Genomic DNA, 230,686 nt, shown 5'->3' on the forward strand with positions numbered 1-230,686 from the left:
GCGTGCAGCAAGCGACGGTTGACCCGGCCTGGCTGGGGATGTCGACGGAAGGCTATGTCTTCGCCGCTCTGATCTACTGGATTTTTTGTTTCAGCATGTCGCGCTACAGCCAGCACCTGGAAAAGCGCTTTAATACCGGGCGTACACCGCACTGAGGATTCTATGAGCCAACTATTAATACAACCTGCCGATGCGATGATTACGCTGGAAAACGTCAACAAGTGGTACGGACAGTTTCACGTTCTGAAGGATATCAACCTGCGCGTCAAACAAGGGGAACGCATTGTGCTATGTGGGCCTTCAGGTTCGGGGAAATCAACCACCATCCGCTGTATTAACCATCTGGAAGAACACCAGCAGGGGCGAATCGTTGTTGATGGGATTGAACTGAATGAGGACATCCGCAATATTGAGCGCGTCCGACAGGAAGTCGGCATGGTATTTCAGCACTTCAATCTCTTCCCCCATCTTACTGTTCTACAAAACTGTACGTTGGCACCGATTTGGGTGCGTAAGATGCCGATAAAAGAAGCCGAAGCGCTGGGGATGCACTACCTGGAACGTGTGCGTATTGCAGAGCACGCGCATAAATTTCCAGGACAGATCTCCGGCGGGCAGCAACAGCGCGTAGCCATTGCCCGCTCGCTGTGTATGAAACCCAAAATAATGCTGTTTGATGAACCCACGTCAGCGCTGGATCCCGAGATGGTGAAAGAGGTGCTGGATACAATGATTGGACTGGCGCAGTCAGGCATGACAATGCTTTGCGTAACACATGAGATGGGATTTGCCAGAACGGTGGCAGACCGAGTGATCTTTATGGATCGCGGGGAAATTGTGGAGCAGGCGCCGCCGGATGAGTTTTTTGCTCATCCTAAATCAGAACGTACTCGTGCGTTTCTTTCTCAGGTTATCCATTGAGTCAATTCTCCCCTGCTGGGGAGAATTTTCATTTCGTATAAAGTACAAAAGCAAAAAGCCCAGTCATAAGACGTGGCTTTTTTGCTTAATTGATGTCTGGCAGTTCCCTACTCTCGCATGGGGAGACCCCACACTACCATCGGCGCTACGGCGTTTCACTTCTGAGTTCGGCATGGGGTCAGGTGGGACCACCGCGCTACAGCCGCCAGACAAATTCTTTTCTACTGTGCCGAACTTTAACCTAATTAAGTGGTGCTGATACCCAGAGTCGAACTGGGGACCTCACCCTTACCAAGGGTGCGCTCTACCAACTGAGCCATATCAGCACGCTAAATTTGATGCCTGGCAGTTCCCTACTCTCACATGGGGAGACCCCACACTACCATCGGCGCTACGGCGTTTCACTTCTGAGTTCGGCATGGGGTCAGGTGGGACCACCGCGCTACAGCCGCCAGGCAAATTCTTGGTGCTCTGTACGCAATAATTTATCACATCAGCCGCGTTGGCTGCTCTCGTAAACTCAGTCACATACCTTTGTATGCTCCTTCCTTTACTTCGCTTGCCGCCTTGCTGCTGTGCAAACTATTGCGCACTTGCGTCTGAATCTAAGCTGAAAATATTCTCTCAAATCCGCCAAAACAGCTTCGGCGTTGTAAGGTTAAGCCTCACGGTTCATTAGTACCGGTTAGCTCAACGCATCGCTGCGCTTACACACCCGGCCTATCAACGTCGTCGTCTTCAACGTTCCTTCAGGACCCTTAAAGGGTCAGGGAGAACTCATCTCGGGGCAAGTTTCGTGCTTAGATGCTTTCAGCACTTATCTTTTCCGCATTTAGCTACCGGGCAGTGCCATTGGCATGACAACCCGAACACCAGTGATGCGTCCACTCCGGTCCTCTCGTACTAGGAGCAGCCCCCCTCAATTCTCCAGCGCCCACGGCAGATAGGGACCGAACTGTCTCACGACGTTCTAAACCCAGCTCGCGTACCACTTTAAATGGCGAACAGCCATACCCTTGGGACCTACTTCAGCCCCAGGATGTGATGAGCCGACATCGAGGTGCCAAACACCGCCGTCGATATGAACTCTTGGGCGGTATCAGCCTGTTATCCCCGGAGTACCTTTTATCCGTTGAGCGATGGCCCTTCCATTCAGAACCACCGGATCACTAAGACCTGCTTTCGCACCTGCTCGCGCCGTCACGCTCGCAGTCAAGCTAGCTTATGCCTTTGCACTAACCTCCTGATGTCCGACCAGGATTAGCTAACCTTCGTGCTCCTCCGTTACTCTTTAGGAGGAGACCGCCCCAGTCAAACTACCCACCAGACACTGTCCGCAACCCCGATTAGGGGCCCACGTTAGAACACCAGCCATTAAAGGGTGGTATTTCAAGGTTGGCTCCATGCAGACTGGCGTCCACACTTCAAAGCCTCCCACCTATCCTACACATCAAGGACCAGTGTTCAGTGTCAAGCTATAGTAAAGGTTCACGGGGTCTTTCCGTCTTGCCGCGGGTACACTGCATCTTCACAGCGAGTTCAATTTCACTGAGTCTCGGGTGGAGACAGCCTGGCCATCATTACGCCATTCGTGCAGGTCGGAACTTACCCGACAAGGAATTTCGCTACCTTAGGACCGTTATAGTTACGGCCGCCGTTTACCGGGGCTTCGATCAAGAGCTTCTCCCTAAGGATAACCCCATCAATTAACCTTCCGGCACCGGGCAGGCGTCACACCGTATACGTCCACTTTCGTGTTTGCACAGTGCTGTGTTTTTAATAAACAGTTGCAGCCAGCTGGTATCTTCGACTGATTTCAGCTCCACGAGCAAGTCGCTTCACCTACCATCAGCGTGCCTTCTCCCGAAGTTACGGCACCATTTTGCCTAGTTCCTTCACCCGAGTTCTCTCAAGCGCCTTGGTATTCTCTACCTGACCACCTGTGTCGGTTTGGGGTACGATTTGATGTTACCTGATGCTTAGAGGCTTTTCCTGGAAGCAGGGCATTTGTTACTTCAGCACCGTAGTGCCTCGTCATCACGCCTCAGTGTTAAAGTGAACCGGATTTACCTGGAACACACACCTACACGCTTAAACCGGGACAACCGTCGCCCGGCCAACATAGCCTTCTCCGTCCCCCCTTCGCAGTAACACCAAGTACAGGAATATTAACCTGTTTCCCATCGACTACGCCTTTCGGCCTCGCCTTAGGGGTCGACTCACCCTGCCCCGATTAACGTTGGACAGGAACCCTTGGTCTTCCGGCGAGCGGGCTTTTCACCCGCTTTATCGTTACTTATGTCAGCATTCGCACTTCTGATACCTCCAGCATGCCTCACAGCACACCTTCGCAGGCTTACAGAACGCTCCCCTACCCAACAACACATAGTGTCGCTGCCGCAGCTTCGGTGCATGGTTTAGCCCCGTTACATCTTCCGCGCAGGCCGACTCGACCAGTGAGCTATTACGCTTTCTTTAAATGATGGCTGCTTCTAAGCCAACATCCTGGCTGTCTGAGCCTTCCCACATCGTTTCCCACTTAACCATGACTTTGGGACCTTAGCTGGCGGTCTGGGTTGTTTCCCTCTTCACGACGGACGTTAGCACCCGCCGTGTGTCTCCCGTGATAACATTCTTCGGTATTCGCAGTTTGCATCGGGTTGGTAAGTCGGGATGACCCCCTAGCCGAAACAGTGCTCTACCCCCGAAGATGAGTTCACGAGGCGCTACCTAAATAGCTTTCGGGGAGAACCAGCTATCTCCCGGTTTGATTGGCCTTTCACCCCCAGCCACAAGTCATCCGCTAATTTTTCAACATTAGTCGGTTCGGTCCTCCAGTTAGTGTTACCCAACCTTCAACCTGCCCATGGCTAGATCACCGGGTTTCGGGTCTATACCCTGCAACTTAACGCCCAGTTAAGACTCGGTTTCCCTTCGGCTCCCCTATTCGGTTAACCTTGCTACAGAATATAAGTCGCTGACCCATTATACAAAAGGTACGCAGTCACCCCATAAAAGAGGCTCCCACTGCTTGTACGTACACGGTTTCAGGTTCTTTTTCACTCCCCTCGCCGGGGTTCTTTTCGCCTTTCCCTCACGGTACTGGTTCACTATCGGTCAGTCAGGAGTATTTAGCCTTGGAGGATGGTCCCCCCATATTCAGACAGGATACCACGTGTCCCGCCCTACTCATCGAGCTCACAACACATGCACTTTTGTGTACGGGGCTGTCACCCTGTATCGCCGGCCTTTCCAGACCGTTCCACTAACACACATGCTGATTCAGGCTCTGGGCTGCTCCCCGTTCGCTCGCCGCTACTGGGGGAATCTCGGTTGATTTCTTTTCCTCGGGGTACTTAGATGTTTCAGTTCCCCCGGTTCGCCTCGTTAAGCTATGTATTCACTTAACGATAGTGCAACGAATTGCACTGGGTTTCCCCATTCGGACATCGCCGGCTATAACGGTTCATATCACCTTACCGACGCTTTTCGCAGATTAGCACGTCCTTCATCGCCTCTGACTGCCAGGGCATCCACCGTGTACGCTTAGTCGCTTAACCTCACAACCCGAAGATGTTTCGTAAAACACTTCAGTGTTGCGAAAATTTGAGAGACTCGAACACATCATTAAAGATGTGTCGTTTCAATTTTCAGCTTGATCCAGATTTTTAAAGAGCAAAACTTCGCAGTGCACCTTTTCAGGTACACTCTGAAGTTTTCTTGATTACGTTCTACAGTATGGTGGAGCTATGCGGGATCGAACCGCAGACCTCCTGCGTGCAAAGCAGGCGCTCTCCCAGCTGAGCTATAGCCCCATACAGTGTAGTTAAAACCTCGTCCCTAATTCGTTTCCGGGCGCGGCGTGGTGAGGCGAAGCATACTTAAAGTATGCGAGCATTGCCACAACAAAGCACGGGAGCGAATTTGGTAGGCCTGAGTGGACTTGAACCACCGACCTCACCCTTATCAGGGGTGCGCTCTAACCACCTGAGCTACAAGCCTGTAGAGGTTTTACTGCTCGTTTTTCATCAGACAATCTGTGTGGACACTGCAAAGGAAAGGTTCTTTCAGGTAAGGAGGTGATCCAACCGCAGGTTCCCCTACGGTTACCTTGTTACGACTTCACCCCAGTCATGAATCACAAAGTGGTAAGCGCCCTCCCGAAGGTTAAGCTACCTACTTCTTTTGCAACCCACTCCCATGGTGTGACGGGCGGTGTGTACAAGGCCCGGGAACGTATTCACCGTGGCATTCTGATCCACGATTACTAGCGATTCCGACTTCATGGAGTCGAGTTGCAGACTCCAATCCGGACTACGACATACTTTATGAGGTCCGCTTACTCTCGCGAGGTCGCTTCTCTTTGTATATGCCATTGTAGCACGTGTGTAGCCCTGGTCGTAAGGGCCATGATGACTTGACGTCATCCCCACCTTCCTCCAGTTTATCACTGGCAGTCTCCTTTGAGTTCCCGGCCGGACCGCTGGCAACAAAGGATAAGGGTTGCGCTCGTTGCGGGACTTAACCCAACATTTCACAACACGAGCTGACGACAGCCATGCAGCACCTGTCTCACAGTTCCCGAAGGCACCAAGGCATCTCTGCCAAGTTCTGTGGATGTCAAGACCAGGTAAGGTTCTTCGCGTTGCATCGAATTAAACCACATGCTCCACCGCTTGTGCGGGCCCCCGTCAATTCATTTGAGTTTTAACCTTGCGGCCGTACTCCCCAGGCGGTCTATTTAACGCGTTAGCTCCGGAAGCCACTCCTCAGGGGAACAACCTCCAAATAGACATCGTTTACGGCGTGGACTACCAGGGTATCTAATCCTGTTTGCTCCCCACGCTTTCGCACCTGAGCGTCAGTCTTCGTCCAGGGGGCCGCCTTCGCCACCGGTATTCCTCCAGATCTCTACGCATTTCACCGCTACACCTGGAATTCTACCCCCCTCTACGAGACTCAAGCCTGCCAGTTTCGAATGCAGTTCCCAGGTTGAGCCCGGGGATTTCACATCCGACTTGACAGACCGCCTGCGTGCGCTTTACGCCCAGTAATTCCGATTAACGCTTGCACCCTCCGTATTACCGCGGCTGCTGGCACGGAGTTAGCCGGTGCTTCTTCTGCGGGTAACGTCAATGGATGCGGTTATTAACCACATCCCCTTCCTCCCCGCTGAAAGTACTTTACAACCCGAAGGCCTTCTTCATACACGCGGCATGGCTGCATCAGGCTTGCGCCCATTGTGCAATATTCCCCACTGCTGCCTCCCGTAGGAGTCTGGACCGTGTCTCAGTTCCAGTGTGGCTGGTCATCCTCTCAGACCAGCTAGGGATCGTCGCCTTGGTGAGCCGTTACCTCACCAACTAGCTAATCCCATCTGGGCACATCCGATGGCAAGAGGCCCGAAGGTCCCCCTCTTTGGTCTTGCGACGTTATGCGGTATTAGCTACCGTTTCCAGTAGTTATCCCCCTCCATCGGGCAGTTTCCCAGACATTACTCACCCGTCCGCCACTCGTCAGCAAAGCAGCAAGCTGCTTCCTGTTACCGTTCGACTTGCATGTGTTAGGCCTGCCGCCAGCGTTCAATCTGAGCCATGATCAAACTCTTCAATTTAAGTTTGATGCTCATAGAATTAAACTTCGTAATGAATTACGTGTTCACTCTTGAGACTTGGTATTCATTTATCGTCCGAGGACGTTAAGAATCCAGTCACCTTGAGTGCCCACACAGATTGTCTGATAAATTGTTAAAGAGCAGTTGCGACGCGCTTTAGCGCTCTGTCGCGAGGTGGCGTATATTACGCTTTCCTCTTTCAGAGTCAACCCTGATTTTCAGGATTTTCTCTTGGCTGTGACGACTATCTTGTGAAGCGTTTCACTTTGTCGTCTCAACGGAGGCGCATTATAGGGATCCCATTTTTTTGCACAAGCCTTTTTTCGATCTTTTTTTCCGTTTGCTGCTTTTTCATCCCTTTCGTTCCATTCATGCGCAATTTGGCGGATTTTTGATAGCTAAAGCACTTGCGCAAGGCCAGAAATGCAACCAAAGTCATCATTACTGTTCTCTTTTCTTGAGGTAAACATGTCTGACGTATTACGTCCTTATAAGGATCTTTTCCCACAGACAGGCCAACGTGTGATGCTCGACAGCAGCAGCGTGATCATTGGTGACGTTCGACTGGCTGACGATGTGGGGATCTGGCCGCTTGTCGCGATCCGTGGCGATGTGAATTACGTTGCAATCGGTGCGCGTACGAATATTCAGGATGGCAGCGTGCTGCACGTCACGCACAAATCCGCCTCTAACCCCGAGGGTAATCCGCTCATCGTGGGAGAAGATGTGACGGTCGGGCATAAAGTGATGTTGCACGGCTGCATCATCGGCAACCGCGTCCTGGTCGGTATGGGATCGATTCTGCTGGACGGCGCGGTGATAGAAGATGACGTTATGATTGGGGCGGGAAGCCTGGTGCCGCAAAACAAGCGTCTGGTGAGCGGCTATCTCTATTTGGGGAGTCCGGTCAAACAGATCCGGCCGCTAACCGAGGAGGAGAAAGCAGGTCTGCACTACTCCGCCAAAAATTATGTGAAATGGAAAGACGAATATCTCGCTCAGGATAACCAGACCCAACCGTGATCGTCTTCTTGCTGGGACTGGATCAGCGCTTCCGCTTCGTCTTCCAAATCCCAGCGATGTTCACAAAAGCGGGTGAGCCATTGTTCCACTGTCTCACCACCAAAGCGATTCGCCAGCGTTACTCCCTTAATTGCACACATTAACTGCATGCCATTAACCAGCACGGGAAAGCAGACCGCTTCTTTCTGCATGTTCCACTCTTCCCGGTCAGGGAACTGGATAGCCTGGTTCATGCAGACAACTCCTGTTTGAGGCGCGCAATCACCGGTTCAATTTCCGGTAACACGCCGTGCCAGAGCAGAACAGCATGGGCCGCTTGCCCCACCAGCATCCCCAAACCATCGGCATAACGTTTCGCCCCCAGGCGTTCACACCAGGAGAGAAACGGCGTGTTGCCCTTTTGATAGAACATGTCATAACAACATACAGACGGATGAATAAGCGATGCTGGGATCGCCGGGATCTCACCGCTGATACCGCTGGAGGTGGCATTGATGATCAGATCAAATTCATGCCCTTCCAGCTCATTAAGATCCAACGCCTGTACGCTGCCCGTATGAGCAAAAACCTGCGCCAGATCTTCCGCCCGGGATGCCGTCCGGTTGACGATAGTCACCCCGCAATCCATAGAAAGCAGCGGTAGCAGTACGCCACGCGAAGCCCCACCCGCGCCAATCAGCAGAATACGCTGCCCCGGTTGGATAAATGACAGGCGTTCGAGATCGCTTAGCAGACCAATGCCATCCGTATTATCACCAAGCAAGCGACCATCATCGAGCCGCTTGATTGTATTCACCGCGCCAGCCAGCGCAGCACGTTCCGTGAGTTCATCGGCGCGGGCAAATGCTTCCTCTTTAAACGGCACCGTGACGTTCACTCCTTTACCGCCATCGGCAAAGAACGCATTCAGGCTATTAATGAAATCATTAACAGGCGCCAGCACACGGCCATACGGATGTTCAATACGCAGTTGCTGCGCAAACTGCTGATGAATAAACGGCGATTTGCTGTGCGCGATTGGATTACCAAAAACAGCATAGGTTTCCATCATCTTACCCCTGTCGAAACAGCTCGCCCGTCAGGGCATCACGAATTTCCGAAGGATTCAAGCGACCGCCGGTTTCTCCTGGCACCACCGGGAAGTCTGTACCAAACTGGGCGTGGACTTCCTCGACCGTACGGCAAGGAGGTAATCCACTCAGGTTGGCGCTGGTTGAAACCAACGGTTTGCCATAAGCCTGGCACAAGGCGACCACCAGTGGGTGATCCGTCACGCGCACGGCCAGTGAATCGAAGCGTCCCGTCAACCAGCGAGGTGTTGTCGCCAGCGCAGGGAAAACAAACGTTACCGGACCCGGCCACCGCGCAAACACGGCATCTCGCTGGGCATTGGTCAACATACTGTCGTCAACATACGGTTTGAGCTGTTCAAAACTGGCGGCGATCAAAATTAACCCTTTATCGACCGGACGCTGCTTTAAGGCCAACAGGCGATTAACAGCCACTTCGCTATCGGGATCGCACCCGACGCCAAAGACGGCTTCTGTTGGATAGGCGATGACATTTTCTTTATTCAGTACCTCTATCGCGTCAGCGATAGGGTCTGTTGGCAGGTTATTATTCACTTGTTTGTTCCGCCGAAACCGGCTTTCCACATTGTTTACTGGCGCAATAGTGCTTCACACCCTGCGCGGTTTTCTTTTCGATGAGTAGCGGATAATGACACTCTGGGCACTCTCCGGCTATCGGCTTGAAGTTAATGACAAACTGGCACTCCGGATAGCGATCGCAGGAGTGAAAGGTTTTGCCATAACGGGAACGCCGCTGGACCAGACGGCCCGTCTGGCATTGAGGGCAGGTAATTGCGGTTTCATCGGGCTTATCAATAAGTTCGGTATGCCCACATTCAGGATAGTTGCTGCAGCCGATAAACATGCCAAAACGCCCCTGGCGCAACACCAGTTCACCGCCGCAGTCAGGGCAATGTTTCCCCTCCAGAACTTTGACAATATGCCCGTCCGCTGAAGATTTCAACGGACGGATATAGTCACATTCCGGATAGTGTGAGCAACCAAGAAACGGACCATGTTTCCCGGAGCGAATCACCAGTTCAGCCCCGCACTGTGGGCAGGGCTCATTTTTACGCACCGAAAACAGTGCTGATTTAGCCATAACAACTCATGCTGAATTAAGGTTGATTAATGCAGCATACCTTCATTCACTTCAAAGAGTAATTCTTCCATTTGTTGATATGCATTTTCACAACCCGGAATGTTGAACAAAACCATCAGGATGACCCACTTCAGGTCTTCCAGGTCGAATTCTGCGGTATCCAGCGCGAGTACTCGTTCAATCACCATTTCTCGCGTTTCGAGGTTTAGCACCTGGATCTGCTCAAGGAATAACAGAAATCCGCGGCAACTGGCATCCAGTCTGTCACACTCTTCTGGGGTATAAATACGCACAGAGAGAGGATCGGAGGCGAGCTGCATCGGCTCGGCAAGACCTTCCTGATAGTCAGCAAGCTTTTCCAGCCACAGGAGCGCATTGTAGATGTCTTCACGATCAAAACCAGCGTCGGTAAGATCCCGTTCAAGTTTGTCCTGATCCACACGTAATTCAGCTTCATTGTGGATATATGTCTCAAACAAATACATTAGTACGTCGAACATGGCATGCCCTCCTCAATCGGACATAGCCGCCGGGTACAGCTGCGATCCATCCTGCTAACTCCAGTTCGAGTAGCTGAGCCACTACTTCTGGCACAGGTTGGCCGGCACGTTCAGCGACGACGTCAACAGGTGTTACCTCATCTCCTACGTTAGCCAGGAGCTCGGGAAATGGCAATGCTGCGTCTTCCTGATCTGATGAATAAAGTGATTTTTCAGGCTCATCTGGCAGCCAATGCAAGCCGTACTGCAAATTTTCCATGATTTCCTCTGGAGCCGTCACAAGTGTGGCTCCCTGCTGCACCAGCCAGTGCGGCCCTTCACTGCCGGGACTGCCGAGAGGTCCGGGCACGGCAAACACCTCTCGTCCTTGTTCCAGCGCACAGCGTGCGGTAACCAGCGAGCCGCTGCGTAATGCCGCTTCAACCACCAGAACGCCTTTACTCAGGCCGCTGATGATACGGTTTCGGCGGGGAAAATTGCGTGGTAAAGGCGGCATCAGCAGCGGAAATTCGGACACCAGTGCACCTCCCGTTTCCAGCAACGCCTCTGCCATCCCGGCATGTCGGCGGGGATAAATGGTCTGCAGACCGTTTCCTAATACGGCGATGCTTTTCCCCTTCGACTGGATTGCTGCCCGATGGGCGATGCCATCAATACCTCGCGCCAGACCGCTGGTAATGGTGATTTCCCAGCCCGCAAGCTTCTCACAGAACAACCGCCCCCACCGTTCGCCATACCAGGACGATGTTCGACTTCCCACCACGGCAAGCTGAAAATCATGAAGGCATTGCGAGGAGCCTGAGACTAAAAGCGCACCGGGATAATCTTCAGTGGCACGAAGTTGAGCGGGATAATGTTCACTGTCTGCCAGTAATAAGTGATGGTGCGGCTGCTCAAGCCAGCGAAAGGTCTTTTCCAGTTCGTTTTCCGAAAAGGTAATAAAACGAGCTGCCTGGGAGGGAGAAAGCCCCATGCGTCGCAGTGCATCGGTATCAATATGCGGTTGTGCTATCAGCCCGTGAGCGACTCGCACCATCTCATCGCCGTACAACTCGTTCACGCCCATTAAACGTAGCCAAATTTCGGTACGGGTCATCCTTGTCCCCCCTGCCACAAGCAGACTCAGCAATCTTTGCGATTGGTCACTGATGCTGTCAATCAGAGGGGGATTTGTCTAGAATAGAGGTAATAATCTTTCCAACTCCTGAACACAACTCTGGATAACTATGTCAGTTTTGCAAGTGTTACATATTCCGGACGAGCGCCTTCGCAAAGTCGCAAAGCCGGTTGAAGAAGTGAATGCAGAAATTCAGCGTATCGTCGATGATATGTTCGAGACGATGTACGCCGAAGAAGGTATTGGCCTCGCGGCTACGCAGGTTGATATTCATCAGCGAATTATCGTCATTGACGTGTCGGAAAATCGCGACGAACGCCTGGTGTTTATAAACCCGGAACTACTGGAAAAAGAAGGCGAGACCGGTATTGAAGAAGGTTGCCTGTCTATTCCGGAACAACGTGCTTTAGTGCCGCGTGCCGAGAAAGTGAAAGTTCGCGCACTCGATCGCGAGGGTAAACCGTTTGAGCTGGAAGCCGACGGCCTGCTGGCTATCTGTATTCAGCACGAGATGGATCACCTGGTTGGTAAACTGTTTATCGATTATTTGTCGCCGCTGAAGCAGCAACGTATTCGTCAGAAAGTTGAGAAACTCGACCGCCTGAACGCACGAGCTTAAGGACAAGAATCAACGTGTCAGACTCACTACGTATTATTTTTGCGGGTACACCTGACTTTGCAGCGCGTCATCTTGACGCGCTGTTGTCTTCTGGACATCACGTTGTCGGCGTGTTTACCCAACCTGACCGCCCGGCGGGGCGGGGTAAAAAACTGATGCCGAGCCCGGTGAAAGTCCTGGCGGAAGAAAAAGGCATTCCGGTTTTTCAGCCCGTCTCCTTACGTCCGCAGGAAAACCAGCATCTGGTTTCTGACCTGAACGCAGACGTTATGGTCGTCGTAGCGTATGGCCTGATTCTACCGAAAGCCGTGCTGGATATGCCGCGCCTCGGCTGCATTAACGTACATGGATCCCTGCTGCCACGCTGGCGTGGTGCGGCTCCCATTCAACGTTCGCTCTGGGCGGGCGATGCTGAAACGGGTGTCACCATTATGCAGATGGACGTAGGTCTGGATACAGGCGATATGCTCTACAAACTCGCCTGCCCCATCACCGCGCAGGACACCAGCGGCACACTGTATGACAAGCTGGCGGATCTTGGCCCTCAGGGTCTGATTGAAACGCTGAAGCAGCTAGCGGAAGGTCGTGCAACCCCTGAAGTACAGGACGAAGCGCAGGTCACCCATGCTGAGAAGCTGAGTAAAGAAGAAGCGCGCATCGACTGGTCACTTTCTGCGGCACAACTGGAACGTTGCATTCGCGCATTCAATCCCTGGCCAATGAGCTGGCTGGAAATTGATGGCCAGCCGGTAAAAGTCTGGCAGGCATCCGTGATAGACTCGCCGACGCAGGCGGAGCCTGGCACCATCCTTGAAGCCACAAAACAAGGCATTCAGGTCGTGACCGGTAATGGAATCCTGAATTTGCTCTCATTGCAACCCGCCGGGAAAAAAGCGATGAGCGCCCAGGATCTGCTAAATTCACGTCGGGAATGGTTCATTCCTGGCAACCGTCTGGCCTGACGGTCACTTCTGATGACGCCCGGTATTACCGGGCCTTTTTATTTTTGCGGTTATGAATAAGAAACTTAACTTACGTAGTATGGCGGCGCAGGCCGTTGAACAGGTCGTCGAGCAAGGGCATTCACTGAGTAATGTCCTGCCGCCGCTACAACAAAAAGTCTCCGATAAAGACAAAGCGCTGCTACAGGAACTCTGTTTTGGAGTTTTGCGCACACTGTCGCAACTCGACTGGTTGATCAACAAACTGATGTCCCGTCCGATGACAGGGAAACAGCGCACCGTACACTATCTGATTATGGTGGGATTCTATCAATTACTGCATACCCGTATTCCTCCGCATGCAGCACTGGCGGAAACGGTCGAAGGAGCAGTAGCGATAAAGCGCCCGCAGCTTAAAGGGCTGATAAACGGTGTCCTGCGCCAGTTCCAGCGTCAGCAGGAAGAACTGCAGGCGGAATTTGCCAGCAGCGACGCGCGTTTTCTGCACCCAGCCTGGCTACTGAAACGCCTGCAAAAAGCGTATCCCTCTCAATGGGAAGCCATTGTCGATGCCAATAATCAGCGGCCACCAATGTGGCTGCGCGTAAATCGCACGCATCATTCGCGCGAGAGTTGGCTGGCACTGCTCGAAGACGCCGGGATGAACGGTTTCCCCCATCCTGACTATCCCGATGCCGTACGTCTGGAAACGCCGGCGCCGGTCCATGCACTTCCGGGGTTTGATGAAGGCTGGGTCACCGTTCAGGATGTCTCCGCTCAGGGATGCGTAGCCTTCCTTGCTCCGCAAAACGGCGAACGCATTTTAGATCTGTGTGCAGCGCCAGGCGGTAAAACGACCCACATCCTCGAAGCTGCCCCCGAAGCAGACGTGCTGGCAGTCGATGTGGATGAACAACGACTCTCCCGCGTGTACGACAACCTGAAACGCCTCGGGATGAAAGCAACAGTCAAACAGGGTGACGGGCGTTATCCTGCTCAGTGGTGTGGCGAGCAGCAGTTTGATCGCATCCTGTTAGATGCGCCCTGTTCCGCCACCGGGGTTATCCGTCGCCATCCCGATATCAAATGGCTACGCCGCGATCGCGATATTGCGGAGCTGGCAAAGCTACAGGCTGAAATTCTTGATGCCGTCTGGCCACATCTGAGATCCGGCGGCACGCTGCTGTATGCCACCTGTTCCGTGTTGCCGGAAGAGAACAGCCAGCAGGTTTCCGCCTTCCTACAGCGCACGACGGATGCCTCGCTTAGCGAGACAGGAACGCCTGGATCGCCGGGTCTGCAAAATCTGCCGGGCGCAGAAGACGGTGATGGCTTCTTTTACGCTAAGCTAATCAAAAAGTGATGGGATAACGGGTCGCGACTGATGAAAATAATCATTCTGGGCGCAGGACAAGTGGGTGGAACGCTGGCAGAGAACCTGGTCGGTGAGAATAACGACATCACCGTGGTCGATACCAACGGTGAACGTCTGCGTAGCCTGCAGGACAAGTTCGATCTGCGTGTCGTTCAGGGGCATGGTTCGCACCCACGCGTGTTGCGCGAAGCCGGTGCGGATGATGCGGATATGCTGGTTGCCGTGACCAGCTCCGATGAAACGAATATGGTTGCCTGCCAGGTGGCCTATTCGCTGTTCAATACGCCGAACCGAATCGCCCGTATTCGCTCTCCTGATTATGTTCGTGATGCGGACAAACTGTTCCACTCAGAAGCCGTGCCTATCGATCACCTGATCGCGCCCGAGCAGCTCGTTATCGACAGTATTTATCGCCTGATCGAGTATCCAGGCGCGTTACAGGTCGTCAATTTTGCGGAAGGTAAAGTGAGCCTGGCGGTGGTAAAAGCCTATTACGGTGGCCCATTGATCGGGAACGCACTCTCAACGATGCGGGAACATATGCCGCATATCGATACCCGCGTTGCGGCGATTTTCCGCCATGACAGACCGATTCGTCCGCAGGGCTCCACCATTGTGGAAGCGGGCGACGAAGTCTTCTTTATTGCCGCCTCTCAGCACATTCGCGCGGTGATGAGCGAGTTGCAACGCCTCGAAAAACCTTACAAGCGCATCATGCTGGTTGGCGGCGGTAACATCGGAGCCGGTCTGGCGCGTCGTCTTGAGAAAGATTACAGCGTGAAATTGATCGAACGCGATCAACAGCGCGCTGCCGAGCTGGCTGAAAAACTGCAGAATACGATCGTCTTCTTTGGTGACGCCTCGGATCAGGAGTTGCTGGCCGAAGAACATATCGATCAGGTCGATCTGTTTATTGCCGTCACCAACGACGATGAAGCTAATATCATGTCAGCGATGTTGGCTAAGCGAATGGGGGCGAAGAAGGTGATGGTGCTGATTCAGCGTCGCGCGTATGTCGACCTCGTTCAGGGCAGCGTCATTGATATTGCGATCTCTCCTCAGCAGGCGACAATTTCTGCGCTTCTCAGCCATGTGCGAAAAGCAGATATCGTTGGCGTCTCTTCATTGCGTCGTGGCGTTGCGGAAGCGATTGAAGCCGTCGCTCACGGTGATGAAAGTACTTCGCGTGTGGTGGGTCGAGTTATAGACGAGATCAAGCTGCCGCCGGGTACGATTATTGGTGCCGTAGTGCGCGGTAACGATGTGATGATTGCCAATGACAACTTACGCATCGAACAAGGCGATCACGTCATTATGTTCCTGACGGATAAAAAGTTTATTACCGACGTCGAACGCTTATTCCAGCCAAGTCCTTTCTTCCTTTAACGTTGAGGGTGCATATTCGCACCCTTTTTAAATCCCCTGATTTATCAAGGCTTAATTAATACTGTTAATCTGAATACTTAAATGGAAAATGCCTTAACATTTGTTAAACTTATTAACGTCAGCTGCATAGGGAGAATATAATGAGCATTATTAAAGAGTTTCGCGAATTCGCGATGCGCGGGAATGTTGTCGATTTGGCGGTGGGTGTCATTATCGGTGCGGCATTCGGTAAAATTGTATCGTCACTGGTTGCCGATATCATTATGCCGCCGCTGGGTTTGTTAATTGGTGGGATCGACTTTAAACAGTTTGCCGTCACGCTGCGCGATGCACAGGGAGATGTTCCTGCCGTTGTGATGCATTATGGCGTGTTTATTCAGAACATCTTCGACTTTGTGATTGTGGCATTTGCTATTTTCATGGCCATTAAGCTCATCAACAAACTCAATCGTAAGAAAGAAGAGCCGGCTGCGGCACCTGCGCCGACAAAAGAAGAAGTCTTGCTCACTGAGATCCGTGACCTGCTGAAAGAGCAGAACAATCGTTCTTAACAGACCACAGAAAGCAGAAGGCCAGTGGTAAAAAAGTGATTCACTTTCTTGCCACTGGCCTCCCAGTTACCCCGATTACCGTGTTTCCCTTTACGTAAATAACTCCCTTTGCCTTTCTTATTCTTTTCAACACGCTGTCTGAATAGCGGGTCATGTAATAATGCCTCAATGGCATTGTCCTTTATCTGCCCTTTCGTATGCTGATAACGACTCATAATAGCTCCAGTTTGTAATTTAACGGCGGGAGTGTAGTCCCACCTGTCTGATAAATCAACAACCCGACTTCACTCCACTGGCACCCTGTTCCAGTGCTTCGAGGATTGAGCAGTACACGCTGCTGTGTGCAGTACCGCAGCAGGCATCGTTCAGACGCTGCAATGAACGCTGCATACTTTGTAGTTCGGCAATGCGCGCTTCAACGTCCTTCAGTCTGTCCTGCACGATCCCTTTTGATTCCTGACAGGTATGATGTTCGGGATCAATACGGATCGACAATAACTCGCGGATCGACTCAAGGGTAAACCCGAGCTGTCGGGCATAGCGGATGAATTTAAGCCGCTGAAGATCCTTTTCCGTATACAACCGGAATCCCCCTTCCGTGCGCACCTCATGTTCCATCATCTGCTGCTTTTCGTAGTAACGGATCGTATCAGGGGTTACTTCCGCCAGCTTTGCTAACTCACCAATGCGATACATACCCGCGCCCTTAGTTGTCGTTAATTTTGAGCAGCAACTTATCTGCGTACTCACCACGTAAGAATTCAGTACTTAGACCAGCCTGCCGCAGCTTCAGTTCCAGAAGTGACAAACGCCGACTCACATCCTGATACTGAGGATCATCCTGCCTAAGGCCTTTGAGCAGATCCAGTAACTGAATAGCTTCTTTTCGTTGTTCCAGCTCGGGGGGCAGACAGCCTGCATTTTTCAATAAGCGATAACTGGCCCGCAGCTCAGCAGGCACATGCGAATCATCATCCAGAACCAGCCGCTCGCCAGTACCATGAAGATTCTCGAACTCACCTTTTCTCTGCGCATCTGTGATATGGCGCTCTGCCCACTGGTCCAGTAACCACATAGAAGACTCCAGGGGATGAACAAAAAGAGTACTGATATTGTAGATAAGTGGGGGTACTGCGGATATAAAAAAACCCGCCGGAGCGGGTTTTTTTACGTTACTACAGATTACTCTGCAGCAGCTTCTGCTTTCGACTCAGAGCGATCAACCAGCTCGATGTATGCCATCGGCGCGTTGTCCCCTGCACGGAAGCCACACTTCAGAATGCGAGTGTAACCACCGGCGCGGCTCGCGAAACGCGGGCCCAGCTCGTTAAACAGTTTTGCCACGATCTCGTTATCACGAGTGCGGGCGAATGCCAGACGACGATTAGCTACGCTATCAGTCTTGGCAAGAGTAATCAGCGGCTCAACTACGCGACGCAGCTCTTTCGCTTTAGGCAGGGTCGTCTTGATGATTTCATGACGAACCAGTGAACCTGCCATGTTGCGGAACATAGCCTGGCGATGGCTGCTGTTGCGGTTCAGTTGACGACCACTCTTACGATGGCGCATGACCTTATCCTTCTCAGTAAAACCTTAACCTGTGATCCGGTTACTCGTCAGCGATGCTTGCCGGTGGCCAGTTTTCCAGGCGCATGCCCAGAGACAGACCACGGGAAGCCAGCACGTCTTTAATCTCAGTAAGAGATTTTTTACCAAGGTTAGGCGTCTTAAGAAGCTCAACCTCAGTACGCTGTACCAGATCACCGATATAGTGGATAGCTTCTGCTTTAAGGCAGTTAGCAGAGCGGACAGTCAATTCCAGATCGTCAACAGGGCGCAGCAGGATCGGATCGAATTCTGGTTTCTCTTCTTTCACTTCCGGCTGACGTACATCACGTAAGTCAACGAAAGCTTCCAGTTGTTCAGCCAGAATGGTCGCCGCACGACGAATCGCCTCTTCAGGATCGATTGTGCCATTGGTTTCCATTTCGATGACCAGCTTGTCCAGGTCGGTACGCTGTTCTACACGCGCTGCTTCAACATTGTAGGCAATACGCTCTACAGGGCTGTAGCATGCGTCGACCAGCAGACGGCCGATTGGGCGCTCATCTTCTTCCGAATGAATTCGGGTAGAAGCCGGCACATAACCACGACCGCGCTGAACTTTGATACGCATGCTAATAGACGCGTTCTCATCGGTCAGGTGGCAGATCACGTGCTGCGGCTTGACGATTTCGACATCCCCATCATGGGTAATGTCGGCTGCAGTCACAGGGCCAATGCCAGATTTATTCAAGGTAAGAATAACTTCATCTTTACCCTGAACTCTCACCGCCAGCCCTTTCAGGTTGAGCAGGATTTCCAGGATATCTTCCTGAACGCCTTCTTTGGTGCTGTACTCATGTAGTACACCATCAATCTCAACCTCGGTCACCGCGCAACCCGGCATCGATGAGAGCAGAATACGGCGCAGTGCGTTACCCAAAGTATGGCCGAAGCCACGCTCTAAAGGCTCAAGGGTCACCTTGGCGTGCGTCGAACTCACTTGCTCGATATCTACCAGGCGCGGTTTTAGAAACTCTGTCACAGAACCCTGCATTGTGTCCTCTCTTTGGTACTAAGCTTTACTTAGAGTAAAGCTCGACGATCAGGTGTTCGTTAATGTCCGCAGACAGATCAGAACGCTCAGGCTTACGCTTGTACGTACCTTCCATCTTGCCAGCATCAACTTCCAGCCAGGTTGGCTTTTCACGCTGCTCAGCCAGCTCCAGAGCGGCTTTCACGCGAGACTGCTTCTTCGCTTTCTCACGAATGCTAACAACGTCATTCGGACTAACCTGATAAGAAGCGATGTTAACAACACGACCGTTTACCATAATCGCTTTATGACTAACCAGCTGACGTGCTTCTGCACGAGTGGCGCCGAAGCCCATACGGTATACAACGTTGTCCAGACGACCTTCCAGCAGAGCCAACAGGTTTTCACCGGTGTTGCCTTTCAGACGTGCTGCTTCTTTGTAGTAGTTACGGAACTGACGCTCCAGCACACCGTAGATACGGCGAACTTTTTGCTTTTCACGCAACTGCACACCATAGTCAGACAGACGCGGTTTACGCGCACCGTGCTGGCCAGGAGCTTGTTCAATTTTACACTTGGTATCGATCGCGCGAACGCCAGACTTAAGGAATAAGTCGGTGCCCTCACGACGGCTCAGCTTGAGCTTAGGACCCAAATATCTTGCCATTTTCTTTCTCCAACAAACCTGGAAAACGAAGCGTTATACGCGGCGTTTTTTCGGCGGACGACAACCGTTATGAGGGATCGGAGTCACATCAGTAATATTAGTGATGCGGAAACCAGCGGCGTTCAGAGCACGAATAGTAGATTCGCGGCCTGGACCCGGACCTTTAACCATAACTTCCAGATTCTTGATACCGTATTCTTTTACGGCGTCAGCGCAACGCTCTGCTGCAACCTGAGCTGCGAACGGAGTAGATTTGCGAGAACCACGGAAACCGGAACCACCGGCTGTTGCCCAACCCAGCGCGTTACCCTGACGATCAGTGATAGTCACGATGGTGTTGTTGAAAGAAGCATGGATATGAGCCACGCCGTCAGAGACTTGTTTTCTTACACGTTTACGTGCACGAATTGGTGCCTTTGCCATTATTCAATCACCCCGATTATTTCTTGATCGGTTTGCGCGGACCCTTACGGGTACGTGCGTTGGTCTTCGTACGCTGACCGCGCACTGGCAGACCACGACGATGACGCAAACCGCGATAGCAACCAAGATCCATCAGGCGCTTGATGCTCATGCTGATTTCACGGCGCAGATCACCTTCAACGACAAATTTGGCAACTTCGTCACGCAGCGTGTCGATTTGTCCTTCAGACAGCTCACTGATCTTAACATTTTCAGCGATACCCGCTGAAGCCAGAATGGCTTTAGAACGGGTTTTACCGATGCCGTAGATCGACGTTAACGCGATCACAGCATGTTTTTGATCAGGAATGTTAATGCCTGCTATACGGGCCACTATGCACTCCTACTATTTAATATGTACGCACCATGCTGAAAAGCCCGTTTTCAGGATACTCAAATGGAAACGTACAGACATACAAAAGATTGGCTGGCTAATCTAGCCAGCTCAACCCAACTTTGCAAGAAAAATATGCGAATAAATCAGCCTTGGCGCTGTTTATGCTTCGGCTCGGCACTGCAAATCACACGGATGACACCATCACGCTTAACGATTTTGCAGTTACGGCATAATTTCTTGACGGAAGCACGAACTTTCATTTTTACTCTCCGTAACTTCTCGGGCGACCAATTATCGGCCGTAGCCTTTCAGGTTCGCCTTCTTCAATGCAGACTCGTACTGACTAGACATCATCAGAGTTTGCACTTGAGCCATAAAGTCCATAATCACGACAACAACGATAAGCAGTGAGGTCCCACCGAAGTAGAACGGTACTTTCATTGCATCACGCATGAACTCCGGGATCAGGCAGATAAAGGTAATGTAGAGCGCACCGACCAAAGTCAGGCGGGTCATTACTTTATCGATATACTTCGCCGTTTGCTCTCCCGGACGAATCCCTGGTACAAATGCACCGGACTTCTTCAGGTTATCTGCTGTTTCACGTGGGTTGAAAACCAACGCCGTGTAGAAGAAACAGAAGAATATGATTGCAGACGCATAGAGTAACACATAAAGCGGTTGCCCAGGCTGCAAATACAGCGAAATTGTTGTCAGCCAGTTCCAACCGGTTCCGCCCCCGAACCATGACGCGATGGTCGCTGGGAACAGAATGATACTGGAAGCGAAAATTGCCGGGATAACCCCCGCCATATTCACTTTCAGCGGTAAATGTGTGCTCTGTGCAGCATAGACACGACGACCTTGTTGACGTTTCGCGTAGTTTACCACAATGCGGCGTTGACCACGCTCAACAAATACAACAAAGAACGTCACTGCAAATACTAATACTGCAACCAACAGCAACACGAGGAAGTGCAGGTCGCCTTGACGCGCTTGCTCGATAGTATGGGCAATGGCTGGCGGGAGTCCCGCAACAATACCGGCGAAGATAATGATCGAGATACCGTTACCGATACCACGTTCAGTAATCTGTTCGCCGAGCCACATCAGGAACATCGTCCCTGTGACCAGACTGACAACAGCGGTGAAGTAGAATGCAAAGCCCGGATTCATAACCAGGCCTTGCATACCAGGCATATTCGGCAGACCGGTAGCAATACCGATCGACTGGAATATTGCCAGCACCAGAGTACCGTAGCGGGTGTACTGGCTGATCTTACGACGACCAGACTCCCCTTCTTTCTTGATTTCCGCCAACGTTGGGTGAACCACCGTCAGCAGCTGGATAATAATTGATGCCGAAATGTACGGCATAATACCCAGGGCAAAGATAGAAGCACGGCTGAGAGCACCACCAGAGAACATGTTAAACATTTCAATGATGGTGCCTCGCTGTTGCTCAAGCAGTTTGGCAAGTACAGCGGCATCAATACCAGGGATCGGAATGAAAGAGCCAATACGGAACACAATAAGCGCACCGACAACAAACAGCAGTCTGCGTTTCAGCTCGCCTAAGCCACCTTTGGCACTTTGAAAATCTAATCCCGGTTGTTTAGCCATCTGCTACTTATTCCTCGATTTTACCGCCAGCAGCTTCGATAGCAGCACGAGCGCCTTTAGTCACGCGCAGGCCACGAACAGTTACCGGAGTAGTTACTTCACCAGCTAGGATCACTTTCGCGAACTCGATCTGGATACCGATAATGTTAGCTGCTTTCAGCGTGTTCAGGTCTACAACACCGCCTTCTACTTTCGCCAGGTCAGACAGACGAACTTCGGCTGTAATCGCTGCTTTACGAGAAGTGAAGCCGAATTTCGGCAGACGACGGTACAGAGGCATCTGGCCGCCCTCGAAACCGCGACGTACGCCACCGCCAGAACGAGACTTCTGACCTTTGTGACCACGACCACCGGTTTTACCGAGGCCAGAACCGATACCACGACCCAGGCGTTTACCCGCCTTTTTGGAGCCTTCGGCCGGAGACAGAGTATTTAAACGCATCTCTTACTCCTCAACTTTAACCATGAAGGAAACCGCGTTGACCATACCACGAACAGCAGGAGTATCCTCGCGCTCTACGGTGTGACCAATACGACGCAGACCCAGGCCAAGCAGCGTTGCCTTGTGTTTCGGCAAACGACCGATTGCACTGCGGGTTTGAGTAATTTTAATAGTCTTTGCCATGGTTTATTTCCCCAGAATTTCTTCAACGGATTTACCACGCTTGGCAGCGACCATTTCTGGAGAATTCATATTTTCCAGGCCATCAATAGTTGCACGAACCACGTTGATCGGGTTGGTGGAACCATATGCTTTAGCCAGAACGTTATGAACCCCAGCAACTTCCAGAACGGCGCGCATTGCACCACCGGCGATGATACCGGTACCTTCGGAAGCTGGCTGCATGAATACACGAGAACCCGTGTGAACACCTTTAACCGGGTGTTGCAGGGTGCCGTTGTTCAGCGCGACGTTAATCATATTGCGACGGGCTTTTTCCATCGCTTTCTGGATCGCTGCTGGAACTTCACGCGCTTTACCGTAACCAAAACCAACGCGACCGTTACCATCGCCTACTACAGTCAGAGCTGTGAAGGAGAAAATACGACCACCTTTTACGGTTTTAGATACGCGGTTTACCGCGATCAGCTTTTCCTGCAGTTCGCCAGCTTGTTTTTCGATGTGAGCCATCTTACACCTCTACCTTAGAACTGAAGGCCAGCTTCACGGGCAGCATCTGCCAGTGCCTGGACACGACCATGATATTGGAACCCGGAACGGTCAAAGGACACATCTTTGATGCCTTTTTCCAGAGCGCGTTCAGCGACAGCTTTACCCACAGCTGCAGCCGCGTCTTTGTTACCGGTGTACTTCAGTTGTTCAGAGATAGCTTTTTCTACAGTAGAAGCAGCTACCAGAACTTCAGAACCGTTCGGTGCAATTACCTGTGCGTAAATATGACGCGGGGTACGATGTACCACCAGGCGAGTTGCGCCCAGCTCTTTGAGCTTGCGGCGTGCGCGGGTCGCACGACGGATACGAGCAGATTTCTTATCCATAGTGTTACCTTACTTCTTCTTAGCCTCTTTGGTACGCACGACTTCGTCGGCGTAACGAACACCCTTGCCTTTGTAAGGCTCAGGACGACGGTAGGCACGCAGATCTGCTGCAACCTGGCCGATTACCTGCTTATCAGCGCCTTTCAGCACGATTTCAGTTTGAGTCGGACATTCTGCAGTAATCCCTGCCGGCAGTTGATGGTCAACTGGATGCGAGAAACCTAAAGACAGGTTTACTACGTTCCCTTTAACCGCTGCACGATAACCTACACCAACCAGCTGCAGCTTCTTAGTGAAGCCTTCGGTAACACCGATAACCATTGAGTTCAGCAGGGCACGCGCGGTACCAGCCTGAGCCCAACCGTCTACGTAACCATCACGCGGACCGAAGGTCAGTGCATTATCTGCATGTTTAACTTCAACAGCATCGTTGAGAGTACGAGTCAGCTCGCCGTTTTTACCTTTGATCGTAATAACCTGACCGTTGATTTTTACATCAACGCCGGCAGGAACAACGACCGGTGCTTTAGCAACACGAGACATTTTTTCCTCCGATTAGGCTACGTAGCAGATAATTTCGCCACCAAGACCAGCCTGGCGCGCTGCACGATCAGTCATAACACCTTTAGAGGTAGAAACAACCGCGATACCCAGACCCGCCATAACTTTCGGCAGCTCATCTTTACGTTTGTAGATGCGCAGACCTGGGCGACTGACACGCTGAATGCTTTCTACGACAGCTTTACCCTGGAAATACTTAAGAGTCAGTTCCAGTTCCGGCTTGGTGTCGCCTTCAACTTTAAAATCTTCAATAAAACCTTCTTCCTTCAGCACGTTGGCAATTGCCACTTTCAGCTTGGAGGAAGGCATGGTGACCGCAGCTTTGTTCGCGGCCTGACCGTTACGGATACGGGTCAGCATATCCGCGATCGGATCTTGCATGCTCATCTGTCTTTACTCCCGTGATTCAATTGGTGACAATTACCAGCTAGCCTTTTTCAAGCCTGGTACTTCACCGCGCATAGCGGCTTCACGTAACTTGATACGGCTCAACCCGAACTTGCCCACATAACCATGTGGACGACCTGTTTGACGGCAGCGGTTACGCTGACGAGACGGGCTGGAATCACGCGGCAGAGACTGCAGCTTAAGAACAGCATTCCAACGATCTTCGTCGGAAGCGTTCACATCAGAGATGATCGCTTTCAGTTCAGCGCGTTTCGCGAAGTATTTATCAGCTAAAGCTACGCGTTTTACTTCGCGTGCTTTCATTGATTGCTTAGCCATTCAGTAACCCTACCTTACTTGCGGAACGGGAAGTCAAAGGCAGCCAGCAGAGCACGGCCTTCTTCGTCAGATTTCGCAGTAGTGGTAATGGTAATATCCAAACCACGAACGCGGTCGACTTTATCGTAGTCGATTTCTGGGAAGATGATCTGCTCACGGACACCCATGCTGTAGTTACCACGACCATCGAATGACTTAGCGGACAAGCCACGGAAGTCACGGATACGCGGTACAGCAATAGTGATCAGGCGCTCAAAGAACTCCCACATGCGTTCGCCACGCAGAGTTACTTTACAGCCGATCGGATAGCCCTGACGGATTTTGAAGCCTGCAACAGATTTGCGTGCTTTGGTGATCAACGGTTTTTGACCGGAGATTGCTGTCAGATCAGCTGCTGCGTTATCCAGCAGTTTCTTGTCAGCGATCGCTTCACCAACACCCATGTTCAGGGTGATCTTCTCGACCCGAGGGACTTGCATGACAGAATTGTAGTTAAACTCAGTCATGAGTTTATTAACTACTTCGTCTTTGTAGTAATCATGCAGTTTCGCCATCGTACTACTCCAAATTACTTGATAGTTTCGCTGTTAGACTTGAAGAAACGGACTTTTTTGCCGTCTTCGAATCTAAAGCCTACACGGTCAGCCTTGCCGGTTGCCGCATTGAAGAGTGCAATGTTAGAGATCTGAATAGCTGCTTCTTTCTCTACAATGCCGCCTGGTTGGTTCAGAGCCGGAACCGGCTTCTGGTGTTTCTTAACCAGGTTGATACCTTCAACGATGACCTTGCCGGAAGACAGGACATTCTTAACTTTACCGCGTTTACCTTTATCTTTACCGGTTAACACGATAACTTCGTCATCACGACGGATTTTCGCTGCCATGATTCGCTCCTTAGAGTACTTCTGGTGCCAGAGAGATAATTTTCATGAACTTCTCGTTACGAAGTTCACGAGTTACCGGCCCAAAAATACGCGTACCGATAGGTTGCTCGCTGTTATTGTTTAAAATAACGCATGCATTACCATCGAAGCGAATGACAGAACCGTCCGGGCGACGAACACCCTTCTTGGTGCGCACCACTACCGCCTTCAGCACATCACCTTTTTTGACCTTACCACGCGGAATTGCTTCTTTGATGGTGATCTTGATGATGTCGCCTACGCCTGCGTAGCGACGGTGCGAGCCACCCAGAACCTTGATACACATTACGCGACGTGCACCGGAGTTGTCGGCGACGTTCAGCATAGTCTGTTCTTGGATCATTTTAGTGCTCCGCTAATGTCAACTACTACTGAGACCCGAAATCAGGTCGTTAAAAAAGCCCCATATTGAGGGCGCAGCATTATAACACCGCTCTCAGGATATGGGTAGAAAAAATAAACGGCCCATCGCTGAGCCGTTTATTCGTTGAGAATGCGTACTGTATTACAGAACCGCTTTCTCTACAACGCGAACCAGCGTCCAGGACTTAGTCTTGGACAGCGGACGGCATTCACGGATTTCAACCTTGTCGCCGATACCGCATTCGTTGTTCTCGTCATGTACGTGCAGTTTGGTCGTACGCTTGATGAATTTACCGTAGATCGGGTGTTTCACAAAACGTTCGATAGCAACAACAATGGATTTCTCCATTTTGTCGCTAACAACGCGACCTTGCAGAGTACGGATTTTATCGGTCATTTACGCACCCGCCTTCTCAGTCAGTAAAGTCTTAACGCGTGCGACATCACGACGCACTTGCTTCAACAGGTGAGATTGTTGCAGCTGGCCACTTGCCGCCTGCATACGCAGGTTGAACTGCTCACGCAGCAGGTTCAGCAGCTCGGTGTTCAGCTCTTCAACGCTCTTCTCACGCAGCTCTTTTGCTTTCATTACATCACCGTCTTAGTTACAAAGGTGGTTTTAATCGGCAGTTTCGCTGCTGCCAGCTTGAATGCTTCACGGGCCAGCTCTTCCGGTACGCCGTCCATTTCATACAGGACTTTACCCGGCTGAATCAAGGCAACCCAATACTCCACGTTACCTTTACCTTTACCCATACGCACTGCCAGCGGCTTTTCAGTGATCGGTTTGTCCGGGAATACACGGATCCAGATCTTACCTTGACGCTTAACTGCACGGGTCATAGCACGACGTGCTGCTTCGATCTGACGGGCAGTCAGACGACCACGGCCAACAGCTTTCAGACCGAAGCTGCCGAAGCTAACATCCGCGCCAGCAGCCAGACCGCGGTTACGGCCTTTGTGCATTTTACGGAATTTTGTACGCTTTGGTTGTAACATCAGCGACGCTCCTTATTTACGGCCTTTACGCTGCTGCTTTTTAGGTTGAGCAGCCGGTTTTTCCGGTTGTTCAACAGCAGCCATACCACCCAGGATCTCGCCTTTGAAGATCCATACCTTAACGCCGATTACACCGTAAGTGGTGTGCGCTTCAGAGGTGTTGTAGTCGATGTCAGCACGCAGAGTGTGCAGCGGTACGCGACCTTCGCGGTACCATTCGGTACGTGCGATTTCCGCGCCGCCCAGACGGCCGCTAACTTCAACTTTGATCCCTTTAGCGCCCAGACGCATTGCGTTCTGTACAGCACGCTTCATCGCACGACGGAACATAACACGACGTTCCAGCTGTGAAGTGATGCTGTCAGCAACCAGTTTTGCGTCCAGTTCAGGCTTACGAACTTCGGCGATATTGATCTGTGCAGGAACGCCAGCGATATCCGCTACGACCTTACGCAGTTTTTCTACGTCTTCGCCTTTCTTACCGATAACGATGCCAGGGCGAGCAGTGTGAATAGTCACACGGATGCTCTTAGCCGGACGCTCGATAACGATACGAGATACAGACGCTTTAGCCAGTTCCTTAGTCAGGTACTGACGTACTTTAAAATCGCTGTCCAGGTTGTCAGCGAATTCTTTGGTGTTCGCAAACCAGGTAGAGTTCCATGGTTTTACAATACCCAGGCGAATACCATTAGGATGTACTTTCTGACCCATTGCTAGTCTCCAGAGTCTCAGCGATCGGACACAACCACAGTGATGTGGCTGGTGCGCTTCAGGATGCGATCTGCACGACCTTTCGCACGCGGCATAATGCGCTTCATGCTTGGGCCTTCGTCTACGAAAATTTTCGTAACTTTCAGATCGTCAATGTCAGCGCCATCGTTGTGTTCAGCGTTAGCAATGGCAGATTCCAGTACCTTCTTGACCAGTACAGCCGCTTTCTTATTGGTGTAGGTCAGAATATCCAGAGCCTGCGACACTTTCTTACCGCGAATCAGGTCAGCAACAAGGCGAACCTTCTGAGCAGAAGAACGAGCATGGCGATGTTTAGCGATAGTTTCCATCTCTTCCTCCTACCTTATTTCTTCTTCGCTTTTTTATCAGCAGCGTGGCCGCGATAAGTACGAGTCGGTGCGAATTCACCCAGTTTGTGACCGACCATTTCATCGGTTACAAATACTGGAACGTGCTGACGACCATTATGGACAGCGATGGTCAAACCGATCATGTTAGGAAAGATCGTTGAACGACGGGACCAGGTGCGCAGGGGCTTCTTGTCTCCGCTTTCCACCGCTTTCTCTACCTTCTTCAGCAAGTGCAGGTCAATAAAAGGACCTTTCTTGAGAGAACGTGGCATGGCTTATCCTCTAAAATTATTTGCTACGGCGACGTACGATGAATTTATCAGTACGCTTGTTGCTGCGGGTCTTCTTACCTTTGGTCTGAACGCCCCACGGAGTTACCGGGTGCTTACCAAAGTTACGACCTTCACCACCACCATGTGGGTGGTCGACCGGGTTCATCGCGGTACCGCGAACGGTCGGACGAACACCACGCCAGCGTGCAGCACCTGCTTTACCCAGAACGCGCAGCATATGCTCAGCATTGCCAACTTCGCCCAGAGTTGCACGGCAGTCTGCTTCGACTTTACGCATTTCACCAGAACGCAGACGCAGGGTGACATAAGCACCATCACGAGCAACGATCTGAACGTAAGTACCAGCGGAACGTGCCAGCTGACCGCCTTTACCTGGTTTCATTTCTACGTTATGAACGGTAGAACCAACCGGGATATTGCGCATCGGCAGAGTGTTGCCTGGTTTGATTGCAGCATCAACGCCAGATTGGATCTGGTCGCCAGCTTTCAGGCCTTTAGGGGCCAGGATGTAACGGCGCTCGCCGTCTTTGTACAGAACCAGCGCGATGTTCGCGGAACGGTTCGGATCGTACTCAAGACGTTCAACAACTGCCGGGATACCATCTTTGTTGCGTTTGAAGTCAACCAGACGGTATGCCTGCTTGTGGCCACCACCAATATGACGAGTGGTGATACGGCCATTGTTGTTACGACCACCGGATTTGCTGTTTTTTTCCAGCAACGGAGCAAAAGGTTTGCCCTTGTGCAGCTCAGGGTTAACCACTTTAACGACGTGGCGACGACCCGGAGATGTCGGTTTACATTTAACAACTGCCATTGTATTACTCCTCCGACTTACTCAGCGCCGCCAACGAAGTCCAGATTCTGGCCTTCTTTAAGGGTGACGTAAGCTTTTTTCCAGTCGCTACGACGACCGATACGCTGTCCGTGACGTTTAACTTTCCCTTTAACAACCAGGGTGTTAACGACTTCGACTTCGACTTCAAACAGTTTCTGCACAGCAGCTTTGATCTCTGCTTTGGTCGCGTCTTTAGCAACTTTGAGAACGATGGTGTTAGTTTTTTCCATCGCAGTAGACGCTTTTTCAGAAACGTGCGGTGCACGCAGCACCTTCAGCAGACGTTCTTCACGAATCATGCCAGCATCTCCTCAACTTGCTTAACAGCATCAGCAGTCATTACGACTTTGTCGAAGGCGATCAGGCTAACCGGGTCGATACCAGTTGCATCGCGTACGTCAACCTTGTGCAGGTTGCGCGCAGCCAGGAACAGGTTTTCGTCCAGCTCACCGGTGATGATCAGCACATCTTCCAGAGCCATGTCTTTCAGTTTCTGTGCCAGCAGCTTAGTTTTAGGCGCTTCAACAGAGAACTTCTCGACAACGATCAGACGATCCTGACGTACCAGTTCGGACAGAATGCTTTTCAGCGCGCCGCGGTACATCTTTTTGTTAACTTTTTGACTGTGGTCCTGCGGGCGAGCAGCGAAGGTCACGCCACCAGAACGCCAGATCGGGCTCTTGATAGAACCTGAACGCGCACGGCCGGTACCTTTCTGGCGCCACGGCTTTTTGCCGGAACCAGTTACTTCAGCACGAGTCTTCTGAGCACGAGTACCCTGACGAGCACCAGCTGCATAAGCAACAACAACCTGGTGAACCAGCGCTTCGTTGAAATCACGACCGAAGGTAGTTTCGGAAACAGTCAGCGCGCTCTGCGCGTCTTTCAATACTAATTCCATTGCTATCCCCTTACGCCTTCACAGCTGGTTTAACGATCAGGTCGCAACCGGTCGCACCCGGAACACCACCTTTAACCAGCAGCAGGTTGCGCTCAGCGTCAACGCGTACTACGTCAAGGCTCTGAACGGTGACACGCTCGTTACCCATCTGACCTGCCATCTTCTTGCCTTTGAACACTTTGCCCGGAGTCTGGTTCTGACCGATAGAACCCGGAACGCGGTGAGACAAGGAGTTACCGTGAGTCGCGTCCTGGGTACGGAAGTTCCAGCGCTTAACGGTACCAGCGAAACCTTTACCTTTAGAGGTACCGGTTACGTCAACTTTTTTAACGTCAGCAAACAGTTCAACGCTAATGCTCTGACCAACGGTGAATTCTTCACCTTCAGCCAGACGGAACTCCCACAGGCCGCGGCCAGCTTCTACGCCAGCTTTAGCGAAATGGCCAGCTTCCGGCTTGGTTACACGGTTAGCTTTTTTAGCACCGGTGGTAACCTGAACAGCACGATAGCCATCGTTAGCCAGGTCTTTAACCTGAGTAACACGGTTTGCTTCAACTTCGATTACGGTTACTGGGATAGAAACGCCATCTTCAGTGAAGATGCGGGTCATACCCACTTTTTTACCGACTAAACCAATCATTGTATCAACCTCTCAATCGCTCGATGACCTGATTAACCCAGGCTGATCTGCACGTCTACACCGGCAGCCAGGTCCAGACGCATCAGAGCATCAACGGTTTTCTCGGTTGGCTCAACGATGTCAACCAGACGCTTGTGAGTGCGGATTTCGTACTGATCGCGCGCGTCTTTGTTAACGTGCGGAGAGATCAGAACGGTAAAGCGCTCTTTGCGGGTCGGCAGCGGGATCGGACCACGGACTTGCGCACCAGTGCGCTTAGCAGTCTCGACGATTTCCGCGGTTGATTGATCGATCAGACGATGATCAAACGCTTTAAGGCGGATACGGATTCTTTGGTTCTGCATGAGACCAGAGCTCCAATTATTTTATAAACGAAAATGATTACTCCTCAGACCCATTACGATTGATGGGAGAGTGTAACCGTTCTTACGTAGCCCCCCGATTGGGAGCATTGTTAGATAGCCAAATCGGCTATCCGAGGTTCAAATCGAACCTGCCGTCGATTAAGACAAGCCCGCGCATTATACGCAAATATCAGACTGAAGCAAGTGTCGCGTAGATATTAATCACTTCGTCCGTATTGCGAACAGGGTTCCAGTCTTTTAGGTAGTGAATGAAACGCGGCAATTGAGCAGGAGTGTCGCTCGCAATACTCATAATAGTACCTTGCTCCCTCATTAGCCTTCTTTAAAGTAGCGACAGGATTGATGGAGAAAACATGATGGTCACAGCCCTGCCCTTTCTGCTGCTGTATGTCGCATTGTCCTTGTCTCTTAGTTTCTGCGATGTGCGCAGCGGACAACTACCGGACCGATTTACCTGCCCGTTGCTGTGGGGCGGACTCCTCTTTCACCTGTGCATCATCCCGGCACAACTTGCAGATGCCGTATGGGGTGCTGTCGCAGGTTACGCCAGTTTCGCCTTTATCTACTGGAGCTATCGACTGGTCCGTAAGAGGGAAGGGCTCGGCTATGGCGATGTGAAATTCCTTGCCGCGCTGGGTGCCTGGCATGGGTGGATGTCTCTACCATTTTTAGTCTTTTGGGCGGCGCTGTTGGCGTGTTCTGGTATCGCGGCATTGGGGATAATTCATGGAAAGTCGGCATTAAAAAACCCGCTGCCTTTTGGACCATTTCTGGCGGCTGCGGGTTTCATCACCGGATGTTACCGCTACACCTCTGTGGCGATTAACTGGTCACCTTAATTTGCGACTGCAGGTAATTCTGTAGGCCAATTTTCGAGATGAGATCCAGTTCTGTCTCCAGCCAGTCGATATGCCCTTCTTCATCCGCGAGGATTTCGATCATCATATCCCGGCTGACATAATCATGGACAGTATCAGCATAGGCGATCGCTTCACGTAAGTTTTTCGCCCCTTCGAGTTCTAACCGGAGATCGGATTGCAGCATCTCTTCGACATCTTCGCCAATCCCCAACTTGCCAAGATCCTGCAGGTTCGGGATCCCCTCCAGAAACAAAATACGCTCAATATATTTATCAGCGTGTTTCATCTCATCAATGGATTCATGGTACTCGACGTCATTGAGGCGGGTAAGCCCCCAATTTTTAAACATACGTGCATGGAGAAAATACTGGTTGATCGCGACAAGCTCATTTCCCAATAGTTTATTGAGATAATTTATGATTTTAACATCACCTTTCATTTTATAGTCCCTCCGCTTCCACTCTCCAGAGCATAGATGGGGCTACAGGGATGTCAAAAAAAAGAGTGTGACTCAGGCGATCTCTTTAAATTCTGGCATTTGCATTAATTCATCCTGCATCACTTCGCGTGCTGCCCGAACGCATTTACCGCATTGATTTCCCACAGGAATAAACTTGCGTAACTGTTGAAAGGATTGAGGATGAAACTGACGTACCGCCTGGCGAATTTTTTTATCACTTACACCATTACACAAACAAACGTACATGATCGCTCCCGTTCAATTTCTGCGCAAAGTGTAAATGAGAATAGTTATGATTACAATAGCACAATTCTCTCTACGTAACGGGAGCGGGGCAAAAATTGCGAATAAATGTGACAGCCAAATCACAGACAGCAAAAAGGGCGCCGAAGCGCCCTTTTTAAGTGCAGAACTAATGAGTAAAAATTAGCTCATTACTTTCGCAACAACGCCCGCACCTACAGTACGGCCGCCTTCACGGATTGCGAAACGCAGACCGTCGTCCATCGCGATCGGGTGGATCAGGGTAACAACCATTTTGATGTTGTCGCCCGGCATGACCATCTCTACGCCTTCCGGCAGTTCGATGGTACCCGTCACGTCAGTCGTACGGAAGTAGAACTGCGGACGGTAGCCTTTGAAGAACGGAGTATGACGGCCGCCTTCGTCTTTGGACAGAATGTACACTTCAGATTCGAACTTGGTGTGCGGCTTGATGGAACCCGGCTTAGCCAGTACCTGACCACGTTCGATTTCTTCACGTTTGATACCACGCAGCAGAACACCTACGTTCTCACCCGCGCGGCCTTCGTCCAGCAGTTTGCGGAACATTTCAACGCCAGTACAGGTAGACTTCGCAGTCTCTTTGATACCAACGATTTCAACTTCTTCGCCAACTTTGATGATACCGCGCTCTACACGACCGGTAACAACGGTACCACGACCGGAGATGGAGAATACGTCTTCGATAGGCAGCAGGAACGGCTTGTCAATCGCACGCTCTGGTTCCGGAATGTAAGAATCCAGGAAGCCAGCCAGTTCGATGATTTTCGCTTCCCACTCTGCTTCGCCTTCCAGCGCTTTCAGAGCAGAACCACGGATGATTGGGGTGTCGTCGCCCGGGAAATCGTACTGAGACAGCAGTTCACGAACTTCCATCTCTACCAGTTCCAGCAGCTCTTCGTCATCAACCATGTCGCATTTGTTCAGGAACACGATGATGTACGGAACGCCTACCTGACGACCCAGCAGGATGTGCTCACGAGTCTGCGGCATCGGGCCGTCAGTCGCAGCAACAACCAGGATCGCGCCGTCCATCTGCGCAGCACCAGTGATCATGTTTTTAACATAGTCGGCGTGGCCCGGGCAGTCTACGTGTGCGTAGTGGCGAGTCGGGGTGTCATATTCAACGTGAGACGTGTTGATGGTGATACCACGAGCTTTTTCTTCCGGCGCGTTATCGATCTGATCGAATGCGCGAGCAGCACCGCCGTAGGTTTTAGCCAGTACGGTAGTGATGGCAGCGGTCAGGGTAGTTTTACCGTGGTCAACGTGGCCGATGGTGCCGACGTTAACGTGCGGTTTTGTACGTTCAAATTTTTCTTTAGACACGGCTATATTCCTTACTATAGCGCTCTCCCCTTGTGGAGAGAGCACGGGACTTAGGTTTTAATCCTGTGGATTATTTACCACGGGCTTCGATTACGGCCTGAGCAACGTTGTTCGGTGCATCATCGTACTTCAGGAATTCCATAGTGTACGATGCGCGACCTTTGGTCAGAGAACGCAGCTGAGTTGCATATCCGAACATTTCAGACAGCGGAACTTCAGCGTGGATCTTAACGCCAGTGACTTCGGATTCCTGACCGCGCAGCATACCGCGACGACGGCTCAAGTCACCGATAACATCACCGGTGTTTTCTTCCGGCGTTTCTACCTCAACCTTCATGATTGGCTCAAGCAGAACTGGTTTAGCTTTCTTAAAGCCTTCTTTAAAGGCAATAGACGCAGCCAGTTTAAACGCCAGTTCAGAGGAGTCAACGTCATGGTAAGAACCGAAGTGCAGACGAACACCCATATCAACAACCGGGTAACCTGCCAGCGGGCCGGCTTTCAGCTGCTCCTGGATACCTTTATCAACGGCCGGGATGTATTCGCCAGGGATTACACCACCTTTAATGTCGTTGACGAACTCGTAGCCTTTCGGGTTAGAACCCGGCTCCAGTGGGTACATGTCGATAACAACATGACCATACTGACCGCGACCACCAGACTGCTTGGCGTGTTTACCTTCGATATCGGTAACTTTCGCACGAATCGCTTCGCGGTAAGCAACCTGAGGTTTACCGACGTTCGCTTCAACGTTGAATTCACGCTTCATACGGTCAACGATGATGTCGAGGTGCAGTTCACCCATACCGGCGATAATGGTCTGGTTAGATTCTTCGTCAGTCCATACGCGGAATGACGGGTCTTCTTTAGCCAGACGGCCCAGAGCCAGACCCATTTTTTCCTGGTCAGCTTTGGTTTTCGGTTCTACGGCGATGGAGATTACCGGCTCAGGGAATTCCATACGCTCCAGAATGATCGGCGCATCCGGGTCACACAGAGTGTCACCAGTCGTTACGTCTTTCAGACCGATCGCAGCAGCGATGTCGCCCGCGCGAACTTCTTTGATCTCTTCACGCTTGTTAGCGTGCATCTGAACGATACGACCGAAACGCTCACGTGCAGATTTCACGGAGTTCAGTACGGTATCACCAGAGTTAACCACACCGGAATACACACGGAAGAAGGTCAGGTTACCCACGAACGGGTCGGTAGCGATTTTGAATGCCAGTGCAGAGAAAGGCTCTTCGTCGCTAGCGTGACGCTCAGCAGGCGTATCTTTACCGTCGTCCAGGATACCGTTGATCGCAGGTACGTCAACCGGGGATGGCAGGTAATCAATTACCGCATCCAGCATCGCCTGAACACCTTTGTTCTTAAATGCAGAACCACAGGTTACCAGGATGATTTCGTTGTTCAGAACACGCTGACGCAGAGCTTTTTTGATCTCTTCTTCAGTCAGTTCTTCACCGCCCAGGTATTTCTCCATCAGCTCTTCAGAAGCTTCCGCAGCGGACTCGATCAGGTTCTGGTGCCATTCTTCAGCCAGTTCCTGCATGTCAGCCGGGATATCTTCGTAAGTGAAGGTAACGCCTGCATCTGCTTCGTTCCAGTTGATGGCTTTCATTTTCACCAGGTCAACAACACCGGTGAACGCTTCTTCAGCGCCAATTGCCAGCTGCAGCGGAACAGGGTTCGCGCCCAGACGGGTTTTGATCTGACCAACAACTTTCAGGAAGTTCGCACCCATACGGTCCATTTTGTTAACGAACGCAATGCGCGGAACTTTATATTTGTTTGCCTGACGCCATACGGTTTCAGACTGCGGCTGAACACCACCAACTGCGCAGTAAACCATTACCGCACCATCAAGAACACGCATGGAACGTTCTACTTCGATTGTGAAGTCAACGTGCCCCGGGGTGTCGATGATATTTACGCGATGCGGTTCATACTGCTTAGCCATACCAGACCAGAATGCAGTAGTCGCTGCGGAAGTGATAGTAATACCACGTTCCTGCTCCTGCTCCATCCAGTCCATGGTGGCCGCGCCGTCATGAACTTCACCGATTTTATGGTTTACACCGGTGTAGAACAGAATACGTTCGGTAGTAGTGGTTTTACCGGCGTCGATGTGCGCACTGATACCGATGTTACGGTAGCGTGCGATGGGTGTTGTACGAGCCATTTGATTCCTCGTTTATCTTTTAGGCGTTCAATTTAAGTAGCCCAAAGCGGGCTGCTTACTGGAAGCGCCCGCCTGGTGACTAAAACTCCGAAGGGATTACCAACGGTAGTGTGCGAACGCCTTGTTGGCTTCTGCCATACGGTGAACGTCTTCACGTTTCTTAACTGCAGTACCTTTGTTGTCTGCAGCATCAGAAAGTTCGTTCGCCAGGCGCAGAGCCATGGATTTATCACCGCGTTTACGAGCAGCTTCAACGATCCAACGCATTGCCAGGGCATTACGACGAACCGGACGGACTTCAACTGGTACCTGATAAGTAGAACCACCAACGCGGCGAGACTTAACTTCGACAGTCGGGCGCACGTTTTCGAGAGCTACTTCGAAAGCTTCCAGTTCAGATTTACCAGAACGCTGAGCCAGGGTCTCCAGCGCGCTGTATACGATTGTTTCGGCAGTAGATTTTTTACCATCTACCATCAGGATATTTACAAATTTAGCCAGCAGTTCTGATCCGAACTTCGGATCCGGCAGAATTTTACGCTGACCAATGACGCGACGACGTGGCATGGAAATACTCCGTTGTTAATTCAGGATTGTCCAAAACTCTACGAGTTTAGTTTGACATTTAAGTTAAAACGTTTGGCCTTACTTAACGGAGAACCATTAAGCCTTAGGACGCTTCACGCCATACTTGGAGCGAGCTTGCTTACGGTCTTTAACGCCAGAGCAGTCAAGCGCACCGCGTACGGTGTGGTAACGAACACCCGGGAGGTCTTTAACACGACCGCCACGGATCAGGATCACGGAGTGCTCCTGCAGGTTGTGACCTTCACCACCGATGTAGGAAGTCACTTCGAAACCGTTAGTCAGACGAACACGGCATACTTTACGCAGTGCGGAGTTCGGTTTTTTAGGAGTGGTAGTATATACACGAGTACATACACCACGTTTTTGCGGGCATGCTTCCAGCGCAGGCACGTTGCTTTTTGCAACTTTGCGAGCGCGTGGTTTGCGTACCAGCTGGTTAACTGTTGCCATTAAATAGCTCCTGGTTTTAGCTTTTGCTTCGTAAACACGTAATAAAACGACCTCATACAATATGAGGACGCCGAATTTTAGGGCGGTGTCGAAAAGGTGTCAAGAAATATACAACGATCACACAATCACCAGGCCATCTGGCTGGTGTGCTTAACCGTAAGTCTGACGAAGTCAGTATAGTCAACCCTGACGACACTGTCTGAAATTTGACCACCCAAACCGCGAGCTTCAATGTCTTCTTTCAGTGCATATACCGTTATGGGGGTGTTTTGCAGGCTTTCAAGGAAGCGGCTGCCTTCTACTGCGGCGGTGACGCCATCCTGGATCAATAATAGTTCATCGCCTTCTGCGATCAGGCGCTGGATAGCAGAGAAATCAGAGTGCCACGCGGAGCGGTGTAAAGTATGCAGCATGAGAACCTCAGAACCTCAGGATGACATCGTAGTTGCCCAGTTCGCGGCGCAGCGCTTCTGGTTCCAGCGGCGTCGCATCAACGACAAAACTTACGCCCTCCCCGAGTCCCCGCTCGCGCAACGAGGCGGCGCATAACCAGCACTGTTCGATATCGTACAATCCCAGCAGTTTAAAGGTCGCAATATAGTCGCGGGCCAGAATGACATCCGGTTTTTGTCCCTGCAGGATCTGAAAGACGCCATCACTAATAAAGAAGACGCCGATCTCTTCGGTTAACGCAGAAGTCGCCAACAGCGCGTCCAGCCCTTCGCGGCCAGATGCACTCCCGTGTGGCATGGTGGAAAAAACAAAGGCAATACGTTTCATCAGAACTGCACCACGCGATCGCAGGTCAGTGAGGCTTGTGCCAGCGCGCCCAGTCCGCTGAGAGTAAAACCTGGCTGCAGATTAGCGGACGCCAGTCCCAGTCGGCCCGCTTCTGTTTCATCGACCACACCGCGACGCAGTGCCGCCGCCACACAGATGTTCAGCTCAACGCCATACTGTGTATTCATTTGTTGCCAGGCCCGGACCAGATCAAATTCATCACTGGCCGGAGAGGTCAGTTGATTGGCGTTATATACCCCTTCCCGATAGAAAAAGACGCTACTTAACGTATGGCCTTCTTCAATCAGCGCCTGAGCAAACTGCAGTGCGCTGCTCGCCTGCTGGGTACCATACGCCGGACCGGTAACCACAATGGCAAAACGCATTACTTATCTTGCCCCTGGAAGTCGCCGCTTTTGAACTGGCGAATATAGAGGTACACGGTGTGCTTGGAGATATTCAGACGATCGGCAACCTGATTGATCGCGTCCTTAATATCGAAGATGCCTTTCTCATACAGATTCAGAACGATCTGGCGGTTCTTGGCGTTGTTGGAAACATTACGATCGGCGTTCACCTCTTCAATGGTGAACTCCAGCGTCTGCGTCACCAGGTCTTCTACGGAAGAGGCGAAGTTAACAGACGATCCCACTTCCGGGGTTTCCGGCGGAATAAAGGTATTCATGATCTGCGAGAACGGGACATCAAGGTTCATGTTGATGCACAGCAGACCAATCACGCGATGCTCGCGATTGCGAATGGCAATCGTCACTGACTTCATCAGAACGCCGCTTTTCGCACGGGTAAAGTAGCATTTGGAAACGCTGCTATCTGCACCGGTCATATCGTGCAGCATCCGCAACGCAAGGTCAGTAATCGGCGAACCGATTTTGCGTCCCGTATGTTCACCATTGGCAATGCGAATGGCGGAACATTTCAAATCCTGCAAAGAGTGCAATACGATTTCACAGTGGGAACCAATGAGCATCGCTAACCCGTCCACCACCGCTTCGTAGGATTTCAGAATATCAAAGTCGGTTTGATCGAAAGGACGTTGATCCAGTAAGTCGAGCTCACTGGTTTCGTTGGTTAAAAGCGACCTGGACATGAAAAAAAACACTCCTTTTCAGGAGCCTGTCGTTATGTTTTCAGGGCAGGCTCATTAATTTTGTGGATGGTTAAATTAATACAGAGGGGCTTCCACTTTCCACTACTAATTATACACGTCATCCCTCAAGCTGCCTCTGCGTTGGTTGCGCTCGTTCGCCCCAGCCACGTACTGATGTACGCGCAAGGGGATTCACGCCCTGACCGCTTGATGCAACTTGAATGATTATGTGTATGTATCCGGCCTGCATAAAAAAACCGCCGCTCTGTTCGGCGGCGGTTCTCAATTTTTATTTTTTAGCGGCATCTGCTGCTTTTGCATCCGCTTCTGCTGCGGCTTCTGGCTTGTCATCCGCCTTCGGTGCTGGCTTGATATCCAGCAGCTCTACGTCGAATACCAGCGTGGAGTTAGCCGGGATACCCGGAACGCCAGTTTTACCGTAAGCCAGTTCCGGTGGGATGACCATCTTGATCTTCCCGCCTTTCTTAATGTTCTTCAGACCTTCAGTCCAGCCTGGGATCACACCATCCAGACGGAAAGAGAGCGGCTCGCCGCGGGTATAGGAGTTATCGAACTCTTTACCGTCGATCAGCGTCCCTTTGTAGTTTACTACTACCGTGTCGCTGTCTTTCGGTGCTTCGCCCGTACCGGCTTTCTCAACTTTATAAAGCAGGCCAGTTGAAGAGGTCTTCACGTCCTTCTCTTTCGCAAACGTGGTGCGGTACTCTTTGCCTTTGGCTTCGTTGTCAGCCGCGTCTTTTTCCATCTTCGCCTGAGCGGAGGCTTTCACGCGTGCTTCAAATGCTTGCAGAGTCTGCTCAATTTCCTGGTCAGACAGTTTGCTCTTATCAGCAAACGCATCCTGAACGCCGGCGATCAGCTGGTCTTTGTCCAGTTTGATGCCCAGTTTTTCCTGCTCTTTCAGGGAGTTTTCCATATAGCGGCCCAGCGATGCGCCCAGTGCATAAGCCGATTTCTGGTCGTCATTTTTGAACGCGGCTTTGCTGTCAGCAGCGGCGGCCGGTTTTGCGGCTTCCGCTGCGAAGGTGATTGGGGCGTGCAGAGCAACGGCCATCGTGGTCGCCAGCAGAGTGACTTTAAACAGTGATTTCATCCATATCTCCAGGGCCGGGGCATCTCACCCCATGGTTAACTTTACTATGAGAAGCGTACTATAAAGCGTTGTCGAACAAATCAACATACAGACATACCCGATAATCGCTTCTTTTGAGACTCTTTTTGTTTAAATTAGTTTCGATGAGAAGGAATCAGGGCTGTCTATTCGGATAAAGTTGAGTAGAATCCGCCGCGACCCGAGACAATCGATGAGGTGAATCATGCAGGATACAACGATGGAAACCCGGCTGGCTGAGCTGGAAAGTCGGCTGGCTTTTCAGGAAATCACCATTGAAGAGCTCAACGTAACGGTAACCGCTCACGAGATGGAAATGGCCAAATTGCGCGATCATCTGCGACTGCTGACGGAAAAGCTCAAGGCGAGCCAGCCTTCCAACATCGCCTCCCAGGCCGAAGAGACGCCGCCGCCTCATTATTGAGACGTAAAAAAAGCGGGTTATCCCGCTTTTTTGTGCTCATTGCCGGATGGCGGCGCAAGCGCCTTATCCGGCCTTCTCATTCCAATGAACCCGTAGGCCTGATAAGCGTAGCGCCATCAGGCATTATGAGCTTTTAGTGGCAACCGCAGCCGCCGTTGCCTTTACCGCCGCCACCGCAGCAGCCTTCGCCGCCGTGCTCGTGACCGTGGTCATGGCCGTGACCGCCGCAGCAGCCGTCGTGATCGTGGTCATGGTCGTGACCGTGCTCACCGTGAACGTGACCATGAGCCAGTTCTTCTTCGGTCGCTTCGCGGATCGCTACAACTTCAACGTTGAACTTCAGATTCTGACCCGCCAGCATGTGGTTGCCATCAACCACAACGTGGTCGTCTTCCACTTCGGTAATTTCTACCGGTACCGGACCCTGGTCAGTTTCAGCCAGGAAACGCATGCCAACCTGCAGTTCATCAACGCCCATGAAGACGTCTTTAGGCACGCGCTGCACCAGATTTTCGTCATACTGACCGTAAGCGTCGTTCGCGCCTACCGCAACATCGAATTTGTCGCCAACATCGTGACCTTCCAGCGCTGTTTCCAGGCCAGAGATCAGGGAACCGTGACCATGCAGGTAGTCCAGCGGCGCACTCACCGGAGACTCATCAACCAACACACCGTCTTCTGTACGTACCTGATAGGCCAGGCTGACCACCAGGTCTTTTGCTACTTTCATGATATCTCCTGAGCGTGGGAAAATTGCTGGCGCAGATTGTAGCGGAAATCTGCACCTGTGTACCCCTTAGCTTAAAAAATCTCGGGCCATATCGCTAGTCTGGATGAAAGATCCCGATCACTTGCTCTTCTTTGCGCACGTGATCGCGGACGTCTTTATCCGCTTCCCGCATCTGATGTCCGCACTTAACACATTCAACAATATCGATATTATTCTCGCGCCACATCGCCAGAGAATCCTGCGCCTGGCAGGAAGGGCATTTCGCCCCTGCAATAAAACGTTTACGGATTGCCATACTTATCCTCTATTCGAATTCATCCCAGCCATCCAGTTGGCGTCGCTCTTGTTGCATCTCGCGCTGGAAAATCTCCTCCAGCTCGCGTCTGGCTTCTCTGGCGCGAGAGATTTGTACCGTATCGGCATGCATCGGAATGAGCTCCCTCAACATCCGCATATCCAGCCGACGGAAATGCAGTTGCGCCCGCTGCGCCTGGTGGGGATGCATCCCCAACGACACCAGCGTTTTGCGTCCCAACTCCAGTGCGCTGGAGAAGGTCTCACGGGAAAACTGCGCGACCCCCGCCTGTAATAACTCATGTGCTTCGACACGTCCGCGCGCTCGCGCAAGAATATGCAAATGCGGGAAATGCTGTTGGCAAATTTCCACCAGCTTCATCGTATCTTCCGGCTCATTACAGGTAATGACGATGGATTCTGCTGCCTCAGCGCCGGCAGAACGCAGCAGATCCACCTGCGTCGCATCGCCGTAATAGACCTTATAACCGTATTTGCGCATCAGATTCACCGCACTGATGTCCCGCTCCAGCACGGTAATGCGCATTTTATTCGCCATTAGCAAACGACCGATGACCTGACCAAAACGGCCAAAGCCCACCACGATGACCTGCGGCTTGTCATCCTCGACCCACGGCATTTCATCTTCTTCATCCGGACCGTTAAGCTGGCGAGAAAGCCATTTGTCGATAAGCCTCATCAGCATCGGCGTGGTCATCATCGACAACGTGACGGTCACCAGCAGAAGCGCCATCTGATCGCCCTGAAACAGCCGCTGCGACGACGCGGTCGAGAACAGCACAAAGGCAAACTCGCCCCCCTGGCTCAACACGCCAGCAAACTGCATTCTTTCAGAACTGCGCAGACCGTACAGTCGCGCCAGCAGATAAAGTACCAGCGTTTTGACCGCCACCAGTACCACCACGCTTGCCACGACCCACAGCAGATGGGTGTACAGCACGCCCAGATTGAGCGACATGCCGACCGAAATAAAGAAAAGCCCCAGCAGTAGTCCTTTGAACGGATCGATCGCGGTTTCCAGCTCATGCCGGTATTCGCTTTCCGCTAACAGTACCCCCGCGATAAACGTGCCGAGCGCCATCGATAGCCCCAGCGCATCCATAAACAGTGCCGATCCCAACACCAACAGCAGCGTGGCGGCGGTAAACACTTCGCGCACGCCGGACGCGGCAATAAACCGGAACACCGGGCGCAACAGATAGCGTCCGCCAATCAGCATGCCGGCAAACGCCAGCACCTTCATGCCAATTTTCATCCAGTCAAAGTGTTCATCCGCTGAACCGGCTAACAGCGGCACCAGCGCGAGCGCCGGGATCACCGCCAGATCCTGGAACAGTAAAACCGAAAAGCCCAATTGCCCGGATTCGCTGCGGTTCATCCCTTTTTCGCGCATCAATTGCAGCGCCATCGCGGTTGACGACATCGCGAGGCCTATCCCGCCAACGACCGCCGCCTGCCATGAGAAATCGGTCAACATCAGCAGTCCGGCCAACAGCGCCGCGCTTAGCAAAACCTGCGCCGCCCCAACGCCAAAGATAGAACGTCGAAGCTGCCAGAGTTTCGACGGATTCAGCTCCAGCCCGATGATAAACATCAGAAATACAACGCCCAGCTCGGAGAAGTGGAGAATTTCATCCACGTCGCTGATGAACCCCAGTCCCCACGGACCGATGGCAATCCCCGCGAGCAAATAGCCCAACACGGCGCCAATACCCAGCCGCGATGCCAGAGGCACCGCAGCCACCGCCGCGAAGAGAAACAGCACTCCTGCAGTCAATAAATCGGAACCTTCCATCAGCGGCCTCCCACAGGAACGGGATGGGCAAGCCAGTCGCCATACGCTTTTGCATGGCTTTCCAGCTCCTGCGCGCTTTGTCGTCTGGCCCAGTAGATAATAATGGGACTCAGCCAGTGCATCCGGCACATTCCTGCCGTCAGTTCGAATGGCCGCAATACATCGCTCATTGGATAACGGTTCAGCGCGTCATAGCGATAGGCGCTCTCTGGTTCGCCGGTGGTGATGACGCTGCGCCAGTACTTTCCCGCAAGCTGATTTCCCCCAGGGCCGCTGGCAAAGCCACGGCTCAATACGCGATCCATCCACTCTTTGAGCAGCGCCGGACAGCTATAGGTGTACAGCGGATGCTGAAACACGATCACGTCATGTTCACGCAGTAACGCCTGCTCATGCGGGATATCGATAAAAAAATCAGGATAGTGCGCATAGAGATCGTGCACCGTAACGTTGCTGAGCTGCGTGGCCGGCTTAAGCAGTACCCGGTTTGCCACCGAGTCCTGAGATTCCGGATGGGCATACAGCAGCAAGACCTTTGCTGGCTGAGACATCATCCCCCTCCCGGTTTTGTTTCTGTTTTTGTGTATAGTCGTCGTTTTGGGCTACCATTGCGGCCCGGTGCGGAAAATGGCCCACACCTTACATTATCATAATGATAAATTAACATAGTCTGAACATACGGCGCCTTATGATTGTTTTCTCCTCGTTACAAATTCGTCGCGGCGTGCGCGTCTTACTGGACAATGCCACTGCCACTATCAATCCGGGCCAGAAAGTCGGTCTGGTGGGCAAGAACGGCTGCGGGAAATCTACCCTGCTGGCATTGCTGAAAAATGAAATCAGCGCAGATGCCGGTGGTTTTACCTTCCCCGGTAGCTGGCAACTGGCATGGGTAAATCAGGAAACGCCTGCTCTGCCCCAGCCCGCGCTGGAATATGTCATTGACGGCGACCGCGAATATCGTCAACTGGAAGCGCAGTTGCATGACGCCAACGAACGTAACGATGGACACGCCATTGCCACCGTCCACGGCAAGCTGGATGCCATCGACGCCTGGACCGTGCGCTCCCGCGCCGCCAGCCTGTTGCATGGTCTCGGCTTCTCCAATGAACAACTGGAACGTCCGGTCAGCGACTTTTCCGGCGGCTGGCGTATGCGTCTCAACCTGGCCCAGGCGTTGATTTGTCGTTCCGATCTCCTCCTGCTCGATGAACCGACCAACCACCTCGATCTGGATGCGGTTATCTGGCTGGAAAAATGGCTGAAGAGCTATCAGGGCACTCTGATTCTGATCTCCCACGACCGTGACTTCCTCGATCCGGTGGTGGATAAAATCATTCATATCGAACAGCAAACCCTGTTCGAGTACACCGGCAACTACAGCGCGTTTGAGATTCAGCGTGCCACGCGTCTGGCCCAACAGCAGGCGATGTACGAAAGCCAGCAGGAGCGCGTGGCACATCTGCAAAGCTATATCGATCGCTTCCGCGCCAAAGCCACGAAAGCGAAACAGGCGCAGAGCCGTATCAAGATGCTGGAACGCATGGAGCTGATTGCCCCGGCGCATGTCGACAACCCATTCCATTTCAGCTTCCGCGCGCCGGAGAGCCTACCCAACCCACTGCTGAAAATGGAGAAAGTGAGCGCCGGTTATGGTGAACGCATCATCCTGGACTCGATCAAACTGAACCTGGTGCCGGGTTCACGCATTGGTCTGCTGGGACGCAACGGTGCGGGTAAATCCACGCTCATCAAACTGTTGGCGGGTGAACTGGCTCCCGTCAGCGGTGAAATCGGCCTGGCGAAAGGCATCAAACTCGGTTACTTCGCCCAGCATCAGCTCGAGTATTTGCGGGCGGATGAGTCGCCGTTGCAGCATCTGGTGCGACTGGCGCCACAGGAGCTGGAACAGAAATTGCGCGACTATCTCGGCGGCTTCGGCTTCCAGGGTGATAAAGTCAGCGAAGAGACACGTCGTTTCTCCGGTGGCGAAAAAGCGCGACTGGTGCTGGCGCTGATCGTCTGGCAGCGTCCTAATTTGCTGCTGCTCGATGAACCGACCAACCACCTTGATCTCGACATGCGCCAGGCACTGACCGAAGCGTTGATCGACTTTGAAGGGGCGCTGGTTGTCGTTTCGCACGACCGCCATTTGCTGCGCTCCACGACCGACGATCTGTATCTGGTGCATGATCGTAAAGTCGAGCCGTTTGATGGCGATCTGGAAGATTATCAGCAGTGGTTAAGCGATGTACAAAAGCAGGAAAACCAACCTGACGACGCAGCAAAAGAGAACGTCAACAGCGCGCAGGCGCGTAAAGATCAGAAGCGTCGTGAAGCCGAACTGCGAACGCAAACCCAGCCGCTGCGTAAGGAAATAGCCCGTCTGGAAAAAGAGATGGAGAAGCTGAACGCACAGCTGGCGCAGGCTGAAGAAAAACTGGGCGACAGCGAACTTTACGACCAGAGCCGCAAGGCCGAGCTGACGGAATGTCTGCAACAGCAGGCCAGCGCCAAAGCCGGGCTGGAATCATGTGAAATGGCCTGGCTTGAGGCCCAGGAACAGCTCGAGCAGATGCTGAGTGAGTAACGGTGATGACACACGTAATCCTTCACGACCCTGAGATGCCAAATGGCAGCAGTGACGAATTCCGCCCGATGCGCGGTATCAGTAATCGCCATCTGCAAACGATGCTCCCACGCCTGATCCGGCGAAAGGTGAATTTCGACGCCCACTGGCAGCGTCTGGAATTGCCCGATGGCGACTTTGTCGATCTGGCATGGAGTGAAGATCCGCATCAGGCGAAGCACAAGCCGCGCCTGGTGGTCTTTCATGGTCTGGAAGGTAGCCTGAACAGTCCGTACGCGCATGGTCTGATTGAGGCGGCAAAGAATCGTGGCTGGCTTGGCGTGGTGATGCACTTTCGCGGCTGTAGCGGCGAGCCCAATCGCCTGAATCGCATTTATCACTCGGGCGAAACCGAAGACGGGACCTGGTTCTTAGGCTGGTTACAGCGGGAATTAGGCCATGCGCCGACGGCCGCCGTGGGCTATTCGCTTGGCGGAAACATGCTGGCGTGTCTGCTGGCAAAAGAAGGAAAAAACATCCCACTCGACGCGGCAGTCATTGTCTCCGCTCCCTTTGTGCTGGAAGCCTGCAGCTACCATATGGATAAAGGCTTTTCCCGCGTTTATCAGCGCTATCTGCTCAACCTGCTGAAGGCTAACGCGTCACGCAAGCTGGCAGCCTATCCCGGTTCGCTGCCGGTGAGTCTGGCGCAGTTGAAATCCCTGCGCCGTATCCGCGAGTTTGACGATCTCATCACCGCCAAAATTCACGGTTTCGCCGATGCTATCGACTACTATCGTCAGTGTAGCGCAATGCCCTTGCTCAGTGACATCGCCATTCCGACGCTTATCATCCACGCGAAAGATGACCCATTTATGGACAGTCATGTGATCCCCAAAGCGGAAGATTTACCGCCGCAGGTGGAATATCAGTTAACTGAACACGGCGGCCACGTCGGGTTTATCGGCGGGACATTGCGTCGGCCCCAAATGTGGCTTGAGTCGCGCATTCCTGACTGGCTGACACCGTACCTGGAGGCATAACCATGCAGATCCCCTGGCAAGACCTTTCCCCCGAAACGCTGGATAATCTGATCGAAAGCTTTGTGTTGCGCGAAGGCACCGATTATGGTGAACATGAACGTACCCTTGAGCAAAAAGTCGCCGACGTTAAACGCCAGTTACAGTGTGGAGAAGCGATTCTGGTGTGGTCTGAGTTGCACGAAACCGTCAACATCATGCCACGCAAATCATTTCGCGAATAACCCGCACGCTATCGGCCGACTATAATAAAAAATCAATTTATTGATGGAGTTAACATGTCTGCCAAACATCCGGTGATAGCGGTAACAGGATCCAGCGGCGCGGGGACCACCACCACCAGCCTCGCGTTTCGTAAAATTTTTGCGCAGCTCAACCTGCGCGCCGCCGAGGTGGAAGGCGACAGTTTTCATCGCTATACCCGTCCGGAAATGGATATGGCGATCCGCAAGGCGCGCGATGCCGGACGCCACATCAGCTATTTTGGCCCCGACGCTAATGACTTCGGTCTGCTGGAACAGACGTTTGTTGAGTACGGTCAGACGGGCAAAGGCCAGTCGCGAAAATATCTGCATACCTACGATGAAGCCGTCCCGTGGAACCAGGTGCCGGGGACGTTCACTCCGTGGCAACCCCTGCCGGAACCCACCGACGTGCTGTTCTATGAAGGCCTGCACGGCGGCGTCGTCACGCCGCAGCATGAGGTCGCAAGCCATGTTGACCTGCTGGTCGGCGTTGTCCCCATCGTTAACCTGGAATGGATCCAGAAACTGATCCGTGATACCAGCGAGCGAGGCCATTCTCGTGAAGCGGTGATGGATTCCGTGGTGCGTTCGATGGACGACTATATCAACTACATTACGCCGCAGTTCTCCCGCACCCACATCAACTTTCAGCGCGTCCCTACCGTTGACACGTCAAACCCATTTGCGGCCAAAGGCATTCCGTCACTGGATGAAAGCTTTGTGGTGATTCATTTCCGCAATCTGGAAGGGATCGATTTCCCCTGGCTGCTGGCGATGCTGCAGGGGTCATTCATTTCCCACATCAATACCCTGGTGGTACCTGGCGGTAAAATGGGGCTGGCCATGGAACTGATTATGTTGCCGTTGGTACAACGACTGATGGAAGGGAAAAAAATCGAGTAAGGTAAGATTTTGCCGGATGGCGACGTTGCGTTATCCGGCCTACTCCTGTCGTAGGCCTGATAAGCGCAGCGCCATCAGGCAAGAAACATCAGGCAGCAATCACTTCATACGAATGGGTAATATTGACCGCTTTTCCCAGCATCAACGCCACGGAGCAATACTTCTCGGCGGAGAGATCAACCGCACGCGAAACGGCGGCATCTTTCAGGTCGTGACCCGTGACAATAAAATGCAGATTGATGTGGGTGAACAGGCGTGGCGCCTCTTCGCGACGTTCTGAAGTCAGTTTCACTTCGCAGTTCGTCACATCCTGACGGCCTTTTTGCAGAATAGAAACCACGTCAATGGCGCTGCACCCCCCTGCCGCCATCAACACCATTTCCATCGGGCTCGGCGCTTTATCACCGGAGTTACCGTCCATCAAAATCTGGTGACCGGAAGCCGACTCACCAAGGAAGGTTAACCCTTCAACCCATTTAACACGCGCTTGCATATTTGTTAACTCCAGTGCGTCAATTTTCCTGACAGATTACGCGTACATAACAATTCTCGCAACGGAAGGCGACCTCCGTCATGCTGAAGCGAGACACCAGGAGACACACGGCTAAAGCTATGCTAAAACAGTCAGGATGCTACAGTAATACATTGATGTGTTGCATGTATGCAGAGGACTTCACATTAAAGGCTGCAGTTCGTTTTTGACAGCCTCTTCCCAGGACTCGGGAAGCACATTTTTGCAACCCCAGAGACAGCGGATTTTTTTGGCTCTGGAGACAGCTTATAACAGAGGATAATCGCGCATGGTGCTTGGCAAACCGCAAACAGACCCGACACTCGAATGGTTCTTGTCTCATTGCCACATTCATAAGTACCCGTCCAAGAGCACGCTGATTCACCAGGGTGAAAAAGCAGAAACGTTGTACTACATCGTTAAGGGCTCAGTGGCAGTGTTGATTAAAGATGAGGAAGGGAAAGAAATGATCCTTTCTTATCTGAATCAGGGTGATTTCATTGGCGAACTGGGCCTGTTTGAAGAAGGCCAGGAACGTAGCGCATGGGTTCGAGCGAAAACAGCGTGTGAAGTGGCTGAAATTTCCTATAAGAAATTCCGCCAGTTGATCCAGGTGAACCCGGATATTCTGATGCGCCTGTCTTCCCAAATGGCTCGCCGCCTGCAAGTCACTTCAGAGAAAGTCGGTAACCTGGCCTTCCTCGATGTGACCGGTCGTATCGCCCAGACTCTGCTGAATCTGGCGAAACAGCCTGATGCGATGACTCACCCGGACGGTATGCAGATCAAAATCACTCGCCAGGAGATTGGCCAGATCGTTGGCTGCTCTCGTGAAACCGTTGGTCGTATTCTGAAGATGCTGGAAGATCAGAACCTGATCTCCGCTCACGGTAAAACGATCGTCGTTTACGGCACTCGTTAATCTCATCGGAAATGACGCGCTACCCGGTGGCGCGTCATTTTTGTTTTGCCAATGTGGCGCAGACTGATTTATCACCCAGAAATCAACTATGCACTACGTCAAACACTGGTGCTCTGCTTGCCCGTGGCCGTCGGCCTGATCATCGGGCAGTTACATCTGGGCCTGCTCTTCTCTCTCGTTCCCGCCTGCTGCAATATTGCCGGGCTTGATACTCCGCATAAACGCTTTTTCAAACGCCTGATTATCGGTGCGTCGCTGTTTGCTGGCTGTAGCCTGATCATGCAACTGCTGCTGGCGCAGGCGATACCGTTACCCCTGATCCTGACCGGCCTGACGCTCACGCTTGGCGTCACTGCGGAGTTGAGCGCCCTTCACGCCCGCCTGCTTCCGGCCTCGCTGATTGCGGCGATTTTCACACTGAGCCTGGCAGGAAACATGCCTGTCTGGGAGCCTCTGCTGATCTACGCGCTGGGCACGCTATGGTACGGGTTGTTTAACTGGTTCTGGTTTTGGCTCTGGCGTGAGCAGCCGCTTCGCGAATCACTGAGCCTGTTGTACCGGGAACTGGCAGATTACTGCGAAGCCAAATACAGTATGCTGACCCAGCATACTGACCCGGAAAAAGCGTTGCCGCCACTGCTGATGCGCCAGCAGAAAGCGGTCGACCTCATCACCCAATGCTATCAGCAGATGCACATGCTGTCGGCGCATCACAATAATGACTACAAGCGGATGCTGCGCGCTTTTCAGGAAGCACTGGATCTGCAGGAGCATATCTCCGTCAGTCTGCATCAGCCGGAAGAAGTGCAAAAGCTGGTCGAACGCAGCCACGCGGAGCAGGTGATCCGCTGGAATGCGCAAACGGTCGCCGCTCGCCTGCGCGTACTGGCGGATGACATTCTCTATCACCGACTGCCGACGCGGTTTACCATGCAAAAGCAGATTGGCGCGCTGGAAAAAATTGCGAATCAGCATCCGGATAACCCCGTCGGTCAGTTCTGTTACTGGCATTTCAGCCGTATCGCCCGCGTGCTTCGCACCCAGCGGCCACTCTACGCCCGCGATCTGATGGCCGATAAACAGCGTCGGTTACCGCTGCTACCGGCGCTGAAAAACTACCTCTCATTGAAATCTCCGGCGCTGCGTAATGCCGGGCGGATCAGCGTAATGCTCAGCATTGCCAGTCTGATGGGGTCGGCGTTACATCTGCCGAAACCTTACTGGATCCTGATGACCATTCTGTTTGTGACACAAAACGGTTACGGCGCCACCCGCGTGCGTATTTTGCACCGTTCGGCAGGAACGCTGGTGGGGCTGATTATCGCAGGCGTGACGCTGCACTTTCATATTCCTGAAGGGTATACGCTGGCGCTGATGCTGGTGATCACCCTGGTCAGCTATCTGACCATCCGGAAAAACTACGGATGGGCGACGGTAGGATTTACCCTCACCGCGGTGTATACCCTGCAACTCCTGACGCTGGACGGCGAGCAGTTTATTATCCCGCGATTTGTCGATACGGTCATGGGCTGCCTGATTGCGTTTGGGGGGACCGTCTGGCTGTGGCCGCAGTGGCAGAGCGGTCTGTTGCGTAAAAACGCCCATGACGCGCTGGAGGCCGATCAAGAGGCCATTCGCCTGATTCTGAGTAACGATCCGCAACCGACGCCGCTCGCCTGGCAGCGTATGCGGGTCAATCAGGCGCACAACACGCTGTTTAACTCGCTCAATCAGGCGATGCAGGAACCCGGCTTTAACAGCCATTATCTGGAAGAAATGAAGCTGTGGGTGACGCACAGCCAGTTTATCGTCGAGCACATCAATGCCATGACCACGCTGGCGCGCGAGCATACGATGCTGACGCCCGACCTGGCGCAGCGGTATCTGCAATCGTGTGAAATTGCGCTGCAACGCTGTCAACAACGACTGGAGTACGACGGGCCGGGCAGCTCAGGGGATGTGAACATCCTGGAAGCGCCAGAGATGCTCACCCACGGACCGTCAAGTACCCTGGAACAGCATCTACAGCGTGTTATCGGTCACCTGAACACTATGCATACCATCTCGTCCGTGGCATGGCGTCAGCGGCCGCACCACGGAATCTGGCTCAGCCGCCGGTTGCGGGATATGCGGGGTTAACACTGATTGCCGGATGGCGGCGTAACGCCTTATCCGGCCTACAGACGTTTGTAGGCCTGATAAGCGCAGCGCCATCAGGCAAACCGTTAACCGACAACCTTCGCAACAGCGTCAGCAAAACGCCGCATCCCTTCGTCGATATCCGCCTCTTCCACCACCAGCGATGGCGCAAAGCGCATCACGTCCGGACCGGCATTCAACACCATTACGCCGGCATCCGCCGCCGCATAGAGGAAATCACGCGCGCGTCCTTTGTACTGCGGTTGCAACTCGGCGCCAATCAACAGGCCCATGCCGCGAATGTCGCTGAACACATGGTACTGCTCATCAATCTGTTGCAGATGTTGAACAAATTTCTGCCGTTTCGCCACCACGCCGCCCAGCACATCCGGGGTGTTGATGATGTCGAACGCCGCCTCCGCCACCGCACAGGCCAGCGGGTTACCGCCGTAGGTTGATCCATGAGAGCCGACGTGAAACGCTGAGGCGATCTCCTGAGTCGTTAATACCGCGCTCACCGGGAAACCGCCGCCCAGGGCTTTCGCACTGGTGAGAATATCCGGCGTCACGCCGTAGTGCATATAAGCAAACAGGTCGCCGGTGCGCCCCATCCCGCATTGCACTTCATCAAACACCAACAGCGCCTGATGCTGATCGCAGAGGTCACGCAAACCTTGCAGGAACGCCGGCGTCGCGGCCAGAACGCCGCCCTCGCCCTGCACCGGTTCAACCACGACCGCGCAGGTATGGTCGTCCATCACCGCTTTCACCGCGTGGAGATCGTTAAACGGAACGTGGATGATATCCGCCGGTTTTGGTCCAAAGCCATCGGAATACTTCGGCTGCCCCCCCACGGTAACGGTAAACAACGAGCGACCGTGGAACGCATTATGAAAGGCAATGATTTTAGTTTTAAACGGGCTATGGCGCACACAGGCATAATGACGCGCCAGCTTGAACGCCGTTTCGTTGGCTTCGGTCCCGGAGTTCATGAACAGCACGCGTTCGGCAAAAGTGGCGTCGATAATTTTTCGCCCCAGACGCAGTGCAGGTTCGTTGGTGAAAACGTTACTGGTATGCCAGAGCGTTTCGCCCTGGGTTTTCAGAGCCTCCACCAGCGCCGGATGGCAATGTCCCAGCGCAGTCACCGCAATCCCGCCCGCGAAATCAACGTAATCCTTGCCCTGCTGATCCCAGACCCGGCTGCCTTTTCCTTTTACCGGAATAAACTCCGCCGGTGCATAAATTGGCAGAATGACTTCATCGAAAGTTGCCCGGGTTACTGCATTTTGTTCAGTTGCCATCTCATGACCATCCAGTTATGCATAAATGAATGTGAAAATATAATCACAAAATATGCATAAAAAATCATAAGATAGCAACCACAAATCACCGACTGAGGAAATTTGCCAGCAGCTGATGGCCCTGTTCGCTGAGAATACTTTCCGGATGAAACTGCACGCCCTCCAGATCCCACGTTGTATGGCGGATCCCCATGATCTCCTGCGTTTCGCTCCAGGCGGTCACCTCAAAGCAGTCGGGAAGCGTGGCGGGATCGATAAGAAGCGAATGATAACGGGTGACGGTAAGGGGGTTAGTTAATCCCTGAAACACGCCCTGTCCCGTGTGGCGGATGGGTGACGTTTTTCCGTGCATCACTTTAGCGGCACGCACGATGGTTGCGCCAAATGCCTGCGCCATCGCCTGATGCCCCAGACAAACCCCCAGTATCGGCAAACGCCCGGCGTAATGGCGAATCACATCCAGCGAAATTCCGGCATCATCCGGGGTGCAGGGACCGGGCGAAATGACGATTTTTTGCGGCTTCAGCGCATCGATCTGCGACAGCGTCAATTCATCATTGCGCTTAACCTGCACGTCAGCGCCCAGCTCGCAAAAATACTGGTAGAGGTTCCAGGTGAAAGAATCGTAGTTGTCGATAAGCAGGATCATGGCGGCTCCGGTCCAGGAAAACCGCGCTATTCTACTCAGTTTCCTCGGCTTCGCTTACCCCTTTACGAAATATCGCCTGTAATGCGCTAAGGTCGCCCATCGCCCCTTCCTGATTCGCCCGATTCCACTCCGCCACCGGAACATCCCTCCAGCGAAGAAGATAACCGGCATGAACAGCCAGTTGTTCAAAGAAAATCCGCTGCGCCATGCCGCTGCCAAGACGAAACGGATGCAGAACGTTGATCTCACAGTAATAATGCGCAAGGCGATTGACGAATTTCTCTTTCGGCAGCCCTATCAGATAGCCTTCTTCTTCCAGATCCTGCATCAGGGCATTGCCCTCTTTTTCGATGTAAGCGAAGTGGCAGAAGCGGGTATCCCCCTGGTAGATATCCACTTCACGCAGGTGACCTGCCCAGTCAAAAACGTCCTGGTAAAGCTGACGATGGATAGCACACAGGTGAGGCAAGCCGCGCTTCGACGGCCCCAGTTCGATGGTCGCCGCACGCAGCGCGGTGAGTTCGTACGCGGCCTGCTCCAGACGCTCAACCTGGTGGATCCCCAGACGGTTACGCATCACGTTCAGTCCGGGGTAGAGATACGGATCGCGGTCGTCGCCGATTTTAGCGCTCATAGTGCCTCCGGAGTTCTTCCAGACGCGCCAGCGCCTCTGTGGCGTTAAGCGTGATTAGCGGCTGTTCGACGCCCTCAAGACGGCGACTGGCCTGAAAATTCACATTTCGCAGTTGTTCCCAGAGCCGGGATTTTTGCCTGTCGGTGAGTTTTTTCACATTACGCCTCCCTGATTGTTCCGTGTTTGCCACAAGTATAAGCAGCAAAACGCAGTTGCGCAGGGAGGATGAAACGACGCGGGCCTGCAATGCCCGCGCGGGAAAGGATTACGGCAGAACTTTTGCGGAGAGGATAACCACCGGTTTTGACGGCACATTCTGGTAAGGGCCAACATCATGGGTCGGAACCTGGGAGATCTTATCAGCCACGTCCATCCCTTTCACAACTTTACCAAATACGGCATAACCGAAGTCACGCTGGCCGTGATCGAGGAAGGCGTTATCCGCTACGTTGATAAAGAACTGGCTGGTCGCGCTGTCTTTATCAGCAGTACGCGCCATCGCGATGGTGCCGCGCGTGTTGCGCAGGCCGTTGTCGGCTTCGTTTTTAATCGGAGGATTGGGTTTCTTCTGCTGCATCTGCTCGGTGAAACCACCGCCCTGGACCATGAAGCCCGGGATCACGCGGTGAAACGTGGTGTTGTTATAGAAACCGCTGTTCACATAATCGACAAAGTTTTGCACTGAAACAGGCGCTTTCTGGCTATTCAGTTCCAGTTCAATATTACCTGCAGAGGTTGTCAGCAAAACGTGCGGATCCCCTTTTGCCGCCAACGCTGCGGGAGAGAGAGCAGAAAGGGCGAAAACAGCTGCAACAGCCGCCAGGGTCGATTTGAGCATGAGATTTCCTTTAGGAGAGCGGTAACAAAAACCAGTGGTTTGATTCTAAAGAGCCTTCAGGGACAAGGCCATCCCTTTACCTAATTTTACGTACCAGAAACATCTGTAACGTCGATGGGCTTACTCAATATTGTGATTTTGATCACATTGAAAGGTGCAACAAAGTCAGAAGTTGCCAATAAACATTTAAATGAATCACTAAAACGCCTAAAATCTGCCCGCTCATAGCGCTGTCAACGCGCTTTACTTCCATTTACAGGCCAGTCATGACTAACAGCAATCGTATCAAGCTCACATGGATTAGCTTTCTCTCCTACGCCCTCACCGGTGCGTTGGTTATTGTCACCGGGATGGTGATGGGAAACATCGCAGAGTATTTCCATCTGCCGGTTTCCAGTATGAGTAATACCTTCACCTTCCTGAACGCCGGTATTTTGATCTCCATTTTCCTCAATGCCTGGCTGATGGAAATCGTCCCGTTGAAAACGCAGTTGCGTTTCGGCTTTATCCTGATGGTGCTGGCCGTGGCGGGACTGATGTTCAGCCATAGCCTGGCCCTGTTCTCCGCCGCAATGTTTGTACTGGGACTGGTCAGCGGGATCACGATGTCGATTGGTACGTTCCTGATTACACAGATGTACGAAGGCCGTCAGCGCGGCTCTCGTCTGTTGTTCACCGACTCCTTTTTCAGTATGGCCGGGATGATCTTCCCGATGGTCGCCGCGTTCCTGCTGGCGCGCAGCATCGAGTGGTACTGGGTGTACGCCTGCATCGGTCTGGTCTATGTGGCTATTTTCCTTCTGACCTTCGGCTGTGAATTCCCGCCGCTGGGCAAACACGCGCCGCAGAGCGACACGCCGGCCGTGAAAGAGAAATGGGGTATCGGCGTGCTGTTCCTGTCAGTCGCCGCGCTGTGTTACATCCTTGGCCAGTTGGGCTTTATCTCCTGGGTACCTGAGTACGCGAAAGGGCTGGGGATGAGCCTGAACGACGCCGGCACGCTGGTCAGCAACTTCTGGATGTCGTACATGTTCGGGATGTGGGCCTTCAGCTTCATTCTGCGTTTCTTCGACTTACAGCGTATTCTGACCGTGCTGGCCGCCCTGGCTACCGTACTGATGTACCTGTTCATCACCGGTACGCCTGAACATATGCCGTGGTTTATTCTGGCACTGGGCTTCTTCTCGAGCGCCATCTATACCACCATTATCACCCTGGGTTCGCAGCAGACCCGAGTGGCCTCGCCAAAACTGGTTAACTTCGTACTGACCTGTGGCACCATCGGCACCATGCTGACGTTTGTCGTTACCGGCCCTATCGTGGCGCATAGCGGTCCTCAGGCCGCCCTGCTTACCGCGAATGGCCTGTACGCCATCGTCTTCGTCATGTGCTTCATCCTGGGCTTTGTCACTCGCCATCGCCAGCACGACGCCCCGACTGCACCGTAATGTTCTTTGCCGGATGACGACGCGTTGCGTCTTATCCGGCCTACGCAAGGTGATCCTCTTTCCATGCCGGATAAGGCGCAGCCGCCATCCGGCATTTTATCGATTTTCTCCCCTTCCCCGAACGATGTAGGCCACCCAATCTTTAGTGGTAGTCCTTTGTCGCCAAAAACCCTTTAATTTGTATGTTATTTGTACGATCGCGAAAAGTCTGATATTTCCACAACTTAAGAAAACGCTGTCAAATCAGCAATATACTCCTTAAGGAGTATATAAAGGTGAATTTGATTTGCATCAATAAGCGGGGTTGCTGAATCGTTAAGGTAGGCAGTAATAGAAAAGAAATCGAGGCAAAAATGAGCAAAGTCAGACTCGCTATCATCGGTAATGGTATGGTCGGCCATCGCTTTATTGAGGACCTTCTTGATAAATCCGACGCCAGCCTGTTCGATATTACTGTTTTCTGCGAAGAACCCCGCAAGGCATACGACCGTGTGCACCTGTCATCCTACTTCTCACATCACACTGCTGAAGAACTGTCTCTGGTCCGCGAAGGATTCTACGAGAAGCACGGCGTTAACGTGCTGGTCGGCGAACGCGCGATTACCATCAACCGCCAGGAAAAGGTCATTCACTCCAGCGCGGGCCGTACGGTTTACTACGATAAGCTCGTCATGGCGACCGGCTCTTATCCGTGGATCCCGCCGATTAAAGGTTCCGAAACCCAGGACTGCTTTGTTTATCGCACCATTGAAGACCTCAACGCGATTGAATCCTGCGCTCGTCGCAGTAAACGTGGTGCAGTCGTCGGCGGCGGTCTGTTAGGTCTGGAAGCCGCAGGCGCGCTGAAAAACCTCGGTGTGGAAACGCATGTGATTGAATTCGCCCCGATGCTGATGGCTGAACAGCTTGACCATATGGGCGGCGAACAGCTACGTCGCAAGATTGAAAGCATGGGCGTGCGTGTGCACACCAGCAAAAACACCCAGGAGATCGTTCAGCAAGGCACCGAAGCCCGTAAAACCATGCGTTTTGCCGACGGTAGCGAGCTGGAAGTGGATTTCATCGTCTTCTCCACCGGGATTCGCCCACGCGACAAGCTGGCGACGCAGTGTGGCCTTGAGGTCGCGCCACGCGGCGGGATCGTGATCAACGATGCCTGCCAGACGTCCGACCCGGATATCTACGCCATCGGTGAATGCGCCAGCTGGAATAACCGGGTGTACGGTCTGGTCGCGCCGGGTTACAAAATGGCGCAGGTCGCCGTTGACCATATCCTCGAAAACGAAAACGCCTTCGAAGGCGCGGATCTGAGCGCTAAGCTGAAACTGCTGGGCGTTGATGTCGGCGGTATTGGCGACGCGCATGGCCGCACACCTGGCGCACGTAGCTATGTCTATCTTGATGAAAGCAAAGAGGTCTACAAACGCCTGATCGTAAGTTCTGATAACAAAACCCTGCTCGGCGCGGTGCTGGTCGGTGACACCAGCGATTACGGAAACCTGCTGCAACTGGTGCTGAACGCCATCGAACTGCCGGAAAATCCGGATTCGCTGATCCTGCCCGCCCATGCAGGCAGCGGTAAGCCGTCTATCGGCGTGGATAAACTGCCGGACAGCGCGCAGATTTGCTCCTGTTTCGACGTCACCAAAGGCATGCTGGTCGCCGCCATCAACAAAGGTTGCCACACTGTTGCCGCGCTGAAAGCCGAAACCAAAGCCGGTACTGGCTGCGGCGGCTGCATCCCGCTGGTCACTCAGGTGCTGAACGCCGAACTGGCGAAACAGGGTATCGAAGTCAACAACAACCTGTGCGAGCACTTTGCATACTCGCGTCAGGAACTGTTCCATTTGATTCGCGTGGAAGGCATCAAAACCTTCGAGGAGCTGCTGGCGAAACACGGTAAAGGTTACGGCTGCGAAGTGTGTAAACCGACCGTGGGTTCTCTGCTGGCCTCCTGCTGGAATGAGTACGTCCTGAAACCGCAACACACGCCGTTGCAGGATACCAACGACAACTTCCTGGCAAACATCCAGAAAGACGGGACCTACTCCGTGATCCCGCGCTCTGCCGGTGGTGAAATTACCCCGGAAGGCCTGGTCGCCGTGGGTCGTATCGCCCGAGAATTTAACCTGTACACCAAAATCACCGGTTCTCAGCGTATCGGCCTGTTCGGCGCGCAGAAAGATGACCTGCCGGAAATCTGGCGTCAGCTGATTGAAGCAGGTTTCGAAACCGGTCATGCCTATGCCAAAGCGCTGCGCATGGCGAAAACCTGCGTGGGCAGCACCTGGTGCCGTTACGGCGTGGGCGACAGCGTCGGTTTCGGCGTTGAGCTGGAAAACCGCTACAAAGGCATTCGCACCCCGCACAAAATGAAGTTCGGCGTTTCCGGCTGTACCCGTGAATGTGCCGAAGCCCAGGGCAAAGACGTCGGTATCATCGCGACCGAAAAAGGCTGGAACCTGTACGTCTGCGGTAACGGCGGGATGAAACCGCGTCATGCGGATCTGCTGGCAGCGGATATCGACCGCGAAACCCTGCTCAATTATCTCGACCGTTTCATGATGTTCTACATCCGTACCGCGGACAAACTGACCCGCACCGCGCCGTGGTTAGACAATCTGGAAGGCGGTATCGAGTATCTGCGTTCCGTCATCATCGACGACAAGCTGGGCCTGAACGAACACCTGGAAGCAGAGATGGCGCGTCTGCGTGAAGCCGTGGTCTGCGAGTGGACGGAAACCGTCAACACGCCGTCTGCCCAGACGCGTTTCAGACACTTCATCAACAGCGATAAACGCGATCCGAACGTCCAGGTGGTGCCTGAACGTGAACAGCATCGTCCGGCCACACCGTACGAACGCATCCCGGTCACTCTGGTGGAGGAAAACGCATGAGCCAGTGGAAAAACATCTGCCACATTGATGACATCCTGCCCGCAACCGGCGTCTGCGCGTTGTTAGGTGAGGAACAGGTCGCCATCTTCCGTCCGTATCACAGCGACCAGGTGTTTGCGATTAGCAACATCGACCCGTTTTTTGAGTCCAGCGTGCTGTCCCGTGGGCTGATTGCGGAACATCAGGGTGAATTGTGGGTTGCCAGCCCGTTGAAAAAACAGCGCTTCCGCCTGAGCGACGGCCTGTGCATGGAGGATGAACGTCATTCCGTGGCGCACTACGAGGCGCGGGTGAAAGACGGCATTGTGCAGTTGCGCAGCGAATGAATTTCAGGGAGGCGTTGCGCCTCCCTTTTTTTCGTAGGCCGGATAAGGCATTTATGCCTTATCCGGCCTACGGTTACGTTTTTATTTTTTCATTTCAAGGATAACCATGTTCACAGATACGATTAACAAATGTGCGGCAAACGCTGCACGTATCGCACGCCTGTCGGCAAATAACCCGCTCGGCTTTTGGGTCAGTTCTGCGATGGCTGGCGCTTACGTTGGCCTCGGCATCATTCTGATTTTCACTCTCGGTAACTTACTCGACCCGTCCGTGCGCCCGCTGGTGATGGGCGCGACGTTTGGGATCGCCTTAACGCTGGTGATTATTGCCGGTTCTGAACTGTTTACCGGCCACACGATGTTCCTGACGCTTGGCGTCAAAGCGGGCACCATCAGCCAGGGGCAGATGTGGGCGATTTTACCGCAGACCTGGTTGGGTAATCTGGTCGGTTCCGTGTTCGTCGCGCTGCTGTACAGCTGGGGCGGCGGTAGCCTGCTGCCGGTCGATACCAGCATCGTACACTCGGTCGCGCTGGCGAAAACCACGGCACCGGCAATGGCACTGTTCTTCAAAGGCGCGCTGTGTAACTGGCTGGTTTGTCTGGCAATCTGGATGGCAATCCGTACCGAAGGCGCCGCGAAATTTATCGCTATCTGGTGGTGTCTTCTGGCGTTTATCGCGTCCGGCTATGAACACTCGGTTGCCAACATGACGCTGTTTGCCCTCTCCTGGTTCGGTCACCACAGCGAAGCCTATACCCTGGCGGGGATTGGTCATAACCTGCTGTGGGTAACACTCGGCAATACTTTGTCCGGTGTCGTGTTCATGGGATTAGGTTATTGGTATGCTACGCCAAAATCGGAGCGACCTGCTCCGGCAAAAATCAACCAAACTGAGGCTGCTGCCAATAATTAAGGGGTAATGTCGTGGATCATTTGCCTATATTTTGTCAACTACGTGACCGCGACTGTCTGATTGTCGGCGGTGGTGATGTCGCAGAACGCAAAGCACGTTTACTGCTGGAAGCGGGCGCTCGTTTAACGGTTAATGCGCTGGCGTTTATTCCGCAGTTCACCGTATGGGCAAATGAAAACATGTTAACGCTGGTGGAAGGGCCGTTTGATGAAGCCCTTCTCGACCCGTGCTGGCTGGCGATTGCCGCGACTGATGATGACGCGGTGAATCAGCGCGTCAGCGATGCCGCACAATCCCGTCGTATCTTCTGTAACGTCGTGGATGCCCCGAAAGCGGCCAGTTTCATCATGCCATCGATTATCGACCGTTCACCGCTGATGGTGGCGGTCTCCTCCGGCGGCACTTCACCGGTGCTGGCTCGTCTGCTGCGTGAAAAGCTGGAATCCGTATTACCTCAACATTTGGGCCAGGTCGCGCAGTACGCCGGGCAACTTCGTTCCCGGGTGAAAAAACAGTTTGCCACGATGGGCGAACGTCGCCGCTTCTGGGAAAAGCTGTTTGTTAACGACAGACTGGCGCAGTCGCTGGCTAATGCCGACCACAAAGCGGTGGAAGAAACCACTGAACAGATGCTCAGCGAGCCGTTGGATCATCGTGGTGAAGTGGTGCTGGTGGGCGCAGGTCCTGGTGATGCCGGTCTTCTGACTCTGAAAGGGCTACAGCAGATCCAGCAGGCCGATGTGGTGGTCTATGACCGCCTGGTTTCTGACGACATCATGAACCTTGTGCGCCGCGACGCCGACCGCGTATTTGTGGGTAAACGCGCGGGCTATCACTGTGTTCCGCAGGAAGAAATTAACCAAATCCTGCTGCGCGAAGCGCAACAGGGCAAACGCGTCGTCCGTCTGAAAGGCGGAGATCCCTTTATCTTTGGTCGTGGTGGCGAAGAGCTGGAAACGCTGTGCCACGCTGGCATTCCATTCTCCGTCGTACCGGGGATTACGGCAGCTTCCGGTTGTTCCGCCTACTCCGGTATTCCGCTGACTCACCGTGACTACGCCCAGAGCGTACGTCTGGTTACCGGACACCTGAAAACCGGCGGCGAACTGGACTGGGAAAACCTGGCGGCAGAGAAACAGACGCTGGTGTTCTACATGGGGCTGAATCAGGCAGCCACTATCCAGCAAAAATTGATCGAATTTGGTATGCAGGCCGATATGCCGGTTGCACTGGTTGAGAACGGCACCTCGGTGAAACAGCGGGTTGTGAACGGCGAACTGTCGCAACTGGGTGAACTGGCAACGAAAGTGGCAAGTCCGGCGCTGATCATCGTTGGCCGGGTTGTCGGACTGCGCGACAAGCTGAATTGGTATTCCAACCATTAATCAGCAGTCGATATGACAGACAAAAAAACCGGGAAAATTTTTCCCGGTTTTTTATTTCTCGCAGCCGTTACGGTTTGGCGACAAAACCAATCGCTTCGTAGACCGCTTTCAGCGTAGCAGAGGCGCGCGCGCTGGCTTTTTCCGCGCCGTCTTTCATCACCTGTTGCAGGAAAGCTTCGTCGTTGCGGAAACGATGATAACGCTCCTGCAACTCGGTCAGCATGCCGGAAACTGCATCCGCCACTTCGCCTTTCAGATGACCGTACATTTTGCCTTCGAAGCTCTGTTCCAGCTCAGGAATGCTCTTGCCGGTCACGGCAGAGAGAATATCCAGCAGGTTGGACACGCCGGGTTTCTCTTTAACGTCATAACGCACAACCGGCGGCTCTTCCGAGTCAGTCATGGCTCGTTTAAGTTTTTTAACCACCGATTTCGGATCTTCCAGCAGACCAATCACATTGTTACGGTTGTCATCCGACTTGGACATTTTCTTGGTCGGATCGAGCAGTGACATGACGCGGGCACCTGATTTTGGAATAAACGGCTCAGGGATTTTGAAGATGTCGCCATATAACGCGTTAAAACGCTGGGCGACATCACGGCTCAGTTCCAGGTGCTGTTTCTGGTCTTCACCGACAGGCACCTGATTAGTCTGATACAGCAGAATGTCTGCGGCCATTAGCACCGGGTAATCAAACAAACCGGCAGTGATGTTCTCTGAATAGCGAGCCGACTTATCTTTAAACTGAGTCATGCGTCCCAGTTCACCGAAGTAGGTGTAGCAGTTCAGCACCCAGCTCAGTTGCGCATGTTCAGGTACATGGGACTGAACGAAAATGGTGCTTTTTTCAGGATCGATGCCGCACGCGAGGTAGAGCGCCAGCGTATCCAGCGTCGCTTTACGCAGTTGCTGGGGATCCTGGCGAACGGTGATGGCATGCTGGTCAACGATGCAATAGATGCAATGGTAGTCATCCTGCATGTTCACCCACTGACGCAGTGCACCCATGTAGTTGCCAATGGTCAATTCACCTGAGGGCTGTGCGCCACTAAAAACGATGGGCTTAGTCATTTTTCGATTCCTGATTTTCGCTATGCGGAAGCCCGAGTGCGGGCAGTAGTTCACTGATGCGGTCGTACATGACGTCTGGCTGGCTCAGCGCGATCGGTTCACCGTAGTTGTAGCCATAGGTGAGGCCAACGGACGGGCAGCCAGCGGCTTTTGCCGCCTGAATATCATTACGCGAATCCCCGACGAAGAGCAATTGCTCCGGCGCAATGCCGAGCTTACTTGCCACCAGCAGCAGGGGATCCGGATGGGGTTTTTTGTTCTGGACGTCGTCACCGCCGATGACCACGCTAAAATATTTGCCAATATCCAGCGCATCGAGCAATGGCGCAACAAATGGCGTCGGCTTGTTGGTTACCAGACCGAGCGGCAACCCTTTGGCATGCAGCGCGCCCAGCGTATCGGCGACATCAGGGAACAGGAACGTCCCCTCTTCGGCCACATCCCCGTAGTAGCGGTCAAACAGCTTACGCAGAATACGGACCTGCTCCTCGGCGGGAATATCATCATCGACCGGCGGTTTGCCCATCGTTTTACGTAATGTGGCACGCTCCTGACGAGACCAGGTTAACGCACGCTCCATCAATACATCAGCACCGTTACCAATCCAGGTAATAACGCGCTCTTCACCGGCAACCGGCAGCTCCAGCGCGTACAGCGCCATATCCACTGCGGCGCTCAATCCCGGCGCGCTGTCCACCAGCGTACCGTCGAGGTCGAAGGCGACGCCCCGAATATCCTGCAATTTATCCATGACTTACCTTTGCCAGTTCGCTGCGCATATCATCAATGACTTTTTTGTAGTCTGGATTATCGAAGACCGCGGAACCGGCGACAAACATGTCAGCCCCCGCAGCGGCGATTTCACCGATGTTGCTCGCTTTCACACCGCCATCCACTTCGAGGCGAATGTCGTAGCCCGACTCGTCAATGCGACGACGGACTTCGCGCAGTTTGTCCAGCGTTTGCGGTATGAAGGACTGACCGCCAAAGCCCGGGTTGACGGACATCAGCAGGATCACATCCAGTTTGTCCATCACATAGTCCAGATAGCTCAACGGCGTCGCCGGATTAAAGACCAGCCCGGCCTTACAGCCGTGCTCTTTAATCAGTTGCAGCGAGCGGTCAACGTGTTCGGAGGCTTCCGGGTGAAAAGTAATGATGCTGGCGCCTGCGGCGGCGAAATCCGGGATGATTCGGTCGACCGGTTTCACCATCAGATGCACATCAATGGGGGCCGTAATACCGTATTTACGCAGGGATTTCAGGACCATCGGCCCCATGGTCAGATTCGGCACATAGTGGTTGTCCATGACGTCAAAATGCACGACGTCACCACCGGCAGCCAGCGCTTTCGCGGTGTCCTCACCCAGGCGAGCAAAATCAGCCGACAGGATTGAGGGGGCAATCAAATACTGTTTCATCCGCTTCTCCTTGAGAATTATTTATTCGCAGGCGTTGCAACTCCTGGTTTGTACAGAGCCAGTAGTTCGTCCACCTTTTTACGTGTGCCGCCGTTGCTGCTTATACTGCGCCGCACTTTGACCTGAAAATGTTCCGCCGCTTTGTACCATTCGCGGGTATCCGGGGTGTCATGGTTCGAAATTAACACTGGGATCCGCTTACTGACCAGCTTTTCGGCCATCTTCGCCAGATGGGCCTGCTCTTTCGGGCTGAAGCTGTTGGTATGATACGCGGTGAAATTCGCCGTCGCTGACAGCGGGGCGTAGGGCGGATCGCAATAGACAACCGAGTTCGCATCCGCACGATCCATGCACTCATCATATGAGAGGCAGTGGAATTCCGCATTCTGCGCTTTTTCCGCAAAGTGATACAACTCAGCTTCCGGGAAGTAAGGCTTTTTGTAACGTCCAAACGGCACGTTAAACTCGCCGCGCAGATTATACCGGCACAGGCCGTTGTAACCATATCGGTTCAGATACAGGAACAGAACCGCACGACGGAAAAGATCCTGGCTGGCGTTGAACTCTTCGCGGAACTGGTAGTAAACCTCAGCCTGATTGGTCTCTGGGCTAAACAACTCACGGGAAGCCTGCACGTACTCGTCGGTACGGGTCTTCACGATCTTATAGAGACTGATAAGATCGCTGTTGATATCGGCAAGAATATAACGAGAAAAGTCGGTGTTAAGAAACACCGACCCTGCACCCACAAAGGGTTCGACCAGGCATTCACCCTGCGGTAAATGCCGTTTGATGTCGTCAAGCAGGGGGTATTTCCCCCCTGCCCACTTCAGAAAAGCGCGATTTTTTTTCATGCTGACTAACTAATTACACCTTCTCCGGCTGTGGAGAAAGCTCCGACAGCATCCTGCGCTTTAACATTATTTCAGATCGGCCTGTACCTGATGCAACGGTTTGGCCCACGGATTTTTTGCCTGCACATCGGCTGGCAGCGTGGAAACGGCACGTTTCGCATCTTCTTTCGAGGCATACACGCCAGACACCAGAACATACCACGGTTGACCGTTACGCGTCGTCTGATACACCACATAGTTCTTCAGATTCTCTTTCTTCGCCCAACCGTTCAGGTTGTCGTAGTTAGAAGAGCTGCTGAGCTGCAGGGTGTAATGGCTGGACGGTGCGGACTTCAGCGACCCGACGTTACCGGCGCTTTTGCCTGCCGCTGCGCTACTCGCCGCTGGTGCAGTCTGAGCAGGCGCTGCCGTTTGTGCTGGCGCAGTCGTCTGTGCCGGAGCGGTGTTGACCGTCGCTTTCGGTGCTGCGGTGGCTGCAGGCGCTACGGGTTCGGTTCGTTTAGGCTGGGCTGTCGGCTTCGGCTCCGCTGGCGTCGCTTTCGCGGTCGTCTGCGGTTTCTTCGGCTCAATCACAACCTGCTTACGCTCCGGACGCGTGGTGGCCGGACGCTCGCTGCCAGGCGTCGCAGCCGTTTGGCTCGGCGCATTACCATTACGCACTGGCGCAACGGTCGCAGGTTCAGTAGGCAGTGTGGAGTTCGCCACCACATTATTCACCTGTTCCTGGCCCTGCGGCTGCGTCAGCGCATTATTCAGATCGCCCTGCACTTCTACACGCTGTTGACCGTCTGCGGTCGCAGGCGTTTGTCCCTGCGTCGGCGTGGAGGAGATTGGCGGCAAAGAAACATCCTGCGGCGTGCTGCCTGCAGTCTGTTCAGCGGAGGTATTTCCCGGCGCCGGTTGGGCGCCGTTTGCCTGGTCAGCGGCATTGCCGGAGAGATCGATATTCTTCTCGCCAGACGCCGTTTGTGCGTCTGAAGACGGGGTGGAAGGCGCTTTCAGCGCGGAGCCAATACCGATGATCAGCAGCAACAGAACCAGCACGCCCACGCCCATCATCATGTACTGGCGGGAAGCGGGTTTACTGGCGGCTTTTTTACGCTTACGCGGACGGCGCTCTACGCGCTCCTCATCCACGAGTTCTTCATCATCGGAATCGTAATCTTCTTCCCTCTCTTGCTCATCAAGGCGTTCTTTACGCCCGCGTGCAGGACGGCGATCGTCAGCATCCAGATCAACATCATCAAAGTTGATCTGTGGTTCACCGCGTTCTGAAGATTGACGAGAACGACCAGTACGACGATCGCTGGGATCGGGTTTCAGCTCGTCTTCTGGTTTGAATTCATCCATTTAACACCCCACTCAAAGGCTAATGCTTACGACGTTGCAACTAACCTGAATCTAAATGGCCGATACGTGATCCGTATCAGTCCGTCCTTTCTTGTTGTTACGCTTGCTGGCAATCAGCGATAGCGTTAAGAACTACCTCGTGCGACACTCCGCCGCGTACTTCACTCTTCCCTATTGCCAGCGGAAGGACTAAGCGCATTTCTCCCGCCAACACTTTTTTATCACGCAGCATGTGCGGCAGGTAAGCCTGCGCAGACATCTCGCGCGGTCCGTGAACCGGCAAACCGGCACGTTTGAGTAACGTGATGATGCGCTGCGTATCGTCTGGCGCAAACTGCCCCAGACGTTCCGACGTGCGCGCCGCCATTACCATGCCTGCTGCGACCGCTTCACCATGTAACCAATTGCCATAACCCATTTCAGCTTCAATGGCATGACCGTACGTATGCCCAAGATTCAGTAAAGCACGTAAGCCGGTTTCGCGCTCGTCTGCGGCAACAACTTCGGCTTTCAGCTCACAACAACGACGAATACACCAGGCCATTGCCGGTCCATCCAGACGCAATAACGCATCCAGATTCTCCTCCAGCCAGTTAAAGAATTCGCCATCAAGAATAATGCCGTACTTGATCACTTCCGCCAGACCGGACGCCAGTTCGCGAGCAGGCAGTGTTTTCAGACAGTCGAGATCCACCACCACGGAGGCCGGCTGGTAAAACGCGCCAATCATGTTTTTGCCGAGGGGATGGTTTACTGCGGTTTTACCGCCAACGGAGGAGTCGACCTGCGACAGAAGCGTCGTCGGGACCTGGATGAAGCGAACACCGCGCTGATAGCTGGCAGCGGCAAAACCGGTCAGGTCGCCAATGACACCGCCGCCAAGTGCGACCAGCGTCGTATCACGACCGTGCGGTTTTTGCAGTAAGGCGGTGAATACCGTATCCAGCACCGTCAGGCTCTTGTACTGCTCGCCGTCAGGCAGGATGACGCTATCAACGTTCACCCCCGCGTGTTCAAGTACGCTGCAAATCTTATCAAGATAAAGGGGAGCCAGGGTTTCGTTGGTGACCAACATAACCTGATCGCCCGATTTCAGCGGTAAGAATGAAGCTGGTTCGTTAAACAAACCAGCCGCGATGGTGATAGGGTAACTACGTTCCCCGAGAGTGACGGTAATCCTCTCCATGACGCGACATCCACCTTAATGACTTATACCCGCTTACCGAGTGTGTATTAAGCCAGAATCAGTTGCTTTCCAGCATATGAATAATCTGGTTTGCAACGACTTTGGCGCTCTGATCATCGGTACGAATGGTTACGTCGGCAATCTCTTCATACAGCGGATTGCGTTCGTCGGCCAACGCTTCCAGAACTTCACGAGGCGGTGCTTCTACCTGCAACAGCGGACGTTTTTTATCGCGCTGTGTACGCGCAAGTTGTTTTTCGATGGTCGTTTCGAGATACACCACGACGCCACGCGCGGAAAGACGATTACGGGTTTCACGCGATTTTACAGAGCCACCGCCGGTAGCCAGCACAATACCCTGTTTTTCCGTCAATTCGTTGATGACTTTCTCTTCACGATCGCGGAAGCCGTCTTCACCTTCTACGTCGAAGACCCAGCCCACATCAGCTCCGGTTCGTTTCTCAATCTCTTGATCAGAATCGTAAAATTCCATATTGAGTTGTTGAGCTAACTGGCGCCCAATAGTGCTTTTTCCGGCACCCATAGGCCCAACCAGAAAGATATTGCGTTTCTCTGCCATTTTTTCGGTACTACTAAGACTATTCGTTAATGATAAACCCGCGTCGCAGACACTGAGCGCAGCAGGACATGAACTGAAACCTCATAAGATATTGCGAGAGTCAGACTGAAAATTATCTCAATACTCAAGCAGGTTTGGCAACTGAATAAATCATCAAACCAGATTGTAGGCAATCCGAGTCGGCATTGCCGGACGGCGATGAGAAGTACCGACTCTCAAATCGGTACTCCTTGTATGCTAAATAGCTGCGTACGTCAAATCCCTGAAACGAGTTAAGTGCAAAAACAACGGTGTTTCATGCATAAATCATTCTGTCGAGACCAATCTGGGCGTAATAAATACCACCAGCTCGCGACGCTCACTTTCTTTCCCGTCATGACGAAAGAGTTGTCCAAACCAGGGGATGTCACCTAACAGCGGAATACTGTCTTTACCGGTTTTATTCTTGTTTGAAAAAATGCCGCCCAGCGCCAGCGTCTCTCCGCTTTTCACCTCGACCTGTGTTTCAATCTCCTGCTTATCGATTGCCAGTACTTCACCGTCTGCCTGTTGCAGCACCTGCCCCGGCATGTTCTGGCTGATGCGCAACTTCAGGCGGATCCGCCCCTTCGGTAAAACCGTCGGGGTGACTTCCATCCCAAGTACGGCTTCTTTAAATTCAACCGACGTTGCGCCGCTTTCGCCGCTGGAAACCTGATAGGGGATCTCACTCCCCTGCTTGATACTCGCAGGCTGTAGATGGGAAGCCAGCAGACGCGGGCTGGCGATAATGTCGAGCTGCTGCTGTTGCTCCAGCGCGGACAGTTCCAGATCCAGCAGCCGACCATTAATACGACCAATATTAAACCCGATGCGGGTGGTGGCATTTGCAACCGAGAGATCGCTGGCTATCGTCGTCACTTGTCCCACGGCACCGGTCTTCGTTGCATCTGCCAGCGTCCATTTCACCCCCAGCTCACGCAGGCTTTTTTCATTAATGGTCACGATATGCGCCGCCAGCTCAACCTGTTCTATCGGGAGGTCCATTTGCGCCACCCACTGTTCCATCAGTGCCAGCGTCGGCGGGTTGTCCCTGACCAGCAACCGGTTAGTACGCTTATCCACCGTAAGACTGCCTTTGGCACTCAACAGTTTGCCCCCCGCTTTCGCCAGTTCAGTGGCATCGGCGTAATGCAGGGCAATGTGCCGACTTTCCAGCGGTAAATTCGCCTGACGTCGTGCGATCTCCGCCTCCTGCCGCGCCGCCTCTTCGCTCTGCCAGCTCTCGGAATGCACATGCAAAACCGAGCCTTCCTGACGCAGTACCAGTCCGGCGCTCTTCACCACCGTCTGGAGCGCTAGTTTCCACGGGACGTCTGTCAGATGCAGTGACACCACGCCGCTGACGTCTGGCGATACCACGAGGTTTTTCCGCTCCTGTTCGGCCAGCGCCTGAAGTACCTGCGTGACGGGAACGTCATCCACCACCAGCGTCACGTTCTGCGTTTTTCCGGCCAGAGCCGACTGCAGGACGGCTATCAACGCCACCAGTATCCATTGCTTCATTAACCTCTCCTTGTCTTTGCCACTGCCACTGGGGCGGGTCACACTCTTTACCCGTGCTCACAGTCAACGTTAGGGCGGTGAGTTGCACGACTGTCCAGCCGTTATCCAGAACTTCATGATGCTCGACACGCCACCAGCGGTGCTGCCCGTCCTGCAACAGGCCAATGTTGCGCTCACCCCGGCTCACCATCCCCTGATATCGCCATTGGGCCAGTTCTGCGCCATGACAACGATCGTCTGGTTGGCGAAATGGATCGCGCATGCCGGTCAGCATCAGCAATGAAAAGGCCACCAGCAGCCCGTCCCTAACCCTCATGGAAAGACTCCAGAGTGAGCGTCAACACCCGTTCGTCATTTTCCGCCTTCAGCGAGAATCCACTCACTGACATGCCTCGCGTCGCCAGATAACCAAATAACGACACCACCGCCTCCCACGGCGCCTGCACCGCAAGTTCACCCCCCTGCGCCGACGGCTGCCAGTGCAGCAACTGCACATTCGGCACCTGAATCGAGAGGGGGGAAAACGGCGGCGTTTGCGGTGTCGATGAAACCTGCGACTCTGTCAGCGCGCCGGAGAGGTGATACAGCGTTGGCCTGATCTGGCGGTTCGCCGCCCGTTGCAGGTTAAGCGCATCATCGCCGTCCATTCCCGGAAAGTGCAGAAAAAACGTTGCGAGCGCACTTAGCGCAGCTACCCAACTTAACCAGCAGACAACGCGGGTGCGAGGCGAGAAGGCACACCAGACGTCAAAGAGAATGGTCATGCACTTCTCTCCATTTCAGCCGGTACTGAAACTGCCAGTACCCCTGCGCATCACGCAGGGTGGCACCGGTGTGGTTTATCTCAAACACCGGCGAGTCGCGCAGGGTGGTTTCCAGCGCACTGAGCGCAGAAAAGGTGAGCGCTTTTCCGCTGAGCGCCAGCGTGCTCTGCTGGTAGTCCATGCTGGTCAGCCAGACCTGCGCGGGTAAGCTTAACGCAAGGTTTTCCAGCGCCGACTGCCAGCGACGGGTCTGCTCTCGCAATCTGTCTCGTTGAATGGTCTGCTGCGCCTGACGTTGACGCACCTCTAGCCGGGGCTTCACGGTCGTCAGTGCTGTGGCGAGTTTCTGCTCCGCACGTAGTAAGACCCCATTCACCCGCCCGTCCATGCTGCGAACGGCGTATCCGCTCAGCATTAGCGCCAGCGCAATCGCTGCGGATGCGCTGAACAGCCCGCTCCACAAACGCAGACAGGCACCACGTCGCTGTTGTCGCCAGGGCAAAAAATTGACAGGGGATTGCATCAGCGCATTCCCCCCAACGCCAGTCCCAGCGCAACGGCGAAAGCGTGACCTTCCACGGGCACGGGAGGTTGACGAATTGAAACCGCCTGCCAGGGGTCAAACCCCTCTTTTGCGCAGAGCGCCACCTCTTCGGAGCGGAGGGAAAGCGCAGCGGCCAGGTCGTGAATATGGGTGATTTCTGTCAGCGACTTTCGTCCCCAGGCGTTACGCGTCGCCCACAACCACTGCGTGTCATCGCGCCACGCCAGGCAGGGCTGTTCCGGGGAAAGAAAAGGCAGCAGACGCTGCAAGGCGCAGGCATCCGGCGTGATCGCCGTGACGTCTATGCCAAGTGTTTTCGCCAGCGTCAACAGGCCTGAAATCTCTTTGTCCTGGGCGGCGGTAACCGTATAGGCCGGGACGAGCGCATCTTCACTATAATCAAATCGCAGTGCAGCCGATTCCATGTCCAGTTCACGCGCCATCGACCCGGTCAGCCAGGCGGTTTGTTCGCGCTCGCGAAGTGACATTGACGGGCGGGGAAAGCGTTTTTGCCGCGTCCGACTCGCGGGAAAAGAGAGGTGAATATGGTGGCGTTGCGGCAGCTCGCGACTCCACGGTTGTAACACCGCCACAAGCTGTTCGGCGTCGTGGAAATGCCCGTCGTTGATCGTCGGTTTCGCCAGCGGCAAACGCCACCAGCGCTGTAGATACCAGCCCGACGCGCCGCGAACAACGGCAACCGCCAGGACCTCCTGTGGCTGAATGTGCAGGCCGACTTGCCAGAATCTGAAAGCCATTGCTGATGATCTCCTTATCACCCGTCGCTCTCGCGGGTATATCAATGCGTCTGGCTTGCCTTTATACTACCGCGCGGTTGTTTATAAACTGCCCAAATGAAACTAAATGGGAAATCTCCGGTGAAGTTCGTAAAGTATTTATTGATCCTTGCAGTATGTTGCATCCTGCTGGGAGCAGGCTCGATTTATGGCCTCTATCGCTATATTGAGCCACAGTTACCTGACGTCGCGACGCTTAAAGATGTGCGTTTGCAGATCCCGATGCAGGTTTACAGCGCAGATGGCGAGCTCATCGCGCAATATGGTGAGAAACGTCGTATTCCGGTGACGCTCAGTCAGATCCCGCCGGAAATGGTTAAAGCCTTTATCGCCACAGAAGACAGTCGCTTCTATGAGCACCACGGCGTTGATCCGGTGGGGATCTTCCGTGCGGCCAGCGTCGCGCTGTTCTCCGGCCACGCCTCTCAGGGCGCGAGTACCATCACGCAGCAGCTTGCGAGAAACTTCTTCCTCAGCCCCGAACGCACGCTGATGCGTAAGATTAAGGAAGTGTTCCTGGCGATCCGCATTGAGCAACTGCTGAGCAAAGATGAGATCCTCGAACTCTACCTGAACAAGATCTATCTCGGTTACCGCGCCTATGGCGTCGGAGCGGCGGCACAGGTCTATTTCGGTAAATCCGTCGACCAGCTTGATCTGGGTGAGATCGCGGTGATTGCCGGGCTGCCGAAAGCGCCGTCCACCTTTAACCCGCTCTATTCGATGGACCGTGCGATCGCACGCCGCAACGTGGTGCTGTCGCGTATGCTGAGCGAAGGGTATATCACCCAGGCGCAGTATGATCAGGCGCGTAATGAGCCGATCGACGCCAACTATCATGCGCCAGAAATCGCCTTCTCCGCCCCGTATCTGTCAGAGATGGTGCGTCAGGAGATGTACAGCCGTTACGGCGAAAACGCCTATGAAGACGGTTATCGCATTTACACCACCATTACCCGCAAAGTGCAGCAGGCTGCGCAACAGGCGGTACGTAATAACGTGCTGGACTACGACATGCGCCACGGCTATCGCGGCCCGGCCAATGTGCTGTGGAAAGTGGGTGAAACCGCGTGGGACAGTAAGAAAATCACCGATACGCTGAAAGCGCTGCCAACCTACGGGCCGCTGTTGCCTGCGGTGATCACCAGTGCTAATCCGCAGGAAGCGACGGCGACGCTGGCAGATGGCACGTCGGTCTCTCTGCGAATGGATGGCATTCGTTGGGCGCGTCCTTATCGCTCAGATACCCAGCAGGGTCCGACGCCGCGTAAAGTGACTGACGCGGTACAGACCGGTCAGCAGATCTGGGTACGGAAGATGGGCGACGCCTGGTGGCTGGCGCAGGTCCCGGATGTGAACTCCGCGCTGGTCTCTATCAATCCGAAAAACGGGGCCGTGCTGGCGCTGGTCGGCGGCTTTGACTTTAATCAGAGCAAGTTCAACCGTGCCACCCAGGCACTGCGTCAGGTCGGTTCTAACATTAAGCCGTTCCTCTACACCGCCGCGATGGATAAAGGTCTGACGCTGGCGAGCATGCTGAACGACGTGCCCATCTCCCGCTGGGATGCCGGTGCCGGTTCCGACTGGCGTCCGAAGAACTCGCCACCGCAGTACGCCGGTCCGATTCGTTTACGTCAGGGGCTGGGTGAATCGAAAAACGTGGTGATGGTACGCGCCATGCGAGCAATGGGCGTGGACTACGCGGCGGAATATCTGCAACGTTTCGGCTTCCCGGCACAAAACATTGTGCACACCGAATCCCTGGCGCTGGGCTCCGCGTCCTTTACCCCGTTACAGGTGGCGCGCGGTTATGCGGTGATGTCGAACGGTGGCTTCCTGGTCGACCCGTATTTCATCAGCAAGATTGAAACAGACCAGAACGGCGTGATTTTCGAAGCGAAGCCGAAGATTGCCTGTCCGGAATGCGATATCCCGGTGATTTACGGTGATACGCAGAAATCCAACGTTCTGGAAAACAGCAATGTGGAAGATGTCGCCATTTCTGGTGAACAGCAAAACGCTGCCGTGCCAATGCCCAAACTGGAGCAGGCAAATCAGGCGTTAGTGGCACAAACCGGGGCGCAAGAGTATGCACCGCATGTGATCAACACGCCGCTGGCCTTCCTGATTAAAAGCGCGTTGAACACCAACATTTTCGGCGAATCCGGCTGGATGGGCACCGGTTGGCGTGCGGGTCGCGATCTGAATCGACATGATATCGGCGGAAAAACCGGAACGACCAACAGCTCGAAAGACGCCTGGTTCTCCGGCTACGGTCCGGGGGTAGTCACCTCCGTGTGGATTGGGTTTGACGATCACCGCCGTGATCTGGGACGCACCACCGCCTCTGGCGCGATCAAAGATCAGATCTCCGGCTACGAAGGCGGCGCGAAGAGTGCGCAACCCGCATGGGATGCCTACATGAAAGCGGTGCTGGAAGGGGTTCCTGAAGAGCCGCTGACACCGCCACCGGGTATCGTCACGGTCAATATCGATCGCAGTACCGGGCAACTGGCGAATGGCGGTAACAGCCGTGCAGAATATTTCATCGAAGGCACCCAGCCGACACAGCAGGCGGTGCATGAGGTGGGGACGGCCATCATTGACGGTGGCGAGACACACGAACTGTTCTAAATAAAAAAGGCGCTGCGGCGCCTTTTTTACTGCTGGTATTATCGCCGGATGGCGGCTACGCCTTATCCGGCCTACACCGCTATTTGCCCTACAACCGTCCCTGCCCTTTCAACCATTCACGCACGAGGAACAATGCGCTCACGTTTCGCGCTTCGGTGAAATCGGGGTCTTCCAGCAAATCCATCAGATGCGCCAGCGGCCAGCGCACCTGTGGCAGCGGCTCTGGCTCATCGCCTTCCAGCGACTCGGGATAAAGATCTTCAGCCACCACAATATTCATCTTGCTGGAGAAGTAAGACGGCGCCATGCTGAGTTTTTTCAAAAAGGTCAGATCGTTTGCCCCAAAGCCGACCTCTTCTTTCAGTTCCCGGTTCGCCGCTTCAAACACGCTTTCGCCGGGGTCGATCAACCCTTTGGAAAAGCCCAGCTCATAGGACTCCGTTCCCACTGCGTATTCACGAATCAGGATCAGATTACCGTCGACAATCGGCACAATCATTACCGCTTCACGGGTAGAGGGACGCATCCGCTCATAGACGCGACGCACGCCGTTGCTGAATTCGAGGTCCACGCTTTCAACACTAAATAGCCGCGACTGCGCGACCGTTTCGACGTTCAGAATGGTGGGTTTTTGTAATGATTTGCTCATCGTGAGAATCTATGCCGTGAAATCAGTCGTTATTGTGCGATACGCAACACGGTTTCGGCAATGCGAATTGCCGGTTATTTACATTTATGTAACCTAATAAAAATAAAATTCCTATTTCAAATTAAAAGTCAATAGGTTGAAATAGGTCCAGGAATTTGCTGATATTCCGCTTTTGCAGGTTTTGCTATCATCTGCATTCACTGGGATGCGCTGAAAAATGCTCAAGTTCAACTCCATGCTTGCCGATAGCCAACCACGGAATCACGTTTATTGTGACAGGGTGCGACTGACCACGCCTGACAGATTAAGTAAGATGGGGAAAGCATGAGCACCATTGTGATTTTTTTAGCGGCGTTGCTGGTCTGCTCATTGCTGACCTGGTGGCGACTTAACGTCCGGGCCAGACGGCGTAAACTGCCGTGGACGACCGCGTTCTCAGAGGCGGCGACGCGCAAGCTCACGCCGGAAGAGCGCAGCGCCGTTGAAAATTATCTTGAAAGCCTGAGTCAAATCCAGCGGGTGCCCGGTCCGACGGGTGCCAGCGCGGCACCGGTTTCCCTGACGCTGAATGCTGAAAGCAATAGCGTCATCATTCTGACCCACTCAATCACTCGCTACGGCATCACCACAGACGATCCGAATAAGTGGCGCTACTACCTCGATTCCGTTGAGGTTCACCTGCCGCCATTCTGGGAACAGTACATTAATGATGAAAACAGCGTTGAACTGATCCACACCGACACGCTGCCGCTGGTGATCTCACTGAATGGTCACTCCCTGCAAGAGTATATGCAGGAGGCGCGCGGTTACGCGCTGCAGCCTACCACGTCCACACAGGCGTCGATTCGCGGTGAAGAAAGCGAGCAGATTGAGCTGTTGAATATTCGTCAGGAGACGCATGAAGAGTATGCGCTCAGTCGCCCGGCCGGTTTTCGCGAAGCGCTGCTGATCGTCGCCGCCTTCCTGTTGTTCTTTTTCTGTCTGGTGACGCCGGACGTCTTTGTACCGTGGATGGTGGGTGGAGCCGTGCTGTTGCTGGCAGCAGGATTGTGGGGGCTATTCGCTCCGCCGTCGAAAACGGCGCTGCGTGAAATTCACTGTCTGCGTGGAACGCCGCGCCGCTGGGGACTGTTTGGCGAAAATGACCAGGAGCAGATAAACAATATCTCGCTGGGGATTATCGACCTGGTTTATCCCACTCACTGGCAGCCTTACATCGCGCAGGATCTCGGTCAGCAAACGGATATTGATATTTATCTCGATCGCCACGTTGTGCGTCAGGGACGGTTTTTATCCCTGCATGACGAGGTGAGAAACTTCCCGCTGCAACACTGGGTGCGCAGCACGATTATCGCCGGAGGTTCACTGCTGGTGCTGGTCATGCTGCTGTTCTGGATCCCGCTCGATATGCCGATTAAGTTCACGCTGTCGTGGATGAAGGGCGCACAAACCATCGAAGCGACCAGCGTAAAACAGCTCGAACAATCAGGTGTACGCGTCGGCGACACGCTGAACCTTCGCGGTACGGGCATGTGTAATATTCATGCGCAGGGCACCTGGAGCGCACAAACCAGTTCACCGTTTATGCCGTTTGACTGCTCGCAAATCATCTGGAATGACGCCCCCGCGCTGCCGTTGCCGGAATCCGATCTGGTGAACAAAGCCACCGCGCTCTCGCAGGCCGTTAACCGTCAGTTGCATCCAAAGCCGGAAGAGGACTCCCGCGTCAGTGCCGCCTTGCGTTCCGCCATTCAGAAGTCTGGCATGGTGTTGTTAGATGACTTTGGCGATATCGTCCTGAAAACTGCTGATTTGTGCGCGGCAGAAGATGAATGCGTACGCCTCAAAAATGCGCTGGTCAACCTGGGGAACAGCAAAGACTGGAGTGCGCTGGTGAAACGTGCCAACGCAGGCAAACTGGACGGCGTTAACGTTCTGCTGCGTCCTGTCAGCGCAGAATCGCTCGACAATCTGGTCACCACCTCGACCGCGCCCTTTATTACCCGCGAAACGGCCCGCGCCGCCCAGTCGTTGAACAGCCCCGCCCCCGGTGGATTCCTGATCGTCAGCGATGAAGGCAGCGATCTGGTCGATCAACCCTGGCCGACCGTATCGCTGTATGACTACCCGGCGCAGGAGCAGTGGAGTGCCTTCCAGCGACTGGCGCAAATGTTGATGAACACGCCGTTTAGCGCCGAAGGGATTGTTACCAATATTTATACTGACGCCAATGGCACACAGCATATCGGCCTGCATCGCATTCCCGATCGTTCCGGTTTGTGGCGTTACCTCGGCACCACGCTGCTGATGCTGACGATGCTGGCCTGCGCACTCTATAATGGCGTACAGGCCTTCCGCCGCTATCAGCGCCATCGCACCCGTCTGATGGAGATTCAGCAGTACTATGAAAGCTGCCTGAATCCGAAGCTCATCAGCTCTCCGGAAAGCCTCATCTGATAACATGTCTGCGGCACCGGGTGTGCTACCCTGTGCCGCATCGCGTTTTATTCTGGAGAGTTCCCATGCATATTGATATTGCCTGGCAGAACGTGGATACCGTTCTGTTAGACATGGACGGCACGCTGCTCGATCTGGCGTTTGATAACTACTTCTGGCAAAAACTGGTGCCTGAAACCTATGGGGCACAGAACGGGATCTCACCACAGGAAGCGCAGGATCGTATCCGTCAGGAATATCATGCCGTGCAGCATACGCTAAACTGGTACTGTCTTGATTACTGGAGCGATCGTCTGGGTCTGGATATCTGCGCGATGACCACGGCAATGGGGCCGCGTGCCGTGTTGCGTGATGATACGGTCCCCTTTTTAGATGCGCTAAAAGCCTGCGGCAAGCGGCGGATTCTGCTCACTAACGCGCATCCGCATAATCTGGCCGTGAAGCTGGAGCATACCGGTCTGGCCTCGCACCTTGATTTATTACTTTCTACCCACACATTTGGATATCCCAAAGAGGATCAGCGGTTATGGCGCGCCGTGGCGGAAGAGACGGGAATGCGTGCAGAGAAAACGCTGTTTATCGACGACAGCGAACCCATTCTCGACGCTGCCGCGAAGTTTGGTATTCGTTATTGCCTCGGCGTGACTAACCCCGACTCTGGCGTTGCGGAAAAACAGTATGCGCGCCATCCGTCACTGAATGACTACCGTCGACTGATCCCCTCACTGATGTGAAGGAGACGCCATGAAAGAGAAGCCCTCTGTTGAGGTCAGACTGGATAAATGGCTGTGGGCTGCGCGGTTTTATAAAACCCGCGCGCTGGCCCGCGAAATGGTGGACGGCGGAAAAGTTCACTACAACGGACAGCGCAGCAAGCCGAGCAAGATCGTCGAACTGAACGCCACGCTAACGCTGCGTCAGGGCAATGACGAGCGCACGGTGGTGATCAAAGCGATCACCGAGCAGCGTCGCCCGGCCAGCGAAGCCGTCACTCTCTATGAAGAGACGACGGAAAGCGTAGCAAAACGCGAAAAAATGGCGCTGGCACGTAAGCTTAACGCCCTGACCATGCCGCACCCGGACAGGCGACCGGACAAAAAAGAACGCCGCGACCTGTTACGATTTAAACACGGCGACAGTGAGTAACTGTCACCCGCAAGAGAGATGATTATGCCGCAACATGACCAATTACACCGCTATCTGTTTGAAAACTTTGCCGTGCGCGGCGAGCTGGTAACCGTATCGGAAACCCTGCAACAGATCCTCGAAAACCATACGTATCCGCAGCCCGTGAAAACCGTGCTGGCTGAGTTGCTGGTCGCCACCAGCCTGCTCACGGCGACGCTGAAGTTCGCCGGTGACATTACCGTTCAGCTCCAGGGTGATGGTCCGCTGAGCCTTGCGGTGATCAACGGCAACAACAATCAGCAGATGCGCGGCGTGGCGCGTGTTCAGGGCGAGATCCCGGAAGATGCAGACCTGAAAACTCTGGTCGGTAATGGTTATCTGGTGATTACCATTACGCCGGAAGAAGGCGAACGTTATCAGGGCGTTGTCGGACTGGAAGGCGATACGCTGGCGGCATGTCTGGAAGATTACTTCATGCGTTCAGAGCAGTTACCGACCCGTCTGTTCATTCGTACTGGCGAAGTCGACGGGAAAGCCGCTGCGGGCGGGATGCTGCTGCAGGTGATGCCGGCACAAGATGCGCAGACGGATGACTTTACTCATCTGGCCACGCTGACCGAAACCATCAAGTCTGAAGAGTTGCTGACCCTGCCAGCCAACGAGGTGCTGTGGCGTCTGTATCACGAAGAAGAGGTCACCCTGTACGATCCGCAGGACGTTGAGTTCAAATGCACCTGCTCACGCGAGCGCTGTGCCGGCGCGCTGAAAACGTTACCGGACGAAGAAGTGGACAGCATTCTGGCGGAAGAAGGCGAAATCGATATGCATTGCGACTACTGTGGGAGTCACTACCTGTTCAATGCCATGGATATTGCCGAGATCCGCAATAACGCCTCCCCTGCCGATCCGCAGGTTCACTGATCGACATCCTGAACCGGTCGGACGACGCAATGCGTCTCCGACCGTCCGCACAATATTCCGCACTTTTTGCTAAAATTTTCTTTCGTGGTGAATCGATATTTTGCATGTAAGCGTTTTGTTAATTTTCCACATGAATGCGATTACACTCACAACATCCCCGTGAAAAATACTAATTTTTAACCTTTTGGGAACATTTTCCACAACTAAAAAATCATTCCTGCCATAATAAGCCCCGCTTCGTGACTGGAGTCACAGAGTTTTCAGTCAATCGTGATTTTGTCCAGATAAGTAAATCTATGAGCCTTGTCGCGGTTAACACCCCAAAAAAGACCTTATTATTTCAGGTAATACATATTGGCTAAGGAGCAGTGATATGCGCGTGAAACGATTAACCCCGCAAGATCTCAAGGCTTATGGTATCAGCGACGTTCAGGATATCGTTTACAACCCAAGCTATGAAACCCTTTACCAGGAAGAGCTAGACCCAAGCCTGGAAGGTTACGAGCGTGGTGTGTTGACGAACCTGGGTGCCGTTGCAGTTGATACCGGTATTTTCACCGGACGTTCGCCGAAGGATAAGTACATTGTTCGTGATGACACCACGCGTGACACGCTGTGGTGGTCTGACAAAGGAAAAGGCAAGAACGACAACAAACCGCTGTCCCAGGAAACCTGGCAGCACCTGAAAGGGCTAGTGACCAAACAACTTTCCGGTAAACGTCTGTTTATCGTTGACGCTTTCTGTGGCGCGAACGCCGACACCCGCCTTTCTGTCCGCTTCATTACTGAAGTGGCGTGGCAGGCTCATTTCGTGAAGAACATGTTTATTCGCCCGAGCGATGACGAACTGGAAGGTTTTGAACCTGACTTTATCGTGATGAACGGCGCGAAATGCACGAACCCACAGTGGAAAGAGCAGGGTCTGAACTCCGAAAACTTCGTCGCTTTCAACCTGACCGAGCGTATCCAGTTGATTGGTGGTACCTGGTACGGCGGCGAAATGAAGAAAGGTATGTTCTCGGTGATGAACTATCTGCTGCCGTTGAAGGGCATTGCATCAATGCACTGTTCTGCCAACGTGGGTGAGAAAGGCGACGTTGCTGTGTTCTTCGGTCTTTCCGGCACCGGAAAAACCACCCTCTCCACCGATCCGAAACGTCGTCTGATCGGCGATGACGAGCACGGCTGGGACGATGACGGCGTGTTCAACTTTGAAGGCGGCTGCTACGCAAAAACGATCAAGCTGTCGAAAGAAGCGGAACCGGAAATCTATAACGCCATCCGTCGTGATGCGCTGTTAGAAAACGTCACCGTTCGCGGCGATGGGACTATCGATTTTGATGACGGTTCGAAAACCGAGAACACTCGCGTTTCTTATCCTATCTACCACATCGAAAACATCGTTAAGCCGGTTTCCAAAGCCGGTCATGCCACGAAGGTGATCTTCCTGACCGCAGACGCCTTTGGCGTGCTGCCGCCGGTTTCTCGCCTGACAGCCAACCAGACGCAGTACCACTTCCTGTCTGGCTTCACGGCCAAACTGGCCGGTACTGAGCGCGGTGTCACCGAGCCAACGCCAACCTTCTCCGCCTGCTTCGGCGCAGCATTCCTGTCGCTGCACCCGACGCAGTATGCAGAAGTCCTGGTGAAACGTATGCAGGCCGCAGGTGCACAGGCTTACCTGGTCAACACCGGCTGGAACGGTACGGGCAAACGTATCTCCATCAAAGATACCCGCGCCATTATCGACGCCATCCTGAACGGTTCTCTGGACGATGCGGAAACCTTCAATCTGCCGATGTTTGATCTGGCGATCCCGACCGAGTTGCCGGGTGTGGATACTCATATCCTCGACCCGCGTAACACCTACGGCTCTCCTGAACAGTGGCAGGAAAAAGCCAACGCACTGGCGAAACTGTTCATTGAGAACTTCGAGAAATACACGGATACGCCAGCAGGCGAAGCGCTGGTCAGCGCCGGACCGAAGCTGTAAGTCGAATGAGCCGGATGGCGGCATAAGGCCTGGCGCAACACAAACGTAGGCCTGATAAGCGCAGCGCCATCAGGCGATTCAGAAAAACAAAGGGAGGCATTTCGCCTCCCTTTTTTTACGTCTCTTTTGTGGTTCCCTGGACGCGAACCACAGGAACCGGTAGCCAGGCGCGGATGGAGAGCCCACCCCGCTCACTGGTACCAATTTCCAGCATGCCGTTATGGGCATCGATGATACGCTGCACAATCGCCAACCCTAACCCGGTACCGCTGGTGCTGCGCGCGCTGTCCCCGCGCACAAACGGCTGGAACAGGTGTTTACGCTGTTCAGGCTTAATGCCGGGGCCATCATCCTCCACCTGGAACCACGCACGATGAGGTTCTGTCCCGCTGCTGACTTTGATCCATCCGTTGCCATAACGCGCCGCGTTAACCACCATGTTGGCTACTGCGCGCTTGATGGACAGCGGGTGCATTTTCACCTGAATGCTGCCCGGCTGTAGCGCCGTGTCAATTTCACGCTCATAGCCGCTTTCTGCCGCCACCACTTCACCCAGCACAGCGTTAAGATCGGCCATCTCCATCGGCATCTCCTGTCCGGTACGCAGATAGTCGATGAACTGCTCAATGATCGCGTTGCACTCTTCAATATCTTTGTTGATAGACTCCGCCAGATAACCGTCCTCTTCGCCCATCATCTCCGTCGCCAGACGAATGCGCGTCAGCGGCGTACGAAGATCGTGACTGACCCCTGCCATCAGCAGCGTTCGGTCATCCGCCAACTGCTTCACCCCGGCCGCCATATGGTTGAAGGCTCGGGTCACCGAGCGCACCTCAGACGCGCCATACTCACGCAGCGGCGGCGGAATAATGCCTTTCCCCACCTGCAACGCGGCATGTTCAAGATCCACAAGGGGTCGGTTTTGTATACGAATAAACAGCCACGCCCCCCCTATCGCCAGAAGCATAATGGCCAGCGTATAGCGGAACAGCGGGGAGAAGTCGCCCTGATGAATTTCCGTTAACGGAACACGTACCCAGATATTGGGCGACAGCCAGGTTTTCAGCCAGACGACCGGCGAGCTTTTGTTGACCTCAACGCGCACTTCCGTCGGGCCGCCCAGCTGCTGCGCCATCTGATGGCTTAAGAATTCATAGTGTTGCGCCCAACGTAGCCCAGCCTCTTCGGCGGCTTCGTTGGAATAGAGAGAAATCCCCAACTCACGGTAAATTTCCCGACGAAAAGCGGGAGGCACCACCAGTTGCGTGCCGTCCTCCAGTTGCAGTTTATCGGTCATCAGCATACGCACTTCGTAGGCCAGGACCTTATTAAACTGCTGGAGACTCGGCAGAATCGCAAAGTTCAGCACCACCAGATAGGTCGTCACCAGGCTGACAAACAGCAGAGTGACGATGAGCAACAGCGTGCGGGCGAATGAACTTCGTGGCGAGAAGCGCATTCGCCTCATGCTTTAGAACCGTCCGGCACGAAGACGTAGCCCAGACCCCATACGGTCTGAATGTAACGCGGATGCGCGGGATCTTCTTCGACCATACGACGCAGACGGGAAATCTGTACGTCGATGGAACGTTCCATCGCGGAATACTCACGGCCACGCGCCAGGTTCATCAGCTTGTCACGGGACAACGGCTCACGCGGATGGCTTACCAGCGCTTTCAGCACGGCAAATTCACCACTGGTGAGCGGCATCGGCTCATCTTCGCGGAACATTTCACGCGTTCCGAGGTTCAGTTTGAACTTACCAAAGGCAATGACGGCCTCTTCCTGAGAAGGCGCGCCCGGCAGTTCATTCGCCTGACGACGCAGCACCGCGCGAATACGCGCCAGCAGCTCGCGTGGGTTAAACGGTTTCGGGATATAGTCATCGGCGCCGATTTCCAGGCCGACAATGCGGTCAACTTCTTCCCCTTTCGCCGTGACCATGATGATCGGCATCGGGTTACTTTGGCTGCGCAGACGACGGCAAATAGACAGGCCATCTTCACCCGGCAGCATCAGATCCAGTACCATAAGGTGGAAAGATTCACGGGTTAGCAAACGATCCATTTGCTCGGCGTTAGCGACGCTTCGAACCTGGAAGCCCTGCTCAGTCAGATAACGCTCCAGCAGCGCGCGCAGGCGCATGTCGTCATCGACCACCAGAATTTTATAGTTCTCTTGCATTGTTTGTACTCCCAAAGGTTCGCAACAATTGAAGGTATGTATTCTTAAAAAAGCTTACGTTCGCCACCAGCGAATTCTGGTATGAATTCCAGGCTAAATTGTTACAAAGCATATTTAACAGCAGCTTAAGTATACAATGAAACGCGCAGCGCATTATTTATTCTGTTAGCAGGGTGACGTAATACGAATTGTGCGTATCGTCACAGACTTAAAGGTAATCAATAAGATGAAAACGCCTCTGATCACCCGGGAAGGGTATGAAAAACTCAAAAGCGAGCTCAATTACCTCTGGCGTGAAGAACGCCCGGAAGTCACAAAGAAGGTGACCTGGGCGGCGAGTCTGGGTGACCGCAGCGAGAATGCCGACTACCAGTATAATAAAAAGCGGCTACGTGAGATCGACCGACGCGTCCGTTATCTGACCAAATGCATGGAGAATTTGAAGATTGTCGATTACTCCCCGCAGCAGGAAGGCAAAGTGTTTTTCGGCGCATGGGTAGAAATTGAGAATGACGATGGCGACATCCGCCGTTTTCGGATTGTCGGCTACGATGAAATTTTCGGCCGCAAAGATTACATCTCCATCGACTCGCCGATGGCGCGCGCGCTACTGAAAAAAGAGGTCGGCGATCTCGCAGTGGTCAACACGCCAGGTGGGGAAGCGAGCTGGTACGTGAACGCGATCGAATACATAAAATGAGCAGGAACAATCCGAAGCCCCGCTCTATGGCTGGCGTTTTTGCCCGTCAATCCGTATAACTGTTCCCTGATTTTTTACTCAGTAGATGAAGCCAATCCATGATGAATGATTCTTTCTGCCGCATTATTGCGGGTGAAATTCAGGCCCGGGCTGACCAGGTCACCGCGGCCGTTCGCCTGCTTGACGAAGGGAACACCGTGCCGTTTATCGCACGTTACCGTAAGGAAATCACCGGCGGTCTGGACGATACGCAACTGCGTAATCTGGAGACCCGACTGGGCTATTTGCGTGAACTGGAAGAGCGCCGTCAGGCCATTCTCAAGTCCATTTCCGAGCAAGGCAAACTGACCGATGAGCTGGCCAACGCCATCAACGGCACGTTAAGTAAGACCGAGCTCGAAGACCTTTATCTCCCGTATAAACCCAAACGCCGCACCCGTGGACAGATAGCGATTGAAGCCGGTCTCGAACCGCTGGCCGACCTGCTGTGGAACGAGCCGTCACACGATCCGGAAACCGAAGCCGCCAAATTTATCAACGCTGACAACGGCGTGGCGGACACGAAAGCCGCCCTCGATGGCGCGCGCTATATCCTGATGGAACGCTTTGCAGAAGACGCCGCGCTGCTGGCGAAGGTGCGTGAGTATTTGTGGAAAAATGCCCATCTGGTTGCCAGCGTGATCGGCGGCAAGGAAGAAGAAGGCGCGAAGTTCCGCGACTACTTCGATCATCATGAGCCGATCGCATCCGTGCCTTCTCACCGTGCACTGGCAATGTTCCGGGGTCGTAATGAAGGCGTGTTGCAGCTTTCGCTGAATGCCGATCCGCAGTTTGATGAGCCGCCGAAAGAGAGCCACTGCGAACAGATCATTATGGATCACCTCGGCCTGCGCCTGAACAACGCGCCGGCTGACAGCTGGCGTAAAGGCGTGGTGAGCTGGACCTGGCGTATCAAGGTGTTGATGCACCTCGAAACAGAGCTGATGGGAACCGTCCGCGAACGCGCGGAAGACGAAGCGATCAACGTATTCGCCCGTAACCTGCACGACCTGCTGATGGCGGCACCGGCGGGTCTGCGCGCCACCATGGGCCTCGATCCGGGTTTGCGTACCGGCGTGAAGGTTGCGGTGGTGGATGGCACCGGTAAGCTGGTCGCCACTGATACCATCTATCCCCACACCGGTCAGGCAGCGAAAGCGGCCATGGTGGTGGCGGCGTTATGTGAAAAGTACAACGTGGAGCTGGTGGCGATTGGTAACGGCACCGCCTCGCGCGAAACCGAGCGATTCTTCCTCGACGTACAAAAGCAGTTCCCGAAAGTGACCGCGCAGAAAGTGATCGTCAGCGAAGCCGGGGCGTCAGTCTATTCCGCGTCGGAACTGGCGGCTCTGGAGTTCCCGGACCTCGACGTCTCACTACGTGGCGCGGTCTCCATTGCGCGCCGTTTGCAGGATCCGCTTGCTGAGCTGGTGAAAATCGATCCGAAATCGATCGGGGTGGGTCAGTATCAGCATGATGTCAGCCAGACGCAGTTAGCCCGTAAGCTGGATGCGGTGGTGGAAGACTGCGTGAACGCCGTCGGCGTTGACCTGAACACGGCGTCAGTTCCGCTGTTAACTCGCGTGGCCGGTCTGACCCGCATGATGGCGCAGAATATCGTGTCCTGGCGCGATGAGAACGGTCAGTTCCAGAATCGTCAGCAACTGCTGAAAGTCAGCCGTCTGGGGCCGAAAGCCTTCGAACAATGTGCGGGCTTCCTGCGTATTAACCACGGCGATAACCCGCTGGATGCTTCCACGGTTCACCCGGAAGCGTATCCGGTCGTAGAACGTATTCTGGCGGCGACGCAACAGGCCCTGAAAGACCTGATGGGCAACAGCAGCGAACTGCGCAATCTGAAAGCCGTCGACTTCACCGACGACAAGTTTGGTGTCCCGACCGTCAGTGACATCATCAAAGAGCTGGAGAAACCGGGGCGCGATCCGCGTCCGGAGTTCAAAACCGCGCAGTTTGCCGATGGTGTGGAAACCATGAACGATCTGCAGCCGGGGATGATTCTCGAAGGCGCGGTCACCAACGTCACCAACTTTGGCGCGTTTGTGGATATCGGCGTTCACCAGGATGGTCTGGTCCACATCTCATCGCTGTCGAACAAGTTCGTCGACGATCCGCACACCGTGGTGAAAGCAGGCGATATCGTGAAGGTGAAAGTGCTGGAAGTTGACCTGCAGCGTAAACGTATTGCCCTGACGATGCGCCTGGACGAACAGCCGGGTGAAACCCATGCCCGTCGCGGCGGCGGCGGAAACGACCGTCCGGCAGCGAAAGCGGCAAAACCGCGTGGTCGTGAAGCGCAACCCGCAGGCAACAGCGCGATGATGGATGCGCTGGCGGCAGCAATGGGTAAAAAACGTTAAGTCTGGATGAAGCGCCGGATGGCGGTGGAAACACCGTATCCGGCATATTTACACGGTTCGCTCTCACTACCTCACTCTATTTTTCACCTCATTAACAGATGAAACCTTAATTAAACATTAACAACCTTAATTTATTAAGAATTCAAATCATTTCACCTGGCGGTTATTATTTTTGAGCCATATCAAAAATGACGCAGATTATTATTCAAACCAACATTCCGTCACATTTAATCGGTTGAAGATAAAAACCATTCTCATTATCATTGTATTGTAGAATATTTAGTCTTTCCTTCGTTGGCTAATCATCTGGTCTCATGCCGCGCCACTTTGCCCCATGAGGTAAACATCCAGTTAGTAAGAAACAAGTAGGTTCTTATGCAATTTACTCCAGATACTGCGTGGAAAATTACCGGCTTTGCCCGCGAAATAAGTCCTGCATACCGTCAGAAACTGCTTTCCCTCGGCATGCTTCCGGGTTCTTCATTTAACGTGGTGCGCGTCGCTCCTTTAGGCGATCCCGTTCATATTGAAACACGTCGCGTTAGCCTGGTATTGCGTAAAAAAGACCTGGCATTATTAGAAGTGGAAGCGGTTTCCTGTTAATACAGTGAGTCTATAACGATGAAAAAATTAACCATTGGCTTAATTGGCAATCCAAATTCCGGCAAGACGACTCTGTTTAACCAACTGACCGGCGCCCGACAACGCGTAGGCAACTGGGCCGGGGTCACCGTGGAACGTAAAGAGGGACAATTCTCAACCACGGACCATCAGGTCACGCTGGTCGATCTGCCCGGCACGTATTCGCTCACCACCATCTCTTCACAAACCTCTCTGGATGAGCAGATTGCCTGCCACTACATTCTGAGCGGCGACGCCGACCTGTTAATTAACGTGGTAGATGCCTCAAACCTTGAGCGTAACCTTTATCTGACGCTGCAACTGCTTGAGCTGGGCATTCCCTGCATTGTCGCACTCAACATGCTCGACATTGCGGAAAAACAGCAAATCCGGATTGATATCGACGCCCTTTCAACCCGTCTTGGCTGTCCGGTAGTCCCGCTGGTTTCCACTCGCGGACGCGGTATCGAAGCGCTGAAGCTGGCGATTGACCGCCACAGTAAAAATGAAAACGTCGAACTGGTGCATTACGCCCGGCCGCTGCTGCGTGAGGCCGATAAACTGGCGAACGCAATGGCAAAAGAGATGCCAGCACAACAGCGTCGCTGGCTCGGTCTGCAAATGCTGGAAGGGGATATCTACAGCCGGGCATACGCTGGTGATGCCGCGGCGCAGCTGGAGATGTCGCTGGCGCATCTGAGCGATGAAATGGACGACCCGGCGCTGCATATCGCCGATGCGCGCTACCAGTGCATTGCGGCGATCTGCGACGTGGTGAGCAACACCCTGACGGCAGAGCCCAGCCGCTTTACCACGGCGGTGGACAGAATCATCCTCAACCGTTTTCTCGGTCTGCCAATCTTCCTGTTTGTGATGTACCTGATGTTCCTGCTTGCCATTAACATTGGCGGCGCGCTGGCTCCGATTTTTGATGCTGGCTCTGTGGCGATCTTTATTCACGGTATTCAGTGGATTGGCTATACCCTCCATTTCCCGGACTGGTTGACCATCTTCCTCGCACAAGGGCTTGGCGGTGGGATTAATACCGTTCTGCCGCTGGTCCCGCAGATCGGCATGATGTACCTGTTCCTCTCGTTCCTCGAAGACTCCGGTTACATGGCGCGAGCGGCGTTTGTGATGGACCGTCTGATGCAGGCGCTGGGTCTGCCGGGTAAATCGTTCGTCCCGCTGATTGTCGGCTTCGGCTGCAACGTACCGTCGGTGATGGGGGCTCGTACCCTGGATGCGCCACGCGAGCGTCTGATGACGATTATGATGGCGCCGTTCATGTCCTGTGGCGCGCGACTGGCAATTTTCGCCGTGTTTGCTGCGGCCTTCTTCGGGCAAAATGGCGCACTGGCGGTTTTCTCGCTGTACGTGCTGGGCATTGTGATGGCGGTACTCACCGGTCTGATGCTCAAACACACCATCATGCGTGGCGAAGCTTCTCCGTTTGTCATGGAGCTTCCGGTTTATCACGTCCCACATATCAAGAGTCTGATTATCCAGACCTGGCAGCGCCTGAAAGGATTTGTGCTGCGTGCCGGTAAAGTGATCGTCATCGTCAGCATCTTCCTGAGCGCGTTTAACAGCTTCTCGCTGAGCGGCAAGATTGTCGATAACATCAACGACTCCGCGCTGGCCTCCGTCAGCCGCGTCATCACCCCTATCTTCAAGCCGATCGGCGTGCATGAAGACAACTGGCAGGCAACGGTCGGATTGTTCACGGGCGCGATGGCAAAAGAAGTGGTGGTCGGCACGCTCAACACGCTCTATACCGCGGAAAATATTCAGGATGAGGCGTTTAATCCGGCTGAATTTAATCTGGGTGATGAACTGCTGAGCGCGCTGGATGAAACCTGGCAGAGCCTGAAAGACACCTTTAGCCTGAGCGTGCTGGCGAACCCTATCGAAGCCAGCAAAGGCGACGGCGAAATGGCGACCGGCGCAATGGGCGTAATGGATGCGAAATTTGGCAGCGCGGCAGCAGCCTACAGCTACCTGATTTTCGTCCTGCTGTACGTTCCGTGCATCTCGGTAATGGGGGCAATTGCCCGTGAATCCAGCCGCGGCTGGATGGGTTTCTCCATCCTGTGGGGTCTGAACATCGCCTACTCGCTGTCGACCGTGTTCTACCAGGTTGCCAGCTACAGCGAGCACCCGCGCTACAGTCTGGTCTGCATCCTGGCCGTGATCCTGTTTAACGTTGTGGTACTGGGGCTGTTGCGCCGGGCGCGGAGCCGGGTGAATGTCAACCTGCTGGCAACGCGGAAAAATGCCAGCGACTGCTGTGCCAGCGCGACCACCGGCGATTGCCACTAAGGTGTCACAATGGCCTCGCTAATTCAGGTTCGCGATTTACTGGCTTTGCAGGGACGCATGGAGGCAGAGCAAATCAGCCGTACTTTGCATACCCCGCAGCCAATGATCGACGCCATGCTCAATCAACTGGAAACGATGGGTAAAGCCATGCGGATTCAGGAAGAGCCTGACGGTTGTCTTTCCGGAAGCTGCAAAAGTTGCCCGGAAGGCAAAGCCTGCCTGCGTGAATGGTGGGCGTTGCGTTAAGTTTAAGCCGGATGGCGCGGTAAACGTCGCCATCCGGCATTTTGCGTACCGGGTTCCACAAAACTAAATCACGTTCAGCAAGACAACGATTTCCTCCTGCCCTCTTCGCATCGTTAACAACAGGGGGATGCTTTCTCCCCTCCTGCCAGATAGAGTCACGCCATCTTTTATTCCGGTGAGGGATCGCCATGAATACGGCCTCCAGCGCGACACCGCACGATGCAATCTTCAAAACATTTTTGAGCCACCCGGCGACCGCGCAGGATTTTCTTCAACTCCATCTTCCTGCCTCATTACGTTCGATTTGCGACCTGCAGACGCTGAAACTGGAATCGACGAGTTTTATTGAGGAAGCATTGCGCGCGTACTATTGCGATGTGCTGTGGTCACTAAAAACGTGCGAAGGAGAGGGGTATATCTATGTCGTTATTGAACATCAGAGTACCGCAGATCCGCATATGGCATTCCGTCTCATGCGCTACGCCATTGCGGCAATGCAACGACATCTGGATGCCGGCCACCAGACGCTCCCTCTGGTGATACCCATGCTGTTTTATCACGGTGCGGTCAGCCCCTACCCCTTTTCACTCTGCTGGCTGGACGAATTTGATGACCCGGAAGCCGCACGACGACTGTATGGTGCAGCTTTACCACTGGTGGATATTACCGTCGTTCCTGATGACGAGATTATGCAACATCGTCGTGTGGCACTACTGGAACTGGTACAAAAGCATATCCGGAAGCGGGATTTAATGGGATTAGTGGAAAAACTGGCGACTCTGCTTATTACGGGGCACGCTAATGACAACCAACTGAAAGCCCTGTTTAATTATCTGCTGCAGGCTGGTGACACCGATCGCTTTCGCGATTTTATACATGGCATGGCTGAACGATTACCCGAACACAAGGAGAGCTTGATGACTATCGCCGAGAGATTACGTCAGGAAGGGCATTGTAGTGGTCTTCAGGAGGGTCATATCAATGGATTACAAGAAGGACTGGAAAAGGGCTTGCAGCAGGGTAAACGCGAGGAAGCACTGCGTATCGCTACCACCATGCTGACTGATGGCATCGACCGCCACACCATTCTCAGAATCACCGGACTCACCGCCGATGACTTGATCACGCGAAACCATTAATCTCACGCCCGGCAAGGGGGTACACTTGCCGGACGTTTTTCCTCGTATTACAACTTTTGTTTCAGTGCCACCAGCGCCTGACAAAACGCATCAGGATGCGAAATAAACGGGGCATGCGCCGCCTTCGCAAAAATCAGCGATTCGCTCTCTGGCCACAGCGCATCAAGCAGCGGCACCACCTTGCGGGGAACGAGTCCGTCCAGATAGCCGTATAAACGCAGGAACGGTACCGTCAGCGATGTCAGCGACTCGCGCAGATCAACCGTCTTGAGGATCTCCAGCCCCCCGTTAAGCACATCCACCGGCGGCATTGGCAGCGCCAGTACGGTTTTCTTTAACGCGCGGGCATCCTGACGCGCCGTTTCCGTCCCCATCGTTTGCAGTGCCAGAAAACGCTCCACCGTCCGCTGGAAGTCTTCGCTGAGTTGCTGCTGGAATCCTGCGAGGACTTCGGGTTTGATCCCCGGCCACGCGTCACGCGCGCTGAAACAGGGTGATGATGCCACGGTCACCAGCGCCTGAACGCGCTCGGGATGGGTTAATGCCACCTGGCTTGCCACCAGTCCACCAAGACTCCAGCCAAGCCAGATAGCCTTTTCTGGCGCCTGCTTCAACACATGTTCCGCCATCTCCTCAAGCGCCATGGCCCCAAAACCCTGGCTGCGGCCATAGCCAGGTAAATCGACCAGATGCAGCGTGAAATGCGAGCTCAGTTCCTCGCTAATGCAATGCCACACCTCGGCGTTGAGTCCCCATCCGTGCAGCAGCACAAGATGACAATTTCCCTCACCACGGGTCTGCCACCAGATGTCATTCATCAGTTACTGTTCTCTTTTCGCCAACAAGGATGAACCTATGCTAACAGTACCGGGATTATGCTGGCTATGCCGAATGCCGCTGGCGCTCAGTCGTTGGGGGATCTGTTCCGTCTGTGAACGCGCAGTGCGTCGGCACGAACCGCTCTGCCCACGATGTGGACTCCCCTGCGCACATCCCACGCTTCCCTGTGGTCGCTGCCTGCAAAAGCCGCCGCCCTGGCAGCGACTGATTACCGTCAGCGACTACGCCCCGCCGCTCAGCACACTTATCCATCAGCTTAAGTTTTCCCGACGCAGCGACATCGCCCCCGCGCTGTCGCGCGTTCTGTTGCTGGAAGTGTTGCAGGCGCGTCGTCTGACCAGGCTGCCCCTGCCGGACAGGCTGATCAGCGTCCCCCTCTGGCAGCGCCGCCACTGGCGCAGAGGGTTTAATCAAAGCGATCTGTTGTGCCAGTCGCTGTCCCGCTGGCTGCACTGCCCCTGGGACAGTCGGAGCGTCACACGCATTCGTCCCACCGCCACTCAGCACCATCTCAGCGCCAGATTGCGCAAGCGTAACCTGAAAAATGCCTTTCGCCTTGAATTGCCGGTAAAGGGGCTCCATATGGTTGTTGTGGATGATGTCATCACGACCGGGAGTACCGTCGCGGAGGTAGCGCAGCTGCTTTTACGTAACGGCGCGGCGACTGTCCAGGTATGGTGCCTGTGTCGAACCTTGTAGAGCCTCGATGATGGGCGTATTATAACCAACTAAAATAGTCAACTATTAGGCCATTACTATGATCCATATTTCCGATGCTGCACAAGCGCACTTTGCCAAACTGCTGGCAAATCAGGAAGAAGGGACGCAAATCCGTGTATTTGTGATTAATCCCGGCACACCTAACGCTGAATGCGGTGTTTCTTATTGTCCGCCGGACGCCGTGGAAGCAACTGACACCGCCCTGAAATTTGACCTGCTGACCGCTTATGTTGATGAACTGAGTGCGCCTTATCTGGAAGAGGCTGAGATCGATTTTGTGACCGATCAGTTGGGCTCTCAACTGACGCTGAAAGCGCCGAACGCGAAAATGCGTAAAGTGGCTGACGATGCGCCGCTGATGGAGCGCGTGGAATATATGCTGCAATCGCAGATTAACCCGCAGCTTGCCGGTCACGGCGGTCGTGTTTCTCTGATGGAGATAACCGACGAAGGCTACGCGATTCTGCAGTTTGGCGGCGGCTGTAACGGCTGTTCCATGGTCGATGTCACCCTGAAAGAAGGGATCGAAAAGCAGTTGCTGAACGAGTTCCCGGAACTGAAAGGCGTTCGCGATCTGACCGAACACCAGCGCGGCGAACACTCTTACTACTAAGTTCTCTGTTCGCGTATTGCCCGATGCCGTTTGCGCTTATTGGGCAATACGCAATGGCTCGTCGACCTCTCGACGTCTTCTGCAACACTCTCTCCGATAATTTGACCTGCCTCTCATAATTTAAATTTTGCCTGTTGGGGTGATTCTCAATCACCCTATGTTACCCGTATCATTCATATGGGCACCAAACACACACTTAACATCCGACTAAACTAAATAGTTTTAAGGGTAATTCGTCGAGGTGCTGTTACGTCTCTGTTCCCGGTTGGGACAAACGGAGTTTGTCGTCAAAACATTGACGTTACCCATAACAAATTGAAAGGCCAGGTAAATCATGCCATTAGTCATCGTTGCTATCGGTGTAATCTTGTTATTACTCCTGATGATCCGCTTCAAAATGAACGGTTTCATCGCTCTCGTCCTGGTGGCGCTTGCTGTTGGATTGATGCAAGGAATGCCGCTGGATAAAGTTATTGGCTCCATCAAAGCCGGCGTCGGCGGTACCCTGGGAAGTCTTGCCCTGATTATGGGGTTTGGCGCCATGCTGGGCAAAATGCTGGCAGACTGCGGGGGTGCGCAACGTATCGCCACCACGCTGATTGCAAAATTTGGTAAGAAACACATTCAGTGGGCTGTGGTACTAACGGGCTTCACCGTCGGTTTTGCACTGTTCTATGAAGTGGGCTTTGTGTTGATGCTGCCGCTGGTCTTTACCATTGCCGCCGCCGCCAACATTCCGCTGCTGTATGTCGGGGTACCGATGGCTGCAGCGCTCTCCGTGACGCACGGCTTTCTGCCGCCGCACCCGGGTCCGACCGCTATCGCCACCATTTTCCATGCTGATATGGGTAAAACCCTGCTGTTCGGTACGATTCTGGCGATCCCGACCGTGATTCTGGCGGGTCCGGTCTTTGCCCGCTGCCTGAAAGGCATCGATAAACCCATTCCGGAAGGTCTGTACAGCGCGAAAACCTTCTCTGAAGAAGAGATGCCGAGCTTTGGCGTCAGCGTCTGGACTTCACTGGTTCCCGTTGTGCTGATGGCGATGCGCGCCATTGCAGAGATGATCCTGCCGAAAGGCCACGCCTTCCTGCCCGTTGCCGAGTTCTTCGGTGACCCGGTGATGGCAACCCTGATTGCGGTGCTGATCGCGATGTTCACCTTCGGTCTGAACCGTGGTCGTTCGATGGATCAGATTAACGATACGCTGATCTCTTCCATCAAAATTATCGCGATGATGCTGTTAATCATCGGCGGTGGCGGTGCGTTCAAGCAGGTACTGGTCGACAGTGGCGTGGATAAATACATTGCATCCATGATGAACGAAACCAACATCTCTCCGCTGCTGATGGCATGGTCTATCGCCGCTGTACTGCGTATCGCGCTGGGTTCGGCTACCGTTGCCGCTATTACCGCAGGTGGGATTGTCGCACCGCTGATCGCCACCACCGGCGTCAGCCCTGAGCTGATGGTTATTGCCGTCGGTTCCGGTAGCGTCATCTTCTCTCACGTGAACGATCCCGGCTTCTGGCTGTTCAAAGAGTACTTTAACCTGACTATCGGCGAGACCATCAAGTCCTGGTCGATGCTGGAAACCATTATCTCTGTCTGCGGCCTGATTGGGTGTCTGCTACTGGGAACAGTGGTTTAACCGAAACACCTTGTAGGCCGGTTAAGGCAAAGCCACCATCCGGCAATGTTCACCAGAATGGCCTGATGACGCTGCGCTTATCAGGCCTACGTGTTGTCACCATAAAAAAGCCGGGGAAATCCCCGGCTTTTTCACTTCTTCTTCGCGGCCGCTTTTCGCCGCTTATCCAGATCCTTAATCAGCTTGTTCACCCGTTCATCAGCAAACATCGCTTCAAGCGTGGCGGAAAGCTTACGACGCCAGTTTTTGTACTGTGAACTGGTCCCCGGAATGTTGACCGGTTCCGCCATATCCAGCCAGTCTTCCGGCTGCAACCCTAATAATGCGCTGTTACTGTCGGCAATATAACGCTGCATACCCCGATTGAGCGTCGGCGTCATCGCCATCAGCGAGGCCTTATGTCCGGCCCGTTTTGGCAGACAGCCGTATTTATGCAGCGCATCTAATAGCCCCTGCTTCGCCCGCTCACGGTCCTGATACAGTCCGCGCAGCACCACCTCATCAGGGTACAGCCCCAGCGCTTTACCGAGCGTCAGGTCGCCGCTGTCCCAATAGCCTTTGAGCGTAGGAAGATCATGCGTCGTCGCGACAGCCATTGATTGTTCCGGATACGCTTTCGGCGCACGGTAGTTCTTCTCATGGTCGTTCTCGAAATAGAGCACTTTGTAAGAGTACACGCCGCAGGTTCGCAGCTTGCCGACAATCTCCACCGGAACGGTACCCAGATCTTCACCAATCACCATGCAGTGATGACGCTGACTTTCCAGCGCCAGAATCGACAGCAGGTCGTCTACCGGATAGTGAACATAGGCGCCGTGGTCGGCGGTCTCACCGTAGGGGATCCACCACAGACGCAGCATCGACATGACGTGATCGATACGCAGCGCGCCGCAGCTTTGCATATTCGCCCGCAGGAGTTCGATAAACGGTTCATAGGCGCGCGCCGTGATGATATGCGGATCCATCGGCGGCAGGCCCCAGTTCTGACCGAGCGGACCGAGAATATCCGGCGGCGCGCCAACGGAGGCTTTCAGGCAATACAATTCGCGATCGCACCAGGTTTCCGACCCGCCTTCCGCCACGCCCACCGCCAGATCGCGATACAGGCCAATCGGCATCTTAAAGCCCTGACTGGTCTCCCAACAGGCGGCAAACTGAGTGTATGCCAGCCATTGCAGCCAGAGCCAGAAATCCACCTCATCACGATGCTCGAGGCAGAATTTTTTCACCTCCGGCGAATCAATCGACTGATAAGCCTTCGGCCAGACCGGCCAGCCCCAGCGCAGTTCGTCCTCTTTCACCTGATGGGCATGCAGCGCATCAAACGCCGCCTGCCAGTACAGGCTATCGCCTTCCTGAGCAACGAACGCCCGGAACGCCGCCATCTGCTCATCATCGCGCGCGGAAAACCCTTTCCACGCCATGCGCAGCGCCGTCATTTTTAGCGCGGTGACGGTGGAATAATCAACCCATTCGACATCCCGCGCCTGTTGCAGCGCTTTCTGCGTGGCGGGACTCTGCCACCAGGCCTGCGCCTCTTTACTCAGGTGAAAATCGTCCACGGCGTTCACGTCGATGTAAATGACGTTCAGCCAGCGGCGCGAAGATGGGCTGTACGGGCTGGCGCTTTCCGGGTTTGCCGGATAGAGCGCATGGATCGGGTTAAGACCGATAAACGCCCCTCCACGCTTCGCCACATCCACCAGCATCGACTTCAGATCGCCGAAGTCACCAATCCCCCAGTTGCGTTCTGAACGCAGCGTATACAACTGAACACAGGCACCCCAGAGTTTTTCTCCATCCAGCAGCGCCTGCGGCTCGTAGCAACGTTTTGGCGCCACGATGACGCGGCAATGGTGTCGCAATTCATCCTGCGTCAACGTCAGCGTGTGATAGCCCAGCGGCAGCTTTGTCGGCAGATTAAAGGATTTACCGCCAGTGGCATGCCCCTTAAACTGCTCTCCCTCTTCGGTGGTCAACAACCAGTTGAATTCACCGCGTCCTTCCACCGCCAGCGGCATCTTTTTGCCTGCGGTGTAGACCATTACATTCGGCACCGGCGTCACCGCCACTTTTGTGGCGGGGGCGGTATGGTGCATAGCATCCAACAAACGTCGCTTGGTTTCGGCACCAATTGACTGCGGTTTGCCGTGGGCATTGATATAATTGGGACTGATCCCCGCCGCCAGCGCGGCATTATCCAGACGTTTGTTATCCATCGCTCTTCCTTAGCGTTTTGCCTGCCAGATTCGGGTCTGATAATCGCGGATGGAGCGATCCGAGCTGAACATACCGCAGCGCGCGGAGTTCAGGATCGCCGCACGCGTCCAGGCCTCCTGGTCACGATACAACACATCCACCTGTTTCTGCGCCTCAACGTAGGCCGCAAAGTCCGCCATCACCAGATACGGATCGCCACCCTGCTTGCCCAGACTGTGCAGCATCTGGTCAAAGGCGTGCTTGTCACCGCCGCTGAATTTCCCACTTTCCAGTTCTTTCAGCACGGCATCGAGCACTTTATCCTTCTTGCGCCATTTCAGCGGATCGTAACCTTTGGCTTTCAGCGCCTTCACCTCTTCCACGGTATGACCAAAGATAAAGATATTCTCGTCACCCACTTTCTCGGCAATTTCCACGTTCGCGCCGTCCAGCGTACCGACCGTCAGCGCGCCGTTGAGCGCCAGCTTCATATTGCCGGTACCGGAAGCCTCTTTCCCCGCCGTGGAGATCTGCTCGGAGATATCCGCCGCCGGAATCAGCATTTCTGCCGCCGACACGCAGTAATCCGGCAGGAATACCACTTTCAGCTTGTCGCCGACTTTCGGGTCATTGTTGATGGTTTCCGCCACCTTGTTAATGGCAAAAATGATGTTTTTCGCCAGGTAATAACCCGGTGCCGCCTTCGCGCCAAACAGGAAGACGCGCGGCACGCGTTCTGCCTGCGGGTTTTCGCGGATCTCTTTATACAGCGCCAGGATATGCAGCAGGTTCAGGTGCTGACGCTTGTACTCGTGCAGACGCTTAATCTGAATGTCGAAAATCGCCTGCGGGTTAATCTCAATCCCGGTGCGGACCTTCACAAACTCGGCCAGACGCACCTTATTCGCCTGCTTGATATCACGCCAGGTTTTGCGGAATTTGGCATCGTCGGCGTACTTCTCAAGGTTGATCAACTGGTCGAGATCGTTCGCCCACTCTTTCTTCAGCGTTTTATCAAACAATGCGGCCAGTTCCGGGTTGCACTGCTTGATCCAGCGGCGCGGCGTGATGCCGTTGGTCACGTTATGGAATTTGTTCGGCCAAAGCTGGTGATATTCCGGGAACAGATCCTTCACCACCAGATCGGAGTGCAGCGCAGCAACGCCATTAACCGCAAAGCCGCTGACCACGCACATGTTCGCCATGCGCACCTGTTTGTCGTGGACCACCGCCAGCTTCGCCCAAACCTGCTTGTCGCCAGGCCAGGTTTTATCGACCAGCGTCTTAAAGCGATCGTTAATCTCTTTGATAATCTGCATGTGGCGCGGCAGCAGCGCCTTCACCAGCTTCTCATCCCAGCACTCCAGCGCTTCTGGCATCAGGGTATGGTTGGTATAAGCGAAGGTTTTGCTGGTGATTGCCCAGGCGTCATCCCAGCTCATCTGGTGTTCGTCAAGCAGCACACGCAGCAGTTCCGGAATCGCAATCGTCGGGTGGGTATCGTTCAGTTGAATGACTTCGTAATCCGCCAGTTCATGCAGTTTACGGCCAGCCAGATGATGGCGGCGCAGAATATCGGCTACCGAGCAGGCGCACTGGAAGTATTGCTGCATCAGACGCAGCTTCTTACCCGCCGTGTGGTTGTCGTTCGGGTAAAGCACTTTGGTCAGTTTATCGGCGTCGATCCCCTGCTGTTCTGCACGCAGGAAATCGCCGTCATTAAATTTGGTCAGGTTAAACGGATGCGCATGGGTGGCCTGCCACAGACGCAGCGGTTGCGCCACGCCGTTACGGTAGCCCAGCACCGGCAGATCCCATGCCTGCCCAGTAATAACAAAGCCGGGTTCCCAGCGGCCCTCTTTTGTCACCTTGCCGCCAATACCGACCTGCACATCAAGCTGCTCATTATGACGGAACCACGGATAGCTACCGCGATGCCAGTCATCCGGCGCTTCCATTTGCTGACCGTCGGCAAACGACTGACGGAACAGACCGTACTGATAGTTCAGACCGTAGCCGGTGGCAGACTGCCCCACTGTCGCCATCGAGTCCAGGAAGCAGGCGGCAAGACGCCCTAATCCCCCGTTGCCCAACGCCGGGTCAGTCTCCTCTTCCAGCAGATCGGTCAGGTTGACGTCGTGCGCCTTCAGCGCGTCGCTCACCGCCTGATACCAGCCCAGGTTAAGCAGGTTATTTCCCGTCAGGCGACCAATCAGGAACTCCATGGAGATGTAGTTCACATGGCGCTGATTTTTCGCCGGTTTCGCCACAGGTTGTGCACTGAGGAGTTCCGCCAGTGCGCCACTGACGGCGTGCCACCATTGACGAGACGTCATCTCGTGAGCTGACAGTAAACCGAAATGCTGCCACTGACGCGTCAGGGCTGCCTGAAATTGCTCTTGATTGAAGGTAGGCTGTGACATAGGAGTTCCGGGTCCTTTGGTAAAATACAACGTTATCGCTAGTTTGCCAGGCTCAATGTTGACCTTCCTCATCCCACTCTGGATTAGGCAGGGAGGAGTAGTGGGGATGAGCGAAAAAGTGTGATCGCCGCCACTTAAAGGTAGTGTACTGGATGAGGATGGGTGACGATTTCACCGCACGACAGGCAAGGTTAACACCGGACAATGACAAAAATTCAGAAGGGACTCATCCGATATATGTTAATTGAGAAATAGTTTCTAACCTGAAATATCAAGAGGCTGTTGGAATAATCGTACTGATATTAATTTCCCGGCATGTTATAGGGCCACTTTCGCTAAAAAAGTCAAAGACCACAGGAATAAAATAGCCCCATTTCACCCCGTAGAATCCCCCTCCAACCCAGACAGTTTGCGCCTTGCGCGCGATTGAAAGCGGTTTCTGTCATAGTTATAAAGATTTGTGACAGAGTGCAAATTCAGAAACACAAAAAGGCCTCTTAACTTGCAATAAGGCGCTTTCTGGCCGACCTTATATCTATTAATTACGAAGCGCAAAAAAAATCGCAGTCCCCCATTTTCCACAGTGAAGTGCTAACTATGTTGATTCCGTCTAAACTCAGTCGTCCGGTTCGTCTCGACCATACGGTGGTTCGTGAGCGCCTGTTGGCTAAACTTTCCGGCGCGAACAATTTCAGGCTGGCCCTGGTAACAAGTCCTGCAGGTTATGGGAAGACCACGCTCATTTCACAATGGGCTGCCGGAAAAAATGAGCTCGGCTGGTACTCGCTGGATGAAGGCGACAATCAGCAGGAGCGTTTTGCCAGCTATCTGATTGCCGCGATACAGCAGGCTACCAACGGTCATTGCACCACCAGTGAAGTGATGGTGCAAAAACGTCAGTATGTCAGTCTGACCTCGCTTTTCGCGCAGCTCTTTATTGAGCTGGCGGAGTGGGATCGCCCGCTGTATCTGGTCATCGACGACTACCACCTGATCACTAACCCGGTGATTCATGAATCCATGCGCTTCTTCCTGCGCCATCAGCCTGAAAATCTCACGCTGGTGGTGTTGTCGCGTAACTTACCGCAGTTGGGGATTGCCAACCTGCGCGTGCGCGATCAGCTTCTGGAGATAGGCAGTCAGCAACTGGCTTTTAATCACCAGGAAGCAAAACAGTTTTTTGACCGCCGCTTGTCCTCTCCCATTGAAGCCGCTGAAAGCAGTCGGATGTGTGACGATGTGGCGGGCTGGGCGACGGCATTACAGCTCATTGCCCTCTCTGCGCGGCAGAACAACCACTCTGCGCACCAGTCGGCACGCCGTCTGGCAGGCATTAACGCCAGCCATCTCTCGGATTATCTGGTCGATGAAGTGCTGGACAGCGTCGATGTCAGCACCCGTCACTTCCTGTTGAAAAGCGCGGTGTTACGCTCAATGAACGACGCGCTGATCGTTCGCGTGACCGGTGAAGAGAACGGTCAGATGCGGCTGGAAGAGATCGAGCGCCAGGGACTTTTCCTGCAACGGATGGATGACTCCGGTGAATGGTTCAGCTACCACCCGCTGTTTGGCAGTTTCCTGCGTCAGCGCTGCCAGTGGGAACTGGCGACAGAGCTACAGGATATCCATCGCGCCGCCGCAGAGAGTTGGATGGCGCAAGGTTTCCCCAGTGAAGCCATCCACCATGCGCTGGCGGCAGGCGATGCGCATATGCTGCGCGATATCCTGCTTAACCACGCATGGGGATTGTTTAACCACAGCGAACTGGCGCTGCTGGAAGAGTCGTTAAAAGCGCTGCCGTGGGAAAGTCTGCTGGAAAACCCGCGTCTGGTGTTGCTACAGGCCTGGCTGATGCAGAGCCAGCACCGCTACAGCGAAGTGAACACCCTGCTGGCCCGCGCTGAACAAGAGATTCAGGGCGTGATGGACAGTACGCTGCACGCCGAGTTTAACGCGCTCCGCGCTCAGGTGGCGATCAACGACGGAAATCCCGATGAGGCCGAGCATCTGGCAAAACTGGCGCTGGATGAGTTGCCCATCGCCTTGTACTACAGCCGTATTGTGGCGACCTCGGTACACGGCGAAGTGCTGCACTGTAAGGGCGATCTCTCTCGCTCGTTAACGCTGATGCAGCAAACTGAACAGATGGCGCGTCATCATGATGTCTGGCACTACGCGCTCTGGAGCTTGATCCAGCAGAGTGAAATTCTCTTTGCCCAGGGATTTTTGCAGGCCGCCTGGGAAACCCAGGAGAAAGCGTTCCAGTTGATTAAAGATCAGCATCTGGAGCAGTTGCCCATGCACGAGTTCCTGGTGCGCATTCGTGCCCAACTGCTGTGGGCGTGGGCGCGACTGGACGAATCGGAAGCCTCTGCGCGCAGCGGCATCGAAGTGCTCTCCGCCTTTCAGCCGCAGCAGCAGCTACAGTGCCTGGCACTGCTGGTGCAGTGCTCGCTGGCCCGTGGCGATCTGGACAATGCCCGCAGCCATCTTAACCGTCTGGAGAATCTGCTTGGCAACGGCCACTACCATAGCGACTGGATCTCAAACGCCGATAAGGTTCGGGTGATCTACTGGCAGATGACTGGCGATAAAAAGTCGGCCGCCAACTGGTTGCGCCAGACGCCAAAACCGGAGTTTGCCAACAACCACTTCCTGCAAGGCCAGTGGCGCAATATCGCCAGAGCGCAAATTCTGCTGGGCGAATTTGAGCCCGCAGAGATAGTCCTGGAAGAGCTGAATGAAAACGCGCGCAGCCTGCGTCTGATGAGCGACCTGAACCGTAACCTGCTACTGCTTAACCAGTTGTACTGGCAGGCCGGACGCAAAAATGACGCTCAGCGCGTGCTGCTTGATGCCCTGCAATTAGCCAATCGCACCGGATTCATCAGCCATTTCGTGATTGAAGGTGAGTCGATGGCGCAACAGTTACGCCAGCTTATTCAACTGAATACATTGCCGGAACTGGACCAGCACCGCGCGCAGCGCATTCTGCGTGAAATCAACCAGCATCACCGCCACAAGTACGCCCACTTTGACGAAGGCTTTGTGGAGCGCCTGCTGAATCATCCGGAAGTGCCGGAGCTTATCCGCACCAGTCCGCTGACGCAGCGTGAATGGCAGGTTCTGGGGCTGATTTATTCCGGCTACAGCAACGAACAAATCGCGGGCGAACTGGCGGTGGCGGCGACCACTATCAAGACGCATATCCGTAATCTGTATCAGAAACTCGGCGTGGCGCACCGTCAGGATGCGGTACAACACGCACAGCGACTGCTGAAAATGATGGGTTATGGGGTGTAACGTCACCGGTTTTTCGCTGGCGTTAACCTCACATATGTTCTGACGCGAACTGATGCGCCTGGCAGGTAATGAATTCCGCAAACGCCGTGACGCCAGGTGCAGGATGTCGCCCCTTCGGCGTCACCAGATAGATTGCCCGTTCCAGCGCCAGGTCTTCAAACGGTAAAATCACGATATCTTTATGGTTGAACTGGAACAGGGTTAATCCGGTCGTAATACTGATCCCGTAATTGGCAGCGATCAGGCCCATCATCGTAGTGAGTTGTCGTACTTCCAGTTGATAATCAAAACTCATGGCCAGATTTTCGCAGAGCTTATCGGTGTACTGCCGAATGCTGGTCCCGACGCTGAAAGCAATAAAGGGATAATCGCAGACCTGACTGAGCGATACTGAAGATTGTTGTGCCAGAGGATGTTCGCGATGACAGAGCAGATAAAACTTATCCGAGAATAATAGCGTCGAATCGAACGTGGTCAGCGAGGGTTGCCCGGCGGTTAATGCCATGTCCGCCTGACCATCCAGCAAGGCCTTCAGACAACGATCCCACTGGGTATCGATCAGTTTCACATTACTCTGCGGCTCCTTCTTACTGTATTTCACCAGTATTTCAGGTAACCACTCCACCGCCAGCGAAGGCAACACCGCGAGGGTGATATCGTTGCGGTTACCCGCCACCCGGTCTTTGATTTCCCCCACCGCATCGTCGTGGCTCTGAACAATATTGCGCGCCAGATCGAGAAAATGAATGCCATCCGCATTCAGCAACACTCGCCGCGTATCTCTGTCGAATAGCCGGTAGCCGATTTCCTCTTCCAGTGATGCAATCAGGGTACTAAACGCGGGCTGAGAAAGGTTAAACCGCCGGGCCGCCTGAGTAAAACTATCAGCCTCACTTAATATTAAGAATGCCCTGAGTTGCTTAATCGAAAGATTCATTTCACACTCCTGCCATCGGAATCATTAATTATTTTATCGGTTTTTAAAATGAATAAAAGGCAGTTAATTTCTTTTTATGACTCACCCCACATTAACCGCATTTTAATTTCGATTAACGGGTCCATCCTCACTAAAGTCGTTTAAGCAGAAAAAATCCAATACACTAAATAACCATATGTTTACAATGGTATTTTTATATTCAAACAAATTTGCTATAACGTTATTTCTATCTCAAATAATAGCATTAACCCTTGCATCAAATGACTCCATCGGATTTACAAATTAGTCCCACCTGGCACACTGTGATAAAAATTAATGCATTGATAAAACATATAACCCTCTGCACAAAGTTAACATTGTATTTACTTTCATACATTCCGAAGCAGATAAATTTATAAAAATATTAAGGAGAAACACATGCTGGCGCTAATAGGTGTGCTTACCATAGCCACCTTATTATTTTTTATCATGTCTAAAAGGATGTCACCCCTGGTTGCCCTGATCGTCATTCCGGTGATTGGCGCGTTGGCTGCAGGCTGCGGAACGGATACGGCAAAATATGTGGTCGAAGGCATCACAAAACTGGCCCCGATGGCAGCGATGTTTGTCTTTGCGATCGCCTTTTTTGGCGTCGTGACGGATGCCGGGATGTTTGATCCTATCGTGCGCGGCATTTTGCGCTTCGTCGGGACCAACCCGGTTAAAATCATCATCGGAACGGGCCTTCTGGCGCTCATCGCCCACCTTGACGGTAATGGCGCGGTAACCTTCTTAATTACGGTCCCTACCATGCTGCCACTGTTCAATCGCCTCGGTATGGACAAACGGATCCTGCTTGGCATTGTTGCGCTCAGCGCCGGGGTTAACTTTTTACCCTGGACCGGACCGATGATTCGCGCCTCTGCCGCGTTGAACGTCACCACTCATGACCTCTTTATCCCGCTCATTCCGGCGCAGCTCGCGGGTCTGGGTTTTATGGTCGTGATGGGTTGGTACTGGGGTAAACGCGAAGAGAAACGCCTTGGCGCAGCCCACTTTGCCGCGGCCGCAGGCGATTTCTCGCATCATAAGGAACTGACCGAGCAGGAAAAAGTCCTGCGTCGTCCGCATCTTTTCTGGATCAACATCGCGCTGGTCATCGCCGTGATCGGCACGATGGTCTTCACCCGTATCTCCCCCACCGTCGCCTTCATGATCGCCCTGACGCTGGCGCTGATGATCAACTATCCGAATGTTGAAATGCAGAAAGAACGGATCAACGCCCACGCCAAAGCGGCGCTGATGATGGCCAGTATCCTGTTCGCAGCAGGGGCATTTACCGGGATCATGGGCGGTGCGGGCATGCTGAAAGCGATGTCTCATGCTGCGGTGGAGTTTATGCCTGCGGCGCTGGCGTCCCATATTCCGTTCATCGTCGGCCTTATCTCGATGCCGCTGTCGCTGATTTTCGATCCCGACTCTTACTACTTCGGCATTATGCCTGTCGTCGCACATACCGTGGACATCATGGGTATCCCCGCCATTCAGGTCGCTCAGGCGTCGGTGCTGGGTCAGATGACCACCGGCTTCCCGGTCAGCCCACTGACCCCGGCGACCTTCCTGTTGGTCAGCCTTGCCAGTGTCGACCTCGCGGATCACCAAAAATTCTCTATCCCGGTCCTGTGGGCAGCCAGCGTCATTATGACCTTTGCCGCCGCCCTCACCGGCGTCTTCCCGATTTAACAGCACATTTCTTGTGACGAATTAAGGACATAAAATGAAAACAATTCGAATTGGTTCCGGAGCAGGCTACGCAGGCGATCGCATTGAGCCTGCGGTTGAACTGGCCGAAAAAGGGGAACTGGATTATCTGGTGTTTGAATGTCTGGCAGAGCGCACCATCGCCATTGGACAAAAACAGAAACAACAGGATCCGAACAAAGGCTATAACGAACTGCTCGACGCGCGGATGCGCGCGGTGTTACCGACCTGTCACGCCAAAAGCGTGCGGATCATCTCTAACATGGGTTCTGCCAACCCGGTCGCCGCCGGAAAAGCGGTGCTGAAGATAGCTCAGGAACTGGGTCTGCATGGCCTTAAAGTCGCGGTAGTCACTGGCGATGAAGTGTTGTCACTCATTCAGTCGATGGATCTGACGCTGGATGAAGCCGGTGTCCCCGTTTCTCGCTTTGAAAAACCCTTACTTTCCGCAAACGCGTATTTAGGTACGGCGGGGCTACTGGAAGCGCTTGATTCCGATGCGGATGTGGTGATCGCCGGACGCGTCGCTGACCCTTCTCTCTTCCTTGCGCCGATGATGCATGAATTCAACTGGGCCGCTGATGACTGGCAGCATCTGGGGATGGGAACCTGTATCGGTCATCTTCTGGAGTGCGCGGGACAAATCACCGGCGGATATTATGCCGATCCGGGGGTGAAGGATGTCCCTAATCTGGCACACCTCGGTTTTCCGCTGGCTGAAGTCAGTGAAGATGGCAACGCCACCATTACCAAAGTGGCCGGTTCCGGTGGGCTGGTCACCGAAGACACCTGCAAAGAGCAACTACTGTACGAAATCCACCGACCGGATCGTTATCTCACCCCTGATGTGGTCGCTGACTTTAGCCATGTGCGTTTCAGCCAGTGCGGTCCGGATGCCGTGCGGGTTACCGGCGCGACGGGTGCGCCACGAACCGAAACGCTGAAAGTGTCAGTGGGTTATCAGGATGGCTTTATCGGTGAAGGTGAAATTTCCTACGCCGGTCCGGGCGCGGTAAATCGCGGCCGTCTCGCTCTCGATATCGTGCGTGAGCGCTTCGCAATTTGCCACGTTAATCTAGAGGAAACGCGTTACGACCTCATTGGCGTTAATGCGCTGCATGGTGAAACGCGCGGTCAGTACAGCGCTCCCTATGAAGTGCGCGCCCGTGTTGCTGCCCGCTGTGCCACCCGTGCGCAGGCGGTTACCGTCGGTAACGAAGTGGAAACGCTCTATACCAACGGCCCAGCGGGCGGCGGCGGCGTCATGAAATCCGTAAAAGAAATCCTGGCCATGGATTCCACTCTTATTCCGCGTCAATGCGTTCAACACCACGTTACCGTACTGGAGAATAAATAATGAAATTACGTGAAATCGCTCATTCCCGTACCGGAGATAAAGGAAATATTTCCAATATTTCATTAATTGCCTGGCGCCCGGAAGATTATGCCACGCTGGCAGAACAGGTCACCGCCGAAAAAGTCAAAGCCTGGTTTGGCGATATCGTACAGGGCGAGGTGATTCGTTATGAATTACCGGAACTCGGCGCGCTGAATTTCGTGATGCATAAAGCGCTGGGAGGTGGCGTCACTCGCTCACTGGCGCTGGATATGCACGGCAAAGGGCTGAGCTCGGCGTTACTGGATATGCCCATTTAATTTTTTCGGACACCAACATCCTCACGCTTCGGCGGGATTTCATTATCCCGCCAGAGGATCCCTGTCCTCAAAACAGCAAGTACACCATTATGCAAAACAAAAGAATAACGGCGGATAAATTCCGCGAATTATTACACGACGGCATGAGCATTATGTTTGGCGGCTTCATGGGCGTCGGGACGCCGGAATATCTGGTGGCAGAAATTATGCGTTCCGGGGTGAAAGAATTAACGATTATCGGCAATGACACCGCATTTGTCGATAAAGGCATTGGCCCCCTGATTTCTAACGGCCAGGTCAAAAAAGTGATCGCCTCTCATATTGGCACCAACCCGGAAACCGGTAAGAAAATGATTTCCGGTGAACTCGATGTTCAGTTAGTGCCGCAAGGAACGCTCGCCGAGCAGATCCGTGCGGGCGGAGCCGGACTGGGGGGATTCCTCACGCAAACCGGGCTGGGCACGGTGGTGGAAGAAAATAAACAAACGCTACTGGTCAATGGTGAGAAATGGCTGCTGGAACAACCTCTGCGCGCCGATCTCGCCATTCTTCTCGCCAGTCATGCCGATGAGGCCGGCAATCTCACCTATGACCTGACCGCCCGCAACTTCAACCCGGTGATGGCTCTGGCCGCCGATGTGGTCGTGGCCGAAACCCGCGACATCGGCGCGTTGGGAAGTATTCCTCCTGTGCACGTCATCACTCCAGGCGCGCTGGTGGATCATCTGTTCATGGAGGCCCAGTGATGAACGCAAAAGAACGTATTGCCCGCCGCGTGGCGCAGGAGTTACACGATGGCGACGTCGTCAATCTGGGCATTGGCCTGCCGACGCAGGTCGCGAACTACCTGGCCGAGGATATTCAGGTCACGTTGCAGTCGGAAAATGGTTTTCTTGGCCTCGGCCCTCTGGACGAGGTGAATGCCTGTCTCGTCAATGCAGGCGGTCAGCCCTGCGGCATGATCCCCGGCGCGGCAATGTTCGACAGTTGCTTCTCCTTCGCCCTTATTCGCGGGGGACATGTGGATGTCTGCGTGCTCGGCGGTTTGCAGGTCGATGAACACGGAAGCCTCGCCAACTGGATGGTGCCCGGAAAAATGGTGCCCGGTATGGGCGGGGCAATGGACCTCGTGGCGGGAGCCAAAAAAGTCATTATCGCGATGGAGCACTGCGCTAAAAATGGCGAGCCAAAGCTGCTGCACCGCTGCAGTTACCCCTTAACGGCGGTTGGCAAAGTCAGCAAAGTCATCACCGAACTTGCCGTATTCAGCTTTGTGAACGGCGAAATGATCCTCGACGAAATCAGCGACACCATCACGCTTGATGAACTTCGTGCACGTACGGAAGCAAACTTCCGTGTTTGTGCACACCTGAAAACAATGCAGCCCGTGGAGGCTCTGGCATGAACGATTCCATTGTTATTGTGAGTGCGAAACGCACCCCTATTGGTAAATTTGCCGGCAGCCTGGCAGACGTCCCGGCGGTGATGCTGGGCGCGACGAGCGTGCGGGCAAACCTGCTGGATCTTCCGTCGGATATCAACATTGACGAGGTGATCCTCGGTAACGTGTTACAGGCCGGATTAGGGCAAAACCCGGCCCACCAGGTGACGCATCATGCAGGCTTAGCGGAGAGCGTTCCGTCATTCACGGTCAATAAAGTCTGCGGCTCCGGCCTGAAAACCGTCGTGCTGGGCGCACAGTCCATTTTGAGTGGCGACAATCAGACCTGTATCGTCGGCGGGATGGAAAACATGAGTGCCGCCCCCTACCTGCTGGCCCGCGCGCGCCAGGGGTATCGTATGGGCAACGGTGAACTGACAGACGTGATGATCCACGACGGGCTCTGGTGCGCCTTCAATGATTACCACATGGGGATCACGGCGGAAAATATTGCCAAACGCTATCACTTAAGCCGCGAAGAGCAGGATCAGGTGGCGCTGGCATCACAGCAAAAAGCGATAGCCGCGATCAACGCGGGCTATTTCAGGCAGGAAATCGTGCCGGTAACCCTGAAGCGTAAAAAAGAGGTCTGTCTGTTTGATACCGATGAGTTTCCGCGTCCGGAAACCGATGCGGGTTCGCTGGCGAAACTGCGTCCGGCCTTTGAAAGTACGGGGACCGTCACCGCAGGCAATGCCTCCGGCATCAATGATGCGGCGGCGACGCTGGTCCTGATGTCCGAACGCGCTGCACGTGCACATGGGATAACCCCGTTAGCGCGTCTGAAAAGCTGGGCGTCGGCTGGGGTTGACGCCAGCATGATGGGACTCGGCCCTATACCGGCGACAAAACGGGCGCTGGAAAAAGCCAAAATGACGGTCAGCGACCTGGATTTAATCGAAGCCAACGAAGCCTTTGCCGCGCAGTATCTGGCGGTTGCCCGCGAGCTCGACTTCCCGGAAGAGAAAGTGAACGTCAACGGCGGCGCAATCGCGCTGGGCCATCCTATTGGCGCAAGCGGCGCACGGATTCTGGTGACGCTGGTTCACGCGTTGCAGCAGCGTAATAAATCCACCGGGCTGGCAACGCTGTGCATCGGCGGGGGTCAGGGGATTGCCGTGATTGTTGAGCGTCTGTAAGCGCGTCATCCACAGGTCCCCGGCACGCCGGGGACGGTTTCAACCAGCACGTCTAGCACAGTTCAAGTTGAATATGGTTCTCGGTAATCACCTGGAGCACACCCGCTGGCGGCAGAACGTCGGTATACACCGCATCCACCAGGCTGATGCTGCCCATATTCACCATCGCATTACGGCCAAACTTCGAATGATCCACCACCAGCATGACGTGGCGGGAATTCTCGATAATCGCACGCTTGGTGCGCACCTCATGATAGTCGAACTCCAGCAGCGAGCCGTCGCTGTCGATGCCGCTGATCCCCAGAATGCCGAAATCCAGGCGGAACTGGGAAATAAAGTCGAGCGTCGCTTCGCCAATAATGCCGCCGTCACGGCTGCGAAGCTCGCCGCCCGCGAGAATAATGCGGAAATCCTCTTTTACCATCAGCGTGTTCGCGACGTTGAGGTTGTTGGTCACGATACGCAAATTGCTGTGGTTGAGCAGCGCGTGCGCCACGGCCTCTGGCGTGGTCCCGATATCAATAAACAGCGTTGAACCGTTGGGGATCTGGGTAGCGACTTTGCGCGCAATGCGCTCTTTTTCCGCCGTCTGCGTGGCTTTACGATCGTGCCACGGCGTGTTGACTGAACTGGACGGTAGCGCCGCGCCGCCGTGGTGGCGCAGAATCATGTTTTGATCGGCCAGGTCGTTGAGATCCCGGCGAATCGTTTGTGGGCTAACGGAGAAATGCTCCACCAACTCTTCAGTACTGACGTATCCCTGTTTTTTTACCAGCTCAATGATTGCATCATGTCGTTGTGTTTGTTTCATTGTTATTCCCTGGAACTATGTTCGTTTTCGCGCATTTAACGTATCCGCGAACGCCATTGCCAACCCAACTGCCAGCCCGGCGATATGTGCGCCATTGGCCATCGACATCCCAAACAAATCAAACCATCCGGCGACAATCCAAATCAACGCGAAAATAATCAACCCACGTTGCAGGTAGATCCCGCTGTGCGGATCGCGCTCGCCGCGCAGCCAGACGTAGCCCATCAGCGCGTAGACGACACCGGAAAGCCCGCCGAACCACGGGCCGCTAAACTTGTGCTGTACATATCCGCTCAGCAGGGCGCTGATGACCGTAATCACAATCAGTTTGCCGCTGCCTAAACGCTTTTCAACCGCACCGCCAAGATACCACCACCACAGCAGGTTGAAGAGAATGTGCATCAGTGAAAAGTGCATGAAGGCGTGCGTGAAGTAGCGCCAGACATCAAACTGTAGTGACGGGTCGAACGGCCAGGCCAGCCACCCCATCACGGTTTGATCGCCAACGATATTCATGACGATAAACACCAGAATGCAGGCCGCCATAATCAGCCAGGTGACCGGGCCTGCGCGCTCTCGCAGTGTGGCAAAAAACGGGAAGCGGCGGTAATGAAGTCCACTGCCGGTATGGCCGGACTGCCAACTGGCCGCGAGATAGCGCGGATCGCCGGGATTCTCCAGAAAACGCGCCAGCTCCGCATGCACACGTTCGGCCTGCGTCTCATCCGCCAGCCAGACATCGCTTTGATGATGTTGTTGAATGGTCAGGATAACGCCCTGCGTCGCCATGTAATCAACAAAGGCCTGCGCCACGCGGGGGTTAGCAAAAGAGGTAATCATCAACATGGTTGCTGTCGCTTAATCCGTACAAAAGGGGACAGTATAAAGGCTTACGAGCCGTATGCCACCTCTGCGGGAAAATGACGATGCCAGGCGTCAAATCCGCCGTCTACGCTGTAGACCGCGTCATAACCCTGCTGGAGCAAATATTGCGCCGCGCCTTTGCTGCTGTTGCCGTGATAACACATCACCATGACCGCCGTATCGAAGTCATGATCGCGCATGAATGAACCCAGCGTGTCGTTCGTCAGATGAAATGCCTGGGGAGTATGGCCCATTGCATAACTTTGCGGATCGCGGATATCCACCAGTACCGCCGCGCCCCGATGTAGCTTCTGGTGCGCTTCTTCAACATTAATACATTCAAACTGTTCCATACATTCTCTTCTTTATAGTGCAGGTGATACGTTTTCGGCATGTTACCCCTTAGTTTACGTCCCCACGGGAGTGAAACGCCATAATGTTATATGTATCACTGTAAATTGTTTATTCGATGTTACCACTGGCGCGTTTCTTTGCTATTATGCTCGATAACGAACATTTATGAGCCATAACGAAAGTGCACGAGGGCAGCATGGAAACCAAAGATCTGATTGTGATAGGAGGAGGCATCAACGGTGCCGGTATCGCGGCAGATGCCGCTGGACGCGGTTTATCCGTGCTGATGCTGGAAGCGCAGGATCTTGCATGCGCGACCTCCTCTGCCAGTTCTAAACTCATCCACGGTGGCCTGCGCTACCTGGAACACTACGAATTCCGGCTGGTGAGCGAAGCGCTGGCTGAGCGCGAAGTGCTGCTGAAAATGGCGCCGCACATCGCCTTCCCGATGCGCTTTCGTCTGCCGCATCGCCCGCACCTGCGTCCGGCATGGATGATCCGCATTGGTCTGTTTATGTACGATCACCTGGGCAAACGCACCAGCTTACCGGGTTCTGCCGGTTTGCGTTTTGGCACAGAGTCCGTACTGAAACCCGAAATCGTGCGCGGTTTCGAATATTCTGACTGCTGGGTAGACGATGCGCGTCTGGTGCTGGCCAATGCCCAGATGGTGGTGCGTAAAGGTGGGGAGGTGTTAACCCGCACTCGTGCAACCTCTGCGCGTCGCGAAAATGGTCTGTGGGTGGTCGAAGCCGAAGATATCGATACCGGAAAGAAATTCACCTGGCAGGCACGGGGACTGGTCAATGCCACCGGTCCGTGGGTGAAAGAATTTTTCGACGAAGGCATGCATCTGCCTTCACCGTATGGTATTCGCCTGATCAAAGGCAGCCACATTGTGGTGCCGCGCGTCCACACCCAGAAACAGGCTTATATCCTGCAAAACGAAGATAAGCGCATTGTGTTTGTCATTCCGTGGATGGATGAATTCTCGATCATCGGTACCACCGACGTCGAGTACAAAGGCGACCCGAAAGCGGTGAAAATTGACGAAAGTGAAATCAATTACCTGCTGAAAGTGTACAACGCGCACTTTAAGAAACCGCTCGGTCGCGACGATATCGTCTGGACCTACTCCGGCGTGCGTCCGCTGTGCGACGACGAATCGGATTCACCGCAGGCCATCACCCGTGACTACACGCTGGATATTCATGATGAAAACGGCAAAGCGCCGCTGCTTTCCGTCTTCGGCGGTAAGTTGACCACCTACCGTAAGCTCGCCGAGCACGCGATGGAGAAATTGTCGTCGTACTATCAGGGCATTGGCCCGGCATGGACCAAAGACTGCGTGCTGCCAGGCGGTGAAATCGGTGGCGATCGTGAAGACTACGCGGCAAAACTGCGGCGTCGTTATCCGTTCCTGACGGAATCGCTGGCACGCCACTACTCGCGCACCTATGGCAGCAACACCGAGTGGATCCTTGGTGAAGCGACGATGGTTGCTGACCTGGGTGAAGACTTCGGCCATGAATTCTACGAAGCAGAGTTGAAATATCTGGTGGACCACGAATGGGTTCGCCGCGCGGACGATGCGCTGTGGCGTCGTACGAAAGAAGGCATGTGGCTCAACGCCGAACAGCAGTCCCGCATGACTCAATGGCTGGCGGAGTACGTCGAGAAACATCAGCTTTCACTGGCGTCTTAAATGACATGACGCCCGATAGCAATACGCTACCGGGCGTTTTATTACTCTCAGAGTGACTTCATTTTCCGCTTCCGCGCTTGTCCAAGCGCATCTGCAGTTCGTAATGCGGCAAGAACCGCCTCTGGCGAAATTTCGCAGGGTTCATTATGCATCGTTTCTCCCGCCTGACAGGCTGCCTGCGCCACTGCCAGTAGCGCTTTATCATTGACGTCAGCCAGCCCAATATCTGCCAGCGTTATCGGCAGCCCCACGTCCTCACAGAACTGATAGACCTCTTCGACAAGTTCAGGATCCCTGTCGGTTAACACCAGCATTGCCAGCGTACCAAAGGCCACTTTTTCGCCGTGCCAGTACTGATGTGTGGCGGGAAGTACAGTTAAACCATTATGAATAGCATGCGCTGCCGCCAGTCCTCCACTTTCAAAACCGAGCCCGGATAACAGCGTATTGGCTTCAATCACATGTTCCAGCGCTGGCGTAACCTGATGCTGTTCACAGGCCAGCTTTGCCGAACGGCCGTAGCGCATCAGCGTGTTGTAACAGAAGCGGGCCAACTCAAAAGCCGTCATGGGGCCTGGACGGGTTGTCATATTCCCGGCCCCTTTTATCCGACAATCCTCGGCTTCAAACCAGGTCGCCAGCGCATCTCCCATTCCGGAGATTAAGAAGCGCACCGGCGCGGCGGCGATAATGGCGCTGTCCACCAACACCAACGTGGGATTACGGGGGATCATCAGATAGCGTTTGAATTGACCTTCCTGTGTATAGATGACGACTAACGAGCTGCAGGGGGCATCGGTTGAGGCAAGCGTAGGAACGACGGCAATAGGAAGACGCAAACTTGCCCCTGTCGCTTTGGCGGTATCTAATGTTTTACCCCCGCCCATACCCACAATAACATCCGCCCCGACCTGCTGCGCACGCGCAGAAATTCTGGCGATCTCTTCATCGCTGCATTCGCTATTGAAAACCTCAATTTCAAAATCAACCACGCCGTGAAGTGCCGTTGCGAGCGTATCCTGATATCTCTCATAAACCACAGGATCTTGTAAAATAAGCGCTTTATGCCCTAAAGAGGCAAGTTCCTGAGGCAGGTGCGTTGTCAAAGCGCCCTTTCCCTGAACATAGCGAGACGGAAATATTGCCGTTGTGACCATTCAAATTCTCCTTAGCAGTAAAGTTCAATATACGGAACATATATTCTTTATATGGAATTTATTGCAAGAGCCCCGACGTACACAACTCACAAATCAACAGAAAGCGTCATCCTGTGAAGAGTGACACAGTTTTGATGCTTCCCCGGAAAACTGGCCTGCTTTTAGCAAGGGAACGTGTTTCTGCGGTTTTTGCAACAGGATATGAAGCAAATCACAAAACATAACCTTGCTGAAAATAGGGAATTGACGCTCATAATTTATCCCCTCATAGTATTCGCATACAGAACAATAGTTCTATATACAGAACAAATACCTCTACTATTAAGGGATGCGCTAATGAGCATTGAACTCGATAAACCGACTACGCGAGGACGCTGGCTACACATCATTCCAGCCACCATCCTCGTTTATATCGTGGCTTACATGGACAGGACGAACATCGCGATTGGGATTGCGGGGGGGATGGAAGAAGACCTGGGGATGACCGCCTCGTTTGCCGGTCTGGTCGCCGGCATTTTCTTTATTGGTTATATCTTTTTGCAAATTCCGGGCGGTCAAATCGCGGAACGATTAAGCGCCAAGAAATTAATCGCCTGGACCATCGTCGCATGGGGCGGCTTCGCGCTGCTGACCGGCTTCGTCCAGACCCCAACCCAGTTGCTGATTATCCGCTTTATCCTTGGCGTCGCTGAGGGTGCGGTCTATCCTGCCATCCTGGCACTGATTGGTCACTGGTTCCCTAATGAAGAACGCGCAAGAGCGATTGCCTATTTCCAGATGAACCTTGCCGTGGCGTCGATCATTACCGGGCCACTTTCCGGTTGGCTGATCGAAACCTACGGCTGGCGTGAAATGTTCGTCATCGAGGGGTTACTCTCACTCGGCCTGCTGTTCGTCTGGCTGCCTTTGGTCTCCGATCATCCTCATCAGGCCAAGTGGCTGGATCCTAAAGAGCGCGCCTGGATCGAACAGAAATTGCAGGCCGATCGCGCGCTGACGATCGGGGGTGAAACCAGCAGTATCCGCAATGTTCTGCGCAGCATTAACTTATGGAAGCTGATTGGCATCTATTTCTTCGTGCAGGTCGGTTTCTACGGCTTTGCCCTCTGGATGCCAAACCTGATTAAACACCTGACCGGCAGCGGAATGACGATCGTCGGCTTACTGACTGCGGCACCGTACGTTTTGTGTATCGTCGGTCAGTATTACATTGCCAAATGGTGCGACAAAACCATGAACCGTCGTCTCTACACGGCAATTCCACTGCTGGGTTTTGCCGCCTGCCTCGCCCTCTCCCTGCTGCTTAAAGATAACGTCTGGCTGGCGTACGGCATGATGGTCATCTGCGGCTTCTTCCTGCAAGCCTATGCGGGACCGTTCTGGACATTGCCGCCATTACTCTTCGCCCCCAACGTGCTGGGTGGCGTACGCGGCACCATCAACGCATTAGGCAACATCGGCGGCTTTATTGGTCCTTATCTGGTGGGCCTGTTAACCGTCACGTTCTCCCAAACGGCGGGGATGACCGTGCTGGTGGCCGCACTCCTCATCGCTGTCGCACTGCTGTTCAGTTTACCTTCGGTTACTGCCCGTCCTGCAGGCAGTAGCAACCCTCATCATGCATCGGCGCCTGAGACGTCGCTCAAACAAGAAGGAATCGCCAAATGAGTCAGAAATGCCAACACGCCCGTGACCTGTGGTCACAACTGGACGCCCTGCGTCTGGGGATGAATTACACCAAAGAAGATGTCAATAAGCTGCAGGTTCTGGTGGATGACTGCTATGGCGAAAGTCATCCCGGTAGCTTTCATCTTAATCATCTGGGCGATGAAGCCGTCTTAGGCATTCACGAAAGCGGCGGTCGTGCCGTTCGTCATCACGTGACTGATATTTGTGATGGCTGGGGCCAGGGTCATGACGGGATGAACTATATTTTAGCCTCCCGCGAGGCTATCGCGAACATGGTCGAAATCCATGCCTCCGTTGTGCCTTATGATGCCGGTATCTTGATCTCCAGCTGTGATAAATCGATCCCGGCGCATTTGATCGCCGCGGCGCGCCTGAACCTACCGATGCTGCATATCCCCGGTGGCTCAATGCGTCCGGCGCCGAATATGAGCACATCCGATCTCGGTGGCATTACCGCCAAACTCAAGAAAGGCGAGATTGGCATTCAGCAGGTGGAAGCCATGCAGCAGTGCGGTTGCCCAACGGCAGGCGCTTGCCAGTTCATGGGCACCGCCAGCACGATGCAGTGCATGTCTGAAGCGCTGGGCCTTGCTTTACCGGGAAGCGCGTTACTGCCCTCTACGCTGGCGGAAATTCGTCGCATCGCGCGGAGCGCCGGTCATCAGGCGTTATACCTGGCAGAGAAAAACATCACGACGCATAAGATTCTCACCCCTGCCGCCTTTGAAAACGCCATTAAGGTCCATGCCGCCATCGGCGGCAGCACCAACGCCATGATCCATCTCCCGGCAATCGCCCATGAACTGGGTTGGGAGCTGAAACCTGAACTGTTTGACCAGATAAACAATGAGATCCCTTACCTCACCAATATTCAACCCAGCGGCCAGTACGTCACAGAAATGATGTGGTTCGCCGGTGGCGTGCCGATGGTGCAATGGTATCTTCGCGATTATCTGGATCTGGATGTCTTGACGGTGACAGGCCGCACGCTGGGCGAAAACCTGGAGATGCTCCATCAGTCCGGCTTCTTTACCCGCAACCACGGCTATCTGAGTAATTATCGGGTCAGCCCGGAAGAGGTGATCCGTAAACCGGAAAACGCGACCAAGAAAGGGTCGATTGCCGTGTTAAAAGGCAATATCGCGCCGGAAGGCGCGGTTATCAAATACGCCGCCTGCGCACCAGATATGCACCACCATACCGGCCCTGCACGCGTCTTCAATTCGGAAGAGGATGCCCAGCAAGCCATTATTCATAACCACATCGAACCGGGTGATGTCATTTTTATTCGTTATGAAGGGGCGAAAGGTTCGGGAGCACCGGAAATGCTCATGACCACAGACGCGATTGTTTACGATAAACACCTTGATGGCAAAGTCGCCCTGATTACCGATGGTCGTTTCTCCGGCGCGACCAGCGGCCCCTGCGTCGGCCATGTTTCTCCGGAAGCCGCCGATGGCGGTCCCATTGCACTTGTCGAAGACGGCGACCTCATCGAAATGGACGTCAAAGGACGCAAGCTCAACATTGTTGGCATTAACGGGGAATACAAAACGGAAGAAGAAATTCAGCACTGTCTTGAACGTCGTCGGGAAAACTGGACGAAACCGGATTATTCAAACCGACGCGGCGTCTTTAAGCAATTTACGACCAACGCAACCTCATTAATGGCGGGAGCCTGGATTAAATAACGTCCCTGGTGGGCGGCATGACTGCCAGCCCACCTGCTTTTAAGGATAAACTCATTATGCAAACTGAAAAATTCAACGGTGTCTTTCCGCCTGTTCCCACAATTGTTAATGCCCAGGGAGAGTTAGATAAAAAAGGGATGGCGACGTTACTCGACCACCTTATTGCAAACCAGGTGAACGGCGTATTATTGCTCGGCAGCGGCGGCGAGTTCTGCCACATGACAAAAGAGCAGCGCCTGGAAGCCGCCGAGTTTTGTGTTCAACATATCAATCATCGAATTCCCGTGCTGTTAGGGATCAGCAGTACCTGCACGCAAGACGTTATTGATTACGGTCTGCATGCCGACCGTCTGGAAGTGGATGCCGTCCTGGTCCTCAATCCTTATTATGCCAGGCTGACCGATGATTATATTTATCATCATTTCAAAACCGTCGCGGAAAGCATCAAAACGCCGGTGATTCTCTATAATTTTCCGGCGCTCACCGGCCAGGATCTCAGTATCGATTTAATTACCCGACTGGCGCATGACATCCCCAATATCATTGGCATAAAAGATACGGTGGATAACATTAGTCATATTCGCGAAATCATCAATACCGTACGACCGGTTCGCCCTGACTTTGTTATTTTCTCTGGTTACGATGAATATATGCTGGACACGTTGATCATGGGGGGAAATGGCGGGATCCCTGCGACGGCTAACTTTGCTCCACAGTTAACCTGTGGAATTTATCGCGCCTGGTGCGAAAAAGAGTATGAGACCCTGTTTCACCTGCAACGCAGGCTCTCTGCGTTATCCACCATTTACAGTCTGGATACCCCTTTCTTTGGGATTATCAAAAAAGCCATCCAGCTCAGCGGCATTGATATCCCGGTAGAGGTCATGCCTCCGGTGCAACCGGCAAATGAGGCGCACATCGCCAGCCTGAAAAAGGTTTTACAGCGCGCCGGGTTGTAAGCCAAATCAGCGGGCTTCACGCCCGCCTTTTCTTTCCTTATCCCGGCGAAAAGACTAGCGCAGCATTAACGACAGACGACGACTGGCATCCATCATCTGTGCGGCAAGCGCTTCTCGTTTTTCATCCGGGATCTGGAACGCCACACCGGATACGCTCAATGCCGCCACCACTTTCCCTTCGGCATTAAATACCGGCACGGCGATGCAACGCACGCCCAAAGAATCTTCTTCGTTATCATAGCCCCAGCCACGCTGGCGGATCCCGGCTAATTCCTGCTTCAGGATATTCACATCCGTAATCGTCGTCTCGGTAAAGCGCGTCAGAACCTGATCGGGTGGCAGCAACTCATCCAGGTCTTCAGAATTAAGCCAGGCAATCAGCACTTTCCCCAAACCGGAACTGTGCAACGAAAGGCGCTTACCTTCCCAACTGCGTATCACAATCGCCTGTGGGCTTTCCAGCTTGAGAAGATAAATGGGGGAATCACCTTCAAGCACGCCAAGATGGCAGGTTAAACCTGTCGCATCACGAATTTCTTTCAGGACCGGCAACGCTATTTTTTTAATATCGTACTGTTCTGCGGCTTTATTCCCTAATTCGTAGAGACGTAACCCCAGGTAATATTTGTCTTTTTCCTGACGCAATAAGCCATGCGCAACCATGCCCGTCAGTAAAGAGGAGGTACTACTTTTTGCGATCCCTGAATTCTGATGGATCTGCGTGAACGTCGCGCCATCGCATTCCATCAGATAGGCGAAGACGCGCATAATTTTGTCGAGGGCGGGAATCGATGTTGTGATTTTTTTCATAAATTTATCAACTAATTATAATTAATTCCTCGGACACTATACACCAGCAGACGGTGATTATTCCATATCAACGCACAATAACTGAGCACAAAAAAGGAGCCCGTAGGCTCCTTTGGTTAACAGGACAACTTACAGCCGCACCGGGTCAATATGCCAGATATGTTTGGCGTACTCCTGAATGGTACGGTCAGAGGAGAAGTAACCCATGTTGGCGATATTGAGCATCGCTTTGGCAGTCCACTCTTCCGGGCGGCCGTACAACTCGTCCACCTTGTCCTGACAATCAACATAGCTGCGATAGTCCGCCAGCACCTGATAGTGGTCGCCAAAGTTGATCAGCGAATCTACCAAATCACGATAACGCCCTGGCTCATCCGGACTGAACATGCCGCTGCCGATTTGCGTCAGCACCTGATGCAGTTCCTCATCTTTTTCGTAATACTCACGCGGTTTATAGCCCTGCCTGCGCAGTTCTTCGACCTCTTCTGCCGTGTTACCAAAGATAAAGATGTTCTCTTCGCCAACGTGTTCCAGCATCTCAACGTTCGCCCCGTCCAGCGTACCGATAGTCAATGCGCCGTTCAGTGCGAACTTCATGTTGCTGGTGCCGGAGGCTTCCGTCCCCGCCAGCGAAATCTGCTCGGACAGATCCGCCGCCGGAATGATCAGTTGCGCCAGGCTCACGCTGTAGTTGGGAATAAACACGATCTTCAGCTTATCGCCAATCTGCGGATCGTTATTGATGACCTTCGCAACGTCATTAATCAGGTGAATGATGTGCTTCGCCATGTAATAGGCCGACGCAGCCTTACCAGCAAAAATATTCACCCGCGGCACCCACTGCGCATCAGGATTGGCCTTGATGCGGTTGTAGCGCGTAATCACGTGCAGCACATTCATTAACTGACGCTTGTACTCATGAATGCGCTTGATCTGGACATCAAACAGCGATTTTGGATTCACCACCACATTGAGTTGCTGCGCAATATAGTTTGCCAGCCGCTTTTTGTTTTCCAGTTTCGCCTGACCTACCGCATGATTGACCAGCGGGAAATCGCAGTGCTGTTCGAGTTCATGCAGTTGGCTCAGATCGGTACGCCATGTACGGCCAATATTCTCGTCCAGAACCCCGGAAAGCGGCGGGTTCGCCAGCGCCAGCCAGCGGCGCGGCGTCACACCATTCGTCACGTTGCAAAAACGCGTCGGGAAGATGGTCGCAAAATCCGCAAACAGCGACTGAACCATCAGGTTAGAGTGCAATTCGGAAACACCGTTCACCTTATGGCTCACCACGACCGCCAGCCACGCCATACGCACGCGACGACCGTTGGATTCGTCAATGATCGACGCTCGTCCCAGCAGACCGGTATCGTTCGGATACTGCTCCTGCAACGTTTTCAGGAAGTAGTCGTTAATTTCAAAGATGATCTGCAGGTGGCGCGGCAGGATTTTACCCAGCATATCCACCGGCCAGGTTTCCAGCGCTTCGCTCATCAGCGTGTGGTTGGTATAGGAAAAGACCTGACAACACACTTCAAACGCGTCGTCCCAGGTGAACTGATGCTCATCGATCAGCAACCGCATCAGCTCCGGGATCGACAACACCGGGTGCGTGTCATTCAGGTGAATGGCAATCTTATCCGCGAGGTTGTCGTAGGTTTTGTGCAGCTGATAGTGACGGCTCAGAATATCCTGTATCGTAGAGGAGACCAGGAAATACTCCTGACGCAGACGCAGTTCGCGCCCGGAGTAGGTGGAGTCATCCGGATACAGTACGCGCGACACGTTCTCGGAGTGGTTTTTATCTTCCACTGCGGCGAAGTAATCCCCCTGGTTGAATTTACCGAGGTTGATTTCGCTACTGGCCTGCGCATTCCACAGACGCAACGTGTTGGTGGCGTCTGTATCATAACCGGGGATAATCTGATCGTACGCGACCGCGAGGATCTCTTCGGTTTCAAGCCAGCGCGTTTTCTTGCCTTCCTGCTGAATACGCCCGCCAAAGCGAACTTTGTATCGCGTGTTATGGCGCTTGAATTCCCACGGGTTACCGTATTCCAGCCAGTAATCGGGAGACTCTTTCTGTCGTCCATCAACAATGTTCTGCTTGAACATCCCGTAGTCGTAGCGGATGCCATAGCCGCGTCCCGGCAGCCCTAAGGTTGCCAGCGAATCCAGGAAACAGGCTGCCAGTCGCCCGAGGCCACCGTTACCGAGACCCGGGTCGTTTTCTTCATCGATGAGCTCTTCGAGATCTAACCCCATCGCTTCCAGCGCGCCCTGGACATCGTCATAGATCCCCAGAGACAACAGCGCATTGGAGAGAGTACGCCCAATCAGGAACTCCATCGACAGGTAATAAACCTGACGCGTTTCCTGTGACAGTTGGGCACGGTTAGAACGCAGCCAGCGCTCCACAAGACGATCGCGCACCGCAAACAGCGTCGCGTTCAGCCATTCATGCTTATTGGCAATAACCGGGTCTTTACCAATCGTGAACATCAGCTTGTAAGCAATAGAATGCTTAAGCGCTTCTACGCTCAGCGTCGGCGATGCATAGGTAAATGGAGCATTCATAATGATGATTCCTGAATATCTATTTCAAGCGATAGTAAAGCTCGCGGTATGACTTCGCCGCGACTTGCCAGCTAAAATCCATCGCCATCGCTTGCCGTTGCACAAACCGCCAGAGCGAAGGTCGAGACCACAGCACGAAAGCGCGGCGGATGGCCCGCAGCAGTGACCAGGCGTTGCTGTCCTCAAACACAAACCCGCTGGCGATGCCATCGGCAAGGTTTTCCAGCGAACTGTCGGACACGGTGTCAGCCAGTCCGCCGGTACGCCGTACCAACGGTAGCGTGCCGTACTTCAGTCCGTAGAGTTGCGTTAAGCCGCACGGCTCAAAGCGGCTCGGCACCAGAATAACGTCCGCGCCCCCCATAATGCGGTGCGAAAACGCTTCGTGATAGCCAATCTGCACGCCTACCTGGCCGGGATATTCCGCGGCGGCAGCAAGGAAACCTTCCTGCAACACCGGATCGCCCGCCCCCAGCAGCGCCAGTTGTCCGCCCTGCTCTAACAGGCCCGGCAGCGCCTCCAGCACCAGATCCAGCCCCTTCTGGCTGGTCAGGCGGCTGACGACGGCAAACAGCGGAACCTTCTCATTCACCTTCAATCCCATCGCTATCTGCAGCTGGCGTTTGTTTTCCGCCTTATCTTCCAGTGAATCACGCGTATAGCGCGACGCCAGCAAGAGATCCGTCTCCGGACTCCAGATTTTCTCATCTACCCCGTTCAGTACGCCGGAAAGACGTCCTTCACGATGGCGCTGTTGCAGCAGTCCTTCCATACCGTAGGCAAACTGCGGCTCGGTGATCTCGCGCGCGTAGGTCGGGCTGACTGCCGTAATATGGTCGGCGTAGTACAGACCAGCCTTCAGGAACGAAATCTGACCGTTAAACTCCAGACCATGCATGTTAAAGAACGACCATGGCAGTTGGATGTCATTCATATGCTGCGCATAAAACATGCCCTGATACGCCAGGTTGTGTACGGTAAATACCGATTTCGCCGGACGTCCACGCGCGGCCAGATACGCAGGCGCCAGGCCCGCATGCCAGTCGTGCGCATGCACCACATCCGGGCGCCAGAATGGATCAAGCCCGCAGGCCATTTCACATCCGACCCATCCCAACAGCGCAAAACGCAGCACGTTATCGGTGTAGGCAAACAGGTTCGTATCGTGATACGGACTCCCCGGACGATCGTAGAGATGCGGGGCATCAATCAGGTAAATGCCCACGCCGTTGTAATGACCAAACAGCAGGCTAATCCTGCCCGCGAAGGTGTCGCGGCGGCTGACCACTTGCGCATCCGTGATACCTCGACGAATGTCGGGAAACGCGGGCAGCAGAACACGGGCATCTACACCATCCGCGATTTGTGCTGCCGGCAACGCGCCAATCACATCTGCCAGACCACCTGTTTTCAACAGGGGAAACATCTCCGAACATACATGTAAAACCTGCATTCTCACTCCTGTTTGACCTGCAGTTTGCGCAGCATTTCGCGCGTCACCAGCACAATGCCTTCCTCAGAACGGTAGAAGCGACGGGCATCGTCTTCCGCATTTTCACCAATCACCATGCCTTCAGGGATAATACAGGCGCGATCGATAATGCAGCGACGCAGGCGACATGAGCGTCCTACCCAGACTTCAGGTAACAACACTGCCGAATCAATATTACAGAATGAATTCACCCGCACGCGCGGGAACAGAACGGACTGCACCACCACTGAACCGGAAATAATACAGCCGCCAGACACCAGCGAGTTCAGCGTCATACCGTGGCTACCCGAGCGGTCCTGCACGAATTTCGCCGGCGGTAGCGGTTCCATGTGGGTGCGAATCGGCCAGTTCTGATCGTACATATCCAGTTCCGGGGTCACGGATGCCAGATCGAGGTTCGCTTTCCAGTACGCTTCCAGCGTTCCGACGTCACGCCAGTACGGCTCGGACTCAGGATCCGACTGGACGCAGGACAACGGGAAAGGATGTGCATAAGCCATGCCAGCTTTGGTGACGGTCGGAATGATATCTTTGCCAAAGTCATGGCTGGAGCCATCGTCGCCGTCATCCTTTTCCAGCAACTCATAGAGGTAATCGGCATCAAAAATGTAGATCCCCATGCTGGCGAGAGATTTCGTGGCATCGCCTGGCATCGCAGGTGGGTTGGCCGGTTTTTCCACAAATTCAATGATCTTCTCGTTTTCATCGACCGCCATTACGCCGAACGCGCTGGCCTCTTCGATCGGCACCGGCATACAGGCCACGGTGCAGCGCGCACCTTTCTCTACGTGGTCGATCAGCATGCGTGAATAGTCTTGCTTATAGATATGGTCACCCGCCAGGATCACCACATATTCCGCCTTATAGCGGCGGATGATATCCAGGTTCTGCGTCACCGCATCTGCCGTGCCGCGATACCAGTTTTCGCCCTGCATTCTTTGCTGGGCTGGCAGCAAATCGACAAATTCATTCATCTCCTCGCTGAAGAATGACCAACCACGCTGAATATGCTGTACCAGAGTGTGAGACTGATATTGCGTGATAACGCCAATACGGCGGATTCCGGAGTTAATACAGTTGGATAACGCAAAATCGATAATACGAAACTTACCACCAAAGTGAACGGCCGGTTTTGCACGCTTGTTGGTTAAATCTTTCAGACGGGTGCCTCGTCCTCCTGCCAGAATCAGGGCAACAGATTTCAACGGCAACTGGCGCGCCAACATTAAACGGTCATTCTTCTCTAAACTCACCATGACTAACTCCTTTTTGATCATCTCTGGAACACACACAGTCCGTGCGCAGGTCCCGGCCAGACAGCCGTAATTACCGGATTATCCACTCCGGCAAACGGGGGAACAGCGCGCCATTCCCCTTCAGGTAAAACAATTTCAGCGACATCAGGCGCGGCATTGATGGCAATAAGAAAACGGTCCGATAGCACGATTTGCATCTGCATTGGCCCGTTTTGCCACTCATCCGCACTCAATGGTTGTGCGTGGCGGTTAAGCCAGCGCACGTTGCCATCTCCCTCTTCCCACCAATGGTCTCCCACCAGCGCCGGGATTTGCTGGCGCAGTTTTATCAATGCAGCGGTAAAATCGATTAATCCCCCGCTCGCCTGCGACCAGTCCAGCCAGGTCAACGCATTGTCCTGGCAGTAGGCATTGTTGTTGCCATGCTGACTGTGTCCATGTTCATCACCAGCCAGCAACATTGGCGTTCCCTGAGAAAGTAAAAGCGTCGTCAGCAACGCATGAATGCTGTCGCGTCGACGTTCGACGACCTCCAGAGTGCCGCCTAATCCTTCTTTACCATGATTATTGCTATGGTTATTGTCGGTCCCGTCCCGATTTTCCTCTCCGTTTGCCTCATTGTGTTTCTGATTGAAACAAACGCAGTCTCTGAGCGTAAAACCGTCATGCGCGGTGACCAGATTGACGGAAGCAGAGGGTTTGCGTCCATCTCGCTTAAACACGTCGCTGGAGGCCGCAAAGCGCCCGGCAAACTCACCGAGCGACAGATTGCGCTGTAGCCAGAAGCGGCGTGATGCATCGCGAAAATGATCGTTCCACTCAGCGAACGGCGCGGGGAAATTCCCCACCTGATACCCGCCAGCCCCGATATCCCACGGTTCAGCGATAAGCTTAACGGCGGACAACACCGGGCACCGTTTGATAGCGGTAAACAACGGCGCATCCTGGCGAAACGCCGGCGTACGCCCCATCACCGATGCCAGATCAAAACGAAAGCCATCAACGTGGCAGGTTTCGACCCAGTAACGCAGGCATTCGAGGGCATACTCCACCACGCCAGGATGGCTGAGATTGAGCGTGTTACCGCAACCGGTCCAGTTGTGATAATCGCCATCCTCTCTGATCCAATAATAGCTACGGTTGTCGATTCCGCGCAGGGAGATGAGCGGTCCGTCCAAATCCAGCTCAGCACTGTGATTGAGCACAATGTCGAGGATGACCTCAATACCCGCGTTGTGCAGCGCCTTAACGGCATCGCGAAACTCATCCAGCGCCGTCTCTGGCGAGCAGGCATAGGCTGGATGCAGCGCAAACAGCGCGACGGGGTTGTAGCCCCAGTAGTTCGACAACCCCAACCGTTGTAAACGCGGTTCACTGGCGAAATGCGCCACGGGCAGCAGTTCCAGCGCAGTAATACCCAAATGCTTCAGATAGTTGATCATCACCGGATGACCGAGCGCTTTATACGTGCCGCGAATCTCCGGCGGGATCTGCGGATGCAGACAGGTTAATCCTTTGACGTGCGCTTCATAGACCACGGTGTTGCCCCACGGCGTGCGCGGCGGGGCATCGTCTTCCCAGTCATAGCGATCGGCTGTCACCACGCACTTCGGCGCAATGGCGGCGTTATCGCGATGATCCGGCTGGTCATCACCCGCATGCATCAGCGGGTCATCTTTCAGGTCGCCCTCTACGCGACGCGCACAGGGATCAATCAGCAACTTAGCCGGGTTAAACCAGTGACCCTGCGCAGGCTGCCACGGCCCATGCACGCGGTAGCCATAGCGCAGACCAGGGCGGGCATCGGCCAGATAGCCGTGCCAGACATCCCCGGTGCGCGCTGGCAGGTCGTAGCGCTGCTCATTGCCCGACGCGTCAAACACACACAGCTCAACGCGCTCAGCATGCGCGGAAAAGAGCGTGAAATTCACGCCGTGTCCGTCATACGTTGCGCCATGCGGTGTGGCGTTGCCGGCAACCAGTTGCGTCATTCCGCCTCCCGCACCAGCCAAATTGTCGACAGCGGCGGCAGGGTCAGGTTCAGCGATTGCGGACGTCCGTGACTGGAAATCTCATCGGTATGTACCGCCCCGCCATTCCCGGCATTGCTGCCGTGGTAGTGCATCGAATCGGTATTGAGAATTTCGCGCCATTTGCCCGGCTGATTGACGCCAAAGCGGTAACCGTGACGCGGCACCGGCGTGAAGTTACTGACGACGATAATTTCATTCCCGACCTTATCGCGGCGGACAAACGCCAGTACCGAACGCGCATTGTCATCCACCACCAGCCATTCGAAGCCGTAGGAATCAAAGTCGAGTTCATGCAACGCTTTGTGGTGACGATAGGTCTGGTTGAGGTCGCGCACCAGGCGCTGCACACCGTGGTGCCAGTTGTCGCCGCCCTCAAGCAGGTGCCAGTCGAGGCTGGCGTCATGGTTCCACTCGCGTCCCTGAGCAAATTCGTTGCCCATAAACAGCAGTTTCTTACCCGGGAAGGCCCACATCCAACCGTAATAGGCACGCAGGTTGGCAAATTTTTGCCACGCGTCGCCCGGCATACGGTCAAGGATCGATTTCTTACCGTGTACCACTTCGTCATGCGACAGCGGCAGAACAAAGTTTTCGGTGTAGTTGTAGAGCATGCCGAACGTCAGCTTATCCTGGTGATACTGACGATGAATCGGATCCAGCTTCATGTAATCAAGAGTGTCGTGCATCCAGCCAAGGTTCCACTTGTACCAGAAACCCAGCCCGCCCATATCCTGAGGACGAGAAACGCCAGCGAAATCCGTCGACTCTTCCGCCATGCTCACCGCGCCCGGCACTTGCTCACCGAGAATACGGTTGGTGTTGCGTAAAAATTCAATCGCTTCCAGGTTTTCGCGACCGCCAAATTCGTTCGGGATCCACTCGCCCTCTTTGCGACTGTAATCGCGATAGATCATCGATGCCACGGCATCCACGCGCAGGGCATCAATACCAAAGCGCTCAATCCAGTACAGGGCGTTACCCACCAGATAGTTACTGACCTCACGACGACCGTAGTTGTAGATAAGCGTATTCCAGTCCTGGTGATATCCTTCGCGCGGGTCGCTATGTTCGTACAGTTTGGTGCCATCAAATTCGGCCAGAGCAAAGTCATCTGACGGGAAGTGGCCCGGCACCCAGTCCAGGATCACGTTCAGACCCGCCTGATGCGCGGCGTCCACGAAATAACGGAAATCATCGCGCGTGCCGAAACGACGCGTTGGCGCATAAAGACCGGTAGGCTGGTAGCCCCAACTGCCGTCAAACGGGTGCTCGTTCACCGGCATCAGTTCGATGTGGGTGAACCCCATCCATTTCACGTACGGGATGAGCTGATCGGCGAGTTCGCGGTAGCTCAGCCAGAAATTGTTGTCGGTATGACGACGCCACGAGCCCAGATGCACTTCATAGATGGAGATTGGCGCGTCGAACTGGTTGGCTTTTTTGCGCGCCTCGGTTTGCTCCACTTTTTCAGGCAGACCGCAAATGAGCGAAGCCGTTTCCGGACGCATCTGCGCTTCAAAGGCGTAAGGGTCGGCTTTAACCCGCAGGTTGCCGTTGGCGTCGATCATCTCATATTTGTAGAGCTGACCATGCTGCGCGCCGGGGATGAACAGTTCCCAGATACCGCTTTCTTTGCGCAGACGCATCGGGTGACGGCGACCATCCCAGAAGTTAAATTGTCCAACCACGGAAACGCGACGCGCGTTTGGCGCCCAAACGGAGAAACGGGTGCCCGTGACGCCATCCATCGTGTCCGCGTGCGCCCCCAGGGTTTCATACGGACGCAAATGGGTGCCTTCAGACAGCAGCCAGGCATCCATATCCTGAATCAGGGGACCAAAACGGTAGGGATCATCAATCAGATTTTGCTGGCCATGCCAGACAACAGCAAGTTGGTAGCGAAAAGGATTTTTACGGCGAGGTAATACACCACTGAAAAAACCGCGTGAGTCGAGGCAATCCAGTTTGCCGACTTTGCGCCCGGTTTTAGGTTCAATCACCCACACTTCTGTGGCGTCAGGTAAAAGCGCGCGGACTTCAAGTCCGGCAGAGGTCTGGTGCATACCGAGTACGGAAAAGGGATCCGCAAAATGGCCTGCAATTAGCGCATTAATCACGTCTCTATCGATTCGATCGGACATGGTTTTCATCCTGTTTTTGGTGTCACTCCTCCAACTGATTTTCGACATCAGCCAGTGACACTTTTTTTGACCTGAACGGCGCAGCACAATTGTGCATCCTCTCTGCCCCGTCCTACCTTCAGGTAAAGCCCTGATACTGCGATCAGGACACCCTTAAAGAATAGCCAACACTTTAATTAACTCCTGCATAAAGATGATACATCTGCGTTTACTCCTTTTTTACGCATAAAAAGGGGTGACTCAGCACCCCTTGAAAATAAACAAACTCGGTTACGCCAGATGGCGCAACATGCGGCGCAGCGGTTCTGCTGCCCCCCATAGCAGTTGGTCGCCTACCGTAAAGGCTGACAGGAACTCCGGCCCCATATTCAGCTTACGCAAACGGCCAACCGGCGTGGTCAACGTACCGGTAACGGCCGCTGGGGTTAACTCACGCATGGTAATATCCCGATCGTTTGGCACCACTTTCGCCCACGGATTGTGAGCCGCCAGCAGTTCTTCCACGGTCGGAATGGAAACGTCTTTTTTCAGCTTAATGGTGAACGCCTGACTGTGGCAGCGCAGCGCGCCGACGCGCACGCACAGGCCATCTACCGGGATGACGGACGCAGTGTCGAGGATCTTGTTGGTTTCCGCCTGACCCTTCCACTCTTCGCGGCTCTGGCCGTTATCAAGCTGTTTGTCGATCCACGGAATCAGACTGCCCGCCAACGGGACGCCAAAGTTATCCACCGGCAGTTCGCCGCTACGGGTCAGTTGGGTGACTTTGCGTTCGATATCAAGGATAGCGGAAGAAGGGGTTGCCAGTTCATCAGCCACATAGCTATGCAGGTGACCCATCTGGTTGAGCAGTTCGCGCATATGGCGCGCGCCGCCGCCGGAGGCTGCCTGGTAGGTTGCGACCGACACCCAGTCCACCAGGTCGTGGGCAAACAGACCGCCCAGCGACATCAGCATCAGGCTGACGGTACAGTTGCCGCCAACAAAGGTTTTAATCCCATTGTTCAGGCCGTTGGTGATGACATCCTGGTTAACCGGGTCGAGAATGATGATCGCATCATCTTTCATGCGCAGCGAAGAGGCCGCGTCAATCCAGTAACCCTGCCATCCGCTTTCACGAAGCTTTGGATAGATTTCGTTGGTATAATCGCCGCCCTGACAGGTCACGATGATATCGAGCGCTTTCAGCGCGTCCAGATCAAAAGCGTCCTGAAGTGTGCCGGTCGAGGTACCGCCGAACGTCGGCGCTGCCTGCCCAAGCTGGGAAGTCGAAAAGAAAACAGGGCGAATGGCGTCGAAGTCGCGCTCTTCAACCATGCGTTGCATGAGAACAGAGCCGACCATACCGCGCCAGCCGATAAAACCAACATTTTTCATAGCGTTTTTTTCCTGCAAAGATGTGTGCTGTGTATGCTGACCAGTGTCCCACTGGCTCATCCTTCACCATACAAAAAGCAGCCAAAGTCGCAAGTGAATTTAATCAATGATAGCGATGCCATCAGTAATGCGACTTATCCCGCTGCTTAAGCAAGCAGAAAGTCCAGGGCAATTATCAGGGAATTTGAGTTATGAATGAAATCATTTCTGCAGCTGTTTTATTGATCCTGATTATGGATCCGCTCGGTAACTTGCCCATTTTCATGTCCGTACTGAAACATACCGAGCCGAAACGGCGTCGGGCGATAATGGTGCGAGAGCTTTTCATTGCGCTGTTGCTGATGCTGATCTTCCTTTTTGCGGGCGAGAAAATTCTCGCATTTCTTAATTTGCGAGCCGAAACGGTTTCAATATCCGGGGGCATTATCCTGTTCCTGATCGCCATCAAAATGATTTTCCCCAGCGCCACCGGAAACAGTGCCGGACTTCCGGCGGGTGAAGAACCCTTTATTGTCCCGCTGGCGATCCCGTTAGTGGCCGGTCCAACCATTTTGGCCACGCTGATGCTGCTATCACATCAGTACCCGAATCAAATGGGGCATCTGGTGATTGCCCTGCTGTTGGCCTGGGGCGGCACCTTTGTGATCCTGTTGCAGTCGTCGCTGTTTCTACGTCTGCTGGGTGAGAAAGGGGTAAACGCATTAGAACGCCTGATGGGATTGATTCTGGTGATGATGGCGACCCAGATGTTCCTGGACGGTATTCGGATGTGGATGAAGGGATAAAAGCGTAAAAAAGCCCGGTAGCTTTTATGCTTACCGGGCCTGGTATTTGCGTTTTTTATAGGTCGGGTAAGCGCCACCCGACAAACATCAGCTCAACAGTTGAAACGCAATCATCCCAATAATGGCACCCACGGTGCCGAGGATGGTTTCCATCATCGTCCAGGTCTTCAGGGTTTGTGCTTCTGTCGCACCGGTGAATTTCCCGAACAGCCAGAAACCGGCGTCGTTCACATGACTGACCACGATCGAACCGCCCGCGATGCAGATAGACAGCGCCGCCATCTGCGCACCGGAGAAGTTCAGTTGTTCAATCACCGGCATCACCAGACCCACCGCCGTTAAGCAGGCCACGGTCGCGGAGCCCTGAATGATACGCACCGCCGCCGCCAGCACGAAGCAGGTAATGGCAATCGGTAAACCCATCCCGGTCAGCGCTTCACCCAATGCCGGGCCAACGCCGGAATCCACCAGCACCTGCTTGAAGACACCGCCTGCGCCAATCACCAGCAGGATGATCCCCGCCGGTTGCAGCGCGTGACCGCAGATCTCCATCACCTTATCTTTCGGCATCCCCTGGCGCATTGCCAGGCCGTAGATCGCCACCAGACACGCCACCAGAATCGCGGTGAATGGGTGACCGATAAATTCAAACCACTGATACGCCGTAGAACCGACCGGCACAAAGCGTGCAGCGATGGTTTTCAGCCCCACCAGCACCAGCGGCAGCAGGATCAGCGACAGGCTGAAGCCGAAGGACGGCATTTTGCCCTCACCCAGGTGCGGTTCGGTAATATCGTCAGGAATATTCAGTTCAACGTAGCGGCTGATAAAGTTGCCCCACAGCGGCCCGGCGATGATCATCCCCGGAATGGCGGCGCACAGACCAATCAGAATCATCCAGCCAAAGTCGGCGTGCATCTGAGAGGCGAGCAGCATCGGTGCCGGCCCCGGCAGCAGAAATGCTGCGGCCGCCGCCACGCCCGCAAACAGCGGGATCACCAGCTTCACCAGATTCGTACCGGTATGACGCGCCATCGAGAACGCGACGCTAATCAGCAGTACAATCGCCACTTCAAAGAACAGCGGCAGCGCGCAGATCAGCCCCGCCAGCCCAATCGCATAGTGCGCGCGACTGTGGCCGAAGGATTTCAACATCTTGACCGCAATCTGATCGACCGCGCCCGTTTCATGCAAAATCTTGCCGAACATTGCCCCCAGAGCGACCACAATCGCCAGGAAGCCAAGCGTACCTCCCATCCCTTTTTCCATTGTCGCCGCGATTTTATCGAGCGGCATACCGGAAAAGAGACCTGCACCAATAGACACCACCATCAAAGCAACGAAGGCGTGCATACGCGCCTTCATCACTAAAAACAACAGCAGCAGAACGGAGCCTACTGCTGTTAAAACAAGCGTTAATGTACTCAAAACTTACTGCCTTTTATTAATGACCTCGATGGTGCTGGCAACAACACCTTCCAGTGGCTGATCGATATCCACCACCAGTACGTCGTTTTCGTCAGCACCCGGTTCTTGCAGCGTTTCAAACTGCGTCACCAGCATCTGGGTTTTGAAGAAATGACCTTTACGCGCCTTCAGACGGCTTTCGATCACGTCGAAATCGCCTTTCAGGTAGATGAAAGAGAGGTTCGGGTTACCGTCACGCAGCAGGTCACGGTAGTGTTTTTTCAGCGCGGAACAGACAATCAGCGAAACCTTGTTGGTACGCTGCATCGCAAACGCCGCATCATTCAGCGCCTGCAACCACGGTTTACGGTCGTCATCATTGAGTGGCTCACCGGAGGCCATTTTCTCAATGTTGCGACGCGGATGGAGAAAATCGCCATCAAGAAACGCGGCATGCAGTTGATGCGCAACTTCACTGGCGACAGCGGATTTGCCACTGCCCGATACGCCCATCAGAACGTAAATGTGGTGATCATGGTTAGTCGTGCTCAAAGTGGTGCCCCCACAGTACAAGAATCAGGAATTGTTACGGGTAACTGTTATCGGTAACATTGTCCAGTCTGACTAAAACAGAAGCAATATCCAAACGTGCGAGAAGTGAATAAGTGTGAGCTACTTCAAATTTGTTGGCTTAAATAGATCCACCCGGTGACAAGGTGAAACCTAAATCTAACATTTTTGGCGTGACGCTCTCTCCACGGATGCGCGCCAGCAGACGCTCTGCGCCAATGCTGCCCATTCGCTCACGCGGCGTCAGTACACTGGCCAGACGCGGCTCCATCACCTGGCCGATATCATGGCCGTGGAAACCAGCAATCGCCATGTCGTCCGGGATCTTCAGTCCTAAACGCTGGCATTCAAAGGCTGCGCCCACCGCCAGGTCATCGTTGGTACAGAAGATACCGTCCAGTTGCGGATATTCGCGACGCGCCTGACGGATAAGCTCAATACCTGAGGAATAAGAAGAAGACTGCTCCACCATCACACTGTAGGGCACCAGACCCGCATCCAGCATCGCCTGCTCATAACCCTTCTGTTTGATGATAGTACGTTCGTCGAGACGTGCCCCCAGATAGGCGATATGACGATGCCCGCGTGCAATAATCGCGGCGGTCATCTGACGCGCGGCTTCAAAGTTGTCAAAACCGACAGCGATATCGAGGCAAGGCGACTGACTGTCCATCAGTTCAACCACCGGAATCCCCGCTACCTCAATCATTTTCAACGTGCGCGGCGTGTGGGTACGTTCAGTCAGGATCAGCCCATCGATGTTCCATGAGAGCATCGATTCCAGACGCTCCTGCTCCATCTCCGGCTTATAACCGTAGTGCGCCAGCATGGTTTGATAGCCATGCGCATCCGTCACGGCCTCAATGCCGCGTAAAACTTCGGCAAAAACCTGGTTGGTTAACGAGGGCAGCAAAACGCCAATAGCCCGGCTGGTGGCGTTGGAGAGGATATCAGGTGCGCGATTGGGAATATAACCCAGTTCATCAAGTGCAGCAGCGATCTTGCCCCGCAGTGCGACGGAAACTTGCTCCGGATTACGCAAAAAGCGGCTGACCGTCATTTTGGTCACGCCAACGCGGTCGGCTACATCCTGAAGTACGGGTCTTTTCTTCTTCATCGTCCTGAGAAATCGTAAGTGAGAGATTTGCTCAGTTTATCACGGACAAAGCACAACCTTCCCCGTTTAAAGGGAAGGTTGTGTAATTATTTATACAGGAGGCAGATCAAACAGCAGGATTTCGCTATCGCTGTCGGCATGAATGGACAGTGCCTGCTCATCCCAAATCGCCAGACCGTCGCTGGTGGTGGCTTTAGTGCCGTTAATGCTCACCTCACCTTTTACCACCTGGATCCAGACGCGGCGTTCTGCGGCAATCTGATGGACTGACTGCTCACCTTTCACCAGCGCCCAGCGGTACAACTCCATATCCTGGTACACTTTCAACGAACCGTCACGAGCGTCCGGCGACAGCACCAGTTGTTTGCCCTGCGTGGCGTCGAAACGGCGCTGCTCATAACGCGGCGTGATGCCGTTTTTTTCCGGAATGATCCAGATCTGATACAGACGCAGACGATCCGTTTTGCTCGGGTTGTACTCAGAGTGACGGATCCCGGTCCCCGCACTCATAATCTGGAATTCACCCGCCGGAACCTGCTCTTTATTGCCCATGCTGTCCTGGTGTTCTACTGCGCCTTCCAGCACGTAGGTCAGGATTTCCATGTCTTTATGCGGGTGGGTTCCGAAACCCTGACCGGCGTCGATCACGTCGTCGTTAATCACGCGCAGTGCCGAGAAGCCCATAAAGTTAGGATCGTAGTAATCCGCAAAAGAGAAGGTATGCCAGGAATCCAGCCAGCCATGATTCGCGTGGCCACGGTCGTTTGCTTTGCGTAAGTAGATCATTGTGTTCACCCCCAGATGTTTTCGATGGAGACAGTGTGAACCGAATCCATTATCAATCATAGAGGGTGAAAATTGACTCCTCTGTTCAAAAATTATGAACAACTCAGGAGGAGTCAATCCGGCTTATCGGGCGAGGCTGATGGTGGCCGGAGAGGCCTGTTCGAATGCCCGTTCGAGGAGTTCAAGATTGGTAAGAACGTCAGATTCCTTGACGTAATTTGGCGCACCGGTGGTGAGCGTGTCGTACAGCGCGTCATAGACACGACCGTAGTCGCCCGTTTCCGGTTTGATCTCTTCTTTCACCGTCACGCCGTCATCGTTGACGTACTCCAGCACGCCAACGGAATTATCCGCCGCAAAGCCCGGTTCACCCGGCATGATGTTGGCCTTCAGGCTGGTCTCCTGCTGGTCAATGCCGTATTTGATAAACGAACCTTTGGTGCCGTGAACGATAAACTTCGGATAATCGATTTTCACCAGATGGCTGGTTTTGACAATCGCCTTTACATCGCCGTAAAACAGTTGTGCCTCAAAGGTGTCATCCGGATTGGCTTTATTGCGCAGGCTGCGAATATCGTACGACACATGGTCCGGGCGACCGAACAACGAAATTATCTGATCCATCGTGTGTACGCCCAGGCCATAGAACGCGCCGTCCTGTGGCAAACCGGGGTGGGTTTCGGCAATCGGACGGTAGTAATCGAAGTGGCTTTCCACTTCCACAATCTCACCGAGCTTGCCGCTTTCAATCGCCTTTTTGGCGGTCAGGAAACAGGAATCAAAGCGACGGTTCTGGTATGGCGTCACCGTCAGCCCTTTGCTTTGCGCCAGTTCAAACAGCACTTTCGCTTCAATCATCGTCGGGGTGAATGGCTTCTCAACCAGGACGTTCTTTCCGGCTTCCAGCGCCCGTTTCGCGTAGTCAAAATGGCTGTCCGCATGGGTACAGATGACAACCAGTTTCACCTCAGGGTCGTTGAGCACTTCGTCGAGATCGCTGGTGAAATGGATGTGCGAGTAGATGGGTGCCTGCTCTTCGGGCTTCGCGTGACGGCGAAAAATATGAGCCACATGCCAGCTGTCTTTGCGATTGAGAACGTACGGAAGATGGTAGCGAGTCGCGCTCTTGCCGAAACCAATAAATGCACAATGTAAGGTCATGATGCTGTCCTTTCAGAAGGTGATGACCTACACCATAGCGCAAAGCGGAGGGAGACAAAATGCGGGAAGTCCCTGAAGAATGGTATGCCAATGCAGACAGATCGGCCGTCGGCGTCGCGGTCAGTTTGTTCACGGCAAGCGCGCAGGGCCCGGAGCGTACTTAATGTACGTGAGGATTGCGAGCACAGCCCGGGATTAAGCTGGCAAGCAAACTAGCCCGAAAACAAATAAAAAAAAGCCAGCACCCGGCTGGCTAAAATAATACTGGAAGCAATGTGAGCAATGTCGTGCTTTCAGGTTCTCCGCAAGGGTCTTCCTGAACGCAGAGCAATAATAATCATTCTCATTCGCAGTTGTCCAGCGATTTTTACAAAAAAATGCGGTTGACGACATTTTTAATCTCAGCGACTGTAAAGACTCAATTAACCCTGAAGGAGATCGGGAATGAGTGAGATTGTGATACGCCACGCTGAAACCAAAGATTACGACGCGATTCGTCAGATCCATGCCCAGCCGGAGGTGTATCACAACACGCTACAGGTTCCTCATCCTTCCAGCGAAATGTGGCAGACGCGACTCGCCGAACAGCCAGGCATCAAACAACTTGTCGCCTGTATTGATGACCGCGTTGTCGGACACCTGTGCATTGCCGTCGCTCAGCGTCCGCGCCGCAGTCACGTCGCCGATTTTGGTATTTGTGTCGATACACAATGGCAAAACCGTGGGGTCGCCAGCGCGTTAATGCGGACCATGATCGACATGTGCGACAACTGGCTGCGCGTCGAACGCATTGAATTAACGGCGTTTGTCGATAATGCGCCCGCCGTGGCGGTGTATAAAAAATACGGTTTTGAAATTGAAGGCACCGGCAAAAAGTACGGCCTGCGTAACGGCGAGTATGTCGATGCTTATTTTATGGCGCGGATGAAGTGACAAATTGCCCGGTGGCGCTACGCTTACCGGGCCTACAGCTGCACAAACGTAGGCCGGGTAAAGCGAAGCCGCCACCCGGCAACAAAATCAATACCCCGCGGTTAAATCGTCCACGGTGCGGGGGTCAGATGCGCCGTACAGCGCGCCGTCCGGCCCGACCATAATACTTTGCGTGCTGCCCATCGCCTCTTTCAGCGCGACCTTCTGCCCTTTTTGCTCAAGCAGTTTGAGGGTGTCCGGACTAAAACCTTTCTCCACACGCAGCTCATCCGGCAGCCATTGATGATGGAAACGCGGCGCGTTGGTGGCTTCCGCCACGTTCATCCCGAAATCGATGCTGTTGACCACCATTTGCAGCACGGTCGTGATAATACGACTCCCGCCAGGGCTGCCGGTGACCAGCCAGGTTTTACCGTCTTTTACCACGATGGTGGGCGACATCGACGACAGCGGACGTTTCTTCGGTCCAACGGCATTGGCATCGCCCCCCACCAGACCATAGACGTTAGGCACGCCCGGCTTGGCGGAGAAATCATCCATCTCGTTATTCATCAGAATGCCGGTGTTACCCGCCACAATGCCGGTCCCGAAGATGGTGTTGAGGGTATAGGTGACCGCCACGGCGTTACCGTCTTTATCCACCACCGAGAAATGCGTGGTCTGGTTGCTCTCATAAGGCGCAAGCTTGCCAGGACGAATTTCACTGGACGGTTTCGCCTTGTTGATATCAATCCGTTCGGCAATCGATTTGGCGTAATCTTTGTTGGTCAGCGCTTGCCACGGCACCTTCACAAAATCCGGGTCACCCAGGTATTCCGAACGATCGGCGTAGGCCTGTTTCTCCGCTTCCGCCATCACCTGCATGGCGTCCGCACTGCCGAAGCCGTATTTCTTCATGTCGAAATTTTCAAGGATATTCAGGATCTGCACGATGTGGATCCCGCCAGAGGACGGAGGCGGCATTGAGTAGATCTGATACCCGCGATAGTCGCCGCTAATTGGCATGCGCTCAACCGCCCGGTAACCCGCCAAATCCTCTTTGGTCATCAGCCCGCCGTTTTTCTGCATCTCCTGCGCAATCTGGTCGGCAATCGCCCCTTTATAGAAGGCCTCCGGCCCCTTTTCTGCAATCAACTCCAGACTTTTTGCCAGGTTTTTCTGTACCAGTTTGTCGCCCTTTTTCAGCGGTTCGCCATCCTTCCAGAAGATAGCTTTGCTGTTCTCATGATTCGGCAGCACTTCACTGCCGTAGGTTTTCAGATCGTCGGCCAGCGCATCGTTAACCACAAAGCCCTCTTCAGCCAGCTTAATTGCCGGACGCACCACGTTGTTGAGCGGCAAAGTGCCATATTTTTCCAGCGCCAGTGAGAACCCGGCCACGGTGCCCGGCGTGCCGGAAGCCAGATGGGAGGTCAGCGATTTTTTACTGTCCGGATTACCCTGATCGTCAAGGAACATATCGCGTGTGGCGTTAGCTGGCGCCATTTCGCGAAAGTCGATCGCCGTGGTCTTACCGTCTTTGGTTCGCAGCAGCATAAAACCACCACCGCCCAGATTCCCGGCCTGCGGATGCGTCACCGCCAGCGCATAGCCCACGGCAACCGCGGCATCCACGGCGTTCCCACCCTGTTTGAGAATATCCACTCCCACCTTCGTTGCCATCGCATCCACCGAGGCCACCATCCCCTGCTTCGCGCGAACGGGATGGAACACATCCTCTTCCACACCATACGACACCGGAGGCGGTGGAGGGGGAACCGCGAGCACGCTGAAACAGCTTCCTGAGAGCAGAGCAGCAAGGGCTACCCGGCGTAAAAACGTCGGTTTCGTCATCGTTATTCTCCAAAGATGCGGGGTCAGCCCCCCACTAAGCCTGGTGCATAACTCTGAAATGATCATCGTTTCGCCGGGAAAGGGGTAAACTTAAGAGATACCTCAGAGGAGGAAAGATGATGAAACGATGCTTAATTTTGGCAGCGCTACTGCCGTTTGCCTGTCTCGCACAGCCGATTAACACCCTGAACAATCCGAACCAGCCGGGTTATCAGATCCCCAGCCAACAGCGGATGCAAACGCAGATGCAGACGCAGCAGATCCAGCAGAAAGGGATGTTGAATCAGCAGTTAAAATCGCAGACACAACTCCAGCAGCAAAACCTGCAAACGCAAATGAACAACAATCAGCAGCGGATCCAGCAGGGTCAGGTACGCGAACAGCCGTTACCCAATACCAACGGCGGCATGTTGAGTGGCGGTACGCGCCAGGAGAGCGGCCAGCAGCACATGCTACCGCCGCGTCAGAATGGCGATATGCTTAACCCGCAGCAGTAAAGTCCGGGCCAATCACATCAATCGCATCGGTACAGATGCAGTCCACGCCCCAGCGCAGCAGTTCCGCCGCGCGCTGGGGTTTGTTGACGGTATACACCAGAATATGTAACCCCGCCGCTTTAAGCTGCTTAACCCGCGTTTCATCCAGCAGTGCGTGATTCAGGTGAATCGACACGCAGGCCAGGCGAGCGGTCAGTTCGCGCCAGTCATCACGCCACTCGTCAAGCAGCAACCCTCGCGGTAACTCCGCCACGGCGGCCTGCGCCGCTTCCAGCGCATCAATGTCAAATGACGACAATAGCGGTGCGGTCATCCCCTGCCACAGCATACGCGCGGCGAGAGCAATCGCTTTTCCCGTCTGAGGCCCGGTTCCGGTGGTCGGTTTAATTTCGATATTGGCCATCAGGCCATGCAGGCGACAGCGCTCTGCCACCTGCGAGAGTAGTGGGAGCGGTTCGCCTTTAAACTCGCCGCTGTACCAGCCGCCGGCATCCACCCGCAGCAAATCCTGCCAGTTGAGCTCGCCCGCCACACCCCAGCCGTTGCTGGTGCGTTCAAGGTTGTCATCGTGCAGCAGGAATATTTCCCCATCCTTCGACAGCTTCGCGTCGAACTCGATCATGGTATGTCCGTAGCGCACGCCAACGTCGATCGCCGCCAGCGTGTTTTCCGGCGCCAGTTTACCGCCGCCGCGATGGGCGACGATGCGGGGATACGGCCAGTTACTCATACACGTTGTCCTGTTTCACCGTCAAAAAGGTGCAAATGATTTTCCGGCAGATGCAGCCACAGCGTGCTGCCTGCCTTTGGGCGCTCCTGATGGGCCAGACGCACCACCAGCTTTTGATCGCCCCAGCGACCGTGCGCCAGGTTGTCCGCGCCCAGCATCTCCAGCGTGTCCATCACCAGCGGCACGCCGCCTTCCGCCTGCGAGCTTAGCGCAATATGTTCCGGGCGGATACCCAGTGTCATTTTACGCCCGGCATAGCCGCGATAAAACCAGTTCACCGGTAGCGCCATGCCGCTCTCCAGTTCGAAGTGCGTACCCGCATGGCTGATGCGCCCTTCCAGCAGGTTCATCGCCGGACTGCCAATAAAGCTCGCCACAAAGCGGCTGGCCGGTTTTTCGTAAACCTCCACCGGCGTGCCAATCTGCTCGGCAATGCCTTTGTTCATCACCATCACGCGCTGGGCGAGCGTCATCGCTTCGACCTGATCGTGGGTCACGTACAGCGAGGTGGTTTTCAGGCGACGGTGCAGATGCTGGAGTTCCAGGCGCATCTGCACGCGCAGTTTGGCATCCAGGTTAGAGAGCGGCTCATCAAACAGGAACACCGCGGGATCGCGCACAATGGCGCGCCCCATCGCCACGCGCTGACGCTGGCCGCCGGAAAGTTCGCGCGGACGACGTTTGAGCAGACCGTCCAGTTCGAGAATACGCGCCGCTTCTTTCACTCGCTGCTCGATATGACCCTTGCCCATCCCACGGATTTTCAGCCCCCACGCCATGTTCTCTTCCACGCTCATATGCGGGTAGAGCGCATAGTTCTGGAAGACCATCGCGATCCCGCGATCTTTTGGCTCCATTTCGGTCACCCGCTGACGATCGATCCAGATATCGCCGCTGGTGACGCGTTCCAGTCCAGCCACCATCCGCAGAAGCGTTGATTTCCCACAGCCGGATGGGCCGACCATCACAATGAATTCACCGTCCGCCACGTCCAGCGTCAGCGGTTGAATCACCTGGGTTTTACCATCCCAGCTTTTGGTTACTGCCTGTAATTTTAAACCTGCCATCTTATTTCTCGCTATCGACCAGGCCGCGCACAAACGCGCGCTGCATGGCTAAAACAATCACTACAGGGGGGATGAGGGTCAGCAGCATTGCCGCCATCACCTGATTCCACAAGGTGGTGCCTTCGCCGGTGGCAATCATGCCTTTGATTCCCGCCACGGCTGTCCCCAGATTGACGTCGGTAATAATCAGCAACGGCCACAGATACTGGTTCCAGCCGTAGATAAAGGTGATGACGAACAACGCCGCCAGATTGGTTTTCGACAACGGCAGCACGATGTCGCGGAAAAAACGCATCGGCGAAGCGCCGTCAATGCGCGCCGCTTCGATCAGTTCATCCGGCAGGGTCATAAAGAACTGGCGGAACAGAAAGGTGGCGGTTGCCGATGCCATCAGCGGTAGCGTCAGCCCTGCGTAACTGTCGAGCATTTTCAGGTTGGCAATCACTTCCACCGTCGGGAAGATACGCACTTCCACCGGCAACATCAGCGTGATGAAAATCATCCAGAAGAACAGGTTACGCAGCGGAAAACGAAACCAGACGATGGCAAAGGCAGAGAGCATCGAGACCGCGATTTTCCCCACCGTAATGCCAAACGCCATGATGAAGCTGTTGAGCATCATCAACCAGAACGGCGCGCTGTTTACACCGACGCCGTTGACCCAGATGTTTTTCATGTTTTCCAGCAGATGCGTGCCGGGGATGAGCGTCATCGGCGTTTCAAACACCGCGTTGTTGTCCAGCGTCGCCGCGACAAACGCGACGTACAGCGGGAACAAAATCACGACAATCCCCAGTATCAGCATGGTGTGGCTGAATATCGTCAGCCCGCGACGGTTCTCAATCATTGGTAACGCACCTTACTTTCCACGTAGCGGAACTGCACCACCGTCAGAATGATGACGAGGAACATCAGCACCACCGACTGCGCGGCGGACGCAGAGAGATCCAGCCCGGCAAACCCTTCACGATAGATCTTATAAATCAGCGTGGTGGTGGCCTGCACCGGACCGCCTGCGGTCGCGGCATCGATAACCGGGAACGTATCGAAGAAGGCGTAGACCAGATTGACCACCAACAGGAAGAAACTCACCGGCGCGATCAGCGGTAACGCCAGTTTGAAAAAGCGACGGACCGGCCCTGCGCCATCGATCGCGGCGGCTTCAACCAGCGAGCGTGGGATCGATTGCAGCGCGGCAAAGAAGAAAAGGAAGTTGTAACTAATCTGCTTCCAGACAGACGCGAAAACCACCAGGAACATCGCCTGTCCGCTGTTCTGCGCATGGTTCCAGTCATAGCCAAACTGCTCAAGGAAGTGGGTAATGAGTCCACGTCCGGGATTAAACAGGAAGATCCACAATACGGCGGCCACCGCCGGAGCCACGGCATAGGGCAGCAGCATCAGCGTCTGATACAAACGACTGCCGCGCACCACGTAATCCACCAGCGCGGCGAAAAACAACGACACCAGCAGGCCGCTGAAGGTCACCAGCGCGCTGAATTTGATCGTCGTCCAGAAGGAGTCAAGGTAGTAGCTGTCATGAAACAGCGTGACGAAATTATTCAGCCCGACAAACTGGCTGGAAAGCCCAAATGGATCGACGCTTTGCAGTGAGTACCACAGCGCTTCGCCCGCAGGCCAGATAAAGAAAATGACGGTGATCGCCAGTTGTGGCGCAACCAGCAAATAAGGCAGCCAACGCGAGCGGAACACCGGACGGGAGGATGACATTGAGATTGGATTCCTGAACAGTGCCGGGTGGCGGCTACGCCTTACCCGGCCTACAAAGACGACATGGTGCATTTCGTAGGCCGGATAAGCGCAGCGCCATCCGGCAAAAACATTAAGACTTCGTAGACTGCTCAAAGCGGCGCAACAGCTGATTACCGCGCTCGACGGCGGCGTCCAGCGCCTGCTGCGGGGTTTTCTTGCCGGTCCACACGCCTTCCAGCTCTTCATCAACAATGGTGCGGATCTGCGGCATATTGCCCAGACGCAGCCCTTTGGTGAACGGTAATGGCGGCTTATTCAGCATCTGACGCGTCGCAATATCTGCTCCGGGGTTCTTGTCATAGTAGCCCTGCTCGCGGGTCAGATCGTAAGCGGCTTTGGTGATCGGCAGATAGCCGGTCTTCTGATGCCATTCGGCCGCGTTTTCCGGTTTTGCCAGGAAGTCGAGGAACTCGGCAACGCCTTTGTAAGTGTCGTTGTCTTTGCCCTGCATCACCCACAGGCTCGCGCCGCCGATGATGGCGTTCTGCGGCGCGCCTTTGGCGTCCGCATCGTAAGGCATCATGCCTACGCCATAGTTGAATTTGGCGTAATGACGGATATCAGCAAGCGATCCGGAAGAGGCGGTTGTAATGGCGCAATCGCCGTTATAGAACTTCTCGGTGGACTCGTCTTTACGGCCGAAGTAGCTGAAATCGCCCTTCTTGTTCAGTGCTTCCAGCAGCGCGATGTGTTTCACCTGCTCCGGCTTATTGAACTCCAGCACCGCATCAGTGCCGTCGAAACCGTTGTTTTTGGTCGCCACCGGCAAACCGTGCCAGGCGCTGAAGTTTTCAATCTGGATCCAGCCCTGCCAGCCGCTGGCGTAGCCACACTTCATCCCCGCGGCTTTCAGCTTCGCGGTGTAGTCAGCCAGATCCTGCCAGGTTTTCGGCGGCTGCTCCGGATCTAAACCGGCTTTCTTGAAGGCGTCTTTGTTGTAGTACAGCACCGGAGTGGAGCTGTTAAACGGCTGAGACAGCAGATGCCCGGTTTTCGAATCGGTGTAGTAGCCGGAAACGGTCGGTACAAACTGCGATTCGTCGAAGTTAATACCGGCGTCCTTGAACACTTCGTAGACCGGTTTGATGGCTTTCGAGGCCATCATCGTCGCGGTGCCGACTTCATAAACCTGGAGCAGCGCCGGCGCATTTCCGGTACGGAACGCGGCGATGCCAGCGCTCAGGCTCTGCTCGTAGTTACCTTTGTACACCGGCACAATCTTGTAATCCGGGTGGGTGTCGTTGAAACGTTGCGCCAGGGAGTCAACTTCTTTACCCAACTCCCCTTCCATGGAATGCCAGAACGGAATGGTGGTAACGGCCATTGCGTTCGTCGCAAAAGCCAGCCCAACCGCCAGACCCAAAGCTGTATGTCGTAACGATGTCATTGTCATCATCTCTCTTATTGTGCCGGATGCGCGAAATCACGCGTTTAATGCTCGCGAGGTAACATGACATGCGCGAATGACAGAAAGATAACTGTTAGATGACGAAGCGGTGACAGTCAGGCTTCAGGTGAATGACGTTTCAGTGGCAAGAAAAGAGAAAAAGCCGGGTGGCGGCTTCGCCTTACCCGGCCTGGTCGATCCTGTAAGCCCGGTAAGCGTATGCGCCACCGGGCAATACAAACGGCTTGGTCTTGTAGGCCTGATAAGACGCAATGCGTCGTCATCAGGCATCACAGACCGTTTAACCGCCTAAATAGGCGCTACGTACCGCTTCGTTGGCCAGAAGCGCGTCGCCGGTATCCTCGAGAACGACATGGCCGTTCTCCAGCACGTAGCCGCGATCGGCCAGCTTCAGCGCCTGGTTGGCGTTCTGCTCAACAAGGAAGATGGTCATTCCCTGCTCGCGCAGTTGTTCGATGGTGTCAAAGATCTGCTGGATGATAATCGGTGCCAACCCCAGGGAAGGCTCGTCAAGCAGCAGCAGACGCGGCTCGCTCATCAGCGCGCGACCAATCGCCAGCATCTGCTGTTCACCGCCGGACATCGTACCCGCACGCTGAATACGACGCTCATGCAAACGCGGGAACAGTTCGTATACCCACTTGATGCGCTCCTGGAACTGGTCGCGCTCGGCAAAGAAGCCGCCCATCGCCAGATTCTCTTCCACCGTCATGCGGGAAAACACGCGACGCCCTTCCGGTACAATCGCTACCGCTTCACGCATGATTTTCGCCGTTTGCCAGTCGGTGATGTCTTTATCATCAAACACAATCCGACCGCTGGTCGCGCGCGGATCGCCGCACAGCGTACCAAGCAGCGTCGTTTTCCCGGCGCCGTTGGCACCAATCAGGGTCACAATCTCACCCTGATTGATGTGCAGGCTCACCTCGTGTAGCGCCTGAATTTTGCCGTAGTGGGCACTGACTTTGTCAAAGGACAACATGACTTTTTCCATCTTATGCTTCACCTAAATAGGCACGGATCACGTCCGGGTTATTACGAATCTGTTCCGGCGTCCCGTTCGCCAGCGGCGTGCCCTGGTTCACCACGTAAATACGGTCGGAAATCCCCATCACCAGTTTCATATCGTGCTCAATCAGCAGGATAGTGGTGTTGTGATGGTTGCGCAGCTCGGCAATCAGCTCGTCCAGCTCTTTGGTCTCTTTCGGGTTAAGGCCCGCAGCCGGTTCATCCAGCATCAGAATCTCTGGCTGTGTCACCATACAGCGGGCGATCTCCAGACGACGCTGGTCGCCATAGGCCAGGTTGCTGGCCTGGCGGTTCGCGTGTTCCAGCAGACCGATACGCTCAAGCCAGGTGGCCGCGCGATCCAGCGCTTCGCTCTGCGCCCGACGAAACGCCGGGGTTTTTAGCAGGCCGGAAAACACGCCGCTTTTCAGCTGCTGATGCTGTGCCACCAGCAGGTTTTCAATCACCGTCATTTCACGAAACAGACGTACGTGCTGGAAGGTTCGCACCACGCCCATACGGGCAATTTGTTGACCCGGCAGCCCTTCAAGGTGCTGATCGCGAAGCTTAATGGTGCCGCCCGTTGGCTTATAAAAACCGGTCAGGCAGTTAAACACCGTGGTCTTACCGGCGCCGTTTGGCCCAATCAGCGACACAATTTCCTGCGGATGCAGTTCCAGTTCAACGTTGTTCACCGCCAGCAGACCGCCGAAGCGCATCATCAGGCCGTTAACCGATAATAATGGCTGACTCATGCCTGCTCTCCTTTCGCTTCCCCGTTTTTCAGCTTTAACTGTGGACGGGTCATCGGCAGCAAGCCCTGCGGACGCCAGATCATCATCAGTACCATCAAACCACCCAGCATCAACATGCTGTATTCATTGAAGTCACGCATCAGCTCGCGGGAGACCACCAGCAGGATAGCCGCAAGGATCACCGCAAACTGTGAGCCCATCCCGCCGAGTACCACGATCGCCAGTACAAACGCCGACTCGGCAAAGGTGAACGACTCGGGGCTGACAAAACCCTGACGCGCCGCGAACAGCGTGCCAGCGAAACCGGCAAACGCGGCGCTGATGGTAAAGGCGGTCAGCTTGATGCGCGTTGGGCTTAAGCCCAGAGAGCGACAGGCGATCTCATCTTCACGCAGCGCTTCCCACGCCCGTCCCAGCGGCATGCGCAGCAGACGGTTAATCACAAACAGACTTAGCACCACCAGCAACAGCGCGACCAGATAGAGGAAAATCACGCGGTCAGACGGGTCATATTTCACATTGAAGAAGTTGCTGAAAGTATCCCAACCGCCTTCACGTGCGCTGCGGCTAAACTCGAGGCCGAACAGCGTCGGTTTCGGGATCTGGCTGATGCCGTTCGGACCGCCGGTGATTTCCGTATTGTTGAGCAGCAGAATACGGACGATCTCACCGAAGCCCAGCGTCACAATCGCCAGGTAATCGCCGCGCAGGCGCAGCACCGGGAAGCCCAGCAGGAAGCCCGCCGCCGCCGAAACCAGCCCTGCCAGCGGAAGGCAGGTCCAGAAGCCGAGACCGTAATAGTGGTTCAACAGCGCGAAGGTGTACGCGCCAATCGCGTAGAAGCCGCCATAGCCCAGAACCAGCAGGCCGGAGAGCCCCACGACAACGTTCAGCCCCAGACCGAGGATGATGTAAATCATGGTCAGCGTAGCGATATCCACCGTGCCGCGTGACACCATAAACGGCCACGCCACGGCAATCACCAGCAGCGCAATCAGGAACAGCTTCTGCTTCACGGTTGAGCCATCAATGGCTGGCAGAATAAACTTCGGTCCGGAGACGCTCTTCAGGCTCTTCAGGAAGATCGGCCGCAGCATCTGGAAGAAAAAGACCACGGCAGTCCCGATAAACACCCACTGCCAGCGGATGTCGGTGGCGGTATCCACCACCAGTTTCGTGCCATCCAGTTGCAACTGAACGCCCATAAAGACGCCCGCGAGGACGAAAAACATCGCGGCAGAGAGCAACGCCATCGCAAAATGCATCGGTTTCATACTTTCTCTACCTCCGGACGACCCAGAATCCCGGTCGGCATCACCAGCAGTACCAGAATCAGCAGGGCGAACGACACCACGTCTTTGTATTCCGTACTCAGATAAGCAGAAGAAAGCGCTTCCGCGACGCCCAGAATCAGGCCGCCGATCATCGCGCCAGGGATGCTGCCGATCCCGCCGAGAACCGCGGCGGTGAAGGCTTTCATCCCGGCCATAAAGCCGATATAAGGGTTTATCACCCCGTAGAATTGTCCGAGCAGCACACCCGCTACCGCCGCCATCGCCGCGCCAATCACAAAGGTCAGCGCAATCACGCGGTCAGTGTTAATCCCGAGCAGGCTGGCCATTTTCAGATCTTCCGCGCAGGCGCGGCAGGCTCGTCCCATGCGGGAGTAACGGATAAAAATGGTCAGCGCCAGCATCGCCAGGAAGGTCACAATCCAGATAACCAGTTGCATGGTCGTGATCGAGGCGGAGAAGTTTTCGCTGGCACCCACCACCCATTGTCCGTTGAACAGGCTGGGCAGCGCCACGTCGCGCGAACCTTCCGTCAGGCTGACGTAGTTTTGCAGGAAGATGGACATCCCAATGGCGGAGATAAGCGCAATCAGACGTTTGGAACTGCGGACGGGCCGATAAGCCACCCGCTCGATGCTCCAGCCGTAGGCGCTGGCAATGATAATCGCCCCAATGAATCCGGCCGCCACCAGCAGCCAGCTGGTATCAATCCCCATCATCATGAGTGCCGCGATAATCATAAAAGAGACATAGCTACTGATCATGTACACCTCGCCATGGGCGAAGTTGATCATGCCGATAATGCCGTACACCATGGTGTAACCGATAGCGATCAGCGCGTAGGTGCTTCCCAGCGTGACGCCGTTAAACATCTGCTGCAAGAAATAGAGGAACTGCTCGGACATAAAATAACCTTTTCAACCCGACAAACCGGGATGCTGAACCCACTCTAAATAATTCGAGCTGCAGGAAGGCGGCAAGTTTGCCCATCCCCGGGAGCGTACACAAGTACGTGACCGGGGTGGGTGAACGAAGCCAACGCATCTGCGGCTCGAAGTATGACGAGTGGTTGCCTTATTTGGCGGCGGTGGACGAACCGTCCGCATGCCACTGGAAGACACCAAATTCAAATCCCTTCAGATCGCCTTTTTCATCCCATTTCAGCGGCCCAATCACGGTATCTGCACCGTTTGCTTTCAAATCTTTCACCAGATCCAGCGGCGCTTTGCTGCCAGAACGATCCAGTGCCGTTGCCAGTGACTGCACGGCGGCGTAGGTTATCCACACGTACGGACCGGTGGGATCTTTTTTATCGGCTTTCAGCGCATCAACAATCGCTTTGTTGGCCGGATCCTGGTCATAGCGTTTTGGCATGGTGACCAGCATACCTTCGGCCGCTTCACCGGCAATGTTCGACAGCGACGCATTGCCCACGCCTTCCGGCCCCATGAACGTGGTTTTCAGCCCGACGGAGCGCGCCTGGCGCAGCATCTGTCCCATTTCCGGGTAGTAGCCGCCGTAATACACAAAGTCGATGTTCTCTTTTTTCAGGCGCGCGAGCAGCGCGGAGAAATCTTTCTCGCCTGCGGTGATGCCATCAAAGAAGACGATATTGGCGTTTGCCGCTTTCAGCGTGTCCTGAACGGAACGCGCCAGCCCTTCACCGTACTGTTGTTTGTCGTGAATGATAGCGATACGCTGCGGTTTTACCTGCTCAAGAATATACTTTGCTGCGGTCGGTCCCTGAGAGGAGTCCAGCCCGGCGGTACGCATGATGTGCGCGTAGCCGCGCTGCGTCAGTTCGGGGTTAGTCGCACCCGGCGAGATCATCAGAATGCCTTCGTCTTCGTAGATATCCGACGCAGGCTGAGTAGAAGAAGAGCAGAGGTGACCAATCACATACTGAATGCCGTCATTGACGATTTTGTTCGCCACTGCCACGGCCTGTTTAGGATCGCAGGCATCGTCATATTCCACGCCCACCAGTTTGTCGCCTTTGATGCCGCCTTTCGCATTGATGTCTTTAATGGCCTGCCGTGCGCCGTTAAATTCCATGTCGCCCCACTGGGCTACCGGACCTGACATCGCGCCGACAACGGCAACTTTAATCTCTTCTGCCATCGCCGCCTGCGACATCGCCAGTGCAATCACCCCTGCGATGATCGTTTTCGCATTCCGTTTCATTTACTGAATCCCCATTCGTGATGTACTTATTTTGTATTTATATGGTTAAAAAGCAGACTGTGCTTTATTTGTACTACACTATTTTTACTAGCCTGATTAATGGTTTAGCGCAGTATTTTCCGCAAATACAGATTAAAATCTCTATTTTTCAGTCGATTAAGAACAGATAATATTCTGCTTTTCACCATAGATAAACAAAAAAAAGCGCGCTTGTCAGCATAAAATAACGGGACAATGAGCCGAATAAAATGCTGCCTTCCAGGGTATTATCCTGCCTGTTTTTCATTCTCTGACGTTTCGAACTAAGGTTCTGACCGTCACAAAACTAATCCCCTGCTAAATGATTTAAAAAAGAGAAAGCGTCCTGATGAATTATTTCGGTACACTGGCACTATCTTTTGTGATTTGGACATGCTGTCGATGAAGCTGACCATCATTCGTTTAGAACACTTTAGCGATCAGGACCTGATCGACCTGGGCAAAATCTGGCCGGAGTATTCCGCCGCCTCTTTAAGCGTAGATGAAACACATCGGATCTACGCAGCGCGATTTAATGAGCGGTTGTTAGGTGCCGTAAGGGTCACTCTGAGCGGCGCTCAGGGCGCGCTCGATTCGCTGCGCATCCGTGACGTCACGCAGCGTCGGGGAGTGGGGAGATATCTGGTCGAAGAGGTGCTCCATGATAATCCGGACGTCTCATCCTGGTGGATGGCGGATGTCGGCGTGGAAGACCGAAACGTCATGGCGGCGTTTATGCAGGTACTGGGCTTTACCCCACAGCAGAACGGCTGGGAAAAGCGATAAAAAAGCCGGGTGGCGCTAACGCTTACCCGGCCTACATTCGCCAGCGTATTTTCCCAGGACGGTAGGCCGGATAAGCGCCAGCGCCATCCGGCATTCAATTATTTGGCGTCGGTCGCTGTACCGTTGGCGTGCCAGTCGAAGACGCCGAATTCAAAGCCCTTCAGATCGCCCTTCTCATCCCACGACAGCGGCCCCATCACGGTTTCCACTGAGTTCGCTTTCAGCCAGGTGGCGATTTCAGCCGGATCGGCTGACTGGTTCAGGCCCGCCTGCAGAGATTGCAGCGCGGCGTAGGTGGTCCACACGAATGCACCGCTCGGATCCTGTTTCTTCGCCTTGATCGCATCGACGATAGGTTTGTTCGCGGGAACCTGGTCGTAGTTCTTCGGTTTAGTCACCAACAGACCTTCAGCCGATTCACCGGCGATGTTAGACAGGGAAACGTTGGCCACCCCTTCCGGACCCATGAATTGCGTTTTCAGCCCTGCAGCACGAGCCTGACGCAGGATCTGGCCCATTTCCGGGTGATAACCGCCGTAGTAGACGAAGTCGATATTCTCTTTCTTCAGACGCGCCACCAGCGTAGAAAAATCTTTCTCACCGGCGGTGATACCGTCAAAGAACACCACATTGGCATTGCCCTTCTTCAGGTTCTCCTGCACGGCACGCGCCAGACCTTCACCGTACTGCTGTTTGTCGTGAACGATCGCGATGCGCTGCGGCTTCACTTTTTCCAGAATGTATTTCGCGGCGGTCGGGCCCTGGTCTGAGTCCAGGCCCGTGGTGCGCAGCACCAGCTTATAGCCGCGCGCGGTCAGTTCCGGCGCCGTTGCCGCCGGGGTGATCATCAGAATGCCTTCGTCTTCGTAGATATCAGACGCTGGCTGAGTGGAAGAGGAGCACAGGTGGCCGATAACGTATTTGATGCCGTCATTGATCACTTTGTTTGCGACGGCGACCGCCTGTTTCGGGTCACAGGCATCATCATATTTTACGATCTGCAGTTTTTCGCCTTTGATTCCACCTTTGGCATTAATGTCTGCAACCGCTTGTTCCGCGCCAGTAAACTCCTGGTCGCCATACTGAGCTACCGGACCGGACATCGCACCCACAACAGCGACTTTAATATCGGCCTGAGCCATTGTGCTGAATGCCAACGCGATACATCCTGCCAGTAACGCTTTACCCTTCATATTCATCCTGACCTTCCCCATTCTTATGGTTATTACGACTATTGTGATGTTGTTGTGTAGCGCTTTATTTCATTTATAGGTGTACCGTTCGCGCATTTTCAGCACACTCTGCTAAAACATACCCCATTTTTATAATTTTGGAATAGCTAATTTCATATTCAAATAATAAGTGAACGACATAACGTCGTGCCGCCCGGTGATGGGCGGCACAGGTTTATCGTGTCAGCGAGTGGGTGATAATGCCGAGCGCCTGACGAAATTGCGCCTCAGGAATGGTGAGCGGATAGAGAAAACGAATGACGTTGCCATACACGCCGCAACTCAGCAGCAGAAGCCCCTGCTGCAAGGCGCGATCCTGCACCTGGCGGGTAAATTCCGGAGCGGGCTTCCCGGTGTGCGGATCGTTAAATTCCACCGCCACCATCGACCCCTGAGCCCGAATGTCGGCAATAAACGGACAGTCCGCTTTCGCCTCGTTCAACGCCTCGACCAGCGTCGAGCCCAATGCGGTAGCGCGGGCACAGAGTTGTTCTTCATCAATCACATCCAGCACCGCGTGTGCCGCCGCAACGGCCAGCGGATTCCCGGCATACGTCCCTCCCAGGCCGCCTGCCGCAGGCGCATCCATCACTTCAGCACGGCCCGCCACCGCAGAGAGCGGCATCCCGCCCGCCAGGCTTTTAGCCATCGTCATCAGATCGGCCTGTACGCCATGATGCTCCATCGCAAACAGCTTACCGGTACGGGCAAAGCCGGTCTGTACCTCATCGGCGATCAACAAGATACCGTGGGTATCGCACAACGCCCGTAGCGCCTGCATGAAATCCGTTGGCGCAATATTGAACCCCCCTTCGCCCTGAACCGGTTCAAGGATAATGGCGGCGACCTGATCCGGCGCGATATCCGCTTTGAAAATGCGATCCAGACTTTGCAGCGCATCGGCGGTGCTCACGCCGTGTAGCGCATTAGGATACTGAGCGTGATAAACCGAACCCGGAAACGGCCCAAAACCGATTTTGTAAGGCGAAACCTTGCCGGTCAGCGCCATCGTCATGAAAGTCCGCCCGTGAAATGCGCCGCCAAAGGTAATGAGTCCGGGTCGTTTGGTATACGCGCGGGCAATCTTCACCGCGTTTTCGACCGCTTCTGCACCGGTGGAGAAAAACGCCGTTTTCACCGGCCCCTGAATGGGGACGCGTTTGTTGATACGTTCCGCAAGCCGGACATAGCTTTCGTAGGGAACAATCTGGTACGCGGTATGGGTAAAGGACTGGAGCTGTTTTTCAATCGCGGCGATGACTTTGGGGTGCCGGTGCCCGGTATTCAGCACCGCAATACCGGCGGCAAAGTCGATCACCTCACGGCCTTCCACATCCCACAACGTTGCGTTTTCCGCTCTCTCGGCGTAAAAGCCGCACATCACGCCGATCCCGCGCGGCGTCGCCTGCAAACGCCGTTCATTCAGTTCGTTATTTTTCATTTTCATCCCCTAAGATGCGCACAACCCATCGGTAAGTGTTTGCCAGGGGGGAGAAATTCGCCAGAGCAGGCGCTAAAAAAACAAAACCCCCGAATTCGCATTCGAGGGTTTATCGGGGACTTCGCAGGAATTACGCTTCGATAGCGGCGCGAAGTTTTTTCATGGCGTTCTTTTCAAGCTGACGCACACGTTCTGCGGAAACGCCGTAGCGATCGGCCAGTTCCTGCAGCGTGGACTTGTTATCTTCGTCCAGCCAGCGGGCGCGGATAATATCCTGGCTACGCTCGTCGAGACCTTCCATCGCGTGGGTCAGTTTGTTGGCGGCCTGATCTTCCCAGTTATCCTCTTCAATACCGTCGGCAAAGTTAGAGGTTTTATCCTGCAGATACAGCACCGGCGCCATCGGCTGGCTGTCGGACTCGTCGTCCGGGGACATATCAAAAGTCATGTCCTGCGCCGCCATACGAGATTCCATCTCGCGGACGTCTTTACTGGAAACGCCCAGCTCACGCGCCACCATTTCCACTTCATCCTGATTAAACCAGCCCAGACGCTGCTTGGTTTTACGCAGGTTGAAGAACAGCTTACGCTGTGCTTTGGTGGTCGCCACTTTCACAATACGCCAGTTACGCAGGACGTATTCGTGGATCTCAGCTTTGATCCAGTGAACGGCGAAGGAAACCAGACGCACACCCACTTCCGGGTTGAAACGGCGCACGGCTTTCATCAGGCCGATATTACCTTCCTGAATCAGATCCGCCTGCGGCAGGCCATAGCCCGCATAGTTACGAGCAACATGAACAACAAAGCGCAGGTGAGACAGGATCAGCGTCTTAGCTGCTTCCAGATCGCCCTGGTAATGCAGCTTTTCAGCCAGTGCCCGTTCCTCGTCAGCCGACAACATCGGCCACGCGTTCGCAGCCCGGATGTAAGACTCCAGGTTACCAACAGGGGCTAAAGCTAAATTTTGCATTTCTTTGGTCATTCAAATCCTCTCAAGTTTTATCGTCTGGCACCACAGCGATAGACAGCAACAACCGTGCCAGCGTTAATGAGCAACGAGATTAGCATTCACTCTTTTATCAGACCGTGATTTTATCCACAAGTTCAATGCAACGTTGTGTATAAATTACGCACAAATTGTGACATGAAGATGAAAAGCGGGGAAGAGACAACAGGACCTCTTTCCCTGCGAACGGAAACCCATTGCAGGGAAAGATTATATCACGATTTTATTAATCGGGAGTAAAGTGACGTAAATGTTGAACCGTCGCAAGCCACGCCGCCACCCAGCCGATCATCGAGCAAACCAGCAGCAGTAACAGACACTCATCGAACGATAAGCCATTGAGATCAAACTTCGTTCCGAAAACCTGCGCCACTTCCGTGACCGCCGACGACAGTCGCAACACCAAAATTTCTGACAAAATCAGTGAAAGAAATGCGCCGGAAAAACCGAGTAATGCGCCGCCGTAGAGGAACGGACGCAGGATAAATCCATCCGTTGCGCCAATCAGTTTTTGCACGTTAATGGTATCGCGACGGGCAAAAATGCTCAGCCGCACGCTGTTACCAATGACGAGGAAGACGGCGGCAACCATCAGCACGCCAATCATCGCCGACACGCGCCCGACCAGTCCGGTCAGCGCCGCCAGACGGGCAAACCAGCTGTCGTCCATCCGCACTTCATCAATCCCGTTGATGCGGGAAACCCGGTCACGCAGCGTGTTCAGCGAATCGGTACTCTGGAAGTCGAGTTTCGGGATCACCACCGCCACCGCAGGCAATGGGTTCTCTTCCAGCATATCCAGCGCGCCGCCGAAACCGGACCAGTTGCGAAATTCGCCAAGGGCATCTTCACGGGAAAGATAATTCACCTTTTCCACGCCCTGCTCGGCCTGCAATTGGGCGACAACGCCTGCCGCCGCATCATCATCCAGCGTTTTTTGCAGATAAACCGTTATCTGCGGAGACGGGTAATACTGCGTCGCCGCCTGGTTAACGTTTTTGTAGACCATGTAGCAGACGCTCGGCAGGGTCAGGGAGATGGCAATAACCATCACCGTCAGAAACGTCGCCAGCGGTTTGCTTTTCAGATCCTGTAACGCGCCCTGGAACGCATAGCGCACCTGCTCGTTAAAAACGTTGGTTTTACGCGAATTCGGCCTGGGGGACGGTTTCGCTCGCTTCGGCGCATTACGCCCCCCGTCGCCGGAGGAGCCGCCAGAACGACGAAAACGGTCCAGTCGTCCACCGAACTGTTTGATTTGGTTGATAGCGTCGCGCTTATTCACGAGCTTCGCCTCCATGCAAATGACCATCGCTCAGGGTGAGCATGCGGTACGAACGACGGGAGATGAGCCCAATGTCGTGCGTCGCCATCAGCACCGTCACCCCGACGCGGTTAAACTCTTCGAACAGACGCAGGATCCCTTCCGACAGCGCGTCGTCCAGATTACCGGTCGGTTCATCCGCCAGCAGTACCGCTGGCTTGTTCACCACCGCACGGGCGATACCAACACGCTGTTGTTCACCACCGGAAAGTTGGATCGGGAAGTTCTTCGCTTTGTCCAGCAGCCCAACCTTGTCCAGCGCCGCCGACACGCGACGACGAATATCATCCCCGCTGGCACCGGCGATAATCAGCGGGATCGCCACGTTGTCGAATACCGTTCTGTCCATCAGCAGGTGGTGATCCTGGAAAATCATGCCGATCTGACGACGCAAAAACGGCACTTCACGGTTTTTCAGTCGCGTGATGTCATGCCCACTGAAGAGGATTTTCCCGGCGCTGGGCCGCTCAATCCCACAGATAAGCTTCAGCAGGGTACTTTTCCCCGCGCCAGAGTGGCCGGTCAGAAACGCCATCTCGCCTGGCTGCATATGGAATGTGACCCCCTGCAGCGCTTGTCTCCCACCGAGATAGGCCTTGCTGACATGTTCAAAGCGAATCATTGTTAATCCTCTCGGGCAAAAAGTGCCTCTATAAAATCGTCCGCCTTAAACGGACGTAAATCCTCGATACGTTCGCCCACACCAATATAGCGGATAGGGATGCCAAACTGATCGGCCACCGAGAAGATAACCCCACCTTTCGCCGTACCGTCCAGCTTGGTCAGGGTAATACCGGTCAGACCCACCGCTTCATGGAACAGTTTGGCCTGGCTTATCGCATTCTGCCCGGTGCTGGCGTCCAGCGTCAGCATAATTTCATGCGGCGCGTCTTCGTCCAGTTTCTTCATCACGCGAACGATTTTTTTCAACTCTTCCATCAGGTGCGATTTGTTTTGCAGGCGACCGGCGGTATCGGCAATCAGCACATCAATGTGGCGCGCCTTCGCCGCCTGGATGGCGTCGAAGATAACGGAGGCAGAGTCCGCACCAGTGTGCTGGGCGATCACCGGAATATTGTTACGCTGACCCCAGACCTGCAATTGCTCGACCGCCGCCGCGCGGAACGTATCGCCCGCTGCCAGCATCACCGATTTACCCTGTTGCTCAAACTGACGCGCCAGCTTACCGATGGTGGTGGTTTTCCCCACGCCGTTCACGCCGACCATTAAGATAACAAACGGCGTTTTGCCTTCAACGTTCAGCGGTTCATCGACTTTCGCCAGAATCTCGCCCATCTCGTCTTTCAGCAGACCGTACAGCGCCTCGGCATCTTTAAGCTGCTTGCGGCTGGCACCTTCTGTCAGATTGGTGATGATTTTACGTGTGGTTTCCACGCCCACATCCGCAATCAGCAGTTGTTCTTCCAGCTCTTCAAACAGATCATCGTCGATTTTTTTACCACGGAACAGACTGATAAATCCGGAACCGAGGTTTTCTTTGGTTTTCAGCAGGCTGCGTTTCAGGCGCGCGAAAAAGCCTTCTTTGGTCGGTTTTTCCTGTTCCTGAGCAATCTCGTCGACTGGCGCGTCTTCTTCCGCCACCGGCACAACCATCAACGCGTCTTCAGCGACTTGCGCCGCCAGCGCCTGTGCTTCCAGCTCTTCGTCGGTCAGTTCCGGCTCGTTTTGCGCCTCTTCTTCCACCGCGTCGACAATCTCAACGGTTTCCGCTTCCGCCTGCCACTCTTGCGCTGAGGTTTCCTCTTCGGCTTTCACCTCTTCCGGCAGCGGCAGTTCTTCGTGCTCGACGGCAATCTGCGGCTCGATGCGTTCTTCAGCGACAGCGGGCTCGGGTTCAGCAGACGGGAACGTTTCGATTTCCTGAACCTGTTCAGTCACCTCAACCACTTCTTCAGCAAAGGCTTCTGTTTCTTCTTTGCTGTGAACCGCCGCTTGCGCTTCTACATCAGCCGCCGCTTCAACGGGCGCGTCAACACCCTGCTGCTCTTCGGTTTTTTGTTCTTGTTCCTGCTCTTTTTCACCAAAGCCCAGCCAGGAAAAGAAGCCACGTTTTTTCTGTTTTGCCATTTGCGATTACACCCCTCGCGGCCCTATGCATTTCATCTTTCAGGCTGCCTCTTTGTTGGCTGCGCTCAAAAACCCCAGTCACATAGTCTTCTATGCTCCAGGGGATTTTATCGCTTGCCGCCTCGATGCATCCTGAATGATTTTATGCATATATACATGGAAGCTAAAAAAATGATGAAATAGTCTATCACTTTACTTAATCCACATCACCGCCTGGAATCATCTGCAAGCGGCGGTTTGAGCAACAGAAATGAAAAAACCGAATCACTCTGGTAGCGGCCAAATCCGCATTATTGGCGGACAATGGCGCGGCCGCAAACTCCCGGTCCCCGACAGCCCCGGTCTACGTCCGACTACTGACCGCGTGCGAGAAACGCTGTTTAACTGGCTGGCGCCGGTGATGACAGAGGCCCATTGTCTGGACTGTTTCGCCGGAAGCGGCGCGCTGGGGCTGGAAGCGTTGTCACGCTATGCCGCCAGCGCCACGCTGCTGGAAATGGATCGCGCGGTCTCTCAGCAACTACAAAAGAACCTGGCTACGCTGAAAGCAGGGAATGCAAAAGTCGTTAATACCAATACCCTGACATTCCTGGCGCAGTCGGGCACCCCGCACAACGTGGTGTTTGTCGACCCGCCGTTTCGTAAAGGGTTACTGGAAGAGACCTTAAGCCTGCTGGAGAATCACGGCTGGCTGGCTAGTGAAGCCTGGATCTACGTGGAAAGCGAAGTGGAAAACGGTCTGCCGCCCGTGCCGACGAACTGGTCGCTGCACCGGGAAAAAATCGCCGGACAGGTAGCGTACCGTTTGTATCAACGCGAAGCACAAGGAGAAAGCGATGCTGATTAATCTTGGTCGACTATTGATGCTCGGCGTGTGGGCATTCTTATTGTTAAACCTGGTGCAACCCTTCCCGCGCCCGCTCAACATCTTCGTTAACGTCGCCCTCGTGTTCATGGTGCTGATGCACGGCATGCAACTGGCGCTGCTGAAGTCCACCCTGCCTAAAGACGGGCCGCAAATGACCACCGGCGAAAAGGTGCGTATTTTCCTGTTTGGCGTGTTCGAACTGCTGGTCTGGCAGAAGAAGTTTAACGTCAAAAAGTAAGTCTACGGCTGAGCGACAAAATCGACGAAGCGCGATCCCTTGTAGCTCAGCGTCCCTTTCTCCCCCACCGTCAGCGCATGGTACTGCGTCGCATCAAGGCGGAATGTCTTTTCCAGTCCCCCGTTCTGCGGCTTAAAGCTGACCTCATAGCGCATGCTGGTTCCCGCTGGCGTGACCTGTTGCTGTCGGGAACGCCGGTCGTTGAGGGGCTTTTCACGCTTATTGCTGACCACCATCTGCGCCTGGCGAAGCGGCGCCGCATCGTTATCGGCTTTTTCCCGCCGCTGCTGCATAAAGCGAAATGAGGCGGCAACAATAATTAACACAATGATAATAATGAAGAAAAGTGGCGGTTTACTCATATTGATAACCCATCAGAAAATGCGGAAATAAGCATACCTTGCCCGTTATGGTGTTGTCATCAGGTGGTCGCGGCCTCTACACTGAACACCAGGGTTGTGAGCATACCGCTTACGAAAAAATAACGAATTCAAGGAACTAAGATGCTTTGGTCGTTTATCGCAGTCTGCCTTTCCGCATGGTTATTTGTGGATGCCTCCTACCGTGGCCCCGCCTGGCAACGCTGGGTCTTTAAACCCGTCACCTTATTACTCCTGCTGTTACTGGCCTGGCAGGCGCCGATGTTCAACGCCGTAAGCTATCTGGTACTGGCCGGTCTTTGCGCCTCACTGGTTGGCGATGCGCTGACATTATTGCCGCGTCAGCGACTGCTCTACGCGATTGGCGCGTTTTTCCTCTCGCACCTGCTGTATACCATCTATTTTGCCAGCCAGATGACGCTCTCTTTCTTCTGGCCGCTACCGCTGGTGCTGATGGTGCTGGGCGCTCTGCTGATTGCGGTGATCTGGACACGCCTCGAAGAGCTGCGCTGGCCGGTATGTACCTTTATCGCCATGACGCTGGTCATGGTCTGGCTGGCCGGTGAACTGTGGTTCTTCCGCCCCACCGCACCTGCGCTGTCGGCGTTTTTGGGCGCGTCGCTGCTGTTCGTTGGCAACATCGTCTGGCTGGGCAGTCACTACCGCTGTCGCTTCCGCGCGGACAACGCCATCGCCGCCGCTTGCTACTTTGCCGGGCACTTCCTGATCGTCCGTTCACTTTATCTCTAATATCACTTGACTCTGGAGTCGACTCCAGAGTGTATCCTCCGGTTAATGAGAAAATTATCATCAACCGGAGGATGCCATGTCGATACCTGCTCACGATGGCAAAAAAGCCCCACAATTTTCATCTTTCAAGCCTGCCACCACGCCGCAGAAGACCGATGACTGCTGCTGCGAAGGCGCGTGCTCACCCCCTGAATCGGTTGTTGAAACGGTAAAAGGCACTCGCTACAGCTGGAAAGTGTCCGGGATGGACTGCGCCGCCTGCGCCCGCAAAGTGGAAAACGCCGTGCGTCAGGTCAGCGGCGTCAATCAGGTCCAGGTGCTGTTTGCTACCGAGAAACTGGTCGTCGACAGTAACGGCGATCTCCGCCACCAAATCGAGAACGCGGTACAAAAAGCGGGTTACGCACTGCGCGATGAGCAGGCGAAGGAAGACGTCCCCGAATCCCGCTTTAAAGAGAACCTGCCGCTGCTGACGCTGACTGTCATGATGGCGCTCAGTTGGGGACTGGAGCAGTTTAACCACCCGTTCGGTCAACTGGCGTTTATCGCCACGACGCTGGTCGGCCTGTTCCCGATTGCCCGCCAGGCGCTGCGTCTGATTAAAACCGGCAGTTGGTTTGCCATTGAAACGCTGATGAGCGTTGCGGCTATCGGGGCGCTGTTCATCGGCGCCACGGCAGAAGCGGCAATGGTATTGCTGTTGTTCCTGATTGGCGAACGACTCGAAGGCTGGGCCGCCAGTCGCGCCCGCAAAGGGGTTAGCGCGCTGATGGCCCTGAAACCAGAAACTGCGACGCGTTTGCGCGACGGCGTGCGGGAAGAGGTGGCGATCAACACCCTGCAACCGGGCGACATCATTGAAGTCGCCGCCGGGGGACGCCTGCCTGCCGACGGCAAACTGGTCTCCGGTTTTGCCAGTTTTGATGAGAGCGCGCTGACGGGCGAATCGATCCCGGTAGAACGCGCCACCGGCGACAAAGTACCGGCGGGGGCCACCAGCGTGGACCGTCTCGTCACGCTGGAAGTCGTCTGCGAACCCGGAGCTAGCGCGATTGACCGGATCCTGAAGTTAATCGAAGAGGCCGAGGAGCGCCGTGCGCCAATAGAGCGTTTTATCGACCGCTTCAGCCGTATTTATACGCCAGCGATTATGGCCATTGCTCTGCTGGTGACGCTCGTCCCGCCGCTCTTGTTCGCCGGTTCCTGGCAGGAGTGGATTTATAAAGGGTTAACGCTGCTGCTGATCGGCTGTCCGTGTGCGCTGGTTATCTCCACGCCAGCGGCCATCACTTCCGGACTGGCGGCGGCGGCCCGTCGCGGGGCATTGATTAAAGGCGGCGCGGCGCTGGAACAGTTAGGCCGTATCACGCAGGTCGCCTTTGATAAAACCGGGACGCTAACCGTGGGAAAACCGCGTGTGACGGCGATTCACCCGGCCACCGGTATCAGCGAGTCTGAACTGCTGGCGCTGGCGGCGGCCGTCGAACAAGGCGCAACGCACCCGCTGGCGCAGGCCATTGTTCGCGAAGCGCAAAACACAGGGCTGACCATCCCGTCCGCCGAAGGACAACGGGCGCTGGTGGGGTCAGGTATTGAAGCGCAAGTGAATGGCGAAAGCGTTCTGATTTGCGCCGCCGGGAAACGTCCTGCCGACGCCTTTGCCGGAGAGATTAACCAGCTCGAAAGCGCCGGGCAGACCGTCGTTCTGGTTCTGCGCAACGAGAGCGTGATCGGCGTGATCGCCCTGCAGGATACGCTGCGCGACGATGCCCGCACCGCCATCAGCGAACTTAACGCGCTGGGCGTGAAGGGCGTGATCCTGACCGGCGATAACCCGCGCGCGGCGGCAGCCATTGCCGGCGAACTGGGTCTGGCGTTTAACGCAGGATTGCTGCCGGAAGATAAAGTGAAAGCGGTCACCACGCTGAATCAGCAGTCGCCGCTGGCGATGGTCGGTGACGGCATTAACGATGCGCCAGCGATGAAAGCTGCCGCCATTGGTATCGCGATGGGGAGCGGCACCGACGTGGCGCTGGAAACGGCAGATGCCGCACTGACGCATAACCGCCTCACGGGGCTGGTGCAGATGATCCAACTGGCGCGCGCGACCCACGCCAATATTCGTCAGAACATCACTATTGCGCTGGGGCTGAAAGGGATATTTCTCGTCACCACGCTGCTCGGAATGACCGGACTGTGGCTGGCGGTGCTGGCAGATACCGGGGCGACGGTGCTGGTCACCGCCAACGCCCTCAGATTGTTACGTAAAGGATAACGTGTTTTTGCCGGATGGCGGCGTTGCCTTATCCGGCCTACGAGCCGTACGCGGTGCATTATCCTCTGTAGGCCGGATAAGCGTTAGCGCCATCCGGCGTCGCTTACTGGCCTTTACGCACCAGATAGCGATACGGCAGAGAGTCGGTCTCTTTTGCCACCAGCTCATGTTCCATAAAGGTACAAAACCCGGGAATATCACGGGTGGTCGCCGGATCGTCCGCCACAATCAGCAGCGTTTCGCCGGTCTGCATGGTGCGTACGGTTTTACGCACCATCATTACCGGTTCCGGACAGCGGAGTCCCTGGGCATCAAGGGTATGGTCGGCAGAGGAAAACAGATCGCTCATCATGGTCTCATTCACTAAAAAAACGGCTGTAGTTTACGCTCAGTTCCGAAGTAAGCCAATCAGGTTAACGATTGCGTGAATAATAGCCATTGCATTACCGCCGCAAAGCAGTATTATGCGGCGGCTTGAATTGGGTTCCCTCACCCCAATAACCATCAAAAAGGTACAATATGAACGCATTTACACAATCACAGCGCATAAAAGCGTTGTTCTGGCTATCGCTATTCCATTTGCTGGTGATCACCTCCAGCAACTATCTGGTCCAGCTTCCGGTCTCCATTTTTGGTTTCCACACCACCTGGGGCGCGTTTAGCTTTCCCTTTATTTTCCTCGCAACCGACCTGACCGTGCGGATTTTTGGCGCGCCGCTGGCCCGTCGAATTATCTTTGCGGTGATGATGCCAGCGCTGCTGATCTCCTATGTGATTTCGTCGCTGTTTTATATGGGTTCCTGGCAAGGATTTGGGGCGCTGATGCACTTCAATCTGTTTGTCGCCCGTATCGCGGTCGCCAGTTTTATGGCCTATGCGCTGGGACAGATTCTCGATGTGCACGTCTTTAACCGCCTGCGTCAGAACCGCCGCTGGTGGCTGGCACCGACGGCCTCGACGCTGTTTGGCAACGTCAGCGACACCCTCGCCTTCTTCTTTATCGCATTCTGGCGCAGCCCGGATGCCTTTATGGCCGAGCACTGGATGGAAATCGCCATCGTTGATTATTGTTTCAAAGTGCTAATCAGCATCCTCTTCTTCCTGCCGATGTATGGCGTTTTGCTGAATATGTTGCTGAAAAAACTGGCAGATAAATCTGAAATCCCGGCGATGCAGACAAGTTGAGCTAAAGGTTCCTTTTCCGGGTTGTGATAAGATGAACGGATGAGCCGTTATGGCCGTTTATCGAAAGGAAGAAGTCAATGCGTAATCTGGTTAAATATGTCGGTATTGGCCTGCTGGTTATGGGGCTGGCGGCCTGTGATAATAGTGATACGAAAGCGTCGGCAGAAGGCACGGCGGCAGAAAGCAACGCATCCGGTCAGCCGGTTACTCTGCTGGATGGCAAACTGAGTTTCTCACTGCCGGCGGATATGACTGACCAGAGCGGCAAGCTGGGTACGCAGGCCAACAATATGCACGTCTACTCTGACGCGACCGGCCAGAAAGCGGTCATTGTCATCGTCGGTGATAACACCAGCGAAGATCTGTCTGTGCTGGCAAAACGTCTGGAAGATCAGCAGCGCAGCCGCGACCCGCAGTTGCAGGTGGTGACCAATAAATCCGTCGAGCTGAAAGGCCACACGCTGCAACAGTTAGACAGCATTATCTCGGCGAAAGGCCAGACCGCCTACTCATCCGTCGTACTGGGTAAAGTGGATAACCAACTGCTGACCCTGCAAATTACGCTGCCGGCTGACGACCAGCAGAAAGCGCAAACGGCCGCTGAAAACATCATCAATACGCTGGTTATTCAGTAACCGTCAGGATGATGAGACGGCCTCTGGCGATTCCTGCGGAGGCCGTTTTTTTAACCGCCAGGTTAACAGGAGCGCAATCGCGACCAGACCCGCCGCCGCCAGGTAAATCACCGGCACACCCGCCCAGCTCATCACCAGCCCGGCCAACGGCCCCGTCACCCCCAGCGACAAATCCATAAACACCGTATAGGTCGCCAGCGCCGAACCCTGATTCTGCTGCGGCACCGCTTTTACCGCCACCACGCCAAGCGCCGGGAAAACCAGCGAGAAGCCCATCCCTGCCAGCAGCACGCCGATTTTTGCCATCCACGGCATCATCGCGACACCCACCAACAGCAGTCCGACAATCTCAACGCTAAAGCAGATCATCGCCACATTCAGACCGCCCAGGCGGTTGATGCCGTTTGGAAACAACAGACGCGTGCCGATAAAAGCACAGCTAAACAGGGTGAGCGCAAATGCCGCGCCGTCCCAGCCTTTGTAGTCATAGAACAGGGTGATAAAGGTGGCGATCACCCCGAAACCCGCCGAGGCCAGCGCCAGCGCCATCCCGTATAGCCAGACGCGTCCAAGCACCGCGCGAAAGGGAAGTGGCTTCCCTTTGCTCGCTTTCACCGCCGGGCGCGGAATCGCTAACAGAATTGCCAGCAGCGCGATCCCCATGATAATCAACGCTAATCCCCGTAGTCCGCCCCAACTGTAAAACAGCACGCCGAGCGGCGCGCCGACCGCCATCGCCCCGTAGGTCACAATACCGTTCCACGAGATCACCCGCCCGATATGCAACGAGCCCACCACGCCAACGCCCCATAGCGTCGAGCCGGTCCCGGCGAAGCTCTGGCCAATCCCCAGAATCACGCGCCCCAGACACAGCAGCAGCAAACTGACTACCGGCCAACTGCTGGTGCTTCCCGCCAGAAAATAGCCCGCGCCGCTGAGAAAACAGCCGCACAGACCAAAAACCACAATCTTTTTCGGACCGAGTAAATCCGCGTAGCGTCCGGCGTGAGGGCGACTGAGCAACGTCGCGAAGTATTGCAGGCTGATGACCAGTCCCGCCCAGAAGGCGCTAAAGCCCATCACATCATGGACATAGCCAGGCAGCACCGCGAGCGGCAGACCGATGGTCAGGTAGCTGGCGCAGTTAAACATCACAACAGAAACAATGCGCAGATTGAGGCGCAATCCATTAAGCGCCGGTTCAGCGACGGGTTCGGGCATGGGGACCACCACGTTTTTACAACAATGTTTCATTTCTATCATGCCACGCCGGGAAAATCAGCAGCCAGATTAGGAATATCGGCAGCCAACCTGCCGCTACACTTAATGAAAATCAATAACAGGATGCCGCCATGACAACCCCTCAGCCCGATAAAACGGGTTTACATATTCTGCTCAAGCTGGCCGCGCTGGTCGTCATTCTCGCCGGGATCCACGCCGCCGCCGATATCATTGTGCAACTGTTACTGGCGCTCTTTTTCGCCATTGTCCTCAATCCCCTGGTCACCTGGTTTATCCGTCGGGGGGTGAAACGCCCGGTGGCGATCACGATTGTGGTGGTCGTGATGCTGTTCGTGCTCACCGCGCTGATTGGCGTGTTGGCCGCCTCGGTTAACGAATTTATTGCCATGCTGCCGAAGTACAACAAAGAACTGACGCGCAAGGTCTTGTATGTGCAGGAGATGATGCCGTTTTTAAATCTACACATGTCCCCGGAACGCATGTTGCAGCGCATCGACTCCGACAAAATTGTCACCTTCACCACCACGCTGATGACCGGGTTGTCGGGCGCGATGGCCAGCGTCGTTTTACTGGTCATGACCGTCGTTTTTATGCTGTTTGAAGTCCGCCATGTGCCTTACAAAATGCGTTTTGCGCTGCATAACCCGCAAATCCACATTGCCGGACTGCACCGGGCGCTGAAGGGAGTTTCGCACTATCTGGCGTTAAAAACGCTGCTCAGCCTGTGGACCGGGGTCATTGTCTGGCTGGGACTGGAACTGATGAACATTCAGTTTGCCCTGATGTGGGGGGTGCTGGCGTTCCTGCTGAACTATGTCCCGAACATTGGCTCAGTGATTTCCGCCGTTCCGCCGATGATTCAGGCACTGCTTTTCAACGGCATTTATGAGTGCGTACTGGTGGGGGCGCTGTTCCTGGTGGTCCATATGGTATTAGGTAACATGGTTGAACCACGCATGATGGGGCATCGCCTGGGCATGTCGACGCTGGTGGTATTCCTTTCCTTACTGGTCTGGGGCTGGCTGCTCGGCCCGGTGGGGATGTTGCTCTCCGTCCCCCTGACCAGCGTCTGTAAAATCTGGATGGAGACCACAACAGGCGGCAGCAAACTGGCCATATTACTGGGCCCGGGGAGACCGAAAAATCGATTACCGGGATAAGCCAACCCTACCAACCAGGGTAGTTTTATTCACTTACCGGTGAAAGTATTATAAGCCGCGCTTTTATTACCTGAGTATTTCAATAAACGCGCGGTTTCCTTCGTGAAATGAGGTCCAGATTTTCCGCAGTGCATTTAATTCAAATTTAATAATATCGATAATTTAATTTAAGTAAGAATTAACTAACGCCATGATAACCAGAAGATAAACGACCTTCTGCGTTAACGCATTAATTTCAGAGTTTTCGCGGCATCCCGTCAAAGTTAATATTAAAAATAGTCGATATTATAGTTACTAAAACTAAATTCAGAAATGCATTCAACGTTAATATAAATAGTGATTTTGATAGGGAGTTTTCATGAAACAATACATTAAGTGGTTTGCGGCGATTGCGGTTGTCGGTGCGCTGGCAGGTTGTGCGCGTACGGCCCCCATCGATCAGGTTCACTCTTCTGTAACCGCAGGCCACACTCAGGATCAGGTGAAAAACGCGATTCTGAAAGCAGGCGTTCAGCGTAAATGGATCATGACTGAAGTGAGTCCTGGTGTGATCAAAGCGCGTCAGCAGTCTCGCGACCACGTTGCAGAAGTGCGTATTACCTACACCGCCTCCAGCTACGATATCAAGTATGACAGCAGTCTCAATCTGCAAGCTTCTGGCGGTAAAATTCATAAAAACTACAACCGCTGGGTACGTAACCTGGATAAAGACATTCAGTTGAACCTGTCTGCAGGTGCAAATCTGTAATGACGCCTGAAGTCGGGCCGTGCCGTGCGCGGTCCGATAATCTTTTTCGTTTTCTTAACAGGTTGTACTCGCCATGTACGAACAGGACTCCCTCAGCGCACTGGATGCGATCACTGAAGCGCAGCGTATCGCCTTCGCCCCCATGCTGTTTCAAACCGCGCTTTGCCTGCGAAATGCAGATGTACTGGCTTATCTTGACCGCCAGGGTAAACAGGGTGCAACGCTTGAAGAGATCGCGGAAAACAGTCACGTCAACGAATATGCGGTCAGCGTATTGTTGGATATGGGATTAAGCGGACGCATCATCACCCATAAAGCCGGGCGTTATTATCTGGCGAAAATCGGACATTTCCTTTTGCATGACACCATGACTCGCGTGAATATGGATTTCACCCACGACGTCTGTTATCAGGGATTGTTCTTTCTGGAAAATGCGCTGAAAGAAGGAAAACCGTCCGGGTTAAAAGTGTTTGGCGACTGGCCAACCATTTATCCGGCATTGTCGCAATTACCGCCGTCCGCGCGTGAAAGTTGGTTCGCCTTCGATCATTACTATTCTGACGGCGCGTTTGATGCCGCATTACCGCATGTATTCGCCAGTTGTCCTGCAACCCTGTACGATGTGGGCGGAAATACGGGCAAATGGGCAATACGCTGTAGCCAGTTCGACGAAAATATCGCGGTGACGCTATTAGATTTGCCACAACAAATTGCACTTGCCCGCGAAAATATCGAAAATGCAGGATTATCCGATCGCATCGATTTTCATGCGGTGGATATGCTTGGCGATGCGCCTTTACCCACAGAGGCCGATATCTGGTGGATGAGTCAATTTCTTGACTGTTTTTCACCGGAGCAAATTGTCGCCATGCTCAGCAAGGTTGCCCGCGTAATGAAACCCGGCGCAAGGCTGTGCATTATGGAGCTGTTCTGGGATGCGCAGCGCTTTGAAGCCGCCTCATTCAGTCTGAATGCGTCTTCGCTTTACTTTACCTGCATGGCGAACGGCAACAGCCGTTTCTACAGCGCAGAGAAATTTTATGGCTATCTGGACAAGGCAGGGTTCCAGGTGGAAGAACGCCACGATAACTTAGGCGTTGGACATACTTTATTGATATGTCAGAAGAAAAAATAACAAAGTAGCCTCAAAACGCTACTGGAATCACGGGTTTACCGCGGACGCGCGTTGATGAAATTCTCACTAAACATTACCGACTGGCGGGCGATGGCGCCAGGTCTGAGCGAATCGATACAGTGGTTGCAATGGTCACGGCATCCGCACGCCATCGATCCGTCGGCGGCGCAAGGCAAATTGCGTGAACTGCCGATGATGACCGCCCGTCGGCTTAGCTCCGGCAGTAAACTGGCCGTCGAGTGTGGGCTGGCGATGCTGCGCCGCCACGATATTGATGCGGTGCTGTACACTAGTCGGCACGGCGAACTTGAACGTAACTACCGCATTCTGCATGCGCTGGCGACCGAACAGGCGCTCTCACCGACCGATTTCGCCCTGTCAGTACACAATTCAGCGGTAGGCAACCTGACTATCGCGGCTAAACACCCCATCGTCTCGTCATCGCTTTCCGCCGGACGCGATACCTTCCAGCAGGGGTTATGTGAAGTCATCTGCCTGCTACAGGCGGGTTACCAGCGCGTGTTGATGGTCGACTTCGACGGTTTTCTTCCCGAGTTCTACCACCCGCGCCTCCCGGAAAATATGCCAACCTGGCCGTACGCCACCGCGCTGGTTTGCGAAGCCGGTAACGACTGGGTGTGTCAGAGCGAACCGGTTCAGGCAGGTGCTGAAACCGCGCTCCCGCAAAGCCTGCTGTTTTTACAGCACTATTTACTGAATGCCGGGACATTTACCCTACCCGGTGAGCGCGTGCAGTGGCACTGGAGCCGGACATGAAAGGAGACACCTCCTCGCTGAACCGACTCTGGCGAGTCGCCATGACCGGCTTCTGCTTCGCCCTCTTCGGACTCGGCGGACTGCTGCTGTCGGTTGTCTGGTTTAACGTTTTGTTAGTTTTCGTCCGGGACAACGCCCGGCGTCGCCGCATTGCCCGGCGCAGCATTGCCGCCAGTTTCCGTCTCTTTTTAACGGTGACCCGCGTGCTGGGCGTGCTGGACTATCAGATGAAAGGGGTGGATATCTTGCGTCAGGAACGCGGATGTCTGGTAGTCGCGAATCACCCCACCCTGATCGATTATGTGCTGCTGGCATCAGTGATGCCTGAAACAGATTGTCTGGTGAAAAGCGCGCTGCTGAAGAACCCGTTCCTCAGCGGCGTGGTGCGTGCCGCGGATTACCTGGTGAACAGCCAGGCCGACGCCCTGTTACCGGCCAGTCAGCAACGTCTGGCGCAGGGCGATACGATTTTGATTTTCCCCGAAGGCACCCGCACCCGTCCTGGCGAGACCATGACGCTGCAACGCGGCGCGGCGAATATCGCCGTGCGCTGCGGCAGCGATATTCGCGTAGTGACCATCCATTGCAGCCAGCGCATGCTGGATAAAGAAAGCAAATGGTATCAGGTGCCGCCAACAAAACCGCTGTTTACCGTCGAGGTACGCGAGCGGGTGAAGATCGATCACTTTTACGACGCAAATTTACAAGAACCGGCGCTGGCGGCAAGACAGCTAAACCGGCATCTTTTGCTTCAATTACAACAAGGTACGTTACCTTTCTCAGGAATTAATGATGCAAGCGCTTTATCTTGAAATTAAAAATCTCATCATCACCACATTGAATCTGGACGAACTGTCGACAGACGACATTGACACCGAGGCGGCGCTGTTTGGCGACGGTCTGGGACTGGACTCGATTGATGCCCTGGAACTGGGACTGGCGGTAAAAAATCAGTACGGCGTGGTGCTTTCCGCAGAAAGCGAAGAGATGCGTCAGCACTTCTTCTCCGTCGCCACGCTGGCATCGTTCATTAATGCGCAACGTGCCTGAGGAGAGTCCGTTATGACCGATCAACACGCCATCTATGATGAAGTCTCTGCGCTGCTGGTTAAGCTGTTTGAGATAGATCCACAGGACATTAAACCTGACGCGCGTCTGTACGAGGATCTGGAACTGGACAGCATCGATGCGGTCGACATGATCGTCCATCTGCAAAAGAAAACCGGGAAGAAAATTAAACCGGAAGAGTTCAAAGCCGTGCGTACCGTGCAGGATGTCGTTGACGCGGTAGAACGCCTGCTTAAAGAAGCCTGATTCGCCGTGTTGGGCGTTCGCACATTGCCTGTGCTGACAGGCGTGCTGTTACTCGCCTGGCCTTTCCTGATTTGGTTTGGCCTGGCGCATCACAGCCTGCAGTGGCTACTGCCGCTAATGGCATTGCTGCTGTTCTTACGCTTTCGCCAGACCCGGCGACAGGCGGGGCCGCTGCGCGTGGTCACCCAGGTGGTGGCGGTGGTAGGCATCACGCTGTGCGTCGCCAGTTCCCTGCTTAAATCCCATCAGCTTCTGCTGTTTTATCCGGTTGTCGTGAACGCCGTCATGCTTGCCGTGTTTGGCGGTTCGCTCTGGTCTTCCATGCCCATAGTGGAACGACTGGCGCGACTGCGCGATCCCCAACTCCCGGATGCGGCAGTGCGTTACACCCGCCGGGTGACGCAGATCTGGTGCGCCTTTTTTATCTTCAATGGCGGCGTCGCGCTGTTTACCGCTCTCCATGGCGATATGGCAATGTGGACCGCGTGGAATGGCATGATTGCCTACCTGCTGATGGGCCTGTTGATGGGCAGCGAATGGCTGATACGCCGTCGGATGATTAATCGAGATTTGCAATGAAGCAGACCCTGACGCTTGCCGAATGGCTCACTTCCCCTCGTCCGGCGAACACGCCTGTCGCCTGGCTGGACGAACGCCACTGGACGCTCGGTCACTTGCGCCACGATGTCGCACGGTTGATGGCTCACCTGCAACAGCAGGAAGGCGATCGCTGGGCGCTCTGTTTTGAAAACAGCTATCTGTTTATCGTCGCGCTGCTGGCCACCCTGCATGCGGGGAAAACGCCCGTGATTCCGGGGCATAACCGCGTCTCTTTGCTGGACGAGCAGCGGGCGTTGTTTGACGGCGTACTGAGCGATAAAACGCTCGGCTGGCAGGGGCCGCTGTGGGTTGTCAGCTCAGCCATGACGCTCAGCGACGAGGCGTTCATCTTCCCGCCCCTGCGCCGCGATGCGTTTATCGAGCTGTTTACCTCGGGCTCAACCGGGCAGCCGAAACGTATCGTCAAACCCGTTGACCGTCTGGACCATGAAGCCGAACTGCTGGCGGCGCGCTTTGCCGATCGCCTGGCAGGTTGCCGGATAGTGGCCTCGGTTGTGCCACAGCATCTGTACGGTCTGACGTTCCGCATCTTTCTGCCGATGGCGCTGGGCCTGCCGCTGCATGCGGCCATGCTTTACTACGCGGAACAACTGGCCGCGCTGGGTCACGAACATCGCTATGTGTTTATCAGCAGCCCGGCGTTTTTAAAACGCCTCGACCACCAGCTTCCCGCGCCGTCGGTGGACATGATCCTCTCGGCAGGCGGCATGTTGCCGTGGCAGGACGTGACGCAAACCGCCGCCTGGCTGAACGTCTGGCCGGATGAAATCTACGGCAGCACCGAGACCGGCATTCTGGCCTGGCGCTATCGTCAGCAAGAGAACGTCGCCTGGCTGCCCTTCCCCGGCGTGTCATTTATCGCAGAAGATGACGCCTTTCGCGTCTTCTCTCCGCTGATTGCTGATACGAACGGTCTGCTGCTCGACGATATCCTGCAGTTTGCGCCAAACGGCCAGTTCCGCCTGATGGGACGCCGTGGACGGGTGGTCAAAATTGAAGAGAAACGCGTTTCGCTCAGCGAAGTTGAACAACGCCTGCTGGAGCTGAAGGGCATCCGCGAGGTCGCCGCCCTGCCCGTCACGCGCGGCGGTCGCCAGGGGGTGGGCGTACTGCTGGTCCTGGATGACGAGGCGCGCCAGCGCTGGCAGAACAGCGGCGGAAAAACCCAGGAACTGACGTGGCGACGGGCGCTGCTGCCGTGGCTGGAGCCAGTCGCCGTACCACGTTACTGGCGGGTCATCGACGAAATCCCGGTCAACAGTATGAATAAGCGTGTCTATGCGCAATTACAGGAGTTGTTTCATGATACCCCGTGAAATTGAGCGCCATCAGGCACAACCCCAACAGATTGAGGTCGTCCTGCATCTCGATCCTTCCCTTTTCTGGTTCAGCGGCCATTTTGCCGTGCAGCCGCTGCTGCCGGGCGTCGCGCAGATGGACTGGGTGATGCACTATGCCACCACCCTGCTCGCCCCCGGCTGGCGTTTTCACAGCATTCAGAACGTGAAGTTCCAGGCACCGCTGCTGCCGGAAAACACCGTTACGCTGACCCTGAGCTGGCAGGAAGCGCGTCAGATCCTGACGTTCAGCTATCAACGCCACGATGGCGACGCGCGCCATACCGCCAGCAGCGGGAAGATCCGGCTATGTCGCTGACCTTGTCCCCCTGCGTGCTGATCCCCTGCTACAACCACGGCGCCATGATGTCGCAGGTGCTGGCACGCCTGCAGCCGTTTAATCTGCCATGTATTGTGGTGGACGACGGCAGCGACGCGGCCACACAGCAGGAACTGGACCGGCTCGCCGCGAACACCTCCGGTCTGACCTTAATTCGTCTGGCGGAAAACGCCGGAAAGGGCGCGGCAGTGATCCGTGGATTAGCGGCGGCGGCAGAAGCCGGATTTACTCATGCCGTCCAGGTTGACGCCGACGGTCAGCATGCGATTGAAGACATTCCAAAGCTGCTGGCGCTGGCGCAGGCCCACCCCGCCGCGCTGATCTCCGGGCAGCCGATTTACGATGATTCCATCCCCCGCTCGCGCCTGTACGGGCGCTGGATAACCCACGTCTGGGTGTGGATTGAAACCCTTTCGCTGCAACTGAAAGACAGCATGTGCGGCTTTCGCGTTTACCCGGTCGGCCCCACGCGTCAGCTGGCGCAACGGGTCACGCTCGGCAAGCGGATGGATTTCGACACCGAAGTGATGGTGCGTCTCTGGTGGCAGGGCACCCCCAGCTATTTTGTTCCGACCCGCGTGACCTATCCGCCGGACGGGCTGTCGCATTTCGATGCCTTCAAAGATAACTGTCGTATTTCGCTGATGCACACGCGCCTGTTCTTTGGCATGTTGCCGCGCATCCCGTCGCTGCTGCTGCGTCGAACGTCACCGCACTGGGCGCGGCAGCAGGAGGTGAAAGGGCTGTGGGGAATGCGCCTGATGCTGTGGGTATGGCGTCTGCTGGGGCGTAAGGCGTTTTCACTCCTGCTGTACCCCGTCGTCGGCGTGTACTGGCTGACCGCAACCCCCGCGCGCCGCGCGTCGCAGAACTGGATCGCCCGCGTGCGTGCGCAATTGACCGCGCGCCAGAGGCCGGTGCCGGTTAACCTCACCAGCTATCAGCATTTCCTGCGCTTTGGCAACGCGATGCTCGATAAAATCGCCAGCTGGCGCGGTGAACTGCATGTTGGCCGCGACGTGGTCTTTGCGCCTGGGGCAGAAGCAGCGCTGAACGTCAGCGATCCTCGCGGCAAACTGCTGCTGGCCTCGCACCTGGGTGATGTCGAAGCCTGCCGCGCGCTGGCGCAGTTGCAGGGCAGCAAAACCATCAACGCGCTGGTATTCAGCGATAACGCCCGGCGCTTTAAGCAAATTATGGAAGAGATGGCGCCGCAGGCCGGACTCAACCTGATGCCGGTGACCGACATCGGCCCGGATACTGCCATTGCGCTCAAAGAGAAGCTGGAGCGCGGAGAATGGATTGCCATCGTCGGCGACCGTATCGCAGTGAATCCGCAGCGCGGCGGCGAATGGCGCGTCTGCTGGAGCCATTTTATGGGGCAAGCCGCCCCGTTCCCACAGGGGCCGTTTATCCTCGCCTCGATTCTGCGCTGCCCGGTGGATCTCCTCTTTGCCCTGCGTCAGCACGAGAAGCTGCGCATTCACTGCGAGCCGTTCGCCGACCCGCTGGTATTGCCGCGCGCCGAACGCCAGCAGGCGCTACAGCAGACCATCGACCGCTATGCCGAACGTCTTGAACACTACGCGCTTCAGTCGCCGCTCGACTGGTTTAACTTTTTCGATTTCTGGCAGTTGCCGGAACCCAAAGACAAGGAGTAAAGGGTGCTGAACGATCCCCGCTTTACGGCTGAAGTCGAGCTGACCATTCCGTTTCACGACGTCGATATGATGGGCGTGGCATGGCACGGCAACTATTTCCGTTACTTCGAAATAGCCCGCGAAGCGCTGCTTAACCAGTTCGACTACGGCTATCGCCAGATGAAAGCCTCCGGCTACCTGTGGCCGGTGGTGGATACCCGCGTCAAATACCGCAATCCGCTGACCTTTGAACAGCGCATTCGCGTGCGCGCGCGTCTGGAAGAGTTCGAAAACCGCCTGCGCATTGGCTATGAAATTTTCGACGCCGAAAGCGGGAAACGCGCAACCACGGGCTACACCATTCAGGTGGCGGTGGACGAGAAAAGCCGCGAAATGTGCTTCGTCTGCCCGGACATTCTGTTTGAACGCATGGGGGTGACGCCATGAGGTTTCTGCCGCTGCTGGCGCTGTTCATTAGCCCGTTCGTTAGCGCCCTGACGCTCGACGAGTTGCAACAGCGCTTTACCGAACAGCCGGTGATCCGCGCCCATTTCGATCAAACCCGGACGATTAAGGATCTGCCGCAGCCGTTGCGATCCGCCGGAACGATGTTGATCGCCCGCGACCAGGGACTTTTGTGGGATCAGACCCGTCCGTTCCCGATGCAACTGTTGCTGGACGACACGCGAATGGTACAGGCCATCAACGGTCAACCACCGCAAACCATCACCGCCGATAACAACCCGCAGATGTTTCAGTTTAATCACCTGCTGCGCGGGCTGTTTCAGGCCGACCGCAAAGTGCTGGAGCAAAACTTCCGCGTGGAGTTTGCTGATAGCGGAGAAGGCCGCTGGACCCTGCGCCTGACGCCAATCACCACGCCACTGGATAAGATCTTCGCCACTATCGATTTAGCCGGAAAAACCTATCTGGAACGCATTGAGCTGAACGACAAACAGGGCGACCGCACCGATATCGTGCTTTCCCAACACCAACTGACGCCTGCGCAACTGACTGATGACGAACGCCAACGCTTTGCCGCCCAGTAAACGCCCCGCGCTGTTATGGGGAATCGCCTGCATTATCATGCTGGGCGTGTTGCTGATGCTGCTGCCTCAGGCGCGGCTCAACAGCAGCGTGCTGGCGATGCTGCCAAAACAGGCGCTGGGGGCGATTCCGCCGAGCCTGAACGATGGCTTTATGCAGCGTCTTGACCGTCAACTGGTCTGGCTGGTCAGTCCCGGTAAAAAGGCCGATCCGACGATCGCCCGTGACTGGCTGGCGATGCTGCAACAGTCGCAGGCGCTGGCAGAGGTGAAAGGCCCGATGGACGCCGACAGCCAACAGGCGTGGGGTGCGTTCTTCTGGCAGCACCGCAACGGTTTGATCGACCCGCAAACCCGTGCTCGTTTGCAAAACGGCGGCGAGGCGCAAGCGCAATGGATCCTGTCTCAGCTTTATTCCGCATTTTCCGGCGTTAGCGGTAAAGAACTGCAAAACGACCCGCTAATGCTGATGCGCGGCTCGCAGCTGGCGATGGCCGAAAACGGTCAGCGTCTGCGGCTGATGGACGGCTGGTTAGTCACGCAGGACAGTCAGGGAAACTACTGGTATCTGCTGCATGGCGAACTGGCCGGTTCGTCGTTCGATATGCAACAAACACATCATCTGGTGACCACGCTCGGCACGCTTGAAGGGGAACTGAAAGCGCGCTATCCGCAGGCGCAGTTGCTGTCGCGTGGCACGGTATTCTACAGCGATTACGCCAGCCAGCAGGCAAAGCAGGATGTCTCCACGCTCGGCGTAGCGACGGTGCTGGGCGTGCTGCTACTGATTGTCGCGGTGTTCCGTTCGCTGCGTCCGCTGCTGCTGTGTCTGCTGTCGATTGCCGTGGGCGCGCTGGCGGGAACCGTTGTCACGCTGCTTGCCTTCGGTGAACTGCATCTGATGACGCTGGTGATGAGCATGAGCATCATTGGTATCTCCGCCGACTACACGCTGTACTACCTGACCGAACGGATGGTACACGGCGCGGAAACGTCGCCCTGGGAAAGCCTGGCGAAAGTGCGTAACGCCCTGTTGCTGGCGCTGCTGACCACCGTCGCGGCGTACCTGATTATGATGCTCGCCCCCTTCCCCGGCATTCGCCAGATGGCGGTATTTGCAGCCGTGGGGCTGAGCGCCTCCTGCCTGACCGTGATTTTCTGGCACCCGTGGCTGTGCCGTGGGCTACCGGTGCGCCCGGTTCCGGCGATGGTGTTGATGCTGCGCTGGCTTGCCGCCTGGCGACGCAATAAAAAACTCGCCGTGGGTCTGCCGGTGGCACTCGCGCTTTTCTCGCTGGCCGGGCTGGCGACCCTGCGGGTGGACGACGATATCTCGCAGTTGCAGGCGCTGCCGCAGCACATTCTGGCACAGGAAAAAGCCATTACCGCGCTGACCGGACAGAGCGTCGATCAGAAGTGGTTTGTGGTGTACGGCGACTCCGCGCAGCAGACGCTGGAACGACTGGAGGCCTTTGTCCCGGCGCTGGCGCAGGCGAAAAAAGAGGGGCTGCTCAGCGGCTATCGCACGATCCCGCTAAATTCACTGCCCCGTCAACAGCAGGATCTCATCTTGCTGAAAAACGCCGCACCCGCCGTCATCCGCGCCCTGAACAACGCCGGGCTGACGACAGTCAATCCCGATCTCACCCCGATGCCCGTCACCGTCGATGCCTGGCTTGCCAGCCCGGCCAGTGAAGGCTGGCGACTGCTGTGGCTGAGCCTGGCCGACGGCGAAAGCGGCGTACTGGTGCCGGTGGACGGCGTCAAACAGAGCGCCGCGCTCAACGCGCTCAGTGAGAAGTTTAGCGGCGTCGCGTGGGTGGATCGCAAAAGCACCTTTGACGCACTGTTTGCGCTGTATCGCAACGTGCTGACCGGCTTACTGTTTGTCGCGCTGGCGGTGATTGCCTGTGGCGCGATCGCCCGTCTGGGCTGGCGCAGAGGCGTCGTCAGCCTCGTACCGTCGGTACTGTCTTTGGGCTGTGGCCTGGCGGTGCTGGCATTGAGCGGTCATGCGGTCAATCTGTTCTCGCTGCTGGCGCTGGTGCTGGTACTGGGGATCGGCATTAACTACACGCTGTTTTTCAGCAATCCGCGCGGAACGCCGCTGACCTCCCTGTTAGCCATCACGCTGGCAATGATGACCACCCTGCTGACGCTCGGCATGCTGGTCTTTAGCGCCACCCAGGCGATCAGCAGTTTTGGCATTGTGCTGGTTAGCGGCATTTTCACCGCGTTCCTGCTTTCCCCTCTGGCGATGCCGACGAAAAAAGAGAAAAACGAAAATGATGAAACGTATTTTTGCCGGATGGCGGCTGCGCCTTATCCGGCCTACCAGGTCAACACGTTGGCGTAGGCCCGATAAGCGTAGCGCCATCGGGCAATTAGCACTGTGCCTCTTCGCGCTGATCCTCACCGGGTGCAGCCACTCGCAGAACGACCAAACAGGTCGTCCCCAGGCATGGCTGGAGCCGGGCACGCGAGTGACGCTGCCTGCGCCGGGCATTTCTCCGGCAGTGAACGCTCAGCAATTGCTCACCGGCAGTTTTAACGGCAAAACGCAGTCGCTGCTGGTAATGCTGAATGCCGATGACAAAAAGATCGCGCTGGCGGGGCTGTCGTCGGTCGGCATTCGTCTGTTCCTCGTGACCTACGATGACAAAGGGCTGCACACTGAGCAGTCCATTGTGGTTCCACAACTGCCGCCCGCCAGTCAGGTGCTGGCAGACGTCATGCTCAGCCACTGGCCAATTAGCGTCTGGCAGCCGCAGTTGCCGAAAGGCTGGACGCTGACGGACAACGGCGACACGCGTGAACTGCGCAATGCCCGTGGCAAGCTGGTGACAGAAATCACCTACCTGAACCGCAAAGGCAAGCGCGAGCCCATTAGCATCGAACAGCATGTCTTTAAATACCACATCACCATTCAATATCTGGGTGACTGATATGATTTACATTTCTGCGGTGGGCATGATTAACGCGCTGGGCAACGACACCGATGAGATCGCCGCCAACCTGACGCGCGGCGTGGCGCCCGGTATGCGCCCGCGCGCCGGCTGGTTACAGGGGCATCCTCACGCGGTGCTCGCAGGCGTAGACGGCGAACTGCCCGCCATTCCCGACGACTTTAGCGCCCACCGTTCGCGCAACAATCAGCTGCTGCTGGCCGCGCTCGGGCAGATCCAGCCGCAGGTTGATGAGGCCATTGCGCGCTATGGTCGCAGTCGGGTTGCAGTGGTGCTCGGCACCAGCACATCCGGTCTGGACGAGGGCGACCGGCACGTTAACCTGACGCTGAACGGTGAAGAGAGCCGTCACTGGCAGTATCCGCAACAGGAGCTGGGCGACCCGTCGCGCTTTCTCAGCCACTGGCTGACGCTGGACGGGCCGGCGTTCACCCTTTCCACCGCCTGCTCCTCCAGCGCCCGCGCGATGATCAGCGGACGCCGCTTGATTGAGTCGGGTCTGGCGGACGTCGCCATCGTCGGCGGCGCAGATACCCTGAGCCGGATGCCGATCAACGGCTTCCACAGTCTGGAGTCGCTCTCGCCGACGCGCTGTCTGCCATTTGGCCGTGACCGCCGTGGTATTACCATTGGTGAAGGCGCGGCGCTGATGCTACTGACCCGCGAGCCGCAGCCCATCGCGCTGCTGGGCGTGGGAGAATCCAGCGACGCGCACCATATTTCGGCCCCGCATCCGGAAGGCGTGGGGGCCATTCGCGCTATCCAACAAGCGCTGGACGATGCCGGTATCGCACCTGAACAGGTGGGCTACATCAATCTGCATGGCACCGCCACGCCGCTTAACGACCAGATTGAATCCAGGGTGGTTAACGCGCTGTTTGGCGAGCGCGTCCCGTGCAGTTCAACCAAACACCTGACCGGCCACACGCTGGGCGCGGCGGGGGTAACCGAAGCGGCGCTCAGTATGCTGATTCTGCAGCGTGACTTACTGCTGCCGACGCAGGACTTCAGCCTGTCGCCGCGCGATCCGACGCTGCCGCCCTGCGGCATCATCGAGCAACCGCAACCGCTTGAACGCCCGTTTATCTTGTCAAATTCATTCGCCTTTGGCGGCAATAACGCCAGTATTCTGCTCGGGAGAATGTCATGAGCCACTATTTATCACCCGGCGAATACCTGCCGCACGACGCGCCCATGCTGCTGCTGGACGAGGTTATCAGCGTGCGCGAAGACACCGCCGTCTGTCGTGTCACCGTGACAAGCGGTGGCATTCTTGGGCCATTTCTTGACTCGCAGGGCCATTTACCCGGCTGGTTCGCACTGGAGCTGATGGCGCAGACCGTCGGCGTCTGGTCCGGCTGGCACCGCCACCAGCAGGGTCAGGATGCGATTTCACTCGGGATGGTGCTCGGCGCGCGCGAACTGATCTGCGCCGCAGGCGTTCTGCCCGCAGGACGAACCTTATCGATTACCGTCACGTTGCTGATGCAGGACGAGCGTTTCGGCAGCTTCGAATGTGCCATTACCGCCGACCAGGAGACGCTGGCGACAGGCCGCGTCAATACCTTCCAGCCGTCGGCAGAAGAACTTCATTCTCTATTTCAACAAGGAGCGTCCGCATGAGTCGTTCAGTTTTGGTTACCGGCGCCAGCAAGGGGATCGGTCGCGCTATCGCCCGCCAGTTGGCGGCGGACGGCTTTGTGGTCGGCGTCCACTATCACCGTGATGCGCAGGGCGCGCAGGAGACGCTGGATGCCATTCTCGCCGTCGGCGGCGCAGGGCGTCTGCTCAGTTTCGACGTGGCGAACCGCGAGCAGTGTCGCGAGGTGCTGGAGCAGGATATCGAGGAACATGGCGCGTGGTACGGCGTGGTCAGCAATGCAGGCGTTACCCGCGATGCCGCCTTCCCGGCGCTGAGCGACAGCGACTGGGACACGGTTATCCACACTAACCTCGACAGTTTTTATAACGTCATTCAGCCGTGCATCATGCCGATGATTGGCGCGCGCCAGGGCGGTCGGGTCATCACCCTGTCGTCGGTGTCCGGCGTGATGGGCAATCGTGGGCAGGTGAACTACAGCGCCGCCAAAGCCGGGATTATCGGCGCCACCAAAGCGCTGGCCATTGAACTTGCGAAACGCAAAATTACCGTCAACTGCATCGCGCCGGGGCTTATCGACACCGGCATGATCGACATGGAAGAGACCGCGCTGAAAGAAGCGATGGCGATGATCCCGATGAAACGCATGGGTCAGGCGGACGAAGTCGCCGGGCTTGCCAGCTATTTGATGTCGGATGTGGCGAGCTACGTCACCCGTCAGGTGATTTCCATCAATGGAGGGATGTTATGACACGTCGCGTAGTGATTACGGGCATGGGTGGCATCACCGCCTTTGGGGAAAACTGGCAGGACGTTTCCGCCAGACTGCGGACCTATGAAAACGCCGTACGCAAAATGCCGGAGTGGCAGGTTTATGACGGGCTGCATACCCTGCTGGGTGCGCCGATCGATGACTTTACGTTGCCGGAGCATTACACCCGTAAGCGCATCCGCGCGATGGGTCGCGTGTCGTTGATGTCCACCCGCGCCACGGAACTGGCGCTCGAACAGGCAGGGCTGCTCGGCGATGAGGTGCTCACCAACGGGGAGACCGGTATCGCGTATGGTTCATCCACCGGCAGCACCGGCCCGGTGAGCGAATTTGCCACCATGCTGACCGAAAAGCATACCAATAACATCACTGGCACCACCTATGTGCAGATGATGCCGCACACCACCGCCGTCAACACCGGACTGTTTTTCGGCCTGCGCGGGCGCGTGATCCCCACGTCCAGCGCCTGTACGTCCGGCAGCCAGGCGATTGGCTACGCGTGGGAAGCGATTCGCCACGGTTATCAAACCGTGATGGTGGCCGGCGGCGCGGAAGAACTGTGTCCCTCAGAAGCCGCGGTCTTTGATACCCTGTTCGCCACCAGCCAGCGCAACGATCAACCGAAAACCACACCGTCGCCGTTCGATGAACAGCGTGATGGGCTGGTGATTGGCGAAGGCGCCGGGACGCTGATCCTTGAAGAACTCGAGCACGCCAAAGCGCGCGGCGCGACGATTTACGGCGAAATCATCGGCTTTGCCACCAACTGCGACGCCGCGCATATCACCCAGCCACAGCGGGAAACCATGCAGATTTGCATGGAACAGTCGCTGAAAATGGCAGGGTTAAACGCGCTGGATATCGGCTATATTTCCGCGCACGGTACGGCGACCGATCGAGGAGATATTGCGGAAAGTCAGGCGACTGCCGCAATTTATGGCGATAATGTGCCAATCTCCTCGCTGAAAAGTTATTTTGGGCATACCCTTGGTGCCTGCGGCGCGCTGGAAGCCTGGATGAGTTTACAAATGATGCGTGAAGGCTGGTTTGCGCCTACGCTAAACTTGAAACAGCCCGACGCCAACTGTGGCGCGCTGGATTACATTATGGGTGAAGCCCGTAAGATTGATTGTGAGTTCCTGCAGAGCAACAATTTTGCGTTTGGCGGCATCAATACGTCCATCATCATCAAACGTTGGTCCTGACATGTATCGGATCGTACTGGGAAAAGTCTCGACACTCAGCGCAGGTGCCTTGCCGTCTGCGTTATCCGATCTGGCGCCGAAGGGTCCGCGACGCGCGCGCTGGCTGGCGGGTCGCGTTCTGCTTTCCCATGCCCTCTCACCGCTGCCAGAGATCGTTTACGGTGAACAGGGGAAACCCGCGTTTTCACCGGAGACGTCGCTATGGTTCAATCTGAGCCACAGCGGTGACGACATCGCCCTGCTGCTGAGCGACGAAGGCGAAGTGGGGTGCGATCTCGAAGTGATCCGCCCGCGCGCCAACTGGCGCTCGCTGGCAAACGCGGTCTTCAGCCTCGGGGAACATGCCGAAGTGGAAGCGGAACATCCGGATCGGCAACTCGCCGCGTTCTGGCGTATCTGGACGCAAAAAGAGGCGATTGTGAAACAGCGCGGCGGCAGCGCGTGGCAAATCGTCAGCGTCGACAGCACTTTCACCTCCGGACTTTCGCTGAGCCATTATCAGTTCGACAACCTGAGCCTGGCTGTCTGTACCCCTACGCCCTTTACGTTGACCGCAGACGCGGTGCAATGGCTGGAAACGGTCTGACATCACAACCATACGATTTTCGTATAATTCACACGGTTGACCGCCCTTCTCTTGATCCAGAACACGTCAAAAGTATGATGATTCCTTAGAATCGTCATACTCATTACGTCGTCTCTCTCAATCATTCGGGATCACCATTTTGTCCAGACTACGCCGCACACTCTTTGCGCTGCTGGCCTGTGCGTCATTCCTTACGCACGCCGCTGCCACTGACGAAATCACGACCGCATGGCCGGTCAACGTTGGGCCGCTTAACCCCCATCTGTATACCCCTAACCAGATGTTCGCCCAGAGCATGGTCTATGAGCCACTGGTGAAATATCAGGCGGACGGTTCGGTCATTCCGTGGCTGGCGAAAAGCTGGACCCACTCAGCCGATGGCAAGGTCTGGACCTTTACCCTGCGTGATAATGTGACCTTCTCGAATGGCGAAGCGTTTGACGCCCATGCCGCAGCGGAAAACTTCCGCGTGGTGCTCGACAACCGTCAGCGCCACGCCTGGCTGGAACTGGTCAATCAGATTGTCGACGTCACCGCGCTCGACAAAAACCAGCTACAAATCACCCTGAAAAGCGCCTATTACCCGTTCCTGCAAGAGCTGGCGCTGCCGCGCCCGTTCCGCTTTATTGCGCCGTCGCAGTTTAAAGACAACGAAACGATGCGCGGCATTAACGCGCCGATTGGCACCGGGCCGTGGGTGCTGAAAGAATCAAAGCTCAATCAGTACGATGTGCTGGTACGCAACGATCGCTACTGGGGCGAAAAGCCGCAGATTCAAAAGATTACCGTCAAAGTGATCCCGGACCCGACCACCCGCGCCGTGGCGTTTGAAACCGGCGACATCGATCTGCTGTACGGCAACGAAGGGCTGTTGCCGCTCGATACCTTCGCCCGCTTTAGTCAGAACCCGAACTACCGCACCCAGCTTTCTCAGCCGATTGAAACGGTGATGCTGGCGCTCAACTCAGCCAACGCGCCGACCAATGAGCTGGCGGTGCGTGAAGCGCTGAACTATGCAGTGAACAAGAAATCGTTGATCGACAATGCGCTGTACGGCACGCAGCAGGTCGCCGATACGCTGTTCGCCCCAACGGTTCCTTATGCCAACGTGGGCCTGAAACCGCGTCAGTACGACCCGCAACAGGCGAAAGATCTGCTGGAAAACGCCGGCTGGATACTGCCCGCAGGCAAAGCGATTCGTGAGAAAAACGGCCAGCCGCTGCGCATTGAGCTGTCATTTATTGGCACCGATGCGCTGAGTAAGTCGATGGCGGAAATTATCCAGGCGGATATGCGCCAGATTGGCGTCGATGTCGCGCTTATAGGCGAAGAAGAGAGCAGCATTTACGCCCGCCAGCGCGACGGTCGCTTCGGTATGATCTTCAACCGCACCTGGGGCGCGCCGTATGACCCGCACGCCTTTATGAGTTCGATGCGCGTGCCGTCCCATGCGGATTACCAGGCGCAGCAGGGATTAGCCGACAAACCACTGATTGATAAAGAGATTAGCGAAGTACTGGAAACCACCGACGACACGCAGCGTCAGGCGCTGTACAAAGACATCCTGACCCGTCTGCACAACGACGCGGTCTATCTGCCCATCAGCTATGTCTCGATGATGGTGGTCGCCAGACCTGAACTGGGCACGATTCCGTACGCGCCTATCGCGTCTGAAATTCCGTTTGAACAGATTAAACCGGTGAAACCCTGATGTTGCGTTATGTCCTGCGGCGCATCCTGCTGCTGATTCCGATGATTTTTGCCGCCTCGGTGATCATCTTCCTGATGTTACGCCTGGGCACCGGCGACCCGGCGCTCGACTATCTGCGCCTGTCGAATCTGCCGCCCACACCGGAAATGGTGGCCTCAACCCGTGTAATGCTGGGGCTTGATCAGCCGCTGGTCGTGCAGTACGGCACCTGGCTGTGGAAAGCGCTGCATCTGGACTTTGGCATCTCGTTCGCCACCCAGCGACCGGTGCTGGATGACATGCTGAACTTCCTGCCCGCGACGCTGGAACTGGCGGGCGCGGCGCTGGTGCTGATCCTGCTGACCTCCGTACCGCTCGGCATCTGGGCCGCGCGTCACCGTGATCGTCTGCCGGACTTCGTCGTGCGGCTGATAGCCTTTCTCGGCGTGTCGATGCCTAACTTCTGGCTCGCCTTCCTGCTGGTGATGTTCTTTTCGGTTTACCTGCAATGGCTACCCGCGATGGGCTACGGCGGCTGGCAGCACCTCATTTTACCGGCGGTGTCGATAGCCTTCATGTCTCTGGCGATTAACGCGCGACTGTTGCGCGCCAGCATGCTGGAAGTCTCCGGGCAGCGCCACGTCACCTGGGCGCGCCTGCGCGGGCTGAACGATAAACAAACCGAGCGCCGCCACATTCTGCGTAACGCTTCGCTGCCGGTGGTGACCGCGGTCGGAATGCACATCGGCGAACTGATTGGCGGGACGATGATTATCGAGAATATCTTTGCCTGGCCGGGTGTGGGTCGCTATGCCGTCTCGGCCATCTTTAACCGCGACTACCCGGTGATTCAGTGCTTTACCCTGATGATGGTGGTGGTTTTCGTGGTCTGTAACCTGATTGTTGATCTGCTGAACGCCGCGCTGGACCCGCGTATTCGTCGTCATGAAGGAGCGCACTCGTGAACTTTTTCTTCTCTTCACGCTGGTCGGTTCGTCTGGCCATGGTCGTCATCGCCCTGCTGGCGGTGATTGCGCTAACCAGCCAGTGGTGGCTGCCGTACGATCCGCAGGCGATCGATTTACCGTCGCGTCTGCTGGCACCGGACAGCCAGCACTGGCTGGGAACCGATCATCTGGGACGCGATATTTTCTCTCGCCTGCTGGCTGCGACCCGCGTGTCGCTTGGTTCGGTGATGGCCTGTCTGCTGCTGGTGCTGGCGCTGGGGCTTATCGTTGGCGGCAGCGCCGGACTGTTGGGCGGACGTGTCGATCAGGCCACCATGCGCGTCGCCGACATGTTTATGACCTTCCCGACCTCCATCCTGTCGTTCTTTATGGTCGGCGTGTTAGGCACCGGACTCACCAACGTGATTATCGCCATCGCCCTGTCACACTGGGCGTGGTATGCGCGGATGGTGCGCAGCCTGGTCATCTCCCTGCGCCAGCGCGAATTTGTGCTCGCCTCACGACTTTCCGGCGCAGGTCACATCAGGGTGTTTATTGATCATCTGGCCGGGGCGGTGATCCCCTCGCTGCTGGTGCTGGCCACCCTGGATATTGGTCATATGATGCTACACGTTGCCGGGATGTCATTTCTCGGTCTTGGCGTAACGGCCCCCACGGCGGAATGGGGCGTGATGATTAACGACGCCCGTCAGTATATCTGGACCCAGCCGCTGCAAATGTTCTGGCCGGGGCTGGCGCTGTTTATCACCGTGATGGCCTTCAACATGGTGGGTGACGCCCTGCGCGATCACCTGGATCCTCATCTGGTCACGGAGCACGCCCACTGATGCCACAGCAAATTGAACTGCAAAACATCGCATTACAGGCCGATCGCCCGCTGGTGCACGGCGTGTCGTTAGCGCTCAAACGCGGACGCGTGCTGGCGCTGGTGGGCGGCAGCGGCAGCGGCAAGTCGTTAACCTGCGCGGCGGCGCTCGGGATTTTACCCGCAGGCGTTCGCCAGACAAGCGGAACGCTTCTTGCTGACGGTAAACCGGTGTCGCCTTGCTCACTGCGTGGGGTCAAAATCGCCACCATTATGCAAAACCCGCGCAGCGCGTTTAATCCGCTGCATACGATGGCGACCCATGCGCGGGAAACCTGCCAGGCGTTGGGTAAACCGGCTGACGACGCCACGCTTATCCGCGCACTGGAAGCCGTTGGTCTGGAGCACGCCGATCGCGTACTGAAACTTTATCCGTTCGAGATGAGCGGCGGCATGCTGCAACGCATGATGATCGCGATGGCGGTCCTGTCCGATGCACCGTTTATTGTCGCCGATGAGCCAACTACCGATCTGGATGTGGTGGCGCAGGCGCGCATCCTCGATCTGCTGGAAAGCATTATGCACAGCCGGGCACCGGGCATGCTGTTGGTGACGCATGACATGGGCGTGGTCGCGAGACTGGCCGACGACGTGGCGGTGATGGATAACGGAAACATCGTCGAACAGGGCGATGTGGAAACATTGTTCAGGGCCCCTGGACACGCCATTACCCGCGGCCTGGTGTCGGCGCATCTCGCCCTGTACGGTATGGAGTTAGCCTCATGACTTTACTCAGCGTCACTGACCTCTCTCATCACTACGCCCACACCAGCCTGGGGGGAAAACATCAGCATCAGCAGGTGCTCAAAGCGGTCTCCTTAAACCTGAAAAGCGGCGAAACCGTTGCCCTGTTGGGGCGCAGCGGCTGTGGGAAAAGTACGCTGGCACGCCTGCTGGTCGGGCTGGAATCACCCAGCCAGGGGAGCGTGAACTGGCGCGGTGAACCGCTGGCAAAACTGAACCGGTCCAGACAAAAAGCGTTTCGCCGCGATATCCAGATGGTCTTTCAGGATTCCATCAGCGCGGTGAATCCGCGTAAAACCGTCTGTGAAATCCTGCGTGAGCCGATGCGTCATTTACTCTCGCTGTCCAAAACTGAACAGCTGGCGCGGGTTCGTGAGATGCTCCACGCGGTGGATCTGGATGAAAACCTGCTGGATAAACGTCCTCCCCAGCTCAGCGGCGGTCAGCTCCAGCGCGTCTGTCTGGCTCGCGCGCTGGTGGTGGAACCGAAGCTGTTGATCCTCGATGAAGCGGTGTCGAATCTTGATCTGGTGTTGCAGGCGGGCGTCATTCGTCTGCTCAAAAAACTGCAGCAGCAGTTTGGCACCGCCTGTCTGTTTATCACCCACGATCTGCGGCTGGTGGAGCGTTTTTGCCATCGCGTGATGGTGATGGAGGACGGGCAGATCGTTGAGACCAGGACCGTAGGAGAGGCATTAACCTTTTCCTCCGAGGCCGGTCGTGTGCTACAAAAGGCGGTACTCCCCGCATTCCCCGTGCGCCGTCGCGCCATTTCGTAAGGTTGATATCTGATGCAACGAGTCACCATCACGCTTGATGACGATTTACTGGAAACGCTGGACAGCCTGAGCCAGCGTCGTGGTTACAACAACCGCTCCGAAGCGATTCGTGACATTCTGCGCGGCGCGCTGGCGCAGGAAACCACCCAGGAGCACGGCACTCAGGGCTTTGCGGTGCTCTCCTATGTGTATGAACATGAGAAGCGTGACTTAGCCAGCCGCATTGTGTCGACCCAGCACCATCACCATGATTTGTCGGTTGCCACACTGCATGTCCATATCAATCATGACGACTGTCTGGAGATTGCCGTCCTGAAAGGCGATATGGGCGATGTTCAGCATTTTGCCGATGATGTCATCGCCCAGCGCGGCGTGCGCCACGGCCATTTGCAGTGTTTGCCGAAGGAAGAGTAAACGTCAACGATGCTGCCGGGGGCGTTTCGCTTGCCCGGCCTGGATTTGTGCTCCCGTAGGCCGGATAAGGCGCAGCCATCATCCGGCTTACCACTGCCGGGGGCGCTTCGCTTGCCCGGCCTGCATTTTGCGCTCCCGTAGGCCGGATAAGGCGCAGCCGTCATCCGGCTTACCACTGCCGGGGGCGCTTCGCTTATCAGGCCTGGATTTTGCGCTCCCGTAGGCCGGATAAGGCGCAGCCGTCATCCGGCAAACCATGCCTGATGGCGCTACGCTTATCAGGCCTACATTTTGCACTCCCGTAGGCCGGATAAGGCGCAGCCGCCATCCGGCAAACCATGCCTGATGGTGCTACGCTTATCAGGCATGGATTTTGCGCTCCCGTAGGCCGGATAAGGCGTAGCCGTCATCCGGCATCTGATTACGCCATCGTGCCAATTGTCTTTCGAAAACGCAGCAGCGCTATCAGGAAGAATGCCCCGCCGATGGCGAGTAACGTCAGAAACTGCGGCCAGACGATGCTGAACCCGGCGCCGCGATAGAGTATCGCCTGAGCGAGACTGACGAAGTGCGTGGTTGGCATAGTCAGCATGATGTCCTGCACCGCCTGCGGCATGCTTTCGCGCGGCGTGGAGCCGCCGGAAAGCATTTGCAGCGGCAGCAGCACCAGAATCATCAGCAGACCCAGTTGTGGCATAGAGCGCGCCAGCGTGCCCATAAAAATGCCGATCGAGGTGGTGGCGAACAGGCTCAGCGCCACACCCAGCATGAACAGCGGGATGGACCCTTCAATCGGCACGCCGAGCGCCCCTTTTACCATCAGCATTAGCGACAGTCCCGAGACCACCAGTACGACCAGTCCCATCGACCAGACCTTCGCCATCATGATCTCAAACGGCGTTATCGGCATCACCAGCAGGTGTTCCACCGTGCCGTGCTCACGTTCGCGGATCAGCGCCGAACCGGTCAGCACAATCGCCAGCATGGTGATGTTATTGATGATCGCCATCACCCCGCCGAACCACGCCGGATCGAGGTTCGGGTTGAAGCGCATTCGGGTCTCCAGCGAAACCAGCGGCTCGCTGTTATCGCGATAACGTGCGACAAAACTGTTTACTTCGCCGCTGATGATATTCTGGATGTAGCTGTTGCCAGTGAACGCCTGACTCATGCGCGTGGCGTCAACGTTCACCTGAATATCCGGCTGTCTCCCGGCCAGCACGTCCCGCTGAAAGTTGGGCGGAATGTTCACCGCAAAGGTATAGCGACCTGCATCCAGCCCGGCGTCCATCTCGTCGGCCGTGATCATCTCTGGCGGTAAAAACCACGGGCGGTAAAAGCTGTTGACGATACGATTCGAGAGCTGCGACTGGTCCATATCGGCAATGGCAATTGGCGCGAGATGCAGCGACCCCGGCAGCACGGTAGCGGAGGAGTACACCGAGACGGTAAAAGCAAACACGATCAGCGTCAGCATCGCCTTATCACCCAGCAGGCTACGCAACTCCTTGATGCCTAAATTATAAATATTGCGTAATCGGCGCATCACCCCTCCTGTTTTTTCAGCAACAGCACGCTCAGCCCCATCACCACCGGAATGGCTATCAGCAACGGCACAAACAGCGGCCAGAGATCGGTGAGATCTAATGCTTTCGAGAACGTCCCCCGGGCGATCGTCAGGAAATGGCTAGTGGGGTAGATCTCACCGATCCACCGCCCCGGCCCTTCCAGTGATGCCACCGGATCGATCATCCCGGAGAACTGCGTCGCCGGGATCAGAGTGATGATGGACGTGCCAAAAATCGCCGCAATCTGACTCTTCATAAACGTGGAGATCAGCAACCCCATCCCGGTAGCGATGATGACATACAGCAGCGCCGCCAGACTGAGCGTGAGGAAACTGCCTTTGTGCGGCACGCCAAAAACAAACACCGACAGGGCGCACAGCAGCAGGAAGTTGAGCATCCCCAGCGCGATATACGGCAACTGCTTACCGAGCAAAAACTCGCTGCGGGTGGTGGGCGTCACGTACAGGTTTATGATCGACCCCAGCTCTTTTTCCCGCACCACGCTCAACGCGCTCAGCATCGACGGAATCATCATCAGCAGCAGCGGGATCACCGCCGGAACAATCGCTGGCAGGCTCTTCACATCCGGGTTATAGCGATAGCGGGTTTCAATGGTCATGAGTCCGCCCTGCGCCACTGGCATCGGCTGGCGGCTCGCCACGTCCTGTAGCCAACTCTGGTGCATCGCCTGCACGTAGCCCTTCACCGTCTCAGCGCGGCTGGGCATGGCGCCATCCACCCAGACGCCAATCTCCACCGGCGTCCCGCGCGCAATGTCGCGGCCAAAGTTGGGGGGGATTTCGATGGCTACCGCCACTTCGCCGGAACGCATCCGCCGGTCGAGATCGTCATAGCTGGTCAGCGGCGGCTGTTCAATAAAGTAACGTGAGCCCGCCAGATTCAATGACCATGCCTGGCTGCTGACGGTTTGATCGCGATCGAGTACGGCAAAGCGCAGATTTTCGACGTCCATGCTGATGCCGTAGCCCATGATCAGCATCAGAATAACCGTTCCCAGTAGCGCCAGCGTCGAACGCACCGGGTCACGACGCAGCTCCAGCGCTTCGCGACGGCTGTAGCTGAACAGTCGCCGCAGGCTGAATCCCTGACGCGGCGGCGTCACCTCTTTGTGTTTTGTTTCCACCGGCACCGGGGCTTCTGGCGCGGGCCCCGCCGCCTCCTGTAGCCAGGAGATAAACGCCTCTTCCAGGTTGGCGGCCCCGCGCCGTTCCACCAGTTCCTGCGGCGTACCGCTGGCGAGCACTTTACCGGCGTGCATCAGCGACATGCGGTCGCAACGCTCGGCTTCGTTCATAAAGTGGGTGGAGATAAAAATGGTGACTTTATCCCGACGCGACAGATCAACCATCAGTTGCCAGAACATATCCCTGGCCACCGGATCGACGCCGGAAGTCGGCTCGTCGAGGATCAGCATTTCCGGGCGATGGATCACCGCCACCGCCAGTGACAGTCGCTGGCGAATGCCGAGCGGGAGCGACTCGGGCAACGTATCTTCAACCTCCGCCAGCATAAAACGTTCGCTCATCTCCTGAACGCGCTGGGGGATCTCCGCTTCCGGGATGTGAAACAGTCGCGCGTGGAGCTCCAGGTTCTGTCGAACCGTCAATTCGCTGTACAGTGAAAACGCCTGCGACATGTAGCCCACCCGGCGGCGGGTATCGATATCTTTCGGGTCGACCGGTTGACCAAACAGCCAGGCCTCGCCTTCACTGGCAGGCAACAGTCCGGTCAGCATCTTCATGGTGGTCGATTTACCGCAGCCGTTAGAACCGAGGAAGCCAAAGATCTCCCCACGCGGTATGCGAAAGTTGACGTGATCGACGGCGACGAAATTGCCAAAACGCATGGTCAGGTCTTTCGCCTCAATGGCGATCGCTTCCTGTTCCGCGTGATACGGCGGAATCACCACCGGCTGATACGCCTGGCGCTGCGTTTCCGGCAACAGGCCGATAAACGCCTGCTCCAGCGTCTCACTGGCGGTTTTATCGCGGAGTTCCTGGGCGCTGCCGGTCGCCAGTATCTCGCCTGCGTTCATCGCCACCAGCCAGTCGAAGCGCTCGGCCTCTTCCATATACGCCGTCGCCACCAGCACGCTCATGTTGGTCTGCCGTTGACGGATGCTGTCGATCAGATCCCAGAACTGGGCACGAGACAGGGGATCGACGCCGGTGGTCGGTTCATCCAGAATCAATAATTCCGGGTCATGGATCAGCGCACAGCACAGCCCCAGCTTCTGTTTCATGCCGCCCGAGAGTTTCCCCGCCGGACGATCGCGAAACGGAGCCAGGCCCGTGCTGTTCAGCAACTCCGTAATCCGCGCTTCGCGCTCGGCTTTGTCATGCCCAAACAGACGGGCAAAGAAATCGACGTTTTCATATACCGACAGCGTGTGGTAAAGGTTTTTCCCCAGCCCCTGCGGCATCCAGGCAATGCGCGGACAGACGTCACGGCGGTGCTTCGGGTCGCGCATATCGCCGCCCAAAACCATGACGTTGCCTTGCTCAATCACCCGCGCGCCGGAGATAAGCGACAGCAGGCTTGATTTCCCCACGCCGTCGGGGCCAATCAAGCCCACCATGCAGCGCGCGGGGATATCCAGCGTGATGTTATTCAGCGCCACCGTGGTCCCGTAATGCTGACTCACGCCGTCAAGGTGCGCCACGGGAGGAACGGGAACCCGCGCCAGAGGGGTCATTGCGGCAACCTCACCGCCAGCGAATCAGGCCAGGGAAGCTGTTCGTTCAGCCGTACCCACGCCATGCCCGGCAATCCGGTTTTGACGTATTCCAGATGCTGCTGGAGTAACTCCGGTGGGATGCGCGCCTTGACGCGAAACATCAGCTTCAGACGCTCATCGCTGGTTTCGACGGTTTTCGGCGTGAACTGCGCGACGCTGGCGACGAAACTGATGGTGGCAGGAATGCGCAGATCCGGCGCGGCATCAAGCACCAGACGCGCTTCACCGCCAATCTTCAGCAGGCCCGCCTGTTCGGTGGGCAGGAAGAACGTCATGTAGACATCGCTGAGATCGACCATATTCAGCACCCGACCGCCCGCGGCCAGCACTTCACCGGGTTCCGCCACACGATACTGAACCCGGCCATCACGCGGGGCTTTAAGCTCGCTGTCTTCGATGTCCGCGACAATCCGTCGCTCGGTCGCCTGTGCCGCGTCGACGCGGGTTTGAGCCTGAATAATGCTGGTGCGCGCGGCTTCAATTGCCGCTTTCGTCGCACTGACCTGCGCCTTTGCCGATTCCAGCGCCGCGCGCGCGCTTTCGGCGGCGGCGCGATCGTCATCCAGTTGTTGCGCCGATACCGCGCCACGCTGGGAGAGCGAGCGGGAACGGACGTGACGTTTGGAAACGGAATCCAGCTCGGCCTCGCGCTGTTTCACCACCGACTGGGCGGCGCGGGTTTCGCTCTGGCGCTGTTCGAGCAGCGCCCGCGCAGCCGCCACGGCGCTTTCAGCTTCTTTGATTTGCGCGATGGCTTCCAGCCGTTGCTCCTGCAACACGCGGGTATCCATCTTCGCCAGCACCTCGCCTTGGCGAACAAACTGCCCCTCTTTCACCAGAATGGTATCAATACGTCCGGCGATTTTGGTCGCGATATCGACTTCCGTCGCCTCGATTCTGCCGTTGCTGGCCGCAAAACCGTCCGGTACACCTGCGGGTCGTAATACCCACCACACGCCGGCAGCGACCACCACCAGTACACCCAAAACCCACCACGTCAGATGACGCTTAATGTTGTCCATAATCGACCCGCCATAATCCCTGTTATCAAACAATGCGTGTCACAAAACCCCACTGAACGGGCGTTCAGCGGTATCTTCCCTCCGGGATAAGAAGGAAAAAGTGAAAGTGGCCGGGCGGCGTACAGGCGTCATAACGACGCTCGCCGTGAAGGAAAGTGAATGACAGAGAGGTGCGAAGATCGGGTAGTAATGTTGTCATCATCAGCGTTCCTGGCCGTAAATGAAACACGCATACTCATAGCTAGTATCAATGAAATACTAGCATCATTATGGATGATGTCTATTCGCTTATGGTTTGTAATGATATACGAGGTGAATAATTCACGCCCCAGCCAAATCCTGCGCACATGCCCAGGCGCTGGACCATGCCCACTGGAAGTTGTAGCCGCCCAGCCAGCCGGTGACATCCATCACTTCGCCGATAAAGTAGAGACCCGGTACCTTGCGCGCTTCCATGGTACGTGACGACAGTTCGTGGGTGTCTACCCCGCCGAGCGTCACTTCCGCCGTGCGATACCCTTCAGTGCCATTCGGCTGTACCCGCCAGTCGGTCAACGTGTCAATCAGCGTCTGCTGGTCACGAACGTTGAGTTGTTTGAGCGAGACGTCAGGGATCTGACCAAGCTGTTGCAGGCACTCCACCAGACGCTTCGGCAGCAGCATCGCCAGCGTGTTCTTCAGGCTTTGATTCGGATGAGCGCGACGTTGTTCGTCAAAGACGTCATTCAGACTGACATCCGGCAATAAATTAATGCTGACAAATTCACCGGGCTGCCAGAAGCTGGAAATCTGTAAAACCGCCGGGCCTGAAAGGCCGCGATGGGTAAACAGCAGATTTTCGCGAAAGACCGTGCCGTCCTGCGCGGTGATAACCGACGGGACGGAAACGCCAGAGAGCACCTGAAGCTGCTCCAGCAACGGTTTATGTAGGGTAAACGGCACCAGCCCGGCGCGGGTGGGCAGAACGTTCAGGCCAAACTGCTCGGCAATTTTATAGCCAAACGGCGTCGCGCCCAGACCCGGCATCGACAGCCCGCCGGAAGCAATCACCAGCTTTTTCGCGCCGACGGTGGCCCCGTTCAGCTCCAGCATAAAACCGTCTTCATCCTGCGCAACGCTCAGGACTTCACTGCGTAAGCGCAGGGTTACATTACCTTTTTCGCATTCCGCCGCCAGCATATCGACGATTTGCTGTGCGGAATCATCGCAAAAAAGCTGCCCGAGCGTTTTTTCATGCCAGGCAATACCGTGCTTACCGACGAGATCGATAAAATCCCACTGGGTATAACGCGCCAGCGCAGACTTGCAAAAATGGGGGTTCTGACTCAAATAAGCTGCCGGCTCAACATAAAGGTTCGTAAAGTTGCAGCGGCCCCCACCGGACATGAGGATCTTGCGGCCAGGCTTCTTACCATTATCAATGAGCAGCACCCGACTGCCGGCCTGTCCTGCCTGTGCTGCACAGAACATACCTGCCGCGCCAGCGCCTATAATAATGGCATCAAACCTTTCCACTTTACGTTCCTCTCTGAATTCAGGGCGTGAATTGTAAAGTTATCTCAGTGGTCGCACCAGCGAGAAAATCCTTAGGAATAAGTATTTGTATGAAATATATAAGATAATTCTTTATAGGCACTATTGTATTCAGACGTTAAATCAAAAAAAGTCTATATTTCACTTTGCCCGCGCCGCTAAAGTCACTGATAATGCGCCGCGTTCATGTCCTCAAGATGGCGTAACGTCCTATGCTACATTTGTTTGCTGGCCTGGATTTACATACCGGGCTTTTATTATTGCTTGCTCTGGCTTTTGTGCTGTTCTACGAAGCAATTAACGGCTTCCATGATACAGCCAACGCAGTTGCGACCGTGATCTACACCCGTGCGATGCGCTCGCAGCTTGCGGTGGTCATGGCTGCGGTGTTCAACTTCTTTGGTGTGCTGCTGGGCGGTCTCAGCGTAGCCTATGCCATCGTGCATATGTTACCTACCGATCTCCTGCTCAACATGGGATCTGCGCATGGACTTGCGATGGTGTTCTCCATGCTGCTCGCCGCCATCATCTGGAACCTGGGTACCTGGTACTTTGGTTTACCTGCATCCAGCTCTCACACGCTGATTGGCGCGATTATCGGCATCGGTTTAACCAATGCGCTGATGACCGGCACGTCAGTGGTGGACGCACTCAACATCCCGAAAGTGATGGGCATTTTTGCCTCGCTGATTGTCTCGCCCATTGTTGGCCTGGTGGTCGCAGGCGGCCTGATTTTCATTCTGCGTCGCTACTGGAGCGGAACCAAAAAACGCGCCCGTATTCACCTCACTCCTGCTGAACGTGAAAAGAAAGACGGCAAGAAAAAGCCGCCGTTCTGGACCCGTATCGCCCTGATTCTCTCTGCTATCGGCGTGGCCTTCTCACACGGTGCGAACGACGGTCAGAAAGGCATTGGTTTGGTTATGCTGGTCCTGATTGGTGTGGCGCCAGCGGGCTTCGTGGTGAACATGAATGCCTCGGGTTATGAAATTACCCGTACCCGTGATGCTATCAACAACGTCGAAATCTACTTCCAGCAGCATCCCGATCTGCTGAAAAAAGTGACGGGCGTCGATCAGTTGATTCCGTCTCCGGAACCGGCCGCCACGCAGCCGACGGAATTCCACTGTCATCCGGCAAACACCATTAACGCGCTGGATCGCGCGAAGGCGATGTTGTCGAACAACGTGGAAAGCTATGACAAGTTGAGCGTTGAGCAGCGCGGCCAACTGCGTCGCATCATGCTGTGCATCTCCGACACGACCGATAAAGTGACGAAGCTGCCGGGTGTGAGCGCTGACGACCAGCGTCTGCTGAAGAAACTGAAAACCGATATGCTGAGCACCATTGAGTATGCGCCTATCTGGATAATCATGGCGGTCGCGCTGGCGCTGGGTATTGGTACCATGATCGGCTGGCGCCGTGTGGCAACCACCATCGGTGAGAAGATTGGTAAGAAAGGCATGACCTATGCTCAGGGGATGTCTGCACAGATGACCGCCGCCGTCTCTATTGGTCTCGCCAGCTACACCGGGATGCCGGTATCCACCACCCACGTTCTCTCCTCCTCCGTAGCGGGGACGATGGTTGTCGACGGTGGGGGTCTGCAACGTAAAACGGTGACCAGCATTCTGATGGCGTGGGTGTTCACATTACCCGCCGCGATCCTGCTGTCCGGTGCGCTGTACTGGATCTCGCTGAAGCTTATCTAAGCGAAAAGAGAAAAAAATTACCGTAGCAAGCGGGTCAGGAAACTGGCCCGCTTTTTTATGCTCAGTGCCAAATCATCAAGGCAATAAGACTGACCACCACGAGCCCACACAGCGCACTGGTCAGAATGAACTGACGACGTACCCGCTCACAGCGGCGGATGAATTCATCATCATGGTGATCGCGGTAACGCTGGGCGTAGATATACCACACCAGGCGAACCTGCTTATTGGGTTGGCCGTGCGAAGTGAAAAAGCCGCCCCCATCGACATATTGGTAGAGCAAAGGATCGCAACCACGAAGTACCACGAGCAGCGCGCGTAAAGACGAGAAATAGCGCGCCATATTCACAATGCAAACAACACATAATGCCCAGAATAATGCAACGGTGCTTATCATACGACCTCCCCGGCGACCCGCCCACGGAGCTCCGCCCCGGGACTACCGCTCCCCGAAACCTGCCAGACAGTCAATGAAAAAGTACGACTAAAAACCGCTCATTTTGAGCTTATCATCTGAGCGGCTCTCTAAATAGTGTAGGAGATCAGTTAATTTTTTTGCCAGAAGGTTAATCACTATCAATGCAATTATCTAAATTTTTTGTTTAACTATTTGGTAAGCAAGGCGGATTGACGGATTATCCAGGTCGCTATAATGTAAGGACAGTCTCTACAATCCATCGCGGCTGAGCTAGCCCCGCGTAGACATACCGCACAGTTCGCAGGACGCGAGTGATGAAAAGGTAGAAAAATCGCTAGCTGGCTGGTCATCGACAACTTTATGGAAGGAGTAATACTATGGCTTACAAACACATTCTCATCGCGGTTGATCTTTCTCCGGAAAGCAAAGTTCTGGTAGAAAAAGCGGTCTCTATGGCACGTCCGTACAACGCAAAGGTTTCCCTGATCCACGTTGATGTAAACTACTCTGACCTTTATACCGGCCTGATTGACGTCAATCTGGGCGATATGCAAAAACGCATTTCTGAAGAAACTCACCACGCGCTGACCGAACTGTCCACTAACGCAGGCTATCCGATTACCGAAACCCTGAGCGGCAGTGGCGATCTGGGTCAGGTGCTGGTAGACGCTATCAAAAAATACGACATGGACCTGGTCGTTTGCGGTCACCACCAGGACTTCTGGAGCAAACTGATGTCCTCCGCACGTCAGTTGATCAACACCGTTCACGTCGACATGCTGATTGTTCCACTGCGCGACGAAGAAGAGTAAAACGCATCTAACCGGATTACCCGGTCATGCCAGAGCGCCCGCCTTTGCGGGCGTTTTTGTTTCTGTTATCCCCGAACAAGATCAGTACAACCTCCCCCCCCATCAATCATAATTAGTGTGATCGACTGATTAGAATGAAATCAATCTGTATAATACTCTACACCACCGGCTAATAGCCGCAGTCTATAACAGAGTCAGACTTTTTCGGCGCGTTTTGTATTACGCGTTCATACTTTTCGGGATGGCATTGAAAGGCGAAGCAATATGAATACATCTGCACCTACGGGTTTGCTACAGCAACCCCGCCCGTTCTTCATGATCTTTTTTGTCGAGTTATGGGAACGATTTGGCTATTACGGCGTTCAGGGTATCCTGGCGGTTTTCTTTGTTAAGCAACTCGGATTCTCGCAGGAGCAGGCGTTTATCACCTTCGGCGCCTTTGCCGCATTGGTGTACGGCCTGATCTCCATTGGGGGTTACGTTGGCGACCACCTGCTCGGCACCAAACGTACGCTGGTGCTGGGTGCGATTGTGCTGGCACTCGGCTACTTTATGACGGGAATGTCGTTGCTCAAACCGGACCTCATTTTCATCGCTCTTGGGACGATTGCCGTCGGCAATGGTCTGTTTAAGGCCAATCCGGCAAGCCTGCTCTCCAAATGCTATCCGCCCAAGGATCCGCGTCTGGATGGCGCCTTCACCCTGTTCTACATGTCGATTAACATCGGTTCGCTGCTGTCGCTGTCGCTGGCGCCGGTGATCGCGGATAAGTTTGGCTACGCCGTCACCTACAACTTATGCGGAGCGGGGCTGATTGTTGCGCTGCTGGTCTATTTCGCCTGCCGCGGCATGGTGAAAGATATCGGTTCCGAGCCAGACCATCTGCCGATGAGCTTCCGCAATCTGCTGTACGTCCTGATTGGCACCGTAGCGATGGTCTTCCTCTGCGCCTGGCTGATGCACAACGTGAAAATCGCCAACCTGGTGCTGATTGTTCTGTCGCTTGTGGTGACGATTATCTTCTTCCGCCAGGCCTTTAAACTGGATAAAACCGGGCGCAACAAGATGTTTGTAGCGTTTATCCTGATGATTGAAGCGGTGCTGTTTTACATTCTGTATGCGCAGATGCCCACGTCGCTGAATTTCTTTGCCATCAACAACGTTCACCATGAGATCCTCGGTTTCACCCTTAACCCGGTGAGCTTCCAGGCGCTTAACCCGTTCTGGGTGGTGGTTGCCAGTCCGGTACTGGCGGCTATCTACACGCGTCTGGGCAGCAAAGGTAAAGACCTGACGATGCCGATGAAGTTTACCCTCGGGATGTTCCTGTGCTCGCTGGGCTTTCTGACCGCCGCCGCGGCAGGGATGTGGTTTGCCGATGCGCAGGGTCTGACGTCGCCGTGGTTTATCGTGCTGGTTTATCTGTTCCAGAGCCTGGGCGAGTTGCTGATTAGCGCGCTGGGACTGGCAATGGTGGCGGCGCTGGTGCCGCAGCATCTGATGGGCTTTATCCTCGGGATGTGGTTCCTGACGCAGGCCGCCGCGTTTCTGTTGGGGGGCTATGTCGCCACCTTTACCGCCGTACCGGAGAACATGACCGACCCGCTACAGACATTGCCAATCTATACCGGCGTGTTCAGCAAAATCGGTCTGGTGACGCTGGCCGTCACGGTCGTGATGGCGTTGATGGTGCCATGGCTGAACCGAATGATTAATACGCCGGACGGTGCCAAATAACGGACGGATTATGCCGGATGACGGCTCACGCCTTATCCGGCCTACAGCCAGCCCGATAAGCGAAGCTGTCATCCTTTACGCGCAACAATCCATTCCTGCACTTCAACCACAAAGGTCTCCGGCGCTTTGCGATACATTTTGCGCGCCAGATCCAGAATTGTATGCTGCCCTAATGCCTCTTCCATGCGCTGCTGCGCCATGTCCATCACCGAGCGTACGCCGCAAATCCCTTCACAGGCCCACGCGGGCGGTTGTTCCTCAAAGACCGCAAGTCGCTGGCGAATCTCCCGACATTCAAAGATGCGCTTGTCACCGTCGATAGCGTTAACCACATCCAGCACCGTGATGTGCTCGGCAGGTCTGGCGAGCTGAAAGCCGCCGCCTTTACCCTCAATGCTACGCACCAGTCCTGCTTTCGACAGACGAGTAAAAATTTTGGCCAGATAGTCGTAGGGCACGCTTTGCAGATCGGCAATTTCGCGCACGCTCATATCGCGGGCGTCCCCTTTGCTATCCACCATACACATCAGGCTATGAATGCCGTACTCAACCCCGGAACTGTAGAATGCCATGCTCTTATCTCAGCAAAAATAATTCTGAGTTATTGTAGCTTTTTCATCATCAGTATTCCAGATGAGAAGAAGATAACCATTGATGTAAAATATTTAATTCATTAACTTTCAATATGATAAATGTATTTTTCACCACTAACCTCCCAGAAAACATGAAATCACATTGCATCTTTTAACTACGACAAATAAAATCCGAGTAAATTAACCATCGTGACTACCGGATAACACTATCATGCGTAAACAAATTCTGATCGTCGGGGCAGGTTTTTCGGGGATGTGGGCAGCGCTTAGCGCGGCCCGCCTGCTTGAGAAAGAGGCCAACCCGAATATTGCTGTCACCGTCATTGCTCCGCAGCCCGAGCTGCGTGTCCGTCCGCGTTTTTATGAAAATGCGGTTGAAACACTCGTTGCCCCGCTTCAGCCTCTGTTCGATATCACCGGCGTTAACTTCCTGCGTGGGACGGTTGGCCAGATCCTGCCTGCTTCAAAAGAAGTGAGCTGGACGGATGCCAGCGGTGAAACGCGTTTGCAGCGCTATGACCGTTTAGTCCTCGCCAGTGGTAGTCACGTAAACCGCTCGCAGGTAAGCGGTGCGCAAACCCACGCCTTCGATTTGGATCAACTGGAAAGCGCTGCCGTACTTGAAAAACATTTGCAGAGTCTGGCAAGCCAACCCGAGAGTGAAGCGCGTAATACCGTGGTCGTCTGCGGGGGCGGTTTTACCGGCATTGAGATGGCGCTGGAGTTGCCGGGTCGTCTGCGCGACATTCTTGGCGCTGAAGCTAAGACCAGAGTAGTCGTAGTAGAACGCGGTCCCCAGCCAGGTTCACGTTACAGCGACGCATTGCGTAACGTTATTGTCGAAGCCTCGGCTGAACTGGGTGTGGAATGGCGGGTAAACGCCGACGTGGAAAGCGTAAATGCCTCTGGCGTTACGCTGAAGGACGGACAAACCATTGCCTCGCAGACCGTTATCTGGACCGTGGGTGTCCAGGCTAACGATCTGACGACACAAATTGATGCCCCGCGCGACCGTCAGGGCCGTCTGCACGTCAACGCTAACCTGCAAGTGGTGGGTTATGACGATATTTATGCCACTGGCGATGTGGCCTACGCCGCCACTGACGATAAGGGCAATCACGCGTTAATGACCTGCCAGCATGCGATCCTGCTGGGCAAATTTGCTGGCAATAACGCCGCAGCCAGCCTGCTGGACGTCGCCCCTCTGCCGTATCGTCAGGAAAACTACGTCACCTGTCTGGACCTGGGCGCCTGGGGAGCGGTCTATACCGAAGGATGGGATCAGCAGGTAAAACTGACGCGTGCCGAGGCGAAGAAACTGAAGCTGTCAATTACTCGCGAGCTTATCTACCCGCCGAAGGCCGATAAAGCCGCTGCGTTTGAGATTGCCGATCCGCTGGCGCCGTTTGTGTAATCCGTCTTGCCGGATGGCGGCTCACGCCTTATCCGGCCTACAAATCTACGCCAAATCGTAGGCCTGATAAGCGCAGCGCCATCAGGCAATCTGTTAATCCGCCAAAGGCGTGCCGGCATAAATATCAAACCGGTGCCCTTTGGTCACCACCGCATTCGGCGTGGCGACATCCGCCAGCGGCGGCGCGTAGTCCGGGCGTTTCACCACCACGCGTTTGGTCGCGAGTTGACGCGCAGGTTCAAGCAGGCCGTCAGCGTCCAAATCCGCCCCCACAAGTGACTGAAATACCCGCATCTCTTTCTTCACCAGCGCGCTTTTTTGCTTATGGGGAAACATGGGATCGAGATAGACCACCTGCGGACGCGGCGTGATATCGGTCAGCGCCGTCAGGCTGGAAGCATGGATCAGCTGTAGTCGCGCCTGCAACCACGGGCCGATTTCCGCATCGGCATAGCCGCGCGCCAGTCCGTCGTCGAGCAACGCCGCCACCACCGGATTGCGTTCCAGCATCCGCACATGACAGCCGACGCAGGCCAGCACAAAGGCATCGCGCCCCAGCCCTGCCGTGGCATCCACCACATCCGGCAAATAATCACCTTTGATGCCAACCGCTTTGGCCACCGCCTCGCCGCGACCACCGCCAAATTTGCGTCGGTGCGCCATCGCCCCGCCGACAAAATCAACGAAAATGCCGCCGAGCTTCGGTTCATCTCGCTTACGCAACTCCAGATGCTCCGCCGTCAGCACCAGCGCCATCTGATTGTCTGCGTCATGTTCCAGCCCCCAGCGGGCAGCCAGAACAGATAAGGCGCCGTCTCCGGCGCCCGTTTCATCCAGTAAACAAATTTTCACTCGTGGACTAACCTTTGATCCCGTAATGCTCCAGCATCGCGTCGAGCTGCGGTTCGCGGCCACGGAAGCGTTTGAACAGTTCCATAGGTTCTTCGGAGCCGCCGCGCGTCAGGATGTTGTCGAGGAACGACTGACCGGTCTCCCGATTGAAAATCCCCTCGTCTTCAAAACGTGAGAACGCATCCGCGGCCAGCACGTCGGCCCACAGATAGCTGTAATACCCCGCCGCGTAGCCGCCAGCGAAAATATGGCTGAAGGCATGCGGGAAGCGACCCCAGGACGGCCCCGGCACCACGGCGACCTGTTTTTTAATCTCCGCCAGCGTTTCAAGGATTTTTGCCCCTTGCTGCGGGTCAAATTCCGCATGCAGACGGAAGTCAAACAGACCGAACTCCAGCTGACGCAGGATGAACAGCGCCGCCTGGTAGTTCTTCGCCGCCAGCATTTTATCCAGCAGTTCTTTCGGCAGCGGTTCGCCCGTCTCGTAATGACCGGAGATAAACGCCAGCGCGTCCGGCTCCCAGCACCAGTTTTCCATAAACTGGCTCGGCAGTTCGACCGCATCCCACGGCACGCCGTTGATCCCGGAAACCCCGGCGGTTTCGATACGGGTCAGCATGTGGTGCAGGCCGTGACCAAATTCGTGGAACAGGGTGATCACTTCATCATGGGTAAACAGCGCCGGTTTGCCGTTGACCGGGCGGTTAAAGTTACAGGTCAGGTAGGCGACCGGTTTTTGCAGTGAACCGTCCGCTTTGCGCATCTGACCGACGCAGTCGTCCATCCACGCCCCGCCGCGTTTGTTTTCACGGGCGTACAGGTCGAGATAGAAACTGCCGCGCAGTTCGTTGTTTTCGTCATACAGTTCGAAGAACCGCACGTCCGGATGCCAGACATCCACATCGCGACGCTCTTTCGCGGTGATGCCGTAAATGCGTTTCACCACTTCAAACAGGCCGTTCACCGCTTTGTTTTCCGGGAAGTACGGACGCAGCTGTTCGTCGCTGATGCTGTAAAGGTGCTGTTTCTGTTTTTCGCTGTAGTACGCGATATCCCACGGGTTCAGCTCATCAACGCCAAACTCTGCTTTTGCGAAAGCCCGCAGTTGCGCCAGCTCTTTCTCGCCCTGCGGACGCGCGCGTTTTGCCAGATCGGTTAAGAACTCCAGCACCTGCTGCGGGTTTTCCGCCATTTTGGTGGCAAGCGATTTAAAGGCGTAGCTTTCAAAGCCCAGCAGTTGCGCCAGTTCATGACGCAGAGCGAGGATCTCTTCCATCACCGGGCTGTTATCCCATTTGCCTGCGTTCGGCCCCTGATCGGAGGCGCGGGTCACATAGGCGCGGTACATCTCTTCACGCAATGCCGGGTTGTCGCAGTAGGTCATCACCGGCAAATAGCTCGGGATATCCAGCGTCAGCAGATACCCTTCCTGCTCTTTTGCTTCGGCCTGCGCTTTGGCTGCGGCCAGCGCGCTTTCCGGCATCCCGACCAACTCGGCTTCGTCAGTAATCAGCTTCGTCCAGCCCATGGTGGCGTCGAGCACGTTGTTGCTGTACAGGTTGCCAAGCTCAGACAGGCGGGTGGCGATCTCTCCGTAGCGCTGCTGTTTTTCTTTCGGCAGGCCAATCCCGGAGAGTTCAAAATCACGCAGCGCGTTATCAACGGCTTTTTTCTGCGCGGTATTGAGTGTGGCGTAATGGTCTCCATCACGCAGGTCGCGGTACGCTTTGTACAGACCTTCATGCTGACCGACCCAGGTGCTGTATTCCGACAACAGCGGCAGGGTTTGCTCATAGGCTTCGCGCAGTTCCGGACTGTTTTTCACTGAATTCAGATGGCTGACCGGAGAAAAAATACGCCCCAGGACGTCATCGACTTCCGCCAACGGCTGGCAAAGATTTTCCCAGGAATACGGCGCGCCCTGCGCGACCACACGTTCCACATTTTCACGGCAGTCGTTCAGCGCTTTGGTGACGGCGGGAACAACATGCTCAGGCTTGATTGCGGAAAACGGCGGCAGTTCGAAGGGAGTCAGTAATGGATTCGTCATATGCACAGTCCTGGTTAAAAAGGGGGAAACAAACGCGTATGCGCGTTGTTGTCGGGTGGCGGCTGCGCCTTACCCGACCTACAAAGGCAGGCACCCGTAGGTCGGATAAGACGCGTTAGCGTCGCCATCCGCCATGTAATGTATGTAGCATGGGGTTAAGTGTAGTGAATTTCAATGCCAGGCGTTGCGCTTTCGCGGCAGCGGTGACTTTTCTGTATACTGTGGCGATATGCTTTTTATTCGCCCGAAAGCGTGACGCTAATCGGGCCTACGTTTATAACCTGGAACACGTTTACCCATGCTCAGTTATCGCCACAGCTTCCACGCTGGCAACCACGCCGACGTCCTTAAACACACGGTTCAGAGCCTGATCATCGAGTCGCTCAAAGAGAAAGATAAACCGTTTCTCTATCTGGACACCCATGCAGGCGCGGGCCGTTATCAGCTGAGCGGCGAGCATGCTGAACGCACCGGTGAATACCTGGAAGGCATTGCCCGCATCTGGCAGCAGGACGATCTGCCTGCCGAACTGGAGCCGTACATCAGCGTGGTTAAACACTTTAACCGCAGCGGACAACTGCGTTATTACCCAGGCTCCCCGCTGATCGCCCGTCAGTTGCTGCGCGCGCAGGACAGTCTGCACATGACGGAGCTGCATCCAAGTGACTTCCCCCTGCTGCGGGGAGAATTTCAGAAAGATGAGCGTGCCCGTGTAGCCCGTGCCGACGGTTATCAGCAGTTGAAGGCAAAGCTGCCGCCGGTTTCCCGTCGTGGGTTGATTCTCATCGACCCGCCTTACGAAATTAAATCGGACTATCAGGCCGTCGTCACCGGGATCAACGAAGGCTATAAACGTTTTGCCACCGGGACATATGCCCTGTGGTATCCGGTCGTATTACGTCAGCAAATCAAGCGCATGGTGCACGATCTGGAAGCGACCGGCATCCGTAAAATCCTGCAAATTGAGCTGGCGGTCCGCCCGGACAGCGACCAGCGCGGCATGACCGCCTCGGGCATGATTGTGATCAACCCGCCGTGGAAGCTGGAAGCGCAAATGAATACCGTGCTGCCGTGGCTACACAGCAAACTGGTGCCAGCCGGTATCGGGCATACCTCGGTAAACTGGATCGTGCCAGAGTAATCGCAGTCATCGGTGAAACCTGGTGATTTCAGGTATACAATCGCGGCAATCAGAACGGAAGGATAAGACTCATGAGCAAGCATTATGACTACATCGCCATCGGCGGTGGCAGCGGCGGTATCGCCTCGATTAACCGTGCAGCCATGTACGGCCAGAAGTGTGCGCTGATTGAAGCCAAAGAGTTGGGCGGCACCTGCGTTAACGTCGGTTGCGTCCCGAAAAAAGTGATGTGGCATGCTGCGCAGATCCGTGAAGCGATCCACCTGTACGGCCCGGACTACGGGTTTGACGCCACGATCAATAAATTCAACTGGGATACGCTGATTGCCAGTCGTACCGCCTACATCGACCGCATTCACACCTCGTATGACAACGTGCTGGGTAAGAATAACGTTGATGTGATCAAAGGCTTTGCCCGCTTTGTCGATGCCAAAACCATTGAAGTGAATGGCGAAACGATCACTGCCGATCACATTCTGATTGCCACCGGCGGTCGCCCGAGCCACCCGAATATTCCGGGCGTGGAATACGGCATCGACTCTGACGGTTTCTTCGCACTGCCTGCCCTGCCGGAGCGCGTCGCCGTTGTCGGCGCCGGTTATATCGCCGTGGAGCTGGCGGGCGTGATTAACGGTCTGGGCGCCAAAACCCATCTGTTCGTACGTAAACACGCACCACTGCGCAGTTTCGACCCGATGATCACCGACACCCTGGTCGAGGTGATGAATTCCGAAGGGCCGACGCTCCATACCCACGCGATCCCGAAAGCGGTGGTAAAAAACGCCGACGGTAGCCTGACGCTCGAACTGGAAGATGGTCGCAGCGAAACGGTCGATTGCCTGATTTGGGCGATTGGTCGCGAACCGGCCACTGATAATTTCAACCTGGCGGCAACTGGCGTAAAAACCAACGAAAAAGGGTATATCGTCGTCGATAAATACCAGAACACCAGCGTGGATGGGATTTATGCGGTTGGGGATAACACCGGTGCCGTCGAGCTAACGCCGGTTGCCGTTGCAGCAGGCCGTCGTCTTTCCGAGCGCCTGTTTAACAACAAACCGGATGAGCATCTGGACTACAGCAATATCCCGACCGTGGTCTTCAGCCACCCGCCGATCGGCACCGTGGGTCTGACTGAACCGCAGGCGCGCGAGCAGTATGGCGACGACCAGGTGAAAGTGTACAAATCCTCGTTTACCGCAATGTATACCGCGGTGACCTCGCACCGTCAGCCGTGCCGCATGAAGTTAGTCTGCGTCGGCCCGGAAGAGAAAATCGTCGGCATCCACGGCATCGGCTTTGGCATGGACGAAATGTTGCAGGGCTTTGCGGTGGCGCTGAAAATGGGCGCCACCAAGAAAGACTTCGACAACACTGTCGCCATTCACCCGACGGCAGCGGAAGAGTTTGTGACCATGCGTTAATTTTCCTGACCCCGTGATTTCACGGGGTTTTTTCTGCACTAAAAAAATGAACAAGTTAGTTCCTCCCCATATGACAACGCTCTCCCGCCGATAAATTAACATCAGCAACAATAATTCCTGTACGAATAGTCTCTATATGCCACTTATTTTTATGACGCTATTCCCCAGTCATAAAAACATTACCTCCTGCGTTAATTGAAGAACCGTTCTGACTTTATATTATCCGACCATTACCCCCAACAGATATGCCTGAGTTCAGGTTATTGGCCCAATACACGTACTGTCAGCACGAGCACTTATTAATTTTAAGACGCTGCATAATAAAATGGGTTAATTCTCAATTTTTATCCAAAATACAGAAATCAGAAAAATCAACAGGCCACTATCTGATATGTTAATCAGGAAACATTCATGTCGTAACAATAAACTTCTTTATTGAGGCGGTATTCTTTTGCATGTATGTCTGGCAGTTCTCTTCAATTTACTCGGGCTGTGGCGGACTGCGCCTACAGCATGAATTTTACAAAAGGAATTAACTATATGAAAAAGCTCACTGGGATTGCATTATCCTTAGGTCTTGCATTATTCACGACACATTCAGCACTCGCGGCTGACGCAACGGTTAACTTTAACGGCACTATTCTGGCAAGCACCTGCCGGGTGGCTTCTGCAGATAGCGTAGTCAACGTCACGATGGGTAACTATGGCCCATCTTATTTTTCTGCACCGGGTACAACGACGTTAGCGGTTCCCTTCGCTATTTCGTTAACAGACTGCCCGACAGCGGCGGGCAGTCCTACGACAGCCCTGGTAACCTTTGTCGGCACGGCTGATACCACGAATCTGGCAGTGACGGGCGGGGCAACCGGCGTCGCGATTCAGATTAAAAAAGCGGATAACACACCGATTGTGGTCAATACCCCGGATTCGGGAATGGCGCTGACGACCGACGCGTCACAGAACCTTAACTTTACAGCTAACTATATCAGTACGGCGGCGTCAGTGACCCCAGGCGCAGCTAACGGTCAGGCTCAGGTCAATATCTCTTACCTTTAAGATTGTCTAAAAGGAAGGGAGGACACTCCCTTCCTTGAGTGGAGTAATGATGAAATTTAATTTCATTTTGCCTGCATTTCTCTCAGGTCTGTTATTTGCCAGCGCCAGCCATGCGGGTGTTTCAATCGGCGGCACACGCCTTATTTTTCCGGGTGACAAAAAAGAAGTGTCCTTAACGGTGGCAAACAGCGATAAAGGGTCTCCGGTACTCATTCAGTCGTGGGTCGATGAAGGTGAGAACAGTAAAGTCAAAGCGCCTTTTATTGTCACGCCGCCCTTATTCAGGTTAGACCCGGGGAAGGAGAACATTTTACGTGCCGTTCGTACCGGGGGAAAACTTGCTGAAGATCGCGAAACACTGTACTGGTTAAATATTAAATCTATCCCCTCGGCAAAAAAGTCAGAGGTACAATCTAATGTCCTGCAACTTGCCATTAAAAACAGACTCAAGTTCATTTATCGACCCAACTCAGTGGTAGGTAGTCCTGAGGAGAACGCAAATAAACTGGTCTGGAAGAGGATCGGAAATCAGATTCAGGCGACCAATCCGACACCGTTTTATATGAACCTGAGTATGCTCGTTATTGGTGGCAAAACGTATTCACCCTCGTTGCCAGAGCAAACGTATATAGCACCCAGGTCTGTCCGCCTTTATAACATTCCATCCGGAACGTCTAATAATAATGTGAAATGGAAAGTGATTAATGACTACGGCGGTGCAGGAGAAGAATTTTCAGCAACATTTTGATTTACACATTTGCTGAGGACAAAGCAATGGGGAAGAAAATCTTTAGGATGAAGTCTATTTGCGCGTTAGTAATCTCTGTTTGCATGGCACACTCAGGAACATCGTTGGCAGAAGAGTATTTCAACCCGGCCTTTCTTGAAATGGATGATGCCGCCCCAGGAGGGGTGTCCGATCTTTCGGTATTTGAACGCGCGGAGAGCCAAACGCCAGGTGCCTATCTGGTGGATATTTCTGTCAATAATGAGGCCATGACCGCTTATCCTCGAAATATTCTTTTTTCAAAGAATGCCGATGGGAAACTGGAAGCCTGTATTACCGCAGAAGAGCTCGGGTTATGGGGAGTACGCACCAAATCATACCCGAAGCTGAGTTCGGGTGAAGGGCAATGCGCAGATATTTCGGCGATTCCGGGAGCCTTTACCGACTTTCAATTTAACCGGCAGCGGCTGAATTTCAGTATTCCTCAGATCGCAATGAATACGCCGAGCCTTGATGCGGTGCCTCCCGAACTTTGGGATGAAGGGATCCCGGCTTTTCTGATGAATTACAGCGCCAACAGTTATCAGAGCCGTATCCGGGGCATCGATTCTTATAACAGTACCTATCTGAACCTTCGACCAGGATTGAACATCGGCCCGTGGAGACTGCGTAACTACACGACGTGGCAGCGCAGCAATCACGGGATGAATAAATGGGATACGGTGTACAGTTATATTCAACGAAATATTGTGGCGCTTGAGAGCCAGATGATAGTGGGTGACAGCACGGCACCTTCGGATGTTTATGACAGCGTCCCCTTTCGTGGCTTTCAGCTGTCATCCGATGATGACATGCTCCCTTCCAGTATTCGCAATTATGCCCCGGTCGTTCGCGGTGTTGCCCGCAGTGAGGCACACGTCATTGTTCGTCAGAATGGCTACGTGGTTTACGATACAACCGTAGCACCCGGCGCTTTTGAAATTACTGACCTGGCCTCTACTGGCGGTTCCGGTGACCTCGATGTGACTGTCAAAGAAGCCGATGGTAGCGAACAACATATGATAATACCTTATGCCTCGCTGCCTGTTTTACAACGAGAAGGGAGATTTCGCTACAGTCTCACCGGGGGTCAATATCGTTCTTATGATTCACGGACAGAAAAGAATACTTTTCTGCAGGGAACGAGTATTTATGGGCTGCCGTGGGGAGTGACGCTGTATGGTGGTCTCCAAAATGCAGGCGATAAATATCAGTCTTATGCCCTGGGTGTAGGAAAAAATATCGGTGCATGGGGGGCATTTTCAGCGGACGTCATCCATTCCATTTCTACCCCGGAGAATGATCACAAACAACAAGGTCAGTCCTATCGTATTCGTTACAGCAAGAATTTCCAGCAAACAGGAACCAACTTCACCATAGCCGGTTATCGCTACTCGACGGATGGATTCCATTCGCTGGAAGAAACGCTGGGGACTTATCGTAGCAGTGGAGATATTCCGGGTTATATCAGTGAACGCCGCAGGAATCGGGCCGAACTCATGGTGAGTCAGGATCTGGGACAGACTTTGGGGGCGTTCAACCTTTCACTGGTGAGAGAGGACTTCTGGGACAAGACCCGGCGCAGTTTATCGGCCAATGTCGGCTATTATAAAAACATTGGGGATGTTGGACTCAATATTAACTACTCCTGGAACCGTAATACCGAACTCTACGGTTTTGCCGCAACGGATAAAGTATTCGCGCTGGAATTAACGGTACCGCTGGATTCATTATTTGGCAGAACCTATGCTTCCTACGGCTCCACCCATACTTCTGGCGTGGGGACACGTCATCATTTAGGTATTAATGGCTCGTCGCTGAAAGATTATAGTCTCAACTGGGGCATTAATGCCGCACATAATGAAAATAACGATCAAGCCGTTGGTGGAAATATCAGTTGGAAAAGCGGCTTCGGGACGCTAAACGGGTCGTACAATCACAGCAGGGATAGCCAGCAATATAGTTATGGTGTTGTCGGCGGAATGGTTATTCACGAACATGGCATTACGCTATCGCAACAGTTGGGTGAGACCATCGGCTTAGTCAACGTACCGGATGTTGAAGATGTTCGTGTTGCAAACTATCCAGGTATCTCAACTGACAGCCGGGGTTATGCTGTGGTTCCCTATCTTAATCCCTACAAGCGTAATGATCTCCGGATCGATAGCCAGACATTAAAGGAAGATGCGGAAATCGCCTATATGTCAGAGAAAGTCATCCCGACCCGCGGCGCTATCGTCAGGGCGGAATACAAAACCGCTGTCGGCCATCGCGTATTGCTGAATTTACGTCAACAAAATGGCAGTCCCGTTCCCTTTGGCGCCATCGCCACGCTGGTTCGTGAGAAGGGGACGGCTGATACAGAGAATCCGTCTATTGTGGGTGAAGAAGGTGAAGTGTTCATGGCAGGTATGCCGGATAAAGGCATTATTCATGTGCAATGGAATAATGGACATGAACAATTCTGCGAGGCTGAATTTACTGCGAATAAAGCTGATGATCTGTCTGGGCTATGGATGGCTGAAAGTGTCTGTAAATAACTGGCGACCGTCATACGATACACCGCGACAGAGAATAATGACGAGTTAACGAGTACATATTATGATGAAAAAAATAAACCTGATCACCCTCTTTATAATAACGGTGCCATTACTGGTTTCCAGTAAACTGTATGCCGGTGTGAATCCGGATGGCAGCATTACATTCACAGGCGGACAAATACAATTCGCATCGGCTTTTAACTGGGGGCAATCTGTACCGGACCCAACGGCATCAATTGGTTTTACCACAACCCCCAATGTTTTCGCCATAGGAAATTCAGCAGCAACAACAACCATTGCTTATATCAACAATGCACAGGCAACAAACGTTGCAAATCATTTTTTAACGCAGATTACTCCCCTCTGTGGAGGAGGCGCCACGGCGTCCGGCAGTCAGACAACCGTCACGGTTGATTTAACCCGGTGTTATGTACAACCTACCAGTAATATTTTATATGTTTATCGGGTGACAACTCCGGGAGGATGGGCAAATTGCAAGAGCACAGCTATAGCAGGAAGCGTCATCCGTATGGTCACTCCATCGTCCGGAAATAGTGTCTATACTTATATTATAAGTGCGACGGGCAATGACAGGACATATGATAGCGACGGCGCGCTGACATCATCGACAATCGCAAGTGCCACCATTACCAGAGGTACCAGTTCGACACTCACAACCTATCGCAGTTTTTCAGCCTATGAAACCATTATCAATGTGACTGAAACGCCATTGGTGGAATTCATGAGCAGTCGTGGTTCGGACCATATGTTTTCATGTGCGGGTGAACGCTATTATGTTTTACCTGTAAGTGTCAGTGTCACCAGTGGCTATATTCGATTTGCCTCCGGACTTCAGACCGAGCATATGCGAGTGATCAGCAGCACTCTTGCGGGCTATACCCCTCAGCAGGTGAATAATCCTTATATTGCCCCCGCCCTGGATGTATTCCCCTCTGTGAATATCACCGTCGGGAATATTGCTGGCTATACCTACCCCTCATGGCACGAATATCCCTTTCAAATCAGGGCAATCGCCGATGTCACCTATAACATGGGAGCGTCAACGAGTTTTCCAGCGCTGGTTGCCTGGAATTGTCCCACCCCAACCGGCAGCGTCAGTTTCGAAATTCGGAATGTTTCTGGCGTTAACCTGTGTGGCGCCCCGGCGACAACACACGCGGCGGTAACCACCCCATTTGATGCCCGCTTCGCATGGCGCCCCTCATCACCCGCGGCGACAGGGGCGTGGACGGCAAGAGCAACGGTAACTTACACGCTACCCTGAAAGCCCCTTGCGCCAATGCCGGTCCGGACAGGCCATCAGTTTCTGTCCGGTACCGGGAGATTATTCACAAACTGTTTCATTCGAATGTTCCGAAAACAGGACTTCGCCAGCACACGCTTAATAAAACTTTTCATCTGTTATCAATGAATTGTGAAGCGCCCTCACTTCACGTTGGTTACATAAACGTGATCTACCGCACGCTTTGCACCCCACGTACCGAAGCGAATGTCTACGCTTAAAAGACAGCCGGGCAACACCCGTATCCTTTACGACGCAATCCGGAGGCCTTTCTCATTATGATCAACCAGAAACTGCAACACGCCCCGTCAGAGAAATTCACGATCGACGTCGATCTTTTCTACGAAACGGATCCGTGCGAGTTAAAGCTGGATGAGATGATCGAGGCAGAACCCGAACCAGAGATGATTGAGGGGCTTCCCGCCTCTGACGCCCTGACGCCGGCCGACCGTTATCTCGAACTGTTCGAGCACGTTCAGTGCTCAAAAATTTTTGCCGACAGCAAAACCTTTCCTGACTGCGCGCCGAAAATGGATCCGCTCGATATCTTGATCCGCTACCGTAAAGTCCGCCGTCACCGGGACTTCGACCTGCGTCGCTTTGTCGAAAATCATTTCTGGCTGCCGGAAGAGTACGGCACCGAATATGTCTCTAACCCCGAAAATTCCCTGAAAGAGCATATCGACCAGCTGTGGCCGGTGCTAACCCGCGAACCACAGGATCACATTCCGTGGTCATCGCTGCTGGCACTGCCACAGTCCTATATCGTACCGGGCGGTCGATTCAGCGAAACCTACTACTGGGACTCCTATTTCACCATGCTGGGCCTGGCGGAAAGCGGTCGGGAAGACCTGCTGAAATGTATGGCAGATAACTTCGCGTGGATGATTGAAAACTACGGCCACATTCCGAACGGCAATCGCACCTATTATCTCAGCCGTTCGCAGCCGCCGGTGTTTGCGTTGATGGTCGAACTGTTCGAGGAGGACGGCGTACGCGGCGCACGGCGCTACCTCGACCATCTGAAGATGGAGTATGCCTTCTGGATGGATGGCGCAGAGTCGCTGGTGCTCAACCAGGCCTATCGCCATGTCGTCAGGATGCCGGACGGCTCCCTGCTCAACCGCTACTGGGATGACCGCGACACGCCGCGCGATGAGTCATGGCTGGAGGATGTGGAAACCGCCAAACACTCAGGACGGCCACCGAATGAGGTGTATCGCGATCTGCGTGCGGGCGCGGCATCCGGCTGGGATTACTCCTCCCGCTGGCTGCGCGATGCCGGGCGACTGGCAAGCATTCGCACCACGCAGTTCATCCCTATCGATCTCAACGCGTTCCTGTTCAAACTGGAGAGCGCCATCGCCAATATCTCGGCGCTGAAAGGTGAGCGCGACGTTGAGGCACAGTTCCGCCAGAAGGCGAGCAACCGGCGGGTGGCCATCAATCGCTATTTGTGGGATGAGGAAAATGGCTGCTATCGCGACTATGACTGGCGGCGTGAGCAAATGGCGCTGTTTTCTGCCGCCAGCATCGTGCCGCTCTACGTCGGGATGGCGACGCATGAACAGGCCGATCGGCTGGGGGACACCGTGCGTAACCGCCTGTTAACTCCGGGCGGCATTATGGCTTCTGAATACGAAACGGGCGAACAGTGGGATAAACCCAACGGCTGGGCACCGCTACAGTGGATGGCGATCCAGGGCTTTAAGATGTACGGCGATGATGCGTTGGGAGATGAAATCGCCCATAGCTGGCTGCAGACGGTGAACCATTTTTATCAGCAGCACCATAAGCTCATTGAGAAATACCACATCGCCAGCGGCACCCCGCGTGAAGGCGGCGGCGGCGAGTATCCGTTGCAGGATGGCTTTGGCTGGACCAACGGCGTCGCACGCCGCTTAATCGGGCTGTATGGCGAGCCGTAATGGCTAACGGATCACCTCATAAACGGCGCTCTGGATTTTCAGCCATTTCTTGTTATCCGCGCTGGGATCGGCGCGATAGCGTCGTTCTGCCTGCTCGGCATCATGCTGCTGTCGCGATACCACCGCAGGCACAGTGCAAAAACGCCGCAAATAGGCTTTGTGTTGACTCGTCATCGGCGCACCGCCAGACATCGCGTGCCCCAGCGTGTTGATAAACCGGCGACAGGGTTTGCTTTCATCCATTTGTGAGGGATAACGCAACAGCAACTCGAGGACATCCGTATTGTTGCGGGCAAACGCCGCTTCGGTCCACGAGACCTGCCAGTTCATGCCGCCCTGCAAAAAGAGCGCAGTGACCCGACTGTCATTCCTGTCTATCGCCGCGCGCATGTTGAACACATCCCAGGTGATGCCCATCTGCGTCACCATTTCGCGTGCCGAAGGCACTTCACGCCGGGGCTCTGACTGCGTGATCCTGATGTTTGGCGCAGGCGCGGACGGCTGCGAACTCACTAACCACGCGCCGCCGCCCAGAATGGCAATCACCATGATCCCCACCGCTCCCCAGAGCACGCCGGTGATCAACTGCTCGCGTTCTTCAGCCGTACGCAGTGAACGCTTACGCGGGGGTTCAACCGATTCACCAATTTCCTCTGTGTCGCCCCCTGCCTGACGGTCCTTTTTCCGCGCCTCCTCCCAAAACTGCGCCAGTTGCCCCTCTTCGACAATCATCAACGTTGCCGGGTTAATGCGGGCGCGTCCCTGCTCATAGGCTCGCTGGACGGGACGGACAATATGCTGAAACTGGCAGGAGAGTAGCGTCAACTGTGCCGATGACAGCGGCTCTCCGGCCAGCACCGTGTTACGAGCCTGCCGACAGTCATCGAGGAACACCCGCAACGTCAGACGCGGTTCGACAAACAGGGTCAGCACTGAGGCATCGTTAAAGATTCCGGAATAGTGGCGGGTAAAAATCTTCTTATCGACAATCATCAGCGCCAGCTCACCAAAACGCATGCCATTCAGCGGATCCTGGCGTTCACCCAGCTTAATCCAGCGTCTGAGCTTATCCGCGCCAAAGTTGTCTTTAAGGTAATTATTGAGCTGCGTTTTATCCGGCCACATCTGTGAGATCAGCGCGGTCATGGTCAGTTCAATCGCGCGTAACTGCCGCTCTGCGCGCATTTGCTGACTGTGGTCTGCCTCTTCAATCTCTGTTTTAAAGTTGAGTAACGACTGATGATGGCGCAGTTGCTCCAGCGACCTGACCACGCGCAGGGCGGCAATCAGTTGGTTCTCGCTGACCTCCTGCCCGCTGTCATATTGCGGTACGCACTGCTGGAGATGGCGCAGTTGCAGCGTGAACTGGCTCAGCTGTGCGTCGTTAAGGTGCAAACGCCGAGCGACCTGACTCCAGCCGCCCAGATTCAGTCGGGCCTGATCCAGGTGTTCCAGAAACCAGCGCGGATCTTTACCGTCGGAGGCATGAACCCCGAGTAGCAGCAAGATCTCCACCGAGGCCTGGCGGATAATCCCCAGACAGTGCTCAAAGGTCGTGCGTGTCGTCAAAACGCTAATTGTCATTCTCTTCCTTCGCCGAAAGCGCCCCCATGCGGAGGTCATTAATTTTGCTTTAGTTCTTTGTTTTAATTATTAGTTTTTATAGATATAACAAGTTCAATAATTATTACAGTGACCGCTACGTGAACATTGAGAAATATCTCAGGAGAGAGCCCGTGCCCATACTGAAAACAGCCCGCCTGATCTGTCGCCCAATCGCCCCTGCCGACTGGCCTTTTTTTCTCGCACTCCAGCAGGATCCGGACGTGATGCGCCATGTGGCTGACGCGCGAAGCGAAGGCGAGATTCGCGAAGCGTTCGATTCACGCTTACCGGCATGGCATCCGGGTGACTCGCACTGGCTGTGTCTGATCCTGTGCGATAACGAAACCCACGCCCCCCTCGGGGTGACGGGCTACATTCACCGTACAGAAGCGTGTGCCGAGGTCGGATTTCTGTTGGCACCCGGCGCGCAGGGAAAGGGATACGGGACAGAATCGTTACGGGCCGTCTGTGATTACGCGTTTACCCACGGAGGGCTGCGCCGTCTGACCGCCTGCGTCACTGAAGGTAATCAGGCTTCCCGGCATGTGCTGGAAAAAGTGGGATTTGTACTGGAAGGCACGCTCAGGGAGAGTTACTGGCTGCAACAGCGCTGGCAGAATGACTGGCTGCTGGGGTTATTAAAACAGGAATATATTACGACCGCAGGATCTCCGGTCGTAATATAAGTGCAGGTTATTACGACTGAGCCAACAGCATAGCCGCCTGGGTGCGATTTTTAACATCCAGTCGGCGATAGAGTGATTCAAGATGCGCCTTCACCGTTCCGGTACTGATATTTAACGCGCGGCCAATTTCCTTATTTGACTCACCCGACGCCAGCATCGCTAAAATCTCCCGCTGCCGGGTACTTAACGCATTAATATCGCGGCATTCTGTGGACGACGTCGTTAACCATTCGCCGGGTAAAAACATCATTCCCATCGCGACGCTATTGATCGCCAGCACAAATTTTTCCGCCTCAGAATCGCGTGAAATAATGGCCAGTACGTTATATTGTGCCAGTTCCTGCAACCCTTTTTTACCGCAGTCTGTCGCGATAATTAAGGTTTTGACGAGCGGGAACTGTTGCACCGTTTTTTGCAGAAGCCAACGGCAAAAATCACCGTCAAGATCGCCGTCCAGCATAAGCAGGGCTTCCGGGTTCTCTTCCAGTTTGTACCAGAGTTCATCGGCCTGACTGACACCCTGAATACTCACTCCTGGAATTCGCTGTTGTAAACTGATTTTCATTCCATGAATAAATATTGACTGCCTGTCAAACATGATGATTTGCATTACTCTCTCCACCGTTTCCGATAACAATATTAAGGAGGGGAAGGGTATTACCCGACGGGTAAAATAAACATTCGCCATTTGGCGGAGGGTCATTCTACAGATATCGGGACGGGAGGAAAGTAAAAAAATAAATTTTTACAGCTGAAACATGAGAATTACATCTGGGTATAGAAAATAGGCGATAAAGTAAGAAATTCCTTATATTTCACCGTCACTTAAATTAATTAAATATTAAATCACGAAGAGAGTAACGAACGCGCAGGAGAAAAGAAATCGTCCCCTGCACGGAATTATGTAACAGAATTAAAATTCGCATTTCATGCTCATTCAGCGAGTACAACGGTTCGTTGAATGAGCACAACGGCTTACTGAATTTGGCTTACAGGAACATCCCGCCCGACACTTCAATACGCTGCGCCGTCATCCAGGCCAGTTCGTCGCTGAGCAACGCGGCAATCGCATCGCCGATATCATCGGGAAGACCGGCGCGACCCAGTGCCGTTTGCGACGCCACATACGCATTCAGCTCTTTATTATCCCGCAGGCGTCCACCGCCAAAATCGGTCTCAATCGCGCCGGGCGCGATGGCGTTGACCGAGATCCCACGCGCGCCAAGTTCTTTTGCCTGGTAACGCGTTAGCACTTCCATCGCCCCTTTCATGGACGCGTAGGCAGCGTACCCCGGCAGAGCAAAACGCGCCAGCCCGGTTGAGACATTCAGAATACGTCCGCCCTCGTTGATCAGCGGCAGCAGGTGCTGCGTCAGGAAAAACGGGCCTTTAAAATGGATGCGCATCAGTTCGTCAAACATCTCTTCTGACGTCTCGGCAAAGGGCGCGTATAAACCGATCCCGGCATTGTTCACTAAATAATCAAACGTCTGTCGATTCCAGTGGGTTTGCAGTTGTGTTTTCACCTCGGCGGCGAAAGCGACAAAGCCAGCCGTATCACCGACATTCAATTGAATTGCCGCCGCTTTCCTGCCCTTTTGCTCAATTTCAGCGACGACATCCAGCGCCGCCTGTTGCTGGCTGTGGTAAGTAAAGAGAATATCCGTTCCTTTGTCCGCCAGCTTAAGCGCGGCGTTTTTACCCAGTCCGCGGCTCCCGCCGGTCACCAATGCGATACGTTGCGTCATAAGAAACCTCATTTCATCTGTTGTGTTGATTGAGATAAAGCTTATTAGGTGATAGAAAAACAATAAATGTCGCTAATTGCGCATGACTGTTTCATCCGGAACAACAATAGGGTCATAGAATGGATAAAATTCATGCAATGCAGTTATTCATTCGTGTCGCAGAACTGGAGAGTTTTTCCCGTGCCGCCGACACCCTGGGACTCCCTAAAGGTAGTGTATCGCGCCAGATTCAGGCGCTGGAGAACCATCTGGGGACTCAGCTTTTGCACCGCACCACGCGGCGCGTCCAACTCACGCAAGACGGCATGGTCTATTACGAACGGGCGAAAGATCTGTTGAGCAATCTGGATGAACTGGACGGTCTGTTTCAGCACGATCCCACCAGCATCAGCGGCAAATTACGGGTCGATATGCCGGTTGGCGTCGCACGAAATCTGGTGATCCCCCGCCTGCCCGCCTTTTTACAGCAGTATCCGGGAATTGAACTGGAGCTCAGCAGCAGTGACCGGCTGGTGGATTTGATCCGCGAAGGTTTTGATTGCGTGGTGCGGGTCGGCACGCTGAAGGATTCCGGCCTGATTGCCCGCCCGCTGGGCAAGCTTACGGTGATCAACTGCGCCAGCCCGCAGTACCTGGCGCGTTTTGGCTATCCGGAAAGCCTTGATGATCTCGCCTCCCACGCGGTGGTGCACTACTCGCTAAACCTGGGGACGCGACCGCCGGGTTTTGAAATCGCCACCAGCAGCGGGACGCAGTGGATTAAAACCGGCGGCACGCTGGCGGTAAACAGCACCGAAACCTATCACGCCGCCTGTCTGGCAGGGCTGGGAATTATTCAGGTTCCTCGCGTTGGAGTCCGTGAGGCGTTACGCAGCGGTACGCTCGTTGAGGTGCTCCCGCAGTACCGCGCTTCACCGATGCCGGTATCGCTGCTCTACCCGCACCGGCGTAATCTTTCACGCCGCGTGCACCTGTTTATGGAGTGGCTGACCGGCGTGATGAAGGACTACGTGGACTGAGACGCTATACTGTCCAGAGAATTAACAAAAGAAGGACGCCTGACCTGATGATGCAGGATAACGACGTAAAACGCCCCACAGAGGAACTTGAGCACAACCCGGTGCGCAAAGTCGACACTACCGGGACCGCAAAGCACGAGAAGAAAAACGCCGCCAGCGAAAAGCTGAAAACGGTGACCACTACAGTCGAAAAAATCCAGCGCATCCCGGTGATTGCGCACCTGCTCCGCGCGGCTGAACGCTTTAACGATCGGTTAGGGAATCAGTTCGGCGCGGCCATCACCTACTTCTCGTTTTTGTCGATGATCCCTATCCTGATGGTGTCGTTTGCCGCCGCAGGTTTTATTCTCGCCTCACATCCCACGCTGTTGCAGGACATCTTCAATAAAATCCTGATGAACGTCAGCGATCCGACGCTTGCCGCTACGCTGAAAAGCACCATCAATACGGCAGTACAGCAGCGTACCACCGTCGGTCTGGTCGGGTTAGGAATAGCCCTCTATTCCGGGATTAACTGGATGGGTAACCTGCGCGAGGCGATACGCGCCCAGTCACGGGACGTCTGGGAACGCACGCCGCAGGACCAGGAGAAAATCTGGATCAAATACCTGCGTGATTTTATCTCGCTGATTGGCCTGTTGATTGCGCTGATTGTGACGCTGTCGATCACCTCGGTCGCCGGTTCAGCGCAGCAGATGATTATCTCTGCCCTCTACCTCGACAGCATAGAGTGGCTGAAGCCCACCTGGCGGCTGATTGGCCTGGCGATCTCTATTTTCGCTAACTATCTGCTGTTCTTCTGGATTTTCTGGCGTTTGCCGCGTCACCGCCCGCGTAAAAAGGCGTTGATTCGCGGTACGCTGATTGCGGCGATTGGCTTTGAAGTCATTAAAATCATCATGACCTGGACCCTGCCGGCGCTGGTGAAATCGCCCTCCGGCGCGGCGTTTGGTTCCGTGCTGGGGCTGATGGCGTTCTTCTACTTTTTTGCGCGCCTGACGCTGTTCTGCGCGGCCTGGATTGCGACCGCCGAGTACAAAGACGACCCCCGGATGCCGGGCAAAACGCACCGTTGATTCTCACCCTCTGCCGGATGGCGCTGCGCTTATCCGGCCTACAAAACATCGCAAACCGTAGGCCGGATCAGGCGCTTGCGCCGTCATCCGGCAATATGGTCAGGCACTTACTTCCGCGCCTCTTCGCTCATTCAGCATTTAAATCCAGTCCTTAACTTTTATTTAACCAAAAACCAGTTTTATCCACTGACTTTAAAATTGTGTGAAGCATTTCATAGACGAGAAATTGCAGGCGTAAACATTATCCGCTTTTTGCCTGATTTTTAACCATGTTGATCGATTGTTACAGATTGAAATGTCGCTTTTGCTGTGCGTAATATGGCCGTTCGTTCGCCAAAAATAAGAAAATACTATGCAAGCAACCGCCACCACACTCGATAACGAGCAGGAACATACCCCGGTCAATTCGCGCAATAAGGTTGTCGTCGCCTCGCTCATTGGCACCGCCATTGAGTTCTTCGATTTCTACATCTACGCGACCGCTGCCGTGATTGTCTTCCCGCACATCTTCTTCCCGCAGGGCGACCCGACAGCGGCAACGCTACAGTCGCTCGCCACGTTCGCTATCGCCTTTGTCGCGCGCCCGATTGGTTCCGCGCTCTTCGGCCACTTTGGCGATCGGGTAGGACGTAAAGTGACGCTGGTGGCGTCTTTGCTGACAATGGGGATCTCGACGGTGATCATCGGCCTGCTGCCTGGCTACGCCACCATTGGCATCTTCGCCCCGCTGCTGCTGGCGCTGGCACGTTTTGGTCAAGGGCTGGGACTGGGCGGAGAATGGGGCGGCGCGGCGCTGCTGGCGACGGAAAACGCCCCGCCGCGTAAGCGTGCGCTGTACGGCTCGTTCCCGCAGTTGGGTGCCCCCATTGGCTTCTTCTTTGCCAACGGCACCTTCCTGCTGCTCTCCTGGCTGCTGACCGATGAGCAGTTCATGAACTGGGGCTGGCGCGTGCCGTTTATCTTCTCGGCGGTGCTGGTGATTATCGGTTTGTATGTCCGCGTGTCGCTGCATGAGACACCGGTCTTCGCCAAAGTGGCTGCCGCGAAAAAGCAGGTGAAAATCCCGCTCGGAACCCTGCTGACCAAACACGTTCGCGTGACGATCCTTGGCACGTTTATCATGCTGGCGACCTATACGCTGTTTTATATCATGACCGTGTATTCGATGACGTTCAGTACCGCCGCTGCGCCGGTCGGTCTGGGCCTGCCGCGTAATGAAGTGTTGTGGATGCTGATGATGGCGGTTATTGGCTTTGGCGTGATGGTGCCGGTCGCTGGCCTGCTCGCTGACGCCTTTGGTCGTCGCAAGAGCATGGTTATCATCACCACGATGATTATCCTGTTTGCGCTGTTTGCCTTTAAACCGCTGCTGGGATCCGGCAATCCGGCGCTGGTCTTCGCCTTCCTGCTGCTGGGGCTGAGCCTGATGGGGCTGACGTTTGGGCCGATGGGCGCACTGCTGCCAGAACTGTTCCCGACCGAAGTGCGCTACACCGGCGCCTCGTTCTCCTATAACGTCTCTTCGATTCTGGGCGCGTCCGTCGCGCCGTATATCGCCGCATGGTTGCAGTCCAACTATGGGCTGGCGGCCGTGGGGACTTACCTCGCGTCTATGGCGGCGTTAACGCTGATCGCGCTGCTGTTAACCCATGAGACGCGTCACCAGTCGCTGTAATCTTTACATGCCGGGTGGCGGCTACGCCTTACCCGGCCTACAAACACCATCACTTCTGTAGGCCGGGTAAGCGCAAACACCATCACTTCTTCATCTGCGATAAAATCATCCGGCACTGGTTGGCATCCCCTTCTGATGGCGAAATCAGCGCCAGCAGCGCGGCGGCGGGCGTCACTAACGTCGCCAGCGCCGCAGCCACCGCGCCACGGGCAATCAACGGCCCGGCTTTTACTCCCGCCTGCGGATCCTTAAACGTCCCACGCACGTACAGCGGCGAACGCAAGGTAATGATACGGATGCCTTTGCTTTCCGGGTCGATGGTCAAATCCAGCTGTTCTGAGGCAAAGCTCGCCGTCCCGGTGACGTTGATCAGCGCATTTTCGGTGTCGAAAGCGAAAATTTGCGGACGCGCCACGCCGTTCACAATATCGAGATTCGCCGCCGCGCAGTTGACCCGCACTTCGTCATCGCCAAAGATCTGCCCGACGATGTAGTTTCCGACGTTCAGTCCAACGATCTCCATCAGGTTGCGACTGATCAGCCCGTCGTTCATCAGCAGTTTCAGGTTGCCATTGCTGTTGCCCAGCAGCGCCGCCACGGAGTTCCCGCTGCCGCGAAGTTCGGCGTCGCCGTTCATTTCACCCAGCGTTTTCTGCATCAGTTCGACATCCGGCATCAGTTCTTTCAGTTTTAAGCGCCGCGCCTGAATATCTGCGCGCCCCTGCATTGGCTTTTTGTCCCCTTCCAGATGGATATTCGAACTGATGCTGCCGCCCGCCAGGCCAAACTTCAGCGGTTGCAGGCGCAGGTCGGCATTTTGCAAAATGATGTGGGTTGAGAGATCGCGGATGGGCAGGCTGCTGCCATGTTCAATACGCCGCCCTTTGAAGCGCACGTCAGCGTCCATCACGTTCCATTTGTCCGTTTCGAAGCGGTCATAGGGCAGCACTTTATCCGCTGGCTGTACGCTCTTTTCGCCCTTTTTCTGTTCTGCGCGCTGCGCCTTCTCCGCACCTTTACCGGAATCAACGCCGATCAGCGGCCCCAGATCCGCCAGCCTGAGCTGGCGCGATTCCACGTCGCCTTCCAGTTTCGGACGCGGTTTCCCCGTCGTATAAGTCAGTGAACCATGAATGTCGCTGTCGCCGATCCGGCCATTGAACCCCCGGTAGTCAAACACCGACGATGCATTGGTATCGATTTTCGCCACCAGCCGACCGTCCGTTTCGAACGGCGGCGTATCCGGCAGCAGTACTCCCGTCAGGTCATACAGTTCGCCCAGCGAGTCTCCGGAGAATTTCAGTTGCAGATCGACGCCGCCCATCTTCATTGGGTCCTTAACCACGCCCTCCAACGCCACTCGGGTATTGCCGGAGCGTAAATCGGCCTGCACCGGAAACGCGGCGCTTTCACTACGCAGCGCCAGCATACCGCCCATTTTTCCCGTTCCGGTGAGCGGTTCGCCGTTGTATCGTCCCTGCGCCTTCAGGCCAAACACATAATCGTCGACCTTCGCGTTATCGCCTTTCGCTTTGCTTCCCGTGACTTCACTGAACGGTAACGGCTTACCCAGCGGATCGACCAGGATCTCGATATCTGCTTTGCTGACCTTATCGTCAATAGCGATCCGCCCCTGATCGAAGAGAATCGTGTCCAGCCGGAAAGACCAGTCAGAAGGTTTAGCATTGGGGTCTTTGTTTTCTGCGCCTGCCAGGTTGAATGTCCAGTTATTGTTTTTCTCGGACAGGCGAATCAGCCGCGCATCGGGTTTCACCAGTTTGATCCACGGCAGCCAGACGGTTTTGCTCAACAGCGCCAGCGGGGCGAGCGTCGCTTCGACGCGGGGAAGATGCACCATCGTCACTTCGGGAATATCGGGGGGATTGCCGAGGAGAATATCTTCAGCATGCACATGCGGCCACGGCACCCAACTGCGCCAGCCGGTCTCCTGCGTCTGGCGCTCCCAGACGACACCCAAATCACCACGAATGGCGAACGGTCGGTTAAGTTCGGTAGAGACTTTCTGGTTGATGGTCGGTTTGAGGCGGTTCCAGTCAAATGTCGCTATCAGTACGATAACAACCACGATCAACAACAAGAAAGTCCCTGTTATCACTGCTGTTATTTTTCCGGCTTTGGTCATCGTTAGCCTCCTCACGTCTTCCCTTGCCTGTCCTAAAGATAGTCCAGCCAGACGGAGTTAGCGGAAACCGCCGGTTTTTACAGTGACAGAATGACCTCATCGAGATGGGAAAACGGGACCGGGCGCGACAGAAAATAGCCCTGCGCGGCAAAGGCGGGCGAGCGTTGTACATCGCGCCACTCTTCCAGCGTTTCCACGCCTTCAACGATCACGCCGCGGCAATAGCGGTTCATCAGTTGCAGCAGCATGGTGAAGAGATTGCGCCCCTCTGGCGTCTGTCGAAGCATCACAAACAGTTCGCGGGCGATTTTGATGTAGTCATAGCGAACCTCGTTCAGAGCAGAGAAGTTCGCCATCCCGGTACCGAAATCATCCAGCCACAGCGGGCCAAACTCACACATGCTGGCGAAGGAGGATTCTTTTGGCAGGTGAATATGTTCTACCAGTTCAAAACGCAGCCACGGCATCCGTTCAATCATCTGCACAATGTTGGGCTGCTGGCGCATGGTGAGCAGCGTTGGACCATCAACATTCACGGAGGCCAGTAATTCATGGCGCTGGAAAAAGTCAGCCTTCTGCTCCAGCAACTGAAGTTGTTCTTTGACGATATCAACGCGATGGCGCACCGCCACCCCGGAAAAATAGCGGTCAGGGGCGATACGTTGAGTCGGGTTGTCCGGATGCGTCACCACCGTCAGCAGTTCAACCGCTAACAGGCGTCCACTGGTCTGGTAAATCGGCTGATGAGTGTAAGCACGCTCGCACTGCAGCCAAAAGCGCCGATCCTGCAAGCTTTCAACGCTCGCCTCGGAATTGCTTAGCTGCTGGATAACCTGGTTTATCATCTCAGATGTCCCGTGATTAAGTGTGTTACTGCCCCGACTCGTCAAAGGTTATCGGCCTTCAGGCGGAGAACTTTATGTTCAGTGGCGCGCAAAATCGAAAACGGATTTGTAAAAATCAATGCAGAATACGGACTGGCTCAAAAAAAATTTTGGAACGTTGTTTTAATATGATTGACCACCCAACACCCACAGCGCACACTAACGCTAACTTTTTTAAGCAGGTTCACGACTATGTCCAAAAAGATTGCCGTGATTGGCGAATGCATGATTGAGCTGTCACAGAAAGGCGCTGACGTTCAGCGCGGATTCGGTGGCGACACATTGAATACCTCCGTTTACATTGCCCGCCAGGTTGATGCTGCGGCGCTCTCCGTGCATTACGTCACGGCGCTGGGCACGGACAGTTTCAGCCAGCAGATGCTGGAGTCATGGCACGGTGAAAACGTCGATACCTCGCTGACGCAGCGCATGGAAAACCGTCTGCCGGGCCTCTACTACATTGAGACCGACAGCACCGGCGAGCGGACGTTCTATTACTGGCGTAACGAAGCGGCGGCGAAATTCTGGCTGGAGAGCGAGCAGTCAGCGGCCATTTGCGAAGAACTGGCGACCTTTGACTATCTCTACCTGAGCGGTATCAGCCTCGCGATCCTGAGCCCATCCAGCCGTGACAAACTGCTGTCGCTGCTGCGCGAATGCCGCGCCAACGGCGGGAAAGTCATTTTTGACAACAACTACCGCCCGCGCCTGTGGGCCAGCAAAGAAGAGACCCAACAGGTTTATCAGAAGATGCTGGAATGCACCGATATCGCCTTCCTGACGCTGGACGACGAAGATGCGCTCTGGGGCGTGAAGCCGGTTGAAGAAGTGATCGCACGTACGCATGCCGCGGGTGTGCAGGAAGTGGTCGTGAAACGGGGTGCGGATTCTTGCCTGGTGTCTGTCGACGGTAAAGAACCGATCGACGTTCCTGCGGTGAAACTGCCAAAAGAGAAAGTGATCGATACCACCGCCGCCGGCGACTCGTTCAGCGCCGGGTATCTGGCCGTTCGTTTAACCGGTGGCGATGCCGCCGAAGCCGCCAAACGGGGTCACCTGACAGCCAGCACCGTCATTCAGCATCGCGGGGCGATTATCCCACGCGACGCCATGCCGCAGTAAGACCTGGCGTAAACGCCTTATCAGGCCTACAGAAATCTTCTCCGTAGGCCTGATAAACGAGCAACATTCAGCAATTCTGTGATTTCCCTACTGCGCCGCCGGAATATCCGTCACTTCCGGATGCGCTTCATCCGTCTCAACTGGCGTCGCCGCTGCTGCTGCCGGGGCCATAATCTGTTCCCACGTCGCCTGTAACTCTTTCATGTTGAATTCCGGCTCACCTTTCGGCTGCAGCAGAATCAGCGCCATATCCTGTGACAACTGCTGACGCAGATCCTGATTCAACATCTCAACGGTCAGGCTGTTCAGGAAGTCCTGACGCAAACGCTGGTACTGTTCAGGTGCGATATCCACGACCTGATTTTGCAGCGAGCGCAGACGCTGACCGATCAGAATATCGGTATCGGTACGGGCGTAGGTCGCAAACAGTTTCTGTAATTCCAGATTCTTTTGCGCCACCAGCGCGTTGAACTCTTCTTCCGGCAGGCCGTTATCACGCACTTTCGCCAGTTCACGCGCCACAGTGCTCAGATTGGCGGTGACCTTGTCGTTTGGCGATTCAATGTTGACGGCACACTGGGCGCGCTGGAACAACACGCGACAGTCAAAGCCGAGGCCGATATCTTTCGCGTTGTTCTTACTCAGCGCCTGCTGAATGTGCCAGAACAGCGCCTCACGCGCTAAATCCGCGCGCCAGTAACGCAACAGCGCAGCGGACTCGCGAATCGGCTGCCACGGCGTATCCCACATCACAGAGAGACGATCCTGGCGCACCGCGTCGGTCATGATGCTAACCGCCTCAGCACGCAACGGCGAGAGCGTCGGCACTGGCGCAGGCGTTTCGCGTTTACCTTTCAGTTCACCAAACGTTTTATTGATTTGCTCGGCTACCGAACGCGCATCAACGTTACCGACGACAATCAGCGTCATCGCATCCGGGGTGTACCATTTCTGGTAGAAATCCTGAACTTTCGCCGCATCCACCGGCATTTTTACCGGATCGGCAGGATCATGGCCCAGCAGCGCCGATCCTTTCAGACGATAGCGCCACCAGCCATCTTTGGTGTCGACGGGCAGCGTGGTGACCATGTCTTCCGTGCTCAGCGCATGGTTTACCACCTCAGGGGTGATCGTCAGTTTGCCCATCGTGTTCGCCAGATAGCTCAGCGACTCTTTCAGCAGATCGTTGCGGTTATTGGGCAGGCTAAGATTGTACTGCGTGGAATCGTAAGAGACCGTTACCGGCGGCATCGGGCGCTTAGGGTCAAATCCTTGCTGCCACAGTGAACGCGCCTGTGCGGCATCGAGTCCACCACTCTGGGTTAACGCAATACGGGGAATAAGATGACTGAAACCGCTCTGTTGAGTACTTTCGGTGAGCGAACCGGTATTTACCAGCAGACGGACCTCGATACGGTCGCTGGGGCGCTGGGGGGTGGCTAAGACTTGCCACTGTAAACCATTTGCCAGCGTCCCCTGTTGCCATGCCGGGTCTGGCTGGAGCGCATCTGCCTGCACATAGCCAGCAGTGGCCATCATCAGCAAACCGCCCGCTATAAGTCGAATTTTTGTGCCCTGCATGTGAACCCCTGATCAACAATCCTGGTAATAAAAAGACAACCCCTGCTGGGTTTGCCTGAATATGACGTTAAAAACACTTCGTGTTAGACCGCAAGAACATGAAAATGTCACGGAAGAAGTGAAATAAACCCGATACCTCCATGTTGAAGGATTCGGGCCCAGGGGTCAATTATGCGCAGGAGCCCGCAGCCCCACAAGGGACTGCGGTCATAAGTGTCGAGATTAAGAGGATATTTCGTGCGTTTTGCCTTCAGGTGCACGATTATTCAGCACATCGTCCAGCTTCTTGTGGTCCAGTTCCTTCACCCACTTCGCCACAACCACCGTTGCCACGCCGTTACCGACCAGGTTGGTCAGTGCACGGGCTTCAGACATGAAGCGGTCGATACCCAGGATAAGCGCCAAACCCGCAACCGGCAGATGACCAACCGCAGAGATGGTCGCCGCCAGCACGATAAAGCCGCTTCCGGTGACGCCCGCCGCCCCTTTAGAGGAGAGCAGCAGAACCACCAGCAACGTAATCTGATGGAAGATATCCATATGACTGTTGGTGGCCTGGGCGATAAACACCGCCGCCATCGTCAGGTATATCGAGGTCCCATCAAGGTTAAACGAATACCCGGTGGGAATAACCAGCCCCACGACCGACTTGCGACAGCCGAGTTTCTCCATCTTGTCGAGCATACGCGGCAGCGCGGACTCGGAAGAGGACGTCCCCAGCACGATCAGCAGTTCTTCACGGATATAGCGGATAAATTTAAAGATGCTGAAGCCGGTTGCACGGGCGATCGAACCCAGAACGACAACGACAAACAGGATGCAGGTGATGTAGAAGCAGATAATCAGCTGCCCCAACTGCACCAGCGTACCGACACCATATTTCCCAATCGTAAAGGCCATCGCCCCGAACGCCCCGATTGGCGCCAGGCGCATGATCATATTGATGATGCCAAAAATGACCTGCGAGAAGCTTTCAATGACGTTGAAAATCAACTGGCCTTTGCTGCCCAGACGATGCAGGGCAAACCCAAACATCACCGCAAACAACAGAACCTGCAGAATGTTACCACTGGCAAAGGCGCCAATGACGCTACCCGGAATAATATCCATCAGGAAGCCCACGATTCCCTGGTCTTTTGCCTGCTCGGCGTAAATTGCTACCGCTTTCGCATCAAGGGTTGCCGGATCAACGTTCATCCCGGCACCGGGTTGTACGACGTTAACGATGATGAGACCAATGATCAGCGCAATCGTACTGACAATCTCAAAGTAAAGGAGCGCAACCGCACCCGTACGGCCCACCGCTTTCATACTTTCCATGCCTGCAATGCCAGTCACGACAGTACAGAAGATAACCGGTGCGATGACCATCTTGATCAGCTTAACGAATGCATCGCCAAGCGGTTTCATTTGTGCGCCTAATTCAGGGTAGTAATGGCCAAGGAGAATACCAATGGCTATTGCTGTCAGGACCTGAAAGTAGAGGCTTTTAAACAGAGAGATTTTCATAAGGTGTCCTTGAAGTAAAAACCACAGGTCTTGTAAGGTTTTGGTTAACCTGCGGCCTTAAAATAACACCCAGACAACATGGCAGAAATGCACCAGGATCATAATTGAAACAAAAATGTTAAAAACCTTGAGCTGGCTCGCACAAGCCAGACCTTTTTAAAGTATTGTAATCACATCAATTG

Annotated in this window: 229 protein-coding genes, 3 tRNA genes, 4 rRNA genes and 1 pseudogene (2 of these 237 running past the window's edge); 99 read left to right on the top strand and 138 right to left on the bottom strand. The window is 54.7% G+C overall.

Features of this window, described 5'->3' with window-relative positions; translation table 11 throughout:
* Together F384_RS17965 and F384_RS17970 are read left to right on the top strand one after the other, a co-directional pair.
* On the top strand, window positions 1-155 hold the 3' portion of the coding sequence (locus tag F384_RS17965; RefSeq protein ID WP_046489588.1) for an amino acid ABC transporter permease. It extends 949 nt beyond the left edge of the window; 155 of the gene's 1,104 nt are visible here — the last part of the coding sequence; the start codon falls outside the window, past its left edge; it ends in the stop codon at window positions 153-155.
* A 7-nt stretch (window positions 156-162) separates the two neighbouring features.
* Complete coding sequence (locus F384_RS17970) at window positions 163-921, top strand: amino acid ABC transporter ATP-binding protein (protein WP_046489590.1); 759 nt, start codon at window positions 163-165, stop codon at window positions 919-921.
* A 94-nt stretch (window positions 922-1,015) separates the two neighbouring features.
* On the opposite strand, the gene rrf (F384_RS17975) is transcribed toward F384_RS17970, so the two are convergent.
* From rrf (F384_RS17975) to F384_RS29995, 8 genes are all read right to left on the bottom strand, one after another.
* Window positions 1,016-1,131 (bottom strand): 5S ribosomal RNA (gene rrf / locus F384_RS17975).
* A 40-nt stretch (window positions 1,132-1,171) separates the two neighbouring features.
* Window positions 1,172-1,247, bottom strand: a tRNA-Thr gene (locus F384_RS17980).
* Between the two features lie 14 nt (window positions 1,248-1,261).
* Window positions 1,262-1,377: ribosomal RNA gene (gene rrf, locus F384_RS17985) — 5S ribosomal RNA — on the bottom strand.
* A 198-nt stretch (window positions 1,378-1,575) separates the two neighbouring features.
* Window positions 1,576-4,481: ribosomal RNA gene (locus F384_RS17990) — 23S ribosomal RNA — on the bottom strand.
* A gap of 179 nt (window positions 4,482-4,660) precedes the next feature.
* Window positions 4,661-4,736: transfer RNA gene (locus tag F384_RS17995), tRNA-Ala, on the bottom strand.
* A 110-nt stretch (window positions 4,737-4,846) separates the two neighbouring features.
* A tRNA-Ile gene (locus tag F384_RS18000) sits at window positions 4,847-4,923 on the bottom strand.
* 70 nt (window positions 4,924-4,993) lie between these two features.
* Window positions 4,994-6,535 (bottom strand): 16S ribosomal RNA (locus tag F384_RS18005).
* Together the 16S, 23S and 5S rRNA genes with 3 tRNA genes alongside form the textbook arrangement of a ribosomal RNA operon.
* A gap of 274 nt (window positions 6,536-6,809) precedes the next feature.
* The gene (locus F384_RS29995; RefSeq protein WP_155404018.1) at window positions 6,810-6,977 is read right to left on the bottom strand and encodes a hypothetical protein; all 168 of its coding nucleotides are present in this window, start codon (window positions 6,975-6,977) and stop codon (window positions 6,810-6,812) included.
* Window positions 6,978-7,003: 26 nt separating this feature from the next.
* On the opposite strand from F384_RS29995, the gene F384_RS18010 reads away from it, so the two are divergent.
* Window positions 7,004-7,558, top strand: coding sequence for a gamma carbonic anhydrase family protein (locus F384_RS18010; protein WP_046489592.1), 555 nt, complete (start codon window positions 7,004-7,006; stop codon window positions 7,556-7,558).
* Here the strand turns inward: F384_RS18010 and F384_RS18015 are convergent.
* From F384_RS18015 to dprA, 6 genes are read right to left on the bottom strand one after another with little or no spacing between them, the layout of a single operon-like run.
* Window positions 7,534-7,791: a DUF1488 domain-containing protein gene (locus F384_RS18015; RefSeq protein ID WP_046489595.1), complete on the bottom strand. Its 258-nt coding sequence runs from the start codon at window positions 7,789-7,791 to the stop codon at window positions 7,534-7,536. The two genes, F384_RS18010 and F384_RS18015, sit on opposite strands and share 25 nt — an antisense overlap.
* On the bottom strand, window positions 7,788-8,606 hold the full coding sequence (aroE, locus tag F384_RS18020; protein ID WP_046498365.1) for a shikimate dehydrogenase: 819 nt from the start codon (window positions 8,604-8,606) through the stop codon (window positions 7,788-7,790). Before aroE ends, F384_RS18015 begins: the two co-directional genes overlap by 4 nt.
* 4 nt (window positions 8,607-8,610) lie before the next feature.
* Complete coding sequence (tsaC, locus tag F384_RS18025) at window positions 8,611-9,183, bottom strand: L-threonylcarbamoyladenylate synthase type 1 TsaC (protein ID WP_046489597.1); 573 nt, start codon at window positions 9,181-9,183, stop codon at window positions 8,611-8,613.
* A complete protein-coding gene (locus tag F384_RS18030) occupies window positions 9,176-9,730 on the bottom strand; it encodes a type I DNA topoisomerase (protein WP_046489599.1) in 555 nt (184 codons plus the stop codon). The genes tsaC and F384_RS18030 overlap by 8 nt, the downstream gene beginning before the upstream one ends.
* A 26-nt stretch (window positions 9,731-9,756) precedes the next feature.
* The gene (gene smg / locus F384_RS18035; protein ID WP_012908442.1) at window positions 9,757-10,230 is read right to left on the bottom strand and encodes a DUF494 family protein Smg; all 474 of its coding nucleotides are present in this window, start codon (window positions 10,228-10,230) and stop codon (window positions 9,757-9,759) included.
* A complete protein-coding gene (gene dprA, locus F384_RS18040; protein ID WP_046489604.1) occupies window positions 10,202-11,326 on the bottom strand; it encodes a DNA-protecting protein DprA in 1,125 nt (374 codons plus the stop codon). Before dprA ends, smg begins: the two co-directional genes overlap by 29 nt.
* 130 nt (window positions 11,327-11,456) lie before the next feature.
* Between dprA and def the strand changes: the two genes are divergently transcribed.
* The 5 genes from def to mscL all read left to right on the top strand — a co-directional run bounded on the left by def (window position 11,457) and on the right by mscL (window position 16,219).
* Window positions 11,457-11,966, top strand: coding sequence for a peptide deformylase (def, locus tag F384_RS18045; RefSeq protein ID WP_046489606.1), 510 nt, complete (start codon window positions 11,457-11,459; stop codon window positions 11,964-11,966).
* Window positions 11,967-11,980: 14 nt separating this feature from the next.
* Window positions 11,981-12,928 carry a methionyl-tRNA formyltransferase gene (fmt, locus tag F384_RS18050; protein ID WP_046489609.1) on the top strand — a complete coding sequence of 316 codons (948 nt, stop codon included), beginning with the start codon at window positions 11,981-11,983 and terminating at the stop codon, window positions 12,926-12,928.
* A gap of 52 nt (window positions 12,929-12,980) precedes the next feature.
* Window positions 12,981-14,270 (top strand): 16S rRNA (cytosine(967)-C(5))-methyltransferase RsmB, encoded by a 1,290-nt coding sequence (rsmB, locus tag F384_RS18055; protein ID WP_046489611.1) that lies wholly within the window; start codon window positions 12,981-12,983, stop codon window positions 14,268-14,270.
* 21 nt (window positions 14,271-14,291) lie between these two features.
* The gene (gene trkA, locus F384_RS18060; protein ID WP_012908437.1) at window positions 14,292-15,668 is read left to right on the top strand and encodes a Trk system potassium transporter TrkA; all 1,377 of its coding nucleotides are present in this window, start codon (window positions 14,292-14,294) and stop codon (window positions 15,666-15,668) included.
* Between the two features lie 140 nt (window positions 15,669-15,808).
* The gene (mscL, locus tag F384_RS18065; protein ID WP_046489614.1) at window positions 15,809-16,219 is read left to right on the top strand and encodes a large-conductance mechanosensitive channel protein MscL; all 411 of its coding nucleotides are present in this window, start codon (window positions 15,809-15,811) and stop codon (window positions 16,217-16,219) included.
* Here the strand turns inward: mscL and arfA are convergent.
* From arfA to rpsJ, 31 genes are all read right to left on the bottom strand, one after another.
* A complete protein-coding gene (gene arfA, locus F384_RS18070) occupies window positions 16,216-16,434 on the bottom strand; it encodes an alternative ribosome-rescue factor ArfA (protein WP_046489617.1) in 219 nt (72 codons plus the stop codon). The genes mscL and arfA overlap by 4 nt on opposite strands.
* A gap of 55 nt (window positions 16,435-16,489) precedes the next feature.
* A complete protein-coding gene (zntR, locus tag F384_RS18075) occupies window positions 16,490-16,915 on the bottom strand; it encodes a Zn(2+)-responsive transcriptional regulator (RefSeq protein ID WP_046489619.1) in 426 nt (141 codons plus the stop codon).
* Between the two features lie 10 nt (window positions 16,916-16,925).
* Complete coding sequence (locus F384_RS18080) at window positions 16,926-17,294, bottom strand: DUF1992 domain-containing protein (RefSeq protein WP_046489623.1); 369 nt, start codon at window positions 17,292-17,294, stop codon at window positions 16,926-16,928.
* A 107-nt stretch (window positions 17,295-17,401) separates the two neighbouring features.
* Window positions 17,402-17,788, bottom strand: coding sequence for a 50S ribosomal protein L17 (gene rplQ, locus F384_RS18085; RefSeq protein WP_001216372.1), 387 nt, complete (start codon window positions 17,786-17,788; stop codon window positions 17,402-17,404).
* Between the two features lie 40 nt (window positions 17,789-17,828).
* Window positions 17,829-18,818 carry a DNA-directed RNA polymerase subunit alpha gene (locus F384_RS18090; protein ID WP_001162094.1) on the bottom strand — a complete coding sequence of 330 codons (990 nt, stop codon included), beginning with the start codon at window positions 18,816-18,818 and terminating at the stop codon, window positions 17,829-17,831.
* 25 nt (window positions 18,819-18,843) lie between these two features.
* Window positions 18,844-19,464: a 30S ribosomal protein S4 gene (gene rpsD, locus F384_RS18095; RefSeq protein ID WP_000135226.1), complete on the bottom strand. Its 621-nt coding sequence runs from the start codon at window positions 19,462-19,464 to the stop codon at window positions 18,844-18,846.
* A 33-nt stretch (window positions 19,465-19,497) separates the two neighbouring features.
* Window positions 19,498-19,887: a 30S ribosomal protein S11 gene (gene rpsK / locus F384_RS18100; RefSeq protein WP_001029684.1), complete on the bottom strand. Its 390-nt coding sequence runs from the start codon at window positions 19,885-19,887 to the stop codon at window positions 19,498-19,500.
* A gap of 16 nt (window positions 19,888-19,903) precedes the next feature.
* Window positions 19,904-20,260, bottom strand: a complete 357-nt coding sequence (gene rpsM, locus F384_RS18105) for a 30S ribosomal protein S13 (RefSeq protein WP_046490351.1) — start codon at window positions 20,258-20,260, stop codon at window positions 19,904-19,906.
* 146 nt (window positions 20,261-20,406) lie between these two features.
* Window positions 20,407-20,523, bottom strand: a complete 117-nt coding sequence (gene rpmJ / locus F384_RS18110; protein WP_000868187.1) for a 50S ribosomal protein L36 — start codon at window positions 20,521-20,523, stop codon at window positions 20,407-20,409.
* 31 nt (window positions 20,524-20,554) lie between these two features.
* Complete coding sequence (gene secY, locus F384_RS18115) at window positions 20,555-21,886, bottom strand: preprotein translocase subunit SecY (RefSeq protein WP_046490452.1); 1,332 nt, start codon at window positions 21,884-21,886, stop codon at window positions 20,555-20,557.
* Between the two features lie 7 nt (window positions 21,887-21,893).
* The gene (rplO, locus tag F384_RS18120) at window positions 21,894-22,328 is read right to left on the bottom strand and encodes a 50S ribosomal protein L15 (protein WP_001238917.1); all 435 of its coding nucleotides are present in this window, start codon (window positions 22,326-22,328) and stop codon (window positions 21,894-21,896) included.
* A 3-nt stretch (window positions 22,329-22,331) separates the two neighbouring features.
* Window positions 22,332-22,511, bottom strand: coding sequence for a 50S ribosomal protein L30 (rpmD, locus tag F384_RS18125; RefSeq protein WP_001140434.1), 180 nt, complete (start codon window positions 22,509-22,511; stop codon window positions 22,332-22,334).
* Between the two features lie 3 nt (window positions 22,512-22,514).
* The gene (gene rpsE, locus F384_RS18130; protein WP_000940121.1) at window positions 22,515-23,018 is read right to left on the bottom strand and encodes a 30S ribosomal protein S5; all 504 of its coding nucleotides are present in this window, start codon (window positions 23,016-23,018) and stop codon (window positions 22,515-22,517) included.
* A gap of 14 nt (window positions 23,019-23,032) precedes the next feature.
* The gene (gene rplR, locus F384_RS18135) at window positions 23,033-23,386 is read right to left on the bottom strand and encodes a 50S ribosomal protein L18 (protein WP_039076817.1); all 354 of its coding nucleotides are present in this window, start codon (window positions 23,384-23,386) and stop codon (window positions 23,033-23,035) included.
* A gap of 9 nt (window positions 23,387-23,395) precedes the next feature.
* Window positions 23,396-23,929 carry a 50S ribosomal protein L6 gene (gene rplF / locus F384_RS18140; protein WP_012135817.1) on the bottom strand — a complete coding sequence of 178 codons (534 nt, stop codon included), beginning with the start codon at window positions 23,927-23,929 and terminating at the stop codon, window positions 23,396-23,398.
* Window positions 23,930-23,941: 12 nt separating this feature from the next.
* Window positions 23,942-24,334, bottom strand: coding sequence for a 30S ribosomal protein S8 (gene rpsH, locus F384_RS18145; protein WP_000062611.1), 393 nt, complete (start codon window positions 24,332-24,334; stop codon window positions 23,942-23,944).
* Window positions 24,335-24,367: 33 nt separating this feature from the next.
* Window positions 24,368-24,673 carry a 30S ribosomal protein S14 gene (gene rpsN / locus F384_RS18150; protein ID WP_001118929.1) on the bottom strand — a complete coding sequence of 102 codons (306 nt, stop codon included), beginning with the start codon at window positions 24,671-24,673 and terminating at the stop codon, window positions 24,368-24,370.
* Window positions 24,674-24,687: 14 nt separating this feature from the next.
* Window positions 24,688-25,227, bottom strand: coding sequence for a 50S ribosomal protein L5 (gene rplE, locus F384_RS18155; RefSeq protein WP_001096206.1), 540 nt, complete (start codon window positions 25,225-25,227; stop codon window positions 24,688-24,690).
* A gap of 14 nt (window positions 25,228-25,241) precedes the next feature.
* Window positions 25,242-25,556 carry a 50S ribosomal protein L24 gene (gene rplX / locus F384_RS18160; protein ID WP_035894981.1) on the bottom strand — a complete coding sequence of 105 codons (315 nt, stop codon included), beginning with the start codon at window positions 25,554-25,556 and terminating at the stop codon, window positions 25,242-25,244.
* Window positions 25,557-25,566: 10 nt separating this feature from the next.
* A complete protein-coding gene (gene rplN / locus F384_RS18165; RefSeq protein ID WP_000613954.1) occupies window positions 25,567-25,938 on the bottom strand; it encodes a 50S ribosomal protein L14 in 372 nt (123 codons plus the stop codon).
* A 162-nt stretch (window positions 25,939-26,100) separates the two neighbouring features.
* Window positions 26,101-26,355, bottom strand: a complete 255-nt coding sequence (gene rpsQ / locus F384_RS18170; protein WP_002438707.1) for a 30S ribosomal protein S17 — start codon at window positions 26,353-26,355, stop codon at window positions 26,101-26,103.
* Window positions 26,356-26,547: a 50S ribosomal protein L29 gene (gene rpmC / locus F384_RS18175; protein ID WP_000644742.1), complete on the bottom strand. Its 192-nt coding sequence runs from the start codon at window positions 26,545-26,547 to the stop codon at window positions 26,356-26,358.
* Window positions 26,547-26,957, bottom strand: a complete 411-nt coding sequence (gene rplP, locus F384_RS18180; protein ID WP_000941208.1) for a 50S ribosomal protein L16 — start codon at window positions 26,955-26,957, stop codon at window positions 26,547-26,549. Before rplP ends, rpmC begins: the two co-directional genes overlap by 1 nt.
* A 12-nt stretch (window positions 26,958-26,969) precedes the next feature.
* On the bottom strand, window positions 26,970-27,671 hold the full coding sequence (gene rpsC, locus F384_RS18185) for a 30S ribosomal protein S3 (protein WP_000529945.1): 702 nt from the start codon (window positions 27,669-27,671) through the stop codon (window positions 26,970-26,972).
* Between the two features lie 17 nt (window positions 27,672-27,688).
* Entirely contained in the window at window positions 27,689-28,021 is a 333-nt protein-coding gene (gene rplV, locus F384_RS18190) for a 50S ribosomal protein L22 (protein ID WP_000447529.1), read from the bottom strand.
* Window positions 28,022-28,035: 14 nt separating this feature from the next.
* Window positions 28,036-28,314, bottom strand: a complete 279-nt coding sequence (gene rpsS / locus F384_RS18195; protein ID WP_001138117.1) for a 30S ribosomal protein S19 — start codon at window positions 28,312-28,314, stop codon at window positions 28,036-28,038.
* A 16-nt stretch (window positions 28,315-28,330) separates the two neighbouring features.
* On the bottom strand, window positions 28,331-29,152 hold the full coding sequence (gene rplB / locus F384_RS18200) for a 50S ribosomal protein L2 (protein WP_001621954.1): 822 nt from the start codon (window positions 29,150-29,152) through the stop codon (window positions 28,331-28,333).
* Between the two features lie 17 nt (window positions 29,153-29,169).
* Complete coding sequence (rplW, locus tag F384_RS18205) at window positions 29,170-29,472, bottom strand: 50S ribosomal protein L23 (protein ID WP_000617546.1); 303 nt, start codon at window positions 29,470-29,472, stop codon at window positions 29,170-29,172.
* Complete coding sequence (gene rplD, locus F384_RS18210) at window positions 29,469-30,074, bottom strand: 50S ribosomal protein L4 (protein ID WP_000424395.1); 606 nt, start codon at window positions 30,072-30,074, stop codon at window positions 29,469-29,471. Before rplD ends, rplW begins: the two co-directional genes overlap by 4 nt.
* Before the next feature lie 10 nt (window positions 30,075-30,084).
* Window positions 30,085-30,714: a 50S ribosomal protein L3 gene (gene rplC, locus F384_RS18215; protein ID WP_046490773.1), complete on the bottom strand. Its 630-nt coding sequence runs from the start codon at window positions 30,712-30,714 to the stop codon at window positions 30,085-30,087.
* Between the two features lie 32 nt (window positions 30,715-30,746).
* A complete protein-coding gene (gene rpsJ / locus F384_RS18220) occupies window positions 30,747-31,058 on the bottom strand; it encodes a 30S ribosomal protein S10 (RefSeq protein ID WP_001181005.1) in 312 nt (103 codons plus the stop codon).
* 377 nt (window positions 31,059-31,435) lie between these two features.
* On the opposite strand from rpsJ, the gene F384_RS18225 reads away from it, so the two are divergent.
* Window positions 31,436-31,918, top strand: coding sequence for a prepilin peptidase (locus F384_RS18225; RefSeq protein WP_046498368.1), 483 nt, complete (start codon window positions 31,436-31,438; stop codon window positions 31,916-31,918).
* Here the strand turns inward: F384_RS18225 and bfr are convergent.
* From bfr to fkpA, 11 genes are all read right to left on the bottom strand, one after another.
* Window positions 31,902-32,378: a bacterioferritin gene (gene bfr, locus F384_RS18230; protein ID WP_042326254.1), complete on the bottom strand. Its 477-nt coding sequence runs from the start codon at window positions 32,376-32,378 to the stop codon at window positions 31,902-31,904. The genes F384_RS18225 and bfr overlap by 17 nt on opposite strands.
* Before the next feature lie 72 nt (window positions 32,379-32,450).
* Complete coding sequence (bfd, locus tag F384_RS18235; protein WP_012135433.1) at window positions 32,451-32,645, bottom strand: bacterioferritin-associated ferredoxin; 195 nt, start codon at window positions 32,643-32,645, stop codon at window positions 32,451-32,453.
* A 180-nt stretch (window positions 32,646-32,825) separates the two neighbouring features.
* Complete coding sequence (gene tuf, locus F384_RS18240) at window positions 32,826-34,010, bottom strand: elongation factor Tu (protein WP_046491013.1); 1,185 nt, start codon at window positions 34,008-34,010, stop codon at window positions 32,826-32,828.
* A gap of 70 nt (window positions 34,011-34,080) precedes the next feature.
* Window positions 34,081-36,195 (bottom strand): elongation factor G, encoded by a 2,115-nt coding sequence (gene fusA, locus F384_RS18245; RefSeq protein ID WP_046491016.1) that lies wholly within the window; start codon window positions 36,193-36,195, stop codon window positions 34,081-34,083.
* A 96-nt stretch (window positions 36,196-36,291) separates the two neighbouring features.
* Window positions 36,292-36,762 (bottom strand): 30S ribosomal protein S7, encoded by a 471-nt coding sequence (gene rpsG, locus F384_RS18250; protein WP_042322792.1) that lies wholly within the window; start codon window positions 36,760-36,762, stop codon window positions 36,292-36,294.
* A 96-nt stretch (window positions 36,763-36,858) separates the two neighbouring features.
* Window positions 36,859-37,233 (bottom strand): 30S ribosomal protein S12, encoded by a 375-nt coding sequence (gene rpsL / locus F384_RS18255; RefSeq protein WP_000246815.1) that lies wholly within the window; start codon window positions 37,231-37,233, stop codon window positions 36,859-36,861.
* Window positions 37,234-37,358: 125 nt separating this feature from the next.
* The gene (tusB, locus tag F384_RS18260; RefSeq protein ID WP_046491229.1) at window positions 37,359-37,646 is read right to left on the bottom strand and encodes a sulfurtransferase complex subunit TusB; all 288 of its coding nucleotides are present in this window, start codon (window positions 37,644-37,646) and stop codon (window positions 37,359-37,361) included.
* Window positions 37,647-37,653: 7 nt separating this feature from the next.
* Window positions 37,654-38,013: a sulfurtransferase complex subunit TusC gene (gene tusC / locus F384_RS18265; protein ID WP_046491231.1), complete on the bottom strand. Its 360-nt coding sequence runs from the start codon at window positions 38,011-38,013 to the stop codon at window positions 37,654-37,656.
* On the bottom strand, window positions 38,013-38,399 hold the full coding sequence (gene tusD / locus F384_RS18270; protein WP_046491234.1) for a sulfurtransferase complex subunit TusD: 387 nt from the start codon (window positions 38,397-38,399) through the stop codon (window positions 38,013-38,015). Before tusD ends, tusC begins: the two co-directional genes overlap by 1 nt.
* Window positions 38,399-39,121 (bottom strand): transcriptional regulator, encoded by a 723-nt coding sequence (locus F384_RS18275; protein ID WP_042286247.1) that lies wholly within the window; start codon window positions 39,119-39,121, stop codon window positions 38,399-38,401. Before F384_RS18275 ends, tusD begins: the two co-directional genes overlap by 1 nt.
* Before the next feature lie 289 nt (window positions 39,122-39,410).
* Window positions 39,411-40,235 carry an FKBP-type peptidyl-prolyl cis-trans isomerase gene (fkpA, locus tag F384_RS18280; RefSeq protein ID WP_046491236.1) on the bottom strand — a complete coding sequence of 275 codons (825 nt, stop codon included), beginning with the start codon at window positions 40,233-40,235 and terminating at the stop codon, window positions 39,411-39,413.
* Window positions 40,236-40,458: 223 nt separating this feature from the next.
* Between fkpA and F384_RS18285 the strand changes: the two genes are divergently transcribed.
* On the top strand, window positions 40,459-40,677 hold the full coding sequence (locus tag F384_RS18285) for a protein SlyX (protein ID WP_042322802.1): 219 nt from the start codon (window positions 40,459-40,461) through the stop codon (window positions 40,675-40,677).
* Window positions 40,678-40,810: 133 nt separating this feature from the next.
* Here F384_RS18285 and slyD read toward each other — a convergent pair whose 3' ends face one another.
* The 4 genes from slyD to kefG form a co-directional block, all read right to left on the bottom strand.
* On the bottom strand, window positions 40,811-41,407 hold the full coding sequence (slyD, locus tag F384_RS18290) for a peptidylprolyl isomerase (RefSeq protein WP_046491238.1): 597 nt from the start codon (window positions 41,405-41,407) through the stop codon (window positions 40,811-40,813).
* A 94-nt stretch (window positions 41,408-41,501) separates the two neighbouring features.
* Window positions 41,502-41,702, bottom strand: a complete 201-nt coding sequence (locus tag F384_RS18295) for a YheV family putative zinc ribbon protein (protein WP_046491240.1) — start codon at window positions 41,700-41,702, stop codon at window positions 41,502-41,504.
* A gap of 9 nt (window positions 41,703-41,711) precedes the next feature.
* Window positions 41,712-43,517 (bottom strand): glutathione-regulated potassium-efflux system protein KefB, encoded by a 1,806-nt coding sequence (kefB, locus tag F384_RS18300; protein ID WP_046491242.1) that lies wholly within the window; start codon window positions 43,515-43,517, stop codon window positions 41,712-41,714.
* Entirely contained in the window at window positions 43,517-44,068 is a 552-nt protein-coding gene (gene kefG, locus F384_RS18305) for a glutathione-regulated potassium-efflux system ancillary protein KefG (RefSeq protein ID WP_046491244.1), read from the bottom strand. Before kefG ends, kefB begins: the two co-directional genes overlap by 1 nt.
* Before the next feature lie 137 nt (window positions 44,069-44,205).
* Between kefG and F384_RS18310 the strand changes: the two genes are divergently transcribed.
* From F384_RS18310 to F384_RS18325, 4 genes are read left to right on the top strand one after another with little or no spacing between them, the layout of a single operon-like run.
* Window positions 44,206-46,107, top strand: a complete 1,902-nt coding sequence (locus tag F384_RS18310; protein WP_046491245.1) for an ABC transporter ATP-binding protein — start codon at window positions 44,206-44,208, stop codon at window positions 46,105-46,107.
* A 5-nt stretch (window positions 46,108-46,112) separates the two neighbouring features.
* The gene (locus F384_RS18315; RefSeq protein ID WP_080949981.1) at window positions 46,113-47,129 is read left to right on the top strand and encodes a hydrolase; all 1,017 of its coding nucleotides are present in this window, start codon (window positions 46,113-46,115) and stop codon (window positions 47,127-47,129) included.
* A 2-nt stretch (window positions 47,130-47,131) separates the two neighbouring features.
* Window positions 47,132-47,350: a YheU family protein gene (locus F384_RS18320; RefSeq protein WP_046491246.1), complete on the top strand. Its 219-nt coding sequence runs from the start codon at window positions 47,132-47,134 to the stop codon at window positions 47,348-47,350.
* A 54-nt stretch (window positions 47,351-47,404) separates the two neighbouring features.
* Window positions 47,405-48,274: a phosphoribulokinase gene (locus tag F384_RS18325; RefSeq protein WP_046491247.1), complete on the top strand. Its 870-nt coding sequence runs from the start codon at window positions 47,405-47,407 to the stop codon at window positions 48,272-48,274.
* A gap of 88 nt (window positions 48,275-48,362) precedes the next feature.
* Here the strand turns inward: F384_RS18325 and F384_RS18330 are convergent, their stop codons facing one another.
* Window positions 48,363-48,767 (bottom strand): OsmC family protein, encoded by a 405-nt coding sequence (locus F384_RS18330; protein WP_046491248.1) that lies wholly within the window; start codon window positions 48,765-48,767, stop codon window positions 48,363-48,365.
* 307 nt (window positions 48,768-49,074) lie between these two features.
* On the opposite strand from F384_RS18330, the gene crp reads away from it, so the two are divergent.
* Both crp and F384_RS18340 read left to right on the top strand, forming a co-directional pair.
* Window positions 49,075-49,707: a cAMP-activated global transcriptional regulator CRP gene (gene crp, locus F384_RS18335; protein ID WP_000242758.1), complete on the top strand. Its 633-nt coding sequence runs from the start codon at window positions 49,075-49,077 to the stop codon at window positions 49,705-49,707.
* A gap of 51 nt (window positions 49,708-49,758) precedes the next feature.
* On the top strand, window positions 49,759-51,846 hold the full coding sequence (locus F384_RS18340; RefSeq protein WP_046491289.1) for a YccS/YhfK family putative transporter: 2,088 nt from the start codon (window positions 49,759-49,761) through the stop codon (window positions 51,844-51,846).
* Window positions 51,847-51,932: 86 nt separating this feature from the next.
* Here F384_RS18340 and argD read toward each other — a convergent pair whose 3' ends face one another.
* The 5 genes from argD to ppiA all read right to left on the bottom strand — a co-directional run bounded on the left by argD (window position 51,933) and on the right by ppiA (window position 55,271).
* On the bottom strand, window positions 51,933-53,150 hold the full coding sequence (gene argD / locus F384_RS18345) for a bifunctional acetylornithine/succinyldiaminopimelate transaminase (protein ID WP_046491291.1): 1,218 nt from the start codon (window positions 53,148-53,150) through the stop codon (window positions 51,933-51,935).
* 85 nt (window positions 53,151-53,235) lie between these two features.
* A complete protein-coding gene (gene pabA, locus F384_RS18350) occupies window positions 53,236-53,799 on the bottom strand; it encodes an aminodeoxychorismate synthase component 2 (protein WP_046491293.1) in 564 nt (187 codons plus the stop codon).
* A 31-nt stretch (window positions 53,800-53,830) separates the two neighbouring features.
* Window positions 53,831-54,433 carry a putative adenosine monophosphate-protein transferase Fic gene (locus tag F384_RS18355; RefSeq protein ID WP_046491295.1) on the bottom strand — a complete coding sequence of 201 codons (603 nt, stop codon included), beginning with the start codon at window positions 54,431-54,433 and terminating at the stop codon, window positions 53,831-53,833.
* A complete protein-coding gene (locus F384_RS28040; RefSeq protein WP_052746956.1) occupies window positions 54,423-54,590 on the bottom strand; it encodes a YhfG family protein in 168 nt (55 codons plus the stop codon). Before F384_RS28040 ends, F384_RS18355 begins: the two co-directional genes overlap by 11 nt.
* A gap of 108 nt (window positions 54,591-54,698) precedes the next feature.
* Window positions 54,699-55,271, bottom strand: a complete 573-nt coding sequence (gene ppiA / locus F384_RS18360; protein ID WP_046491297.1) for a peptidylprolyl isomerase A — start codon at window positions 55,269-55,271, stop codon at window positions 54,699-54,701.
* Window positions 55,272-55,537: 266 nt separating this feature from the next.
* Here ppiA and tsgA point away from each other — a divergent pair, with 266 nt between their 5' ends.
* The 5 genes from tsgA (at window position 55,538) to cysG (ending at window position 62,243) form a co-directional block, all read left to right on the top strand.
* Entirely contained in the window at window positions 55,538-56,719 is a 1,182-nt protein-coding gene (gene tsgA, locus F384_RS18365; protein ID WP_046491300.1) for an MFS transporter TsgA, read from the top strand.
* A gap of 353 nt (window positions 56,720-57,072) precedes the next feature.
* On the top strand, window positions 57,073-59,616 hold the full coding sequence (gene nirB, locus F384_RS18370; RefSeq protein ID WP_046491302.1) for an NADPH-nitrite reductase large subunit: 2,544 nt from the start codon (window positions 57,073-57,075) through the stop codon (window positions 59,614-59,616).
* Entirely contained in the window at window positions 59,613-59,942 is a 330-nt protein-coding gene (gene nirD, locus F384_RS18375; RefSeq protein WP_046491304.1) for a nitrite reductase small subunit NirD, read from the top strand. The genes nirB and nirD overlap by 4 nt, the downstream gene beginning before the upstream one ends.
* 106 nt (window positions 59,943-60,048) lie before the next feature.
* Complete coding sequence (gene nirC, locus F384_RS18380; protein WP_042322840.1) at window positions 60,049-60,858, top strand: nitrite transporter NirC; 810 nt, start codon at window positions 60,049-60,051, stop codon at window positions 60,856-60,858.
* Window positions 60,859-60,869: 11 nt separating this feature from the next.
* Window positions 60,870-62,243 (top strand): siroheme synthase CysG, encoded by a 1,374-nt coding sequence (gene cysG, locus F384_RS18385; protein ID WP_046491307.1) that lies wholly within the window; start codon window positions 60,870-60,872, stop codon window positions 62,241-62,243.
* Window positions 62,244-62,310: 67 nt separating this feature from the next.
* On the opposite strand, the gene trpS is transcribed toward cysG, so the two are convergent.
* From trpS to F384_RS18440, 12 genes are all read right to left on the bottom strand, one after another.
* On the bottom strand, window positions 62,311-63,315 hold the full coding sequence (trpS, locus tag F384_RS18390; protein ID WP_046491309.1) for a tryptophan--tRNA ligase: 1,005 nt from the start codon (window positions 63,313-63,315) through the stop codon (window positions 62,311-62,313).
* Complete coding sequence (gph, locus tag F384_RS18395) at window positions 63,308-64,066, bottom strand: phosphoglycolate phosphatase (RefSeq protein WP_046491311.1); 759 nt, start codon at window positions 64,064-64,066, stop codon at window positions 63,308-63,310. Before gph ends, trpS begins: the two co-directional genes overlap by 8 nt.
* Window positions 64,059-64,736 (bottom strand): ribulose-phosphate 3-epimerase, encoded by a 678-nt coding sequence (gene rpe / locus F384_RS18400; protein ID WP_046491315.1) that lies wholly within the window; start codon window positions 64,734-64,736, stop codon window positions 64,059-64,061. The genes gph and rpe overlap by 8 nt, the downstream gene beginning before the upstream one ends.
* Before the next feature lie 17 nt (window positions 64,737-64,753).
* Window positions 64,754-65,590: an adenine-specific DNA-methyltransferase gene (gene dam, locus F384_RS18405; RefSeq protein ID WP_046491316.1), complete on the bottom strand. Its 837-nt coding sequence runs from the start codon at window positions 65,588-65,590 to the stop codon at window positions 64,754-64,756.
* A 66-nt stretch (window positions 65,591-65,656) separates the two neighbouring features.
* Window positions 65,657-66,940, bottom strand: coding sequence for a cell division protein DamX (damX, locus tag F384_RS18410; RefSeq protein ID WP_046491317.1), 1,284 nt, complete (start codon window positions 66,938-66,940; stop codon window positions 65,657-65,659).
* Window positions 66,941-67,037: 97 nt separating this feature from the next.
* Window positions 67,038-68,126 (bottom strand): 3-dehydroquinate synthase, encoded by a 1,089-nt coding sequence (aroB, locus tag F384_RS18415; protein ID WP_046491319.1) that lies wholly within the window; start codon window positions 68,124-68,126, stop codon window positions 67,038-67,040.
* Between the two features lie 58 nt (window positions 68,127-68,184).
* Window positions 68,185-68,706, bottom strand: coding sequence for a shikimate kinase AroK (gene aroK / locus F384_RS18420; RefSeq protein ID WP_042322869.1), 522 nt, complete (start codon window positions 68,704-68,706; stop codon window positions 68,185-68,187).
* 306 nt (window positions 68,707-69,012) lie between these two features.
* Window positions 69,013-70,251 carry a DNA uptake porin HofQ gene (gene hofQ, locus F384_RS18425; RefSeq protein ID WP_046491321.1) on the bottom strand — a complete coding sequence of 413 codons (1,239 nt, stop codon included), beginning with the start codon at window positions 70,249-70,251 and terminating at the stop codon, window positions 69,013-69,015.
* The gene (locus tag F384_RS29190; protein ID WP_052746957.1) at window positions 70,163-70,567 is read right to left on the bottom strand and encodes a HofP DNA utilization family protein; all 405 of its coding nucleotides are present in this window, start codon (window positions 70,565-70,567) and stop codon (window positions 70,163-70,165) included. Before F384_RS29190 ends, hofQ begins: the two co-directional genes overlap by 89 nt.
* Complete coding sequence (locus tag F384_RS18430; RefSeq protein ID WP_046491322.1) at window positions 70,557-71,015, bottom strand: hypothetical protein; 459 nt, start codon at window positions 71,013-71,015, stop codon at window positions 70,557-70,559. The genes F384_RS29190 and F384_RS18430 overlap by 11 nt, the downstream gene beginning before the upstream one ends.
* On the bottom strand, window positions 70,999-71,538 hold the full coding sequence (locus F384_RS18435) for a PilN domain-containing protein (RefSeq protein WP_046491323.1): 540 nt from the start codon (window positions 71,536-71,538) through the stop codon (window positions 70,999-71,001). The genes F384_RS18430 and F384_RS18435 overlap by 17 nt, the downstream gene beginning before the upstream one ends.
* Entirely contained in the window at window positions 71,538-72,317 is a 780-nt protein-coding gene (locus F384_RS18440) for a hypothetical protein (protein ID WP_046491324.1), read from the bottom strand. Before F384_RS18440 ends, F384_RS18435 begins: the two co-directional genes overlap by 1 nt.
* A 120-nt stretch (window positions 72,318-72,437) precedes the next feature.
* On the opposite strand from F384_RS18440, the gene mrcA reads away from it, so the two are divergent.
* Window positions 72,438-74,990: a peptidoglycan glycosyltransferase/peptidoglycan DD-transpeptidase MrcA gene (mrcA, locus tag F384_RS18445; RefSeq protein ID WP_046491327.1), complete on the top strand. Its 2,553-nt coding sequence runs from the start codon at window positions 72,438-72,440 to the stop codon at window positions 74,988-74,990.
* A gap of 88 nt (window positions 74,991-75,078) precedes the next feature.
* Here the strand turns inward: mrcA and nudE are convergent, their stop codons facing one another.
* On the bottom strand, window positions 75,079-75,639 hold the full coding sequence (gene nudE, locus F384_RS18450; protein ID WP_046491328.1) for an ADP compounds hydrolase NudE: 561 nt from the start codon (window positions 75,637-75,639) through the stop codon (window positions 75,079-75,081).
* Window positions 75,640-75,963: 324 nt separating this feature from the next.
* On the opposite strand from nudE, the gene igaA reads away from it, so the two are divergent.
* The 5 genes from igaA (at window position 75,964) to pckA (ending at window position 82,138) form a co-directional block, all read left to right on the top strand.
* Window positions 75,964-78,096 carry an intracellular growth attenuator protein IgaA gene (gene igaA, locus F384_RS18455; protein WP_046491331.1) on the top strand — a complete coding sequence of 711 codons (2,133 nt, stop codon included), beginning with the start codon at window positions 75,964-75,966 and terminating at the stop codon, window positions 78,094-78,096.
* Between the two features lie 65 nt (window positions 78,097-78,161).
* Window positions 78,162-78,830, top strand: a complete 669-nt coding sequence (gene yrfG, locus F384_RS18460; RefSeq protein WP_046491333.1) for a GMP/IMP nucleotidase — start codon at window positions 78,162-78,164, stop codon at window positions 78,828-78,830.
* Window positions 78,831-78,840: 10 nt separating this feature from the next.
* The gene (gene hslR / locus F384_RS18465; RefSeq protein WP_046491335.1) at window positions 78,841-79,242 is read left to right on the top strand and encodes a ribosome-associated heat shock protein Hsp15; all 402 of its coding nucleotides are present in this window, start codon (window positions 78,841-78,843) and stop codon (window positions 79,240-79,242) included.
* 24 nt (window positions 79,243-79,266) lie between these two features.
* A complete protein-coding gene (hslO, locus tag F384_RS18470) occupies window positions 79,267-80,145 on the top strand; it encodes an Hsp33 family molecular chaperone HslO (RefSeq protein ID WP_046491336.1) in 879 nt (292 codons plus the stop codon).
* A gap of 373 nt (window positions 80,146-80,518) precedes the next feature.
* Entirely contained in the window at window positions 80,519-82,138 is a 1,620-nt protein-coding gene (gene pckA, locus F384_RS18475) for a phosphoenolpyruvate carboxykinase (ATP) (protein ID WP_046491338.1), read from the top strand.
* A gap of 115 nt (window positions 82,139-82,253) precedes the next feature.
* Here pckA and envZ read toward each other — a convergent pair whose 3' ends face one another.
* Together envZ and ompR are read right to left on the bottom strand one after the other, a co-directional pair.
* On the bottom strand, window positions 82,254-83,606 hold the full coding sequence (gene envZ / locus F384_RS18480; RefSeq protein ID WP_046491340.1) for a two-component system sensor histidine kinase EnvZ: 1,353 nt from the start codon (window positions 83,604-83,606) through the stop codon (window positions 82,254-82,256).
* Complete coding sequence (gene ompR, locus F384_RS18485; RefSeq protein WP_001157751.1) at window positions 83,603-84,322, bottom strand: two-component system response regulator OmpR; 720 nt, start codon at window positions 84,320-84,322, stop codon at window positions 83,603-83,605. The genes envZ and ompR overlap by 4 nt, the downstream gene beginning before the upstream one ends.
* A gap of 226 nt (window positions 84,323-84,548) precedes the next feature.
* On the opposite strand from ompR, the gene greB reads away from it, so the two are divergent.
* From greB to F384_RS18515, 6 genes are all read left to right on the top strand, one after another.
* Window positions 84,549-85,022: a transcription elongation factor GreB gene (greB, locus tag F384_RS18490; RefSeq protein WP_046491504.1), complete on the top strand. Its 474-nt coding sequence runs from the start codon at window positions 84,549-84,551 to the stop codon at window positions 85,020-85,022.
* Window positions 85,023-85,120: 98 nt separating this feature from the next.
* On the top strand, window positions 85,121-87,439 hold the full coding sequence (locus tag F384_RS18495; protein WP_046491506.1) for a Tex family protein: 2,319 nt from the start codon (window positions 85,121-85,123) through the stop codon (window positions 87,437-87,439).
* Window positions 87,440-87,814: 375 nt separating this feature from the next.
* Window positions 87,815-88,042, top strand: coding sequence for a ferrous iron transporter A (gene feoA, locus F384_RS18500; RefSeq protein WP_012908346.1), 228 nt, complete (start codon window positions 87,815-87,817; stop codon window positions 88,040-88,042).
* Window positions 88,043-88,060: 18 nt separating this feature from the next.
* The gene (gene feoB, locus F384_RS18505; RefSeq protein ID WP_046491509.1) at window positions 88,061-90,382 is read left to right on the top strand and encodes a Fe(2+) transporter permease subunit FeoB; all 2,322 of its coding nucleotides are present in this window, start codon (window positions 88,061-88,063) and stop codon (window positions 90,380-90,382) included.
* 9 nt (window positions 90,383-90,391) lie between these two features.
* On the top strand, window positions 90,392-90,628 hold the full coding sequence (gene feoC, locus F384_RS18510; RefSeq protein ID WP_046491511.1) for a [Fe-S]-dependent transcriptional repressor FeoC: 237 nt from the start codon (window positions 90,392-90,394) through the stop codon (window positions 90,626-90,628).
* Window positions 90,629-90,816: 188 nt separating this feature from the next.
* The gene (locus tag F384_RS18515; protein ID WP_046491513.1) at window positions 90,817-91,767 is read left to right on the top strand and encodes an Rpn family recombination-promoting nuclease/putative transposase; all 951 of its coding nucleotides are present in this window, start codon (window positions 90,817-90,819) and stop codon (window positions 91,765-91,767) included.
* Window positions 91,768-91,814: 47 nt separating this feature from the next.
* On the opposite strand, the gene bioH is transcribed toward F384_RS18515, so the two are convergent.
* Complete coding sequence (bioH, locus tag F384_RS18520) at window positions 91,815-92,585, bottom strand: pimeloyl-ACP methyl ester esterase BioH (RefSeq protein ID WP_046491514.1); 771 nt, start codon at window positions 92,583-92,585, stop codon at window positions 91,815-91,817.
* Window positions 92,586-92,622: 37 nt separating this feature from the next.
* Between bioH and gntX the strand changes: the two genes are divergently transcribed.
* The 3 genes from gntX to gntT all read left to right on the top strand — a co-directional run bounded on the left by gntX (window position 92,623) and on the right by gntT (window position 95,591).
* The gene (gntX, locus tag F384_RS18525; protein WP_046491515.1) at window positions 92,623-93,306 is read left to right on the top strand and encodes a DNA utilization protein GntX; all 684 of its coding nucleotides are present in this window, start codon (window positions 92,623-92,625) and stop codon (window positions 93,304-93,306) included.
* Window positions 93,307-93,364: 58 nt separating this feature from the next.
* On the top strand, window positions 93,365-93,940 hold the full coding sequence (gene nfuA / locus F384_RS18530) for a Fe-S biogenesis protein NfuA (RefSeq protein ID WP_046491516.1): 576 nt from the start codon (window positions 93,365-93,367) through the stop codon (window positions 93,938-93,940).
* Between the two features lie 334 nt (window positions 93,941-94,274).
* The gene (gene gntT, locus F384_RS18535; protein WP_046491517.1) at window positions 94,275-95,591 is read left to right on the top strand and encodes a gluconate transporter; all 1,317 of its coding nucleotides are present in this window, start codon (window positions 94,275-94,277) and stop codon (window positions 95,589-95,591) included.
* Between the two features lie 131 nt (window positions 95,592-95,722).
* On the opposite strand, the gene malQ is transcribed toward gntT, so the two are convergent.
* Window positions 95,723-97,810, bottom strand: coding sequence for a 4-alpha-glucanotransferase (gene malQ, locus F384_RS18540; RefSeq protein ID WP_046491519.1), 2,088 nt, complete (start codon window positions 97,808-97,810; stop codon window positions 95,723-95,725).
* A gap of 9 nt (window positions 97,811-97,819) precedes the next feature.
* On the bottom strand, window positions 97,820-100,213 hold the full coding sequence (gene malP / locus F384_RS18545; protein ID WP_046491521.1) for a maltodextrin phosphorylase: 2,394 nt from the start codon (window positions 100,211-100,213) through the stop codon (window positions 97,820-97,822).
* 597 nt (window positions 100,214-100,810) lie between these two features.
* On the opposite strand from malP, the gene malT reads away from it, so the two are divergent.
* Entirely contained in the window at window positions 100,811-103,516 is a 2,706-nt protein-coding gene (malT, locus tag F384_RS18550) for an HTH-type transcriptional regulator MalT (protein WP_046491523.1), read from the top strand.
* Window positions 103,517-103,544: 28 nt separating this feature from the next.
* Here the strand turns inward: malT and F384_RS18555 are convergent, their stop codons facing one another.
* Complete coding sequence (locus F384_RS18555; RefSeq protein ID WP_046491525.1) at window positions 103,545-104,453, bottom strand: LysR family transcriptional regulator; 909 nt, start codon at window positions 104,451-104,453, stop codon at window positions 103,545-103,547.
* A gap of 417 nt (window positions 104,454-104,870) precedes the next feature.
* Between F384_RS18555 and F384_RS18560 the strand changes: the two genes are divergently transcribed.
* The 6 genes from F384_RS18560 (at window position 104,871) to F384_RS18585 (ending at window position 110,429) form a co-directional block, all read left to right on the top strand.
* On the top strand, window positions 104,871-106,175 hold the full coding sequence (locus tag F384_RS18560) for a CitMHS family transporter (protein WP_046491527.1): 1,305 nt from the start codon (window positions 104,871-104,873) through the stop codon (window positions 106,173-106,175).
* Window positions 106,176-106,209: 34 nt separating this feature from the next.
* Window positions 106,210-107,550, top strand: a complete 1,341-nt coding sequence (locus F384_RS18565) for an acyclic terpene utilization AtuA family protein (protein ID WP_046491529.1) — start codon at window positions 106,210-106,212, stop codon at window positions 107,548-107,550.
* Complete coding sequence (locus F384_RS18570; RefSeq protein ID WP_046491532.1) at window positions 107,550-107,849, top strand: hypothetical protein; 300 nt, start codon at window positions 107,550-107,552, stop codon at window positions 107,847-107,849. Before F384_RS18565 ends, F384_RS18570 begins: the two co-directional genes overlap by 1 nt.
* Before the next feature lie 89 nt (window positions 107,850-107,938).
* Window positions 107,939-108,595 (top strand): acetate CoA-transferase subunit alpha, encoded by a 657-nt coding sequence (atoD, locus tag F384_RS18575; RefSeq protein WP_046491534.1) that lies wholly within the window; start codon window positions 107,939-107,941, stop codon window positions 108,593-108,595.
* Window positions 108,595-109,254 (top strand): 3-oxoacid CoA-transferase subunit B, encoded by a 660-nt coding sequence (locus F384_RS18580; RefSeq protein ID WP_046491536.1) that lies wholly within the window; start codon window positions 108,595-108,597, stop codon window positions 109,252-109,254. The genes atoD and F384_RS18580 overlap by 1 nt, the downstream gene beginning before the upstream one ends.
* Window positions 109,251-110,429 (top strand): acetyl-CoA C-acetyltransferase, encoded by a 1,179-nt coding sequence (locus F384_RS18585; protein ID WP_046491538.1) that lies wholly within the window; start codon window positions 109,251-109,253, stop codon window positions 110,427-110,429. The genes F384_RS18580 and F384_RS18585 overlap by 4 nt, the downstream gene beginning before the upstream one ends.
* Before the next feature lie 52 nt (window positions 110,430-110,481).
* On the opposite strand, the gene F384_RS18590 is transcribed toward F384_RS18585, so the two are convergent.
* Genes F384_RS18590 through glpE form a run of 3 tightly spaced genes read right to left on the bottom strand, consistent with a single transcriptional unit; the run spans window position 110,482 to window position 112,457 of the window.
* A complete protein-coding gene (locus tag F384_RS18590) occupies window positions 110,482-111,240 on the bottom strand; it encodes a DeoR/GlpR family transcriptional regulator (protein ID WP_046491540.1) in 759 nt (252 codons plus the stop codon).
* A gap of 15 nt (window positions 111,241-111,255) precedes the next feature.
* Window positions 111,256-112,086, bottom strand: coding sequence for a rhomboid family intramembrane serine protease GlpG (glpG, locus tag F384_RS18595; RefSeq protein WP_046491542.1), 831 nt, complete (start codon window positions 112,084-112,086; stop codon window positions 111,256-111,258).
* Between the two features lie 44 nt (window positions 112,087-112,130).
* A complete protein-coding gene (glpE, locus tag F384_RS18600) occupies window positions 112,131-112,457 on the bottom strand; it encodes a thiosulfate sulfurtransferase GlpE (protein WP_046491544.1) in 327 nt (108 codons plus the stop codon).
* Window positions 112,458-112,654: 197 nt separating this feature from the next.
* Here glpE and glpD point away from each other — a divergent pair, with 197 nt between their 5' ends.
* A complete protein-coding gene (gene glpD / locus F384_RS18605; protein WP_046491546.1) occupies window positions 112,655-114,163 on the top strand; it encodes a glycerol-3-phosphate dehydrogenase in 1,509 nt (502 codons plus the stop codon).
* A 47-nt stretch (window positions 114,164-114,210) separates the two neighbouring features.
* On the opposite strand, the gene F384_RS18610 is transcribed toward glpD, so the two are convergent.
* A complete protein-coding gene (locus F384_RS18610; protein WP_046491548.1) occupies window positions 114,211-115,320 on the bottom strand; it encodes a glycerol dehydrogenase in 1,110 nt (369 codons plus the stop codon).
* Window positions 115,321-115,656: 336 nt separating this feature from the next.
* On the opposite strand from F384_RS18610, the gene F384_RS18615 reads away from it, so the two are divergent.
* From F384_RS18615 to F384_RS18625, 3 genes are read left to right on the top strand one after another with little or no spacing between them, the layout of a single operon-like run.
* Window positions 115,657-116,988 (top strand): MFS transporter, encoded by a 1,332-nt coding sequence (locus tag F384_RS18615; protein ID WP_046491550.1) that lies wholly within the window; start codon window positions 115,657-115,659, stop codon window positions 116,986-116,988.
* Complete coding sequence (ilvD, locus tag F384_RS18620; protein ID WP_046491553.1) at window positions 116,985-118,700, top strand: dihydroxy-acid dehydratase; 1,716 nt, start codon at window positions 116,985-116,987, stop codon at window positions 118,698-118,700. Before F384_RS18615 ends, ilvD begins: the two co-directional genes overlap by 4 nt.
* Window positions 118,701-118,753: 53 nt before the next feature.
* Window positions 118,754-119,659 carry a dihydrodipicolinate synthase family protein gene (locus tag F384_RS18625; RefSeq protein WP_046498374.1) on the top strand — a complete coding sequence of 302 codons (906 nt, stop codon included), beginning with the start codon at window positions 118,754-118,756 and terminating at the stop codon, window positions 119,657-119,659.
* A gap of 54 nt (window positions 119,660-119,713) precedes the next feature.
* Here F384_RS18625 and F384_RS18630 read toward each other — a convergent pair whose 3' ends face one another.
* The 7 genes from F384_RS18630 to asd all read right to left on the bottom strand — a co-directional run bounded on the left by F384_RS18630 (window position 119,714) and on the right by asd (window position 131,345).
* Complete coding sequence (locus F384_RS18630; RefSeq protein WP_046491556.1) at window positions 119,714-120,469, bottom strand: IclR family transcriptional regulator; 756 nt, start codon at window positions 120,467-120,469, stop codon at window positions 119,714-119,716.
* A 129-nt stretch (window positions 120,470-120,598) separates the two neighbouring features.
* Window positions 120,599-123,046 (bottom strand): glycogen phosphorylase, encoded by a 2,448-nt coding sequence (gene glgP, locus F384_RS18635; protein ID WP_046491558.1) that lies wholly within the window; start codon window positions 123,044-123,046, stop codon window positions 120,599-120,601.
* 19 nt (window positions 123,047-123,065) lie between these two features.
* A complete protein-coding gene (gene glgA / locus F384_RS18640; RefSeq protein WP_046491561.1) occupies window positions 123,066-124,499 on the bottom strand; it encodes a glycogen synthase GlgA in 1,434 nt (477 codons plus the stop codon).
* Window positions 124,500-124,501: 2 nt separating this feature from the next.
* Window positions 124,502-125,794, bottom strand: a complete 1,293-nt coding sequence (gene glgC / locus F384_RS18645; RefSeq protein WP_046491563.1) for a glucose-1-phosphate adenylyltransferase — start codon at window positions 125,792-125,794, stop codon at window positions 124,502-124,504.
* A gap of 17 nt (window positions 125,795-125,811) precedes the next feature.
* Window positions 125,812-127,785, bottom strand: a complete 1,974-nt coding sequence (gene glgX / locus F384_RS18650) for a glycogen debranching protein GlgX (RefSeq protein WP_046491566.1) — start codon at window positions 127,783-127,785, stop codon at window positions 125,812-125,814.
* The gene (gene glgB, locus F384_RS18655; RefSeq protein ID WP_046491568.1) at window positions 127,782-129,968 is read right to left on the bottom strand and encodes a 1,4-alpha-glucan branching enzyme; all 2,187 of its coding nucleotides are present in this window, start codon (window positions 129,966-129,968) and stop codon (window positions 127,782-127,784) included. The genes glgX and glgB overlap by 4 nt, the downstream gene beginning before the upstream one ends.
* A gap of 270 nt (window positions 129,969-130,238) precedes the next feature.
* The gene (gene asd, locus F384_RS18660; protein ID WP_046491570.1) at window positions 130,239-131,345 is read right to left on the bottom strand and encodes an aspartate-semialdehyde dehydrogenase; all 1,107 of its coding nucleotides are present in this window, start codon (window positions 131,343-131,345) and stop codon (window positions 130,239-130,241) included.
* 191 nt (window positions 131,346-131,536) lie between these two features.
* On the opposite strand from asd, the gene yhgN reads away from it, so the two are divergent.
* A complete protein-coding gene (yhgN, locus tag F384_RS18665) occupies window positions 131,537-132,130 on the top strand; it encodes an NAAT family transporter YhgN (protein ID WP_042998459.1) in 594 nt (197 codons plus the stop codon).
* Window positions 132,131-132,217: 87 nt separating this feature from the next.
* Here the strand turns inward: yhgN and gntU are convergent, their stop codons facing one another.
* The 5 genes from gntU to F384_RS18690 all read right to left on the bottom strand — a co-directional run bounded on the left by gntU (window position 132,218) and on the right by F384_RS18690 (window position 137,171).
* A complete protein-coding gene (gntU, locus tag F384_RS18670; RefSeq protein WP_046491573.1) occupies window positions 132,218-133,558 on the bottom strand; it encodes a gluconate transporter in 1,341 nt (446 codons plus the stop codon).
* A 3-nt stretch (window positions 133,559-133,561) separates the two neighbouring features.
* Complete coding sequence (gntK, locus tag F384_RS18675; protein WP_042322982.1) at window positions 133,562-134,089, bottom strand: gluconokinase; 528 nt, start codon at window positions 134,087-134,089, stop codon at window positions 133,562-133,564.
* A 139-nt stretch (window positions 134,090-134,228) separates the two neighbouring features.
* Window positions 134,229-135,224: a gluconate operon transcriptional repressor GntR gene (gene gntR / locus F384_RS18680; protein WP_046491575.1), complete on the bottom strand. Its 996-nt coding sequence runs from the start codon at window positions 135,222-135,224 to the stop codon at window positions 134,229-134,231.
* 90 nt (window positions 135,225-135,314) lie between these two features.
* Complete coding sequence (locus F384_RS18685; RefSeq protein WP_046498377.1) at window positions 135,315-136,010, bottom strand: pirin family protein; 696 nt, start codon at window positions 136,008-136,010, stop codon at window positions 135,315-135,317.
* Window positions 136,011-136,133: 123 nt separating this feature from the next.
* Entirely contained in the window at window positions 136,134-137,171 is a 1,038-nt protein-coding gene (locus F384_RS18690) for an oxidoreductase (protein WP_046491577.1), read from the bottom strand.
* 444 nt (window positions 137,172-137,615) lie between these two features.
* Between F384_RS18690 and yhhY the strand changes: the two genes are divergently transcribed.
* Window positions 137,616-138,104, top strand: coding sequence for an N-acetyltransferase (gene yhhY / locus F384_RS18695; RefSeq protein WP_046491580.1), 489 nt, complete (start codon window positions 137,616-137,618; stop codon window positions 138,102-138,104).
* 87 nt (window positions 138,105-138,191) lie between these two features.
* Here yhhY and ggt read toward each other — a convergent pair whose 3' ends face one another.
* The gene (gene ggt / locus F384_RS18700; protein WP_046491583.1) at window positions 138,192-139,937 is read right to left on the bottom strand and encodes a gamma-glutamyltransferase; all 1,746 of its coding nucleotides are present in this window, start codon (window positions 139,935-139,937) and stop codon (window positions 138,192-138,194) included.
* A 119-nt stretch (window positions 139,938-140,056) separates the two neighbouring features.
* Between ggt and F384_RS18705 the strand changes: the two genes are divergently transcribed.
* The gene (locus F384_RS18705) at window positions 140,057-140,434 is read left to right on the top strand and encodes a DUF2756 family protein (protein ID WP_046498380.1); all 378 of its coding nucleotides are present in this window, start codon (window positions 140,057-140,059) and stop codon (window positions 140,432-140,434) included.
* Here the strand turns inward: F384_RS18705 and ugpQ are convergent.
* From ugpQ to livK, 10 genes are all read right to left on the bottom strand, one after another.
* Window positions 140,418-141,164 (bottom strand): glycerophosphodiester phosphodiesterase, encoded by a 747-nt coding sequence (gene ugpQ, locus F384_RS18710; protein WP_046491585.1) that lies wholly within the window; start codon window positions 141,162-141,164, stop codon window positions 140,418-140,420. The two genes, F384_RS18705 and ugpQ, sit on opposite strands and share 17 nt — an antisense overlap.
* On the bottom strand, window positions 141,161-142,231 hold the full coding sequence (locus F384_RS18715) for a sn-glycerol-3-phosphate import ATP-binding protein UgpC (RefSeq protein WP_046491587.1): 1,071 nt from the start codon (window positions 142,229-142,231) through the stop codon (window positions 141,161-141,163). Before F384_RS18715 ends, ugpQ begins: the two co-directional genes overlap by 4 nt.
* Window position 142,232: 1 nt before the next feature.
* Window positions 142,233-143,078 carry a sn-glycerol-3-phosphate ABC transporter permease UgpE gene (gene ugpE, locus F384_RS18720; protein ID WP_046491589.1) on the bottom strand — a complete coding sequence of 282 codons (846 nt, stop codon included), beginning with the start codon at window positions 143,076-143,078 and terminating at the stop codon, window positions 142,233-142,235.
* Window positions 143,075-143,962 (bottom strand): sn-glycerol-3-phosphate ABC transporter permease UgpA, encoded by an 888-nt coding sequence (gene ugpA / locus F384_RS18725; protein ID WP_046491591.1) that lies wholly within the window; start codon window positions 143,960-143,962, stop codon window positions 143,075-143,077. The genes ugpE and ugpA overlap by 4 nt, the downstream gene beginning before the upstream one ends.
* A 112-nt stretch (window positions 143,963-144,074) precedes the next feature.
* Window positions 144,075-145,391: a sn-glycerol-3-phosphate ABC transporter substrate-binding protein UgpB gene (ugpB, locus tag F384_RS18730; protein ID WP_046491594.1), complete on the bottom strand. Its 1,317-nt coding sequence runs from the start codon at window positions 145,389-145,391 to the stop codon at window positions 144,075-144,077.
* 301 nt (window positions 145,392-145,692) lie between these two features.
* Window positions 145,693-146,406 carry a high-affinity branched-chain amino acid ABC transporter ATP-binding protein LivF gene (gene livF, locus F384_RS18735; protein ID WP_046491597.1) on the bottom strand — a complete coding sequence of 238 codons (714 nt, stop codon included), beginning with the start codon at window positions 146,404-146,406 and terminating at the stop codon, window positions 145,693-145,695.
* Between the two features lies 1 nt (window position 146,407).
* Window positions 146,408-147,175, bottom strand: a complete 768-nt coding sequence (gene livG, locus F384_RS18740) for a high-affinity branched-chain amino acid ABC transporter ATP-binding protein LivG (protein ID WP_042323002.1) — start codon at window positions 147,173-147,175, stop codon at window positions 146,408-146,410.
* Window positions 147,172-148,449 (bottom strand): branched chain amino acid ABC transporter permease LivM, encoded by a 1,278-nt coding sequence (gene livM, locus F384_RS18745; RefSeq protein ID WP_046491600.1) that lies wholly within the window; start codon window positions 148,447-148,449, stop codon window positions 147,172-147,174. The genes livG and livM overlap by 4 nt, the downstream gene beginning before the upstream one ends.
* Window positions 148,446-149,372 carry a high-affinity branched-chain amino acid ABC transporter permease LivH gene (gene livH, locus F384_RS18750; protein WP_042323006.1) on the bottom strand — a complete coding sequence of 309 codons (927 nt, stop codon included), beginning with the start codon at window positions 149,370-149,372 and terminating at the stop codon, window positions 148,446-148,448. The genes livM and livH overlap by 4 nt, the downstream gene beginning before the upstream one ends.
* Before the next feature lie 169 nt (window positions 149,373-149,541).
* Entirely contained in the window at window positions 149,542-150,651 is a 1,110-nt protein-coding gene (gene livK / locus F384_RS18755; protein WP_046491604.1) for a high-affinity branched-chain amino acid ABC transporter substrate-binding protein LivK, read from the bottom strand.
* 420 nt (window positions 150,652-151,071) lie between these two features.
* On the opposite strand from livK, the gene panM reads away from it, so the two are divergent.
* Window positions 151,072-151,455 (top strand): aspartate 1-decarboxylase autocleavage activator PanM, encoded by a 384-nt coding sequence (gene panM, locus F384_RS18760; protein ID WP_046498383.1) that lies wholly within the window; start codon window positions 151,072-151,074, stop codon window positions 151,453-151,455.
* A 98-nt stretch (window positions 151,456-151,553) separates the two neighbouring features.
* Here the strand turns inward: panM and livJ are convergent, their stop codons facing one another.
* The 6 genes from livJ to ftsY all read right to left on the bottom strand — a co-directional run bounded on the left by livJ (window position 151,554) and on the right by ftsY (window position 158,549).
* Window positions 151,554-152,654: a branched chain amino acid ABC transporter substrate-binding protein LivJ gene (gene livJ, locus F384_RS18765; RefSeq protein ID WP_152400362.1), complete on the bottom strand. Its 1,101-nt coding sequence runs from the start codon at window positions 152,652-152,654 to the stop codon at window positions 151,554-151,556.
* Window positions 152,655-152,862: 208 nt separating this feature from the next.
* Complete coding sequence (locus F384_RS18770) at window positions 152,863-154,128, bottom strand: 4-aminobutyrate--2-oxoglutarate transaminase (RefSeq protein WP_046498386.1); 1,266 nt, start codon at window positions 154,126-154,128, stop codon at window positions 152,863-152,865.
* 130 nt (window positions 154,129-154,258) lie between these two features.
* Window positions 154,259-155,113 carry an RNA polymerase sigma factor RpoH gene (gene rpoH / locus F384_RS18775; RefSeq protein ID WP_042998479.1) on the bottom strand — a complete coding sequence of 285 codons (855 nt, stop codon included), beginning with the start codon at window positions 155,111-155,113 and terminating at the stop codon, window positions 154,259-154,261.
* Between the two features lie 250 nt (window positions 155,114-155,363).
* Window positions 155,364-156,422 (bottom strand): permease-like cell division protein FtsX, encoded by a 1,059-nt coding sequence (gene ftsX / locus F384_RS18780; protein ID WP_046491610.1) that lies wholly within the window; start codon window positions 156,420-156,422, stop codon window positions 155,364-155,366.
* A complete protein-coding gene (ftsE, locus tag F384_RS18785) occupies window positions 156,415-157,083 on the bottom strand; it encodes a cell division ATP-binding protein FtsE (protein WP_042998481.1) in 669 nt (222 codons plus the stop codon). Before ftsE ends, ftsX begins: the two co-directional genes overlap by 8 nt.
* Window positions 157,084-157,085: 2 nt before the next feature.
* On the bottom strand, window positions 157,086-158,549 hold the full coding sequence (ftsY, locus tag F384_RS18790) for a signal recognition particle-docking protein FtsY (RefSeq protein WP_046491611.1): 1,464 nt from the start codon (window positions 158,547-158,549) through the stop codon (window positions 157,086-157,088).
* 250 nt (window positions 158,550-158,799) lie between these two features.
* On the opposite strand from ftsY, the gene rsmD reads away from it, so the two are divergent.
* Window positions 158,800-159,396, top strand: a complete 597-nt coding sequence (gene rsmD / locus F384_RS18795) for a 16S rRNA (guanine(966)-N(2))-methyltransferase (protein ID WP_046491612.1) — start codon at window positions 158,800-158,802, stop codon at window positions 159,394-159,396.
* The gene (locus F384_RS18800) at window positions 159,386-159,655 is read left to right on the top strand and encodes a DUF1145 family protein (protein ID WP_042998484.1); all 270 of its coding nucleotides are present in this window, start codon (window positions 159,386-159,388) and stop codon (window positions 159,653-159,655) included. The genes rsmD and F384_RS18800 overlap by 11 nt, the downstream gene beginning before the upstream one ends.
* Window positions 159,656-159,657: 2 nt before the next feature.
* Here F384_RS18800 and F384_RS18805 read toward each other — a convergent pair whose 3' ends face one another.
* A complete protein-coding gene (locus F384_RS18805; RefSeq protein WP_046491613.1) occupies window positions 159,658-160,017 on the bottom strand; it encodes a DUF2500 domain-containing protein in 360 nt (119 codons plus the stop codon).
* Window positions 160,018-160,158: 141 nt separating this feature from the next.
* Here F384_RS18805 and F384_RS18810 point away from each other — a divergent pair, with 141 nt between their 5' ends.
* Both F384_RS18810 and zntA read left to right on the top strand, forming a co-directional pair.
* On the top strand, window positions 160,159-160,785 hold the full coding sequence (locus F384_RS18810; RefSeq protein WP_046491615.1) for a lysoplasmalogenase: 627 nt from the start codon (window positions 160,159-160,161) through the stop codon (window positions 160,783-160,785).
* A gap of 76 nt (window positions 160,786-160,861) precedes the next feature.
* A complete protein-coding gene (gene zntA / locus F384_RS18815) occupies window positions 160,862-163,060 on the top strand; it encodes a Zn(II)/Cd(II)/Pb(II) translocating P-type ATPase ZntA (RefSeq protein WP_046491617.1) in 2,199 nt (732 codons plus the stop codon).
* Window positions 163,061-163,163: 103 nt separating this feature from the next.
* Here zntA and tusA read toward each other — a convergent pair whose 3' ends face one another.
* On the bottom strand, window positions 163,164-163,409 hold the full coding sequence (gene tusA, locus F384_RS18820; protein WP_046498389.1) for a sulfurtransferase TusA: 246 nt from the start codon (window positions 163,407-163,409) through the stop codon (window positions 163,164-163,166).
* A 170-nt stretch (window positions 163,410-163,579) separates the two neighbouring features.
* Here tusA and F384_RS18825 point away from each other — a divergent pair, with 170 nt between their 5' ends.
* Window positions 163,580-164,245 carry a 7-cyano-7-deazaguanine/7-aminomethyl-7-deazaguanine transporter gene (locus F384_RS18825; protein ID WP_046491619.1) on the top strand — a complete coding sequence of 222 codons (666 nt, stop codon included), beginning with the start codon at window positions 163,580-163,582 and terminating at the stop codon, window positions 164,243-164,245.
* Window positions 164,246-164,322: 77 nt separating this feature from the next.
* Window positions 164,323-164,880: a DcrB family lipoprotein gene (locus F384_RS18830; RefSeq protein WP_046491622.1), complete on the top strand. Its 558-nt coding sequence runs from the start codon at window positions 164,323-164,325 to the stop codon at window positions 164,878-164,880.
* 3 nt (window positions 164,881-164,883) lie between these two features.
* Here the strand turns inward: F384_RS18830 and F384_RS18835 are convergent, their stop codons facing one another.
* Window positions 164,884-166,134, bottom strand: coding sequence for an MFS transporter (locus F384_RS18835; protein ID WP_155404019.1), 1,251 nt, complete (start codon window positions 166,132-166,134; stop codon window positions 164,884-164,886).
* Between the two features lie 98 nt (window positions 166,135-166,232).
* Between F384_RS18835 and F384_RS18840 the strand changes: the two genes are divergently transcribed.
* The 26 genes and pseudogenes from F384_RS18840 (at window position 166,233) to nikR (ending at window position 188,829) form a co-directional block, all read left to right on the top strand.
* The gene (locus F384_RS18840) at window positions 166,233-167,282 is read left to right on the top strand and encodes an AI-2E family transporter (protein WP_046491626.1); all 1,050 of its coding nucleotides are present in this window, start codon (window positions 166,233-166,235) and stop codon (window positions 167,280-167,282) included.
* A gap of 370 nt (window positions 167,283-167,652) precedes the next feature.
* Window positions 167,653-168,030: a hypothetical protein gene (locus tag F384_RS18845; protein WP_155404054.1), complete on the top strand. Its 378-nt coding sequence runs from the start codon at window positions 167,653-167,655 to the stop codon at window positions 168,028-168,030.
* 73 nt (window positions 168,031-168,103) lie between these two features.
* Entirely contained in the window at window positions 168,104-169,165 is a 1,062-nt protein-coding gene (locus F384_RS18850) for a methyltransferase (RefSeq protein ID WP_046491633.1), read from the top strand.
* Window positions 169,166-169,219: 54 nt separating this feature from the next.
* Window positions 169,220-169,942 (top strand): beta-ketoacyl synthase chain length factor, encoded by a 723-nt coding sequence (locus F384_RS18855; RefSeq protein WP_046491635.1) that lies wholly within the window; start codon window positions 169,220-169,222, stop codon window positions 169,940-169,942.
* Entirely contained in the window at window positions 169,921-170,754 is an 834-nt protein-coding gene (locus tag F384_RS18860) for a lysophospholipid acyltransferase family protein (protein WP_413541460.1), read from the top strand. The genes F384_RS18855 and F384_RS18860 overlap by 22 nt, the downstream gene beginning before the upstream one ends.
* Entirely contained in the window at window positions 170,735-170,992 is a 258-nt protein-coding gene (locus F384_RS18865) for a phosphopantetheine-binding protein (protein WP_042998497.1), read from the top strand. The genes F384_RS18860 and F384_RS18865 overlap by 20 nt, the downstream gene beginning before the upstream one ends.
* Window positions 170,993-171,004: 12 nt before the next feature.
* Window positions 171,005-171,256 carry an acyl carrier protein gene (locus tag F384_RS18870; protein WP_046491642.1) on the top strand — a complete coding sequence of 84 codons (252 nt, stop codon included), beginning with the start codon at window positions 171,005-171,007 and terminating at the stop codon, window positions 171,254-171,256.
* Window positions 171,257-171,262: 6 nt separating this feature from the next.
* Window positions 171,263-171,835, top strand: a complete 573-nt coding sequence (locus F384_RS18875; RefSeq protein ID WP_046491645.1) for a hypothetical protein — start codon at window positions 171,263-171,265, stop codon at window positions 171,833-171,835.
* Entirely contained in the window at window positions 171,832-173,193 is a 1,362-nt protein-coding gene (locus F384_RS18880; protein ID WP_046491648.1) for an AMP-binding protein, read from the top strand. Before F384_RS18875 ends, F384_RS18880 begins: the two co-directional genes overlap by 4 nt.
* Window positions 173,180-173,533: a beta-hydroxyacyl-ACP dehydratase gene (locus tag F384_RS18885; RefSeq protein WP_046491651.1), complete on the top strand. Its 354-nt coding sequence runs from the start codon at window positions 173,180-173,182 to the stop codon at window positions 173,531-173,533. Before F384_RS18880 ends, F384_RS18885 begins: the two co-directional genes overlap by 14 nt.
* Entirely contained in the window at window positions 173,524-175,215 is a 1,692-nt protein-coding gene (locus F384_RS18890; RefSeq protein ID WP_046491654.1) for a glycosyltransferase family 2 protein, read from the top strand. Before F384_RS18885 ends, F384_RS18890 begins: the two co-directional genes overlap by 10 nt.
* Before the next feature lie 3 nt (window positions 175,216-175,218).
* Window positions 175,219-175,641: an acyl-CoA thioesterase gene (locus tag F384_RS18895; RefSeq protein ID WP_042323066.1), complete on the top strand. Its 423-nt coding sequence runs from the start codon at window positions 175,219-175,221 to the stop codon at window positions 175,639-175,641.
* Window positions 175,638-176,243: a LolA family protein gene (locus tag F384_RS18900; RefSeq protein WP_046491657.1), complete on the top strand. Its 606-nt coding sequence runs from the start codon at window positions 175,638-175,640 to the stop codon at window positions 176,241-176,243. The genes F384_RS18895 and F384_RS18900 overlap by 4 nt, the downstream gene beginning before the upstream one ends.
* Window positions 176,212-178,512: pseudogene (locus tag F384_RS18905) on the top strand (MMPL family transporter); the annotation flags it as partial. The gene F384_RS18900 and the pseudogene F384_RS18905, both read left to right, overlap by 32 nt.
* Before the next feature lie 13 nt (window positions 178,513-178,525).
* The gene (locus F384_RS18910) at window positions 178,526-179,185 is read left to right on the top strand and encodes a DUF3261 domain-containing protein (protein WP_226991607.1); all 660 of its coding nucleotides are present in this window, start codon (window positions 178,526-178,528) and stop codon (window positions 179,183-179,185) included.
* A 1-nt stretch (window position 179,186) separates the two neighbouring features.
* Window positions 179,187-180,356 (top strand): beta-ketoacyl-[acyl-carrier-protein] synthase family protein, encoded by a 1,170-nt coding sequence (locus tag F384_RS18915; protein ID WP_046491659.1) that lies wholly within the window; start codon window positions 179,187-179,189, stop codon window positions 180,354-180,356.
* On the top strand, window positions 180,353-180,829 hold the full coding sequence (locus F384_RS18920) for a 3-hydroxy-fatty acyl-ACP dehydratase (protein WP_046491661.1): 477 nt from the start codon (window positions 180,353-180,355) through the stop codon (window positions 180,827-180,829). Before F384_RS18915 ends, F384_RS18920 begins: the two co-directional genes overlap by 4 nt.
* Window positions 180,826-181,557: a 3-ketoacyl-ACP reductase FabG2 gene (locus tag F384_RS18925; RefSeq protein ID WP_046491663.1), complete on the top strand. Its 732-nt coding sequence runs from the start codon at window positions 180,826-180,828 to the stop codon at window positions 181,555-181,557. Before F384_RS18920 ends, F384_RS18925 begins: the two co-directional genes overlap by 4 nt.
* Window positions 181,554-182,783 (top strand): beta-ketoacyl-ACP synthase, encoded by a 1,230-nt coding sequence (locus F384_RS18930; protein WP_046491665.1) that lies wholly within the window; start codon window positions 181,554-181,556, stop codon window positions 182,781-182,783. The genes F384_RS18925 and F384_RS18930 overlap by 4 nt, the downstream gene beginning before the upstream one ends.
* Window position 182,784: 1 nt before the next feature.
* Window positions 182,785-183,369: a 4'-phosphopantetheinyl transferase AcpT gene (gene acpT, locus F384_RS18935; RefSeq protein WP_046491667.1), complete on the top strand. Its 585-nt coding sequence runs from the start codon at window positions 182,785-182,787 to the stop codon at window positions 183,367-183,369.
* A 136-nt stretch (window positions 183,370-183,505) separates the two neighbouring features.
* Window positions 183,506-185,080 (top strand): nickel ABC transporter substrate-binding protein, encoded by a 1,575-nt coding sequence (gene nikA / locus F384_RS18940; protein ID WP_046491669.1) that lies wholly within the window; start codon window positions 183,506-183,508, stop codon window positions 185,078-185,080.
* Complete coding sequence (gene nikB, locus F384_RS18945) at window positions 185,080-186,024, top strand: nickel ABC transporter permease subunit NikB (RefSeq protein WP_046491672.1); 945 nt, start codon at window positions 185,080-185,082, stop codon at window positions 186,022-186,024. Before nikA ends, nikB begins: the two co-directional genes overlap by 1 nt.
* Window positions 186,021-186,854: a nickel ABC transporter permease subunit NikC gene (nikC, locus tag F384_RS18950; RefSeq protein WP_046491674.1), complete on the top strand. Its 834-nt coding sequence runs from the start codon at window positions 186,021-186,023 to the stop codon at window positions 186,852-186,854. Before nikB ends, nikC begins: the two co-directional genes overlap by 4 nt.
* The gene (nikD, locus tag F384_RS18955) at window positions 186,854-187,618 is read left to right on the top strand and encodes a nickel import ATP-binding protein NikD (RefSeq protein ID WP_046491676.1); all 765 of its coding nucleotides are present in this window, start codon (window positions 186,854-186,856) and stop codon (window positions 187,616-187,618) included. The genes nikC and nikD overlap by 1 nt, the downstream gene beginning before the upstream one ends.
* On the top strand, window positions 187,615-188,415 hold the full coding sequence (gene nikE, locus F384_RS18960) for a nickel import ATP-binding protein NikE (RefSeq protein WP_046491678.1): 801 nt from the start codon (window positions 187,615-187,617) through the stop codon (window positions 188,413-188,415). Before nikD ends, nikE begins: the two co-directional genes overlap by 4 nt.
* 12 nt (window positions 188,416-188,427) lie before the next feature.
* On the top strand, window positions 188,428-188,829 hold the full coding sequence (gene nikR / locus F384_RS18965; protein WP_042323093.1) for a nickel-responsive transcriptional regulator NikR: 402 nt from the start codon (window positions 188,428-188,430) through the stop codon (window positions 188,827-188,829).
* A gap of 421 nt (window positions 188,830-189,250) precedes the next feature.
* Here nikR and F384_RS18970 read toward each other — a convergent pair whose 3' ends face one another.
* The 5 genes from F384_RS18970 to F384_RS18985 form a co-directional block, all read right to left on the bottom strand.
* Window positions 189,251-190,375, bottom strand: a complete 1,125-nt coding sequence (locus F384_RS18970) for an ABC transporter permease (RefSeq protein WP_046491680.1) — start codon at window positions 190,373-190,375, stop codon at window positions 189,251-189,253.
* Complete coding sequence (rbbA, locus tag F384_RS18975; protein ID WP_046491682.1) at window positions 190,375-193,113, bottom strand: ribosome-associated ATPase/putative transporter RbbA; 2,739 nt, start codon at window positions 193,111-193,113, stop codon at window positions 190,375-190,377. The genes F384_RS18970 and rbbA overlap by 1 nt, the downstream gene beginning before the upstream one ends.
* Window positions 193,110-194,177, bottom strand: coding sequence for an HlyD family secretion protein (locus F384_RS18980; RefSeq protein WP_046491684.1), 1,068 nt, complete (start codon window positions 194,175-194,177; stop codon window positions 193,110-193,112). The genes rbbA and F384_RS18980 overlap by 4 nt, the downstream gene beginning before the upstream one ends.
* Window positions 194,178-194,241: 64 nt before the next feature.
* The gene (locus F384_RS30000) at window positions 194,242-194,379 is read right to left on the bottom strand and encodes a hypothetical protein (RefSeq protein WP_155404021.1); all 138 of its coding nucleotides are present in this window, start codon (window positions 194,377-194,379) and stop codon (window positions 194,242-194,244) included.
* 119 nt (window positions 194,380-194,498) lie between these two features.
* On the bottom strand, window positions 194,499-195,692 hold the full coding sequence (locus tag F384_RS18985) for an NAD(P)/FAD-dependent oxidoreductase (RefSeq protein ID WP_046491687.1): 1,194 nt from the start codon (window positions 195,690-195,692) through the stop codon (window positions 194,499-194,501).
* A 230-nt stretch (window positions 195,693-195,922) separates the two neighbouring features.
* Between F384_RS18985 and pitA the strand changes: the two genes are divergently transcribed.
* A complete protein-coding gene (pitA, locus tag F384_RS18990; protein ID WP_046491690.1) occupies window positions 195,923-197,422 on the top strand; it encodes an inorganic phosphate transporter PitA in 1,500 nt (499 codons plus the stop codon).
* A 61-nt stretch (window positions 197,423-197,483) separates the two neighbouring features.
* On the opposite strand, the gene uspB is transcribed toward pitA, so the two are convergent.
* Window positions 197,484-197,819, bottom strand: a complete 336-nt coding sequence (gene uspB / locus F384_RS18995; protein ID WP_042323109.1) for a universal stress protein UspB — start codon at window positions 197,817-197,819, stop codon at window positions 197,484-197,486.
* 398 nt (window positions 197,820-198,217) lie between these two features.
* Here uspB and uspA point away from each other — a divergent pair, with 398 nt between their 5' ends.
* Together uspA and dtpB are read left to right on the top strand one after the other, a co-directional pair.
* Window positions 198,218-198,652, top strand: coding sequence for a universal stress protein UspA (gene uspA / locus F384_RS19000; RefSeq protein ID WP_000323571.1), 435 nt, complete (start codon window positions 198,218-198,220; stop codon window positions 198,650-198,652).
* A gap of 264 nt (window positions 198,653-198,916) precedes the next feature.
* Window positions 198,917-200,389 (top strand): dipeptide/tripeptide permease DtpB, encoded by a 1,473-nt coding sequence (gene dtpB / locus F384_RS19005; protein ID WP_046491862.1) that lies wholly within the window; start codon window positions 198,917-198,919, stop codon window positions 200,387-200,389.
* Window positions 200,390-200,457: 68 nt separating this feature from the next.
* Here the strand turns inward: dtpB and F384_RS19010 are convergent, their stop codons facing one another.
* On the bottom strand, window positions 200,458-200,961 hold the full coding sequence (locus tag F384_RS19010) for an RrF2 family transcriptional regulator (RefSeq protein ID WP_046491864.1): 504 nt from the start codon (window positions 200,959-200,961) through the stop codon (window positions 200,458-200,460).
* A gap of 232 nt (window positions 200,962-201,193) precedes the next feature.
* Between F384_RS19010 and F384_RS19015 the strand changes: the two genes are divergently transcribed.
* The gene (locus tag F384_RS19015; protein WP_046491866.1) at window positions 201,194-202,396 is read left to right on the top strand and encodes an NAD(P)/FAD-dependent oxidoreductase; all 1,203 of its coding nucleotides are present in this window, start codon (window positions 201,194-201,196) and stop codon (window positions 202,394-202,396) included.
* A gap of 93 nt (window positions 202,397-202,489) precedes the next feature.
* Here the strand turns inward: F384_RS19015 and rsmJ are convergent, their stop codons facing one another.
* The gene (gene rsmJ / locus F384_RS19020; protein WP_046491867.1) at window positions 202,490-203,248 is read right to left on the bottom strand and encodes a 16S rRNA (guanine(1516)-N(2))-methyltransferase RsmJ; all 759 of its coding nucleotides are present in this window, start codon (window positions 203,246-203,248) and stop codon (window positions 202,490-202,492) included.
* A 7-nt stretch (window positions 203,249-203,255) separates the two neighbouring features.
* Window positions 203,256-205,298, bottom strand: coding sequence for an oligopeptidase A (gene prlC / locus F384_RS19025; protein ID WP_046491869.1), 2,043 nt, complete (start codon window positions 205,296-205,298; stop codon window positions 203,256-203,258).
* 298 nt (window positions 205,299-205,596) lie between these two features.
* Here prlC and F384_RS19030 point away from each other — a divergent pair, with 298 nt between their 5' ends.
* The 7 genes from F384_RS19030 (at window position 205,597) to F384_RS19060 (ending at window position 215,456) form a co-directional block, all read left to right on the top strand.
* Window positions 205,597-206,439: a 23S rRNA (adenine(2030)-N(6))-methyltransferase RlmJ gene (locus tag F384_RS19030; RefSeq protein ID WP_046491872.1), complete on the top strand. Its 843-nt coding sequence runs from the start codon at window positions 205,597-205,599 to the stop codon at window positions 206,437-206,439.
* Window positions 206,440-206,510: 71 nt separating this feature from the next.
* Window positions 206,511-207,863 carry a glutathione-disulfide reductase gene (gene gorA, locus F384_RS19035; RefSeq protein WP_046491873.1) on the top strand — a complete coding sequence of 451 codons (1,353 nt, stop codon included), beginning with the start codon at window positions 206,511-206,513 and terminating at the stop codon, window positions 207,861-207,863.
* Window positions 207,864-208,403: 540 nt separating this feature from the next.
* Complete coding sequence (locus tag F384_RS19040) at window positions 208,404-208,919, top strand: fimbrial protein (protein ID WP_046491876.1); 516 nt, start codon at window positions 208,404-208,406, stop codon at window positions 208,917-208,919.
* A 49-nt stretch (window positions 208,920-208,968) separates the two neighbouring features.
* Entirely contained in the window at window positions 208,969-209,667 is a 699-nt protein-coding gene (locus F384_RS19045) for a molecular chaperone (RefSeq protein WP_046498406.1), read from the top strand.
* Window positions 209,668-209,771: 104 nt separating this feature from the next.
* Window positions 209,772-212,225, top strand: a complete 2,454-nt coding sequence (locus F384_RS19050) for a fimbria/pilus outer membrane usher protein (RefSeq protein WP_226991608.1) — start codon at window positions 209,772-209,774, stop codon at window positions 212,223-212,225.
* Window positions 212,226-212,286: 61 nt separating this feature from the next.
* The gene (locus tag F384_RS30005) at window positions 212,287-213,510 is read left to right on the top strand and encodes a hypothetical protein (RefSeq protein WP_155404024.1); all 1,224 of its coding nucleotides are present in this window, start codon (window positions 212,287-212,289) and stop codon (window positions 213,508-213,510) included.
* Between the two features lie 296 nt (window positions 213,511-213,806).
* Complete coding sequence (locus tag F384_RS19060) at window positions 213,807-215,456, top strand: alpha,alpha-trehalase (protein WP_046491879.1); 1,650 nt, start codon at window positions 213,807-213,809, stop codon at window positions 215,454-215,456.
* A gap of 3 nt (window positions 215,457-215,459) precedes the next feature.
* Here F384_RS19060 and F384_RS19065 read toward each other — a convergent pair whose 3' ends face one another.
* Window positions 215,460-217,040, bottom strand: a complete 1,581-nt coding sequence (locus tag F384_RS19065) for an STY4199 family HEPN domain-containing protein (protein WP_046491881.1) — start codon at window positions 217,038-217,040, stop codon at window positions 215,460-215,462.
* A 152-nt stretch (window positions 217,041-217,192) separates the two neighbouring features.
* Between F384_RS19065 and F384_RS19070 the strand changes: the two genes are divergently transcribed.
* Window positions 217,193-217,747 carry a GNAT family N-acetyltransferase gene (locus F384_RS19070; RefSeq protein WP_046491883.1) on the top strand — a complete coding sequence of 185 codons (555 nt, stop codon included), beginning with the start codon at window positions 217,193-217,195 and terminating at the stop codon, window positions 217,745-217,747.
* Window positions 217,748-217,757: 10 nt separating this feature from the next.
* On the opposite strand, the gene F384_RS19075 is transcribed toward F384_RS19070, so the two are convergent.
* Window positions 217,758-218,357: a helix-turn-helix transcriptional regulator gene (locus F384_RS19075; protein WP_046491885.1), complete on the bottom strand. Its 600-nt coding sequence runs from the start codon at window positions 218,355-218,357 to the stop codon at window positions 217,758-217,760.
* Window positions 218,358-218,736: 379 nt separating this feature from the next.
* The gene (locus F384_RS19080; protein ID WP_046491886.1) at window positions 218,737-219,495 is read right to left on the bottom strand and encodes an SDR family NAD(P)-dependent oxidoreductase; all 759 of its coding nucleotides are present in this window, start codon (window positions 219,493-219,495) and stop codon (window positions 218,737-218,739) included.
* 119 nt (window positions 219,496-219,614) lie between these two features.
* Here F384_RS19080 and F384_RS19085 point away from each other — a divergent pair, with 119 nt between their 5' ends.
* From F384_RS19085 to F384_RS19095, 3 genes are all read left to right on the top strand, one after another.
* Window positions 219,615-220,514 carry a LysR family transcriptional regulator gene (locus F384_RS19085; protein ID WP_046491888.1) on the top strand — a complete coding sequence of 300 codons (900 nt, stop codon included), beginning with the start codon at window positions 219,615-219,617 and terminating at the stop codon, window positions 220,512-220,514.
* 47 nt (window positions 220,515-220,561) lie between these two features.
* Window positions 220,562-221,590, top strand: coding sequence for an inner membrane protein YhjD (yhjD, locus tag F384_RS19090; RefSeq protein ID WP_046491890.1), 1,029 nt, complete (start codon window positions 220,562-220,564; stop codon window positions 221,588-221,590).
* A gap of 352 nt (window positions 221,591-221,942) precedes the next feature.
* Complete coding sequence (locus F384_RS19095; protein WP_046491892.1) at window positions 221,943-223,265, top strand: MFS transporter; 1,323 nt, start codon at window positions 221,943-221,945, stop codon at window positions 223,263-223,265.
* 82 nt (window positions 223,266-223,347) lie between these two features.
* Here F384_RS19095 and F384_RS19100 read toward each other — a convergent pair whose 3' ends face one another.
* Window positions 223,348-225,408 carry an AsmA family protein gene (locus tag F384_RS19100; RefSeq protein ID WP_046491894.1) on the bottom strand — a complete coding sequence of 687 codons (2,061 nt, stop codon included), beginning with the start codon at window positions 225,406-225,408 and terminating at the stop codon, window positions 223,348-223,350.
* A 77-nt stretch (window positions 225,409-225,485) separates the two neighbouring features.
* Window positions 225,486-226,253: a cyclic-guanylate-specific phosphodiesterase gene (pdeH, locus tag F384_RS19105; RefSeq protein ID WP_046491895.1), complete on the bottom strand. Its 768-nt coding sequence runs from the start codon at window positions 226,251-226,253 to the stop codon at window positions 225,486-225,488.
* A gap of 231 nt (window positions 226,254-226,484) precedes the next feature.
* Between pdeH and F384_RS19110 the strand changes: the two genes are divergently transcribed.
* Entirely contained in the window at window positions 226,485-227,414 is a 930-nt protein-coding gene (locus F384_RS19110; protein ID WP_046491897.1) for a sugar kinase, read from the top strand.
* 87 nt (window positions 227,415-227,501) lie between these two features.
* On the opposite strand, the gene F384_RS19115 is transcribed toward F384_RS19110, so the two are convergent.
* The 3 genes from F384_RS19115 to hmsP form a co-directional block, all read right to left on the bottom strand.
* Window positions 227,502-228,995 (bottom strand): M16 family metallopeptidase, encoded by a 1,494-nt coding sequence (locus tag F384_RS19115; RefSeq protein ID WP_046491900.1) that lies wholly within the window; start codon window positions 228,993-228,995, stop codon window positions 227,502-227,504.
* A gap of 222 nt (window positions 228,996-229,217) precedes the next feature.
* Window positions 229,218-230,504, bottom strand: coding sequence for a C4-dicarboxylate transporter DctC (dctA, locus tag F384_RS19120; protein ID WP_046491901.1), 1,287 nt, complete (start codon window positions 230,502-230,504; stop codon window positions 229,218-229,220).
* 175 nt (window positions 230,505-230,679) lie between these two features.
* Window positions 230,680-230,686: the 3' portion of a biofilm formation regulator HmsP gene (hmsP, locus tag F384_RS19125; protein WP_046491904.1), read on the bottom strand. The gene runs 1,982 nt beyond the window's last position; the window shows 7 of its 1,989 coding nt (coding positions 1,983-1,989); the start codon falls outside the window, past its right edge — the gene reads right to left on this strand; the stop codon is at window positions 230,680-230,682.

It is taken from the genome of Citrobacter amalonaticus Y19, assembly GCF_000981805.1.
GTDB classification, from domain to species: domain Bacteria; phylum Pseudomonadota; class Gammaproteobacteria; order Enterobacterales; family Enterobacteriaceae; genus Citrobacter_A; species Citrobacter_A amalonaticus_C.

Bases quoted from the DNA above. Each gene is read 5' to 3' on its own strand.
- ilvD (WP_046491553.1), top strand. From the start codon at position 116,985: ATGAGTCAGAAATGCCAACACGCCCGTGACCTGTGGTCACAACTGGAC.
- pckA (WP_046491338.1), top strand. From the start codon at position 80,519: ATGCGCGTGAAACGATTAACCCCGCAAGATCTCAAGGCTTATGGTATC.
- acpT (WP_046491667.1), top strand. From the start codon at position 182,785: ATGTATCGGATCGTACTGGGAAAAGTCTCGACACTCAGCGCAGGTGCC.
- aroK (WP_042322869.1), bottom strand. From the start codon at position 68,706: ATGGCAGAGAAACGCAATATCTTTCTGGTTGGGCCTATGGGTGCCGGA.
- livJ (WP_152400362.1), bottom strand. From the start codon at position 152,654: ATGAATATGAAGGGTAAAGCGTTACTGGCAGGATGTATCGCGTTGGCA.
- ugpQ (WP_046491585.1), bottom strand. From the start codon at position 141,164: ATGAGTAACTGGCCGTATCCCCGCATCGTCGCCCATCGCGGCGGCGGT.
- damX (WP_046491317.1), bottom strand. From the start codon at position 66,940: ATGGATGAATTCAAACCAGAAGACGAGCTGAAACCCGATCCCAGCGAT.
- glpD (WP_046491546.1), top strand. From the start codon at position 112,655: ATGGAAACCAAAGATCTGATTGTGATAGGAGGAGGCATCAACGGTGCC.
- rpsE (WP_000940121.1), bottom strand. From the start codon at position 23,018: ATGGCTCACATCGAAAAACAAGCTGGCGAACTGCAGGAAAAGCTGATC.
- tsgA (WP_046491300.1), top strand. From the start codon at position 55,538: ATGACTAACAGCAATCGTATCAAGCTCACATGGATTAGCTTTCTCTCC.
- F384_RS18080 (WP_046489623.1), bottom strand. From the start codon at position 17,294: ATGTGGTTACTGGACCAGTGGGCAGAGCGCCATATCACAGATGCGCAG.
- F384_RS19100 (WP_046491894.1), bottom strand. From the start codon at position 225,408: ATGACCAAAGCCGGAAAAATAACAGCAGTGATAACAGGGACTTTCTTG.
- rplV (WP_000447529.1), bottom strand. From the start codon at position 28,021: ATGGAAACTATCGCTAAACATCGCCATGCTCGTTCTTCTGCTCAGAAG.
- trpS (WP_046491309.1), bottom strand. From the start codon at position 63,315: ATGACTAAGCCCATCGTTTTTAGTGGCGCACAGCCCTCAGGTGAATTG.
- F384_RS18090 (WP_001162094.1), bottom strand. From the start codon at position 18,818: ATGCAGGGTTCTGTGACAGAGTTTCTAAAACCGCGCCTGGTAGATATC.
- pdeH (WP_046491895.1), bottom strand. From the start codon at position 226,253: ATGATAAACCAGGTTATCCAGCAGCTAAGCAATTCCGAGGCGAGCGTT.
- ppiA (WP_046491297.1), bottom strand. From the start codon at position 55,271: ATGCTCAAATCGACCCTGGCGGCTGTTGCAGCTGTTTTCGCCCTTTCT.
- F384_RS18015 (WP_046489595.1), bottom strand. From the start codon at position 7,791: ATGAACCAGGCTATCCAGTTCCCTGACCGGGAAGAGTGGAACATGCAG.
- glpG (WP_046491542.1), bottom strand. From the start codon at position 112,086: ATGTTGATGATTACCTCTTTTGCTAACCCCCGCGTGGCGCAGGCCTTT.
- malP (WP_046491521.1), bottom strand. From the start codon at position 100,213: ATGTCACAGCCTACCTTCAATCAAGAGCAATTTCAGGCAGCCCTGACG.
- F384_RS18515 (WP_046491513.1), top strand. From the start codon at position 90,817: ATGAATACGGCCTCCAGCGCGACACCGCACGATGCAATCTTCAAAACA.
- F384_RS29995 (WP_155404018.1), bottom strand. From the start codon at position 6,977: ATGATGACTTTGGTTGCATTTCTGGCCTTGCGCAAGTGCTTTAGCTAT.
- rpsG (WP_042322792.1), bottom strand. From the start codon at position 36,762: ATGCCACGTCGTCGCGTCATTGGTCAGCGTAAAATTCTGCCGGATCCG.
- gntT (WP_046491517.1), top strand. From the start codon at position 94,275: ATGCCATTAGTCATCGTTGCTATCGGTGTAATCTTGTTATTACTCCTG.
- slyD (WP_046491238.1), bottom strand. From the start codon at position 41,407: ATGAAAGTAGCAAAAGACCTGGTGGTCAGCCTGGCCTATCAGGTACGT.
- F384_RS18615 (WP_046491550.1), top strand. From the start codon at position 115,657: ATGAGCATTGAACTCGATAAACCGACTACGCGAGGACGCTGGCTACAC.
- hslO (WP_046491336.1), top strand. From the start codon at position 79,267: ATGCCGCAACATGACCAATTACACCGCTATCTGTTTGAAAACTTTGCC.
- fusA (WP_046491016.1), bottom strand. From the start codon at position 36,195: ATGGCTCGTACAACACCCATCGCACGCTACCGTAACATCGGTATCAGT.
- ftsY (WP_046491611.1), bottom strand. From the start codon at position 158,549: ATGGCAAAACAGAAAAAACGTGGCTTCTTTTCCTGGCTGGGCTTTGGT.
- def (WP_046489606.1), top strand. From the start codon at position 11,457: ATGTCAGTTTTGCAAGTGTTACATATTCCGGACGAGCGCCTTCGCAAA.
- rsmB (WP_046489611.1), top strand. From the start codon at position 12,981: ATGAATAAGAAACTTAACTTACGTAGTATGGCGGCGCAGGCCGTTGAA.
- glpE (WP_046491544.1), bottom strand. From the start codon at position 112,457: ATGGAACAGTTTGAATGTATTAATGTTGAAGAAGCGCACCAGAAGCTA.
- F384_RS19010 (WP_046491864.1), bottom strand. From the start codon at position 200,961: ATGGCATTCTACAGTTCCGGGGTTGAGTACGGCATTCATAGCCTGATG.
- F384_RS18430 (WP_046491322.1), bottom strand. From the start codon at position 71,015: ATGACCATTCTCTTTGACGTCTGGTGTGCCTTCTCGCCTCGCACCCGC.
- uspA (WP_000323571.1), top strand. From the start codon at position 198,218: ATGGCTTACAAACACATTCTCATCGCGGTTGATCTTTCTCCGGAAAGC.
- bfd (WP_012135433.1), bottom strand. From the start codon at position 32,645: ATGTACGTTTGTTTGTGTAATGGTGTAAGTGATAAAAAAATTCGCCAG.
- F384_RS18925 (WP_046491663.1), top strand. From the start codon at position 180,826: ATGAGTCGTTCAGTTTTGGTTACCGGCGCCAGCAAGGGGATCGGTCGC.
- rplW (WP_000617546.1), bottom strand. From the start codon at position 29,472: ATGATTCGTGAAGAACGTCTGCTGAAGGTGCTGCGTGCACCGCACGTT.
- nfuA (WP_046491516.1), top strand. From the start codon at position 93,365: ATGATCCATATTTCCGATGCTGCACAAGCGCACTTTGCCAAACTGCTG.
- gntX (WP_046491515.1), top strand. From the start codon at position 92,623: ATGCTAACAGTACCGGGATTATGCTGGCTATGCCGAATGCCGCTGGCG.
- F384_RS19060 (WP_046491879.1), top strand. From the start codon at position 213,807: ATGATCAACCAGAAACTGCAACACGCCCCGTCAGAGAAATTCACGATC.
- F384_RS19065 (WP_046491881.1), bottom strand. From the start codon at position 217,040: ATGACAATTAGCGTTTTGACGACACGCACGACCTTTGAGCACTGTCTG.
- smg (WP_012908442.1), bottom strand. From the start codon at position 10,230: ATGTTCGACGTACTAATGTATTTGTTTGAGACATATATCCACAATGAA.
- aroE (WP_046498365.1), bottom strand. From the start codon at position 8,606: ATGGAAACCTATGCTGTTTTTGGTAATCCAATCGCGCACAGCAAATCG.
- malQ (WP_046491519.1), bottom strand. From the start codon at position 97,810: ATGGATAACAAACGTCTGGATAATGCCGCGCTGGCGGCGGGGATCAGT.
- livG (WP_042323002.1), bottom strand. From the start codon at position 147,175: ATGAGTCAGCCATTATTATCGGTTAACGGCCTGATGATGCGCTTCGGC.
- F384_RS18685 (WP_046498377.1), bottom strand. From the start codon at position 136,010: ATGATCTACTTACGCAAAGCAAACGACCGTGGCCACGCGAATCATGGC.
- rpsD (WP_000135226.1), bottom strand. From the start codon at position 19,464: ATGGCAAGATATTTGGGTCCTAAGCTCAAGCTGAGCCGTCGTGAGGGC.
- F384_RS19095 (WP_046491892.1), top strand. From the start codon at position 221,943: ATGCAAGCAACCGCCACCACACTCGATAACGAGCAGGAACATACCCCG.
- tusB (WP_046491229.1), bottom strand. From the start codon at position 37,646: ATGCTGCATACTTTACACCGCTCCGCGTGGCACTCTGATTTCTCTGCT.
- uspB (WP_042323109.1), bottom strand. From the start codon at position 197,819: ATGATAAGCACCGTTGCATTATTCTGGGCATTATGTGTTGTTTGCATT.
- dprA (WP_046489604.1), bottom strand. From the start codon at position 11,326: ATGACCCGTACCGAAATTTGGCTACGTTTAATGGGCGTGAACGAGTTG.
- nirB (WP_046491302.1), top strand. From the start codon at position 57,073: ATGAGCAAAGTCAGACTCGCTATCATCGGTAATGGTATGGTCGGCCAT.
- F384_RS18920 (WP_046491661.1), top strand. From the start codon at position 180,353: ATGAGCCACTATTTATCACCCGGCGAATACCTGCCGCACGACGCGCCC.
- F384_RS18850 (WP_046491633.1), top strand. From the start codon at position 168,104: ATGTACGAACAGGACTCCCTCAGCGCACTGGATGCGATCACTGAAGCG.
- rpsJ (WP_001181005.1), bottom strand. From the start codon at position 31,058: ATGCAGAACCAAAGAATCCGTATCCGCCTTAAAGCGTTTGATCATCGT.
- rplC (WP_046490773.1), bottom strand. From the start codon at position 30,714: ATGATTGGTTTAGTCGGTAAAAAAGTGGGTATGACCCGCATCTTCACT.
- F384_RS18825 (WP_046491619.1), top strand. From the start codon at position 163,580: ATGAACGCATTTACACAATCACAGCGCATAAAAGCGTTGTTCTGGCTA.
- zntR (WP_046489619.1), bottom strand. From the start codon at position 16,915: ATGTATCGCATTGGTGAGTTAGCAAAGCTGGCGGAAGTAACCCCTGAT.
- bioH (WP_046491514.1), bottom strand. From the start codon at position 92,585: ATGAATGACATCTGGTGGCAGACCCGTGGTGAGGGAAATTGTCATCTT.
- F384_RS18355 (WP_046491295.1), bottom strand. From the start codon at position 54,433: ATGAGCGCTAAAATCGGCGACGACCGCGATCCGTATCTCTACCCCGGA.
- rplN (WP_000613954.1), bottom strand. From the start codon at position 25,938: ATGATCCAAGAACAGACTATGCTGAACGTCGCCGACAACTCCGGTGCA.
- F384_RS18830 (WP_046491622.1), top strand. From the start codon at position 164,323: ATGCGTAATCTGGTTAAATATGTCGGTATTGGCCTGCTGGTTATGGGG.
- rplX (WP_035894981.1), bottom strand. From the start codon at position 25,556: ATGGCAGCGAAAATCCGTCGTGATGACGAAGTTATCGTGTTAACCGGT.
- F384_RS18930 (WP_046491665.1), top strand. From the start codon at position 181,554: ATGACACGTCGCGTAGTGATTACGGGCATGGGTGGCATCACCGCCTTT.
- tusC (WP_046491231.1), bottom strand. From the start codon at position 38,013: ATGAAACGTATTGCCTTTGTTTTTTCCACCATGCCACACGGGAGTGCA.
- rplE (WP_001096206.1), bottom strand. From the start codon at position 25,227: ATGGCGAAACTGCATGATTACTACAAAGACGAAGTAGTTAATAAACTC.
- F384_RS18800 (WP_042998484.1), top strand. From the start codon at position 159,386: ATGCTGATTAATCTTGGTCGACTATTGATGCTCGGCGTGTGGGCATTC.
- F384_RS18855 (WP_046491635.1), top strand. From the start codon at position 169,220: ATGAAATTCTCACTAAACATTACCGACTGGCGGGCGATGGCGCCAGGT.
- F384_RS18840 (WP_046491626.1), top strand. From the start codon at position 166,233: ATGACAACCCCTCAGCCCGATAAAACGGGTTTACATATTCTGCTCAAG.
- glgB (WP_046491568.1), bottom strand. From the start codon at position 129,968: ATGTCCGATCGAATCGATAGAGACGTGATTAATGCGCTAATTGCAGGC.
- rplO (WP_001238917.1), bottom strand. From the start codon at position 22,328: ATGCGTTTAAATACTCTGTCTCCGGCCGAAGGCTCCAAAAAGGCGGGT.
- F384_RS18980 (WP_046491684.1), bottom strand. From the start codon at position 194,177: ATGGACAACATTAAGCGTCATCTGACGTGGTGGGTTTTGGGTGTACTG.
- nirC (WP_042322840.1), top strand. From the start codon at position 60,049: ATGTTCACAGATACGATTAACAAATGTGCGGCAAACGCTGCACGTATC.
- F384_RS19045 (WP_046498406.1), top strand. From the start codon at position 208,969: ATGAAATTTAATTTCATTTTGCCTGCATTTCTCTCAGGTCTGTTATTT.
- rplR (WP_039076817.1), bottom strand. From the start codon at position 23,386: ATGGATAAGAAATCTGCTCGTATCCGTCGTGCGACCCGCGCACGCCGC.
- F384_RS30000 (WP_155404021.1), bottom strand. From the start codon at position 194,379: ATGATGACAACATTACTACCCGATCTTCGCACCTCTCTGTCATTCACT.
- nudE (WP_046491328.1), bottom strand. From the start codon at position 75,639: ATGAGCAAATCATTACAAAAACCCACCATTCTGAACGTCGAAACGGTC.
- rplB (WP_001621954.1), bottom strand. From the start codon at position 29,152: ATGGCAGTTGTTAAATGTAAACCGACATCTCCGGGTCGTCGCCACGTC.
- hofQ (WP_046491321.1), bottom strand. From the start codon at position 70,251: ATGAAGCAATGGATACTGGTGGCGTTGATAGCCGTCCTGCAGTCGGCT.
- F384_RS30005 (WP_155404024.1), top strand. From the start codon at position 212,287: ATGATGAAAAAAATAAACCTGATCACCCTCTTTATAATAACGGTGCCA.
- rpsS (WP_001138117.1), bottom strand. From the start codon at position 28,314: ATGCCACGTTCTCTCAAGAAAGGTCCTTTTATTGACCTGCACTTGCTG.
- ompR (WP_001157751.1), bottom strand. From the start codon at position 84,322: ATGCAAGAGAACTATAAAATTCTGGTGGTCGATGACGACATGCGCCTG.
- yrfG (WP_046491333.1), top strand. From the start codon at position 78,162: ATGCATATTGATATTGCCTGGCAGAACGTGGATACCGTTCTGTTAGAC.
- F384_RS18440 (WP_046491324.1), bottom strand. From the start codon at position 72,317: ATGGCTTTCAGATTCTGGCAAGTCGGCCTGCACATTCAGCCACAGGAG.
- F384_RS18435 (WP_046491323.1), bottom strand. From the start codon at position 71,538: ATGCAATCCCCTGTCAATTTTTTGCCCTGGCGACAACAGCGACGTGGT.
- F384_RS18910 (WP_226991607.1), top strand. From the start codon at position 178,526: ATGATGAAACGTATTTTTGCCGGATGGCGGCTGCGCCTTATCCGGCCT.
- atoD (WP_046491534.1), top strand. From the start codon at position 107,939: ATGCAAAACAAAAGAATAACGGCGGATAAATTCCGCGAATTATTACAC.
- kefB (WP_046491242.1), bottom strand. From the start codon at position 43,517: ATGGAAGGTTCCGATTTATTGACTGCAGGAGTGCTGTTTCTCTTCGCG.
- arfA (WP_046489617.1), bottom strand. From the start codon at position 16,434: ATGAGTCGTTATCAGCATACGAAAGGGCAGATAAAGGACAATGCCATT.
- F384_RS18570 (WP_046491532.1), top strand. From the start codon at position 107,550: ATGAAATTACGTGAAATCGCTCATTCCCGTACCGGAGATAAAGGAAAT.
- pitA (WP_046491690.1), top strand. From the start codon at position 195,923: ATGCTACATTTGTTTGCTGGCCTGGATTTACATACCGGGCTTTTATTA.
- ugpB (WP_046491594.1), bottom strand. From the start codon at position 145,391: ATGACATCGTTACGACATACAGCTTTGGGTCTGGCGGTTGGGCTGGCT.
- feoC (WP_046491511.1), top strand. From the start codon at position 90,392: ATGGCCTCGCTAATTCAGGTTCGCGATTTACTGGCTTTGCAGGGACGC.
- F384_RS18010 (WP_046489592.1), top strand. From the start codon at position 7,004: ATGTCTGACGTATTACGTCCTTATAAGGATCTTTTCCCACAGACAGGC.
- F384_RS18580 (WP_046491536.1), top strand. From the start codon at position 108,595: ATGAACGCAAAAGAACGTATTGCCCGCCGCGTGGCGCAGGAGTTACAC.
- hslR (WP_046491335.1), top strand. From the start codon at position 78,841: ATGAAAGAGAAGCCCTCTGTTGAGGTCAGACTGGATAAATGGCTGTGG.
- F384_RS18805 (WP_046491613.1), bottom strand. From the start codon at position 160,017: ATGAGTAAACCGCCACTTTTCTTCATTATTATCATTGTGTTAATTATT.
- rpoH (WP_042998479.1), bottom strand. From the start codon at position 155,113: ATGACCAAAGAAATGCAAAATTTAGCTTTAGCCCCTGTTGGTAACCTG.
- gntR (WP_046491575.1), bottom strand. From the start codon at position 135,224: ATGAAGAAGAAAAGACCCGTACTTCAGGATGTAGCCGACCGCGTTGGC.
- F384_RS19110 (WP_046491897.1), top strand. From the start codon at position 226,485: ATGTCCAAAAAGATTGCCGTGATTGGCGAATGCATGATTGAGCTGTCA.
- F384_RS18770 (WP_046498386.1), bottom strand. From the start codon at position 154,128: ATGAAAAATAACGAACTGAATGAACGGCGTTTGCAGGCGACGCCGCGC.
- envZ (WP_046491340.1), bottom strand. From the start codon at position 83,606: ATGAGGCGAATGCGCTTCTCGCCACGAAGTTCATTCGCCCGCACGCTG.
- glgC (WP_046491563.1), bottom strand. From the start codon at position 125,794: ATGGTGAGTTTAGAGAAGAATGACCGTTTAATGTTGGCGCGCCAGTTG.
- tusA (WP_046498389.1), bottom strand. From the start codon at position 163,409: ATGAGCGATCTGTTTTCCTCTGCCGACCATACCCTTGATGCCCAGGGA.
- tusD (WP_046491234.1), bottom strand. From the start codon at position 38,399: ATGCGTTTTGCCATTGTGGTTACCGGTCCGGCGTATGGTACCCAGCAG.
- F384_RS18310 (WP_046491245.1), top strand. From the start codon at position 44,206: ATGATTGTTTTCTCCTCGTTACAAATTCGTCGCGGCGTGCGCGTCTTA.
- F384_RS18315 (WP_080949981.1), top strand. From the start codon at position 46,113: ATGACACACGTAATCCTTCACGACCCTGAGATGCCAAATGGCAGCAGT.
- F384_RS18900 (WP_046491657.1), top strand. From the start codon at position 175,638: ATGAGGTTTCTGCCGCTGCTGGCGCTGTTCATTAGCCCGTTCGTTAGC.
- rsmD (WP_046491612.1), top strand. From the start codon at position 158,800: ATGAAAAAACCGAATCACTCTGGTAGCGGCCAAATCCGCATTATTGGC.
- F384_RS18225 (WP_046498368.1), top strand. From the start codon at position 31,436: ATGGTCACAGCCCTGCCCTTTCTGCTGCTGTATGTCGCATTGTCCTTG.
- dctA (WP_046491901.1), bottom strand. From the start codon at position 230,504: ATGAAAATCTCTCTGTTTAAAAGCCTCTACTTTCAGGTCCTGACAGCA.
- F384_RS18285 (WP_042322802.1), top strand. From the start codon at position 40,459: ATGCAGGATACAACGATGGAAACCCGGCTGGCTGAGCTGGAAAGTCGG.
- kefG (WP_046491244.1), bottom strand. From the start codon at position 44,068: ATGTCTCAGCCAGCAAAGGTCTTGCTGCTGTATGCCCATCCGGAATCT.
- F384_RS18810 (WP_046491615.1), top strand. From the start codon at position 160,159: ATGCTTTGGTCGTTTATCGCAGTCTGCCTTTCCGCATGGTTATTTGTG.
- rplQ (WP_001216372.1), bottom strand. From the start codon at position 17,788: ATGCGCCATCGTAAGAGTGGTCGTCAACTGAACCGCAACAGCAGCCAT.
- F384_RS18630 (WP_046491556.1), bottom strand. From the start codon at position 120,469: ATGAAAAAAATCACAACATCGATTCCCGCCCTCGACAAAATTATGCGC.
- argD (WP_046491291.1), bottom strand. From the start codon at position 53,150: ATGGCAACTGAACAAAATGCAGTAACCCGGGCAACTTTCGATGAAGTC.
- ugpE (WP_046491589.1), bottom strand. From the start codon at position 143,078: ATGATTGAGAACCGTCGCGGGCTGACGATATTCAGCCACACCATGCTG.
- F384_RS18865 (WP_042998497.1), top strand. From the start codon at position 170,735: ATGCAAGCGCTTTATCTTGAAATTAAAAATCTCATCATCACCACATTG.
- rpe (WP_046491315.1), bottom strand. From the start codon at position 64,736: ATGAAACAGTATTTGATTGCCCCCTCAATCCTGTCGGCTGATTTTGCT.
- F384_RS18585 (WP_046491538.1), top strand. From the start codon at position 109,251: ATGAACGATTCCATTGTTATTGTGAGTGCGAAACGCACCCCTATTGGT.
- rbbA (WP_046491682.1), bottom strand. From the start codon at position 193,113: ATGACCCCTCTGGCGCGGGTTCCCGTTCCTCCCGTGGCGCACCTTGAC.
- F384_RS18890 (WP_046491654.1), top strand. From the start codon at position 173,524: ATGTCGCTGACCTTGTCCCCCTGCGTGCTGATCCCCTGCTACAACCAC.
- gorA (WP_046491873.1), top strand. From the start codon at position 206,511: ATGAGCAAGCATTATGACTACATCGCCATCGGCGGTGGCAGCGGCGGT.
- feoB (WP_046491509.1), top strand. From the start codon at position 88,061: ATGAAAAAATTAACCATTGGCTTAATTGGCAATCCAAATTCCGGCAAG.
- F384_RS18325 (WP_046491247.1), top strand. From the start codon at position 47,405: ATGTCTGCCAAACATCCGGTGATAGCGGTAACAGGATCCAGCGGCGCG.
- F384_RS18610 (WP_046491548.1), bottom strand. From the start codon at position 115,320: ATGGTCACAACGGCAATATTTCCGTCTCGCTATGTTCAGGGAAAGGGC.
- rpmC (WP_000644742.1), bottom strand. From the start codon at position 26,547: ATGAAAGCAAAAGAGCTGCGTGAGAAGAGCGTTGAAGAGCTGAACACC.
- fkpA (WP_046491236.1), bottom strand. From the start codon at position 40,235: ATGAAATCACTGTTTAAAGTCACTCTGCTGGCGACCACGATGGCCGTT.
- F384_RS18030 (WP_046489599.1), bottom strand. From the start codon at position 9,730: ATGGCTAAATCAGCACTGTTTTCGGTGCGTAAAAATGAGCCCTGCCCA.
- livH (WP_042323006.1), bottom strand. From the start codon at position 149,372: ATGTCCGAGCAGTTCCTCTATTTCTTGCAGCAGATGTTTAACGGCGTC.
- F384_RS19075 (WP_046491885.1), bottom strand. From the start codon at position 218,357: ATGCAAATCATCATGTTTGACAGGCAGTCAATATTTATTCATGGAATG.
- F384_RS18560 (WP_046491527.1), top strand. From the start codon at position 104,871: ATGCTGGCGCTAATAGGTGTGCTTACCATAGCCACCTTATTATTTTTT.
- F384_RS18690 (WP_046491577.1), bottom strand. From the start codon at position 137,171: ATGACCTTACATTGTGCATTTATTGGTTTCGGCAAGAGCGCGACTCGC.
- F384_RS18565 (WP_046491529.1), top strand. From the start codon at position 106,210: ATGAAAACAATTCGAATTGGTTCCGGAGCAGGCTACGCAGGCGATCGC.
- F384_RS19085 (WP_046491888.1), top strand. From the start codon at position 219,615: ATGGATAAAATTCATGCAATGCAGTTATTCATTCGTGTCGCAGAACTG.
- bfr (WP_042326254.1), bottom strand. From the start codon at position 32,378: ATGAAAGGTGATGTTAAAATCATAAATTATCTCAATAAACTATTGGGA.
- asd (WP_046491570.1), bottom strand. From the start codon at position 131,345: ATGAAAAATGTTGGTTTTATCGGCTGGCGCGGTATGGTCGGCTCTGTT.
- nikR (WP_042323093.1), top strand. From the start codon at position 188,428: ATGCAACGAGTCACCATCACGCTTGATGACGATTTACTGGAAACGCTG.
- F384_RS18970 (WP_046491680.1), bottom strand. From the start codon at position 190,375: ATGCGCCGATTACGCAATATTTATAATTTAGGCATCAAGGAGTTGCGT.
- F384_RS18340 (WP_046491289.1), top strand. From the start codon at position 49,759: ATGTGGCGCAGACTGATTTATCACCCAGAAATCAACTATGCACTACGT.
- livM (WP_046491600.1), bottom strand. From the start codon at position 148,449: ATGAAACCGATGCATTTTGCGATGGCGTTGCTCTCTGCCGCGATGTTT.
- F384_RS18835 (WP_155404019.1), bottom strand. From the start codon at position 166,134: ATGAAACATTGTTGTAAAAACGTGGTGGTCCCCATGCCCGAACCCGTC.
- F384_RS18880 (WP_046491648.1), top strand. From the start codon at position 171,832: ATGAAGCAGACCCTGACGCTTGCCGAATGGCTCACTTCCCCTCGTCCG.
- dam (WP_046491316.1), bottom strand. From the start codon at position 65,590: ATGAAAAAAAATCGCGCTTTTCTGAAGTGGGCAGGGGGGAAATACCCC.
- rplP (WP_000941208.1), bottom strand. From the start codon at position 26,957: ATGTTACAACCAAAGCGTACAAAATTCCGTAAAATGCACAAAGGCCGT.
- mscL (WP_046489614.1), top strand. From the start codon at position 15,809: ATGAGCATTATTAAAGAGTTTCGCGAATTCGCGATGCGCGGGAATGTT.
- rpsK (WP_001029684.1), bottom strand. From the start codon at position 19,887: ATGGCAAAGGCACCAATTCGTGCACGTAAACGTGTAAGAAAACAAGTC.
- F384_RS18330 (WP_046491248.1), bottom strand. From the start codon at position 48,767: ATGCAAGCGCGTGTTAAATGGGTTGAAGGGTTAACCTTCCTTGGTGAG.
- glgX (WP_046491566.1), bottom strand. From the start codon at position 127,785: ATGACGCAACTGGTTGCCGGCAACGCCACACCGCATGGCGCAACGTAT.
- F384_RS19015 (WP_046491866.1), top strand. From the start codon at position 201,194: ATGCGTAAACAAATTCTGATCGTCGGGGCAGGTTTTTCGGGGATGTGG.
- F384_RS19040 (WP_046491876.1), top strand. From the start codon at position 208,404: ATGAAAAAGCTCACTGGGATTGCATTATCCTTAGGTCTTGCATTATTC.
- yhhY (WP_046491580.1), top strand. From the start codon at position 137,616: ATGAGTGAGATTGTGATACGCCACGCTGAAACCAAAGATTACGACGCG.
- rplF (WP_012135817.1), bottom strand. From the start codon at position 23,929: ATGTCTCGTGTTGCTAAAGCACCGGTCGTTGTTCCTGCCGGCGTTGAT.
- F384_RS17970 (WP_046489590.1), top strand. From the start codon at position 163: ATGAGCCAACTATTAATACAACCTGCCGATGCGATGATTACGCTGGAA.
- trkA (WP_012908437.1), top strand. From the start codon at position 14,292: ATGAAAATAATCATTCTGGGCGCAGGACAAGTGGGTGGAACGCTGGCA.
- F384_RS18295 (WP_046491240.1), bottom strand. From the start codon at position 41,702: ATGGCAATCCGTAAACGTTTTATTGCAGGGGCGAAATGCCCTTCCTGC.
- rpmD (WP_001140434.1), bottom strand. From the start codon at position 22,511: ATGGCAAAGACTATTAAAATTACTCAAACCCGCAGTGCAATCGGTCGT.
- rpmJ (WP_000868187.1), bottom strand. From the start codon at position 20,523: ATGAAAGTTCGTGCTTCCGTCAAGAAATTATGCCGTAACTGCAAAATC.
- ugpA (WP_046491591.1), bottom strand. From the start codon at position 143,962: ATGTCATCCTCCCGTCCGGTGTTCCGCTCGCGTTGGCTGCCTTATTTG.
- glgA (WP_046491561.1), bottom strand. From the start codon at position 124,499: ATGCAGGTTTTACATGTATGTTCGGAGATGTTTCCCCTGTTGAAAACA.
- ggt (WP_046491583.1), bottom strand. From the start codon at position 139,937: ATGACGAAACCGACGTTTTTACGCCGGGTAGCCCTTGCTGCTCTGCTC.
- prlC (WP_046491869.1), bottom strand. From the start codon at position 205,298: ATGACGAATCCATTACTGACTCCCTTCGAACTGCCGCCGTTTTCCGCA.
- gph (WP_046491311.1), bottom strand. From the start codon at position 64,066: ATGGATAAATTGCAGGATATTCGGGGCGTCGCCTTCGACCTCGACGGT.
- F384_RS18915 (WP_046491659.1), top strand. From the start codon at position 179,187: ATGATTTACATTTCTGCGGTGGGCATGATTAACGCGCTGGGCAACGAC.
- rpsH (WP_000062611.1), bottom strand. From the start codon at position 24,334: ATGAGCATGCAAGATCCGATCGCGGATATGCTGACCCGTATCCGTAAC.
- rpsQ (WP_002438707.1), bottom strand. From the start codon at position 26,355: ATGACCGATAAAATCCGTACTCTGCAAGGTCGCGTTGTTAGCGACAAA.
- F384_RS18870 (WP_046491642.1), top strand. From the start codon at position 171,005: ATGACCGATCAACACGCCATCTATGATGAAGTCTCTGCGCTGCTGGTT.
- glgP (WP_046491558.1), bottom strand. From the start codon at position 123,046: ATGAATGCTCCATTTACCTATGCATCGCCGACGCTGAGCGTAGAAGCG.
- malT (WP_046491523.1), top strand. From the start codon at position 100,811: ATGTTGATTCCGTCTAAACTCAGTCGTCCGGTTCGTCTCGACCATACG.
- nikE (WP_046491678.1), top strand. From the start codon at position 187,615: ATGACTTTACTCAGCGTCACTGACCTCTCTCATCACTACGCCCACACC.
- nirD (WP_046491304.1), top strand. From the start codon at position 59,613: ATGAGCCAGTGGAAAAACATCTGCCACATTGATGACATCCTGCCCGCA.
- F384_RS18590 (WP_046491540.1), bottom strand. From the start codon at position 111,240: ATGAAACAAACACAACGACATGATGCAATCATTGAGCTGGTAAAAAAA.
- ftsE (WP_042998481.1), bottom strand. From the start codon at position 157,083: ATGATTCGCTTTGAACATGTCAGCAAGGCCTATCTCGGTGGGAGACAA.
- F384_RS19080 (WP_046491886.1), bottom strand. From the start codon at position 219,495: ATGACGCAACGTATCGCATTGGTGACCGGCGGGAGCCGCGGACTGGGT.
- F384_RS18495 (WP_046491506.1), top strand. From the start codon at position 85,121: ATGATGAATGATTCTTTCTGCCGCATTATTGCGGGTGAAATTCAGGCC.
- nikD (WP_046491676.1), top strand. From the start codon at position 186,854: ATGCCACAGCAAATTGAACTGCAAAACATCGCATTACAGGCCGATCGC.
- dtpB (WP_046491862.1), top strand. From the start codon at position 198,917: ATGAATACATCTGCACCTACGGGTTTGCTACAGCAACCCCGCCCGTTC.
- F384_RS18705 (WP_046498380.1), top strand. From the start codon at position 140,057: ATGAAACGATGCTTAATTTTGGCAGCGCTACTGCCGTTTGCCTGTCTC.
- rpsC (WP_000529945.1), bottom strand. From the start codon at position 27,671: ATGGGTCAGAAAGTACATCCTAATGGTATTCGCCTGGGTATTGTAAAA.
- F384_RS29190 (WP_052746957.1), bottom strand. From the start codon at position 70,567: ATGAGGGTTAGGGACGGGCTGCTGGTGGCCTTTTCATTGCTGATGCTG.
- feoA (WP_012908346.1), top strand. From the start codon at position 87,815: ATGCAATTTACTCCAGATACTGCGTGGAAAATTACCGGCTTTGCCCGC.
- yhjD (WP_046491890.1), top strand. From the start codon at position 220,562: ATGATGCAGGATAACGACGTAAAACGCCCCACAGAGGAACTTGAGCAC.
- F384_RS19030 (WP_046491872.1), top strand. From the start codon at position 205,597: ATGCTCAGTTATCGCCACAGCTTCCACGCTGGCAACCACGCCGACGTC.
- F384_RS18320 (WP_046491246.1), top strand. From the start codon at position 47,132: ATGCAGATCCCCTGGCAAGACCTTTCCCCCGAAACGCTGGATAATCTG.
- greB (WP_046491504.1), top strand. From the start codon at position 84,549: ATGAAAACGCCTCTGATCACCCGGGAAGGGTATGAAAAACTCAAAAGC.
- rpsL (WP_000246815.1), bottom strand. From the start codon at position 37,233: ATGGCAACAGTTAACCAGCTGGTACGCAAACCACGCGCTCGCAAAGTT.
- F384_RS18885 (WP_046491651.1), top strand. From the start codon at position 173,180: ATGATACCCCGTGAAATTGAGCGCCATCAGGCACAACCCCAACAGATT.
- pabA (WP_046491293.1), bottom strand. From the start codon at position 53,799: ATGATCCTGCTTATCGACAACTACGATTCTTTCACCTGGAACCTCTAC.
- livF (WP_046491597.1), bottom strand. From the start codon at position 146,406: ATGGAAAAAGTCATGTTGTCCTTTGACAAAGTCAGTGCCCACTACGGC.
- F384_RS18715 (WP_046491587.1), bottom strand. From the start codon at position 142,231: ATGGCAGGTTTAAAATTACAGGCAGTAACCAAAAGCTGGGATGGTAAA.
- yhgN (WP_042998459.1), top strand. From the start codon at position 131,537: ATGAATGAAATCATTTCTGCAGCTGTTTTATTGATCCTGATTATGGAT.
- F384_RS19115 (WP_046491900.1), bottom strand. From the start codon at position 228,995: ATGCAGGGCACAAAAATTCGACTTATAGCGGGCGGTTTGCTGATGATG.
- nikB (WP_046491672.1), top strand. From the start codon at position 185,080: ATGTTGCGTTATGTCCTGCGGCGCATCCTGCTGCTGATTCCGATGATT.
- livK (WP_046491604.1), bottom strand. From the start codon at position 150,651: ATGAAACGGAATGCGAAAACGATCATCGCAGGGGTGATTGCACTGGCG.
- panM (WP_046498383.1), top strand. From the start codon at position 151,072: ATGAAGCTGACCATCATTCGTTTAGAACACTTTAGCGATCAGGACCTG.
- F384_RS18555 (WP_046491525.1), bottom strand. From the start codon at position 104,453: ATGAATCTTTCGATTAAGCAACTCAGGGCATTCTTAATATTAAGTGAG.
- aroB (WP_046491319.1), bottom strand. From the start codon at position 68,126: ATGGAGAGGATTACCGTCACTCTCGGGGAACGTAGTTACCCTATCACC.
- rplD (WP_000424395.1), bottom strand. From the start codon at position 30,074: ATGGAATTAGTATTGAAAGACGCGCAGAGCGCGCTGACTGTTTCCGAA.
- igaA (WP_046491331.1), top strand. From the start codon at position 75,964: ATGAGCACCATTGTGATTTTTTTAGCGGCGTTGCTGGTCTGCTCATTG.
- zntA (WP_046491617.1), top strand. From the start codon at position 160,862: ATGTCGATACCTGCTCACGATGGCAAAAAAGCCCCACAATTTTCATCT.
- rpsN (WP_001118929.1), bottom strand. From the start codon at position 24,673: ATGGCTAAGCAATCAATGAAAGCACGCGAAGTAAAACGCGTAGCTTTA.
- secY (WP_046490452.1), bottom strand. From the start codon at position 21,886: ATGGCTAAACAACCGGGATTAGATTTTCAAAGTGCCAAAGGTGGCTTA.
- F384_RS18275 (WP_042286247.1), bottom strand. From the start codon at position 39,121: ATGTCCAGGTCGCTTTTAACCAACGAAACCAGTGAGCTCGACTTACTG.
- crp (WP_000242758.1), top strand. From the start codon at position 49,075: ATGGTGCTTGGCAAACCGCAAACAGACCCGACACTCGAATGGTTCTTG.